The 222,813-nt window shown below is 65.3% G+C and carries 206 protein-coding genes, 3 tRNA genes, 5 pseudogenes and 1 riboswitch; of the genes and pseudogenes, 101 read left to right on the top strand and 113 right to left on the bottom strand.

What is annotated here, in order from left to right:
- Positions 1-228 precede the first annotated feature (228 nt).
- On the top strand, positions 229-957 hold the full coding sequence (locus FHS31_RS11635) for a GNAT family N-acetyltransferase (RefSeq protein WP_167073653.1): 729 nt from the start codon (positions 229-231) through the stop codon (positions 955-957).
- Here the strand turns inward: FHS31_RS11635 and FHS31_RS11630 are convergent.
- A complete protein-coding gene (locus FHS31_RS11630) occupies positions 954-2,207 on the bottom strand; it encodes a NupC/NupG family nucleoside CNT transporter (RefSeq protein WP_167073651.1) in 1,254 nt (417 codons plus the stop codon). The two genes, FHS31_RS11635 and FHS31_RS11630, sit on opposite strands and share 4 nt — an antisense overlap.
- Positions 2,208-2,381: 174 nt before the next feature.
- The gene (locus FHS31_RS11625; RefSeq protein WP_167073649.1) at positions 2,382-3,419 is read right to left on the bottom strand and encodes a methyl-accepting chemotaxis protein; all 1,038 of its coding nucleotides are present in this window, start codon (positions 3,417-3,419) and stop codon (positions 2,382-2,384) included.
- A gap of 109 nt (positions 3,420-3,528) precedes the next feature.
- Here FHS31_RS11625 and guaA point away from each other — a divergent pair, with 109 nt between their 5' ends.
- Both guaA and FHS31_RS11615 read left to right on the top strand, forming a co-directional pair.
- On the top strand, positions 3,529-5,088 hold the full coding sequence (guaA, locus tag FHS31_RS11620) for a glutamine-hydrolyzing GMP synthase (protein ID WP_167073647.1): 1,560 nt from the start codon (positions 3,529-3,531) through the stop codon (positions 5,086-5,088).
- A gap of 293 nt (positions 5,089-5,381) precedes the next feature.
- Positions 5,382-6,638: a tyrosine-type recombinase/integrase gene (locus FHS31_RS11615; protein WP_167073645.1), complete on the top strand. Its 1,257-nt coding sequence runs from the start codon at positions 5,382-5,384 to the stop codon at positions 6,636-6,638.
- On the opposite strand, the gene FHS31_RS16800 is transcribed toward FHS31_RS11615, so the two are convergent.
- The 6 genes and pseudogenes from FHS31_RS16800 to FHS31_RS11585 all read right to left on the bottom strand — a co-directional run bounded on the left by FHS31_RS16800 (position 6,604) and on the right by FHS31_RS11585 (position 9,050).
- The gene (locus FHS31_RS16800; RefSeq protein ID WP_425057233.1) at positions 6,604-6,771 is read right to left on the bottom strand and encodes a hypothetical protein; all 168 of its coding nucleotides are present in this window, start codon (positions 6,769-6,771) and stop codon (positions 6,604-6,606) included. The genes FHS31_RS11615 and FHS31_RS16800 overlap by 35 nt on opposite strands.
- Positions 6,772-7,033: 262 nt before the next feature.
- Positions 7,034-7,381 (bottom strand): annotated as a pseudogene (locus FHS31_RS11605) (integrase core domain-containing protein); the annotation flags it as partial.
- Between the two features lie 143 nt (positions 7,382-7,524).
- A complete protein-coding gene (locus FHS31_RS11600; RefSeq protein ID WP_167073641.1) occupies positions 7,525-7,713 on the bottom strand; it encodes a hypothetical protein in 189 nt (62 codons plus the stop codon).
- Positions 7,714-7,819: 106 nt separating this feature from the next.
- A pseudogene (locus FHS31_RS11595) lies at positions 7,820-8,185 on the bottom strand (ATP-binding protein); the annotation flags it as partial.
- A pseudogene (locus FHS31_RS11590) lies at positions 8,179-8,577 on the bottom strand (IS21 family transposase); the annotation flags it as partial. The pseudogenes FHS31_RS11590 and FHS31_RS11595, both read right to left, overlap by 7 nt.
- A gap of 86 nt (positions 8,578-8,663) precedes the next feature.
- Positions 8,664-9,050, bottom strand: a complete 387-nt coding sequence (locus FHS31_RS11585; protein WP_167073639.1) for a hypothetical protein — start codon at positions 9,048-9,050, stop codon at positions 8,664-8,666.
- A gap of 162 nt (positions 9,051-9,212) precedes the next feature.
- Between FHS31_RS11585 and FHS31_RS11580 the strand changes: the two genes are divergently transcribed.
- From FHS31_RS11580 to FHS31_RS11570, 3 genes are all read left to right on the top strand, one after another.
- The gene (locus FHS31_RS11580; protein WP_167073637.1) at positions 9,213-10,112 is read left to right on the top strand and encodes a LysR family transcriptional regulator; all 900 of its coding nucleotides are present in this window, start codon (positions 9,213-9,215) and stop codon (positions 10,110-10,112) included.
- A 159-nt stretch (positions 10,113-10,271) separates the two neighbouring features.
- Positions 10,272-10,778, top strand: a complete 507-nt coding sequence (locus FHS31_RS11575) for a MarR family winged helix-turn-helix transcriptional regulator (protein ID WP_167073635.1) — start codon at positions 10,272-10,274, stop codon at positions 10,776-10,778.
- 300 nt (positions 10,779-11,078) lie between these two features.
- Complete coding sequence (locus FHS31_RS11570) at positions 11,079-11,570, top strand: LysR substrate-binding domain-containing protein (RefSeq protein ID WP_167073633.1); 492 nt, start codon at positions 11,079-11,081, stop codon at positions 11,568-11,570.
- Here FHS31_RS11570 and FHS31_RS11565 read toward each other — a convergent pair.
- Positions 11,552-11,791 (bottom strand): DUF2274 domain-containing protein, encoded by a 240-nt coding sequence (locus FHS31_RS11565; RefSeq protein WP_167073631.1) that lies wholly within the window; start codon positions 11,789-11,791, stop codon positions 11,552-11,554. The genes FHS31_RS11570 and FHS31_RS11565 overlap by 19 nt on opposite strands.
- Before the next feature lie 4 nt (positions 11,792-11,795).
- Positions 11,796-12,029 (bottom strand): TrbI/VirB10 family protein, encoded by a 234-nt coding sequence (locus FHS31_RS11560; RefSeq protein WP_243843423.1) that lies wholly within the window; start codon positions 12,027-12,029, stop codon positions 11,796-11,798.
- A 145-nt stretch (positions 12,030-12,174) separates the two neighbouring features.
- On the opposite strand from FHS31_RS11560, the pseudogene FHS31_RS11555 reads away from it, so the two are divergent.
- Positions 12,175-13,881, top strand: a pseudogene (locus FHS31_RS11555) (TrlF family AAA-like ATPase); the annotation flags it as partial.
- Positions 13,882-13,895: 14 nt separating this feature from the next.
- Here the strand turns inward: FHS31_RS11555 and FHS31_RS11550 are convergent.
- The 9 genes from FHS31_RS11550 to FHS31_RS11510 all read right to left on the bottom strand — a co-directional run bounded on the left by FHS31_RS11550 (position 13,896) and on the right by FHS31_RS11510 (position 22,096).
- Positions 13,896-14,144 carry a DUF3489 domain-containing protein gene (locus FHS31_RS11550; protein ID WP_167073629.1) on the bottom strand — a complete coding sequence of 83 codons (249 nt, stop codon included), beginning with the start codon at positions 14,142-14,144 and terminating at the stop codon, positions 13,896-13,898.
- Between the two features lie 3 nt (positions 14,145-14,147).
- Complete coding sequence (locus FHS31_RS11545) at positions 14,148-15,212, bottom strand: BsuBI/PstI family type II restriction endonuclease (RefSeq protein WP_167073627.1); 1,065 nt, start codon at positions 15,210-15,212, stop codon at positions 14,148-14,150.
- Entirely contained in the window at positions 15,209-16,999 is a 1,791-nt protein-coding gene (locus FHS31_RS11540) for an HsdM family class I SAM-dependent methyltransferase (protein ID WP_167073625.1), read from the bottom strand. The genes FHS31_RS11545 and FHS31_RS11540 overlap by 4 nt, the downstream gene beginning before the upstream one ends.
- Entirely contained in the window at positions 16,996-17,568 is a 573-nt protein-coding gene (locus FHS31_RS11535; RefSeq protein WP_167073690.1) for a recombinase family protein, read from the bottom strand. Before FHS31_RS11535 ends, FHS31_RS11540 begins: the two co-directional genes overlap by 4 nt.
- Positions 17,569-17,861: 293 nt before the next feature.
- The gene (locus FHS31_RS11530; protein ID WP_167073623.1) at positions 17,862-18,848 is read right to left on the bottom strand and encodes a hypothetical protein; all 987 of its coding nucleotides are present in this window, start codon (positions 18,846-18,848) and stop codon (positions 17,862-17,864) included.
- A gap of 8 nt (positions 18,849-18,856) precedes the next feature.
- The gene (locus FHS31_RS11525; RefSeq protein ID WP_167073621.1) at positions 18,857-19,141 is read right to left on the bottom strand and encodes a hypothetical protein; all 285 of its coding nucleotides are present in this window, start codon (positions 19,139-19,141) and stop codon (positions 18,857-18,859) included.
- Position 19,142: 1 nt separating this feature from the next.
- Positions 19,143-20,216: a topoisomerase gene (locus tag FHS31_RS11520; protein WP_167073620.1), complete on the bottom strand. Its 1,074-nt coding sequence runs from the start codon at positions 20,214-20,216 to the stop codon at positions 19,143-19,145.
- 60 nt (positions 20,217-20,276) lie between these two features.
- The gene (locus FHS31_RS11515) at positions 20,277-21,428 is read right to left on the bottom strand and encodes an ImmA/IrrE family metallo-endopeptidase (protein ID WP_167073688.1); all 1,152 of its coding nucleotides are present in this window, start codon (positions 21,426-21,428) and stop codon (positions 20,277-20,279) included.
- Positions 21,429-21,436: 8 nt separating this feature from the next.
- Positions 21,437-22,096: a hypothetical protein gene (locus tag FHS31_RS11510; protein WP_167073618.1), complete on the bottom strand. Its 660-nt coding sequence runs from the start codon at positions 22,094-22,096 to the stop codon at positions 21,437-21,439.
- A gap of 460 nt (positions 22,097-22,556) precedes the next feature.
- Here FHS31_RS11510 and FHS31_RS11505 point away from each other — a divergent pair, with 460 nt between their 5' ends.
- Entirely contained in the window at positions 22,557-23,408 is an 852-nt protein-coding gene (locus FHS31_RS11505; RefSeq protein ID WP_167073616.1) for a hypothetical protein, read from the top strand.
- Between the two features lie 168 nt (positions 23,409-23,576).
- Here the strand turns inward: FHS31_RS11505 and FHS31_RS11500 are convergent, their stop codons facing one another.
- The 13 genes from FHS31_RS11500 to rbfA all read right to left on the bottom strand — a co-directional run bounded on the left by FHS31_RS11500 (position 23,577) and on the right by rbfA (position 35,456).
- Positions 23,577-24,791, bottom strand: a complete 1,215-nt coding sequence (locus FHS31_RS11500; protein ID WP_167073614.1) for a chymotrypsin family serine protease — start codon at positions 24,789-24,791, stop codon at positions 23,577-23,579.
- 151 nt (positions 24,792-24,942) lie between these two features.
- Positions 24,943-25,018 (bottom strand) — tRNA-Phe (locus tag FHS31_RS11495).
- 30 nt (positions 25,019-25,048) lie between these two features.
- Complete coding sequence (locus FHS31_RS11490; protein ID WP_167073613.1) at positions 25,049-25,246, bottom strand: DNA gyrase inhibitor YacG; 198 nt, start codon at positions 25,244-25,246, stop codon at positions 25,049-25,051.
- Positions 25,224-26,213, bottom strand: a complete 990-nt coding sequence (locus FHS31_RS11485) for a ribonuclease (protein ID WP_167073611.1) — start codon at positions 26,211-26,213, stop codon at positions 25,224-25,226. The genes FHS31_RS11490 and FHS31_RS11485 overlap by 23 nt, the downstream gene beginning before the upstream one ends.
- Positions 26,214-26,319: 106 nt before the next feature.
- Entirely contained in the window at positions 26,320-26,904 is a 585-nt protein-coding gene (locus FHS31_RS11480; protein ID WP_167073609.1) for a Maf family protein, read from the bottom strand.
- Complete coding sequence (gene infA / locus FHS31_RS11475; protein WP_026325702.1) at positions 26,904-27,149, bottom strand: translation initiation factor IF-1; 246 nt, start codon at positions 27,147-27,149, stop codon at positions 26,904-26,906. Before infA ends, FHS31_RS11480 begins: the two co-directional genes overlap by 1 nt.
- A gap of 571 nt (positions 27,150-27,720) precedes the next feature.
- Complete coding sequence (locus FHS31_RS11470) at positions 27,721-28,512, bottom strand: DUF1828 domain-containing protein (RefSeq protein WP_167073607.1); 792 nt, start codon at positions 28,510-28,512, stop codon at positions 27,721-27,723.
- A gap of 663 nt (positions 28,513-29,175) precedes the next feature.
- Entirely contained in the window at positions 29,176-31,518 is a 2,343-nt protein-coding gene (gene pnp, locus FHS31_RS11465; RefSeq protein ID WP_167073605.1) for a polyribonucleotide nucleotidyltransferase, read from the bottom strand.
- Between the two features lie 257 nt (positions 31,519-31,775).
- Positions 31,776-32,045, bottom strand: a complete 270-nt coding sequence (gene rpsO, locus FHS31_RS11460) for a 30S ribosomal protein S15 (RefSeq protein ID WP_167073603.1) — start codon at positions 32,043-32,045, stop codon at positions 31,776-31,778.
- A gap of 7 nt (positions 32,046-32,052) precedes the next feature.
- A complete protein-coding gene (gene truB, locus FHS31_RS11455; RefSeq protein ID WP_167073601.1) occupies positions 32,053-33,030 on the bottom strand; it encodes a tRNA pseudouridine(55) synthase TruB in 978 nt (325 codons plus the stop codon).
- 25 nt (positions 33,031-33,055) lie between these two features.
- Positions 33,056-34,399 carry an alpha/beta fold hydrolase gene (locus FHS31_RS11450; protein ID WP_167073599.1) on the bottom strand — a complete coding sequence of 448 codons (1,344 nt, stop codon included), beginning with the start codon at positions 34,397-34,399 and terminating at the stop codon, positions 33,056-33,058.
- A 24-nt stretch (positions 34,400-34,423) separates the two neighbouring features.
- On the bottom strand, positions 34,424-35,074 hold the full coding sequence (locus FHS31_RS11445; protein ID WP_167073597.1) for a hypothetical protein: 651 nt from the start codon (positions 35,072-35,074) through the stop codon (positions 34,424-34,426).
- Positions 35,067-35,456 carry a 30S ribosome-binding factor RbfA gene (gene rbfA / locus FHS31_RS11440; RefSeq protein ID WP_167073595.1) on the bottom strand — a complete coding sequence of 130 codons (390 nt, stop codon included), beginning with the start codon at positions 35,454-35,456 and terminating at the stop codon, positions 35,067-35,069. The genes FHS31_RS11445 and rbfA overlap by 8 nt, the downstream gene beginning before the upstream one ends.
- 187 nt (positions 35,457-35,643) lie before the next feature.
- Between rbfA and FHS31_RS11435 the strand changes: the two genes are divergently transcribed.
- On the top strand, positions 35,644-36,477 hold the full coding sequence (locus FHS31_RS11435; RefSeq protein WP_208408680.1) for a DUF2171 domain-containing protein: 834 nt from the start codon (positions 35,644-35,646) through the stop codon (positions 36,475-36,477).
- 58 nt (positions 36,478-36,535) lie between these two features.
- Here the strand turns inward: FHS31_RS11435 and FHS31_RS11430 are convergent, their stop codons facing one another.
- From FHS31_RS11430 to ypfJ, 3 genes are read right to left on the bottom strand one after another with little or no spacing between them, the layout of a single operon-like run.
- Positions 36,536-36,940, bottom strand: a complete 405-nt coding sequence (locus tag FHS31_RS11430) for a type II toxin-antitoxin system VapC family toxin (RefSeq protein ID WP_167073593.1) — start codon at positions 36,938-36,940, stop codon at positions 36,536-36,538.
- Entirely contained in the window at positions 36,941-37,174 is a 234-nt protein-coding gene (locus FHS31_RS11425) for an antitoxin (RefSeq protein ID WP_167073591.1), read from the bottom strand.
- A gap of 46 nt (positions 37,175-37,220) precedes the next feature.
- Complete coding sequence (ypfJ, locus tag FHS31_RS11420; protein ID WP_167073589.1) at positions 37,221-38,108, bottom strand: KPN_02809 family neutral zinc metallopeptidase; 888 nt, start codon at positions 38,106-38,108, stop codon at positions 37,221-37,223.
- A gap of 80 nt (positions 38,109-38,188) precedes the next feature.
- Between ypfJ and FHS31_RS11415 the strand changes: the two genes are divergently transcribed.
- The 4 genes from FHS31_RS11415 to FHS31_RS11400 all read left to right on the top strand — a co-directional run bounded on the left by FHS31_RS11415 (position 38,189) and on the right by FHS31_RS11400 (position 42,041).
- The gene (locus tag FHS31_RS11415) at positions 38,189-39,895 is read left to right on the top strand and encodes an N-acyl-D-amino-acid deacylase family protein (protein ID WP_167073587.1); all 1,707 of its coding nucleotides are present in this window, start codon (positions 38,189-38,191) and stop codon (positions 39,893-39,895) included.
- A 144-nt stretch (positions 39,896-40,039) separates the two neighbouring features.
- Positions 40,040-40,825, top strand: coding sequence for a 3-hydroxybutyrate dehydrogenase (locus FHS31_RS11410; RefSeq protein ID WP_167073585.1), 786 nt, complete (start codon positions 40,040-40,042; stop codon positions 40,823-40,825).
- Positions 40,822-41,448: a methyltransferase family protein gene (locus FHS31_RS11405; protein WP_167073583.1), complete on the top strand. Its 627-nt coding sequence runs from the start codon at positions 40,822-40,824 to the stop codon at positions 41,446-41,448. Before FHS31_RS11410 ends, FHS31_RS11405 begins: the two co-directional genes overlap by 4 nt.
- Positions 41,445-42,041 (top strand): DUF4893 domain-containing protein, encoded by a 597-nt coding sequence (locus tag FHS31_RS11400; RefSeq protein WP_167073581.1) that lies wholly within the window; start codon positions 41,445-41,447, stop codon positions 42,039-42,041. Before FHS31_RS11405 ends, FHS31_RS11400 begins: the two co-directional genes overlap by 4 nt.
- Here the strand turns inward: FHS31_RS11400 and FHS31_RS11395 are convergent, their stop codons facing one another.
- Positions 42,042-42,287 (bottom strand): hypothetical protein, encoded by a 246-nt coding sequence (locus FHS31_RS11395; protein ID WP_167073579.1) that lies wholly within the window; start codon positions 42,285-42,287, stop codon positions 42,042-42,044. It lies immediately after the preceding gene.
- Positions 42,288-42,369: 82 nt separating this feature from the next.
- Positions 42,370-45,756, bottom strand: a complete 3,387-nt coding sequence (locus tag FHS31_RS11390; RefSeq protein ID WP_167073577.1) for a trifunctional glycoside hydrolase family 18/polysaccharide deacetylase/glycosyltransferase family 2 protein — start codon at positions 45,754-45,756, stop codon at positions 42,370-42,372.
- 98 nt (positions 45,757-45,854) lie between these two features.
- On the opposite strand from FHS31_RS11390, the gene FHS31_RS11385 reads away from it, so the two are divergent.
- The gene (locus tag FHS31_RS11385; protein WP_167073575.1) at positions 45,855-46,328 is read left to right on the top strand and encodes a PilZ domain-containing protein; all 474 of its coding nucleotides are present in this window, start codon (positions 45,855-45,857) and stop codon (positions 46,326-46,328) included.
- Positions 46,329-46,382: 54 nt separating this feature from the next.
- Positions 46,383-47,084, top strand: coding sequence for a M24 family metallopeptidase (locus tag FHS31_RS11380; protein ID WP_167073573.1), 702 nt, complete (start codon positions 46,383-46,385; stop codon positions 47,082-47,084).
- Here FHS31_RS11380 and FHS31_RS11375 read toward each other — a convergent pair.
- A complete protein-coding gene (locus tag FHS31_RS11375) occupies positions 47,081-48,130 on the bottom strand; it encodes a glycosyltransferase family 4 protein (protein ID WP_167073571.1) in 1,050 nt (349 codons plus the stop codon). The genes FHS31_RS11380 and FHS31_RS11375 overlap by 4 nt on opposite strands.
- Positions 48,127-49,062, bottom strand: coding sequence for a UDP-2,3-diacylglucosamine diphosphatase (locus tag FHS31_RS11370; protein ID WP_425057228.1), 936 nt, complete (start codon positions 49,060-49,062; stop codon positions 48,127-48,129). The genes FHS31_RS11375 and FHS31_RS11370 overlap by 4 nt, the downstream gene beginning before the upstream one ends.
- 169 nt (positions 49,063-49,231) lie before the next feature.
- Here FHS31_RS11370 and FHS31_RS11365 point away from each other — a divergent pair, with 169 nt between their 5' ends.
- Positions 49,232-49,864 carry a class I SAM-dependent methyltransferase gene (locus tag FHS31_RS11365; protein ID WP_167073569.1) on the top strand — a complete coding sequence of 211 codons (633 nt, stop codon included), beginning with the start codon at positions 49,232-49,234 and terminating at the stop codon, positions 49,862-49,864.
- Positions 49,865-49,869: 5 nt separating this feature from the next.
- Entirely contained in the window at positions 49,870-50,520 is a 651-nt protein-coding gene (locus tag FHS31_RS11360) for a hypothetical protein (RefSeq protein ID WP_243843422.1), read from the top strand.
- Positions 50,521-50,642: 122 nt separating this feature from the next.
- Here the strand turns inward: FHS31_RS11360 and FHS31_RS11355 are convergent, their stop codons facing one another.
- On the bottom strand, positions 50,643-52,298 hold the full coding sequence (locus FHS31_RS11355; RefSeq protein ID WP_167073567.1) for an aminotransferase class III-fold pyridoxal phosphate-dependent enzyme: 1,656 nt from the start codon (positions 52,296-52,298) through the stop codon (positions 50,643-50,645).
- Positions 52,299-52,331: 33 nt separating this feature from the next.
- Here FHS31_RS11355 and asd point away from each other — a divergent pair, with 33 nt between their 5' ends.
- On the top strand, positions 52,332-53,183 hold the full coding sequence (gene asd / locus FHS31_RS11350; RefSeq protein ID WP_167073565.1) for an archaetidylserine decarboxylase: 852 nt from the start codon (positions 52,332-52,334) through the stop codon (positions 53,181-53,183).
- 103 nt (positions 53,184-53,286) lie between these two features.
- Here asd and FHS31_RS11345 read toward each other — a convergent pair whose 3' ends face one another.
- From FHS31_RS11345 to FHS31_RS16445, 5 genes are all read right to left on the bottom strand, one after another.
- Positions 53,287-54,015 (bottom strand): ParA family protein, encoded by a 729-nt coding sequence (locus FHS31_RS11345; RefSeq protein ID WP_167073563.1) that lies wholly within the window; start codon positions 54,013-54,015, stop codon positions 53,287-53,289.
- A 32-nt stretch (positions 54,016-54,047) separates the two neighbouring features.
- Positions 54,048-54,124: transfer RNA gene (locus FHS31_RS11340), tRNA-Pro, on the bottom strand.
- Positions 54,125-54,171: 47 nt separating this feature from the next.
- Positions 54,172-57,774 carry an error-prone DNA polymerase gene (locus FHS31_RS11335; RefSeq protein WP_243843421.1) on the bottom strand — a complete coding sequence of 1,201 codons (3,603 nt, stop codon included), beginning with the start codon at positions 57,772-57,774 and terminating at the stop codon, positions 54,172-54,174.
- Complete coding sequence (locus FHS31_RS11330) at positions 57,771-59,297, bottom strand: Y-family DNA polymerase (protein WP_341786347.1); 1,527 nt, start codon at positions 59,295-59,297, stop codon at positions 57,771-57,773. The genes FHS31_RS11335 and FHS31_RS11330 overlap by 4 nt, the downstream gene beginning before the upstream one ends.
- Positions 59,298-59,373: 76 nt before the next feature.
- On the bottom strand, positions 59,374-60,036 hold the full coding sequence (locus FHS31_RS16445; RefSeq protein ID WP_243843420.1) for an ImuA family protein: 663 nt from the start codon (positions 60,034-60,036) through the stop codon (positions 59,374-59,376).
- Between the two features lie 173 nt (positions 60,037-60,209).
- On the opposite strand from FHS31_RS16445, the gene FHS31_RS11325 reads away from it, so the two are divergent.
- Complete coding sequence (locus tag FHS31_RS11325) at positions 60,210-60,524, top strand: hypothetical protein (protein ID WP_167073559.1); 315 nt, start codon at positions 60,210-60,212, stop codon at positions 60,522-60,524.
- Here FHS31_RS11325 and miaB read toward each other — a convergent pair.
- Positions 60,521-61,843, bottom strand: a complete 1,323-nt coding sequence (miaB, locus tag FHS31_RS11320) for a tRNA (N6-isopentenyl adenosine(37)-C2)-methylthiotransferase MiaB (protein ID WP_167073557.1) — start codon at positions 61,841-61,843, stop codon at positions 60,521-60,523. The genes FHS31_RS11325 and miaB overlap by 4 nt on opposite strands.
- A 312-nt stretch (positions 61,844-62,155) precedes the next feature.
- On the opposite strand from miaB, the gene FHS31_RS11315 reads away from it, so the two are divergent.
- Positions 62,156-63,796, top strand: a complete 1,641-nt coding sequence (locus FHS31_RS11315) for a ribonuclease J (protein WP_167073555.1) — start codon at positions 62,156-62,158, stop codon at positions 63,794-63,796.
- Between the two features lie 130 nt (positions 63,797-63,926).
- On the opposite strand, the gene FHS31_RS11310 is transcribed toward FHS31_RS11315, so the two are convergent.
- Entirely contained in the window at positions 63,927-65,102 is a 1,176-nt protein-coding gene (locus FHS31_RS11310) for a hypothetical protein (protein ID WP_167073553.1), read from the bottom strand.
- A gap of 112 nt (positions 65,103-65,214) precedes the next feature.
- On the opposite strand from FHS31_RS11310, the gene FHS31_RS11305 reads away from it, so the two are divergent.
- Positions 65,215-67,425, top strand: a complete 2,211-nt coding sequence (locus FHS31_RS11305) for a coiled-coil domain-containing protein (protein WP_167073551.1) — start codon at positions 65,215-65,217, stop codon at positions 67,423-67,425.
- Positions 67,426-67,465: 40 nt separating this feature from the next.
- Here FHS31_RS11305 and FHS31_RS11300 read toward each other — a convergent pair whose 3' ends face one another.
- The 3 genes from FHS31_RS11300 to gltX form a co-directional block, all read right to left on the bottom strand.
- Positions 67,466-67,750, bottom strand: coding sequence for a DUF1467 family protein (locus FHS31_RS11300; protein WP_167073549.1), 285 nt, complete (start codon positions 67,748-67,750; stop codon positions 67,466-67,468).
- A 123-nt stretch (positions 67,751-67,873) separates the two neighbouring features.
- Complete coding sequence (locus FHS31_RS11295) at positions 67,874-69,157, bottom strand: citrate synthase (protein WP_208408679.1); 1,284 nt, start codon at positions 69,155-69,157, stop codon at positions 67,874-67,876.
- 11 nt (positions 69,158-69,168) lie between these two features.
- Complete coding sequence (gene gltX / locus FHS31_RS11290) at positions 69,169-70,593, bottom strand: glutamate--tRNA ligase (protein ID WP_341786346.1); 1,425 nt, start codon at positions 70,591-70,593, stop codon at positions 69,169-69,171.
- 44 nt (positions 70,594-70,637) lie between these two features.
- On the opposite strand from gltX, the gene FHS31_RS11285 reads away from it, so the two are divergent.
- Genes FHS31_RS11285 through FHS31_RS11275 form a run of 3 tightly spaced genes read left to right on the top strand, consistent with a single transcriptional unit; the run spans position 70,638 to position 74,747 of the window.
- Positions 70,638-72,803 carry a ComEC/Rec2 family competence protein gene (locus FHS31_RS11285; protein ID WP_341786345.1) on the top strand — a complete coding sequence of 722 codons (2,166 nt, stop codon included), beginning with the start codon at positions 70,638-70,640 and terminating at the stop codon, positions 72,801-72,803.
- Positions 72,804-72,834: 31 nt separating this feature from the next.
- Complete coding sequence (locus FHS31_RS11280; RefSeq protein WP_167073547.1) at positions 72,835-73,830, top strand: threonine aldolase family protein; 996 nt, start codon at positions 72,835-72,837, stop codon at positions 73,828-73,830.
- A complete protein-coding gene (locus tag FHS31_RS11275; RefSeq protein ID WP_167073545.1) occupies positions 73,827-74,747 on the top strand; it encodes an EamA family transporter in 921 nt (306 codons plus the stop codon). Before FHS31_RS11280 ends, FHS31_RS11275 begins: the two co-directional genes overlap by 4 nt.
- Here FHS31_RS11275 and FHS31_RS11270 read toward each other — a convergent pair.
- Positions 74,657-75,466 (bottom strand): Rossmann-fold NAD(P)-binding domain-containing protein, encoded by an 810-nt coding sequence (locus FHS31_RS11270; protein WP_341786344.1) that lies wholly within the window; start codon positions 75,464-75,466, stop codon positions 74,657-74,659. The genes FHS31_RS11275 and FHS31_RS11270 overlap by 91 nt on opposite strands.
- Before the next feature lie 11 nt (positions 75,467-75,477).
- Positions 75,478-75,672: a hypothetical protein gene (locus FHS31_RS11265; protein ID WP_167073543.1), complete on the bottom strand. Its 195-nt coding sequence runs from the start codon at positions 75,670-75,672 to the stop codon at positions 75,478-75,480.
- Positions 75,673-75,822: 150 nt separating this feature from the next.
- Between FHS31_RS11265 and hemB the strand changes: the two genes are divergently transcribed.
- Positions 75,823-76,818 (top strand): porphobilinogen synthase, encoded by a 996-nt coding sequence (gene hemB / locus FHS31_RS11260; protein WP_167073541.1) that lies wholly within the window; start codon positions 75,823-75,825, stop codon positions 76,816-76,818.
- Positions 76,819-76,923: 105 nt separating this feature from the next.
- On the opposite strand, the gene FHS31_RS11255 is transcribed toward hemB, so the two are convergent.
- The gene (locus FHS31_RS11255) at positions 76,924-77,400 is read right to left on the bottom strand and encodes a hypothetical protein (RefSeq protein ID WP_167073539.1); all 477 of its coding nucleotides are present in this window, start codon (positions 77,398-77,400) and stop codon (positions 76,924-76,926) included.
- Positions 77,401-77,531: 131 nt separating this feature from the next.
- Between FHS31_RS11255 and FHS31_RS11250 the strand changes: the two genes are divergently transcribed.
- Positions 77,532-78,206, top strand: coding sequence for a hypothetical protein (locus FHS31_RS11250; protein WP_167073537.1), 675 nt, complete (start codon positions 77,532-77,534; stop codon positions 78,204-78,206).
- A 128-nt stretch (positions 78,207-78,334) separates the two neighbouring features.
- On the opposite strand, the gene FHS31_RS11245 is transcribed toward FHS31_RS11250, so the two are convergent.
- Both FHS31_RS11245 and FHS31_RS11240 read right to left on the bottom strand, forming a co-directional pair.
- A complete protein-coding gene (locus tag FHS31_RS11245; protein WP_208408678.1) occupies positions 78,335-79,168 on the bottom strand; it encodes an RcnB family protein in 834 nt (277 codons plus the stop codon).
- A gap of 105 nt (positions 79,169-79,273) precedes the next feature.
- The gene (locus FHS31_RS11240; protein WP_167073535.1) at positions 79,274-79,822 is read right to left on the bottom strand and encodes a 2Fe-2S iron-sulfur cluster-binding protein; all 549 of its coding nucleotides are present in this window, start codon (positions 79,820-79,822) and stop codon (positions 79,274-79,276) included.
- Between the two features lie 179 nt (positions 79,823-80,001).
- Here FHS31_RS11240 and rpsU point away from each other — a divergent pair, with 179 nt between their 5' ends.
- Together rpsU and FHS31_RS11230 are read left to right on the top strand one after the other, a co-directional pair.
- Positions 80,002-80,208, top strand: coding sequence for a 30S ribosomal protein S21 (rpsU, locus tag FHS31_RS11235; protein WP_167073533.1), 207 nt, complete (start codon positions 80,002-80,004; stop codon positions 80,206-80,208).
- A gap of 12 nt (positions 80,209-80,220) precedes the next feature.
- The gene (locus FHS31_RS11230) at positions 80,221-80,766 is read left to right on the top strand and encodes an FKBP-type peptidyl-prolyl cis-trans isomerase (RefSeq protein ID WP_167073531.1); all 546 of its coding nucleotides are present in this window, start codon (positions 80,221-80,223) and stop codon (positions 80,764-80,766) included.
- Between the two features lie 162 nt (positions 80,767-80,928).
- Here the strand turns inward: FHS31_RS11230 and FHS31_RS11225 are convergent, their stop codons facing one another.
- The 6 genes from FHS31_RS11225 to pyrE form a co-directional block, all read right to left on the bottom strand.
- Positions 80,929-82,005 carry an AI-2E family transporter gene (locus tag FHS31_RS11225; RefSeq protein WP_167073529.1) on the bottom strand — a complete coding sequence of 359 codons (1,077 nt, stop codon included), beginning with the start codon at positions 82,003-82,005 and terminating at the stop codon, positions 80,929-80,931.
- On the bottom strand, positions 82,002-82,877 hold the full coding sequence (lepB, locus tag FHS31_RS11220; RefSeq protein ID WP_167073527.1) for a signal peptidase I: 876 nt from the start codon (positions 82,875-82,877) through the stop codon (positions 82,002-82,004). The genes FHS31_RS11225 and lepB overlap by 4 nt, the downstream gene beginning before the upstream one ends.
- Before the next feature lie 4 nt (positions 82,878-82,881).
- Positions 82,882-83,295: a holo-ACP synthase gene (gene acpS, locus FHS31_RS11215; RefSeq protein WP_167073525.1), complete on the bottom strand. Its 414-nt coding sequence runs from the start codon at positions 83,293-83,295 to the stop codon at positions 82,882-82,884.
- Positions 83,296-83,416: 121 nt separating this feature from the next.
- A complete protein-coding gene (locus tag FHS31_RS11210; protein ID WP_167073523.1) occupies positions 83,417-84,145 on the bottom strand; it encodes a pyridoxine 5'-phosphate synthase in 729 nt (242 codons plus the stop codon).
- Positions 84,142-85,116 carry a serine hydrolase domain-containing protein gene (locus tag FHS31_RS11205; protein WP_167073521.1) on the bottom strand — a complete coding sequence of 325 codons (975 nt, stop codon included), beginning with the start codon at positions 85,114-85,116 and terminating at the stop codon, positions 84,142-84,144. The genes FHS31_RS11210 and FHS31_RS11205 overlap by 4 nt, the downstream gene beginning before the upstream one ends.
- Positions 85,113-85,697 (bottom strand): orotate phosphoribosyltransferase, encoded by a 585-nt coding sequence (gene pyrE / locus FHS31_RS11200; RefSeq protein ID WP_167073519.1) that lies wholly within the window; start codon positions 85,695-85,697, stop codon positions 85,113-85,115. The genes FHS31_RS11205 and pyrE overlap by 4 nt, the downstream gene beginning before the upstream one ends.
- A gap of 182 nt (positions 85,698-85,879) precedes the next feature.
- Here pyrE and coxB point away from each other — a divergent pair, with 182 nt between their 5' ends.
- The 3 genes from coxB to FHS31_RS11185 all read left to right on the top strand — a co-directional run bounded on the left by coxB (position 85,880) and on the right by FHS31_RS11185 (position 89,645).
- Complete coding sequence (gene coxB, locus FHS31_RS11195; protein ID WP_341786343.1) at positions 85,880-86,980, top strand: cytochrome c oxidase subunit II; 1,101 nt, start codon at positions 85,880-85,882, stop codon at positions 86,978-86,980.
- Between the two features lie 12 nt (positions 86,981-86,992).
- Positions 86,993-88,669, top strand: coding sequence for a cytochrome c oxidase subunit I (gene ctaD, locus FHS31_RS11190; RefSeq protein ID WP_167073517.1), 1,677 nt, complete (start codon positions 86,993-86,995; stop codon positions 88,667-88,669).
- Between the two features lie 85 nt (positions 88,670-88,754).
- Positions 88,755-89,645 carry a bestrophin family protein gene (locus FHS31_RS11185; protein WP_167073515.1) on the top strand — a complete coding sequence of 297 codons (891 nt, stop codon included), beginning with the start codon at positions 88,755-88,757 and terminating at the stop codon, positions 89,643-89,645.
- A gap of 8 nt (positions 89,646-89,653) precedes the next feature.
- On the opposite strand, the gene FHS31_RS11180 is transcribed toward FHS31_RS11185, so the two are convergent.
- On the bottom strand, positions 89,654-90,259 hold the full coding sequence (locus FHS31_RS11180; RefSeq protein ID WP_167073513.1) for a TIGR02466 family protein: 606 nt from the start codon (positions 90,257-90,259) through the stop codon (positions 89,654-89,656).
- Positions 90,260-90,320: 61 nt separating this feature from the next.
- Positions 90,321-91,307 (bottom strand): PEPxxWA-CTERM sorting domain-containing protein, encoded by a 987-nt coding sequence (locus FHS31_RS16440; RefSeq protein ID WP_243843419.1) that lies wholly within the window; start codon positions 91,305-91,307, stop codon positions 90,321-90,323.
- 150 nt (positions 91,308-91,457) lie between these two features.
- On the opposite strand from FHS31_RS16440, the gene FHS31_RS11170 reads away from it, so the two are divergent.
- The 8 genes from FHS31_RS11170 to FHS31_RS11140 all read left to right on the top strand — a co-directional run bounded on the left by FHS31_RS11170 (position 91,458) and on the right by FHS31_RS11140 (position 98,397).
- Complete coding sequence (locus FHS31_RS11170) at positions 91,458-92,363, top strand: heme o synthase (protein ID WP_243843418.1); 906 nt, start codon at positions 91,458-91,460, stop codon at positions 92,361-92,363.
- Positions 92,360-92,482 carry a hypothetical protein gene (locus FHS31_RS16615; protein ID WP_279587899.1) on the top strand — a complete coding sequence of 41 codons (123 nt, stop codon included), beginning with the start codon at positions 92,360-92,362 and terminating at the stop codon, positions 92,480-92,482. The genes FHS31_RS11170 and FHS31_RS16615 overlap by 4 nt, the downstream gene beginning before the upstream one ends.
- Positions 92,482-93,045 (top strand): cytochrome c oxidase assembly protein, encoded by a 564-nt coding sequence (locus FHS31_RS11165; RefSeq protein WP_167073509.1) that lies wholly within the window; start codon positions 92,482-92,484, stop codon positions 93,043-93,045. Before FHS31_RS16615 ends, FHS31_RS11165 begins: the two co-directional genes overlap by 1 nt.
- A 34-nt stretch (positions 93,046-93,079) precedes the next feature.
- Positions 93,080-93,898, top strand: coding sequence for a cytochrome c oxidase subunit 3 (locus FHS31_RS11160; protein WP_167073507.1), 819 nt, complete (start codon positions 93,080-93,082; stop codon positions 93,896-93,898).
- 91 nt (positions 93,899-93,989) lie between these two features.
- Positions 93,990-94,616, top strand: a complete 627-nt coding sequence (locus FHS31_RS11155) for an SURF1 family protein (protein WP_167073505.1) — start codon at positions 93,990-93,992, stop codon at positions 94,614-94,616.
- A 133-nt stretch (positions 94,617-94,749) separates the two neighbouring features.
- Positions 94,750-96,147, top strand: coding sequence for a threonine synthase (thrC, locus tag FHS31_RS11150; RefSeq protein ID WP_167073503.1), 1,398 nt, complete (start codon positions 94,750-94,752; stop codon positions 96,145-96,147).
- The gene (locus FHS31_RS11145; protein ID WP_167073501.1) at positions 96,144-97,373 is read left to right on the top strand and encodes an insulinase family protein; all 1,230 of its coding nucleotides are present in this window, start codon (positions 96,144-96,146) and stop codon (positions 97,371-97,373) included. The genes thrC and FHS31_RS11145 overlap by 4 nt, the downstream gene beginning before the upstream one ends.
- A 157-nt stretch (positions 97,374-97,530) precedes the next feature.
- Positions 97,531-98,397 carry a class I SAM-dependent methyltransferase gene (locus tag FHS31_RS11140; RefSeq protein WP_167073499.1) on the top strand — a complete coding sequence of 289 codons (867 nt, stop codon included), beginning with the start codon at positions 97,531-97,533 and terminating at the stop codon, positions 98,395-98,397.
- A gap of 90 nt (positions 98,398-98,487) precedes the next feature.
- On the opposite strand, the gene FHS31_RS11135 is transcribed toward FHS31_RS11140, so the two are convergent.
- Positions 98,488-99,129 (bottom strand): heme exporter protein CcmB, encoded by a 642-nt coding sequence (locus FHS31_RS11135; RefSeq protein ID WP_167073497.1) that lies wholly within the window; start codon positions 99,127-99,129, stop codon positions 98,488-98,490.
- Positions 99,126-99,806 (bottom strand): ABC transporter ATP-binding protein, encoded by a 681-nt coding sequence (locus FHS31_RS11130; protein WP_167073495.1) that lies wholly within the window; start codon positions 99,804-99,806, stop codon positions 99,126-99,128. The genes FHS31_RS11135 and FHS31_RS11130 overlap by 4 nt, the downstream gene beginning before the upstream one ends.
- Before the next feature lie 51 nt (positions 99,807-99,857).
- Here FHS31_RS11130 and FHS31_RS11125 point away from each other — a divergent pair, with 51 nt between their 5' ends.
- The 4 genes from FHS31_RS11125 to FHS31_RS11110 all read left to right on the top strand — a co-directional run bounded on the left by FHS31_RS11125 (position 99,858) and on the right by FHS31_RS11110 (position 102,732).
- Complete coding sequence (locus FHS31_RS11125; RefSeq protein WP_167073493.1) at positions 99,858-100,151, top strand: 4a-hydroxytetrahydrobiopterin dehydratase; 294 nt, start codon at positions 99,858-99,860, stop codon at positions 100,149-100,151.
- Positions 100,141-100,893, top strand: coding sequence for an ATP-binding cassette domain-containing protein (locus tag FHS31_RS11120; RefSeq protein ID WP_167073491.1), 753 nt, complete (start codon positions 100,141-100,143; stop codon positions 100,891-100,893). Before FHS31_RS11125 ends, FHS31_RS11120 begins: the two co-directional genes overlap by 11 nt.
- A gap of 151 nt (positions 100,894-101,044) precedes the next feature.
- Positions 101,045-102,559, top strand: coding sequence for an ABC transporter permease/substrate-binding protein (locus FHS31_RS11115; protein WP_243843417.1), 1,515 nt, complete (start codon positions 101,045-101,047; stop codon positions 102,557-102,559).
- Complete coding sequence (locus FHS31_RS11110) at positions 102,532-102,732, top strand: DUF4169 family protein (protein ID WP_425057224.1); 201 nt, start codon at positions 102,532-102,534, stop codon at positions 102,730-102,732. Before FHS31_RS11115 ends, FHS31_RS11110 begins: the two co-directional genes overlap by 28 nt.
- Before the next feature lie 134 nt (positions 102,733-102,866).
- Here FHS31_RS11110 and purF read toward each other — a convergent pair whose 3' ends face one another.
- Complete coding sequence (gene purF, locus FHS31_RS11105; RefSeq protein WP_167073489.1) at positions 102,867-104,336, bottom strand: amidophosphoribosyltransferase; 1,470 nt, start codon at positions 104,334-104,336, stop codon at positions 102,867-102,869.
- A 111-nt stretch (positions 104,337-104,447) separates the two neighbouring features.
- Here purF and hisI point away from each other — a divergent pair, with 111 nt between their 5' ends.
- Together hisI and FHS31_RS11095 are read left to right on the top strand one after the other, a co-directional pair.
- Positions 104,448-104,804: a phosphoribosyl-AMP cyclohydrolase gene (gene hisI / locus FHS31_RS11100; protein WP_167073487.1), complete on the top strand. Its 357-nt coding sequence runs from the start codon at positions 104,448-104,450 to the stop codon at positions 104,802-104,804.
- A gap of 119 nt (positions 104,805-104,923) precedes the next feature.
- A complete protein-coding gene (locus FHS31_RS11095; protein WP_167073485.1) occupies positions 104,924-105,244 on the top strand; it encodes a hypothetical protein in 321 nt (106 codons plus the stop codon).
- Between the two features lie 61 nt (positions 105,245-105,305).
- Here FHS31_RS11095 and gshB read toward each other — a convergent pair whose 3' ends face one another.
- From gshB to rsmI, 3 genes and pseudogenes are all read right to left on the bottom strand, one after another.
- Positions 105,306-106,262 carry a glutathione synthase gene (gene gshB, locus FHS31_RS11090; protein WP_167073484.1) on the bottom strand — a complete coding sequence of 319 codons (957 nt, stop codon included), beginning with the start codon at positions 106,260-106,262 and terminating at the stop codon, positions 105,306-105,308.
- A gap of 105 nt (positions 106,263-106,367) precedes the next feature.
- Entirely contained in the window at positions 106,368-106,721 is a 354-nt protein-coding gene (locus FHS31_RS11085; RefSeq protein WP_167073482.1) for a YraN family protein, read from the bottom strand.
- Between the two features lie 179 nt (positions 106,722-106,900).
- A pseudogene (gene rsmI, locus FHS31_RS11080) lies at positions 106,901-107,731 on the bottom strand (16S rRNA (cytidine(1402)-2'-O)-methyltransferase); the annotation flags it as partial.
- On the opposite strand from rsmI, the gene FHS31_RS11075 reads away from it, so the two are divergent.
- The gene (locus FHS31_RS11075; protein ID WP_341786342.1) at positions 107,732-108,913 is read left to right on the top strand and encodes a penicillin-binding protein activator; all 1,182 of its coding nucleotides are present in this window, start codon (positions 107,732-107,734) and stop codon (positions 108,911-108,913) included.
- Between the two features lie 108 nt (positions 108,914-109,021).
- On the opposite strand, the gene hemW is transcribed toward FHS31_RS11075, so the two are convergent.
- The 4 genes from hemW to FHS31_RS11055 form a co-directional block, all read right to left on the bottom strand.
- Positions 109,022-110,131, bottom strand: a complete 1,110-nt coding sequence (hemW, locus tag FHS31_RS11070) for a radical SAM family heme chaperone HemW (RefSeq protein WP_243843416.1) — start codon at positions 110,129-110,131, stop codon at positions 109,022-109,024.
- A gap of 155 nt (positions 110,132-110,286) precedes the next feature.
- Positions 110,287-110,937, bottom strand: coding sequence for an RdgB/HAM1 family non-canonical purine NTP pyrophosphatase (gene rdgB, locus FHS31_RS11065; protein ID WP_167073476.1), 651 nt, complete (start codon positions 110,935-110,937; stop codon positions 110,287-110,289).
- Positions 110,934-111,650, bottom strand: a complete 717-nt coding sequence (rph, locus tag FHS31_RS11060) for a ribonuclease PH (RefSeq protein ID WP_167073474.1) — start codon at positions 111,648-111,650, stop codon at positions 110,934-110,936. Before rph ends, rdgB begins: the two co-directional genes overlap by 4 nt.
- A 60-nt stretch (positions 111,651-111,710) precedes the next feature.
- A complete protein-coding gene (locus tag FHS31_RS11055) occupies positions 111,711-112,835 on the bottom strand; it encodes an acyltransferase family protein (RefSeq protein WP_167073471.1) in 1,125 nt (374 codons plus the stop codon).
- A 70-nt stretch (positions 112,836-112,905) separates the two neighbouring features.
- Between FHS31_RS11055 and hrcA the strand changes: the two genes are divergently transcribed.
- The gene (hrcA, locus tag FHS31_RS11050) at positions 112,906-113,943 is read left to right on the top strand and encodes a heat-inducible transcriptional repressor HrcA (protein ID WP_167073469.1); all 1,038 of its coding nucleotides are present in this window, start codon (positions 112,906-112,908) and stop codon (positions 113,941-113,943) included.
- Positions 113,940-114,461 carry a nucleotide exchange factor GrpE gene (gene grpE / locus FHS31_RS11045; protein WP_167073467.1) on the top strand — a complete coding sequence of 174 codons (522 nt, stop codon included), beginning with the start codon at positions 113,940-113,942 and terminating at the stop codon, positions 114,459-114,461. Before hrcA ends, grpE begins: the two co-directional genes overlap by 4 nt.
- A 24-nt stretch (positions 114,462-114,485) precedes the next feature.
- On the opposite strand, the gene FHS31_RS11040 is transcribed toward grpE, so the two are convergent.
- Both FHS31_RS11040 and FHS31_RS11035 read right to left on the bottom strand, forming a co-directional pair.
- Positions 114,486-115,685, bottom strand: a complete 1,200-nt coding sequence (locus tag FHS31_RS11040) for a glycosyltransferase (RefSeq protein WP_167073465.1) — start codon at positions 115,683-115,685, stop codon at positions 114,486-114,488.
- Complete coding sequence (locus FHS31_RS11035) at positions 115,669-116,109, bottom strand: copper chaperone PCu(A)C (RefSeq protein WP_167073462.1); 441 nt, start codon at positions 116,107-116,109, stop codon at positions 115,669-115,671. The genes FHS31_RS11040 and FHS31_RS11035 overlap by 17 nt, the downstream gene beginning before the upstream one ends.
- A 168-nt stretch (positions 116,110-116,277) precedes the next feature.
- Between FHS31_RS11035 and dnaK the strand changes: the two genes are divergently transcribed.
- Both dnaK and dnaJ read left to right on the top strand, forming a co-directional pair.
- Positions 116,278-118,188, top strand: coding sequence for a molecular chaperone DnaK (gene dnaK / locus FHS31_RS11030; protein WP_167073459.1), 1,911 nt, complete (start codon positions 116,278-116,280; stop codon positions 118,186-118,188).
- A gap of 86 nt (positions 118,189-118,274) precedes the next feature.
- Positions 118,275-119,393, top strand: coding sequence for a molecular chaperone DnaJ (gene dnaJ, locus FHS31_RS11025; protein ID WP_167073456.1), 1,119 nt, complete (start codon positions 118,275-118,277; stop codon positions 119,391-119,393).
- Positions 119,394-119,767: 374 nt separating this feature from the next.
- Here dnaJ and FHS31_RS11020 read toward each other — a convergent pair whose 3' ends face one another.
- The 3 genes from FHS31_RS11020 to glpX form a co-directional block, all read right to left on the bottom strand.
- Positions 119,768-120,883 carry a UDP-N-acetyl glucosamine 2-epimerase gene (locus tag FHS31_RS11020; protein WP_167073455.1) on the bottom strand — a complete coding sequence of 372 codons (1,116 nt, stop codon included), beginning with the start codon at positions 120,881-120,883 and terminating at the stop codon, positions 119,768-119,770.
- Complete coding sequence (locus tag FHS31_RS11015) at positions 120,880-121,590, bottom strand: phosphocholine cytidylyltransferase family protein (protein WP_167073454.1); 711 nt, start codon at positions 121,588-121,590, stop codon at positions 120,880-120,882. Before FHS31_RS11015 ends, FHS31_RS11020 begins: the two co-directional genes overlap by 4 nt.
- Positions 121,591-121,659: 69 nt before the next feature.
- Positions 121,660-122,673, bottom strand: a complete 1,014-nt coding sequence (gene glpX, locus FHS31_RS11010) for a class II fructose-bisphosphatase (RefSeq protein ID WP_167073453.1) — start codon at positions 122,671-122,673, stop codon at positions 121,660-121,662.
- A 77-nt stretch (positions 122,674-122,750) separates the two neighbouring features.
- On the opposite strand from glpX, the gene FHS31_RS11005 reads away from it, so the two are divergent.
- The gene (locus FHS31_RS11005; protein WP_167073452.1) at positions 122,751-123,167 is read left to right on the top strand and encodes a hypothetical protein; all 417 of its coding nucleotides are present in this window, start codon (positions 122,751-122,753) and stop codon (positions 123,165-123,167) included.
- Between the two features lie 3 nt (positions 123,168-123,170).
- On the opposite strand, the gene FHS31_RS11000 is transcribed toward FHS31_RS11005, so the two are convergent.
- The 3 genes from FHS31_RS11000 to hisC form a co-directional block, all read right to left on the bottom strand.
- Positions 123,171-124,466 carry a homoserine dehydrogenase gene (locus FHS31_RS11000; protein WP_167073451.1) on the bottom strand — a complete coding sequence of 432 codons (1,296 nt, stop codon included), beginning with the start codon at positions 124,464-124,466 and terminating at the stop codon, positions 123,171-123,173.
- Positions 124,467-124,571: 105 nt separating this feature from the next.
- Positions 124,572-125,483 (bottom strand): prephenate/arogenate dehydrogenase family protein, encoded by a 912-nt coding sequence (locus FHS31_RS10995; protein ID WP_167073450.1) that lies wholly within the window; start codon positions 125,481-125,483, stop codon positions 124,572-124,574.
- Positions 125,483-126,625 (bottom strand): histidinol-phosphate transaminase, encoded by a 1,143-nt coding sequence (hisC, locus tag FHS31_RS10990; RefSeq protein ID WP_167073661.1) that lies wholly within the window; start codon positions 126,623-126,625, stop codon positions 125,483-125,485. The genes FHS31_RS10995 and hisC overlap by 1 nt, the downstream gene beginning before the upstream one ends.
- A 105-nt stretch (positions 126,626-126,730) precedes the next feature.
- Here hisC and FHS31_RS10985 point away from each other — a divergent pair, with 105 nt between their 5' ends.
- The 4 genes from FHS31_RS10985 (at position 126,731) to FHS31_RS10970 (ending at position 131,551) form a co-directional block, all read left to right on the top strand.
- On the top strand, positions 126,731-127,171 hold the full coding sequence (locus FHS31_RS10985) for a pseudoazurin (RefSeq protein WP_167073449.1): 441 nt from the start codon (positions 126,731-126,733) through the stop codon (positions 127,169-127,171).
- 103 nt (positions 127,172-127,274) lie between these two features.
- Positions 127,275-128,567: a glycoside hydrolase family 130 protein gene (locus tag FHS31_RS10980; protein ID WP_167073448.1), complete on the top strand. Its 1,293-nt coding sequence runs from the start codon at positions 127,275-127,277 to the stop codon at positions 128,565-128,567.
- Between the two features lie 202 nt (positions 128,568-128,769).
- Complete coding sequence (locus FHS31_RS10975) at positions 128,770-130,197, top strand: O-antigen ligase family protein (protein WP_167073447.1); 1,428 nt, start codon at positions 128,770-128,772, stop codon at positions 130,195-130,197.
- 220 nt (positions 130,198-130,417) lie between these two features.
- Positions 130,418-131,551: an acyltransferase family protein gene (locus FHS31_RS10970; RefSeq protein ID WP_167073446.1), complete on the top strand. Its 1,134-nt coding sequence runs from the start codon at positions 130,418-130,420 to the stop codon at positions 131,549-131,551.
- A gap of 624 nt (positions 131,552-132,175) precedes the next feature.
- Here FHS31_RS10970 and FHS31_RS10965 read toward each other — a convergent pair.
- The 7 genes from FHS31_RS10965 to FHS31_RS10935 all read right to left on the bottom strand — a co-directional run bounded on the left by FHS31_RS10965 (position 132,176) and on the right by FHS31_RS10935 (position 139,831).
- Positions 132,176-132,252, bottom strand: a tRNA-Arg gene (locus FHS31_RS10965).
- Between the two features lie 67 nt (positions 132,253-132,319).
- The gene (locus FHS31_RS10960) at positions 132,320-134,314 is read right to left on the bottom strand and encodes an acetyl-CoA carboxylase biotin carboxylase subunit (protein WP_167073445.1); all 1,995 of its coding nucleotides are present in this window, start codon (positions 134,312-134,314) and stop codon (positions 132,320-132,322) included.
- Between the two features lie 116 nt (positions 134,315-134,430).
- Positions 134,431-136,713, bottom strand: coding sequence for a methylmalonyl-CoA mutase (gene scpA, locus FHS31_RS10955; protein ID WP_167073444.1), 2,283 nt, complete (start codon positions 136,711-136,713; stop codon positions 134,431-134,433).
- 113 nt (positions 136,714-136,826) lie between these two features.
- Positions 136,827-137,615 (bottom strand): enoyl-CoA hydratase-related protein, encoded by a 789-nt coding sequence (locus FHS31_RS10950; RefSeq protein WP_167073443.1) that lies wholly within the window; start codon positions 137,613-137,615, stop codon positions 136,827-136,829.
- Positions 137,612-138,055 (bottom strand): methylmalonyl-CoA epimerase, encoded by a 444-nt coding sequence (mce, locus tag FHS31_RS10945; RefSeq protein WP_167073442.1) that lies wholly within the window; start codon positions 138,053-138,055, stop codon positions 137,612-137,614. The genes FHS31_RS10950 and mce overlap by 4 nt, the downstream gene beginning before the upstream one ends.
- Before the next feature lie 10 nt (positions 138,056-138,065).
- Positions 138,066-138,302, bottom strand: coding sequence for a hypothetical protein (locus tag FHS31_RS10940; protein ID WP_167073441.1), 237 nt, complete (start codon positions 138,300-138,302; stop codon positions 138,066-138,068).
- On the bottom strand, positions 138,299-139,831 hold the full coding sequence (locus tag FHS31_RS10935) for an acyl-CoA carboxylase subunit beta (protein ID WP_167073440.1): 1,533 nt from the start codon (positions 139,829-139,831) through the stop codon (positions 138,299-138,301). The genes FHS31_RS10940 and FHS31_RS10935 overlap by 4 nt, the downstream gene beginning before the upstream one ends.
- A 98-nt stretch (positions 139,832-139,929) precedes the next feature.
- Between FHS31_RS10935 and FHS31_RS10930 the strand changes: the two genes are divergently transcribed.
- The gene (locus FHS31_RS10930; RefSeq protein ID WP_167073439.1) at positions 139,930-141,327 is read left to right on the top strand and encodes a helix-turn-helix domain-containing protein; all 1,398 of its coding nucleotides are present in this window, start codon (positions 139,930-139,932) and stop codon (positions 141,325-141,327) included.
- 2 nt (positions 141,328-141,329) lie between these two features.
- Here the strand turns inward: FHS31_RS10930 and FHS31_RS10925 are convergent, their stop codons facing one another.
- The 6 genes from FHS31_RS10925 to FHS31_RS10900 form a co-directional block, all read right to left on the bottom strand.
- Positions 141,330-143,759 carry a TonB-dependent receptor gene (locus FHS31_RS10925; RefSeq protein ID WP_208408677.1) on the bottom strand — a complete coding sequence of 810 codons (2,430 nt, stop codon included), beginning with the start codon at positions 143,757-143,759 and terminating at the stop codon, positions 141,330-141,332.
- Between the two features lie 203 nt (positions 143,760-143,962).
- On the bottom strand, positions 143,963-145,393 hold the full coding sequence (locus FHS31_RS10920; protein ID WP_341786340.1) for a DNA methyltransferase: 1,431 nt from the start codon (positions 145,391-145,393) through the stop codon (positions 143,963-143,965).
- Positions 145,394-145,770: 377 nt separating this feature from the next.
- Positions 145,771-146,544: an ABC transporter ATP-binding protein gene (locus tag FHS31_RS10915; RefSeq protein WP_167073438.1), complete on the bottom strand. Its 774-nt coding sequence runs from the start codon at positions 146,542-146,544 to the stop codon at positions 145,771-145,773.
- Positions 146,541-147,527, bottom strand: coding sequence for a FecCD family ABC transporter permease (locus FHS31_RS10910; protein ID WP_167073437.1), 987 nt, complete (start codon positions 147,525-147,527; stop codon positions 146,541-146,543). The genes FHS31_RS10915 and FHS31_RS10910 overlap by 4 nt, the downstream gene beginning before the upstream one ends.
- A complete protein-coding gene (locus FHS31_RS10905; protein ID WP_167073436.1) occupies positions 147,524-148,402 on the bottom strand; it encodes an ABC transporter substrate-binding protein in 879 nt (292 codons plus the stop codon). Before FHS31_RS10905 ends, FHS31_RS10910 begins: the two co-directional genes overlap by 4 nt.
- Complete coding sequence (locus tag FHS31_RS10900; RefSeq protein ID WP_167073435.1) at positions 148,402-150,393, bottom strand: TonB-dependent receptor plug domain-containing protein; 1,992 nt, start codon at positions 150,391-150,393, stop codon at positions 148,402-148,404. Before FHS31_RS10900 ends, FHS31_RS10905 begins: the two co-directional genes overlap by 1 nt.
- A 217-nt stretch (positions 150,394-150,610) precedes the next feature.
- Positions 150,611-150,843, bottom strand: a riboswitch (cobalamin riboswitch).
- A 149-nt stretch (positions 150,844-150,992) separates the two neighbouring features.
- On the opposite strand from FHS31_RS10900, the gene FHS31_RS10895 reads away from it, so the two are divergent.
- From FHS31_RS10895 to FHS31_RS10845, 11 genes are all read left to right on the top strand, one after another.
- Positions 150,993-152,735 (top strand): glycoside hydrolase family 13 protein, encoded by a 1,743-nt coding sequence (locus FHS31_RS10895; protein ID WP_167073434.1) that lies wholly within the window; start codon positions 150,993-150,995, stop codon positions 152,733-152,735.
- 106 nt (positions 152,736-152,841) lie between these two features.
- Positions 152,842-153,000 (top strand): DUF3309 family protein, encoded by a 159-nt coding sequence (locus tag FHS31_RS10890; protein ID WP_167073433.1) that lies wholly within the window; start codon positions 152,842-152,844, stop codon positions 152,998-153,000.
- A 91-nt stretch (positions 153,001-153,091) separates the two neighbouring features.
- Positions 153,092-153,574, top strand: coding sequence for a DUF4232 domain-containing protein (locus tag FHS31_RS10885; RefSeq protein ID WP_167073432.1), 483 nt, complete (start codon positions 153,092-153,094; stop codon positions 153,572-153,574).
- 97 nt (positions 153,575-153,671) lie between these two features.
- Positions 153,672-154,094 carry a cupin domain-containing protein gene (locus tag FHS31_RS10880; RefSeq protein WP_167073431.1) on the top strand — a complete coding sequence of 141 codons (423 nt, stop codon included), beginning with the start codon at positions 153,672-153,674 and terminating at the stop codon, positions 154,092-154,094.
- Positions 154,095-154,117: 23 nt separating this feature from the next.
- Complete coding sequence (locus FHS31_RS10875) at positions 154,118-154,528, top strand: hypothetical protein (protein ID WP_167073430.1); 411 nt, start codon at positions 154,118-154,120, stop codon at positions 154,526-154,528.
- 151 nt (positions 154,529-154,679) lie between these two features.
- On the top strand, positions 154,680-154,925 hold the full coding sequence (locus FHS31_RS10870; protein ID WP_167073429.1) for a hypothetical protein: 246 nt from the start codon (positions 154,680-154,682) through the stop codon (positions 154,923-154,925).
- 181 nt (positions 154,926-155,106) lie between these two features.
- Positions 155,107-155,655 carry a hypothetical protein gene (locus tag FHS31_RS10865; protein WP_167073428.1) on the top strand — a complete coding sequence of 183 codons (549 nt, stop codon included), beginning with the start codon at positions 155,107-155,109 and terminating at the stop codon, positions 155,653-155,655.
- A 119-nt stretch (positions 155,656-155,774) separates the two neighbouring features.
- The gene (locus FHS31_RS10860) at positions 155,775-156,629 is read left to right on the top strand and encodes a class I mannose-6-phosphate isomerase (protein WP_167073427.1); all 855 of its coding nucleotides are present in this window, start codon (positions 155,775-155,777) and stop codon (positions 156,627-156,629) included.
- Positions 156,630-156,790: 161 nt separating this feature from the next.
- The gene (locus tag FHS31_RS10855) at positions 156,791-158,116 is read left to right on the top strand and encodes a capsule biosynthesis protein (protein WP_167073426.1); all 1,326 of its coding nucleotides are present in this window, start codon (positions 156,791-156,793) and stop codon (positions 158,114-158,116) included.
- The gene (locus FHS31_RS10850) at positions 158,113-158,892 is read left to right on the top strand and encodes an SDR family NAD(P)-dependent oxidoreductase (protein ID WP_167073425.1); all 780 of its coding nucleotides are present in this window, start codon (positions 158,113-158,115) and stop codon (positions 158,890-158,892) included. Before FHS31_RS10855 ends, FHS31_RS10850 begins: the two co-directional genes overlap by 4 nt.
- A gap of 8 nt (positions 158,893-158,900) precedes the next feature.
- Positions 158,901-160,406, top strand: coding sequence for an LTA synthase family protein (locus FHS31_RS10845; protein ID WP_167073424.1), 1,506 nt, complete (start codon positions 158,901-158,903; stop codon positions 160,404-160,406).
- Here the strand turns inward: FHS31_RS10845 and FHS31_RS10840 are convergent.
- Positions 160,390-161,169 (bottom strand): metallophosphoesterase family protein, encoded by a 780-nt coding sequence (locus FHS31_RS10840; RefSeq protein WP_167073423.1) that lies wholly within the window; start codon positions 161,167-161,169, stop codon positions 160,390-160,392. The two genes, FHS31_RS10845 and FHS31_RS10840, sit on opposite strands and share 17 nt — an antisense overlap.
- Positions 161,170-161,636: 467 nt before the next feature.
- Here FHS31_RS10840 and FHS31_RS10835 point away from each other — a divergent pair, with 467 nt between their 5' ends.
- Genes FHS31_RS10835 through FHS31_RS10815 form a run of 5 tightly spaced genes read left to right on the top strand, consistent with a single transcriptional unit; the run spans position 161,637 to position 167,173 of the window.
- Positions 161,637-162,836, top strand: coding sequence for an FAD-dependent oxidoreductase (locus FHS31_RS10835; protein WP_167073422.1), 1,200 nt, complete (start codon positions 161,637-161,639; stop codon positions 162,834-162,836).
- A 10-nt stretch (positions 162,837-162,846) separates the two neighbouring features.
- Positions 162,847-163,605 (top strand): maleate cis-trans isomerase family protein, encoded by a 759-nt coding sequence (locus FHS31_RS10830; protein ID WP_167073421.1) that lies wholly within the window; start codon positions 162,847-162,849, stop codon positions 163,603-163,605.
- Positions 163,606-163,614: 9 nt separating this feature from the next.
- A complete protein-coding gene (locus FHS31_RS10825) occupies positions 163,615-164,529 on the top strand; it encodes a polysaccharide deacetylase family protein (protein WP_167073420.1) in 915 nt (304 codons plus the stop codon).
- Positions 164,526-165,677: an FAD-dependent monooxygenase gene (locus tag FHS31_RS10820; RefSeq protein WP_167073419.1), complete on the top strand. Its 1,152-nt coding sequence runs from the start codon at positions 164,526-164,528 to the stop codon at positions 165,675-165,677. Before FHS31_RS10825 ends, FHS31_RS10820 begins: the two co-directional genes overlap by 4 nt.
- Positions 165,674-167,173, top strand: a complete 1,500-nt coding sequence (locus FHS31_RS10815) for an aldehyde dehydrogenase family protein (protein WP_167073418.1) — start codon at positions 165,674-165,676, stop codon at positions 167,171-167,173. The genes FHS31_RS10820 and FHS31_RS10815 overlap by 4 nt, the downstream gene beginning before the upstream one ends.
- Here the strand turns inward: FHS31_RS10815 and FHS31_RS10810 are convergent.
- The 7 genes from FHS31_RS10810 to FHS31_RS10780 form a co-directional block, all read right to left on the bottom strand.
- A complete protein-coding gene (locus FHS31_RS10810; RefSeq protein ID WP_243843415.1) occupies positions 167,168-167,878 on the bottom strand; it encodes an IclR family transcriptional regulator domain-containing protein in 711 nt (236 codons plus the stop codon). The genes FHS31_RS10815 and FHS31_RS10810 overlap by 6 nt on opposite strands.
- Before the next feature lie 172 nt (positions 167,879-168,050).
- A complete protein-coding gene (locus tag FHS31_RS10805) occupies positions 168,051-169,160 on the bottom strand; it encodes a zinc-binding dehydrogenase (protein ID WP_167073416.1) in 1,110 nt (369 codons plus the stop codon).
- Positions 169,157-170,023, bottom strand: a complete 867-nt coding sequence (locus FHS31_RS10800; protein ID WP_167073415.1) for an isocitrate lyase/PEP mutase family protein — start codon at positions 170,021-170,023, stop codon at positions 169,157-169,159. Before FHS31_RS10800 ends, FHS31_RS10805 begins: the two co-directional genes overlap by 4 nt.
- Before the next feature lie 25 nt (positions 170,024-170,048).
- A complete protein-coding gene (locus tag FHS31_RS10795; RefSeq protein WP_167073414.1) occupies positions 170,049-171,242 on the bottom strand; it encodes a CaiB/BaiF CoA transferase family protein in 1,194 nt (397 codons plus the stop codon).
- Positions 171,239-172,135 (bottom strand): hydroxymethylglutaryl-CoA lyase, encoded by an 897-nt coding sequence (locus FHS31_RS10790; protein ID WP_167073413.1) that lies wholly within the window; start codon positions 172,133-172,135, stop codon positions 171,239-171,241. Before FHS31_RS10790 ends, FHS31_RS10795 begins: the two co-directional genes overlap by 4 nt.
- A 24-nt stretch (positions 172,136-172,159) precedes the next feature.
- Positions 172,160-174,037, bottom strand: coding sequence for a hydantoinase B/oxoprolinase family protein (locus tag FHS31_RS10785; protein ID WP_167073412.1), 1,878 nt, complete (start codon positions 174,035-174,037; stop codon positions 172,160-172,162).
- A gap of 12 nt (positions 174,038-174,049) precedes the next feature.
- Positions 174,050-176,098 carry a hydantoinase/oxoprolinase family protein gene (locus FHS31_RS10780; protein WP_167073411.1) on the bottom strand — a complete coding sequence of 683 codons (2,049 nt, stop codon included), beginning with the start codon at positions 176,096-176,098 and terminating at the stop codon, positions 174,050-174,052.
- A 155-nt stretch (positions 176,099-176,253) separates the two neighbouring features.
- On the opposite strand from FHS31_RS10780, the gene FHS31_RS10775 reads away from it, so the two are divergent.
- Genes FHS31_RS10775 through FHS31_RS10760 form a run of 4 tightly spaced genes read left to right on the top strand, consistent with a single transcriptional unit; the run spans position 176,254 to position 181,727 of the window.
- Complete coding sequence (locus FHS31_RS10775; RefSeq protein ID WP_243843414.1) at positions 176,254-177,759, top strand: aldehyde dehydrogenase family protein; 1,506 nt, start codon at positions 176,254-176,256, stop codon at positions 177,757-177,759.
- 14 nt (positions 177,760-177,773) lie between these two features.
- The gene (locus FHS31_RS10770; RefSeq protein ID WP_167073410.1) at positions 177,774-179,333 is read left to right on the top strand and encodes an FAD-binding oxidoreductase; all 1,560 of its coding nucleotides are present in this window, start codon (positions 177,774-177,776) and stop codon (positions 179,331-179,333) included.
- A gap of 8 nt (positions 179,334-179,341) precedes the next feature.
- Positions 179,342-180,292, top strand: a complete 951-nt coding sequence (locus FHS31_RS16730) for a VOC family protein (protein WP_167073409.1) — start codon at positions 179,342-179,344, stop codon at positions 180,290-180,292.
- On the top strand, positions 180,258-181,727 hold the full coding sequence (locus FHS31_RS10760; protein WP_167073408.1) for an NAD-dependent succinate-semialdehyde dehydrogenase: 1,470 nt from the start codon (positions 180,258-180,260) through the stop codon (positions 181,725-181,727). Before FHS31_RS16730 ends, FHS31_RS10760 begins: the two co-directional genes overlap by 35 nt.
- Before the next feature lie 130 nt (positions 181,728-181,857).
- On the opposite strand, the gene FHS31_RS10755 is transcribed toward FHS31_RS10760, so the two are convergent.
- From FHS31_RS10755 to FHS31_RS10745, 3 genes are read right to left on the bottom strand one after another with little or no spacing between them, the layout of a single operon-like run.
- A complete protein-coding gene (locus FHS31_RS10755; protein WP_167073407.1) occupies positions 181,858-182,739 on the bottom strand; it encodes a DUF1838 family protein in 882 nt (293 codons plus the stop codon).
- Entirely contained in the window at positions 182,736-184,520 is a 1,785-nt protein-coding gene (locus tag FHS31_RS10750; protein WP_167073406.1) for an alpha/beta hydrolase, read from the bottom strand. Before FHS31_RS10750 ends, FHS31_RS10755 begins: the two co-directional genes overlap by 4 nt.
- Complete coding sequence (locus tag FHS31_RS10745) at positions 184,520-185,278, bottom strand: DUF1838 family protein (RefSeq protein ID WP_167073405.1); 759 nt, start codon at positions 185,276-185,278, stop codon at positions 184,520-184,522. Before FHS31_RS10745 ends, FHS31_RS10750 begins: the two co-directional genes overlap by 1 nt.
- A gap of 157 nt (positions 185,279-185,435) precedes the next feature.
- On the opposite strand from FHS31_RS10745, the gene FHS31_RS10740 reads away from it, so the two are divergent.
- Both FHS31_RS10740 and FHS31_RS10735 read left to right on the top strand, forming a co-directional pair.
- The gene (locus FHS31_RS10740) at positions 185,436-186,905 is read left to right on the top strand and encodes an AMP-binding protein (protein WP_167073404.1); all 1,470 of its coding nucleotides are present in this window, start codon (positions 185,436-185,438) and stop codon (positions 186,903-186,905) included.
- A complete protein-coding gene (locus FHS31_RS10735) occupies positions 186,895-188,070 on the top strand; it encodes a thiolase family protein (protein WP_167073403.1) in 1,176 nt (391 codons plus the stop codon). Before FHS31_RS10740 ends, FHS31_RS10735 begins: the two co-directional genes overlap by 11 nt.
- 137 nt (positions 188,071-188,207) lie before the next feature.
- Here the strand turns inward: FHS31_RS10735 and FHS31_RS10730 are convergent, their stop codons facing one another.
- Positions 188,208-190,712, bottom strand: a complete 2,505-nt coding sequence (locus tag FHS31_RS10730; protein ID WP_167073402.1) for a TonB-dependent receptor — start codon at positions 190,710-190,712, stop codon at positions 188,208-188,210.
- Positions 190,713-191,121: 409 nt separating this feature from the next.
- On the opposite strand from FHS31_RS10730, the gene FHS31_RS10725 reads away from it, so the two are divergent.
- From FHS31_RS10725 to FHS31_RS10715, 3 genes are read left to right on the top strand one after another with little or no spacing between them, the layout of a single operon-like run.
- On the top strand, positions 191,122-191,433 hold the full coding sequence (locus FHS31_RS10725) for a hypothetical protein (protein WP_167073401.1): 312 nt from the start codon (positions 191,122-191,124) through the stop codon (positions 191,431-191,433).
- 48 nt (positions 191,434-191,481) lie between these two features.
- Positions 191,482-192,531 (top strand): class I SAM-dependent methyltransferase, encoded by a 1,050-nt coding sequence (locus FHS31_RS10720; protein ID WP_167073400.1) that lies wholly within the window; start codon positions 191,482-191,484, stop codon positions 192,529-192,531.
- Complete coding sequence (locus FHS31_RS10715) at positions 192,528-192,791, top strand: hypothetical protein (RefSeq protein ID WP_167073399.1); 264 nt, start codon at positions 192,528-192,530, stop codon at positions 192,789-192,791. The genes FHS31_RS10720 and FHS31_RS10715 overlap by 4 nt, the downstream gene beginning before the upstream one ends.
- Positions 192,792-192,808: 17 nt before the next feature.
- On the opposite strand, the gene FHS31_RS10710 is transcribed toward FHS31_RS10715, so the two are convergent.
- Positions 192,809-193,597: an enoyl-CoA hydratase/isomerase family protein gene (locus FHS31_RS10710; RefSeq protein WP_167073398.1), complete on the bottom strand. Its 789-nt coding sequence runs from the start codon at positions 193,595-193,597 to the stop codon at positions 192,809-192,811.
- Positions 193,598-193,757: 160 nt separating this feature from the next.
- On the opposite strand from FHS31_RS10710, the gene FHS31_RS10705 reads away from it, so the two are divergent.
- The 4 genes from FHS31_RS10705 to FHS31_RS10690 are packed head-to-tail and all read left to right on the top strand — an operon-like array spanning position 193,758 to position 198,290.
- The gene (locus FHS31_RS10705) at positions 193,758-194,621 is read left to right on the top strand and encodes an amidohydrolase family protein (protein ID WP_167073397.1); all 864 of its coding nucleotides are present in this window, start codon (positions 193,758-193,760) and stop codon (positions 194,619-194,621) included.
- Positions 194,618-196,144 carry a class I adenylate-forming enzyme family protein gene (locus FHS31_RS10700; protein ID WP_167073396.1) on the top strand — a complete coding sequence of 509 codons (1,527 nt, stop codon included), beginning with the start codon at positions 194,618-194,620 and terminating at the stop codon, positions 196,142-196,144. Before FHS31_RS10705 ends, FHS31_RS10700 begins: the two co-directional genes overlap by 4 nt.
- An 11-nt stretch (positions 196,145-196,155) precedes the next feature.
- Positions 196,156-197,445, top strand: coding sequence for an MFS transporter (locus FHS31_RS10695; RefSeq protein WP_167073395.1), 1,290 nt, complete (start codon positions 196,156-196,158; stop codon positions 197,443-197,445).
- 2 nt (positions 197,446-197,447) lie between these two features.
- Positions 197,448-198,290 (top strand): alpha/beta fold hydrolase, encoded by an 843-nt coding sequence (locus tag FHS31_RS10690; protein ID WP_167073394.1) that lies wholly within the window; start codon positions 197,448-197,450, stop codon positions 198,288-198,290.
- Here FHS31_RS10690 and FHS31_RS10685 read toward each other — a convergent pair.
- Both FHS31_RS10685 and FHS31_RS10680 read right to left on the bottom strand, forming a co-directional pair.
- Positions 198,287-199,474: an acyl-CoA dehydrogenase gene (locus FHS31_RS10685; RefSeq protein WP_167073393.1), complete on the bottom strand. Its 1,188-nt coding sequence runs from the start codon at positions 199,472-199,474 to the stop codon at positions 198,287-198,289. The two genes, FHS31_RS10690 and FHS31_RS10685, sit on opposite strands and share 4 nt — an antisense overlap.
- 103 nt (positions 199,475-199,577) lie before the next feature.
- Positions 199,578-200,453 carry an SDR family NAD(P)-dependent oxidoreductase gene (locus FHS31_RS10680; RefSeq protein ID WP_167073392.1) on the bottom strand — a complete coding sequence of 292 codons (876 nt, stop codon included), beginning with the start codon at positions 200,451-200,453 and terminating at the stop codon, positions 199,578-199,580.
- Positions 200,454-200,586: 133 nt separating this feature from the next.
- Here FHS31_RS10680 and FHS31_RS10675 point away from each other — a divergent pair, with 133 nt between their 5' ends.
- From FHS31_RS10675 to FHS31_RS10660, 4 genes are read left to right on the top strand one after another with little or no spacing between them, the layout of a single operon-like run.
- Positions 200,587-201,747 carry a class I SAM-dependent methyltransferase gene (locus tag FHS31_RS10675; protein WP_167073391.1) on the top strand — a complete coding sequence of 387 codons (1,161 nt, stop codon included), beginning with the start codon at positions 200,587-200,589 and terminating at the stop codon, positions 201,745-201,747.
- Complete coding sequence (locus FHS31_RS10670; RefSeq protein WP_167073390.1) at positions 201,744-202,121, top strand: hypothetical protein; 378 nt, start codon at positions 201,744-201,746, stop codon at positions 202,119-202,121. The genes FHS31_RS10675 and FHS31_RS10670 overlap by 4 nt, the downstream gene beginning before the upstream one ends.
- 14 nt (positions 202,122-202,135) lie before the next feature.
- Positions 202,136-202,954, top strand: coding sequence for a hypothetical protein (locus FHS31_RS10665; RefSeq protein WP_167073389.1), 819 nt, complete (start codon positions 202,136-202,138; stop codon positions 202,952-202,954).
- Between the two features lie 14 nt (positions 202,955-202,968).
- The gene (locus tag FHS31_RS10660) at positions 202,969-204,588 is read left to right on the top strand and encodes a tannase/feruloyl esterase family alpha/beta hydrolase (protein WP_167073388.1); all 1,620 of its coding nucleotides are present in this window, start codon (positions 202,969-202,971) and stop codon (positions 204,586-204,588) included.
- Between the two features lie 171 nt (positions 204,589-204,759).
- Here the strand turns inward: FHS31_RS10660 and FHS31_RS10655 are convergent, their stop codons facing one another.
- Positions 204,760-206,433, bottom strand: a complete 1,674-nt coding sequence (locus FHS31_RS10655; RefSeq protein ID WP_167073387.1) for a tannase/feruloyl esterase family alpha/beta hydrolase — start codon at positions 206,431-206,433, stop codon at positions 204,760-204,762.
- Between the two features lie 241 nt (positions 206,434-206,674).
- Here FHS31_RS10655 and FHS31_RS10650 point away from each other — a divergent pair, with 241 nt between their 5' ends.
- The 11 genes from FHS31_RS10650 to FHS31_RS10600 all read left to right on the top strand — a co-directional run bounded on the left by FHS31_RS10650 (position 206,675) and on the right by FHS31_RS10600 (position 219,097).
- On the top strand, positions 206,675-208,009 hold the full coding sequence (locus FHS31_RS10650) for an MFS transporter (RefSeq protein WP_167073386.1): 1,335 nt from the start codon (positions 206,675-206,677) through the stop codon (positions 208,007-208,009).
- Complete coding sequence (locus tag FHS31_RS10645; protein WP_167073385.1) at positions 208,006-209,244, top strand: amidase; 1,239 nt, start codon at positions 208,006-208,008, stop codon at positions 209,242-209,244. The genes FHS31_RS10650 and FHS31_RS10645 overlap by 4 nt, the downstream gene beginning before the upstream one ends.
- A gap of 184 nt (positions 209,245-209,428) precedes the next feature.
- The gene (locus FHS31_RS10640; protein ID WP_341786339.1) at positions 209,429-210,244 is read left to right on the top strand and encodes a TorF family putative porin; all 816 of its coding nucleotides are present in this window, start codon (positions 209,429-209,431) and stop codon (positions 210,242-210,244) included.
- A 111-nt stretch (positions 210,245-210,355) separates the two neighbouring features.
- On the top strand, positions 210,356-210,445 hold the full coding sequence (gene kdpF, locus FHS31_RS10635) for a K(+)-transporting ATPase subunit F (protein ID WP_167073383.1): 90 nt from the start codon (positions 210,356-210,358) through the stop codon (positions 210,443-210,445).
- 13 nt (positions 210,446-210,458) lie between these two features.
- Complete coding sequence (gene kdpA / locus FHS31_RS10630) at positions 210,459-212,162, top strand: potassium-transporting ATPase subunit KdpA (RefSeq protein ID WP_167073382.1); 1,704 nt, start codon at positions 210,459-210,461, stop codon at positions 212,160-212,162.
- A 13-nt stretch (positions 212,163-212,175) separates the two neighbouring features.
- Positions 212,176-214,206: a potassium-transporting ATPase subunit KdpB gene (kdpB, locus tag FHS31_RS10625; RefSeq protein ID WP_167073381.1), complete on the top strand. Its 2,031-nt coding sequence runs from the start codon at positions 212,176-212,178 to the stop codon at positions 214,204-214,206.
- Positions 214,207-214,216: 10 nt separating this feature from the next.
- Positions 214,217-214,813, top strand: a complete 597-nt coding sequence (gene kdpC / locus FHS31_RS10620; protein WP_167073380.1) for a potassium-transporting ATPase subunit KdpC — start codon at positions 214,217-214,219, stop codon at positions 214,811-214,813.
- Positions 214,810-217,476 carry a sensor histidine kinase gene (locus FHS31_RS10615; RefSeq protein ID WP_167073379.1) on the top strand — a complete coding sequence of 889 codons (2,667 nt, stop codon included), beginning with the start codon at positions 214,810-214,812 and terminating at the stop codon, positions 217,474-217,476. The genes kdpC and FHS31_RS10615 overlap by 4 nt, the downstream gene beginning before the upstream one ends.
- Positions 217,473-218,162 (top strand): response regulator, encoded by a 690-nt coding sequence (locus FHS31_RS10610; protein WP_167073378.1) that lies wholly within the window; start codon positions 217,473-217,475, stop codon positions 218,160-218,162. Before FHS31_RS10615 ends, FHS31_RS10610 begins: the two co-directional genes overlap by 4 nt.
- Before the next feature lie 138 nt (positions 218,163-218,300).
- A complete protein-coding gene (locus tag FHS31_RS10605; protein ID WP_167073377.1) occupies positions 218,301-218,675 on the top strand; it encodes a hypothetical protein in 375 nt (124 codons plus the stop codon).
- Positions 218,672-219,097, top strand: a complete 426-nt coding sequence (locus FHS31_RS10600) for a hypothetical protein (protein ID WP_167073376.1) — start codon at positions 218,672-218,674, stop codon at positions 219,095-219,097. Before FHS31_RS10605 ends, FHS31_RS10600 begins: the two co-directional genes overlap by 4 nt.
- 338 nt (positions 219,098-219,435) lie before the next feature.
- Here the strand turns inward: FHS31_RS10600 and maiA are convergent, their stop codons facing one another.
- The 3 genes from maiA to FHS31_RS10585 are packed head-to-tail and all read right to left on the bottom strand — an operon-like array spanning position 219,436 to position 221,557.
- Positions 219,436-220,047 (bottom strand): maleylacetoacetate isomerase, encoded by a 612-nt coding sequence (maiA, locus tag FHS31_RS10595; RefSeq protein ID WP_167073375.1) that lies wholly within the window; start codon positions 220,045-220,047, stop codon positions 219,436-219,438.
- Positions 220,044-220,751: a fumarylacetoacetate hydrolase family protein gene (locus tag FHS31_RS10590; protein ID WP_167073374.1), complete on the bottom strand. Its 708-nt coding sequence runs from the start codon at positions 220,749-220,751 to the stop codon at positions 220,044-220,046. Before FHS31_RS10590 ends, maiA begins: the two co-directional genes overlap by 4 nt.
- Before the next feature lie 35 nt (positions 220,752-220,786).
- Positions 220,787-221,557, bottom strand: coding sequence for an IclR family transcriptional regulator domain-containing protein (locus FHS31_RS10585; RefSeq protein ID WP_167073373.1), 771 nt, complete (start codon positions 221,555-221,557; stop codon positions 220,787-220,789).
- Positions 221,558-221,648: 91 nt separating this feature from the next.
- Here FHS31_RS10585 and gtdA point away from each other — a divergent pair, with 91 nt between their 5' ends.
- Positions 221,649-222,701, top strand: coding sequence for a gentisate 1,2-dioxygenase (gene gtdA, locus FHS31_RS10580; protein ID WP_341786338.1), 1,053 nt, complete (start codon positions 221,649-221,651; stop codon positions 222,699-222,701).
- The last annotated feature ends 112 nt before the right edge of the window (positions 222,702-222,813 follow it).

Below are 222,813 nucleotides of genomic sequence, written 5' to 3'. Positions count from 1 at the left end.
CGGACCGCTTACCCGGCAGCAATGGCTCGATCCGAACCCACTGCACGTCACTCAACTCGTAGCGCTTGATACCCATGATGCCCCCGCAAATCGCGGTACCTCATGAATCAGACATCACGCCAAATGGAAATCCTGAATGTCGATACAGCCTAGTGCCACTCCATGTCGCCTTCGAGCATGATGGGGCTGAGAGAGGCTTTGGGCTCCCGCTCTGACGAGGAGTCCGCCATGCCTTTTGCCGCCGAGAAAGTCTATTTCATGCGCCGCGCGCGGGAATCGCACGCCGCGATGATCGCTTCAAAGGATAGCGGCGCACGCCTCGCGCATGCCCAGCTCGAAACTGCCTATGATGGCTTGGCCGAAGTCGCCGATCGCAACCTGCGGGAGCGCGCCTCGGCATCGGAGAGCGTCAGGGCGATGGCGATGCTGCCATCGGGCCTGGTGCAAGACATGCTGGTGGGCGATCCGGTTACGCGGGGCGGCGTTGCGCTGCACATTCGGCCAGCGACGCCCGAAGACGCCGCACTGCTCGCCGGGCTCTTTGAGCATGTGACGCCCGAGGATCTCCGATCCCGCTTCGTCGGCACCCTGCACCCCATCGGCGCGGCCGAGCTTGCGCCGCTGATGGATTATGATCCGGATACCAGCATCACCTTTCTGGCCTTCGAGCCGACCGGCATCGCCGTGGCCGCGAGCACGCTGGCCGATGCTTCGGATGCATCCAGCGCTGAGGTCGCCCTGTCCGTCCACGCCGAGTGGAAAAACCTGGGCATCGCCTGGACGTTGATGGAACATACGCTCGCCTACGCCACGGCACATGGCCTGCGTGAGGTTACCTCAATCGAAAGCGGTGACGAGCAGGCCGCGGTCAACCTCGAACGTGAAATGGGATTCGTCGCGCGGTTGACCTCGGCGAGCCCGATCGAATTCTCGTTGAGCAAGCTCGTTTCGGGCTAAACGACGAGCATCCCCGCCAGCGCCGCGGACATCAGATTGGCAAGGCTGCCCGCCACCAGCGCGCGCAGGCCGAGTTTGGCGATCATCGGGCGCTGGTTGGGAGCGAGGTTGCCCGTCACCGCCATCTGGATCGCGATCGAGGAGAAATTGGCGAAGCCGCACAGCGCGAAGGTGACCACCGCCTGTGTATGGGGGCTGAGCGCGGGGCCGAGCTTACCGAGGTGGATGTAGGCGACGAATTCGTTGAGCACGATCTTCTCGCCGAACAGCCCGCCTGCGGCACCCGCCTCGCTCCACGGCACGTTGAGCAGATACATCAGCGGCGCGAAGATATAGCCCAGCAGCTGCTGGAAGCTGAGATCCGCAATCCCGAACCAATGGCCGACGCCCGCGAGCAGGCCGTTGGCCAGCGCGACCAGCGCCACGAACGCCAGCACCATCGCTCCCACTGCCACCGCCAGCCGCACGCCGAGCTGCGCGCCCTGCGCCGCGGCCATGATGATGTTGGCGGGCTTCTCCTCATCGCCCTGCTGCTCGGCGACGGCGATGCCCTCATCCTCGCTGGCGGGATGGTCCGAAGGCACTTCGCCCGGAGGATCGGGCATCATCAGCTTGGCCATGAGCAAGCCGGCGGGCGCGGACATGAAGCTTGCCGCAAGCAGATAATCGATGCGTATGCCCATCGCCGCATAAGCCGCGAGGATCGTGCCCGCGACGCCGGCCATGCCGCTCGTCATCACCGCGAACAATTGGCTGGGGGCGAGTGCCGCCAGATAGGGCCGGATCACCAGCGGCGATTCGGATTGGCCGACGAAGATGTTCGCCGCCGCGCACAGGCTCTCGACCTTCGAGACGCCGATCACGCTCTCGATCGCGCCGCCCACCCAGCGCACCACGGCCTGCATGATGTTGAGATAATAGAGGATCGACACCAACGCCGCGAAGAAGATGATCACCGGCAAGGCGGCGAGCGCGAAGGCATGGCCGCCGATTTCGGGTGCGGCCAGCGGGCCGAAGATGAAATTGGTCCCAGCCTGCGCATAGCCGAGCAGATCGGCAACGCCGCCCGCCAGCCAGCCGATCGCGGCCCGGCCCCACGGCACGTACAGCACCATCACCGCGATAAAGACCTGCAGCGCGAACGCCGCCCCGACGACGCGCAGCCGGATCGCGCGTCGGTTGTTGGAGAGCGCCACCGCGATGGCGAGGATAAGCAGCACGCCGATCGGGCCGAGAATGAAACGGTTCATGTAGGTAAGCGCGGCCCCCGAAGATTTGCGGGCAGCTTAGCCGGAACGGCGCAACGTTAAAGCCCCTCCCCTTTAGGGGAGGGGTTGGGGTGGGGCAGTTCGGCAACAATCGGAACTCGCACCTTGGGGATGACCCCCACCCCCAACCCCTCCCCTGAAGGGGAGGGGCTTGACTTACGCCGCCTTTGCCATCGGCGCGATCGAGGCGGCGATTTCGGCGTCGGTCGCCATCGGCAGCTCGATCAGGCAGCGGAAACCAAGCCCGGAAAAGCCGCGGAATGGTGTTGCCGCTGCAAAAGCCGCAACCGAATCGGCGCGGCGCTCGATGCCGCTCGTCGTGCCCGCCGGCATCGCCATGTGCGATCCGAACGGGCCGCCCCATGAGGATCCGACCAATCGATCGTCGCTATCGACGATCGTGATCTTGAGCGCGCTGCCGTTGCTTTCCGGGACGGTCAGCACTTCGTCCATCAACCGTTCCCAATCAAACTCCAGATAGAGCACGCCGATCGGCTTGCGGCTGCCGGGCGCGCGGATCGCCTGGACGAAGACGAGTACGCCCCGGTTATTGGAGAAGGGGTTCTGCCACACCGCATCGGTGAACCATTCGTCGCCGCTGCTCGAGAGCGCCTTGTTGAACTGCGGCGCACCGCTGAAATCATGCGCGCGCAAACTATCGACGGGCTTGTCCGAGATGATGAGCCGTCCGTTGGCGCCGACGACGAAGGCATTCACATAATCCTGGCTGATATGCGTAAGATAGCGCAGTCGATCGGCGGCGCTTTCGAGTACCTCCGGATCATCGCTGATGCAGGCGGCGATGATCGCCGGGCCGGTCGCCATCAACCCCAGGTGCGGCGATCGCGCGGCGAGCGAGCGGGTGATCTGCTGCATCTTGCCGCGCGCGACATCGATCAGCCGCGCGCCCTCGATCTCCTCCAGCATCTCGTCGGCGATGCGCGCGCCGAACGCGAGCCGATCGAGCACCTCGGCGCGGAAGCCGGCTGCCGCAATCTTGCTTTGATTGGCGAGCGCCTTCACCTCCTGCGCGACGATCGAGAAACCGCGCCCCGCCTCGCCCGATCGTGCCGCCTCGATCGTGGCGTTGAGGGCGAGCAGATTGGTGTGGCTGGCGATGCGTTCCGAATGATCGGCGTAGCGCTGCACTTCCTCCCGCAACATCGACAGCAATGTTCGGATTCGGCGCGGCATAGGCAACTCTTGGTTACAAAAACTTGGCCTTCAGCCCTAAGTTATAATGGTAAATGAAGCGTATAGAGCGGCGCTGGACAGGGCGGGAAAGCGCCATTATCCGCTCGTCATGAGCGTTGCGCCTTCCGATTGTATCCTAATCGTCGATTTCGGCAGCCAGGTGACGCAGCTCATCGCCCGGCGCGTGCGCGAGGCGGGCGTTTATAGCGAAATTGCGCCGTATAGCGCCGCCGATGCCGCCTTCGATCGGCTCAATCCCAAGGGGATCATCTTCTCGGGCGGCCCCTCTTCGGTGATGTGGGAGGATAGCCCGCGCGCGCCGCAGCGGTTCTTCGAGGCGGGGCTGCCGATCCTCGCGATCTGTTATGGCCAGCAGACGATGCACCAGCAGCTCGGCGGCCACGTCGCCGGATCGGACGAGCGGGAGTTCGGGCGGGCCTTCATCGAAGTCGTGGCCGAATCCGCGCTGTTCGATGGGCTCTGGGCGGTCGGCGAGACGCATCAGGTGTGGATGAGCCATGGCGATCGGGTCGAGGCGCTGGCGCCCGGCTTTTCGGTCGTCGCGCGTTCCCCGGGCGCGCCCTTCGCGATCGCTACGGACGAAGCCCGCCGCTTCTATTCGATGATGTTCCACCCCGAAGTGGTCCACACCCCCGATGGCGGCAAGCTGATCGCCAATTTCGCGCGCCACGTCTGCGGCCTCACCGGCGACTGGACGATGGCCGAGTTCCGCTCCGCCAAGATCGCCGAAATCCGCGCACAGGTCGGCACGGGCAAGGTGATCTGCGGGCTTTCGGGCGGGGTCGATAGTGCGGTGGCGGCGGTGCTGATCCACGAAGCGATCGGCGATCAATTGACCTGCGTGTTCGTCGATGGCGGCATCCTGCGCGCCGGTGAGGCGGAGCAGGTCGTGGCGCTGTTCCGCAACCATTACAACATTCCGCTGGTCCACGTGCAGGCGCAGGATCTGTTCATGGACGGCCTCGCCGGGCTGACCGATCCCGAGGCCAAGCGCAAATTCATCGGCAAGACCTTCATCGATGTGTTCGATGCCGAGGCGAAAAAGATCGGCGGCGCCGATTTCCTGGCGCAGGGCACGCTCTATCCCGATGTGATCGAGAGCGTCAGCTTCACCGGCGGGCCTTCGGTGACGATCAAGAGCCACCACAATGTCGGCGGGCTGCCCGAGCGGATGAACATGAAGCTCGTCGAGCCGCTGCGCGAATTGTTCAAGGATGAAGTGCGCGTGCTGGGCCGCGAGCTTGGCCTGACCGAAGCCTTTGTCGGCCGCCACCCTTTCCCCGGCCCCGGCCTTGCGATCCGCATTCCGGGCGAAGTGACGCGCGAACGCTGCGACATCTTGCGCAAGGCCGATGCCATCTATCTCGAGGAGATCCGCAACGCGGGCCTTTACGATGCGATCTGGCAGGCGTTCGCGGTGCTGCTCCCCGTCCGCAGCGTCGGCGTGATGGGCGATCACCGCACTTATGACAGCGTCTGTGCGCTCCGGGCGGTCACCTCGACCGATGGTATGACCGCCGACGTCTACCCCTTCGATCCCGCCTTCCTCTCCCGCGTGGCGACGCGCATCGTCAACGAAGTCGCGGGCATCAATCGCGTCGTCTACGATTTTACGAGCAAACCCCCGGGCACGATCGAGTGGGAATGATTTTTGCCTATCCGGGGCTATCCGAAACTACGCCACGGCACTATCTAACACGCTGAAATAAAATAGTATTGCTGTCAGCAGCTATCGGTAGCTATCGGTGGGCATGGATCGCGTCTGGCGGCCCCGCTGACGGACCTCGCCCCCATTGATCAACCGGAAAATCGAAAGTACCGTCACGGGCGTTGAGGCTCGTGACGGTACTTTTCCAGAACTAAGGCACTGGAAAGAAAGCGAGTTTTACGCCGCTAGCCTCCGAAAAACGCGTGACGGTACTTTTCGCGAGGTGGCTTAGTATGTTGACGGACGCAGCACTTAAGGCTCTCAAACCTAGAGACAAAATGTACAAGGTCACCGATCGGGATGGCATGTACGTGCGTGTCGCGCCGTCGGGCGCCATCTCTTTCAGGCTCGATTATCGGCTGAATGGAAGGCGGGAGACCGTCTATCTAGGCAAGTACGCGCGAGACGGGATCTCGCTCGCCCGGGCCCGCGAACTATGCCTGGACGCACGCCGGGCGATAACCGAGGGGCGGTCCCCCGCTATCGAGAAGCAGCGGGACAAGCGTCGGATCAAGGAGGCTAAGAGCTTCGGCGAGTTCGGCGAAAAGTGGTTGATGAACGCGCCGATGGCTGACAGCACCCGCGCAATGCGCCGCTCGATTTTCGAGCGGGAGCTACTGCCGCTTTGGCGGAACCGTTTGCTGACGGAGATCGTGCCGGATGACCTGCGCGCTCACTGTGCCAAAATCGTGGAACGGGGCGCGCCGGCGACGGCGATCCATGTGCGCGATATCCTGAAGCAGATCTACGGCTTTGCCATTCTTCACGGCGAGAAGGTCGCGAACCCCGCCGATGATGTCGGGCCGGCCTCTATCGCCACCTTCACGCCCAAGGACCGCTCGCTCTCACCGACCGAAATCCGCATCATGCTCAAGCAACTGGAGCATGTGGCGACGCTGCCGACGATCCGCCTTGGCATGAAGCTCTACCTCCTCACCATGGTCCGGAAGAGCGAGTTGCAGGACGCTGTTTGGGACGAGGTCGATTTCGACAATGCGGTCTGGACGATCCCGAAGGAGCGCATGAAGCGGTCGAGGCCACACAATGTCTACCTGTGCCGACAGACTCTCGACATCATGATCGCGCTCAAGACATGCGCAGGCAACTCTCGGTATCTGCTGCCTTCTCGGTATGATGCTGATGCCCCTATGTCGCGCGCGACCTTCAATCGGGTTACCTATTCTGTGGTCGAACGGGCGAAGACGGAAGGGCTGCCGTTGGAGGCGTTCACCGTCCACGATCTGCGGCGCACGGGATCGACGCTGCTCAATGAACTCGGCTTCAACCGCGACTGGATAGAAAAGTGCCTGGCGCACGAGGACGGGCGCTCGTCGCGCGGTGTCTACAACAAAGCGGAGTACGAAGTTCAACGTCGACACATGATGCAGGAATGGGCTGACATCGTGGATGCCTGGGTCGAGGGTCGGAAGCATGTGCCGACGCTGCTGCCCCCCGCTATGCCGCTGGTTGCTCTCGATCCTGCCCTTTGACGGGGCGAGACTTGCGCTTGGTGACGTCGGGATGTTGTGCGCGATGGATAGGTTTCGCGCGCCGCGCCAGCAGCCAAGCCTGAACCTCCGCGAGGTCCCAAACGATGCAGCGCGGCGATAGTGCGAAGCGCAGCGGAAATTCACCCGCGCTGCTCCATCTCGTAAATCGTGCTGTCGGCCAGCGGCACCATCTCTCGAAGCTGGTGGCGCCGAATTGTTTTCCTGATCTTCAAATCCTCGCTCTGACCCATGCTCAATCTCCTTCGCAGCTGTCACTGGCGATTGAGAACGATAGATGCTGTAGCTGAAAGTCCTCTAAGAATGGCGTGCGGCGATAGCGTGCTCTGGCGTAGAAATCGGAGGGTTCGCTGCCCTTCCGACGTGGCCCCCAAGTTTTATCCAGTTGTGAGTTCGCTCCAGCGTTGGGGTTGAGGTTTTTCGGTGAGCTGGGCGGCGGGATCTGGCGCGGAGCCGTCGGCGTAGCGCAGCGCTAGATCACGGCGCGGGCGGAAGTTGGCAGCGTAATCACGCGGCGTCTGCCAACCGAGTTTTGAGCGAGGTCGCCTCTCGTTATAATCGCGTCGCCAGCTCGCGAGCACAACCCTGGCATGGTGAAGGGTGCGGAACAGCGTCGCGTTCAACAGCTCGTCGCGAAGGCGGCCATTGAAGCTCTCGTTGATGCCGTTCTGCTGGGGCTTTCCCGGCGCGATGTAGTGCCAGCCGACGCCGGCGTCGTCCGCCCACTCGCCGGGGCCGGGATCGGCCAGGGGATAGTCGATGAGCGCCAGCGTCTCGATCGACCCATAGCCGGTGATGCCCCACGCCTGGGTCGTACCTGCCATCTTGCTCTCCCGTTGATCGTCGTCGTCCTCGATCCGCGCGCGCTTCAGTCGCGCGGTTTCGCCAGCAGTGCCGTGAAGATGCCGATGTGACTGACGAGCCAGGCCGGCAAGAACACGGTGATGACGATCCAGCCGAACGGCCCGAGGATGTTGGCGTCGTGAATGCTCGGCGTGACCCTCACCGCGGCATTCAGATTGTAAAGTTGCAGCGAAGCGGGACCCCCTTTTTTCATCCAAGAAGGCCCCCCCCAGCGCATCGGTGTCCGTCGAGCGGCGGCGTAGCGCGGAGCTTTCATTCCGCGCAGCGCGTAGCCGCCGCTCGCACCACACGGGTTGTTTTTAGGACCGGTTCTTGAGCCGCCAGCTTTCGTTGCCGGTCTCGACGATGTCGCAGTGGTGGGTCAGTCGGTCGAGGAGCGCCGTGGTCATCTTCGGATCGCCGAAGACGGTGGGCCATTCGCCGAACGCCAGGTTGGTGGTGATGATCACCGAGGTGCGTTCGTAGAGCTTGCTGACGAGGTGGAAGAGGAGCTGACCGCCGGAGCGAGCGAACGGCAGATAGCCGAGCTCGTCGAGCACCACGAGGTCGAGTCGCGCGAGCTGGTCGGCCAGGTGGCCCGCCTTGCCCTGACGGGTCTCCTCCTCGAGCCGGTTCACCAGGTCGACGGTGTTGTAGTAGCGGCCGCGCGCACCGGCGCGGATTCCCCCGGCCTGAACGTCAGCGGTACGAACGCCAGAGCCGGATCGGCCACGCCCGCCCGCCGCTCGCTCGTCCAGCGGATCGCATATCGCCGAACCGCAGCGTACGACCCGTCGTAGCCCTCCCTCGCCAGCAGGTCCCAGAGGCGCGTCACCCGCAGCCGCTCCCGTCGCGGTCGCGCCTCGTTCTCCGTCAGCAGGGCCTCCAACCGATCCTTGAAGGGGCCGATCTTGGGAAGCGGCTGAACGTCCCGCTTGTAGGTGAACGCCCCCTCCGGCGCCCGGATCGCCTTGCGGACCACCTTGCGCGACAGGTTCAAATCCCGCGCGATCGCCTTGATCGGCTTCCCAGCGGCGTGCTCGCGCCGAATCCGGACGACAGTCTCCACCACCAACATCCCGATCTCGACCGCCGCTGAGAAAGCTGAGCAGTCAGGCTTAAACCAACGGAATGAGGGGTCCCTCTTCGACGCACATCACCCCGCTACAGGGGTCCCGATTGCATGAAACTCCACACATTCAGATAGTCGAGCGTGCCGACGATGTTGAAAATCCACGCGAACACGATGCGTACCGGGCTGCGCATCAGCAGCAGCGCAAAGGAGATCAGCGCCAGCACCGCGACGAGGACGTCGCCTGCCATGATCTGGAACAGGTAATCCTGCGAGAAGCCGGCCGGCGCGAGATCGAAGATGCCCGGCAGCAGCGCCGTCAGCCCGAAATAGCGGAAGAAATGGACGGGAATGAGCGCCTTCAGATGCCCGTCGCGACCCGAGTCCACCAGCCGCGGTCGCACCGACAAATAGATCATCGCGAACCCTGCCAGCGCGATGGTGTAGCCGACCAGGTGAAAATAGCTCTTTGGTTCCACTAGACTTCTCCTAACTCGCCAAGCGGAGAAGCAGCCACGGTTCTTACCCGCGATGATCCTTGAGCTCAGGCGGCGGCGACACTTGCCGGCGAAAGGGTATGGGTTTACCGGTTCCGGTTCAACCGAGCATATTCGTGCATCTTTGACCCGGAATTGCGAACGATGATCCAGCTCGGCGACCTCCGTGTCTTTCTCGAAATCAACGCGACCGGCAGCTTCAGTGAGGCCGCGCGGCGGCTGCGGATGCCGAAATCGTCGGTCGCCCGGCAGATCGACCGGCTGGAGAGAACGCTCGGCGGCGCACTGTTCGCGCGGACGTCGCGCACGGTCGCGCTGACCGATGCAGGACGCGCGTTCCTGCCGCACGCCCGCCGCCTGTATGACGACGGCGTCGAGACAGAGAATGTCCTCAAGAACGGCAATCGCGGCGCAAGCGGCAAGCTGACAGTGTCGGCCACCGCCCCTTTCGCCCGCCATTTCCTGGTGCCGCACCTGCCGGCGTTTCTTGATCGCCATCCCGATGTGCAGGTCGCGCTGTGGCTGACGCCCGCGCGGGTCGAGGTCGGGTCCGGCGAGGGTCAGGTCGATATCGCGATCCGCCTGCGCTTCTCCGCTGGGCCGGATCTGGCCAATCGCAAGCTCGGCGAGATCGATTTCGTGGTTGTCGCCTCGCCCGCCTATCTCGCGGCATACGGTGCGCCCGAGCGGCCCGACGACTTGAAGCACCACCAACTGATCGAGCTTGGGCCGCCCAACAAGGCGCACCAGGTCGAGCTGCGCCGCGGCAAGGAGATCGCCACGATCCGCTATAACCCGCGCCTGCAGATCGACGATCCCGACGCGGTCTGCCTTGCCGCGGAGAATGGGGCCGGCATCGCCGTGGTCCCCCGCTTTGTGGCGGCGCCGGCGGTGGCCGCCGGCAGGTTGGCGAACATATTGCCGGATTGGGGAGCCGCGCCCATCCCTGTAAGTCTGCTTTATCGCACCAACATCGCCCCACCTGGCCGGATCCGCGCCTATGCAGAATTCCTGCTAGAAACGGTGGGCCGTGCTCTGGGTTGACCGCAGCAATGGCAATCCAGGCCCTCGCGTTGCACCGATGATGTCGGCGTGGGAGCGGAAATCCTGGAAGCGGGGATCAGAGGCTGCGACATGCTTGTCAGCGATCCACGTCTCCACCATTTATATGTATATGCAGTGAGCCGACTTGGAGTTTTGATTATGATTCCGCCTGAAATCACCGACCAAACGCCGCGTCTTCGAGATCCGGTGGTCGGCGGCGTAGACATCCGGGAGATCGCCGGGTGCACCTGCCTGAGACTTCGCCGATCAACCCGGATTGCGACACAGCTCTTCGACGCGCACATCGCGGCCTCAGGCGTAACGATCGGCCAGTTTGGGGTCCTCGCCCAGCTCCATGGCGTGAGTGTATGGCGAGACGCTATCTCAATCAAAGGCTTGGCGGACTTGATTGGTATGGACCCGACGACGCTGTTGCGGACGCTCAAACCTCTTGAGCAAAAGGGTTGGGTCGCCAGCGCCCAGGACCAGACCGACCGCCGATCCAGGCTCGTGCACCTTACAGATCTCGGGCGCGATCAACTGGCGAGCGCCGCGCCTTATTGGGAGGCGGCGCAGCGGGAACTTCGCCAAAAGGTCGGGGAGGAAACCGCGCTGGCCCTGAACGGCCTCTTGGACCTCGCCGGCAGAAAGCTGCAATTGGATTAATTCCGCTGGACAGCTACGCCATTCGGTAATATCACTGCATATGCAGCCATATCGCTGACCTTGCAGTGAGACCCTTGATGTTGCGCCCACCCCTTGCCGTCCTCGCCATCAGCGTCATCCTCGGGCTCGCTTGCACCGGGGCAGCCCAGGCTCAAGCGCCGGCTGCCCTGCCGCCGGGCATGCAGACGCCGACCACCAAGATCCTCGCCGTCGGCCATGTGACCCCAAAATGGTCCCCAGCAGCTGGCGCCACGGTGATGCCGCAGGAAGTGCGCGCGACGGTGGCGCTCTACCTCGAGGGTGAACGCGCGCACGATCGACGTGACGGTGTTGATCGGTGCACCGGATCCCGTTCTCGGTGAGGCGCTCGCGCTTTGGCGCGAGCAGGCCTTTGCGATCGTGCCGGCGACGCATTCATTCGCGAGCGAGGGTGAAATCGGGTGGGAGCGACTGGCTGATGAGACGTTACTGTTTTCCACGCGGGATGCTGGACCGGAAGCCGAAAACGCACTGATCGCGCGGCTAGGCGGTCCTGGCCGATGGCCCGACCGGCGACTTCACACCGTGAACCGCGACACGCTTCTGACATTAGTCGCCATGGGCCGCGGCGTTGCGATGATGATCGAATCTGATCTTGGCCATCTGCCCGACGGCGCAGTGGCGGTGCCGCTCGTCGGCGCGACTGGTCGGACAAGAGAGATGCTCACAGCCTACCGACACCCAGGCAACGACAACCCGCCCTTGCGCCGTTTCTGGTCGATGCTGAAGAGCCGCTATTCGGAAGGCGGCTGACCGGCGGCCATCGCCCGCCGGGCTTTGGCTAACGCGCGGTCGGATGCGATGAAGCGGGCCAGCATCGGCGCAATCAGCTTGGTGGGCTCGATCCGCGTGCCGGTCTCGGTGGCGAGCACGTCGGCATAGGCCACCAGATCGCGTTGAGCGGCCGCGGGGAGTTCGATGGTCATGCGGACCGGACGCTCGTCGGCGAGCACGCCCAGTTTCAGCTTCGTCATGATGTCACCCCCGGTAGGGTTCGAGGATCAGGTCACGGGTGACGATCACGCGCACCGGGAAGCCCGGCCGCACGGTGATCGTCGGCTGGATGTCGAGCGATCGGCCGACCACCTGGCGGCCGGTTTGGCTGATGCTGTCGGAAGCACCGCGGCGAAGCGCCTGCGTCAGATCATTCTGGTCGGAGGACGTGCCCGCTTCGGACCCTAGGCCCGGCCAGGTCTGGCTCGGGAACCCCATGACGGTGAGCATGCGCAGAGGCGCGCGGTCGTCGCGACCAGTTCGGCGGGCGTCGCGGAGTCGAGATCGGGCCCCCGAAACCGCGCGGTGCGCTGGAAGCTGCCGTCCTTGTTGAGGACGACGCCCGACGCGACGAGCGCGGCCCAACGGCGTGCCGCACCTGGTCCGGCGCGCCAGTGTCGACGGCAGCGTGCAGATGAAAATCGGCGCCGGGGTCCTGCAGCCCTGCACCGAGGAAGAAGTGAGGGCACTTCTCCCCATTCAGGCCTACAGCCAAAAGCAACTCAGCGACGTCAGCGTGCGGATTGAGGAGCTGACGCGTTTCATCACGGCGCCGATCAGAGGCGACCTTGACCGGCTGCAGCGTCAAACCCTCGACCGCGCGAACCGTATCCGGGAGGCCTATGCCACCCGCCAGCGGTTCCGTGATCTTACGCGGACGCTGCACAAGCGCCAGCTCGAAGAGCGCTCGATCACCCAACAGGCGAACACGATACGCGCGTCGCTGACGGGGCTGTCTGACGTCTATCGCGCACTGCTCGAGCAGGGGCAGCACTATACGTCAGCAGGTTCTCTCATCGCCTCTTGGAAAGTCGGGGCGGGCACGATCAGCGAGAAGGCGCGCGAGCTGCGCCAGCTTGTCCAGGCGCAGCTAGCGTCGCTGCAGCCAGTTCCGGCCGAGCCGTCCGCCATGAAGGAAACGCTAGAGGCTGCCCGCACCCAATACGACGGGCTGCTGGAATCAGCCTTGGCGGCGCTCTCCGAAATCACGGTCGCCGCGGGAGTGATCGAAGGCGGGGACGTGGCCGCAGGCCCCTGGGAGGCTTGGGATGCCGGCCATGCAGCGTTTCAGACCGAATATGCTGCGGCTATGGAGCGCTCGTCGTCCCATACCGAAAAGCTGCAACAGCTTCGCGCGATGGAAGCCCGCGTAGCGGAGCTGGCCGCCGAGACGACGCGGACCCGCGAGACGCTGGCGACCCTGGCGACAGCAGACGAGAATTATTCGACGGCACGCGACCAATGGCTGGGTGCGCAAGCCGAGCATGACGATCTGGTCGATCGCGAGTGTGCGGCACTGACCGCCCGTTCTGGCGGCCTGATCCGCGTCGGCGTTAAGCGTTATGCCGACCCCGCGGCTTTCGTCGCAAGCCTACGCTCGGCGCTGCAGGGCTCGAGGGTGCAATCGGCGCGGCTTGATGCGCTGGGTGAGGCGATCATCGCCGCGGCCGACCCCAAGGCCGCATGGCTGGCCGCCCTCACGGAACTGGAAGGCCTAGCAGACTATGATGCCGAGCGCGGACCGCCTGGCACGCGCCCGGGCGCCGTCGCGCTTCTCGGCATGGGGCTGAACGCCGGCGACATCGACCGGATCGCGCAGCACTTCACCCCGGAAAACTGGCTCGTGCTTTCACTGACGCCGATCGAATCCGTGCCGATCTACGAATTCCGAGCCCGGGAAGGGGAGTATATCCCCTTCAAGAATGCCTCGGCCGGCCAACAAGCGACGGCCCTGCTGAAGACGTTGCTGAACCAGCCCGGACCGCCGCTGCTGATCGACCAGCCGGAAGAGGACCTGGACAACCCGGTCATGCTCGAGATTGTCGAGCAGCTCTGGGCTGCGAAAAAGCTGCGCCAGATCGTGTTCGCCAGCCACAACGCCAACCTCGTCGTCAATGGCGACGCCGAACTCGTGGCCTGGTTCGGCTACCGCACGACGGGCGATCAATCCCGGGGCACGATCAAGGGCGTGGGGGCGATCGACGTTGAGGATGCGCGCGACGCAATCAAGCAAATCATGGAGGGCGGCGAGGCCGCCTTCCGGCTGCGCCGCGAGAAATACGGCTTCTGATTTTTTCGGCGGTGCTATGCGCCGGGGCGCGGCTGCTCTGAGGCGGCGGCCTTGGTCTCCGGCCCCGCGGTGATCTGGTATCGCTTTTCCGCCGCGATCTGCTCCACGGAAATCTGCCATCCCCGCTTTCGCAGCGTGGCAAGCGCGGAATGAACGGTGTTTGCGCGCCATCCGGTCACATCGGTCATTTCACGAATCGTCGTGCCGCGCGCGCAGCTGAGGAGGCTCAAAAGCGCCGACTGCTTGGTGTCTCCACGCGCCATATATTACCCGCCCTCGATCTGCAGCGGCTTGCCGCTGAAGGCTATCAGGCTGTCCGGCTCGGACGCGAACCAAGCATAACTTCCCCAAGCGAGGCCGCTGACGGTCCTCCGGAACGGCTGCCCGGCACGGTCAAGATAGGCGGTGACGAAAGCCACGTGCTGCGGGGGAAAGCCCGCGCCCTCCGCGATCTGGAGGAGAGCTGCCTTGCGGGCATCGTTCACCGGCCCGTCGCTATGCACCACCTCGATGAAGACGAGCAGGGGGTGCGCGGGACCAAGATCCACGAGAACGATGTCGGGCAGGCTCTTGTCGGCCGGGATTGTCAGCCCGATGGCTTTTGCCAGTTCGTCGTCGCGGGCCACCACCTTGTTGCCGCTCTCACTCAAGGCAATGACGCCCGGCTTCTGCAGGAACTTCGGCGCGAAAACCTCGATTACCGCCTTCGAGATGTCGGCGCTCGGGCCGGTCGTCATGCGGCGCGTCTCGCCGTTGGGGAAGGTCACAAGTTCATATTCGCCGCCGCCGGCCGCGCCTTTGCGGACGATGGCAATGCGGGCGAGCGCGCCGGCGTTGAGGTGCTTGGCGCGCCAGGCGGCTGCCTTGGCGATGAACGTCGCCTCGTCCAGGTCCGGCGCCAACAGCTCGGCGAATTCAGCCTGCAGCGCATAGCGCCCGGCGGGCGATGTCGTGGAGAGGCCGGGCCGCTCGATGACGGCGCCATTCTGGATCAGCGCATAGCGAATCGTGTCGTCGCGGATCGATTCCCGCGTGTTTACGGCATACCAGCGGCCCGGCACGTCGGCTTTGCTCGGCCGAATCGAGGCCTTCGCCCATTCCAGCCGTGCATCGTCACTCGTCTGCTCGGCCTGCTCGGTCGTCATGCGCGTCACCTGGTCGGGTCTGATCCAGATCTCGGCACCCTCAACGGCACCGGCATAGAGCATGACGAAGATGGTCCGTGCCGATATCTCCCAAATGGAGTGATCGCGGTTCGCCGAGCCTTCGGGAAAGATGATAGGGAGGCGGGAGTGGATGTCCTGCCAGGTAGGAAGCAGCGGCAGGCTCATGCCTTGTCGATCCCGAAGAGGCGGCGCAGCGTCTTCTCGATGGCAGCGCGGCTTGCGCCGCTACTGACTTGGCGCTCGATCGCCGACATCGCGGACGCCGGGGGCAGGGGGATCGCCTCCAGCTCGAAAGCAGAAACCGCAACGCTGCCGCTGATGCAGCGAAACACCTGGTCGATGATGTCGCTATTAAGCACGGCCGCGACCGCTGCCGGCGAAACTTTCGGCGCGCCGTTCGCGCGCACCATGTTGAGGTGGTTTTCGACGATGACGCCGCCATGCGCCTCGATGAAATCCTGCGACAGCTCGGCCGCGATCAGACGGCGCAGCTGTTCCTTCGCCGTCGTGCGCTGCACGAGCACGCAGCTGCGATTGACGATGAGCCAGGCGTCGCCCTTTTCGGGCTTGAAGAAAGGGGCATGGTTCTTCTTGTCGGCCCGGAACACGAAGCGGCCGTCGGCCGTCACTGCCTCCGCCCATATCAGTGGGTGCAGGCCGCGGCCCGCTCTGGCACGCATCTGAGGCTTGAAGCGGTTCCACACGAGCGGCCCGGTCGAGACCTCATAACCCCAATCGGCCAGGCGATCAGATAGACCTTCGGCCGCAGCGATCAGCTTGACGTGGGCCGGCTCTCGCGGCGCAAGCCAGGGCGCGGTCGCGTCGGCGGGCAGACCCACCTTGCCGTTTTTGGTGAGCCGGGCCTGCTGCTCGTTGTCGACGTTGAGATAGTGAACCTGGAAGCGCGTGCGCTCGCCGCCCTTCTGGTAGAGGGCCAGGAGCGTTTCCTGCAGCACGTCCTCGAAGACACCCTTTCGGGCATGGACGAAGTCGATGGCGACGGGCGGGGCTTCCTCGGCCAGAAGCTTCCGGAGCGCCGAGTAATACTGGCCGCCGAGTACACTGGTCGGCGTGAGGTAGGCGATGACGCCGCCGGGGCGTGTCCACCGCAGCGCGATATCCGTGAAGACACCATAGAGATTGGCATGGCCGTAGAGGCTGCGCGCATAGCGGCTGCGCTGCGCTGCCGTCAGCTGTACCCGGCCATAGGGCGGATTGCCGACAACGAGGTCATAGACCGGATCGGGCGTTTCCTCGAGCGTGTCACACACCTTGACGAAGGTCGGCACGTCTCTGCCGCTGGCCAGGGCGAGGTCCGAAAGCATGATCTCAAGCGCCGCCTGCGAGAGGCCTGCAGCGTGGGGGTCCAGCTCCATGCCGGACAACCGGGTGCCGAGCTGGGCGAGAACGAAAGCCGGCTCGCTCCCGGCGAGGCCCGAGCGCATCCGCGCGGCGGCCTCGAGGAGGAAGGCGCCGCCGCCGCTCGCCGGATCGAGAATGCGCGCTGTCTTCCAGTCGACGCCGCCCTCGGCCGCGAGGTCGAGCAAGCGCTGGGTCAGCGCGGCCGGCGTATAGAAGGCGCCAAGAGAGCTGCGCTCCTTGCCGGGCAGCAGCGTCGTGTAGAGGCTCGTGAGGGCGTTGCAGCCCTCCATGATCGGGAGCGTGGCCGCGAGACGTCCCATGCTCTTCGCGAGCTGCTGCGCCGTATTGTCAAGCCTGCCCTTCACGGTCACGAAGGGCGGGCTCAACGTGAAGCCCGGAGCGGTTTCAGCGGCGAAAGTCTCGAGGGCTGCGCGCGCAAAGAGCGCGGCCTGGCCGGTGCGGCGGGTTTCCGGGATGGTCTCTGACCAGGCGCGCGCGACGAAACGGCCCCTGGATAATTCAATGCGGTTTGGCTCCAGATCCGGAGCCGGCATATGGCGCGTCTTTGTTTTCGATAGCGCCATATTCATGCGGCTTGCCCCTTCCCGGTGTGTTGTACGTCAAGCGCGCGGTAGAGCGTCGATCGGCCCACCTGCAGCGTGCGTGCGATATCGGCCGGCCGCTCCCCCGCCTCCAGTAGTGCGCGGGCGTGGCGCACCTGCTCGGCGTTCATCGCCTTCCTGCGGCCGATCCGGACGCCGCGCATCCGCGCAGCGGCGAGTCCGGCCTTGGTGCGCTCCGCGATCAGCGCACGCTCGAATTCGGCGAGGGAGCCCATGAGGTGAAACACGAGTCGGCCGCCGGCGGTCGTCGTGTCTATGTTTTCGGAAAGCGACTGGAAGCCGCAGCCCTTGTCGCCTAGCTCCTGGACGACGGCGATGAGGTGCGAGAGCGATCGGCCGAGTCGGTCGAGCTTCCACACTACAAGCACGTCGTCAGCGCCACATTGCGCTAGCGCCTCGTCGAGGCCGGGCCGCTTCGTCGACGCGCCGGAAATCTGGTCCTCGAATATTTTCCCGCAGCCGGCGAGCCGAAGGGCGCGCCGCTGCAGATCCAGGTTTTGATCGTCGGTCGAGACGCGCGCGTAGCCCATTTTCATGGTGAGATTCTGGGACAGAGTTTCGGGACTCGCAAGCATTTGATTTCGTTTAGCCTCGAAATTGTCCCGCAAACGGTCCTTTTCGGGAATCGTGTGCAAACCCAGCCAATCAGACCAGCAGGACATAACAGGAACATCCGATGTTACCAGAAGCTTTTGAGCGACGGTCCAGATTGACAGGGGTCCATCAAAAACCCCCGCTTTCGCTCGCTCCGGTAGCGATGGCATTGAATGCGAATGACGGTGCCGACAGCACAGCAGGATGTGCGAGCCTCTACGAGCCCTAGAGGCGTTCAGCTCCATTCCGTCTTAGGAGAGAGGGATAGCGAGCGCTTCGCTTCAAGATCGTCGAGAAAATCCGTCCAGAGGTCTCGACCCATGCGCCGCGAGGCGTACGCAGCTGCCATCGCGCCGAATCCGCTGAGTACCGACGCGAGATCGTCGACAAACGTGATGAGCAGACTGGGCACCGAGCGACCGTAAGCGAGATAAATCGCATCGCGGTAGTTGGCCTTACCGCGATAGCGCGACGCCTCATGCAAAAAGGCGATCCCGCGACGAGCGAAGGCGGCGTCTCGAAAGCCGCGCGCGGCTGCGGTGCGGAAGCTCTCCGTTCCGAGCGCTTTGAAATCCTTGGTCTCGCGTACCCGCTCTTGAATGTTCCACTGCTCCCACTTCGCGGTGCCGGCGAGATATTCCGCGTGGCAGCCCCAAGCCTGTTCGGCGCTGGTGGGCACGATGGTAAGTGAGTGCTTGCCGCGGGCGCGGACGGGTGCGAGCTCCTGCTCCACGACCGCCGTCGTCAAGGCCGACAGTCGGTCCCCGAACGGCGCAAGCGCCAATCCCGTCGCTGCGAACTGCCGGTCCCACTGCTGTGCGGTCGCGGCATGTGTGTCGGGGAAAGCGCCGTCACCGGCTGCAATCATCGCCGAGGCGGCACCATACACGCCGTAATACCAGGCCATGATGGCGATGCGGGCGACGTCGGCTTTGTTCTCGACGACCGCCAGCGCGCGCAGGCTGGCAAGCTGGTGGAGCGCGAAAAGCAGCTGCTCGCACACGCTGTTGAGTTCTCGGTCAGTCAAGTTTCGGCGTTGGACATTAGCGTAAGCTGTATGCGCCTGGCGGAAGTTGAGACCGAGATCATCGACCAGCAAAGCGAGCGCCCGCATCCAGTTGATCGTGGACGGAAGCGCAAAGCGCGCATCCGGCACGTCTTGCGGCGTTTCGGCAAGCGTGCCCTGTTCGCGCATGCGGGTGTAGAGCGAGAAGTCAGGCACGGCGCTGCTTAGCCTATCGGCCAGGACGCGAGGAGATTGCCGAGCGCGCCAAGCCCGACTGCGGCGGCGGTGGAGAGAGCCGCCTTGCGGTTCAATGCGCTGGAAGCCTGGCTTGCTTCCAGAAAGCCGGCGATCCAGCCGAGCGTCCCAATCTCGGGGATGACGGGTTCGGTCCCGCAGTCCTTTGCCCAGCTTGGCACCGGGTCGATGCGGCTGGTGCGGTACCAGTACCATGCGCTCAGCAAGCCCAGTGCGCTTGACGCCAGTGCGAGGATCAGAGCGGCGATCTTCATGTCAAGGGCCGAAGAAGCTGGAGAGGAGATGGAAATTAAGCTGGGTGTTTACCTCCTTGGGACTGAGGCATTCCTCTACGTCGGCGAACACCCCGCCCATGTCCGCCAGGTCGGCGTCGGTGTAGATCAGCGCGAAGATGCCATGCTTCTTGTAGTATTGCTTGTGCTTCTTCATCTCTTTGTCGAAGTTGGCGCTCGCTTCGGCGTTGATCTCCTTCTGCGTCTTTCCTTTGGTGCCGGTCAGCTCCCCATGGCTTGACCAGGGTGACAGCTCGAAGCCCGTCTTCTGCATCGTGACAGGGTCGATAACGGTGAAGTCGAGTCGGTACTTGTGCTTGGTTTCGCGGCCCTCGTAGCGAAGTTCAGGGATCAGCAGCGGCACGGCGAGAGGGTTAGGCGCCGCGCGAACATAGGCGCTGTATTGTTCCGCCAGCTCGATCTGGTACTTAGACTTGCTGTGCCGGACGAGCACGTTCTCGAAAAAGTCGAGATAGGCGTCGACATCCGCGAACGGCATCCGCTTGTTCTTGCCGGGGATCACGAATCCCGTTTCGAGCACGTGGCCGATCGTCCAGTAGCCTGGCTTAAAGTGCCTGATCTCGCTTCTGTCGTTCTGCCAGTCGCCTTTGGCGAAGCGCGGCGTCACCAGCAGCCCATAGTCAGCGCTGTTCTGTCCAATCCAAATCGCTGCCTCTTCCTCACTCGGCCGGCGCTTAGAATATTCGTCATAGTGCTTGAGGTAAGATCGTTCTAGAAAGAGCATCATATACTGCTGCGCGGCTTTCGAGCCGGCGAACAGATCGTACATATCATCGAAGCTGGTGCGCCAGCCGGTTGTGCTCAGCGACCCCTTAAACCCGTCGAGATAGAGGCTGGCGTAATGTTCCGCCGAGGTGATCACCTCGTTCTTGAGGTCGATGAACTCGTCCGCCTTGCCGCCGATCTTCGCATTGAGCGACGCCTCGCTATCGAGGCCCGTCTCCTTGAGTACGGTCGGCAGCAGGGCGCGCAACTGCACCTTCATTGTCTCGATCCGCTTGTTGCGCGCGGTTTTGTTAGGATCCCGCTTAGCCATGTTGGACCCTTGCGGCGCGGCTGATCTGGGGCGTCGCCTTAGAGGAAATGAAACCGGTGGTCATGATTGAGGTCTCATGGTGCCGGTCGTAGGGAATGACACGACATTTTCGGGGAGGTGCGGTATTCGCTGGCCGGTTAGACGGGTGAAAAGCTCAGGTGCCATGCCGAGATCAGACAGTAGGCGATGGAGACCGATCCCTTCTCGCTTCATAAGCCACGCGATGGCTGAATTCAGCAGTTCTGGCTCTTCAATGGCAATGTGATCATCATACCGTTCCGTCTTCGCCTGCCCGGTCTTCACCAGCTGGATATTGGCCGTTCGGTATTGTGCAGCATCGATCAGTCCCAAATCGAACGCACGTCGGGCGATCGCGCGAACTGAAACTTTCCAGCGCAGCTTCATCGCGAACAAAGCATTCCAGTCGAGCATTCGCCGTGTCCGCGGGAACTCCCGGGCGAAGGCGATGCGCGGGATCAGAAATGCCCCAGCGAAGCGGTGGGCTTCTCCTTCAGTGACGCTGTCGCCCGTGATCACCCCCTGATGCATAACTAGATGTGCAGCCTCATGGGCAAGATCAAAGCGTAGTCGGGCACCTGCGGCCTTCGCAGTCGATCGAACCACGATCGGCCGGCGCCGGGCCATCGACAACGCGTCAATGCGGTCTGTGAGATCGTCGAACTGAACGACGACTGCGCCTGCATTCTCCAAGACGCGCGTCATGTTAGTGATCGGGCCGTCCAGACCGAGTCCCCAATGCAGTCGGGCGTCTTCGGCAACACGCTCGATCGCATCCGATCCTTCCGGGCGCGCAAACTCCGGAAAATTCACATCCGGCAACCGCACAAGCGCTTCAAGCCCGTTCACCAACGCTTCTACCGCTGTCCCCCGCGCCACAGCCTGCGCGACCAACCCCCGTGGGGCGCTCGCCAACCGACGAAAATGGCAGTCTTCTTCACGCACGGGATTGACGGCCGGCGTCGAAAAGAATGCAGGAGTGACTGTCAGTGCCGCGGCTAACGCGTCCCGCATCTCGTCAGTCGGGTCTTTTGCACCGGTTTCAAGCTGATGAACGAACTGCCGGCTTGTTGCCACCGACCCGCCCAACTCGTCGAGCGAAAGGCCAGCGAGCAGACGAGCGAGTCGCAGCTTGTCGCCATGAAACGCCCGTGCACCATCGACCGGATCGCCCCCCGGTATGTTGCCCTTCATTGCCACGGTTAAGCTCCGTCGGGGCCGGACCCAGTTCCAGTGTCGCGATCGATCTCGTCGTCCCCGATATCGCCAACGGGCGGCGGCGGCAGATCCCGTCCTTCAGGCCGCTCTTCACCCAGGGATACGATCAGCGGCTCAGCTTCGGCAAGCGGCAGCGGCCACACAGTTTCCGGCTGATCGTTGCGGAGGGCGACGAAGCTCGCACCCAAGAGAGCACCGTCGATGTCGGTGGTGACGCCAATGCGGAATAGTACGCCGGCCGTCGGCACGCCAGGCTCAAGATCAAGCAGCAGCTGTTCGCGGGGGGTGGCAATGACGATCTTCGCAGTAGGCTCAGCCGGATCGCCCCGCCAGAATCGCATGGGAACCCCACCAACGCTGAACTGAAAATGCTTGCCGGGATCGATTACCCCTAGCCACTCGAACCCCGGTGTCCCCGCCGCTTGGCTGATCTGGAAGCAACCATAATTGTAAGCGCAGACACCCAGGGTCCAGTTATCGTCCCCAATCGTCGGATCAAACCGGTCGACCGCGCTACCGCGCCCCAACGCGAGCAGCTGACCGACTTTAACAAGCCGCTCTCCAGTGAGTTCTTGATGGTAATCCCAAGGTCGCATCGCACTGTCCTCCACCCGCCGGATCAGGCGAATAGCGTCTTTTGTCAACTGTGGCCGAAATTGTCAACCGTTGGCGCTGACGGTACTTTGTGCCATAATTTCGCTGCGGATTTCTGGGCTGGAATGGGTGGCAAGGAGCCGATAGCAGTCAATAGATGGTTTGTGGAAGCCGCGCCGAATTGCCCATTAATATCAACAGGGTAGCTTTATGACGGCCCCCGGGGCGGTAATCGCTAGACAGAAAAATATTTTCTCGTGTTAATTCAATTGATTAGCACTGGCGCGAACAATCGAGTGGGAGTGAGGGGTATGAAAGGCCGCATGACATAGTTTCGGCGGTGATTTCCGCTATCGCTTAGTTGCCGCCCGCGTCCGTCTTTCATCCCCATCATTCTGATTTCCACGATCCTGTCTCGCAGGGCCGATCTGCGCGCATTCTCGGGCTGATGTGCGCCCATGGATCAGTCAGCTATTGCAAGCGTCGTTTGGCTGTGTAGCCAACGTCAGCATGGGGGAATTGCTTGAAATCGTGTCTGGTCCCGTTGCCGCGGCTGATCCCAGTCATGAGCCCGAGCGCGAGGATCAAAGCGTGGAAATCCACAAGCCGAAAGCAGCGCACACCTTGCGCGAGTTCCTGATCGAGATCGGAACGATCATCTGCGGCATCCTGATTGCGCTGGCGCTCGAGCAGGCGGTGGAATGGACACACGGGCAGGAGCGGCTGCATCAGGTCCAAGAGCAATTACACGCCGAAATCTCTGCCAATGTGCAAAGTGCTTCGCTTTGGCTGGCGTTGGCACCGTGCCTTGACCAACAGCTTTTCGATATCGAGACGGGGCTGTTGGCCGCGCGGGAAAGCGGCCGTTACGCCGGTGCCAACCGCTTCTCGCCGAAGCTGATTAGGTTCCAGTCGGAAGCCTGGCTGAACGCGCGCGCGATGCAGATTTTCGATCGGCTTCCCGCGGCGGACGCTAAGGCTCTGGGGAGCTTTTATTTCTTCCCCATCGAAATGCAGAGCAGTATGGTCACGCTCCATTCCCAGGCCGGCGAGCTGGAACTGCTTTCGCGACCGCTTGAACATCTGACCCCGGCAGAAACGGACGACCTTCTGGCTAAGCTTGGACGCGCAAAAGAGCTTTACGCTCGAATGAACTACGCCAGCTTATTGCTCATCGGGAGCGGGCGTGAACTAAACGCACGACCGCCCAACGAGTACAGCCGAACCCAGCTTCTGTCGGGCTTAAAACCGAGCGATAGACGCTGCGTTCTCGAGCCCATGCGGGTCTGGGGGATCGTCAACGCCGCGCGCGACGAGGCCGAAGTTTGGTCCGCCCTCCGCCTTCACTACAACACGCAGTGAGTGACTTATCGGGTCAGACACGCTGATTTGCACTGGCTTGCTGCCAATTCGGTGGCGAGCGAAAGCCGATAATTGCCTGTGGACGCCTGCGGAAGGCGCAGAGTTGTTCAACGACACGGCACGTAGTTTGCTGACAGATCCTGATCCGGTAGCATCTGAGCGGGGTTATTAGCGGTGTGCCACCGTCCATCCCGGCGGCAGATAGTCGGTCGACATATAATAATAGAGTTTGCAGACGCCGTCAGTCACGCTGTCGGCCTTAACGAGGCCGAAGGCGACCGTGCCCAGGAACACCGGGCCGCCGCTGTCGCCATTTTTGCAGCTCGGCCCCTTCACCGCGACCCAGGTGGCCATGCACGGCCCGGCGCAGAGATCGCCCGGCGGCGCATAATCGACATAGGCGATCTCGGCGCAGCTGTAGCCGGTTTTCTCGCCGCGATGGCAGACGATATCGCCCGCGCGCGTACTCTCGCGGTTGCGCCAGCCCGTCACGAGGCGGGCGCTGTCCTTGCTGTCCGCGTGGAACAAAGGTTCGAGCGCGGCGGGCGCGCTATGGATCTGGACATCCTGATAGCGTTCGCCCCACGCACCGATCAGCGTCAGCGGCACCTCGCTCTTGTCAGCTTCGATGTACGCGAGGGTATCGGGGCAGTGGGCGGCAGTGGTGATCGCGGTCTGGGTGCCGTTGGTGACGACGAATCCCGAGGTGCAGAGGAAATGCTTGCCCTCGCGGTTGCGCGCAATGATCCGGCCGCCGCCCTCCGCCGCCGTGTTGCGGTCGGCGGCGCTCCAATAATGCAGCTCCAGCGGCACGCCCGCGATCGCCTGCAGCCGCTGCGCGGTCGCGGCCTCACCCTCCTTGTCGAGATCGGACTTGCGCAGCATCACCAGCAGCCGCCCGGTGCGCGGATTGAAGGCGAGGCCCATCGGCCGGGGCAGGGCCGCGCGAATCTCGGCCTGGTGCGCCGCGATTACGGTGAGAATCTGGTCGCGCGTCGCGGGCGCGCCGGTGCGGAAGACGATGGGGATGGTCAGGCCGCCGGCGGTTATCACCGTATCGGGAACGGGTTCGTCGCCGGTCAGCAGCATGACGAAGCGGAAGACGGGGACATGCTCCAGCACCAGCCCCGCGAAGCGCGGCTGATAGCGGCGGATCAGCGCGTCGGTCTGCGGCACGCTCGCCTCCTGCGCGACGAGCCGGCGCACGGCCTCGATCAGCGGGATGGGGTAGAGGCGCGCATATTGGATGCCGTCCTGCACCAGCGCCTCAAGCGGTGTTTCGATCAACGGCTGTTGGCGGGCGATGACGATGGTGGGGTCTTGCGCAGCCGTCGCAGCCTGCGCGGCGGCAAGCTGAGCGGCGAGAAGCGCGATGCCTAACACGGGCTCGCCGACGCCGAGAGCGAGACGGTAAAACGGCGAACAGGCGCATCATCGAACCCCTCAGGGTTCGCAAGCGCGAACGCGCGCCCGAGCCTATGCGAGGAAAGACAAGCGAGCGAATGCTTGCGCCGGCGCTTGAGGCAAACAAAGATGGTGCCCGGGGACGGGATCGAACCGCCGACACCGTGATTTTCAGTCACGTGCTCTACCAACTGAGCTACCCGGGCATAAGCTCGGCCACGGGCCGAGAGCGGGGCCTATAGGGAGGGATCGTCCGACCTGTCCAGCCCTTGCAGCGATTCGGGATCGACCGGCGGGCCGGGGAGGCGGTGTCCGTCAGAAAGCCACTGCAGCAGATCGCGATCCTTGCAGCCCTGGCTGCAGAATGGCGCGTGCGGGGCGGCGGCGGGCTTGCCGCAGGTGGGGCAGGCGTTAGCTTTGGAGGCGCTGGGCATGTCCGGCCGATATGGGGCGACCGGCCTCGGCTCGCAACCGGGCGATGGTGCCGGTGCGGCGGGCGAGTTCGTCCAGCCAGGTGGGCTGCGCGGCCAGGCGATCGATCACTGCCGGCGCGGCGATCAGCTCCAGCGCGCCATGCCCCTGCGCGCGTCCGGCGCGGCGGAGCAAGGCGCGGGCGGCGAAGCCGATGCGATCGGCGGCGATCAGTTCCATCAGCGAAGGCCGCTGGCGGCGCCGGATGATCTGCAGGAAGCCGAAGCCGTTGACTGCGGTCCGCTCGAACGGCTGCGGCAGGAGCGCATCGATCGCTTCGGCGGCGGCGAGGCGATCGGCGCGGTTCGGCGTGGTCGGCAGATCCACGCCGATCGATCCGGTGAGGCCGAAGCGGCGGATCGTCTCGCCCGCCAGTTTGGCCCCGGCGATGGCGAGCGCGGCGGGTGCGCCGCCGCCGTCGACGTCGATCAGGGTCATGGCGGGGGTGAGGCTGATGTGGAGCATTGCATCCGGTCGCGCGATGAGGCCGCTCTCCGCCTCTTCCAACGCCTCGGACCAGCCATGCTGTTCGAGGAGATCAGGCCCATTGCCCAGGCGATCAACGGGCAGGCCGGAAGCCGTGATGCGCTCCAGCAGGTTTGGCCCGGCGCGCACCGCCGCCTCGGTCGGCCGCACCCGCAGCGGCTTGGCACGGTGCGCCTCGCCCAGCGCCTCGCGGATCACCTCGACGCGGAGCTTGGCGCCCTCGGTGAGGCCGGGCAGCAGATCCACAATCTCCACCTCGCCCTCGGCCAACCGTACTCGTCCGCGCTTGCTAGCATCGGCCTTGGCGATCAGCCGCGCTTCCAGCACCGCGCCGATGCGCGGGGAGGGGCTTTCGGGCTCGATATGAATTTCGAGGATGCGCCCCTGCTCGACCAGAGCCGCGCGCACCTCGCCGATGCCGGCCTCGAACAGCCAGCGCGCCATTAGCTTTTTTCGTCATGCCGGACGTGTTCCGGCATCCACTCCACCGCTCGCTCCGGAGCCTGCGGTTGGGTGGACCCCGGAACAAGTCCGGGGTGACGGACGGGAATCATAGCGCTACCCCCGCGGCGATCAGCAGTCCGCGCGTCTCATACAGCGGTAAACCAATCACGCCCGAGTGGCTGCCCGCCAGATAGCGTACGAAGCCCTCCGCCCGACCCTGGATCGCATAGCCGCCAGCCTTGCCCAGCCCCTCGCCGCACGCGACATAGGCGTCGATCTCGGCGGCGGAGAGTGGTTTGAAGGTGACGATCGTGTCGGCGATCCGCGTCCGCGCCTTGCCCGCTGCATCGATCACGCAGACCGCGGACAGGCAATGGTGGCGGCGCCCCGAAAGCAGGCCGAGCAATTTGCGCTGGATGGCCTCGTCGTCGGCGGGCGGCAGAATGCGGCGGCCGAGCGCCACCGTCGTATCGCCGGCCAGCACGATCTCGCCCTCGCGGCGCTTCACCGCCTTAGCCTTCTCTACCGCCAGCCGCAGCGCATAGACACGCGGCAGCTCGCCGGCCTTGGGGCTTTCGTCGATCGCGGGCGCCTCGATCCGATCGGGCACGACACCCAGCCGCCCGAGCAGATCGCGGCGGCGTGGGGAGGAGGAGGCGAGGACGAGCGTCGGCCCGTCCGGGCGCGTCATTATTGCGGGCCGGGTCCGCCGCGGCCCGGCATGAAGCGATAGGTGATCCGGCCTTTGGTCAGATCATAAGGCGTCAGTTCGACCAGCACCTCATCGCCGACGAGCACGCGGATGCGATTCTTGCGCATCTTGCCCGCGGTGTGGCCGAGGATTTCGTGATCATTTTCCAGCCGGACGCGAAACATCGCGTTGGGCAAAAGCTCGACCACCTGGCCGCGCATTTCGAGCAGTTCTTCTTTGGCCAAACGGCGCCTCAGTTCTTTTGAGTGTCAGGAAAGTGGCGCCGCCCTTAGCCCTTGAAGGGCGAAAAGGGAAGCGGAGCCCCTGTGGAGGAGATGGGGAGCCGGGCGGCATTGCGCAACGCGGCCCCACAAGATGGGCTGCGGGCGTGCGCATTCGTGGCTTCACGCGAAAAGCTTTCCGACCGGCGCGTTCCGCCGCCTGCCCGGCGGGGATGGACCTTGCGATTTCGCTGCCTGATCCCGGAGATCGGGGGATGCCGCCCGCATGGATCGTAGGCGCGGCATCCAGCATGTTTGCACCGCAGCGCGAAGCCTGCGGCAACGGCGAAAGTTCTTGGCGGAGCGCTCGCTTTTCACCCGCATAGGGCAGGCTCCGCGCCGGTCGTTCTCCGACGCTTGCGCGCCGGAGTGGGCTTCGCTCGCAACTCGGCCGATGTCATTGAGCGACGGGTGACTTACCAAATAGGATTGTAAATGTCATGTGTTTTTGCGCTAGGCGCTTGCTGGAGGCTCAGCGGCATACGCGGCTTAGATCGAACTTGTCCCAGCTTAGGCTCGTGCGGATATACGATGCTCAGTGGACTGTCCCAAGCATCGAGCCAAGTGCTTCACGCTCGATGCGATTGATCGCAGTGATTTCATCGCCCCGATAGATGGGTAGTGCGGCAAGTCGGTTTGCTGCCCGGCGTCGGAGATCGTGGTTGATTACGTTCTCACGCTCTAAGAGAGAGATCACCTGCAAGGGCTCGCGAACCTCGTAGAGTGCCTGCATCTGCAGGAATATCGCGTCGTTAACGCGCTGTGCCGAGGATCCAAAAAAGACGGCAACCGGCACCCTTCCGGTAGCGCGAATGACCATGTCAGGAACCGTGTCTGACAAGTGATCGCTCACGGGCTTATCCTGCTCAACGAGAGCCTTTCCGTTCATTCGCTCAAGGATTCGCTGAGCCGCATCTTCTTTGAAAGTTGAGGCTACCTTGTCTTTGGTTAGAAGTAGGAAGTCGTTGATACGAAGCATAAAAGAAAGGAAGCGCATTGCTGCCCGAGGAAGGTCTGCCTCTGTCATCCAATCTGTATGAAGAAGCATCTCGTCTTCATCGAATTCGACTTGGTGTCCTGTGAGCAAGGCCTCAAAAGCTTCGGAGCGGGTTTCCGTGGCGAACTCTACGCCAGACGCTTCTAAGAATGAAATAGTGGCACCGTCGTCTTCAATACGAAATTGGTTTGGAGCGGATAGGTGTCGAACGATGTAGAATGCGACAGCATCGCCATCGTCGCGACGGAACGTAGTCGTGACAGCGTAGCCGACCGGAACATCCGTCAGCTTGAGATCACCACAGAATGCCGCGCAAAGCGCTTCTTTCACACCAACGTACCTTTTTCATCGATTCCGAAGAATCGCATGGCTTCGCGCCAAAGCCAAGTCGCTAGTCCTCCATCCATGTCTTTATAAAACTCGGCCCGGCGATGTCGCTCACGGGCCTTGGGTATACGCTTCACCCAAGGCCCGTGAACTAGCGACCCGGCCGGTGCGGTGTCGACGTCATTACGTTCGCCGCAGAGCGTGTGAGCGTGCCATCCGGTTTGATGGTCAGCATGAAACTCGTAACAGCACAAAACTATTAGGTCGCCGCCGGAACGCATTGCGAGATGTGCGCTGGCCTTCGTTTTGTCTTCGTTGAAGATAAGCCGGAGGACAAATTGCCTTCCCTCACAGCTAAATTCGGCGAACCTCCAACGCCATGCAGAACCAAGAGCATAGGCTCGCCGCCCCGCCTTAGAGAGCGGAAACTTTTTCTTTTGGAATTTGCCTGAGCCCCATTCTCCAATTGAGACGTCAGACTTTTCCCCCCGGATTACATCTTGCACCCGCATCGGCTTGTTTGTGCGTGAGTGTCTATTGACCGTCAATGGCGCATTGCCATCAACTTCATCACTCAGAATAAATTCGGGAAAATAATATAGGTGATTGGGGTAAGAAAAAGGGGGCCTCCGGGGCCCCCTTTTCCGTTCGCCTTGGAGTTACGAATTAATCGTCGCTACCCTTCAGGAAGGCTGGCGCGAATGCCGGCGCGGGGCCGTCGTCGTTGCCGCCTTGGCTGCGCTCGCGGCGCGGGCCGCGATCGCCGCCTTCACGGCGCGGGCCACGGTCGCCGCCGCCGCCTTCGCGACGGCGATCGCCGTCACGGCGGGGACCGCGATCGCCACGGTCGCCGCCATCGCGGCGCGGGCCGCGCTCGCTGCGCTCACCGCCTTCGCGGGGCGGGCGGGTGTCTTCCAGCTCGGCGCCGGTTTCCTGATCGACGACGCGCATCGACAGGCGGACCTTGCCGCGCGGATCGACCTCGAGCACCTTGACCTTGACTTCCTGGCCTTCGGTGACGACGTCGGTCGGCTTGTTGACGCGCTCGTTCTTCATTTCGGAGACGTGGACGAGGCCGTCCTTGCCGCCCATGAAGTTCACGAAGGCGCCGAAATCGACGATGTTGACGACCTTGCCGTCATAGATCTTGCCGACCTCGGGCTCCATCGTGATGCCTTCGATCCACTTGCGCGCCGCCGCGATCTTCTCGGGATCGCTCGACGAGATCTTGACGGTGCCGTCATCCTCGATGTCGACCTTGGCGCCGGTAGTGGCGACGATCTCGCGGATCACCTTGCCGCCGGTGCCGATCACTTCGCGGATCTTGTCCTTGGGCACCTGCATCGTCTCGATGCGCGGCGCGTGGGCGGAAAGCTCACCGACGCCGGTCAGCGCCTTGGCCATCTCGCCCAGGATGTGCGCGCGGCCTTCCTTGGCCTGCGCCAGCGCGACGCGCATGATCTCATCGGTGATGCCGGCGACCTTGATGTCCATCTGCATCGTGGTGATGCCTTCGGACGTGCCCGCCACCTTGAAATCCATGTCGCCGAGGTGATCCTCGTCGCCGAGGATGTCGGAGAGGATGGCGAACTCCTTGCCTTCCAGGATCAGGCCCATCGCGATGCCCGAGACCGGACGCTTCAAGGGCACGCCGGCGTCCATCATCGACAGCGAACCGCCGCACACCGTCGCCATCGACGAGGAGCCGTTGCTCTCGGTGATGTCGGAGAGGACGCGGATCGTGTAGGGGAATTCTTCCTTGCTCGGCAGCACCGGGTGCAGCGCGCGCCAGGCGAGCTTGCCGTGGCCCACTTCGCGGCGGCCCGGCGCGCCGAAGCGGCCGACCTCGCCCACCGAATAGGGCGGGAAGTTATAGTGGAGCATGAACCGCTCGTAGGAGAGGCCGGTCAGGCCATCGATCATCTGCTCCGCATCGGCGGTGCCGAGCGTGGTCGAGCAGATCGACTGGGTCTCGCCGCGCGTGAACAGGGCCGAGCCGTGCGCACGCGGCAGGAAATGCACCATCGCCTCGATCGGGCGGATCTGCGTGGTGGTGCGGCCGTCGATGCGCTGGCCGTCCTTGAGGATGGCGCCGCGGACGATCTCGGCCTCCAGCTTCTTCATCAGCTTGCCGGCGGCCATCTGATCCTGCGGCGCGGCATCGGCGAACGCCGCCTTGCCCTTGGCGCGGGCCTCGTTGAGCAGGTTGGAACGCTTGGACTTGTCGGTCACCTTGTAGGCGGCGGCGATGTCCTTGCCGATCAGCTTCTTGAGCTTGTCCTTGGCGGCGGTGAGATCGGCCTGCGCGGCCATTTCCCACGGATCCTTGGCGGCCTTTTCGGCCAGATCGATGATCGCGTTGACCGCCTCGCGGCAGGCCTTGTGCGCGAACTGGACGGCGCCGAGCATCACCTCTTCCGAAAGCTCCTTGGCTTCGGATTCGACCATCATCACGGCGTTGCCGGTGGCGGCGACGACCAGATCGAGATCGCTGGTCTTGATGACCTCGGCGCTGGGGTTGAGCACATATTCGCCATCGACATAGCCGACGCGCGCCGCACCGATCGGGCCCATGAAGGGCACGCCCGAGATGGTGAGCGCCGCCGAGGCGGCGACCATCGCGAGCATATCGGGCTCATTCTCGCCGTCATAGCTCAGCACCTGGGCGATGACGTTGATCTCGTTGTAGAAACCTTCGGGGAACAGCGGGCGGATCGGGCGATCGATGAGGCGGGAAACCAAGGTCTCCTTCTCGGTGGCGCCGCGCTCGCGCTTGAAGAAGCCTCCGGGAATGCGGCCGGCTGCCGAATATTTTTCCTGATAGTGGACGGTGAGGGGGAAGAAATCCTGGCCCTCCTTGACCGACCGCGCGGCGGTGACCGCGCAGAGCACGACCGTCTCGCCGAGGGTCGCCATCACGGCGCCGTCGGCCTGGCGGGCAACGCGGCCCGTTTCCAGCGTGAGGGTCTGGCCGCCCCACTGGATTTCCGTCTTCTTGATATCGAACATAGTATTTCCTTCACTCCCCGGGCCGGATGCCGCGGGGGGCCTATCTGCTGGCTAAGCCGGCCAGCGTCGGTGCGGGACTTTTCGCGTCCCTATGGACCTCGGCCGTATTGCCGGTGGTCCCTTACAAATCAGCGTCATGGCTGGACTTGTTTCAGCATCCACCCATCAGCCTGCACGGACACGGCCTGTTGTACGGTGGATCCTGAAACGAGTTCAGGATGACGAAAGGGCGCCGCCTTTCGGCGACGCCCCTTTCGTCACTTGCGGAGGCCGAGCTTACCGATCAGCGCGGTATAGCGGGCGGCATCCTTCTTCTTGAGATAATCGAGCAGGCTGCGGCGGTTGTTGACCATCATCAGCAGGCCGCGGCGCGAGTGATTGTCCTTCGCGTGGGTCTTGAAATGCTCGGTGAGGTTGACGATCCGCTCGGTGAGGATCGCGATCTGCACCTCGGGGGAGCCGGTATCGCCCTCACCCTGGGCATTGTCCTTGATGACTTCGGCTTTGCGCTCGGCGGTAATGGTCATATGGTCTTCACTCCGACACCAGGTTGAAGCCGCGCACCACTGTTGTTTCGTCCGCCACATCGATCAGCGCCACGGGGATTTCCCCAAGAACGCCAAGTGTGAGACCAGGTGGTGCTGCGATCCCGAAAAGCTTCTTGCCCTGACGGAGCGCCAAAGCTTGTTCGGGGGTCAGGCAGAGGACCGGGGTGTCGACCAGTCCAGCCGTCAACGGCAGGAGCAGCGCCTGCAGTCGCGCGTCCTTAGCGGCTTCGTCCAATTTGTCGAGCGAAATCGCCTGATCGAGGGTGAACGGCCCCGCCTTGGTGCGGCGGAGCATGGTGACATGGCCGACGGTGCCGAGGGCGTAAGCGATGTCGCGCGCGAGGGAGCGGATATAGGTGCCTTTGGAGACGAGCGCGGAGAGGGTGACGTCCTCGAGCTCCCTCTCCCCGGCGGGGAGAGGGTTGGGGTGAGGGGGGCGAGGGCGGAGCCCGAGCACTGCCCTATCGATGTCGGACACCCTCACCCAACCCTCTCCCTCAAGGGAGAGGGCTTTGATCACCACATCGCGGCTGGCGAGAGTCACCTCTTCCCCCGCCCGCGCCAGATCATAGGCCCGCTTCCCCTCAATCTTCAGCGCCGAATAGGCGGGCGGCACCTGCGCGATCGGTCCGGTGAAGCGCGGCAACACCGCCTCCACCTCCGCCAAGGTCGGCCGCACCGCGCTCTCCGCGATCACCGGCCCCTCGGCATCCAGCGTATCGGTCTCGCTTCCGAAGCGGATCGTGAAATCATAGGCCTTGTCGGCATCCAGCATCCGCCCTGAAAGCTTGGTCGCCTCGCCGATCGCGATCGGCAGCACGCCGCTCGCCAGCGGATCGAGCGTGCCGCCATGGCCGACCTTGGCCTTGCCATAGCCCCCAACCCGCAACGCGCGCTTCACCGCCGAGACGGCCTGCGTCGAGCCGAGGCCATAGGGTTTGTCGAGGATCAGCCAGCCGTGCATCGGCGGCCCGTACCTCCGCCCGATCTCATTTGGGAGGCAATTTCGCCCGTATCTCCGCCGCCACCTTCTCCAGCTCTGCCACCGGCACCTCCTTCGCGGTGGTCGAGAGCGAAGGGACGTCGCCGTAGGCCGGGTAGACGTGGATGTGCAGGTGCGGCACGCTCTGGGCATTGCCGTTGTTCTGCTGGATCACGACGCCGGTGGGATGAAACGCCGCGCGTTCGGCGATGGCGATGCGGCGGGCGACCGTCATCAGTCGGACGAGGGTCGCGGGGTCCATCTCCATCACGTTGCGCGCATGCGCGAGCTTGGAAATGACGAGGACATGGCCCCGGCTCTCGGGATGGTTGTCCATGAAGGCGAGGACATCTTTGTCTTCGTAGACCTTGGCGATCGTCAGTTGCCCGCGGATGATCCGCTCGAAGACGTTCTGATCGCTCCAGCCGGGGCCGGTGAAGCTGGTGGCGCGGGGCGGCACCGTCCATAGCCAATCGACCAGTCTGGCGGCGAGCGCGATGCGCATGTCCGAAAAGCTGTGGTCGGTCGCCCAGGTCTCGTTCTGCACCCAATGGCCGCCCGCCGCGACGGCGGCGTCGGCGGCGCGCTTGCCGTCGCCGCCGATGCCGCGTTCGGCGCCTATGATCACCAGCGGGCGATCGGAGAGCGTCTTCGCCGCGGCTGCCAGATCGAGATTTTCTCCGGCGTGGACGGTCTCGTCGGTCAGTGCATCGATGCTGGTGCCGGCGAGCGGCGGCATATCGCCTTTCAATTCGCCCTCGATGAACTCCTTCCGCACCTTGGGATCGGCCATCGCCCGGCCGGTAGCCGCGGTATCCCACGGATCGATCAGGAAGGTGCCCGCCACCGCATCGTCATCCGCCGCCACCCGCGCCGCGACGATACCGCCCAGGCTGTGCCCCGCGATGACGATACGGTCGGTGTTGACATGATAGGCCTTCACCGCCTCGGGCGTGCGCAGGAACGCGAGCGCGGCTTTCCCGTCCTCCACGCAATGCGCGAAGCTGTAGGTGCCGGGGCTGCCCCAGCTGCCGCGATAGTGGAGGGTCAGCACATTCCATCCCGCGCGCCGCGCCGCCTGCGCCAGATCGAGATTCTGTTCATTGCCGGGCAGGCCGTGGAACAGCAGCAACGTCGGGTGCGATCCCGATCCTGCCGCCACATACAGCACGCCGTTGATCAGGACGCCGGAGGTCGGGATCTGCACGACCGCCATCCGCGCCGGATTGGCGGCGTCCGGCGCGGGATCGCTGATCACGCTGAGCGGGGGATAGGGATATTGCGGCGGCCCGGCCGCTTCGGCCATGCTTGCCAGCAGAACCAGCCCGATCATCGCACCAAGCAGCTTCATCACCGTCCCCTCAAAGCAGATCGATCAGTAGAGCCATGGCCCCCACTGGCCGACGACGCGCCAGTCATCGCCATGCGTCACCAGCCCGTAGAGCGTGCCCCAATGGTGGACGCGCACCGCGACGAAGGCGGCGTGGTCGGTGCGCTTGACGCCCGACAACACATAGTTCGCATCGCAGCCGAGCTTGGCGTCGCCCCGCCCCGGCCACCAGCGCGGGATCACGCCCTTGGGCATCCAGCTTTCGCGCAGGCGGACACTGTGTAGCTCGGTCGCGGGCGGCGAGATCGCGAAGGCGAGGCCGCTGAGGATCGATCTCTTCTCGCGTGGCAAGGGATCGGTGCGCGCGGGGGGCTCCGGAATGTTGGCGTCGCGGCCGGCGGCGACGGCATCGCGCAATTGCTTCTGCGTCGGCATTGCCGGCGGCCGCCACGGCAGCGGCGGAAACCAGTCGAGATCATAATAGCGCGGCAGCTGGCCGCGCGTCGCCACGCGGAATTGGGAGAGGGGGCTGCCGAAGGTGAGCCGCGAGACGCAGACCGGCTTGCCGTCCGACGCCAGCACCTGCAGCACGCTGCGCACGATCTTCTCGTCGGTGTCCAGCGCGTCGGGCGCCGGTCCCTTGCCGCAACCGGCCAGCGGCAGCAGCGCGGCAAGGGCGAGGAGGAGCCTACGCATCAAGATCACGGGCCACGGTCGGAGTCTTGAGCAAAGTGTCGATCTTGGCCCCCTGATCGAAGCTTTCATCGCTCAGGAACTTGAGCCTGGCGGCATATTTGAGGTTCACTGCGCGGGCGACCTCCTTTTGCAAATAAGCCGTGTTGGTGCGCAGCGCCTTCAGCACCACCTCCTCGTCCCGGCCCAGCAACGGCTTCACGAACACGATCGCCTGACGCAGATCGGGGGACATCCGCACCTCGGTTACCGAGATGCTGTGTTTGGCCAGCACATCGTCATGCACATCGCCGCGGGCGAGAATATCCGACAGGACGTGGCGCACCTGCTCGCCGACGCGAAGCAGGCGTACCGATTTGCCTTCCGAGGTCTCGTTGCGGCGCATGGACCGCCTTCTAGGCACCAAAGCCAAACTTAGCGAGCGCCCTTGGAGCGGGCGTTACAATTGGCAAAGATACGCGGTCTGTCGCCTGCGCCGCCCGTCGAACCGAGGAACTGCGCCGAAGCGCCGTCGGTTTTGAACCCAGCGTGCCGGACCCCTTTTCTCTCCCGGCACGGACAAGGAGACTATCATGGGTTACGAGCGTAACGATCGCCGCTTTGGTGGTTCGTATGGCAATGACCGCACCTATGGCGGCTATGATCAGGATCGCAATCGCAGCACCGGCGGCTATGGCCGCGATGCCTATAATCAGGGCGGCTCGCGCGATTATCGCGGTGACCGTTTCGATGATCGCCCCGACGATAACCGCTATGGCCGCGATTACGGCCAGGATCCGCGCGGCTATGAGTATCAGGACCGCGGCTTCTTCGATCGCGCGGGCGATGAGGTCCGCAGCTGGTTCGGCGACGAGGATGCCGAGCGCCGCCGCCGCGCCGACGAGCGCAACGCGCCGCGCGACACGGGCGGCTACGGCTATGACGAGGCCGGTTCGGGATATCGCAACCGCGGCAACAGCGGGCAGCATTTCGATCCCAGCTATCGTTCGTGGCGGGATCGCCAGATCGAGGCGCTCGACCGCGATTACCATGACTATCGCCGCGAGAATCAGTCGAAGTTCGACAACGAGTTTCACGGCTGGCGCCAGAACCGCCAAGGCCAGCGCGATCTGCTCCAGAAGGTCCAGGAGCATCAGGAGGTCGTGGGGTCCGACGGCCAGCATGTCGGCACCGTCGATCATGTCCGCGGCGATCGCATCCGCCTGGCCAAGAACGATCAGGCCGCTGGTGGCCATCATCACTCGATCCCGTCATCGTGGATCCAGTCGGTCGATGACAAGGTGACGATCAGCAAGACCGCGGATCAGGCCAAGGCGCACTGGCGTGAGGAAGCCGATCGGGAAGAGCAGAGCGCCTTCTTCGGTAGCGACCGCAACCTCAACCGAAGCTTCTCGGGCACCTATTGAGGCCTGCAAACACCGCATGAGATGGAAGGGCCCGGCAGCGATGCCGGGCCCTTTTGCCTTATCGGGCGGGGCGCAGCCAATTCTCTATCGTCAGGCCGGACACACGCGCGAATTCGCGCAGATTGTCGGTGACGAGCGTTGCGCCCAGCGCGAGGGCATGGGCAGCGATCAGCATGTCGTTCCCACCGATCGGTTGGCCGCGCCCTTCGAGGTCGGTGCGCAGGCGTGCGTACTGCACGTCGGCGTCGCCGCCCAAAGGCAGAACCGGAAGCAGCGACAGGATAGCTTCGAGCTGGCCGGTCAGCCGTACCGAACCGCGGCGCGCGGCCCCGTAACGCAGCTCGGCGGCGACGATGATGCTCGTCGCAATCATGGTTTCACCGACTTCGGCAATTTTGGCGGAAATCACACCTTGGGGATGGCGGACCAGATCCCACAGGATGTTGGTGTCGAGCAGATACATTCAAAGATCGAGCGGGAGGGGCACCGGATCGTCGATAGCGCCGAAATCATCGTCGATCGGCGGTAAGGCAGCCAGCAGAGCCAGCAATGATGGCGCCGGGGCGGGCTCGATAATGATCCGGTCGCCCTCCTTGCGCATCACCGCATCGTCTCCCGCCAGCTCGAATTCGCGGGGGATGCGGACGGCCTGGCTGCGACCATTCTTGAACAGTTTGACGTGACGTTCGTGGTGCATCATTGCCTCCGGCCTATGCCATAGCATAGGCCGGAGGTCCGCGCTATTAGATCGCGCCCGAAAACGTATCGCAGACCGCCGGATCACCGCTGTCGAGGCCCTTTTTGAGCCAGCCGACGCGCTCGGCAGAGGTGCCGTGGGTGAAGCTGTCGGGCATCGGCGTGCGGCCTGCCGATCTCTGCAGCGTATCGTCGCCGATCGCGGCGGCAGCGCGCAGGCCTTCCTCAATGTCGCCGGGCTGGAGCCGATCGCGGTTGTTCGCGGCCCACACGCCCGCATAGCAATCGGCCTGCAGCTCCATCTTCACCTGCAGCGCGTTGGACTGCGCTTCGCTGCCCTGCTGCTGCGCCTGCCGCACCTTGTCCGCGGTGCCGGTGAGATATTGGACGTTGTGGCCCACCTCGTGCGCGATGACATAAGCCTGCGCGAAATCGCCGGCGGCATGGAAGCGGTTGGTCAACTCGTTGAAGAATTCGGTATCAAGATAAACGCCCTGATCGTTGGGACAATAAAACGGACCCATCGCGGATTGCGCGGCGCCGCAGCCCGAACTGTCATTCTCGCGGTAAAAATGCAGCTTCGTCGGACGATACTGCGCGCCGCGCTGTTGAAACAGTTTCGCCCACGTATCTTCGGTGCTCGCCAAGACCTTACAGGAGAATTGGTGGGTCGGATCCTGATCGCAGGCCTGTTGTGCGGTCATACCGCTGTTTTGCGCCTGCTGTGTGCCGCCCCCGCCACCGAGCAGCGAAAGCGGGTTCATTCCAAACAGGAACATCCCCAGCCCCAGCACGATGATGCCGCCGATGCCGAAGCGGCTGCCGACCAGCGCGAACAGCAGGCCGATCCCGCCCCCGCCGCCCCCCAAGCCGCCACCGCCACCGCCGCGATCCTGCTCGACATTGCCGCTTTCCCGATAATCGTCGAGCTTCATCGCTGATCTCCCTCTCCGGCCACAATGCGCACGGTGCGCGCGCGGTTGCGTAGGCCGTCGACTTTGTTACGCCTGTCGATATGAATCGAGTCCGATCCCTCGCCCCCGTCCTCGGCTTGCTGCTGGCGGGCGCGGCGCAGGCCGAGCCTTACGATCTGATCGTGCGCGGCGGCACGGTGTATGACGGATCGGGTTCGACGGGGGTGGTCGCGGATATCGGCGTACGGGGCGATCATGTCGTGGCGATCGGCCGGCTGGGGACCGATGCCGCCAGGATCATCGATGCGCGCGGCCTCGCGGTGGCGCACGGCTTCACCAATATGCTCAGCCAATCGGCCCAGTCGCTGATCGTCGACGGACGCGGACAGAGCGAAATCCTGCAGGGCGTGACGCTGGAGGTGATCAGCGAGGGCCAGAGCCCCGGCCCGCTCAATCCCGAGATGAAGGCCTATGCGGAGGCGCATCAGGGCGACGTCAAATATCCGATCACCTGGACGACGCTGGGCGGCTATCTCGATCAGCTCGCGGCCAAGGGCATATCGCCCAACATCGCCAGCTTCGTCGGCGCGGCGACGGTGCGCACCTATGTGCTGGGGCGCGGCGACACCCAGCCGACGCCGGAGCAACTGACGCAAATGCGCGGCCTCGTCGCGCAGGCGATGCGCGAGGGCGCGATGGGCGTCTCGACCGGGCTGATCTACGTCCCCGGCACCTTCGCCAGGACGCCCGAGATCATCGCGCTCGCCAAGGAATCTGCGGCCTGCCAAGGCATCTACATCAGCCATATGCGCTCCGAGGGCGATCGGCTGATCGAGAGTATCGACGAGCTGATCGACATCAGCCGCAAATCGGGCGCGCCCGCCTACATCTATCACTTCAAGGCCTCGGGCGCGGACAATTGGCCCAAGGAAGGCGAAGCGATCGCGCATGTCGAGGCAGCGCGAAAGGCGGGCCTGACGATCGGCGCGAACATGTATCCCTATATCTGGGCCGCAACGGGGCTCGATGCATCGATGCCGAGCGGGGTGCAGGCTGGAGGTTATGAGGCCTGGGCGGCACGGCTGCGCGATCCGGCGATCCGCGCCAAGGTGAAGGCCGAGATGGCAAAGCCCGGCGTGGGCTGGGAGAATCTGTTCTATGGCGCGCATGGGCCGGAGAACATCATTCTCTCCGCTTTCAAGAATCCGGCGCTCAAACCCTATACCGGCAAGACGCTGGCCGAGGTGGCCGCGCTGCGCGGCAGCGATCCCGCCGATACCGTGATGGATCTGGTCGCCGAGGACGGCAGCCGCGTCGGCACCTTCTATCGGCTGATGTCCGAGGAGAATGTGCGCCGGATCGCGGCTTTGCCCTGGGTGAGCTTCGGATCGGATAGCGAGGCGCAGGCGCCCGAAGGAGTCTTCCTGCAATCGAAGCCCCACCCCCGCGCTTACGGCACTTTTGCGAAGGTGCTCGGCCCTTATGTGCGGGACGGCGTGCTGACGCTGCCGCAGGCGGTGCGCAAGCTGGCGGCGCTCCCCGCCGAGCAGCTCGGCCTCAAGGATCGGGGAATGCTCAGGCCCGGCTATTACGCCGATATCGTCCTGTTCGATCCTGCCACCGTCGCCGATCGATCAACGCTGGATAATCCCCAGCAATTCGCGGTCGGCGTCAGGACGGTGCTGGTCAACGGCATCGAAGTTGTCCGCGACGGCCGGCCGACCGGCGCAAATGCGGGCCGCGTCTTGCGGGGCGCGGGCTGGACAGGATGGCCCGGCGGCGGCGCGTGCGGGCCGGCCAAGCCATAATCCCGTTCACCCTGAGCGTGTCGAAGGGCTGCTCTTCTTTTTAGCGCCAGATAGAAGAACGGTGCTTCGACAAGCTCAGCACGAACGGTGATTTTATCGTGCGCCACTTCGTCCTAGAGCAACGCCAAATATCGGGAGTCGCATGTGTTCCTAAAGGGCAAGACCGCGCTGGTGAGCGGATCGACATCGGGGATAGGGCTCGGCTGCGCGAAGGCGCTCGCTGCCGAGGGGGCCGCGATCATGATCAACGGCTTCGGCGAGGCCGACGCGATCGAGGCCGAACGCCGGGAGCTTGAGGCGCTGAGCGGGGCCGGGGCGGTCTACGACGCGGCCGACATGTCCAAACCCGAAGAGATCGCCGCCGCCGTGGCGCGCTGCACGGCGGAACTGGGCGGGCCGGACATCGTCATCGCCAATGCCGGCATCCAGCACGTTTCGCCGATCGAGGATTTCCCGATCGAGAAATGGGATCAGATCATCGCGATCAATCTCTCCTCGGCCTTCCATCTCACCCGCGCCGCGATCCCCGGGATGAAGGGCAAAGGCTGGGGGCGCTTGATCTACATCGCCTCGGCGCATTCGCTCACCGCATCGCCCTTCAAATCGGCCTATGTCGCGGCCAAGCATGGCGTGGCGGGCCTCGCCAAGACCGCCGCGCTGGAGCTGGCGACGCATGGCGTCACCGCCAATTGCGTTTCGCCCGGCTATGTCTGGACGCCGCTGGTCGAAAAGCAGATCCCCGATACGATGAAGGCGCGCGGCCTGACGCGCGAGCAGGTGATGAACGATGTCCTCCTTGCCGGACAGCCCACCAAACAGTTCGTGACGATCGATCAGGTTGCGAGCCTCGCGCTCTATCTCTGCCGCGATGAAGCCGCCGCGATCACCGGCGCCAACCATGCGATCGACGGCGGCTGGACAGCGCAATGACGCCCGCCGGGCCGATGCCGGACTGGCTGTTCGCCATCCTCATGATCTGGCTGGCGTGGGGCGCGGTGTGGCTTGCCGCGTGGTTTTGGACCAACCGCACCACCGGGTCGGCAGGCGACAGCAAGCAGGCGCCCTATCGTATCGTCAACCTGATCGGCTGGATCGCGCTGTTCGGTGACGGCGTCTTCCAGCGGCAAGGCGGCGTGTTCGTCTGGCATTTCATCCTGCCCCCGCTGTGGCAGCTGCCGAACGCGATCGGCTGGGCAATGGCGGTGTTGGCGGCGCTGGGGATAGCGCTCGCCTTCTGGGCGCGGGCGACGCTCGGCAGGCTGTGGTCGGCGGCGGTGACCCGCAAGGAGGGTCACCGCATCGTCGATAGCGGCCCCTACGCACTGACCCGCCACCCGATCTACACCGCCATCCTCACCGGCGCCTTCGCGCTGGCGGTGGCGAAGGGTACGCCGATCAGCCTGGCGGGCTTCGTGGTGATGGTGACCGGCTACACGCTGAAGGCGCGCGTCGAGGAGGGGTTCCTGGCGCGGGAACTGGGCGCGGCGGCTTATTCGGATTATCGTCGCCGCGTGCCGATGCTTGTACCCTTCGCCCCGGCGGCGCGGTCGTGAAGCGCGCGCTGCTTTTAGCGGTGGCGCTGGTGACGCCGATCGCGGCCATGGCGCGCGACACTGCGGCCGATCGCGACAAGCCTTATGCCTGGCGCGGCGCGGTGCTGCCGCGCGATCACAGCCGTCTCCACAATTGGCGGCAAGCCTGGCTGGAAGCCCTCGATGCCGCGCGGGCCGGTGGTGCTGGGGACAAGGTGGCGGCGGAAGGCGCACTGCTCGATCCCGACGCCGCGCAGAACGATCCGGCGGTTCCCGATGGCGCCTATCGGTGCCGCACGATCAAGCTCGGCGGCGGCAGGCCCTATCTCGAAGAGCCGCCCGTGCCCTGCCGGATCGCAGACGGCCATTTCGCCGAGCTCGAAGGACAGCAGCGGATCGCCGGCAATTTCTGGCGTTTCGATGGCGTGCGCCTGCTGCTGCTCGGCGCGCTGGCGCTGGGGGAGGAGCGCGGCGCCTGGCCTTATGGCCGCGATGAGCAGCGCGATGTGCTGGCGTTCTTCGAGCGCCTCGGTCCGCACCGCTGGCGGCTGACGATCCCGCACCCCGCCTGGGAAGCGAAGCTCACCGTGATCGAACTGACGCCCGCCGCCTGATCAGGCGATCGCGACCACCAAGGTATGCGCGGTGATGATCAGCGCCGCCCAGAGCGCGGTGGCGCTCGAAACGATGAAGGTCAGCTGACGGCGGCGCGACCAGCGATCGACATGCGGCTCGGCGAACAGGCCACTTTGTTCGCTCAGCATCCGCTGCAGCGTGCGCGCGGACATCTGACCGGCCACGACCGGCGCGCGGGGCGCCTCGTCGCTCTGCCAGTCCAGCTTATGCTTCGGTACGGCCATGTGGCATTCCCTTCTATCCCGCCAGCTCGGGTGATGGGCCAAAGCCTTTATTTTTCCGTTAAATCGGATGGTTTCTGGCCTGTTAAGCGGCCGGCTTCCCCACGCTGCCCGATCGTTCCAATTTACCCCAGCCGACCCAGGGCCCGCGGATCGCGGCGTTCACCGCGCGCAGCACCACCGAATACATGATCTGGCGGTAGATGAACCGCTGCGCGAGCAGCAGGAACAGCGGATAATGCTTTTCGCGCGGTTCCAATTTGTAGGCCACCCAGCCGCAGATCGCATCGATCGCGGTGAAGCCGATCCAATAGATGGCCATGCGGATCACGTCGGTATGCGTCTGCGCCCAGCCGTGCTGATCGACGCGGATGATTGTCGCGACGATCGACACCGCCAGCGCGAGATCGATCAGCGGCGAGATCAAGGCAAAGCCGATCTGGAACAGCCATGCCTGCGGGATGCCGACCAGCGCGAGGCCGGTCGGGTGGCGTGTGCGCAGGATGCTACGATGCTTCCACAGGCATTGCAGCGTGCCGAACGCCCAGCGGAAGCGCTGCTTGGCGAGCGCGCCGAAACTCTCCGGCGATTCGGTCCAGGCGACGGCATCGACATCATATTCCACCAGCCAGCCGGCGCGCTGGATGGCGATGGTAAGATCCTGATCCTCGGCCAAAGTATCGTGCGGATAGCCGCCGACCGCATCCAGCGCCGCGCGCCGCCATGCGCCGACCGCGCCGGGCACGACGGTGATCGCATCGAAGCGGCTGAGCGCGCGTCGCTCCAGATTCTGCGCGGTGACATATTCCACCGCCTGCCAGCGCGTGACGAGATTGACGCGGTTGCCGACCTTGGCGTTGCCCGCCACCGCGCCGACCTCGGGATCGGCGAACCAGCGTGACAGGCGCGCGATCGTCTCGGGCTCGAACTGGGTGTCGGCATCCAGCGCGACGATGACTTCGCCCTTGGCAAGCTCCAGCCCGCGGTTGAGCGCGCGCGCCTTGCCGCCATTCTCCAGCGTCAGCAGGCGGACGCGGGGATCGCCGTCGAACGCCAGAGCGACGATCGCGCTGGTCTCGTCTTTCGATCCATCGTCGATGACGATCACTTCCAGCCCGATCTCGGTGCTGGCGAGTACGCGCTTCACCGATTCCTCGATCACCCGCGCCTCGTTGAAGGCCGGGATCAGCACCGAGACGAAGCGGGTAGGGTCGATCGCCGGCGGCACGGGGCGGTTGCGTTTGAGGTTCGATCGCACCGCCAGCACCGCAAGCAGCACCGCGCGCGCCATGCCGAGGAAGATGGCGATGAAGAACAGGAATTTGAGCAGCGCGTTGAGCCCCGCCAGCACCAGGAAGATGCCGATATCGAAGCGCACCGCGATCAGATCATGGCCGCTGATCGGGCGGTTGACCTCCTGCGGCGTTAGCCCCGCCAGCGCCGATACCGGCACCAGCTCGAAGCCGCGCGCGCGCAGGCCATCGATGATCGCGGGCAGCGCCGCGACGGTCTGCGCGCGATCGCCGCCCGAATCGTGGAGCAGAACGATGTTGGCGCTGTGCTGATAATCCTCGTCCTCGATCGCCTGATGGCCGTTCACCACGGCGTTGATCACATTGTCGACGATCGCCTGGACGCCGGGCCGGGTCCAATCCTCGCTATCAGCATGGAGGCCGACCGATACATAGCCGGCGCGCTGGGCGAGCAGGATCGGGCCGAGCTCGTCCTCGGTGGTCGGTTCGGCGTCGCCAAAATAGGGTGCGCGGAACAGCCGCATCGATCGGCCGGTATAGGCCTGCACCAGCCGCTGCGTGGTGTTGAGCTCGATATGCTGGCCGCGATCCGAGACCAGGGCCATGTTCGGGTGCGTGTAGCTGTGATTGCCGATCTCGCTGCCGTCATCGAGGATGCGCTTGAGCAGCAGCGGGTGCGCCAGCGCATTCTCGCCGATCACGAAGAAAGTGGCGGGCGCGTGCTTGGCCTCCAATATGTCGAGGATCTTGGGCGTCCAGGTGCCGTCCGGCCCATCGTCGAAGGTCAGCGCGACCTTGGTCTTGGACATGCCGGTGCGGTTGACGACATAGGGCGTCGGGTAGCTTTGATATTGTTCGTCGCGGATCAGGCCGCGCTCGTCCCGGGTGGCGGTGCGGAAACCCTCGGTCGGCGTCGTATCGATACGTATGATCTCGCCGAAGCCCTCGACGTTGGTGTTGCTGAGCGACGAAATCTTGCCGAAGGCGGGCGGCGTATTGCCGGTCCGCAGCGCGGAGAGCGCCTGCCATGTCCCAGGATCGTCGCCGCCCATCCGCCACAGCGCGACGCCGAACACGCCCATCGCCTTGGCGGCGCGCAGCTGGTTCCAGCTGCTCGCGGCATCCAGCATCCAGACGTGGTGGACGTCGCCGTCATCGTCCTTGTAATCATAGGTGGCGTTGCCGCTGGCCGGATCGAACCGTGTCTTGGCGCCACTGTCATGCGCGGTCAGCCAGGCATCTTCCACCGTGATCGATTCGGCCGGGCCGCCGCCCTCCATCCAGTCATAGGCATAATTGCCGAAGGCGACGATCGCCTTGTCCGCGCCGACGTCCGCGACGGTCGCGCGCAGCCGCTGAACGAACCAGGGCTGCGAGGCGATCGGGCCGGGATCGCTCTCATTCGAATGCTCGTCATAGATCATCAGAAAGATGCGATCGGCGAGCTTGGCGTAGGCCTTGAGGTTCCAGTCATCGTCGTCCGCCGGCACGGCCAGCGTCACCAGCCAGTTCTTGGGCGCGAAACGGGCATGGGCTTCCGCGATGAAGCGGCGGTAATATGGCTGGGCCTTGGCGGGTAGCTCCTCGAAATCGAAGGTAACGCCGCGCGCGCCTTCCTTGCCCAGGATCTGCGCGACCTGATCCAGCAAATGCCCCCGCGCCTTGGGATCGCGCAGCAGCGCGGTGAGGCCCGCGCTATCCCACTGGCCGCCCTTGGCGTTCTGGATCATCACCATCAGGCGCGGTTTGCGCTGCGCGATCGCCAGTTCGGCGCGCAGATTGCGGTTGGCGAGCGCGTTGGGCTCATAGTTCAGATCATGGTTGGGGCCGGTGACGAAGCCCATCGCCGCCACCACCCAATCGATCTCATCGGCATGGGCGTGCAGGGTGGCGCGGCTGGCGTCATCCCACGGCACATAAAAAGCGGCGACCAATTGCCGCCCTTGGGGGCGCGCCGCAACCTTGCCGCCGGGCATCCAGGCGGTCAGCTTGCGGACGTTGCGGCCCACCGTGCGGCGGATATGGGCGATCTGGCCGCCCAGCGCGCGCGGCTGTTCGCGTTCGAAACCGATCTTCAGCGGATCGGGGGCGGGCACGTTGACGATTGTCGCGCCGAACGCCAGCGCCGCACCGGTCAAAACCAGGATCAGCGCCCAGAGCACACGCTTCGACCATCGGCGGCGTTTGCCGCTGGGATCGTAAAAAACCGGTCTTTCCATGCGATCCTTTCGGCGGCGCTCCTATGGTGATCCCCCGCCCCGCGCAAGGCGATGCGCTTTAACTCTCCTGCAACCGCTGTGGCCTATATCGCGGTGCCATGACCTCCCCCAGCCGATCGACCGAAGCGCGCCGTGCCACCCGCCGCAAGACCGCCGCGCCCAGCACCGTGCGCGCCGATTCGGGCGGGCCGGTGGACGCCGTCGTCAGCGATGTCTCGATCACCGGCGCGCGCATCTCCTGCAGCGCCGAACTGCGCGTGGGTCAGGAGGTGACGATTGGGCTGGCCAGCGTCGGTACGGTGCGCGGCATCATCATGTGGCGGCGCGACGACAGCTACGGTCTCGCTTTCGCGCAGCCGCTGGCCGAGGATGCCGCCGCGCGCGCTTTCACCGCGCCCACGGTGGTCGAACTCGTCCGCCGCCGTCCCGAAGCTGAAGCCGATACGGAGACAGCGACCGACGACCGCGAGCTTTACGCCGAGGGGACTGGCTGGCTCAGCGCGCTGCTGTTTACGGTCGTTTTGGGCGCCTTGGCGGCGGCGCTGGTGCTGCGCGGGCTGGGCTGGTCCTGATCCTTTCGCCGCAACGGCTTTGATCGCGGGCCGACGACGTGAAATAAGCGCGTCATGGCGACGGACCTGACCCATGACGCCGATCGATTGCAGGGCCTGAAAGCAGCCGAGGCGCGCGCCTTTGCTCTGCTCGATGCGATCGAGGAGGCGGGGATCATCGCTGTCGGGCGAACCGAGCTGGCGATCGAGCGCGACATTTTCGCGATCGCCGCGCGCGATTTCGGCGTTACCGATCATTGGCACGATCGCGTGGTGCGCGCCGGGGTCAACGCGCTCTGCATCGCGGGCGAGGCGGCGCCTGATCGCGTCGTGGCCGAAGACGATATCCTGTTTCTCGATCTCGGCCCGGTGTTCGGCGATTGGGAGGCCGACGTCGGGCGCAGCTATGTGGTGGGTGACGATCCCGAGAAGCACCGGCTGGTCGCCGATCTGGAAGTGGTTTTTGAAGGGCTGCGGCAGATGTATGCGTGCAGCCCCGATATGACGGGTGCGGATCTGTTTGCCGCGGCGGAACGCGAGGCGGCGGCGCGGGGCTGGCGCTTCGGCGGCCAGATTGCGGGGCATGTCGTCGGCGAATTTCCCTATGCGCGCAGCCCAGCCGGGCGTGACGGCGGCAGGGTAAGCCCGGCGAACACGGGCCGGATGCGCGATCCCGATAGCCTGGGCCAGGCGCGGCACTGGATCCTGGAGGTGCATCTCGTCTCGCCGGATGGCCGATTCGGCGGCTTCTACGAGCGGCTGCTGCTGCCGGATTAAGCGGCGAGACGGGTGAGGGCGGGGCGGCGCTCAAGTCCCGCGAGAAACTGGTCGGTCGAGGCATCCCAGCTATAGCGGCGCCCCTCGGCGATGCAGTCGCGGCGCTGCGCGGCCAGCGCGCGGTCGATCGCCACGCCGAGGTCTTGATCGAGCGCGCCGATCGGGGCCGATCCTTGCCCGCATCCGTCGCGGCCGATCACGTCGAGCGGGCCGGGAACCGGATAGGCCGCGACCGGCACGCCCGAGGCCAGCGCCTCGATCATCACCATGCCGAACGTATCGGTCTTGCTCGGGAAAACGAACAGATCGGCCGCCGCATAGGCCTGCGCCAGCGCGGGGCCGTGCAGCGCGCCGAGGAAGCGGGCACTCTGATAAACCTGTTCCAGTTGCGCGCGCGCAGGGCCGTCGCCGACGATCACCTTGGTGCCGGGCGTCGGGCAATCGAGGAAGGCGGCGATATTCTTCTCGACCGCGACGCGACCGACATAGAGCTGGATGGGGCGGGGCAGGCCGACGAGGTCGGGCAGGCGCGCGACCCGCCCCGTGAACAGCGACAGATCGACGCCCCGCGACCAGAGATGGCTGTGCGGCAGGCCGTTCGCCGCAAGCTCGGCGGCAAGCGTGCCGGTCGAAACCATGATCTGCGCAGCGGGCACATGAAAGTGGCGGACGATCGGCCAGAACAATTTCGGCGGAAGCCCAGTACGCAGCGCAACATAATCGGGAAAGCGGGTGTGGAAGCTGGTCGTGAACGGCCTGTTCTCCGCCAGGCACCAGCGCCGCGCCGCCCAGCCGAGCGGGCCTTCGGTAGCGATATGGACGGCGTCGGCATCGAGTCCGTTCAGCCGCCGCGCTACCTCCCGCCCGCAACCCAGCGCCAGCCGTATCTCGGGGTAGGAAGGGCAGGGGATGGTGCGGAAGGCGTCCGGCGTAATCGTTTCGATGTCGTAACCACGTCTGCGGAGACGGTCGACCGTCGTCGCCAGCGTCCGGACGACGCCGTTGACCTGCGGCGCCCAGGCATCGCTGACCAGTGCAATCTTCATGTCGTCACTAGGGCGATGTTGCTGAAGTTATGAACCTCGCCCTGCTTCCCGGCCATCGCCTCGATGCGGTTTTTCTCGGCCCAGTCCAGGATCTCCATCGCGCCGTCGAAATGCTCGACCAGCGCGGTGCAGCTCTCCACCCAATCGCCGTCGTTGTAATAGGTGACATCGCCGAACTGGCGGATCTCGGCTGAATGGATGTGGCCGCAGACCACGCCATCGACATGCGCCTCCGCCGCCGCGCGCGCGACGGCTTCCTCAAAGCTGCAGATGAAGGCGACGGCGTTCTTGACCCGCTTCTTCATATAAGCGGAGAGCGACCAATAGGGCAGGCCCCACTTCCGCCGCACCCAATTGAGCCCGATGTTCGCCTTCAGCAGCAATTCGTAGGCAGAGTCGCCGAGGAAGGCCAACCACTTGTGGTATAGCACCACGCCATCGAACTGATCGCCATGCAGCACCAGCAGGCGGCGCCCGTCGGCAGTTTCGTGGATGACCTGATTGACGATCGTCACGTCCCCGAACGCGAGGCCGGTATAATCGCGCAGCAATTCGTCATGATTGCCGGGGACGTAAATGACGTGCGTGCCATGCTTGGCCATCTTGAGCACGCGGCGGACGACATCGTTATGCTTGGGCGGCCAGTACCAGCCCTTGCGCAGCCGCCAGGCATCGATGATGTCGCCGACCAGATACAGCGTCTCGCACTCGATCGATTTGAGGAAATCGATCAGCAGATCGGCGTTGCAGCCCGACGTGCCGAGATGCACGTCGGAAATCCACACGGTGCGGTAGCGGGTGCGCTGGCGCTTCTCGGGCTTGGGCTCGGGTTCGTTGAGCCAGGCGGGCAGATCGACGCCGGCAAAGGGATTTGAACGGGAGGAAAGGGCATCGCGCCGGGCGACGGTCGGAAATTGCGGCAAGGAAGCCAAGCTCTCGATCCTCGCGTCGTTGTCGTCGATGCTTCAATACAGCGGCGACATGAAAGCTTCGGGACAGACAGGTTTCAGTTCCGCGACGCTTCGTCACAAAAATATCCACCAATTGTAGTCATAATGTCTCCGAAATAGCCGATGCTCTTGTGGTCATCGGAGTATGTTCATGGCTGTTGTAATGGAAACCCGGAACGTCGCAGCGGCTTACGACCGTTGGGCGCCGATCTACGACCTTGTCTTCGGTGCGGTGTTCCGGCGCGGGCGCAGCGCGGCGATCGCCGCCGCCGATCGCCTCGGCGGGCGCGTGCTGGAGGTCGGCGTCGGCACCGGCCTGTCGCTGCCGCAATATGGCCGCCAGTGCCGCCTGTTCGGCATCGATATCTCGGACAAGATCCTCGACAAGGCCCGCGAGCGCGCCGCCAAGCTCCCCAACGTCGAGGCGATCGAGGTGATGGATGCCGAGGCGCTGCGGTTCGAGGACGGCGCGTTCGACAGTGTCGTCGCGCAATATGTCATCACCGCCGTTCCCAATCCCGAGAAGGCGCTCGACGAGTTCGCGCGGGTCGTCCGCAAGGGCGGCGAGATCATCATCACCACGCGGATCGGCGCGGGCGTCGGTCTGCGCGGGCGGATCGAAAAGCTGCTGATGCCGATCACCAGCCGCCTCGGCTTCCGCACCGAATTCCCGTTCGAACGCTACGCCGCCTGGGCGCTGCGCAACGGCAAGGTCCGCCTGGCCGAGCGCAGCGCGCTGCCGCCGCTTGGCCATTTCGAACTGCTCCGCTTCACCAAGATTTGAGGGCCATGATGGCAACGCTTCCCAAACCCGATCTCAGCAAACCGAAAGCCAAGGTCGCCGAATTCCGCGCCCAGCTCGATGAGCAGCGCTGGGACGATCACCGCTATTACCACCACTGCCTGATCAACCAGAGCCTGCATTTCCTTTCGGCAAGCACGTTCATTGGTGCCTATGTGCTGCTGTTCAAGGATCCGGCGCTGGCCGGGCTGCTCGGCTGGGGCGTGGCGATGACCAGCCGCCAGGCGGGCCACTTCTTCTTCGAGCCCAAAGGGTATGACGTCGAAAACCAGGCGACGCACCAGTATAAGGAGGAGATCAAGGTCGGCTACAATCTCGCCCGCAAGATCGTCTTCATGACGCTGTGGGCGCTGTCGCCTTTGCTGCTCGTGCTGAACCCGACCTTGTGGGGCGTGTTCGCGCCGCTGCCGGGGCCGATCGGCTTTCTCCGCCATGTCGGGCTGATGTGGGTGGTGCTGGGCGCGGGCGGGCTGCTGTTCCGAACCTTCCAGCTCTTCTTCATCCGCGATGTGCCGACCGGCATCGTCTGGGCGACCAAGATTATCACCGATCCGTTCAACGACTTCAAACAATATAAGAGCGCGCCGATGCGTCTGCTCAAGGGCGAACGCTACGACGCGGCGATCGCCATGCGGTGAAGCAGGGAAAGCCCCTCCCCTTCAGGGGAGGGGTTGGGGTGGGGGAGTCCGGCAAATCCCATGTGCGACGGTGCCAATGGAGAGGCCCCACCCCCAAACCCCTCCCCTGAAGGGGAGGGGCTTTACCGTCCCAACCGCTTCGCCAAAGCCTCCCGCATCACAGCCCGGCGCAATGTCTTGTTGGTCGCCTTGGCATCGTGCCACCACCAGCCGTCCGCCTGCATCGCCTGGCACGCGCGCACGAACCGCGCGACCACCTCGTCGAAGTCCGCATCCGTATAGTTGAGGCTGAATATGATCCGCCCCGTGCCCACCCAGCTCAGCAGCAGCCCTTCGGCGCGGAGATAATATTGCAGCATCCAGTTGAAGCGCGACGGCACATCATAGAGCACTGTCCAGATCGAGCTGAGGTGCGCGACGCGAACCGGCACGCCCGCCGCCGCCAGCGCCGCAGTCATCCGCGCGGCGCGCATGTTCCAGCAAATGTCGAGGCCGTCGTAGAGCTTGGCGCCCTCGGGACCCTCGATATGGCGAAGGAAGCCGTTCATCGCCGCCATCACATAAGGGTGCGAATTGAAGGTGCCGCGCGCGAAGCAGATATCGAGCGGGCGATCGGGATTGTAGCGGCGCATCAGCGCCGCCTTGCCGACCAGCGCGCCGATCGGCAGCCCGCCGCCCAGCGTCTTGCCATAGGTGATCATATCGGGCGCGATCCCGAAATATTCGGCCGCCCCACCCTTGGCCAGACGGAAGCCGGTGAAGACATCGTCGAGGATCAGGACGATGCCGCGCCGCCGGCACACCGCCGCGAGCTCCCGCAGCCATTCGGCATAGGCTTCCCGCTCGGTGCCGCCGGCGCGGCGACCGCCATCGACGAGCTGATTGTCCGAGGGCGCGCCGCCGTTGGGGTGGAGCGCCTGCAGCGGGTTGATCAGCACGCAGGCGATGTTGCGCTTGGTCTCCAGGATGCCGAGCGTGCGCTCGCTCATCTCGCTCAGCGTGTATGTGCCGTCGGCGGGAACGGGGTTGCCGATGCCGGGCTGCACATCGCCCCACCAGCCATGATAGGCGCCGCAGAACCGCACGAGATGGCTGCGGCCGGTATGATAGCGCGCCAGCCGCACCGCCTGCATCACCGCCTCGGTGCCCGACATGTGGAAACTGACCTCGTCCAGCCCGGTCAGCGCCTTCAATCGCGCGACATTGTCTGCAACGATCGGGTGCAATGCGCCGAGGAAGGGACCGAGATCGCCGACCTGTTCGACGGCATCGGCGATCATGCCCTTATAGGCATCGGTGCCGAGCAGGTTAACGCCGTACGAGCCGGTGAGATCGTAGAAGGCGTTGCCGTCCACATCCCAGACCTGCACGCCTTCCGATCGTTCGGCGAAGCCGCCGACGCCCAGCTTGCCGCGCACCATCTGCGCGAACGGGAAGGGCACGCGGTACGCGCCGGTGAACTGCAGGTCCGATATGCCCGGCGCGGCCTCGGCGGTCAGCGCGCGGCCCTTGGGGAAGCGTTCGGCATAGAGCGTGGCGAGGCGATCGAGCCCGGCGCGGCGGCGGGCAATCACTTCGTCCGGTGCGCCGTCGCAGCCGAAGAAGGCCTGTTCATCATAGGCGAAGCCCGGGATCTGGGCGGCGATGCGGCGCGACCAGCGCGGATGGCCGGCCATCGATGTGTGCTTGGCGCGCGAAAGCTTGAGGCGGCGGTGGCCGGCGGTGCCGGCGCCGACCGTGACGGTGCCGAGCGCGAGAAGGGAGAGGAGGGTCTGCATGATCCATCATAACCGGGGCGCGGAGAAGCAATTGTGACAGTCCGGCGAAGCATCGCGCGTATGGTGGCGAACGAGGAACTCAACTTCCTGTTGACCAACCGCATCCCGCGGCGGGCGGCGACGCGCTTTCTCGGCTGGTTCAGCAAGATCGAGCGGCCTTGGGTGGCGCGCCCGTCGATCGCGGTGTGGCGGCTGTTTTCGGACGTCGATCTCACCGACGCTGCCGAGACGACGTGGCCGAGCATGCACGCCTGCTTCACGCGCAGCCTCAAGCCCGGCGCGCGGCGCTTCGTGGAGCAGGGCGTTGCCAGCCCTTGCGATGCGATCGTCGGCGCGCATGGGCCGATCGCGGGCGACCAAGTCCACCAGATCAAGGGCGCGCCCTATGCCTTAAGCGAACTGCTCGGCAGCGCTAAGGATGCGACGGCGATGGCGGGCGGCAGCTTCGTCACGCTGCGGCTGACGGCGGGGATGTACCACCATTTCCACGCGCCCTGCGATCTGATCGTGGAGCGCGTCACCTACATTTCGGGCGATTGCTGGAACGTCAACACGCCCGCGCTCAAGCGGGTCGAGCGGCTGTTTTGCCGAAACGAACGCGCCGCGATCCACTGCCGCCTGCCCGATGGCCGGCCGCTGGTGCTGGTCGCGGTGGCGGCGGTGCTGGTGGCGAGCATAAGGCTGACCTTCCTCGATACGCGCGCGGCGATCCGGGTGGGCGGGCCGCGCACGATCGCGGTCGGTAAGGCGGTCGCGCGCGGCATGGATATGGGGTGGTTCGAGCATGGCTCGACGATTGTCGTGTTGCTGCCGGAAGGCATGGCGCTGGCGGGGGGCATCGAGACGGACCAGCATCTGCGCGCGGGCGCAACGCTGGCCTTTTGATCCTCCCCCGCCAGGGGAGGATGACATGTGCGGGCGTCTCGCTTCCGCCCCTCCGTCAGGCTGGCGCCTGCCACCTCGCCCTGGCGGGGGAGGATTATAGACGTCAGCCCTTTACCAAACGCCGCTCCACCACCCGCCACAAGTCTGCGATCGCGATCGCCGCCGGGCTCTTCGGGGCATAAGCGCCAAGCGGCGCGTGCCGGTCGGCCATTTGCTCCATCGCCGTCGCCATCGGGATCGCGGGCTGGTCCGGCGCCGCCGCGATGGCATCGCGGTGCGCGCCGCGGCGGCGGTCGACGAGGTTGAACACCGGCAACACCGGCGGCGCATTCTTGCGGGCATCGAGGTGTGCGCGCAGCTCGTCGGCCGCCCGCGTCGAAAGCGTCGACGGGATCATCGGCAGCAGGATCAGGTTGGCGCCGCGAATCACCTGCTCGGCGGTGAGGCCGAGGCCCGGCGGGCAATCGATGATGATCCGGTCATAGCTTTTGGCGAGGATATCGCCGATCTTGCGCAGTCGTTTCTTGGCGTCGATCTCGGCGAATTGCAGATCGAGCGTGCGCAGCGTCGCATCGGCGGGGAGGAGATCGAGGCCAGCGATGCGGGTCTCGACGATCGCCTTTTCGGGGGCCACATCGCGCTCGATCACCTCGCTGGCGTCGCGCGCGTTCTTGCGGTTGGGGCAGAGGATGAAGCTCGCCGCGGCTTGCGCGTCGAGATCCCAGAGCAGGGTCTTGCGGCTGGAGAGCACCGCCGCCGCCCAGGCCAGATTTACCGCCAGGCTGGTTTTGCCGACACCGCCCTTGGAACTGTAGACCGCCAGCGTCGCCATCGATGCACGTCCTTATCGGGCGGCTAAAGAGTTGGTCGGGGAGAGAGGATTCGAACCTCCGGCCCTCTGGTCCCAAACCAGATGCGCTACCAGGCTGCGCCACTCCCCGACTTGGCAGCGCCATAGAGCAGGGTTTCGCTGAGTGCCAGACTTCCCTTAGTGAAAGTCGCGACTTTTGGGCAGCACGCGCATATCACGCGGATGGCGGCGGCCGCCGGAGCCCTGCGCCGTGTAGTTCGGATGCGCGAAGACATCGGCGCGGGCGAGCGGCTGGCGGGTCTGATGCTCTTCGGAAAGGCGGGAGAGTTCGGCGGTGCGATCGTGAACCCGTGCGGTCATCAGGTGGGGGATGCGCATGGTCTCCCCGTCAGGCATCGTCTCTTCGGTGATCTGGACGATGCCCTCGGCCAGCATCAGCCGCGCCGCCATCACGGCCACACGGTTCCGCTCGAAATCGCGCGCCCAGAGCAATAGGTTGGCGACCCCGGTCTCATCCTCCAGCGTGATGAAGATGGCGTTGCCCTTGCCCGGTCGCTGGCGGACGAGCACCACCCCCGCCACCCTGGCGCGCGCGCCATCCTTGAGCCGGTTGAGATCGGCGGCGCGCGTCACGCGCTCGGCATCGAAGATCGGCCGCAGGAAGGTCATCGGATGCGCTTTCAGCGATAGCCGCACCATCTGATAATCGGCCGCCACCTCCTCGCTCAGCGGCATGGCGGGGAGGCGAGCGTCCGCCTCCTCGCGCAGTTCGCGCGCATCGGCGGCGGCAAACAACGGCAAGGTATCGCCCGGCATCCGGTGAACCTCCCACAAGGCATTGCGGCGGTTGAGATCGAGCGATCCGAACGCATCGGCATCGGCCAGCAGGCGGAGCGCGCGCGTGGGAAGTTGGTGCGAAAGCCACTCGATCTCTTCCCCGGGACGCGGCGGTGGCGCGTCCCCAAAGCCGGGCCTGTCATAAGCGATCGGCAGGATGCTTTGCATCTTGTCATAGACCCTCTGCCCCGCACGCCCGGGCCGCATGGCCGCATCGGCACAGGGACGCTCCACCCACTCCTGTTTGAACCCATCGATCTGGCGAAACCCCAGCCGGACGGCAGGCCCGTTCGTGCCAGGTTCGAGCTTATTATCCCAGCCGCTGGACATCACATCCACCGGCCGCACCTCCACCCGATGCGCCTCCGCGTCACGGACGATCTGGGCGGGTGCGTAAAACCCCATCGGCTGCGAATTGAGCAGCGCCGCGCAGAAAGCGGCGGGGTAGCGGCATTTGATATAGCTGGAGACATAGACCAGCAGCGCAAAGCTTTGCGCATGGCTTTCCGGAAAACCATAACTGCCGAAGCCCTCGATCTGTTTGTAGCAACGCTCTGCGAAATCGGCTGTATAGCCGCGCTTGGTCATGCCGCCGACCAGCTTGGCCTTGAAATCCTCCATTCCGCCGATGTTGCGGAATGTCGCCATCGCGCGGCGCAGGCGATTGGCCTCGTCGGGCGTGAAAGCGGCCGCGGTGATCGCCAACCGCATTGCCTGCTCCTGAAAGAGCGGCACGCCGAAGGTCTTGCCGAGCAACTGTTCCAGCTCATCGGGCGGGCCATAGGCGGGATCGGGCTCCGGAAATTCAGCCTTTTCCAGCCCGGCGCGGCGCCGCAGATAGGGGTGCACCATATCACCCTGGATCGGCCCCGGTCGGACGATGGCGACCTGGACGACAAGATCGTACAATTCGCGCGGCTTCAGCCGGGGCAGCATGTTCATCTGTGCCCGGCTCTCGACCTGGAACACGCCCAGACTGTCGCCGCGGCAGAGCATGTCATAAACGTCAGGCTGGCCCTGTTCGATATTCGCAAGTGTGTAAGCGGGGCCGCCGTCCTTTCGGATGAGATCGAAAGCCTTGCGGATGCAGGTCAGCATGCCGAGCGATAGAATATCGACCTTCATCAGGCCCAGCACGTCGATATCGTCCTTGTCCCATTCGATGAAGGTACGATCCTCCATCGCCGCATGGTGCAGCGGCACCGTCTCGACGAGCGCATGTTCGGTCAGCACATAGCCGCCAACATGCTGGGAGAGATGGCGGGGAAACGGCGCCTTGAGCAGCTGCGCCACGAAGTGATTGAGCCGCGCGATCTCGGCATTATCGAGGCTGAAGCCGGTTTCGGCGTATCGCTTTTCTTCCATCACGGTCGAAAAGCTCCCCCAGACGGTGGAGACGAGGCGGGAGGTGATGTCTTCCGTCAGACCGAGCGCCTTGCCGACCTCCCGCACCGCAGACCGCGAGCGATAGTGAATGACCGTCGCCACGATGCCGGCACGGTGGCGGCCATAGCGTTGGTAGATATATTGCATCACCTCCTCGCGCCGCTCATGCTCGAAATCGACGTCGATATCGGGCGGCTCTTTCCGCTCTTCGGAGAGGAAGCGGCTGAAGAGCAGGTTGTTCGCGGCCGGATCCACCGAGGTGATGCCCAGCAGGTAACAGACCATCGAATTGGCGGCGGAGCCGCGGCCCTGGCACAGGATCGGAGGCTCCTGCGATCGCGCGAACTTCACCACATCGTGCACGGTAAGAAAATAATAAGGATAGTTGCAGCGGCGGATGAGGCGGAATTCCTCCATCAGCATGCCGATCACTTTGCGGGGAACGGTCCTGCCAGGCCACTTTTCACGCGCGGCCTCGATCACCAGATGCTGTAGCCAGCGTTGCGGCTGCCAACCTTCCGGCACGGGTTCGTGCGGATATTCATATTCCAATTGGCTCAGATCGAAACTCACGCGGGCCAGCAGCTTCGTCGTTTCCTCGATCGCTTTTGGATACGCCTTGAAGAGTTCAAGCATCTCCTGTGGGGACTTGAGGTGACGATCGGCATTGGCTTCCAGCGCGCGCCCTGCATGCGGGATCGTCAGGCCCAGGCGAATGCAGGTTAGCACGTCCTGCAGCGGACGATCCTGCGCTGTGGCATAAAGCGCATCGTTGACCGCGATCAGCGGCACCCTGGCTTTGGCGGCGACTCGCGCGTGCCGCTTCAGGCGGCGGTCATCCTTGCCGTCCATTCGGGGGGCGATGCCAAGCCACACGCGATCGGGCGCCGCGCGGCGCAGGCGGGTCAGGATGGCTTCAAGCTGTAAGTCGTCATGCCGATTGGGCTTTAGCTGCGTGACCGTGGCGGAAAGCCGTGATTCCTCCAAAACATGGCCTCCGCCGGATATTTCGGAAGGGCCAGGAAACCGCAGCACATTGCCCGATCCCGGATCGCCCGGCAGCACCGTCTGATTTTCCGGCTGCCGCGCCTTCCCCTCTCCTTCCCGCCGGCTGCTCTCCGGCAGAACGATCAGCAGCAGGCCATCGATATGATCCAGCAAATCCTTGAATTTGAGGACGCAATCGCCCTTGTCGGCCTTGAGATTGCCGTTGGAAAGCATCCGGCACAGGCTTCCCCAGCCATGCCGGTTCTCGGGATAAGCAATGATGTCCGGCGTGCCGTCGGCGAAAACCAGGCGCGCGCCGGTGACGAGTTTGAGCATCGGCTGGATCGGCCCTCGCACCAGATCCTGCGCCTTCTCCCTCTTGTCCTTGAGCGCACCCCAGGCGCGCACCACCCCGGCGACGGTGTTGCGGTCGGCAATGCCCAGCCCTTTATAGTGCAACGCCATCGCGCGATGGACCATGTCGCTGCCGTGGCTGGCGCCATGGAGAAAGGAGAAATTGGTGGCTGCCGCCAGCTCGGCGTAAGCGGGCATTTCGCTGCCCTTGCTCATGCGAACAGCCCGTGCAGATACCAGCCGGGCCGCCCCTTCTCCGCCTGCAACCCGTGGCGGAACAGCCAGAAGCGGTGGCCGTCTGCATCCTCCACCCGATAATAATCGCGCGTCAGCCCGCCCGCGCCGGGAGGCAGCGGCAGATTGTGGTCCTCCGCATCGCGGCGGCGCCAGATATCCGCCGCGATGCTGCGCCGCCACCATTCGGCGGCGATGCGCTCGGGTCCTTCCCAGCGCGCCACCTCATGCGCCTGGCCCTTCCAGACGAAGCGGCGCGGCGGCCCCATCGGCAGGCCGTAAGTCACATCCACGCGCGCCGGGGGATCGAGCAGGCGCAGCGGGCGCGCGGGCGGATCGGGATCGGTGGGGCGCCGCCATGCGCCGGGCTCGCCGGGTGGCGCCAGCATCGCCGCGCATTCGGGCAGATGGCTGTTGAGCGGCACGGCGCGGCGGATACTGTGCGGCCCGAGGCGGGCGGCGAGGCGATCGATCAGCTGGGCGAGGGGCTCGGCGGGATCGCGCGTCTCCTCGAGCCCGGTCTGCGCGGGCGCGAGCGGTTCGGTGGCGGGCACGTCCAGCCGCACGCAATCGAAGCCGAAGCCGGGATCGATCGGATCCGACAAGGCCTCCAGCCGCTCGCGGAACAGCCGCATCACGATCGCAGGATCGCGCACCGGGCGCCCGGTCTCGACGCTGAGCAGCGGCACCGCGCCATCGCTGCGGAACAACCGCGCGATGAAGCGGCGGCCGCCCGCGTGGCGATCGAGCAGGCTGACGGCGGCCTGGCCGAGCAAATCCTCCAGGCAGGCGAGGGCATCCTCGACGCGCCCGATCGGCTCGGCGAAGCGGCGCAGCGCGAAGATCGGGGGCAGCGCGCGTTCGGGCGTGATCCGCCGATCCTCCTCGCCCAGCAGGCGGCCGAGCCTGAGCGCGAGATCGCCGAACCGCGCGGCGAGCATCCGGCGCGGGCGGCAGGCGAGATCGGCGATCGTCTTGAGGCCTGCGCGGCGCAGCGCGGTGGTGGTCGCCGCGTCCGCCTCCAGCGCTTCGACGGGGAGAGCGAGGATGTCGCCTTCGAGCGCCCCGAAGCGCGCGCGGGCACGGGCCATTTCGGGCGTGTCGCCGAGGCCGAGCCGCGCGGTGACGCCCCCCGCTTTCAACCGCCCTGCGAGATCGCGGGCCAGCCCGCGCTCGTCGCCGAAAGGGTGCGCGCAGCCGCTGATGTCGAGCATCGCGCCGTCGCGCGGCTGGCTGGTGGCCATCGGCGTGTAGCGCGCGAGGCCCGCGACGATGCGGGCGAGCAGATCCGCTTCGGCCGCATGGTCGCGCTCGATCGCGACGAGTTCGGGGAAGCGGGCGCGGGCGTCGGCTAGGGTGAGATTGGGGGTAAGGCCCTTAGCTACAGCTGCCGGAGAGAGTGCGGTGAGGCGGACGGCATTGGCGATGCGATCGGTGAAGACGACCAGCTCATCTCCGGTACGCGGAGGTGGCGCGCCGCAGGCGTGACGGAGGGGGCTCTTCACAAGCGATGTGCCTGGTGGAGAGCCCCCTCCACCGCCTTCGGCGGTCCCCCTCCCCGTGCCGGGGAGGATTTTTGTGTTAGCCCGCCAGCTGTCGAACGCCAGTGTCGGCAGGAACAGCGCCAGGTAGCGGCGTGAAGGCTCCGGTCTCACGATCCCACTCCAGCCGCCAGCCGGGCGAGGGCGGGCCGCCGCGGCGGCGCACCAGGTCCACCGCAAAGGCGGGGCCGCCAGGCGCTTCCATCTCGATTGGCGTCGAGGGCGCGGCGGTGACCAGCCAGCGCGTTTCGGCCGACGAAGGCACTTGCCCCCCATGCCCGCGCAGCACCAGCGCGGTCACACCCGATCGTTCGGCGAAGAGCGTCAGCCGCCGGCTTTCTGTCAGCCCGATCGCCTTGGCGGCCGCCGCGGCATCCACCACCAATGTCCCCGCCGCGGGTGATCGCACGATATCGGCGGCGGCCTTGAGCAGCGCTTTTTCGCCCGTCACGCTTACGAACAAGATATGCTCCACCGCAAAGCCGAGCTCGGCAAGCCCCGGCCCATGCGGCAGGGTCTCGCGCGGGCCCAGCCAGACGATATGGCCCTGCGCGCCGCCCGCCTTCAGCGCCAGCATCAGCGCGAAGCCCGCCGCGCTCGGCCCCTCGCCCGCCGCTCCCGCATAGACTTCGTGGACCCGGCCGCGGGCGATCCCGCCGCCCAGCGCGGCATCCAGCCCGGCCACGCCCAACGGTCGCCGCAAGGGCGACTCCGCCGGGGAGGGCAGGGAAAAGGCAGGGCTCCTCCCCGCCGTCAAGGCACGCGACTCGCTCATCCATGTTCTTTATATGTTCTAAAAGAACAGATGAAGAGTCAAGCGCCCCACAAAAGGCACAATCGGCGCTCAGCGTGGTGCCCTTCGATGTGGAGAAGGCGATGTCGATCGCGCTATTATGGCTTCAAGTCAGCGCAACACCGCCTCTGCCTTCAATCGATTTCGATCTTGCCAAAGCCAAGGCGTTTTCAGGTTCGGGTTGCACACCGGGCAAGCGCGATGAAATTACCGTTTGCGGGCGCCGCGATTCTGATCGCTATCGCACCAAATCGATACCCGGCGCTTATGGTGACCAGCATATCACTGCGCAGGCCAGCCTACCCGGCAACGTCACAGCCACCGCACATGGTCAGGCGACTCCGCTTCCAACCGGCGGGCCGCCGCGCTTCATGCTGTCGCTGACGAAGCCCTTCTAAACGAACGCGGGCGTGCGCACCTGGCCGTTCATGCTCAGCGGTCCGGCGGCCGTGATCTCCACCGTCACCAGATCGCCGATCGCGCCGCCGTCGATCAGCACCGATTGCAGCCAGGGCGACTTGCCGAGCATTTGACCCGGCCGCTTGCCCGTGCGCTCGATCAGCACCTCGCACCGTTTGCCGATCGTCGCGCGATTGAATGCCATTTGCTGTTCGGCGAGCAGGGCCTGGAGCCGCTGCAGCCGTTCATCCGCTACTTCGGGCGCCACCGGATCGCCCATTGTCGCGGCGGGCGTGCCGGGGCGGGGGCTGTATTTGAAGCTGAACGCCTGCGCGTGGCCGATGGCGCGGACCACCGCCAGCGTATCCTCGAAATCCGCGTCGCTCTCGCCGGGAAAGCCGACGATATAATCGCCCGAGACGGCGATATCGGGCCGCGCGGCGCGGACGCGATCGATAAGGCGGAGATAGCCCGCAACGTCATGACCGCGATTCATCGCCTTGAGGATGCGGTCGCTTCCCGCCTGCACGGGCAGGTGGAGGAAGGGCATCAATTTGTCGATGTCGCGGTGCGCGGCGATCAGGCCGTCGGCCATGTCGTTGGGGTGGCTGGTGGTGTAGCGGATGCGCGCGAGGCCGGGCAGCGCCGCTAGCGCCTCGATCAGATCGTGCAGGCCGCGTCCGCCATCGGCCCAAGCGTTGACGTTCTGGCCGAGCAGGCTGATCTCCACCGCGCCATTGTCGATCAGCGCCTTGGCCTCGTCGATCAGCGCGTGCCATGGCCGTGAAATCTCGGCGCCGCGGGTGTAGGGCACCACGCAATAGGTGCAGAATTTGTCGCAGCCTTCCTGCACGGTGAGAAAGGCGGTCGGCCCCTGCTTGCGCCGCCGGGGCAGGCTTTCGAACTTGGACAGCGCGGGCATATCGGTATCCAGCGCGCGGCCTCCTGCCGTCGCCGCGCGCACCAGACCCGGCAGATTGTGATAGGCCTGCGGGCCGACGACGATATCCACTGCTTTCGCGCGCTTGGAGATCTCCGCGCCCTCGGCCTGCGCGACGCATCCCGCCACCGCGATCATCGGCTTGCCGCGCCCGGCGGTATCGGCGCGTTTCACGATGCGGCCGATGTCCGAATAGATTTTCTCGGCGGCTTTCTCGCGGATGTGGCAGGTGTTGAGCACGATCAGATCGGCGCTGTCGGCATCGGCTTCGGCCATGCCCTCGCTCGCCAGCAATTCGCCCATGCGCGCGCCGTCATAGACGTTCATCTGGCAGCCGAACGACTTGACGTGAAAGCTCTTGGGCGCGGCGCGGCTCATATCGGGCGCTCTATTCGACGAGGGGCGGATAAGAAAGTGCCCCGGACGGGTGACCGCCGGGGCACATTTCCTGTGGCGGCATCCTCTCCCGAGGACGCGGGCCTCTATGGACCTTAGCGTATCCCGGGCTGCCGCGCACCGGGTTAAAAGGGACTAACCTTAGCCGGCCAGTCCCGCAACAAATATTTTGCACCTATTTTGCGCAACATGCCTAAAACTTAGGCAAATGCTGCCCTTGCCCGCCCACGCTGAGGCTCTACAGGGAGAGGAAATCCGCGCGCGCGGCGCGCATCCCTCCTAATACGGCTTTCCATGACCATTCCCGGCAAAGAACTGCTTTTCCTCGCGCTCGGTGGATCGGGCGAGATCGGCATGAACGTCAATCTCTACGGCTGTGACGGCAAATGGGTGATGGTCGATCTCGGCCTCACTTTCGCCGATCCCGGCTATCCGGGGATCGACCTCGTGCTGCCCGATCTCGATTTCATCGAACGCCATCGCGATAGCCTGATCGGCATCGTACTGACACACGGCCATGAGGATCATATCGGCGCGATCCCCTATCTCGCCGCCGATCTCGGCGTGCCGCTCTATGCGACGCCGTTCACCGCCGGGCTGATCCGCGGCAAGCTGGAGGAAGAGGGCATCACCAAGCAGGTGAAGCTCAAGGTGATCGAGCGCGATTCGAGCTTCGATCTCGGGCCGTTCGGCTTCACCTATGTGCCGCTCGCCCACTCGATTCCCGAGGGCAATGCGCTCAAGATCACCACGCCTTACGGCACCATCTTCCACACCGGCGATTGGAAGATTGATGACGAGCCCCTGCTCGGCACCCCCTCCACCGCGGCGGAGCTGAGCGCGATCGGCGATGAAGGCGTGCTGGCGCTGGTCTGCGATTCGACCAATGTGTTCAACGATCACGCCAGCGGCTCCGAAGCTGCCGTGCGCGAAGGTCTCGATGGCGTGATCAAGGCGGCGGAGGGCCGCGTGCTCGTCACCACCTTCGCCTCCAATGCGGCGCGCGTGCAGACGCTGGGGCAGGTGGCGCGCGATTGCGGGCGGCAGCTCTGTGTCGCGGGGCGCTCGCTCGATCGCATCATCAAGGTCGCCAAGCAGACCGGCTATCTCCAGGATTTCCCGCCGTTGATCGATTTCGAGACGGCGATGAAGCTGCCGAAGCGTGAGGTGATGATCGTCGCCACCGGCGGACAGGGCGAATCGCGCGCGGCGCTGGCGCGGGTGGCGTTCGACAGCCACCAGATCAAGCTGAGCGCCGGCGATACCGTGGTCTTCTCGTCCAAGCAGATCCCCGGCAACGAAATGGCGATCGGCCGCATCCAGAATGCGCTGGTCACCAAGGGGATTCTGATGGTCACCGATCGTCAGGCGCACGTTCATGTTTCGGGTCATCCGGGCCGTCCCGAATTGGCGCTGATGTACAAATGGATCCGGCCCGAGATCATCCTGCCCGTCCATGGCGAGATGCGGCACATGGCCGAACAGGAGCGATTCGCGCGGGAGCAGGGTGTGCCGAAGGGCATCGTTCAGCAGAACGGCGATCTGCTGCGTCTTGCGCCCGATGGTCCTATGAAGATCGGCAACGAACGCGCGGGCCGCCTGATCCTCGACGGCGACGTCATCCTCCCCGCCGACGGCGCGACAATGAACGAGCGGCGCAAGATTGCCGTCAACGGGGTGATCTCGGTGACGGTGGCGCTGGGCAAGGACGGCCGCATCAAGGGCGAGGCCGCAGTGCAGATCCAGGGTATCCCGGTGGAAGAGGATCGCGAGGATTTCCTCGCCGATGCGCGCGATGCCGCTGCCGAAGCGGCTGAAAAAGGCGGGCGTGACGAGACCAAATTGCGCGAATCAATCCGCCTGGCGGTCCGCCGCCGCGCGACCAACTGGACGGGCAAGAAGCCGATCGTCGATGTCGCGGTGATCCGGGTCTGATCCTCCCCGGAACGGGGAGGTGGGATCGCGCAGCGATGAGAGAGTGGGGGCTCTCCGTTAAGCGTTGCGCTTGATTGCGAGCCCGCTCCACCATCCTGCGGATGGTCCCCCTCCCCGTGCCGGGGAGGATTTACCGCATCAGCCGCCAGCCGCGCCTGAGCTGAAACGCCAATGTCGCCGCGGCGTAACCGCACAACCCCGCCAGCCCGGCTTTCCATCCACCAACCACGGCAACTGGCAGCAGTGTCCAGGGCAATTCATCCCCCCGCGCCAGCCACGCCGGCTCGCCGACACCGCCACCCCAAGCGTTGGCGCGGCGTTGAAGCGCGGTCAGCATCATCTCTAGCGGCAGCAGCGCACCGAGCAGCAGCCAGCCCCATTGTCCTGTGTCGCGCATCAGGCCGAGCCCCAGACCCAGGCTCGCCAGCACCAGCCCGGCATCGCCGGCGCGCGCGATGATCTGCGCGTGCGGCAAGGCGCGCGCCTGTACCGCCGAGAGCCGCCGTCCGATCAGCCGCAGCAGCGCGGCCGCCAGCAGCGGCACCAGCATTCCCCAGCGCAGCCCCGCCACCGCCGCCAATCCGCCCCCCAGCGCCAGCAGCGCCGCCAGTGCGCCCGGCCACAAGGGCTCGATCGATCGCGGGAACAGCAGCGGCAAGCTCCACTCGACCAGCGGCGCCTCGATCCAGCGTGCCGCCCAGCCTTCATGCGCCTCGCGCGTGCCGCGGATGATTCCCGCCTCGGCGGCTGCCGCGCTGCCCGCGTCCATGGCGAGAAGTGGCGGTGCGTCCAGCATCAGCCGGCCCGCGCCTTCTTGAACCGCGCGGCGGAGCAAGGTCGAAACCGGATCCCATTCGCCGAGCATCGATGCCGCTTCGATCACGCGCGAACCGTCGATCAGCGCGACCCCCGCCCAGCGCGCCTGCGCATCGATCCGCTCCCAATCCTGATGTTCGGGCGCATCCGGCAAGGTGGCGATGGTCGGCACGGCGGCGGCGGCCAGACGATCGAGCAGGGCGCGATCGGGCAGGCAGCCCTCGGCCACCAACAGCACGCGCGGTGAGGCTGCCAGCCGATCGGCAGCGTCGGCCAGCGTGCGGACGGCATCGATCGCGATATGATCGGCGCGCAGCCGCCCGAGCGGGGCGGCCAGCGTCACCGGCCACTCGCCGGTCAGCAGCACGAGGCGCTCGACGCCCGCCGCCACCAGCCGGCGCACCTGATGCTCCAGCAGCGTGACGCCCGCCACCGGCTGCAGCGCGGGCGTCTCCACGCCCTCGGCGGCGGCAAGCAAAGCTGTCAGCATCTCAAATCCCGCACCGCGCCACTGTAAGGCGCTCCGCGCGCGCCTGCAAAGCACTCGCTTCCGGCGATCAAGATGATACAGTCCGGCGATGGGCAGAGGGGCACGGAACACGGTGGAGCCGGAAGAACTGGAGCAGGGGACGGTACAGGACGCCGCGCCCGAGCCGATGGTCGCGCCGGAAAGCTATGCTGTAGAGGTCTATGAGGCACCGCGCCGCAACTGGACGGTGCCCATCCTGCTCGCCCTGCTCGGCCTGATCGCGCTCGGCTGGATCATCGCGTTGACGCTTTCGATCGCCGACGTTGCGCCTGCCGCCGGCCTGCCGCCGCTCAAGATCGCCGCCTGGGTCGGGCTGGGATCGGGGCCGCTGGCGCTGCTCGCGGTGTTCGCGCTGCTGCTCCGCACCGGGCGCTTCGCCACCAACGGTTATGCCCGCGCCGCCGCCGAGCTGCGCACCGAATCGCAGCGCATCGTCGCGCTGCTTGGGGCTCTCGACAGCCGTATCGGCCAGGCACGCAGCAACCTCTCCGATCATGCTTTGGCCTTGGCCGGCGTCGGCGAGGAAGCGGGCGCGCGGCTCGGCACGGCGAGCGATTTGCTCGCGTTGCGCTCCGCCGATCTGTCGCGCGTCGCCGCCAGCCTCGATGATGCCACCGCCGCCGCGCGCACCGATCTCGGCGTGCTGCTCGCCGATCTGCCGCAGGCCGAGGAGCGCGCCGATCGGCTGAGCCAATCCCTCCGTAGCGTCGGCGCCTCGACGCTGGAGTCGAGCGCGCTGCTGGAAGAACAGCTTACCCGCGCCGCGCACGCCGCGCAGGCCGCCGATCAGGGCAGCGCGATGGCCGCGCGCCGCCTCGCCGCCGAACTCGATCGGCTGGAGGTGAGCGCAGGCCTCGTCGATCGCCGCATCGCCGAGGCGACGGGGAAGCTGGAAGGCGCCAGCAACAGCGCGCTCGATGGCGCTGCCGACACGCTGGATCAGGTCCGCCGCGCGATCGAGGAGCAGCGCGAGGCCTTGTCCTCGATGGCGGCGCAGGGCCGCGCGATCGCCGATCAGGCGGGCGATTCGATCACGCGCGGTCTCGATCTCCGGCTGGGCGAACTCGGCCGCCAGCTCGCCGCGCAGGGCGAGCAGAGCCGGGCGCTCCTCCAGCAGCTCGAGGCCGCGATCGGCTCGGTCGAAGCGCGTTTCGCGGCGTTCGGCGATGCTGGCGCCGAACAGACCGCCGATCTTGCCGAGGCGCTGGCCGCGCTCTCCGATCACACCGATCGGCTGGCGCAGACGCTTGGCCAGGGCAACACCCAAGCCGAAACCCTCGTCCAGCGCGCCGGCGCCTTCCGTAGCCATATCGAGGCGAGCGCGGGCCAGCTCAATGAGGCGATCCCGCAGGCACTCGCCCGGCTTCGTCTCCATGCCGAACAGGGTCTGCGGGGGATCGCCGAGGCCGAACCGCGCGCCGAAAAGCTGGCCGCCGATATCGATCGCGCCAATGCCGGCCTCAGCGATGCCGGGGCCTCGCTCGCCCGGCACGATCAGGCGGCGCAAGCGATCGGCAACCATGTCGCGGCGCTGGAGGCGATGCTGGCGCAGATCGATGGGCATATCGCGGCGCTGGCCGGCGAGAGTTCGGGGCGGCTGGCCGATGCGCTGGGCGCGGTGCGCGCAGCGGCGGCGGAAGCGGCCGATCAGGCGCGTGCGGCGATTGGGGACGTCATTCCGCAATCGGCCGATGCCCTCGCGGTGGCTGGCGCGTCGGCAATGCGCAGCGCACTGGCGGGCGTCGGGCGTGAGGAGATCGCGCAGGTCGGCCTGGTCACCGCCAAGGCGATCGAGGCGGCGCGCGCGGGTAGCGAACAGCTCACCCGCCAATTGATGACGATCGCCGAAACGACGCAGGCGATCGAGGCGCGGCTGACCGAACAGCAAAGCGCGCTGACCGCGCAGGACGAGGGCAATTTCGCGCGCCAGATCGGCCTGCTGATCGAAGCGCTCAATTCCACCGCGATCGATGTCGCCAAGGTGCTTTCCAACGAGCCAACCGACGGCGATTGGGCGGCCTATCTCAAGGGCGATCGCGGCATCTTCACACGCCGCGCGGTCAAATTGCTCGATGCATCCGAGGCCAAGGCGGTGGCAGCGCGCTATGGCGAGGATGGCGAGTTCCGCGAGCAGGTCAACCGCTACATCCACGATTTCGAGGCGATGCTCCGCCGCGTGCTGGGCGTGCGGGAGGGCGGTGCGATGGGCGTGGCCTTGCTCTCGTCCGACGCGGGCAAGCTCTACGTGGCGCTGGCGCAGGCGATCGAGCGGCTGCGGCGGTGATCGTCATTCCCGCGCAGGCGGGGATGACGGATAACAAGCCTTAGCTGCCATTCCCCTCGATCACGTGCGCCGGCACGAAATCGAACGTTTCCACCGGCACCCATTGATAGACGTAATTGCCGTAATAGAGCCCGAACAGGATGGCCGCGACGATCGTCGTCCAGCCGCACGTCCGCCCGAAGCTGAAGCGCCCCTGTGCGCCCGGCATCTCACCGTGCACCGCCGCGTCCACGCTATCCCTGCGCTGGAGGCGGAAGGGGAGGACGAGGAAGAAGCTCAACGCCCAGAACAGGAAGAAGATGGCGATGATCGAGGTGAGGCGCATGGGCGGGCCTAAAAAAACGGAATCCGTTCGCCCTGAGCCTGTCGAAGGGCCGTCCTTCTTTCCGATGCAGGAAGAGAAAGACGGTGCTTCGACAGGCTCAGCACGAACGGGTTGTCGGTGTCGTTACCGCTGGTCCACCGTGACATAATCGCGCTGCGTCGGCCCCGTGTAGAGCTGGCGCGGGCGGCCGATCTTCTGGGCGGGATCGGTGATCATCTCGTTCCACTGCGCGATCCAGCCGACGGTACGGGCAAGCGCGAACAGCACGGTGAACATGCTGGTCGGAAAACCGATCGCCGAGAGGATCACGCCCGAATAGAAATCGACATTCGGGTAGAGCTTCTTGTCGATGAAATATTGATCGCTGAGCGCGATCCGCTCCAGCTCCCGCGCCGTATCTAGGACCGGATCGCTGATCCCGAGCTTGTCGAGCACCTCGGTCGCCGCCTTGGAGAGCACCTTCGCGCGCGGATCGAAATTCTTATAGACGCGGTGGCCGAAGCCCATCAGCCGGAACGGATCGTCCTTGTTCTTGGCGCGCGCGATATATTCCGGGATCTTGTCGGGCGTGCCGATCTCGCGGAGCATGTTGAGCGCCGCCTCGTTGGCGCCGCCGTGCGCCGGGCCCCATAGGCAGGCGATGCCCGCCGCGATGCAGGCGAAAGGATTGGCGCCCGATGATCCCGCGAGGCGGACGGTCGAGGTCGAGGCGTTCTGCTCGTGATCGGCATGGAGGATGAAGATCTTGTCCATCGCCGATTCGATGATCGGATCGACGACATAATCCTCGGCGGGCACCGAGAAGGTCATGTTGAGGAAATTGCCCGCGTAGGAGAGATCGTTCTTCGGGAAGACGAACGGCTGGCCGACCGAATATTTGTAGGCCATCGCCGCCAGCGTCGGGATCTTGGCGATCAGGCGGTGGCTGGCGATCCGACGCTGTTCGGGATCGGCGATGTCGGTCGAATCATGGTAGAAGGCCGAAAGCGCGCCGACCACGCCGCACATGATCGCCATCGGGTGCGCATCGCGGCGGAAACCGCGGAAGAAGGTCGCCAGCTGCTCATGCACCATCGTGTGGCGGCTGATGGTATAGGTGAACTTGTCGAGCTCAGCCTTGGAGGGCAGCTCACCGTTCAGCAGGAGGTAGGAAACCTCCATGAACGAGCTTTTCTCGGCGAGTTGATCGATCGGATAGCCGCGGTGAAGCAGGATGCCCGCATCGCCATCGATATAGGTGATCTTCGATTCGCAGCTCGCGGTGGAGGTGAAGCCGGGATCGTAGGTGAAGCAATCGGTATCGGCGTACAGCTTGCGGATATCGATGACTTCGGGCCCCGTGGAACCCGAAAGCACCGGATATTCGAAGCTCTTGTCGCCGACGCTGACCGTGCTCTTACCGCCCATTATTGTCTCCATCACGTATCTGAACGATCGGCCTGATCGCCCAGCCGTGCCAGGCTCTCCTCACGACCGAGGAGGGTCAGCACATCGAAAATGCCTGGTGAGGTGGTGCGTCCGGTGAGCGCGGCGCGCAGCGGCTGCGCCAGCTTGCCAAGACCCAACCCCTGTTCTTCCGCCACCTGGCGGACCGCGGCTTCGAGCGCGTCCGCGCTCCAGTCGTTGACCGCCGCGAGAGCGGCCCGGGCACGCGCCAGAATGCGGCGCGCATCGCCCTCTAGCAGCTTGCCGGCGGCTTCGTCCATGATGATAGGGCGGGTGCGGAAAAGGAAGCCCGCGCTATCCGCCAACTCGTTGATATTCTTGGCGCGAACCTTGAGGCTTGGCATGGCGCGTTGCAGCAATCCGGCCTGTTCACCCGAGTCGGCAAGGCCCAATTTTTGCGCCACCAGCAGGGCGAGCCGGGCATCGTCCGCCTCGCGCAGATAATGGCCGTTGAGATTCTCGAGCTTCTTGAGATCGAAGCGGCTGGCTGAGCGGCCGACGCCGGCGAGCGTGAACACCTCGGTCGCGCGTTCGCGGCTGATGATCTCCTCATCGCCATGCCCCCAGCCGAGGCGCAGTAGATAGTTGGAGACGGCCTCAGGCAGCAGGCCGAGCTCATCCCGATAGGCATCGACGCCGAGCGCGCCGTGGCGCTTGGAAAGCTTGGCGCCGTCCGCGCCGTGGATCAGGGGAATGTGCGCATAGACGGGTTCGGGCCAAGCCATCGCGGTGATAATGCCGAGCTGGCGGAAGGCGTTGTTGAGGTGATCGTCGCCGCGGATGACATGGGTGACGCCCATGTCATGATCGTCGACCACCACGGCCAGCATATAGGTTGGCGTGCCGTCAGACCGCAGCAGCACCATATCGTCCAGGATGGCATTCTGGACGGTTACCGTCCCCTGCACACGATCCTCGATCACGGTCTCGCCTGCCAGCGGCGCCTTGAGGCGGACGACGAAGGGCTGGTCCAGCGGGCCATCGGTGCGGTCGCGCCACGGGCTCTGCACCTTATAGGGGCGCTTGGCGGCCTGGGCGGCTTCGCGCTGCGCGCTGAGCTCCTCAGGCGTCATCCAGCAGCGGTAGGCGGCGCCTTTGTCAAGCAGAGCCTGCGCGACCTCGGCATGGCGCGCGGCGCGGGCGAATTGATAGACCTCGTCGCCATCCCAATCGAGGCCGAGCCAGCGCATCCCGTCGAGGATCGCCGCGATCGCGGCATCGGTGGAGCGCGCGCGATCGGTATCCTCGATCCGCAGCAGGAACCGGCCGCCATGGTGGCGCGCGAACAGCCAGTTGAACAGCGCGGTGCGCGCGCCGCCGATGTGCAGATAGCCCGTGGGGGAGGGCGCGAAACGGGTCACCACCGCGGGGCCGGTGGCTTCGATACTTGCGCTCACGCGAGGTCTCTCACAAGCTCGTGGCCGTGATGCCGGCACGAAGGGTGGCGCCCCCTAGCATAGCGTTTCGCTGGCCTCAAACGGCCTGGGGCCGACCGCGCCTGCCGAAGATCGGCATCGCGATCGAACGCTGGCTGGAGGCGGAGCGCGACCAGCTGCCTTTGTGGCTGCCGGTGGCACTGAGCGCGGGCATCGCGGCGTGGTTCGGATTGCCCGAGGCGGGAGCTTGGGCGCGCTTCCTGTGGGTGAGCGGCGTGATCGGCGTGCTGGCCTTCGCGCTCGGGCGGCGCGGGCGGCTGGGGCAGGCGATCGGCTGGTTCGCGCTGGCGGCGTGCGCGGGTTGCGCCTTGGCCTGGGCGCGGAGCAACCATGTTGCCGCACCGATCCTCCAGCGCGCGCAGGTCGTCCAGGTGACGGGCACGATCCTGCTGGTCGAGCGCCTGCCCGCGCGCGAATCGATCCGGCTGACGCTGGCGCCCGATCCGGCGGCGGCCCTGCCGCCCAAAGTCCGCGTCAGCCTCGATCAGGATGCCGAGCCCAAGGGATTGGCGGCGGGCGCCAAGGTCTCGCTCAAGGCGCGGCTGGTGCCGCCGCCGACCGCCGCCGTGCCCGGCGCCTATGATTATGCGCGCGTCGCCTGGTTTCAGGGCATTGGCGCCACGGGCAAGGCGCTCGGTCCGGTCGCGGTGACTGCGCCTGCCGCGCCCGGTGGCGGCTTTCAGCGCTGGCTGGATGGCAAGCGCGGCGTGCTGACGCGCCATATCGAAAGCGAAATCCCCGGCAATGCGGGCGGCGTCGCGGCGGCGTTCGTCACCGGCGATGTCGGTGGGATCGATCTGCAGGCGTCGGACGATTTCCGCCGCTCGGGCCTCGCGCACCTGCTCTCGATCAGCGGGCTGCATGTGGCGGCGGCGATCGCGGCGGCGATGCTGATCACGCAGCGGCTGCTGGCGCTAAGCCAGAGGCTCGCGCTGCACGCACCGCTCACGCTGATCTCGGCGGGGGCGGGCGCTCTGGCGGGCATCGCCTACACCTTGCTCTCGGGGGCGGAGGTGCCGACGGTGCGTTCGTGCGTCGCCTCGCTGCTGGTGCTGGGCGGCATCGCGCTCGGGCGCGAGGCGATGACACTGCGGCTGGTGGCAACCGGTGCGCTGATCGTGCTGCTGTTCCGGCCCGAGGCTTTGATCGGCCCGAGCTTCCAGCTGAGCTTCGCCGCGGTCACCGCGATCGTCGCGCTCTACGAGCATCCCGGCGTGCGTGCGTTGGTCCTCAAGCGCGACGAAGCCTGGCCGCGCAAGCTCGTCCGCGAACTGCTCTCGCTGCTCGGCACCGGCCTGCTGGTCGAGGCGGCGCTGGCACCGATCGCGCTCTACCATTTCCACCGTGAGGGCCTGTACGGCGCGTTCGCCAATATCATAGCGATCCCGCTTTCCACCTTCGTCATCATGCCCGCCGAGGCGCTAGCCTTGCTGTTCGACGTGATCGGCTTGGGCGGCCCGATCTGGTGGGCTGCGGGGCTCTCCGTCCGTTTCCTGCTGTGGATCGCGCATGTCACTGCGACTTTGCCCGGCGCGGTGCGGGCCTTGCCCTCGATGCCGCTCGGCGCTTTCCTGCTGATGACGGCGGGCGGGCTCTGGCTCGCTTTGTGGCGGACGCGCTGGCGGCGGCTGGGCTTCCTGCCGCTCGCGGTCGGCACGATCTGGGCGCTTGCGACTCCCGCGCCCGATCTGCTCGTTACAGGCGATGGCAAGCATGTCGCGGTGCGCGATGGCGGCACGCTTTATCTGCTTCGCCCGCGCGCCGGCGATTATGTCCGCGATTTCCTGGGCTGGGGCGCGGGCGTGCAGGGCACCGCGCTCGATCTCGATGCGCTGCCCACCGCGCGGTGCAGTGACGATTCCTGCGTCGCGGCGCTCGGCGACAAGCATTTGCTCGCGACGCGCAGCTCCTACCGCACCGATCGCGACGCCCTGCTCGAGGCCTGCGGCTGGGCCGATGTCGCGGTCAGCGACCGCCGCCTGCCGTGGAGCTGCAAGCCGCGCTGGCTCAAGCTCGATACCGCCTCGCTCGGGCAGACGGGCGGGATGGCGATTTGGCTGGGCCGACACCGCATCGAGACCGTCAACGGGGACGATCGGCACCCCTGGGTGCAGCGGCAGGCGCCAGCGGCGGATCGCTGGCCGCACCGATGGCGCCGCCGCTCTGGTTGACTTGGGGCATGGCGACCGACAATCGGCGGATATGCGCTTCTTTTCCGATAACGCCGCCCCCGTTCACCCCGCGGTTTTCGCCGCGATGGCCAAGGCGGATGTGGTCGATACCGCTTATGACGGCGATGCGCTGAGCAAGGGCCTCGACGCGCGATTATCCGCTCTGTTCGGGCGCGAGGTTGCGGCGTTGTGGGTGCCGACGGGCACGGCGGCAAATGCGCTGGCGCTGGCGGCGCTGTGCCCGCCCTTTGGCGGCGTGATCTGCCACCGCGACGCGCATATCCAGAACGACGAATGCGGCGCGCCCGAATTTTACACCCACGGCGCCAAGTTGATGCCTGCCGAGGGTGCGGGCGCGAAGCTGACGCCGGAGAGCGTAGCGGCGGTGGCCGATGCGATTGCCAATGATGTTCACCGCGTCCAGCCGCGCGCGCTCTCGATCACCAACGCCACCGAATATGGCTGCGTCTACACGCCCGCCGAGGTCGCGGCGCTGGGCGCGCTCGCCAAGGCGCGGGGCTGGGGCTTTCATATGGATGGCGCGCGCTTCGCTAACGCGATCGTCCACCTCGGCTGCACACCCGCCGAATTGGTGCCGCACGTCGATGTGCTCAGCTTCGGCTTCGTCAAGAATGGCGGCCTGTCGGCCGAGGCGCTGATCTTTTTCGATCTCGCGCTGGCCGAGGACACCAAACGCCGCCGCAAGCGAGCCGGGCACCTGCTCTCCAAGGGCCGCTATCTGGCCGCGCAACTCCACGCGATGCTGGACGGCGATCTCTGGCTGGACACCGCCCGCGCCGCCAATGCGCGCGCCGCGACATTGGCGGAAGCGGCGGGCGACCGGCTGCTCCACCCCGTGCAGGCCAATGAACTGTTCCTGCGCTCGACGCCCGCCGAGGCCGCCGCGCTACGCGCGCGGGGCTTCGATTTCTACGATTGGGCCGATGGCGAGATCCGCCTCGTCACGCATTGGGCGAGCCCGGAGGATGAGGTGGCGGCGCTCGCCGCCGCCATCACCGCCTTGTGAGCTTCGTCCCCCCGCTCAGCGATGCGGCGAAAGGCCGCGTCGCGCTTCCGTTCGCGATCGTCACCTTGCTGTGGGGATCGACCTGGCTGGTCATCAGGGGCCAGCTCGGTGAGGTGCCGGTCAGCTGGTCGGTGTGCTACCGCTTCCTGACCGCCGCGATCACGATGTTTATCGTCGCGCTGTTCACGCGTACCAGCCTGCGGCTCACCCTGCGCCAGCATGGGCTGCTCACGGTGATGGGCATCTGCATTTTCTGCCTCAACTTCAATTTCGTCTATCGGGCGGAGGCGCACGTTACCTCCGGGATCGTCGCGGTCGTGTTCGCGCTTCTGCTGGTCTACAATGCGCTGCTCGGCCGTCTCTTCCTCGGTCAGCCTCTGTCGCGGCCTTTCCTGGCGGGATCGGCGGTGGCGATGGCCGGGATCGGGCTGTTGTTCGAGCATGAGCTGCGCGCGTCGCCGCACTCGCCGCACGAGACCGCGCTGGGTGTCGGCTTCGTGCTGCTGGCGCTGCTGTTCGCGTCGATTTCCAACGTCATGCAATCGACCGAGCGGATGCGCGCGATTCCGATGCCGGCGATGCTGGCGTGGGGAATGACATGGGGGGCGCTGGCCAACGCCCTGGTCGCCTATGCCACCTTCGGGCCGCCGCGCATCCTGCTCACGCCGATCTACCTCGGCGGCGTCCTATATCTCGGCGTGCTGGCTTCGGCGCTAGCGTTCACGCTCTATTTCAACATGATACGGCTGATCGGCCCGGCGCGCGGCGGCTATGTCAACGTGCTGACGCCGGTGCTGGCGATGGTGCTTTCAACCATCTTTGAACATTATCGCTGGTCGGTAGAGGCCGTGTTGGGAGGGGTGCTGGTGATCGCCGGGCTGGTGGTGGCGATGAGGGCGCGCAGCCCCGCGCGATAATCGGGATAGCGCGGCCGCCAGCCGAGCAGCCGCTTGGCTTTGACGTTGGCGATGCGGCGGTTCTCGGCATAGAAAGCCCGTGCTGCGGGAGAAAGCGCGGCCTCTTGCAGGCCCTGCAGCGGCGGTAGCGGCCTGCCGAGCAGCGCGCAGCCAAGTTCCACCAGCGCATTCTGCGGCGCGGGCGCATCGTCGCCGAGGTTGAAGGTCGCATGGGATCCGGCACGCGCTGCCAGCTGCACCGCGCTGACGATATCCTCGACGTGAATACGGCTGAACACCTGGCCAGGGAGATCGATGCGGTGCGCCGCGCCTGCCGCGATCCGGTCGAGGATCGATCGGCCGGGGCCATAGATACCCGGCAGGCGGAAGACGCAGGCGCCTATCGCGTTCCACGCCGCGTCCGCCGCGTTGCGCGGGGACCGTCGGCCCTGAACAGGCGCGCTTTCGTCTACCCAGGCGCCGCCGCAATCGCCATAGACGCCGGTGGAGGAAAGATAGCCTTTCCACGCCGAAGCCTCTGCCAGTGCAGGGCCGTAAAGATTGAGAATCGGATCGCCCGCCTCGCCGGGCGGAACGGTGGAGAGGATGTGTGTCGCCGCGCCGATCAGCGCGCTGGCATCCTCATTGCGCCCGATCGTGGTGACCGCGGCGCCATCGGTCGCGAAGGCGGCGGCGATTCGCGTGCCGGTATAGCCGGGCCCGAACAGCAGCAGGCGCACCGGCAGGGGCGTCAGGCGATGCCCGCCGCTTTCATCCCGATATAACCCAGCAACAGCACCGCCGTCGCCGCCGAGAACGACAGCAGCCCCCAGGCGAAGATGGTGAGGATCGGCGGATTAGCGACCGCCTCCCTCTTGTTGCGCGTGGCGCTGGAAAGGACGAAGCTGGCCATCATACCATAGAAGAGCGCGGCGAACTGAAGCATAGGATCCCCCCGGATCGTCGGTTGCCTAGTGAACGCCCGGGTATCCCGGAACATGGCTGACGATGCGTTAATGCTGCGCCGCAATCAAGCCCTCGCCGCCTTCCTCATCGGGCGGTTCACCGCAGGCGATCGAACCGCTACAGAGCAGGGATGAGCCACGCATCCTATCCCGCGCTCCGCCTCCGCCGCACGCGCTCCGCGCCATGGAGCCGGGCGATGGTCGCCGAACATGTCATAACCCCCGCCAACCTGATCTGGCCCCTGTTCATTGCCGAAGGGAAGGGGGTCGAGGAGCCGATCGCCGCGCTGCCCGGCGTGTCGCGCTGGTCGGTTGATGGCATCGCCGCGCGGGCCAGGGAAGCGGCGGCGCTGGGCATCCCCTGCATCGCGCTCTTCCCCAATACGCCATCGCATCTGCGCTCGGAACGCGGCGAAGAGGCGCTCAATCCGGATAATCTGATGTGCCGCGCGATTGCGGCGGTCCGCGATGCGGTGCCGGAGATCGGCATCCTCACCGATGTCGCGCTCGATCCGTACACCGCGCACGGCCATGACGGCATCGTCGATGATCAAGGCCGCGTGCGCAATGACGAGACGCTGGCGGTGCTGGTCGAACAGGCGCTGGTCCAGGCGCGCGCGGGCAGCAGCATCATCGCACCCTCGGACATGATGGACGGGCGCGTCGGCGCGATTCGTGCGCGCCTGGAGGGCGAAGGGTTCCACGACGTCCAGATCATGGCTTACGCCGCCAAATATGCCTCGGCCTTCTACGGCCCGTTCCGCGATGCGGTGAGCACGCGCGGCCTGCTGAAGGGCGACAAGCGCGGCTATCAGATGGACCCCGCGAACAGCGAGGAGGCGCTGCGCGAAGTCGCGATGGACCTCGCCGAGGGCGCGGACACGGTGATGGTCAAGCCCGGCCTGCCCTATCTCGACATCATCCGCCGCGTGAAGGAGCGGTTCGAGGTGCCGGTGTTCGCTTATGCCGTGTCGGGAGAATATGCGATGATCGAGGCGGCGGTCGCGGCGGGCGCCGCCGATCGCGATGCGATGGTGCTGGAAACGCTGATGGCATTCCGCCGCGCGGGCTGTTCGGGTGTGCTGACCTACCATGCGCTGCATGCGGCGCGGCTGATGGAGGGTTAGGTCGCCCTTCTCCGTTTGCCCTGAGCCTGTCGAAGGGCTGTTCTTCTTGATCGAACGATAAATAGAACGATGCTTCGACAAGCTCAGCACGAACGGTGTTTGGGTTTATGATTTTAGCTTCGTCCCCAAAGCCGCGATCGCGGCGGTCTCCTGATCCTCCAGCGCCTGCACCTGTGCCGCCGCCGCATCGATCGCAGTGCGGTTGGCGGGAGTTGCATTGGCGGGATCGGTGCGGAGCGCATCGACGTCGGCCTCGATTCCCTGCAGCGGCCCGCGGCCGGTATCCAGCGCGCTCAAGTCCTGCTGGGCCGCGGTCCAGGTCTCGCTGACCGGCGCGGTGTTGGCGGCGCGGTCGATCGCTGCGGTCGTTTTAGCCTGCGCAGCCGTGAAAGCCGCATGCGCCGCCAGCGCCTGATCGAGCAGGGCCTTGAGCTTGGCCGCCAGCGCGGGATCGAGCGTCGATGCCGGCTCGCTCGCCGCATCGGGCAACGGCACCGGCTGCTTTTCATAATCGCGCTGGGCGAGGCTGGGCGCTTCGATCGTGCCGCCGATACAGCCGCTCAGCGCCAGGAGCGCGAGCATCGGGAGAAGGCCAAGACGGGTCATCGCCGCCGCTGATAGCCGAGTGTGGACGATCGCGCACTATCCGGGCACGCGCCGAAATGGATCGATTCCGCCGCCCGGTGCTTTGGTCTTCCGAACAAGGAGAATATATGCGTTTCGAGCCTCTGGTGTGCGTGATCGCCGCCGCTGCGATCATGTCACCCGTGCAGGCGGTAACGCCCCGCGACCTGCTGACCCAAGCCGCGTTCCAGGCCACCGATAAAAGGCAGGCATTGGCGCTGGTTACGCAGGCGGTCGATCAATCGCAGGCGATCCTCGCCACGCGGCCCAATGATCACGAGGGTCTGCTCCAGAATGCGATGAGCATCGGCTATCGCGCGACGCTCACCAAGAAGCCCGCCGATGCCAAAAGCTCGCGCAAGATGTTCGAAAGCCTGGTCGCCTCCAATCCGCGCGATCCCGAATTTCAGCTCGCGATCGGCGGCTGGCACCTCGATTGCGTCGCGGCGGGCTTCCTTGCGACGACGGTGCTCGGTTGCAACAAGGATCTCGGCCTCGATGGGATCGGCAAGGCGGTCAGCTACGGCGGCAATCGCGCTTTCTTCAAGGGCATGGCGGCGATGATGCGCATCCGTCTCGATCGCGACGCTGTGGCCGCATCGCTGGCGCTCGCGCAGGCCGCTGCCGCGGCGCCGACTCCCACCGCTCTCGATCGTATCGCCAAGCATGATGCCGAACTGATGCTGGTGCCGCTGCGCGCCGGCGATGGCAAAGCCGCGTCCGCGCTGGCAAAGAAGCTCCTGCCCTTCGGCCGTCTCGGCTAGAGTTTTCGAAGCAAAAACGACCCGGACGATTGCTCGCCCGGGCCGCCTGGTACGTTACGCTACGTACACCTCGTAAACTGCTGCGCCCGGCGGCCGGCTGGGGGGTAGGCCGCCGGGCCCCCGCCTCCTCACCAGAAGAAGTCGGGGATTTCGTCGACCACCGCGCCGCTGCGCAGATCGATCAGCAGCACGTCGTTATAGTAGCGGACCCAGCGATAGGGGCCGTCGACGGGCGGCAGGCGATAGGCCCAGGGATCGGCGATCCAATATTGCGAGCCGAACAGGAAGGGCGGCAGGCGGAAGCCGATATCGAAGCGGCGATAGCCATAGGCCCAGCCGCGCGGCGCGACATAGCGGGGCCCGCGAAACAGGCTGCGGTTCTGATCGCGGTAGCCGCGCCAGTCATACCGGCGATCCTGCCGCCAATCGGCGCCTCGCCAATTGCCCTGCGATCGCTGATAGCCACCATCGGGACGGCCATAGCCGGGCCGGCCATAATCGCCGGGGCGTCCATCACCCGGGCGGCCGTTCCAGCCGGGCGCATAGCCGTTGGGGCGGTCACCCGCGCCTGGCGGCGGGCCGCGGCGATCGTCGTTGCCACGGCGGTCGTCATAAGCGCGGCGATCACCATAAGCCTGCCCGCGAACGTCGGGGTTGGCGCCCGGCTGTTGGCCTGGGGCGTAACGGCCATAAGGGCGGCCGGCCTGAGCAGCTTGCTGCGGCGCGGGCTGGCGCTGCACCTCCTGGCTGCGCACGGTCGGGGCCGGGGGTGGGGCTTGAGGGGCCGGCGGTGCGGCGGGTGCGCCGCGGTCGGGCCGCTGGCCGCCATCGGGACGGGGGCCGCGATCGCCGCGGTCGCCGCGATGCTCGCGCTGATCCTGCGGCACGTCCTGCGCAAAAGCGAGGGCGGGAATGCCGGCCGTGAAGGCGGCGGCGAGCAGTGCGGTACGGAAACTCTTCATGGCATCCAGGCTCCACTTTGCCGGGCCCTACGCGCCGGCATTGCAGCTCATCTGCCCGAGTCGCACTGACGGATCGCTGAAGCTGTTAGTCAGCCAATCGAAAGCTTATCGCGATGGCTTTGGCGGGCTGAGCGCGGGCACCGCAGCGGCGGCATCGGCCGGTTTGATGCCGGGCGGCGGTGCGGCGGTGATCGCATCGCCGCCCGCCTGCATCTCCGCCGCGCGCTGGATGGCCCGGCGGATGCGCGGGTAGGTGCCGCAGCGGCAGAGGTTGGTGATGCCCGCGTCGATCTCGTCGTCGGTAGGGCGCGGCTTGTGCGCGAGCAGCGCGGCGGCGGCCATGATCATGCCGGACATGCAATAGCCGCATTGCGGCACCTGCTCGGCCACCCACGCCTGTTGCACGGGATGGCTGCGGTCGTCGCTCAGGCCTTCGATCGTGGTGACGAAGCTTCCCTCGATCGCGCCGATCGTGATTTGGCATGACCGATGGGCAACGCCATCGACATGCACGGTGCAGGCGCCGCACTGCCCCAGCCCGCAACCATATTTGGTGCCGGTGAGATTCGAGGCATCGCGCAGCGCCCATAGCAGGGGCGTCGCCGGGTCCATCTTATAGTGGACGGGATTGCCGTTGACGGTGAAGCGGGTCACGGCGCCGTGCCTAGCCAGCCGGCCGGCTTATGGAAAGCCGCAGCTTTTCGGGCCCCGCAGGGTTGTAGAATCGCTGCCCCGCTGGTAGGGGCGCCGCTTCCCGACACAGGTCTGCCTGTGGCGTAGCCTTTTTATTGCCGGCCGATGGACGCATCGGCCGTGCCGGAGACAAGAGTTTTATGCAGATCATCGTTCGTGATAACAATGTCGATCAGGCCCTGCGCGCGCTCAAGAAGAAGCTGCAGCGCGAGGGCGTTTATCGCGAAATGAAGCTGCGCCGCCATTACGAGAAGCCGTCGGAGAAGCGGGCGCGCGAGCGTGCCGCCGCCGTCCGCCGCGCCCGTAAGCTGGAGCGCAAGCGTGTCGAGCGCGATCAGGCCCGGTAAGACCAGCCCCGAATGTCGCAAATCACCGCCGTCCCGCTCCGCCCGGTGGGCAAGAGCGGCATCATTGCGCTGTGGGCGGGTGTCGCCCTGCTGATCGTCGCGGGGATCGGCGGGTCCTATGCCGCCTCACAAAAGGCGGTGATGACCGCGATGCCGCCCGAGCAGTTCCTGGCCGCGAACGGCAAGCATGCCGGGGTCAAGACGACCCCAACCGGCGTCGAATATGAAGTGCTCAAGAAGGGCACCGGCCCGACGCCGACGCTCTCCGATGTCGCGCAGGTCGAATATGTCGGCAAGTTGCTCAACGGTACTACGTTCGATGCCAGCAAGGCGCCGGTCGCGATGCCGATCGGCCAGGTCGTCCCCGGCTTCGCCGAGGCGCTGACGCTGATGCCGCGCGGCTCCAAGTATCGCGTCTGGATCCCGCCGCAGCTCGCTTATGGCGATCGCGAAGTCGGCCCGATCCCGGCCAATTCGGTGCTGGTGTTCGATATCACCATGCGTGATTTCATGGCGATGCCGCAGGGCGTGCCCCAGGGAATGCCGACCGGTCAGTGACCTTCTAGCCCTCTCCCGCAAGCGGGAGCGGGTTGGGTGAGGGTCTTCTTTCTTCTCTTGCATTGAGTGCTGAGCGAGGCTTCGCCTTGCCCCTCACCCTCCCACAAATCTTGCTTCGCGTGATTTGCGGGCCCCTCCCTCTCCCGCTTGCGGGAGAGGGGTTCAGCCCTCGGCCTTGGCTTCCTCGGCACTGATCTCGCTCTTCTGCTCCAGCAGCACCTTGATCATCGCCACGATCGGGTCCGCGAGCGCCAGCCCCAGAATCCCGAGCAAGGCGCCCAGCAATAGCTGGCAGCCCAGCACCAGCGCGGGCGGCAGATCGACCGAGCGGCGCGCCACGGTCGGCACGATGACGTAGCCGTCAAAGGTCTGCACCGAGACATAGACGATGATCGCGCCGATCCCGGTGTTGAACCCCGCCGAAAAGCCGACCAGCACGATCAGGCAGCCCGATACGATCGATCCGATATTGGGCAGGAAGGCGAGAATGCCGGTGAGGATGCCGAGCAGCGGCGCCATCGGCACGCCGACCAGCAACAGCGCGATCGTGACGAACACGCCCTCCACCGCCATGCCGAGCAGCCGCCCGGCCATCAGGCGGCGCAGCGTGAAGCCCATGCGTTCGCTGGTCTGGTAGAAATTGTCGCGATGCTCGATCGGCAGGATCCAGGCGAAGCCGCGCTCGTAGAGCCGGGGCTCCATCGCGATGAACAGGCCGAGCACGACGATCATCGCCAGGCTGGAGAGCGCGCCCAGCGCCGATCCCAGCACCGCCGTCACCTTGCCGAACGATCCCATCAATTGCTGGCCGATGGCGCCGACGCCGGTGCCCGCGGGCAGCAGGCCCTTGGCGTGTAGCCAGGCCATGATCCGTGTGATCTGGCCGCTGATCGTCTGCTGCAGCGCCTGCGCCTGCCCCGCGAATTGCGCGCCCGCAAGCAGGACGAAACCGACGATGAAGCAGGTCACCAGTACCGCGACGATCGCCAGCCGGAACCCGCGCCGGATCGGCAATATCTTGCCCAGCAGCCGTGTGCCGCCATCCAGCATCGCCGCGAACACCACGCCGCCGAAGATCAGCAGCAGCGGCTGCGCCAGCGCGTAGAGCAGCACCACCGCCACCGCGACACCCGCCCAGACAACTGCCTTCTTGAGCTCCCGCCCCGTCAGCGGATCGGCATTATCCGATGGTCCGGGCTGTTCCGGCCCGCTTTCGGTCGTCGGATCGCCCTGCCTCACTTTGTGGGGTGCGATGGATGGAGATCGATGCCCGCGCGGCCATGGCGCAGCGCCGTGATCCAGCTCAGCGGATTCCAGAGCTGCGTCGAGCCATCATAGGAGAAGGTGATGAAATCGGCGCGGCCGCCGATATTCTCCCAGGGGATCGGTCCGCCCAGGCCCTGCTGCCACGCCTCATACCGGCTGTCGGCGCTCTCGTCGCGATTGTCGCCCATCACGAACACCTGATTGGGGCCGACCGTGATAGGCCCGTAATCGTCGCCGGTGCCGGGCTGATAGCCGAAATCGACCGTGTCATAGCTGCGGCCGTTGGGCAAAGTTTCATGGAAGATCGGCAGCTCGCAATAGCTCTTGCCATCGGCTTCGGTCACCTTGTGCTCGCTCTCCAACGGCGAGGCGCAGGGGATATTGTCGTCGATCGGCAGCTTGAGCATGCCCTTGGCAACGCGCGGCACGATCTGGCCATTGATCGAGAGGATGCCGCGATTGACCTCGATCACATCACCGGGCAGCCCGATGACGCGCTTGATATAGTCGCTATTCTCCATCGGCGGCTTCAGGATCACGATATCGCCGCGCTCGGGCATCCGCCCGAACAGGCGCCCCTTGATGAACGGGAAGACATGGAAGCTGGGGCTGACGTAGGACCAGCCATAGGGATATTTGGTCACGATCAGCCGATCGCCCTTGATCAGCGTCGGCATCATCGATTCGGAGGGAATGTAAAAGGGCTTGGCGACGAAGCTCCACACCGCCAGCACGCCCAGCACCAGCCAGAAGATGCCCTTGAGCTCGGCCCACCAGTCGGTCTTCTTCGGCTCGGCCTTGGCCGGCGTGATCGCCGGGGCGACGAGATCGGGCGTATCGCTCAAAATTCTATTCCTGTGCTTCGAGCCTGCGGGCCTCGAGAATGACGAACGCCTGCGCCCATGGATGATCGTCCGTGAGCGTCAAGTGAATGTGGATCGCGTGGCCCGGGGGCGTCAATGCGTCAAGCTTGGCCTTCGCTCCGCCGGTGACGATCAGCGTCGGCTTGCCGGAGGGGAGATTGGCAACGCCGATGTCCTTCATGAACACGCCGCTGGAAAATCCTGTCCCCACCGCCTTGCTGAACGCCTCCTTCGCCGCGAACCGTTTCGCCAGCGTTCCGGCCTTAGTATGCGGGCGCTTTGCCGCCTTGGCCTTTTCGATCGAGGTGAAACAGCGATCGATGAACCGCTCGCCAAAACGATCGAGCGACGACTGGATCCGCTCGATGTTGCAGAGGTCCGAGCCCAGCCCGACGATCATGCCAAATCCTCCCCGGCACGGGGAGGGGGACCGCCGAAGGGGGCTCTCCACCAGCGCCGCACCCGGACGAGAGCCCCCTCCGTCAGGCCTACGGCCTGCCACCTTTTCGTGCCGGGGAGGATCATCGCGCCGCGTCCATCAGCTCGCGCATCCGCCGCACGCTCGCCTCCAGCCCAACGAAGATCGCCTCGCCGATCAGGAAATGGCCGATATTGAGTTCGGCGAGCTGCGGGATCGCCGCGATGGGCGCGACATTGTCATAGGTCAGGCCATGGCCCGCATGCGGCTCGATTCCGTTCTTGGCGGCAAGCGCAGCGGCATCGGCGATGCGGCGGAGCTGTTCGGCCTGCGCCTCCCCCTCGGCATGGGCGTAGGCCCCGGTGTGGAATTCGACTACGGGCGCGCCGAGCTGCAGCGCCGCCTCGATCTGGCGCGGATCGGGCTCGATGAACAGGCTGACGCGGATGCCTGCATCCGAAAGCCGCGCGATCAGCGGCTTGAGGCGATTGTGCTGGCCCTCGGCATCGAGCCCGCCTTCGGTGGTCACCTCTTCGCGCCGTTCGGGCACGATGCAGGCGGCGTGGGGATGATGCTGGAGCGCGATCGCCACCATCTCCTCGGTCGCCGCCATCTCCAGATTGAGGGGCAGCGCGATGCCGCCGATCAGATGCGCGATATCGGCATCCATGATGTGGCGACGATCCTCGCGCAGATGCGCGGTGATGCCGTCCGCGCCTGCGGCCTGCGCGATCTGCGCGGCGCGCAAGGGATCGGGGGTCGGCCCGCCGCGCGCGTTGCGCACGGTGGCGACATGATCGATGTTCACGCCGAGGCGAAGCTTGCCGGTCATCCGCAGGCCACCGCCGAAAGCAGATCGTAGGCGAAGCCCTTGCCCTGCCAGATCTCGCCGATCGGGAAATCGTCCGAGCTGCGGTTGGTGAACACCACCACCACCAGATCGTCATCGGGCAGGATATAATTGCGCGTCTGCACCCCGCCGATCTCGCCATCGCGCTGCACGATGCGCTTGGGCGCGGCACAGCCCTTGAGCTGGCCGGGAAACACCCACTGGCCGACCGCCTGATAGCTGCGGCCGCCTTCGGACTTCCAAAGCTCGGCCAGGCCGGCGGCATCGATCGTGCGGTGCGTCATCAGGCCGCGGTCGAAGGCGAACACGGCCTTTGCCGTGCCCATCAATCCGCCGGCCGCGCCGAAGCTCGCGAGTTCGTAATGCGGCTCGGGCTTGCCGCCGACATAGCCCGGCACCCCCATTTCGCCGGATTTCGCCATGGCCATCCCCGCCGGCCAGCGCCGTCCCTGATCCTTACTCCCGCCCAACAGTTTCGATGCGATCAGATAATCGCAATTGTTATAGCTGAAGGGAGAGCCGGGGGCCGCCGGTTTGCTGAAGCAATAAGGATAATTCGGCGTGGCCGCCTTATAGAAAGCGGGAACGCCGTCGGCGCCCGCCCGTGTCTCGTCGGGATTGGCCAGGCCGCTATGATGCTGGAGCAATTGGCGCGCCGTCAAAGCGCCGAGCGCGTCTTGATGGAGCACCGGCCCAAGCGGCGCGTCGAGCGCGATCCCGCCCGCGCGGGCCTTCCGGATCAGCATCGCCGCGGTAATCTGTTTGGTGATCGAGGCCAGCCGCCAGCGCGCGCCGGCGCGGTGGCGTGCGGGGCCGCCGGGCGCGATCGTGCCATAGCCCTTGTCGATCAGCACCGCATCGCCCTTGGCCACCAGCACTTCGCCCGCCAGGCCGGCGCGTGTCGCCACCGCGTCGATCTGCGCGGCGGTCAGGGCGAGCGCGGCGACGATCATGGCTTTGCCCTGCTGCCCGGTTTGATCGCGGGAATCGCTGCCAGCTCCGGCGGCAGCGCGTCAGCCGCATAGGTCGGCACGTCCAGCCGAATCAGCTGGAAAAAGGGGACGCCGAGATCGGCGGTGCCGTTGGAGCGATCGACCAGCGCGGCGGCGGCGATAACCTTGCCGCCCGCCTCTTCCACCGCCTTGATCGCCTCGCGCGATGAAAGCCCCGTGGTGACGACATCCTCCATCAGCAGCACCGGCGTGCCGGGCTCCAGCGCGAATCCGCGCCGCAGTTCGAAGGTGCCGGTCGGCCGCTCGACGAACATCGCGTCGATGCCCAAAGCGCGGCCCATCTCATGTCCGCAGATCACGCCGCCCATCGCCGGCGAGACCACTGCCTTGAGGCCCTGCTTCAGATCATTGGGCAGGCGCCCCGCCAGCGCCTCGGCCAGCCGCGAGGCGCGGCGCGGGTTCATCAGCACACGCGCGCATTGCAGGTAACGCGGGCTGCGCAGCCCGGATGAGAGGATGAAATGCCCCTCCAGCAGCGCGTCCGCCGCGCGGAATTCGGCCAAAACCTCGTCTTCGGTCATGGGCCCGCCCTCCGTTCGCCGCTTCGTCACCAAAAGCCGCGATAGACGGGCGGTCAGCCCCCTTCAACAGCTTGCATTTCCGGACGATCCGGTGTTGAGACGGCCCGAACCGCTGGCGGGCCGTGCCTGGACCGCCTGTGCTTGCCCAACGCCAGGGGCGCCCATTCGGGGGAAAGACGAGAGTGCTCAAGACGATCCGGGGTCTTACAATCGCCGCCGCGGCCTTGGCCGGTCTGTGCGGAGCGATCCCCGCCACCGCCCAGACTTCGGCGCCCACGGCTTCCGCCGCCGCGACGGATGCGCCGGCCACCAACGCCGCGCCCCTTGCCGCCAAGGCGCCGGACATCGTCCATGTCGCGCCCACGCCCGGCATCGGCATGCCGACCGACAAGATCTCGATTCAGCCGCAGGAAACTGCGATCGGCAAGGAGGCGGTGTGGTTTCACAACACGATCCTCGTACCGATGATGGCGATCATCTCGCTGCTCGTGCTGGTGCTGCTGATCTGGGTGATCATCCGCTATCGCGCCGCGCGCAACCCAACGCCCTCGCGCACACACCACAACACGCTGATCGAGGTGATCTGGACGCTGGCGCCGGTGCTGGTGCTGATCTGCATCGCGGTGCCCTCGATCCGGCTGATCGCGCATCAGTATGACACGCCCAAGGCGGATCTCACCGTCAAGGTGATCGGCAATCAATGGTATTGGACCTATCAGTATCCCGATAACGGCGATTTCGAGGTCGTCTCGAACATGCTGCCCGAGCAGAAGGATGCCGCCAAGGGCAAGCAGTTCCGTACCGACAAGGACGGCCCCCGCCTGCTCGCGGTCGATGAGCGGATGGTGGTGCCCGTGGGCGCGGTGGTGAAGATCATCACCACGTCGAACGACGTGATCCACTCGTTCGCACTGCCCGCCGCCTGGACCAAGATGGACGCCGTTCCCGGCCGCCTCAACGAAACCTGGTTCAAGATCGATCGCCCCGGTGTCTATTTCGGCCAATGTTCGGAACTGTGCGGCGCGCGCCACGGCTTCATGCCGATCGCGGTGGAAGTCGTCTCCAAGGCCGATTTCGTGAAATGGGTCGCGTTCAAGGGCGGCACCATGCCCGGCCCCGGCGGCGCCAAAAATCCCGACGCGACGAGCGACGCCTCGCCGGCCGTCGCCGGTTCGGGCAAGCCCGAGCCGACCAACGCGGGCGGCCTGACCGATACCGGCCCGACCGTGAACGCCACCGCCGCGCCCGCCAAAACCTCTCAGCCTGCCGTTGCGCAGAACTAAGGCTCAGACCCAATGACCGATATCGCCGCCCATCCCAGCCATTTCGAGGCGCACGGCCATGATGACCATCATCATGATGCCGATCACAAACCCGCCTTCTTCGCGCGCTGGTTCATGTCCACCAATCACAAGGACATCGGCACGCTCTATCTGATCTTCGCGATCATCGCCGGCATCATCGGCGGCACGATCTCGGGCATGATGCGGATGGAGCTTGCCGAGCCGGGCATCCAGTATCTCGGCAAATGGTATGAATTCCTACACGGGCCGGGCACCGTCGATCAGGCCTATCATCTGTGGAACGTGCTGATCACCGCGCACGGCCTGATCATGGTCTTCTTCATGGTCATGCCGGCGATGATCGGCGGCTTTGGTAACTGGTTCGTGCCGATCATGATCGGCGCGCCGGACATGGCCTTTCCGCGCATGAACAACATCAGCTTCTGGCTGCTGGTGCCGAGTTTCTCGCTGCTGCTGGGCTCCACATTCGTCTCGGGCGGCACTGCCGATGGCGCGGGCACGGGCTGGACGGTCTATGCGCCGCTCTCGACGAGCGGTTCGCCTGGGCCTGCCGTCGATATGGCGATCCTGTCGCTCCATCTGGCGGGCGCGAGCTCGATCCTCGGCGCGATCAACTTCATCACCACCATTCTCAACATGCGCGCGCCGGGTATGACGCTGCATAAGATGCCGCTGTTCGCCTGGTCGGTGCTGGTCACCGCCTTCCTGCTGCTGCTGGCGCTGCCGGTGCTCGCCGCGGCGATCACCATGCTGCTGACGGACCGCAACTTCGGCACGACCTTCTTCGATGCCAGCGGCGGCGGCGATCCGATCCTCTACCAGCATCTGTTCTGGTTCTTCGGTCACCCCGAGGTGTATATCATGATCCTGCCGGGCTTCGGCATGGTCAGCCACATCATCTCGACCTTCTCGAAGAAGCCGATCTTCGGCTATCTCGGCATGGCCTATGCGATGGTGGCGATCGGCGTGGTCGGCTTCATCGTGTGGGCGCACCACATGTTCACCACCGGCCTTTCGGTGAACACCAAGATGTATTTCACCGCCGCGACGATGGTGATCGCGGTGCCGACCGGCATCAAGATCTTCTCGTGGATCGCGACGATGTGGGAAGGCTCGCTCTCCTTCAAGACGCCGATGCTGTGGGCGATCGGCTTCATCTTCATGTTCACCGTCGGCGGCGTGACGGGCGTGCTGCTCGCCAACGGCGGCATCGATACCTATTTCCAGGACGATTATTACGTGGTGGCGCACTTCCACTATGTGCTGTCGCTGGGCGCGGTCTTCTCGCTGTTCGCGGGCTTCTATTACTGGTTCCCGAAGATGTCGGGCCGGATGTACAACGAATGGCTGGGCGTCGCGCACTTCTGGATCTTCTTCATCGGCGTGAACGTGCTGTTCTTCCCGATGCACTTCCTGGGCATGCAGGGCATGCCGCGCCGCTACCCCGATTATCCGGACGCCTTCGCGCACTGGAACCGGATCGCGACCGACGGCTATATGATCATGGCGTTCAGCATGCTGATCTTCTTCGTCAACGTGCTCTACAGCCTGTTCGCCGGCCCCAAGGCCCCCGACAATCCCTGGGGCGAAGGCGCGACGACGCTGGAATGGACGCTGTCGAGCCCGCCGCCGTACCACCAGTTCGAGCAACTGCCCCGGATCGACTGATCCGGCCAATACCGAATAGCGGCGTGGCTGCATCGGCAGCCGCGCCGTTTTCATGTGACCGAACTCTTATGCTATTCGGCTCCGCATGATCATCGAACGAAGGCCGCGCTTGCGTCAGATCGTCAGCGATGTCTGGCTGACCCTGCTCCTGCTGTTCTTCTGGGATGTTGCGGTCACCGTTTTTTATTTTGCGCTGCCGTTCAAGGCGCCGGCTCTTCCGCTCACCCTCTTCGGCACGGCGCTGGCGCTCGTTCTCGGCGTCCGGGATAATTCGGCCTATCAGCGGTGGTGGGAAGGACGCATCCTCTGGGGCGCGATGATCAACGCTTCTCGCAGCCTGGCTCGCCAGACGCTGGCGTTTCTCGATGGCGACGATTCCAACCGGATCGATCTCTCCCGTACCCTTGTGTTGCGCCAGATCGCCTATGTCCATGCATTGCGGTGCAGCCTGCGGCGGCAGCCCGCCGACGCCGAGGTGCTGCGCTTCCTTTCCGCGCACGAAGCGGATGAAGGGTTGTCGCGCACCAATATCGCCAACGGACTGCTGGATGGCAGCGCGCGCCGTATCGCCGCCGCTGAACGGGAAGGATTGATCGACAGCATTCAGCAGGTCCGGCTCGAATCGACCTTGGTCGATATCACCAATGCGCAGGGGGGCATGGAGCGGCTGAAGAACACACCGCTGCCCAACGGCTACCGCTTTTTCCCGGAGCTGTTCACGCGGCTGTTCTGTCTCCTGCTGCCGATCGGCCTCGTCGAAACGCTGGGCAGCGCGACGCCGGCGGGATCCACCATCGCCGGGCTGATGTTCCTTACCATCCTGCGCATCGCCGACGATCTGGTTGATCCCTTCGCCAACGGCCCCCACGATGTGCCGCTTTCGGCGATGTGTCGCACCATCGAGATCGATCTGCTCCAGGCGCTCGGTGATCCCGCTCCCGAGCCATTGCAGCCGGTGCGGGGCGTACTTTGGTAAGCCAATAGCTAGCGGTAATTGAAGCTGATGCTGATCCGCTCGCTTTTCGCGCGGCCTGCCGGCACCTCATGCCGCAGCCAGCTTTCCCATAGGAAGACGCTGCCCGGCTGCGGCTCGACCGTGACGAAGGTCCGCGCATCCTCGGGCGCATCGGTGCGGCGCAGCGGGGCGGCCATCATCAGGGGCAGGCGCGGGTCTTCGAGTTTCAAGCCTGCCGCGCCTTCGGGCACGCGGACATAGACCGTGCCGGAGACGATGCTGTGCGGGTGGATGTGGCCGCTGTGGTGGCCGCCCGCGCCCTTCATCACATTGACCCACAGGCTATCCAGCTTGGGCTTCCTACCGCCGAGGTCGAGGAAGGCCTCGGCGGCGAAGCAGCGGACGTGCTTGTCGAGCAGGCGGCGGAGATCGTCGAACACCGGGTTGCGGATCGGCAGATCGTTGAGCGACGCATAAGAGGTGTAGCCCGGATAGGCATGCGCCTTGCACCAGGCGCGCCCCGCCCGATCCTCCCGCGCCAGATCGAGCGCCGCCGCCTCCAGATCGGCGAGCAAAGCGGGATCGCCGAGATCGCCTTCGTAGAAGCGGGTGGCGAAGAGGCTGCGCGTGGTCATCCCCCACTCGGACCACAGCCGCCGCCCCACTTCAAGCCGGGCTCAAGCACCCAAGCGGCGCTCAAGCCGGGACGGCGATCCTCCGCCCGCGCCGCAGCATCCCGCCGAGCAGTCCGAAGCCCGCCGCCATCATCGCCCAGCTCGCCGGCTCGGGCACCTCGCCCAGCGGCGCGTCCTGACCGGCGACGCTGTAGGTGATGCTGCCGTCCGGCAGGTTGGAGATCGCCTGGTTGAACGCATCCGAGAAGGTGATCGTCGGATCGATCATCGCATAGGCCGATCCTTCATAGCCCGGCGTTAGATAGGCACCGGCGCCGATCGCGATCTGGCTGTAGAAATCGTGCGCGTCGCCGCCTTCGAACGTATCGCCCGCGACCCAGATCATCGGGATCTGATAGCTGCTGTCGCCGCAGCCGGCCTGCGCCGCATCGGGATAATTGGCGCAATAGAAGTTCAGCTGATTTCCGTTCAGCCCGAAGCCCGTGAAGACGTCAGCCTGTGCCTGGCCATAGCCGGTATAGGAAAGCGTCAGATTGCCCGATGCGGTGGTGAGGTGCGAATCCTGCGCGAGCAGCGCGTTCAGCGTCGCCATCGCGCTATCGTCGGTATGGAGCTTGAATACATAGCTGATCGCCGCGCTGAGGCCGGTGTCGCCGAAAATGGTCTTCTGCGCCGTGACCGTGACCCTGGGATCGCCCCCGCCCGGCAAGACGAATCCGAACGAGACCCCCGAATCGGCGTTGCCGAAGCTGGTCGTCCCGGTCACTGCCTGGTGCGGGGCGCTATCGTCGTTGGTGAAATCGGCCCAATAGGGCGCGCCGTTGGCCGATCCGATGACGCCATAATTGCCATATTGGCTGTCGTTGCCGGTGTCATGATAGTTGAACGCGCCGTTCACGGTCAGCGGCTCTGGCAACGCCGGCTTCTGCGACGTGCAGTTTGGATTGTTTTCGGGGCAGCCGCCCCCGATCGGTGTCGGATCGGCCTTTGCGGCCGGCGCGACGAACATAACGGCGCCGAGCAGCGCCGCCCCGAAAATCAGCTTCATGTTTGTTCCCCCAGAAACAACAGGCCGCTCTGTTAGCAAAGGCCTGATCCGAAAGCAAAATCGGGAGATTGCGGCCTGGACGCGGCGGCGATCGATCGCCGATTCCCCGGCTTCCCTCAATCGCCCTGACCGCCTATGGGCGGCGCGATCATGTCCAGCCTAACCGTCGCCCAGCCGCTCCCCGCCGAATGGCGGGATTTCCTCGCCTTGACCAAGCCGCGGGTGATGACGCTCGTCGTCTTCACCGGCCTGTGCGGAATGCTGGCGGCGCCGGTGCATATCCATCCCGTGATCGGCTTCACCGCGATCCTGTGCATCGCGCTGGGGGCGGGGGCGTGTGGTGCGCTCAACATGTGGTATGAGGCCGATCTCGATGCGCAGATGAAGCGCACCGCGCGGCGGCCGCTGCCCGCCGGGCGGATGGACCGGCAGGCCGCGCTGCACTTCGGCGTCGGGCTCGGCGTTTTTTCGGTGCTGCTGATGGGGCTGGCGGTGAATCTGCTTTCGGCGGCGATCCTTGCCGCATCGATCCTGTTCTACGTCGTGATCTACACCGTCTGGCTGAAGCGCCGGACGCCGCAGAATATCGTCATCGGCGGCGCGGCGGGCGCCTTTCCCGCACTGATCGGCTGGGCGGCGGCGTGCGGACGCCTCGATCTGCTGCCCGTGCTGATGTTCTTCATGGTCTTCCTGTGGACGCCGCCGCACTTCTGGGCGCTCGCGCTCTTTGTCGAAACCGATTACGCCGCCGCCGGGGTGCCGATGATGCCCGTGGTGGCGGGCGCCCGGACGACGCGCATCCAGGTTTTCGCCTATGCGCTGCCGATGGCGGTGGTCGCGGTGCTGCCCTGGGGGCTCAAGCTGACCGGCGCGATATATGGCCTGACCGCGCTGATCCTGTCGCTCGTTTTCGTCGGCCTCGCCGTGCAGGTCGGCCTCAGCAAGCAGGGCGATCAGGCGCTGATGAAGCCCGAGCGCAGGCTGTTCCGTTTCTCCATCCTCTATCTCTTCGTGCTGTTCGGCGCGCTGGTCGCCGATCGGATGCTGCTCGTATGACACCGGAGTTCGAGGCTGAATATCGCCGCCGCCAGAAGGCGCGCGCCAAGGTGACCGCGCTGGCGCTGGGCGCGATGGTGATCCTGTTCTTCGCGATCGCCGTCGTGCGGATGCACTGATGGCGGCGCGCGTCCTTCATCTGCGCGGCAAGCTGCGGACCGGGATCGCGGTCGCGCTGTTCGCCGCCGCGATGGTCGGTGTCGGCTTCGCCAGCGCGCCGCTCTATCGCATGTTCTGCCAGGCGACCGGCTGGAACGGCACCGTGCAGGAACGGCTCAATGCCGTCGCCCCCGGCCCGGTGGTCGGCAAGCTGGTCAACGTGCGCTTCGATGCCAATGTGAAGCCTGGCATGGGCTGGACGTTCGAGCCCGAGGATCGCGTGAAGCGCGTTGCCGTCGGCGCGCGCGAGATGGCCTTCTTCACCGCGGTCAATGATACCGATCATACCATCACCGGATCGGCGGCGTTCAACGTCAGCCCGCTCAACGTCGGCCAATATTTCGTCAAGATCCAGTGCTTCTGCTTTACCGAGCAGACGCTGCGCCCGCACGAGCGCGTGCGGATGCCGGTGATCTTCTATGTCGATCCGGGCTTCGCCAAGGATCCGGACACCAGCGACATCAGCGAAATCACGCTTTCCTACACTTTTTACCCTGTAGCTTCGCCGAAAAGTGCAAGCTAAGGGACGCTGAAACACGACCGAGACGGGGACCAACATGGCCGGTGCCAAGAGCCACGATTATCACATTCTTCCGCCGAGCCCCTGGCCGTTGCTGGGCGCCTTCGCGGGGCTGTTCTTCGCGGCGGGCGCCATCATGTACATGCACTCCGCCCCTTACGGCGGCTTCGCCTGGGCGTTCGGCGTGCTCTGCGTGCTGGCGGTGATGGCCGGCTGGTGGGGCCAGGTGATCAAGGAAGCGCATGCCGGCGATCATACGCCGGTGGTCAGCCTGCACCTGCGCTACGGCATGATCCTGTTCATCGCGTCCGAAGTGATGTTCTTCGTTGGCTGGTTCTGGGCCTTCTTCGATTTCTCGCTCTTCCCCTCCACCGTCGATGCGGTCGGCGGCGTCTGGCCGCCGAAGGGGATCGAGGTGATCAATCCCTTCGCCTTCCCGCTGCTCAACACGCTGATCCTGCTCTGCTCGGGCACCACCGTCACCTGGGCGCACCACGCGCTGCTGCACGGCGATCGCAAGGGCATGATCCAGGGCCTGTGGTGCACGATCCTGCTCGGCCTGACCTTCACCGGCATCCAGGGCTGGGAATATGCCCATGCGCCCTTCGCCTTCAAAGGCCTGAACTATGGCGCCGCCTTCTTCATGGCGACGGGCTTCCACGGCTTCCACGTGCTGGTCGGAACGATCTTCCTGATCGTCAACCTGGTCCGCGCCTATAAGGGCGAGTTCACGCCCCGCCAGCATTTCGGCTTCGAAGCGGCGGCCTGGTACTGGCACTTCGTCGATGTGGTGTGGCTGTTCCTGTTCGCCACCATCTATGTCTGGGGCGGCTGGGGCGCGCCGATCCACGGCTGATGGTACGAACCTAGATCCGTTCATGTCGAGCGAAGTCGAGACACGTCCCTCGACTTCGCTCGGGACGGGCGGTGATGGAGCGGCAAGGCGCATGAAGCTCCCCATCCTCCCTACGATCGTCGTCGCGCTCGCCGCGTTATTGATGGTGCGGCTGGGCTTCTGGCAGCTGCACCGCCTCCACGAGAAGGAGGCACTGATCGCGCTCTACGGCGCCAATCTCCACCAGCCTCCCGTGCCCTATCTGTCGCTCTGGCCGATCGGCGAGGACAAGCTCTTTCGCCGCGCCACCGCCTCCTGCCCGATCGTCAAGAGCTGGAAGGCCGAATCGGGGCGCACCGCGCGTGACGTTCCCGGATGGCGACATATTGCGCTGTGCGGGACGGGGGCGGAGGGGCCGGGGCTCGCGGTGGATGTCGGCACCTCGCAGACCGCCGCCGCGCCCGATTGGAAAGGTGGCGCGGTCTCCGGCCGGATCACATGGGCGCCCACCGGCCAGGCACTGATCGTGCGCCTGTTCGGGCAGGAGGCGGCGCCCTCGCCGATGATCGTCGCCGAAGCGCCCGCGCCGGGCCTTCAGCCCACCGCTCAGCCCGATCCTTCCGCGATCCCCAACAATCACCTCAGCTACGCGGTGCAATGGTTCTTCTTCGCCGCGACCGCGGTGGTGATCTATCTCCTCGCGCTACGGCGGCGAAGGCGCTCCGTTATCAAGCCTTGATCGTCATGCCGGACGTGTTCCGGCATCCACCCATCCGTTCAGCTCCGGAGCTTGTTGTTGGGTGGACCCCGGAACAAGTCCGGGGTGACGGGATGGGGATTGGCGAACGGGTCGTGAACCGCTAACCGGCGCCATGCTTTATCGCAGCACCAGGGGCGGGGGCGAACCGCTTGATTTCGAACGTGTCACGCTCGCGGGCCTTGCGCCCGATGGCGGTCTCTATGTGCCCGAAAGCTGGCCGAGCCTTTCGCGCGAGGCGATCGCGGCGCTGCGCGGGCTTTCCTATGTCGATACCGCCGTCGCGGTGATGGCGCCCTTCGTGGAAGGTGTGCTCTCCCGCGAAGAACTGAAAGGGCTTTGCACCGCCGCCTACGGCCGCTTCAGCCACGCCGCAGTCACGCCGCTCGCGCAGGTCGATGAACGCCATTGGCTGCTCGAACTGTTCCACGGCCCGACACTGGCCTTCAAGGATGTCGCGCTGCAGCTCGTCGGGCTGTTGTTCGAGCGGTTCCTCGCCAACCGCGACACCCACCTCACCGTGATCGGCGCCACCTCGGGCGATACCGGCTCGGCCGCGATCGATGCGCTGGCGGGGCGCGCCAAGGTCGATATCTTCATGCTGCACCCGGCCGGCCGCGTTTCGGAGGTGCAACGCCGCCAGATGACTACGGTGCTGGCGCCCAACGTCCACAATATCGCGATCGAGGGCAGCTTCGATGATGCGCAGGCGCTGGTGAAGGCGATGTTCGCAGATCAGAGCTTCGCGGGCCGGTTCAGCCTCTCGGCGGTCAATTCGATCAACTGGGCGCGGCTGATGGCGCAGGTCGTCTATTATTTCTATGCTGCCGTCCGCCTCGGAGCGCCCGAGCGCGAAGTCGCTTTCTCGGTGCCGACCGGTAATTTCGGAGACGTGTTCGCGGGCTATGTCGCGGCGAAGATGGGTCTGCCGATCGCCCGGCTGATCGTCGCCACCAACGTCAACGATATTCTCCACCGCGCGCTTTCCGCCGGCGATTATTCGGTCGGCACGGTGACGCCCACCGCCGCGCCCTCGATGGATATTCAGGTCTCTTCCAATTTCGAGCGGCTGTTGTTCGATCTCCACGGCCGCGACGGCGCGGCGCTCAAACAGACGATGACGGGATTCGAGGCGACCAAGACGATGGCGATCGGTGCCAATATGCGCGCCGGGATCGCCGATCTCTTGACCAGCGCCCGCATCGATCCCGACGGGATGGCGCTGGCGATGCGCGAGGCGTGGCAGGGTTCGGGCCAGCTGATCGATCCCCACACTGCGATCGCGCTTGCCGCCGCGAAGAGCGCTGACGTGCCCGCCGATGTGCCGATCGTCACGCTCGCCACCGCGCACCCGGCCAAATTCCCCGACGCGGTGGAACGCGCCACCGGCCAGCGTCCGCCGCTGCCCGGCCGCGTCGGCGATCTGTTCGCGCGAGCCGAGCGCTATGACACGCTGCCCGCCACGCTTGAGGTGATCGAAGCCTATATCGCCGAGCGGGCCGTACCGGCGTGACCGCCAACGTCCATCGCCTTGCTAACGGCCTGACCGTCGCGGTGGAGCCGATGGCGGGGGTCGAAACCTGCGCGGTCGGGCTTTACGCCGCCGTCGGCGCGCGATCGGAACCCGAAGGCCTCGCCGGGCTCGCCCACATGGTCGAGCATATGGTGTTCAAGGGCGCGGGCGCCCGCAACGCGCGCCAGATCGCCGAGCATATCGAGGACAAGGGCGGATCGCTCAACGCCTGGACGACGCGCGATCATACCGCCTTCCAGGCGCGTCTACTCGCCGATGATCTCGCGCTCGGGCTCGATGTGATCGCGGATCTGATCCGTGCCCCGCATTTCGACGCCGATGAGCTGGAGCGCGAGAAGAATGTCGTGCTCGCCGAACTGGGCGAGGCGCGTGATACGCCGGACGACATCATCTTCGATCATCTCCAGGCGACGGCTTACGCCGGCCAGCAGCTCGGCGAGCCGGTGCTGGGTCACGAGCCGACGATCAAGGCGATCGACGTGACCGCGCTCAAGGGTTGGATTGCGGACCAATACCGCCCGGAGGGCCTAGTGATCGCGGCGGCGGGCAAGGTCGATGCGGAGGCTTTGCTCGCGCAGGTCGAGGCGCGTTTCGGCGATATGGCGGCGGGCGCTGCGCCTGCCTATGCCTCCGCCAGCTTTGCGCCGGGCGCGCACCATGATCTGCGCCGCTTCGACCAGCTGCATCTCGCGCTGGCGTTTGAGGGGCTGGGCCACAGTGATCCGGACGTCCATGCTTTGTCGCTGTTCTCGTCGGCGGCGGGCGGGGGCATGTCCTCGCGGCTGTTCCAGGAGCTGCGCGAGGAACGCGGCCTGGCTTATTCGATCTATTCATGGGCGCAGCCCTTCGCCGAGACCGGGCTGTTCGGCGTCTATTGCGCGGCCGCGCGCACCGATGGCGGCGCCGCGCTCAAGCTGATCCGCGACGTGCTGGCGCGCACCGCCGACACGCTCGATCAGGCCGAACTCGATCGCGCCCGGGCGCAGGCCAAGGCGGGGCTGCTGATGGGCCTCGAATCGGTCGCCACCCGCGCCGATCATCTCGCGCGGATGCTGCAGGTCCATGGGCGGGTGCTGGTGTCTGCCGAGCTGGTGGCAGAGCTGGATGCGGTGACGGTGGCGCAGGCGCGTGCCGCCGGAGCGAAGGCGCTGGCATCGGGCGAGGCCCTCGCCACCGTGGGCGGCAAGATGAAGGCGGCGGCGTGAAAACCCTCTCCCCTCGGGGGAGAGGGTGGCCGTCGCGTAGCGACGGTCGGGAGAGGGTGAGTCGAGATCACCACTCGCCAGCGTTTTCTGTCTCACCCACCCTCACCCTCCCATCGCTGCGCGATGGGCCCCTCCCTCTCCCCCGGGGGGAGAGGGGATGAGCCTGCTCACCCTCGTCACCGAACCATGGGACGATTACGGCCTGATCGATTCCGGTCACGGGCGAAAGCTCGAACGCTTCGGCCGCTTCCGCTTCATTCGGCCCGAGCCACAGGCGATGTGGGCGCCCGCGTCGCTCTCCTGGGAAGCCGATGGCGATTTCATCCCGGCTTCGGACGAGGATGGCGGCGGCCGCTGGCAGCTCTCCCGCGATGTCTCGCGCGGCGGGTGGCATGTCCGCTGGGAGGAGCTGCGCTTCACCGCGCAGAACACCCCCTTCCGCCACCTCGCCTTTTTTCCCGACATGGCGCCGCAATGGGCGTGGATGCGCGATCGCACGGGGGAGGACGATGAGGTGCTCAACCTGTTCGGTTACACCGGCGTCGGCAGCCTCGCGCTGGCGGGCAAGGGGGCCAAGGTCACGCATGTCGATGCCAGCAAGAAATCGGTCGAGCAGGGCAAGAACAACGCCTTCCTCTCCGACATGTCCGATCGCCCGATCCGCTGGATGGTGGACGATGCGGTGAAGTTCGCGGCGCGCGAGGTGCGGCGCGAGCGGCGCTATGACGGCATATTGCTCGATCCGCCCAAATTCGGGCGCGGCCCCGACGGCGAGGTCTGGCGGCTGGAGGAGCATCTCGCCGGCTTGATCCAGCATTGTCGGCGGCTGCTCGACGAGCGATCCAAATATCTGGTGCTGACGGTCTATGCGGTGCGCATGTCGGCGCTGGCGATCGGGGCGCTGCTGGAACAGGCGCTGGGCGATCTCGGTGGGCGCGTCGAGGTCGGCGAGATGGCGGTACGCGAAGAGGCGCGCGGGCTGCTGCTGCCGACGGCGATCTTTGCGAGATGGGTGCGCGACTGAAGCCCGTGCTCCGGCGAAGGCCGGAGCGCTGGAGATGGATATGCGGCGCAAGCCTCCAACGCTCCGGCCTTCGCCGGAGCACGGTAGAGGTTAATCCCGAAAGCGCAGCGCCCCCCCCACGACGAACGGCGTCCCGGCCACCAGCAGCAAGGACGCCGCCGCCAGCAATTTGAGAGCTCCCGCCCCCTGCGCCAGCGCGCCTGCGCCGAAGATCAGCAACGGGATCGCCAGCGGCAGCATCATCAGCCCGGCGAGCGCGCCCGCGCCGCGCAAGCCGGCGGTCAGCGCGGCGGTCGCCAGCGCCAGCGCCGCGAGGCCGGGGGTGCCGATCAGCAGACCGAGTTCGAGCCGCGCCAATATCGCGGGCGTAATGCCGAGCAGGGCGGCGGCGGGGAGGGTGGCCAGCATCAGCGGCGGCCCGAACGCCAGCCAATGCGCAATCAGCTTGGCGGCGCCGATGCCTTCCCGCGAGATGCCGCGCACCGTCAGCTGATCGATCACCCCGCTGGAAAGGTCGGGCGCAATCAGCCGCTCGATCGGCAGCAAAGCCGCGAGCAAAGCCGCCGCCCAGGCGATCCCGCCGCCGACCCGCCCAAGCAATTGCTGGTCCGGCCCGATCGCGAACGGCATGAGGATGGCGATCAGCAGATAGAAGAGGATCGGCAGCCAGCCGCCGCCTGATCCGAACGTCAGGACCAGATCGCGGCGGATGATGGCGAGGACGGCTCTCATAGCGCGATCCGGGTGGTCGGTTCGAAGGGCAGCGGCTGATGGCTCGCCGCGACGACGATGCCGCCGTTGGTGCGGTGCGCCTCTATCGCCGCGCCCAAGGCTTCGAGGGCTACATCGTCCAGCCCGTTGCCGGGCTCGTCGAGCAGCCACACCACCGCCCCACTGGAGATCGTCCGCGCCAGCACGGCGCGCTTGCGCTGGCCGGTGGAGAGCATCCGCACGGGGATTTGGGCAAGGTGGGCGATGCCCATCGCGGTCATGGCGGAATTGAGATAGCTGGGATCACCCTCACCCTCCCGGCGCTGCGCGCCTCCCTCCCTCTCCCTCGAGGGAGAGGGAAGGGGCCCGATCGGCGAAGACGATTGGGAAGGGTGAGGGTGATCAACGCCATCAATTCCAGCCCAGAATCCCAGCGCTGCCTCCAGCGTCCGCCCTTCATCCAGCGCCGCCTGCTCCGCCGCCAACGCAACCTTGCCCTCCACTGTCACCCGGCCCGCCGCGGGCGCCAGCAACCCTGCGATCACCCGCAGCAAGCTCGATTTGCCGACGCCGTTCGGCCCCGTCACCAGCGCGGCCTCGCCTGGTCCCAGCCGCAGGCCGAGCCCTTCGAACAGCAGCCGGTCCCCGCGCAGGCAGGCGACGTCCTCCAGGATCAGCGCGGTTTGACCTTCCCCCATCTTCCCTGCGACATAGAAGGTGGCGCGATGCCGCGCCAGCGGGAGCAGCCCTTGACCATCCGACGTCTCGACGAAGCCGAACGCGCCGAAGCGCTCAGCGGCCTGCCCGAATGGCGCTATGATCCCGGCCGTGACGCGATCCACCGCCGCTTGACCTTCCTCGATTTCGCCGCCGCCTTCGCTTTCATGACGCGGATCGCAATCCTCGCCGAGAAGGCGGATCATCATCCCGAATGGTCCAATGTCTGGAACCGCGTCGATATCACGCTGACCACGCATGATGCCGACGGTCTTTCCCAGCGCGATGTGGCGCTGGCGCAGGCGATCGATTCGATTGTCGGCTGAACCCGCGCTCGCGTTCGAAGCCGTCGTCCGCCGCCATGGCACGGTGACGGCGGTGGATGGGGTTAGTGTGGCAATCGCGGCAGGCAGGTTCGTCGCCTTGGTGGGGACTTCGGGGTCGGGCAAATCGAGCCTGCTGCGGATGGCCAACCGGCTCGACGCGCCCGACGATGGCCGCGTGCTGCGCGATGGCCGGGACGTTGCGGGGCTCGATCCGATCAAGCTGCGGCGCGAGACCGGCTATGTCTTCCAGAACATCGGCCTGTTCCCGCATATGTCGGTCGCGGAGAATATCGCGATAGGGCCGCGGCTCTGTGGTGAGAGCGTCGATGTCGCGGCGCGGCTGCGGCAGGTTGGGTTGCCCGAGGATCATGCGCGCCGGATGCCCGCCGAACTCTCTGGCGGGCAGCAGCAGCGCGTCGGCATCGCCCGCGCGCTGGCCGGCGGCGGCAAGCTGCTGCTGATGGACGAGCCGTTCGGCGCGCTCGATCCGGTGACGCGCGATCAGCTCGGGCGCACGGTGCGCGCTTTGCATGCGAGCGAGGGGCTGACAACGATCCTCGTGACGCACGACATGGCCGAGGCGCTGCTGCTCGCCGATCGCGTGCTGGTGATGGCGAAGGGGCGGATCGTGGGCGATGCCACGCCTGCCGAGATGCTGGCGGGCAAGGCGGGCGCGGAAGCGGCGGCGCTGGTCGCGGTGCCGAGGGACCAGGCCGAGCGGCTCAAGGCGCTGGGGGGGTGAGGGCGCGCCGATCCTCTTTTTTAGCCCCTCCCCTTCAGGGGAGGGGTTGGGGTGGGGGAGTCCGATCGCCCCAAAAGCGCCGTCGGGGGCATCGAGCCCCCGTCGCCGCTACCCCACCCCCGTCCCCTCCCCTGAAGGGGAGGGGCTCATCTTGATAAGCGCCCTCGCCCAATTGCCGCCGCTGATCGCCAGCCACCTGCTGCTTTCCGCAGCGGCCATGGCGTTGGCGCTCATCGTCGGCCTGCCGCTGGCAATCCTCGCCGCGCGCCGCCCCCGCCTCCGCGCCGTCGCGCTGGGGCTCGCCGGGCTGATCCAGACGATTCCCGGGCTCGCCCTCCTCGCGCTTTTCTACCCGCTGCTGCTGTGGCTCTCGAAACTCGTCGGCGGCGGCATCCCGGCGCTAGGCTTCCTGCCCGCATTACTGGCTCTTTCGCTCTATGCCCTGCTGCCGATCCTGCGGAATACGATCGCGGGCCTCAACGGCATCGATGCGGGCGTGCTGCAGGCGGCGGACGGTGTCGGCATGACCGCCGGCCAACGGCTGCGGCTGGTCGAACTGCCGCTGGCCGCGCCGGTGGCGATGGCGGGGATCCGTACCGCGGCGGTGTGGACGATCGGCGCGGCGACGCTCGCCACCACGGTCGGCTATCCGTCGCTCGGCAACCCGATCTTTTCGGGGCTACAGACCGAAAGCTGGGTGCTGGTGCTCTCCGGCTGCGTCGGCGCGGCGGGGCTGGCGCTGGCGGTGGATGGGCTGCTCGCGCTGATCGAGCGCGGGATCGCGAAGCGGCGCAAAGGGCCGATCGGGGCCGGGCTGATCCCATTGGCGGTCGCGCTGGGGTTGGCGCTGATGCCTACCGGCACGGCCTCGACGCGCCCGACCATCACCGTCGGCGCCAAGAATTTCTCGGAGCAGTTCATCCTCGCCCGGCTGATCGGCACCCGGCTGGAGAAAGCGGGCTATCAGGTCCGCTATCGGGAGGGGCTGGGATCGGCGGTGGCGTTCCGCGCGCTCGCGGGCGGCGATGTCGATGTCTATGTCGATTATTCGGGAACGTTGTGGACCGGGGCGATGGGGCGCAGTGACACGCCTTCGCGGGCGGCGATGCTCGACGGGATCGCAAGATGGATGGCGGCGGGGCCGAAGACCGCGCTGCTCGGGCCGCTGGGGTTCGAGAATGCCTATGCGCTGGCGATGCGCGCGGGCAGCGGGATCGGATCGCTCGATCAGCTCGCCGCCAGGGCGCCGAGGCTGGCGCTGGGCGCGGACCTGGAATTCCTCGATCGGCCCGAATGGAAGGCGGTGCGGGATACTTATGGCCTGCGCTTCCGCGACAGCCGCGCTTATAGCCCCACCTTCATGTACCGCGCGCTGGCGAGCGGGCAGGCGGACGTGATCTCGGCTTTCTCTTCGGACGGACGGATCGCGGCGGAGCATCTCGTCGTGCTCGGCGATCCGAAAGGCGCGCTGCCGCATTATGATGCGGTGTTGTTGCTGTCGCCGGCGCATGCCGGGGACGCGAAGCTGCGCGCGGCGCTGCAGCCGCTGATCGACGCGATCCCGGTGGAGACGATGCGGCAGGCCAATTATCTGGTCGATCGCGATACGGATAAGGCAACGCCCGAGACGGCGGCGGCGTGGCTGGCCAGGACGATCGGGCGCTGATGGCGGAGATCGTCAACCTCAGGATGGCGCGCAAGGCCAGGGCGCGGGCGGCGAAGGAAGCCGAAGCGGCGGAGAAGCGCGCGCTGCATGGGCGGAGCAAGGCGGTGCGGACGCTGGCCGAGGCAGAGAAGGCGCGAGTAGCGCGGGAGTTGGATGGCAAAAAGCGGGACTAGATCCTCCCCGGCACGGGGAGGTGGCAGGCCGGGAGGCCTGACGGAGGGGGCTCCCAATTCAGCGCTACGCCTAGTGGAAAGCCCCCTCCACCACCGCTTCGCGGCGGTCCCCCTCCCCGTTCCGGGGAGGAGTTCTAGGCCATCACCCTCTCATCCAGCAGCGCGAACTGGTCGGGGACGGCGATATCGTCGTGATCGGTCAGCGGCGTCGGATAATCGCCGGTGAAGCAGGCGTCGCAATGGCTGGGCTTGAGCGCGTCACGGCCTTGCTCACCCAAAGCCCGATACAGCCCGTCGACCGAGACGAAAGCCAGGCTGTCGGCGTTGATATAGGCCGCCATCTCCTCGACCGTCATCCGCGCGGCGAGCAATTTGGCGCGCTCGGGCGTGTCGACGCCATAGAAACAGCTGTGCCGCGTCGGCGGCGAGGCGATGCGCATATGCACCTCGGTCGCGCCGGCATCGCGCATCATCTGCACGATCTTGAGGCTGGTGGTGCCGCGCACGATCGAATCGTCGATCAGCACGATGCGCTTGCCCCGGATTAGCGCGCTGTTGGCGTTGTGCTTAAGCTTGACGCCGAGATGGCGGATATTGTCGGCGGGCTGGATGAAGGTGCGGCCGACATAATGGCTGCGGATGATGCCGAGTTCGAACGGGATGCCGCTCGCCTGCGCATAGCCGATCGCCGCCGGCACGCCCGAATCGGGGACGGGGATGACCATATCGACCTCCACCGGCCGCTCACGCGCCAGCTCGGCGCCGATCGCCTTGCGGACGTCGTAGACCGAACGCCCGTCCGAAACCGAATCGGGGCGCGAGAAATAGACATGTTCGAACACGCAGGGCCGCGCGCGGACCTCGCCGAACGGGCGGACCGATCGGATGCCGCTTTCGGAGACGGTGATGAGTTCGCCGGGCTCGACCTCGCGCACGAACTCCGCGCCGCAGACGTCGAGCGCCACCGTCTCGCTGGCGAAGATCGTCGCATCGCCGAGCTTGCCCATCACCAGTGGCCGGATGCCGAGCGGATCGCGGCAGGCGATCATGCCCTCGGGCGTCATGCAGATCAGCGAATACGCACCCTCGATCTGGCGCAGCGCATCGATGAAGCGATCGATCAAAGTGCGATATTGTGAGGTGGCGACGAGGTGGATGATCGTCTCGGTGTCGCTGGTCGATTGGAAGATCGATCCGCGCCGCACCAGATCGCGGCGCAGCTTCACCGCGTTGGAAAGATTGCCATTGTGGGCGACGGCAAAACCGCCGCTCTGCAGCTCGGCGAACAGGGGCTGGACGTTGCGGAGCGCGGTCTCGCCGGTGGTCGAATAGCGGACATGGCCGCAGGCGACCCGGCCGGGCAGCGCGCGGATGATGTCGTCGCGATCGAAATTGCCCGCGACGTGACCCATCGCGCGGTGGGTATGGAAAGCAGCGCCGTCCCAGCTGGTGACGCCCGCCGCCTCCTGCCCGCGATGCTGGAGCGCGTGCAGCCCGAGCGCGACGATCGCCGCCGCCGATTCGGCGTTGAACACCCCGAACACACCGCACTCCTCGCGGAGTTTGTCGCCATATTCGTCTTCGAAGGGATTGGTGGTCAGCATTATCCGTCCCGCTGCGCCGCGCCCCGCGATATAGGGCCCCGGAGCGCTTTTGTCGCCTGCCGTGCGCCCGTAGATGACAATTGAGTTGCAAGTTAGGCCGAGGAAATACGGATGAGCATTGAAACGACCGATGCGCTGACGCCCCGCTGGGACGCCGCCGGCCTGATCACCGCGGTCGCCACCCATGCGGTGAGCGGCGAGGTGCTGATGCTCGCGCATATGAATGCAGACGCGCTGGCGCGGACGATCGAGACCGGCGAGGCGTGGTTCTGGTCGCGGTCGCGCGGGCGGCTTTGGAAGAAGGGCGAGAGCTCCGGGCATGTGCTGCGCGTGATCGAGGCCCGGATCGATTGCGATCAGGATGCGGTCTGGCTGCGGGTCGATCCGGCCGGGCCTGCCTGCCACACCGGCGAGCGCAGTTGCTTCTACCGGCGAATCGAAGGCGAGCGGCTCATCCACGGCGCCTGAGGGGCGTTTTGACGAATCAGTCCGATTCGGACCAATTCATAAATATTAAGTTCATGCAACTCCCAACTGATTGAGAGGTTAATATCCCTGTAAGTGTTTTGGTAGCGTGGGTTTTCGTGATGGGTAGCTTAGTAGCGAAGAGTTTTGTGCTAGTAGCTTTGTGTAGCCCTGCGGTTCCAGCGTTTGCAGACGCTCCGATTTCTGGGGCGATTGGTAATGGCAGCGTTTTATCTGATCTTGATGTTGGTGATCGCCACACAGAAATTAAGAATTACTGGACTGCCAGTAGTGAATATTATGTTTCTACTCCGGGCCGCGGCGCTGTCAGTGCCTCGGCGCCGCGCCGGGTGCTGATCACCGGTTACCACCCCGTCGAGGGGTTCGAGGCCGAGATCTTGGCGGAAGCCGCCAACCGCGCGGCGCACACCGCCCATCCATAAAAACCGCAACGCATAATGAGTTAGGCCGCCGTGGGTTCCCCCCTTTTCCTGCGGCGGCCTTCTATGCGTAGGCAGCTTTCTGCCGTTTTTCGATCGCATTCCAGATCAGTGCGGCGGTATCGGTGCCGTTGAAGCGATCGATTGCAACGATGCCGGTGGGCGAGGTGACGTTGATTTCGGTCAAATAGCCCGCGATCACGTCGATTCCGACGAACAGCAGCCCGCGCCGCGCCAGTTCCGGGCCGAGCTTGGCGCAAATTTCCACCTCCCTCGCCGTCAGCTCGGCCTGCGCACCCTTGCCGCCGACCGCGAGATTGGAGCGGATTTCGCCCGGCTTGGGCAGGCGGTTGACCGCGCCCGCCGGTTGGCCGTCGATCAGCACGATGCGTTTGTCGCCCTTGGACACGTCGGGCAGAAAGGCCTGCACCATGAACGGCTCGCGCCACACCTGTCCGAACAATTCGGTGAGCGCGGCGAGGTTGGCGTCGGCCTTGCCGACATGGAACACCGCCGATCCGGCATTGCCGTAAAGCGGCTTCACGACGACTTCGCCATGCGCGGCATGGAAAGCGCGGGCCCGCTCTAGGCTGCGCGTGATCATCGTCGGCGGCATGAATTCGGCATAATCGAGCACGAACAATTTCTCGGGCGCGTTGCGCACCGCGGCGGGATCGTTGACCACCAACGTCTCGTGCTGAATGCGTTCGAGCAAATGGGTCGCGGTGATATAGGCCAGATCGAACGGCGGATCCTGGCGCATCAGCACCACATCGATATCGCTGCCCAGATCGATCGTCTCGATCGGCCCGGCGGTGAAATGGCCGCCCTCGACGCGCTGGACGGTGACCGCGCGGGCGGGTGCGGTGAGGCGGCCATCGACATAGGTCAGATCGCCCGCCTGATAATGCCAGAGCTTATGCCCCCGCGCCTGGGCGGAGAGCATCACCGCGAAAGTCGAATCACCCGCGATGTTGACCGTTTCCAGCGGATCCATCTGAACCGCGACGCGAAGGCTCATCCACTCACTCCCGTTCGTCCCGAGCGCAGTCGAGACACGCCGGCTACGTCCCTCGACTTCGCTCGGGACCAACGGAGGGCTAGGTAGGCGCGCCAACCGGCGCTGTCACCCGATCCAGGCGTTCTCGATATGCCGCAACGCGCGGCCGGGCGCGATCAGGATGACGTCGATGCGGATATCGTCCTGCGGCCCGGCGTAGCGCGGCATCAATAGCTCGGCGGCGGCAGCGACGCGCGCAAGGCGGCGCTCGTCGATCGCGAAATCGAGATCGGCGGCGGTGGCGCGGCGCTTCACTTCGACGAAGGCGATGAGATTGCCACGTTTGGCGACGAGATCGACCTCGCCAACGGACGTGCGCACCCGGCGATCGAGGATGCGCCAGCCTTTGAGCCGCAGCCACCACGCCGCCGCCGTCTCGCCAAGCCGCCCCTGCGCCTCCGCCCGACGGCGATCGCGCACTACTCCCCCTCCCCTTCAGGGGAGGGGGCCGGGGGGTGGGGGAGACGTAGAGAGGCAACACCACGTCGATTATCCGCATCCCCCACCCCAACCCAGTTCGGACTGAAACTGCCCCCGGCAGTTTCAGGCGGTGCCGGGGGCACCGCCGACCCCGAACTCCTGAAGGGGAGGGGCTTATCTTTCAACGCCAACGCTCGCGCATACAGATCCCGCTTGTTGAGCCCCGTCGCCTTGGCCACCTCGCCCGCCGCCCTCGCTGCAGGCAGCCGCGCCAGCGCCTCCGCCAGCAACACATCCGCCTCAGCCTCGCTCGCAGGCTCGGCCTCGCCAGGCGGGCCGACGACGATCACGATCTCCCCCTTGGGCGGCGCATCGGCATAGCGCGCGGCCAGCGCCGAGAGCGTGCCCGTCACGCATTCCTCAAACGTCTTGCTGATCTCGCGCGCCACCGCTGCATCGCGGTCGCCCAAGCCCTCGGCCAGCGCCGCCAAAGCTGACGAAAGGCGCGGCCCGCTTTCGTAGAAGATCAGGGTCGCCCGAATACCTGCCACCTCGGCTATCGCCGTCGTCCGCGCGCCGGCCTTGCTCGGCAGAAAGCCCGCGAACAGGAAGCGGTCGCTCGGCAATCCCGACAGCGTGATCGCGGCGATGGCGGCGCACGGCCCGGGGAGGGTCGTAACGGCATGCCCCGCCGCCCGCGCATCACGGACCAGCTTGTAGCCGGGATCGGAAATCAGCGGTGTGCCCGCGTCCGAGACCAAAGCGATCGATTCGCTGCCCAGCCGCGCGATCAGGCCGGGGCGGACGCGATCGGCGTTATGATCGTGATAGGGGATCATCGGCCGCTTGATGCCGATATGGTGGAGCAGCTTGGCCGTCACCCGGCTATCCTCCACCGCGATGGCGTCGGCGCGGGCAAGAATATCGGCGGCGCGCGGAGTCAGGTCGCCGAGATTGCCGATCGGTGTCGCCACGATGTAGAGGCCGGGGCGAAGAGGATCGGGTTGCATATGGGTAGCATGGCAGAGGCAGGGCGTGTCCGGCAATCATGGCGGCGTGCCGCGGCAATGGCGTTCGCGCTGCTGCTCGCCGCATGCCAAACGGCGGGGCCGGTCCGGCGCGCGCCGATCGCGCCGCCGCCGCCGCCCAAGGCCGGCCCTGCCGCGCCCATTTCGGCGCTGCCTGAGGATCGCGAACGGCATCGCGTCGCTCTGCTGGTGCCGCTTTCCGGCCCGAACGGCAGTGTCGGCCAATCGATCGCCAATGCCGCGCAGCTGGCGCTGGCGGATACCAAGGATCGCGCGCTGCGCGTCACCACTTACGATACCGGCACGGGCGCGACGGCCGCGGCGACCAAGGCGATCGCCGACGGCAACCAGCTGATCCTCGGCCCCCTGCTGGGCGAGGATGTCCGTGCCGTTGCGCCCGTCGCCAAGGGTGCCGGGGTGCCGGTGCTCGCCTTCTCCAATGATGCGGGCGCGGTCAGTGACAATGTCTGGCTGCTCGGGTTCCAGCCCGCGCAATCGATCGATCGCGTCGTGCGCTATGCCAAGTCGCGCGGGCTGACGCGCTTCGCCGGGCTGGTGCCGCAGGGCGCCTATGGCCGCGGCGCCGCCAACACCCTGATCCGCGCGGCGGAAGCGGCAGGCGGCAATGTCGTCACCATGCAGAGCTACGAGCGCAGCCCCAAGGCGATCGGCGCGGCGGTGACTTTGCTCTCCAAGCAGAAATATGATGCCGTGCTGATCGCCGACAGCGGCCGCGTGGCGGTGATGGCCGCACCGCTGATCCGCAGCCACGGCGGCCAGGACGCGCGGCTGCTCGGCACCGAATTATGGAACGCGGAGACGGGGCTCAACGCCGCCGCGACGATGGCCGGTGCCTGGTATGCCAGCGTGGACGATGCGATGTTCCAGTCTCTCGCGGCGCGCTACAAGGCGCGCTACGGACGCACCCCGTTCCGGCTGACCAGCCTCGGCTATGATGCGGTGCTGCTCGCGGTGCGGATCGCGCGCGATTGGAAGCCCGGCGCGCCCTTCCCGCAGGATCGGCTGAGCGACGAGGACGGCTTTTCGGGCGTGGACGGCGCGTTCCGCTTCGGATCGAGCCATCTCGCCGAGCGGGCGCTGGCGGTGCACCAGCTCGGGCCGAACGGCGGCACGGTGGTTTCGCCGGCGGCGGCGCAGTTTTAGATCCACCCGTAGCTTTCATCTCCTTTCGTGCTGAGCTTGTCGAAGCACAGTCCTTCCTTTTCGCGCGGAAAGAAGTGCGGCCCTTCGACAAGCTCAGGGCGAACGGTTTTAGTGGCTTCGCGTGATCTCGCGCAGGATCGCCTCGAGCAGCAGCATCGCGTGGGGCATGACGCGCAGCCGGTCCGGATCGTTGGCCAGCAGACGCTGCGCCGTTAGGCGGGAAACGGCCTTGCGATCGATCACCCGCTCCACCTTCGCCAGCGGAATGCCCTCCTCCAGCCGCAAACCCATCAGCAGCGCCTCCGTCGCCTGCTTCTCGGCGGAGAGCGCTTCCTCCTCGACGATGCCATGGCGCTGGTCGGCGATGGCGCTGAGCCAATTCTCCGGCTTGCGATGGCGCACCGTCGCCACGCCCGCGCGCCGCCCGTGCGCGCCGGGGCCGATGCCGAGGTAATCGGCGTAGCGCCAGTAAGCGAGATTGTGGCGGCTCTCCTGGCCGGGGCGGGCGTGGTTGGAGACTTCATAGGCGGGCAGGCCCGCGGCGGCGGCTTGGGAGCGGGTGAGTTCGAAGATGTCGGCGGCGAGGTCATCGTCGAGCGGCGACAGATCTCCTCTAGCGAGGAGGGTCGCGAAGCGCGTGCCGGGCTCGATCGTCAGCTGGTAGAGCGAGAGGTGATCGGTGCCGAACGCCAGCGCGCGGGCGAGTTCGGCCTCCCACTCTGCGGGTGTCTGGTTGGGCCGGGCGTAGATCAGATCGAAGCTGACGCGATCGAAATAGCGCTGCGCGACGTCCAGTGCGGCAAGTCCTTCGACGCAATCGTGCGCGCGTCCGAGGAAACGCAAGGTCTCGTCATCGAGCGCCTGCAACCCGAGACTGACGCGGTTGACCCCCACCGCGGCGAAATCGGCGAAGCGCGCGGCCTCGACCGAGGAGGGGTTGGCCTCCAGTGTGATCTCAATCCCCGGCGCGAAGCCCCAGTGGCGTTCGGCGGCGGTGATCAGCGCGGCGGCCGTGGCGGGCGGCATCAGCGAGGGCGTACCGCCGCCGAAGAAGATCGAGGTCAGGGGGCGGCGCGGGGCAAATTCGGCCTCGTAGGCAAGATCGGCGAGGAGGGCGGTGCGCCATTGGTCCTGATCGACGCTGTCGCGGACGTGGCTGTTGAAGTCGCAATAAGGGCACTTAGAGACGCAAAACGGCCAGTGGATGTAGAGGGCCAATACACCCTCTCCCCTTGTGGGAGAGGGCAGGGAGAGGGGATCGGGCGACGGGGCTCGATGCCCCGGCGCGCGAATCACGGGATGCGGGACGCTCGCTGCGCTCGCGCCACCTCTCCCAAACCCCTCTCCCACGAGGGGAGAGGGGCTATTCGCCGTCATCCCAACACCGCCGCGACCAGCTTCCCGAACGCATCCGCACGATGGCTGATCGCATGCTTCTCCGCCGGATCGATCTCGGCGAAGGTCTGCTCCATGCCATTGGCCACGAACACTGGATCATAGCCGAAGCCCACCGCGCCGCGCGGCGGCCAGGTCAGCGTGCCGTCCACGCGGCCCTCGAAGCTTTCGACATGGCCGTCGGGCCAGCACAGCGAGAGCACGCAGACGAAATGCGCGTCGCGCCCCGCCTCCGGCCCCTTGGCGGCAAGCGCATCCTCGACCTTGCGCATGGCCAGCTGCCAATCGCGCCCGTTCGGCGTCTCCGCCCAATTGGCGGTGTAGACGCCCGGATCTCCGCCCAGCGCATCGACGCACAGGCCGCTGTCATCGGCCAGCGCGACCATGCCGGAGAGATCGGCGGAGAAGCGCGCCTTCAATTCGGCGTTGGCGACGAAGGTGGTGCCGGTCTCCTCGGGCTCGGGAATGCCGAGCGAGGCGGCCGAGACGGGCTCGATGCCATAGGGTTCGAGCAGGGCGCGAATCTCACGCACCTTGCCCTCATTATGACTGGCGATGACGAGCTTGCCCGGCTGCAGCTTGCGATGCGGCACGGGCGTGGGCTCGTCGTCGACCAGGTCAATGTTCATTTGCGTACCGCCTGCAATTGCGCCGCGAAAATATCATTGCAGCCGATCCGCGCCAGCCGCAGCAGGCGGAGCAATGCCTCCTCGTCATAGGTCGCGCCTTCGGCGGTGGCCTGCGCCTCGGCGATATTGCCGTCCGACAGAAGCACGAAATTGGCATCGGCATGCGCGTTCGAATCCTCGATATAATCGAGATCGAGCACCGGCGTGCCTTCATAGATGCCGCACGAGATCGCCGCGACCTGCGCCTTGATCGGATCGGCGGTCAGCTTGCCTTCGGCGAGCAGCCCGTCGATCGCCAGCCTGAGCGCCACCCAGGCGCCCGAGATCGAAGCGGTGCGCGTGCCGCCATCGGCCTGGATCACGTCGCAATCGAGCGTGATCTGGCGCTCGCCCAGCAAAGTCATGTCGACCACCGAGCGGAGCGAACGGCCGATCAGCCGCTGGATTTCCTGCGTGCGGCCCGATTGCTTGCCCTTGGCCGCCTCGCGCGATCCGCGGGTGTTGGTGGCGCGGGGCAGCATGCCATATTCGGCGGTCACCCAGCCCTGGCCCTTGCCGCGCAGGAAGGGCGGCACCCGCTCTTCCACGCTGGCGGTGACAAGCACCTTGGTATCGCCGAAGCCGATGAGCACGCTGCCCTCGGCATGTTTGGTGAAAGCAGGCTGGATGCTGATCGCCCGCATTTGATCGGGGGCGCGGCCGGAGGGGCGCATGGTGGGTTCCTTGTGTTGGCGAGCGCCGCCCCTAGCCCGATGCGCCGCGATCCGCCAGCCTCACGGAGCCGCCGGCGACGCTGCGATCGGCGCGGCGCGATGGCCGAGCAGGCGCCTGGAGAGCCACTGCCGCGCAGGCCGCTCGACATGGTTGAACGTCCCCCAGGAAACGAGGATCACCGCGCCGTAGACGATCGCGATCTTGGCGAGCCGGACCAGCGGATCGTCCGGATCCTCGGGCGTCACGACCCGGATCCAGACCGTATCGATCATCTCCATCATGCAGATATGGTTGAGGTAGACCGAGTAGGAAATGTCGCCGAGGAACAGCAAAGGCCTGCGATCGAGCAGCCAGGGCAACAGCCCGCGATCGCTCCATGTCGCGCCGACCAGCGCGATCACGGCGGGAATGATCAGGGGATCGCAGCCCGGCATCAGCAGCACCGCGATCACGCCCGCCGCACCCGCAATCTGGAAGGCGGAAAGCCACGCCACCGGCAGCGCGTCGATTCGATCGCGCAAATAATAGATCTGCATGCCCAGCATGAAGCCCGCGATGCAGCGCGCCGGCGCCCAGCCGCCGATGATATCGAGGCTGCCCGTGTCGCCTGCGATCCAAAGGTAGAACGCCAGCGAGACGAGGAGCATCGCCGTCCGCGTCAGCCCATCCGCCCGGATGCGCGCGTTCACCAGCAGAGGAAACAGCGCATAAGCGACAATCTCGGCGCTGATCGACCAGCTGGCGATGTTCCAGCCACCGAAATCGGGGATCCAGGCGTTGAGCATCAGCGCCTGCGAGGCGAGGATCAAAAGCGATCGCTCCGACCAATCGACTTTCACCGGATGGTGCGCGACGATGAAGGCCAGGCTGAACGCGATGCGGAACAGCAGCAGATAGGCCAGGCAGAAGATCAGCAGCGGATAGAGTCGGGCAAAGCGGGCGCGGAAGAAGCTGTTGGCCTCGGCCCATGTCACCGGCGCGCGGCGATCGGCACGATTGGCGTAGGCGATGATGAAGCCGCTCAGCACGAAGAACAAATCGACCGCGAGATAGCCGCGCGCGAAGAAATGCGTCGCCGTCTCGAACGCCAATTTGTGCGTGTCGAACTGGAAATGATAGGCGACCACGAGCAGGGCCGCGATGCCGCGGAGCGCCGCATGGGACTGAATCTGGCGCAACGGCATGGCGACGCTACAGCATTCCCGATCGCGCATTGCAATTGCGGGCGCGCCGCTGCCCCATTACCTCTTATGCATGACGCAGCCGATCACCGAGCTTTCGACCCGCGCGCGCGAGGTTTTCCGCATGGTGGTCGAGGGCTATCTGGATAGCGGCGGGCCGATCGGATCGCGGACCATTTCGCGCTTCGGCGGCCTCAATCTCTCGCCCGCATCGATCCGCAACGTCATGCAGGATCTGGAGGAGATGGGCCTGCTCGCCGCGCCGCACACGTCGGCGGGGCGGATGCCGACCGAGGGCGGCCTCAGGCTGTTCGTCGATGCGATGATGCAGGCCAACGCGCCGACCGACGAGGAGCGCGCCGCGATCGAGGCACAGGCGCGCCCCGGCCCCGTGGAAGAGGCGCTGGCCGCGACCAGTCAATTGCTCTCCGGCCTCACCGCCAGCGCCGGGCTGGTTCTGGTGCCGCGATCGGAGGCGGTGCTGCGCCAGTTCAGCTTTGTCAGCCTCGGCCATGGTCAGGCGGTAGCGGTGCTGGTCGGCGCCGATGGCTCGGTCGAGAATCGGGTCGTCGATCTGCCGCCGGGGGTTTCCGCCGGCGCGCTGACCGAGGCCGCCAATTACATCACCGAACGGCTGGGCGGGCTGACGCTGGCCGAAGCGCAGGCGCGGCTGGCGGACGAACTCGCGCAGGGGCGCTCGGCGCTCGACAAGGCCGCGCAGGGCCTCGTCGCGCGTGGGCTGGCGGTGTGGAGCGAGGATGGATCGCGCCGCCCGGTGATGATCGTGCGCGGGCAGGCCAATCTGATCGAGGGCGCCGATGCCGAGGACCTCGATCGCGTCCGCCAATTGCTGGGCGAGATCGAGGGCAAGGAGGAGATCGCCCGCCTGCTCGATAGCGCGCGCGGGGCGCGGGCCTGCAAGATTTTCATCGGATCGGAGAACAAGCTGTTCGCTTTGTCCGGCTCCTCGGTTATCGCGGCGCCATATCATGATGCGGCGGGGCGTGTGGTCGGCGTGGTCGGCGTGATCGGACCGACGCGGTTGAACTATGCGCGGGTCGTCCCAATTGTGGATTTCACCGCCCAGACACTGACGAGAATGATGGCATGAACGAAGACGATGTGCGCGAAGAGACCGCTGAAGCTGCTCCCGAAGTGGCCGAGCATGATGCTTCGGCGAAGCTGACGGCCGAGATCGAGGAGCTGCGCAAGCAATTGCTCTATACGCAGGCCGAGATGCAGAACGTCCGCCGCCGTGCCGAGAAGGAGGCGCAGGATGCCAAGGCCTATGCCGCCACCGGCTTTGCGCGCGATATCCTCTCGGTCGCCGACAATCTCTCCCGCGCCATCGCCGGGCTCCCCGCGGCGTCGCGCGAGGACGAGGCGCTCAAGCCCTTCGTCACCGGCATCGAGATGACCGCCAAGGAGCTGGAGAATGTCTTCCAGCGCAACGGCATCACCAAGATCGAGGCGATCGGCGCCAAGCTCGATCCCAACAAGCATCAGGCGATGGTCGAGGTGCCGAGCGATCAGGAACCTGGTACGATCGTCCACGAGATGCAGGCCGGCTATATGATCAAGGATCGGCTGCTGCGGCCGGCGATGGTCGGCGTGGCGAAGGCGGGTTGATCTAAATCCTCCGGGTCGGGAGGATTATTTCCGGCGATAATCGGCGATATGACCGGCGCGCGTGCGGTGCAGCTCCTCATGCGTCGCCGAACGGCCATACGCCAGCGCCGCCAAGCCTAGCGCCTTGAGCTGCTCGCGATTCTCGCGCGCCGCATCCATCGCCGCCGCCAGCGCCCGCGCGTCGTTCCGCGCCACCAATATGCCCCGCTCGCTCGCGCCCACAATCTCGGTGTTGGCGGGCGTGTCGCTGGCGATCGCCGGAACCGCGCGGGCGAAGGCATCGAACAGGATGCGCGGCTGCTCGTCCGAAAGCGTCGGCACGATTACAGCATCGTAGCCGTCGATCAGCTGGAAGAAGCCGTCGCCATAGGCGACCGGCGGCAGCAGGCGGATGCGCTCCGGATGCGCGGCGGCGGCGGCGCGGCAACGATCGATCAGGTCGCCCTCGCCGATGATGTCGATCTGGGCGGAGGTGTGCTCCAGCGCATCGAGCAGGCAGAGAACGCCCTTCTCCGGCGTCAGCCGCCCGGCGAACAGCAGCCGCCCCGGCTTGCGCGCCCAGCTTGCCGCCGCCGCGTCCGCCGTCAGCACCTGGGCGCTGTCCACCCAGCTCGCGGGCGTCAGATGCGCGCCGCCGCGGGGGTGTGTGGCGAGCGTGCGGCGATATTGATCGGTGGTGAAGAGCGCGAGATCGGCGGCGTTGACCGATGCTCGTGCCGCCCGTTCAAACAGCCGTGCCTGCCATCGCCGCAGCGGGCCCGCCCCGGCCGGTGCGCGCCAGAAGCTCGATTCGATGTTGATCAGCAGGAAGCGATGCCGCGCCCGCGCCAGCACCGCCGCGATCCAGCCCAGCGGGAACGGCCAGCCGGCGGGGCTCGCGTGAACCACGCCCACGCGGCGCACGGCGGCATCCATGCGGGCGACGATCAGCGGCAGCTTCAGCGCCATCAGCAGGGAGAGCGGCGGCGCGGCGACGATTTCCAGCGCGGGATCGTCGACCGCGATCCAATCGCCGGGTGCGGGCTTGTCCTCGATCGGGCAGAACAGCAGCAGCCGGCGGATATAGGTCAGGTGCAGCGCCAGATCCTTGGCCCATAAAGGATCGGCCCAGTGGCGGCCGCCATGGTGGTAGAGCGGGATGTTGACGACGAGCAGATAGGGCTCGGTGATCGGCGGAATATCCGTCGTCACGCCGGCTGTGCCGGCATCAGTAAGGCGCGTCATCGCCGGCGGCGACGGTCTTCGCCTCCGCTTCGGTGGTGCTGCCGTCCGAAAAGCCGAAGCGGAGCGGAACGGCGGTGCCGGGTTTTACTAGGGGATCGAGCCCGAACAGCATGACGTGGCGCCCGCCCGGCGCGAAGGCGATCTTGCCGCCCGCGGGCAGATCGACGCTCGCAAGCGGCTTCATCTCGCCCATGCCGGCCATAGTCTTCATGCTCTCGTGAAGCTCGGCACGCTGGGCGAGCGCGCTTTCCACCTTCACCAGCCGCATGTCCGTGCGCACATCCTCCATCGCGAAATAAGCCGCGCTCGGCTGCCCCGGCACCGCCGCCAGCCGTACCCAGGCGTGCGTGACGCTGACATGTTCGGGGGCGCGATGGCAGGCGGCGAGGGCAAAAGCGGCGAGCAGGGCGGAAAGGCGGCGCATACCCGCCGCTTAATCCCCTTCTCCCACATATGCGAGCATGCTTCTTGCGACCGGCGGAACCCTCCCTATATCGCTCTTGCAAACGTCGCGGGGGATGAAGCGGCGCCTGCCTTTTGAGGGGGCGCGCACTTCCTGCGGCACGAACGGACATTCGCGAAGAGGATTACAATGGCCAAGGTCATCGGCATTGATTTGGGAACCACCAACAGCTGCGTCGCCGTCATGGAAGGCGGCAAGCCCAAGGTGATCGAGAATGCGGAAGGTGCGCGCACCACGCCGTCGATCGTCGCCTTCGCCAAGGATGGCGAGCGGCTGATCGGTCAGCCGGCCAAGCGCCAGGCGGTGACCAATCCCGACAACACGATTTTCGCGGTGAAGCGCCTGATCGGCCGCCGCTTCGACGATCCGATCACCAAGAAGGATACGGAGCTCGTCCCTTATCATATCGTCAAGGGCCAGAACGGCGATGCCTGGGTGCAGGCGGGCGGCGAGGATTATTCGCCCAGCCAGATTTCGGCCTTCACGCTGCAGAAGATGAAGGAAACCGCCGAGTCCTATCTCGGCGAGACGGTCACCCAGGCGGTGATCACCGTGCCGGCTTACTTCAACGACGCGCAGCGCCAGGCGACCAAGGACGCGGGCAAGATCGCGGGCCTCGAAGTGCTGCGCATCATCAACGAGCCGACCGCGGCGGCGCTGGCCTATGGTCTCGAGAAGAACGACGGCAAGACGATCGCGGTCTATGATCTTGGCGGCGGCACGTTCGACGTTTCCGTGCTCGAAATCGGCGACGGCGTGTTCGAGGTGAAGTCGACCAACGGCGACACCTTCCTCGGCGGCGAGGATTTCGACAACAAGCTGGTCGAATATCTGGCGCAGAGCTTCAAGGCTTCCGAGGGCATCGATCTTACCAAGGATCGCCTGGCGCTCCAGCGGCTCAAGGAGGCCGCCGAGAAGGCCAAGATCGAGCTGAGCTCGACGCAGACCACCGAGGTCAACCTGCCCTTCATCACCGCCGATGCGACGGGTCCGAAGCATCTGGTGAAGTCGGTCAGCCGCGCCGATCTCGAGCGGCTGGTCGAGCCTTTGATCCAGCGGACGATCGAGCCGATGAAGAAGGCGCTCGCCGATGCCGGCCTCAAGGCCGATGCGATCGACGAGGTCGTGCTGGTCGGCGGCATGACGCGCATGCCCAAGGTGCGCGAAGCCGTGAAGGCGTTCTTCGGCAAGGAGCCGCATACCGGCGTCAACCCCGATGAGGTGGTGGCGATCGGTGCGGCGGTGCAGGCAGGTGTGCTGCAGGGCGACGTCAAGGACGTGCTGCTGCTCGACGTGACCCCGCTGAGCCTCGGCATCGAAACGCTGGGCGGCATCATGACCAAGATGATCGACCGCAACACGACGATCCCGACCAAGAAGAGCCAGACCTATTCGACGGCCGACGACAATCAGAACGCCGTCACCATCCGCGTCTTCCAGGGCGAGCGCGAGATGGCGAATGACAATAAGATGCTCGGCCAGTTCGATCTGATCGGCATCCCGCCGGCGCCGCGCGGCGTGCCGCAGATCGAGGTGACGTTCGATATCGACGCCAACGGCATCGTCAACGTCAGCGCCAAGGACAAGGGCACCGGCAAGGAGCAGCAGATCAAGATCCAGGCCTCGGGCGGCCTTTCGGACAGCGACATCGATCAGATGGTCCGGGATGCCGAAGCCTTCGCCGAGGAGGACAAGAAGCGTCGGGCTGCGGCGGAAGCCAAGAACAACGCCGAAAGCCTGATCCATTCGACCGAAGCGCAGCTCCGCGAGCATGGCGAGACAATCGATGCGGGCCTCAAGTCTGAGATCGAAAGCGCGGTCGTCGCGGCCCGTGGCGCGGTTGAGAGCAATGACGCCGATCAGATGACCGAGAAGACCAATGCGCTGATGCAGGTCTCGATGAAGATGGGCCAGGCCATCTACGAGAAGCAGCAGGCCGAAGGTGCGGCCGCCGGCGCGGGTGCCGCAACCGGCGCGGAAGCCGGCCATGGCGAGGATGTGGTCGATGCGGAATTTTCCGAGGTCGACGACAGCAAGTAAGCACATGAGGCCGATGCGCGACCCCGCAAGGGCGCGCATTGGCCTCACTTTTGCCTCACCTTCCGACTGAACGGGCCCGACCTTCGATGGCTGAGACCGACTATTACGAGCTGCTGCAGGTCGATCGGACCGCCGACGACAAGACGATCAAATCGTCCTACCGTCGCCTGGCGATGGAGTGCCATCCCGATCGCAATCCGGGCTGCGAAATATCCGAAGCCAAATTCAAATCGATCAGCGTCGCTTACGATGTCTTGAAGGATCCGCAGAAGCGCGCGGCCTATGATCGCTATGGCCATGCCGCCTTCCAGCAGGGCGGTGGCGGCGGCGGTCAGGGTTTCGAAGGCTTCTCCGATATTTTCGAAAGCGTGTTCGGCGAATTCATGGGCGGCGGCCGCGGGCGCGGTGGTGCCAATTCGGCGCTGCGCGGGGCGGACCTGCGCTATGATCTCGAGATCACGCTGGAAGACGCCTATCATGGCAAGAGCGAGCAAATCCGCATCGATGTCGCGGCCGCCTGCGATGTCTGCCACGGATCGGGCGCCAAGGAAGGCACGTCCGCCAAGGGCTGCCCGACCTGCGCCGGCCATGGCAAGGTACGCGCGCAGCAGGGCTTCTTCGTGGTCGAGCGCACCTGCCCGACCTGCCATGGCCGCGGCCAGGTGATTGCCGATCCCTGTACCGCCTGCCGCGGCGAGGGCCGCGTCGAGAAGACCAAGACGCTGGAACTCAAGATCCCCAAGGGCGTCGACGAAGGTACGCGCATCCGCATGACCGGCGAGGGCGAGGCCGGCGCGCGCGGCGGGCCGGCCGGCGATCTCTACGTTTTCATCCATGTCGCGCGGCACGATCTGTTCCAGCGCGATGGCACCACCTTGTTCGTCAGTGCGCCGATCGGCTTCTCGACCGCCGCGCTCGGCGGCACGATCGAGGTGCCGGGGCTCGATGGCGAGGTCCACGAAATCCGCATTCCGCCTGGCATCCAGTCGGGCAAGCAGCTCCGCCAGCGCGGTGTCGGCATGCCGGTGCTGAACGGGCGCGGGCAGGGCGATCTCGTCGTTCAGGTCGATGTCGAGACGCCGACGCATCTGACCGCGCGGCAACGTGAATTGCTGGAGGAGTTCCGGACGACCGAGACGGGCAGCGAGAGCCCACAGGCGGAGAGCTTCTTCTCCAAGCTCAAGGGCAAGCTGGCGGGGGAGTAGACATCTAGCCTGTGCTCCGGCGAAGGCCGGAGCGCTGGATGAGGAGCGGAGTGGCTGCCGCCAGGGCTCCGGCCTTCGCCGGAGTACGACAAGGTCTGAGGAGTTTCCTTGGGTCCCCAGATACGAAAACGGGCGACGACCGTGCAGTGGTCGCCGCCCGCTAACTTTGGGAAGGCCTTCGCTTAGGAAGCGAAGACGGTGCCGACCGCGAGAATCTCGGCGGCCACGGCAAGCAGCATCGTGGCTGCCAGCTCGAACTTCAACACGTCATTTACTCCTGCATATCGCCTCGTTGTGCGATGCAGCGTAAATAGACCCCCAACCGTTTATCGCAACTGACAAACCGTTCGACGCGGTTGCAGAAAACGCAACCGTTATTTTGGCCTGTGTCGGATGATTTCGGCGATCCTAGCCGGAGCATTTCCGGTGACGTCGCCCAGCGCTGCGGTGGCATAAGTTTGCTGCGTTGCGATATAGCCCGAGTGCTGGTCGCGGGCTTGGTCGAGAGCCTCTGAAAGTTCGCCGATCCCAGTGACGACCCTCCCGCACTTCCAGAAATCGTGCTCGTCGGTCGCCCGCCAATCCACGCCTTGGGCGTTGAGGAAGACGCACGGGCGCGGCTGCGCCAGATATTCGATGACCTGGCTCGACGTATCACCGAGATAGATGTCGGCGGCGGCCATATAGCTGCCGTCGACCATCGCAAAGCTGCGCGTATCGGCATGGACGTGCGGGAGATCGGCGACCTCCAATAACAGCTCGGCGGCACCGGCATCTTTTTCGAACAGCCGCTGATGCGGGGCGAGGATGACGTTGAAACGGTCCTGCGCCGCGAGCATCGCGACCACCTCCCGCCCCCATAGCCACCAAGAGGAGCGATGCTGCTGCCAGTGCGGTGCATAGACGATCACCGGCTTGCGATCGGCGAACAGATCGCGCGCCGGCGTGCGCTGCCGAAAGCCCGCCTTGACGTAGCCGGTGGCGATCACGCGCGCCGGATCGAAGCCGCGATCGAGATAGGTGCGCCGCTCCTGCTCGCTCGGCACGAGCAGCAGATCGGCGGCGCGGCGGCGCGGATCGTCGCGCGCGCTCATCGATCCGACACCGTGCGAGGTCTTGATCCAAAAGGTGCGCAAGAACGGCAGCAGGCGCGGAATCCACAGGCTGGTCTGCTCGGCGCACACCGCGACGCTGGCATTCATGAGATGCGGCACCAGGCGCAGCAGCATCGGCAGCTTCGCAGGGAGCGGCGGATTGTCGCCTTCGGCGGTGTCCGGCAAGGCGAGGAAGCCCGGCGCGCGGCGCAGCCGCACGTTGGGCAGGCCCTCTTTCCACCGCCCGAGCAGCTGCTCGTGAACCGATGTGGAGACCCAGCAATCGATCGCCAGCTCCGGCGCCTGCTCGGCCAGCGCTTCGACGATCGGCCAGAGGTGCGGGATCAGCAAGGTTTCGCCGAGGAAGAGGAAGGCGACGCGCTTCCTCGCGGTCATTTCGCCTGCCAGCGTTCGATATCCTCGGGTCGATCGATCTCCAGCGCGCTCGATCCGTCCCCTTCGATCGCGCGCACCGCGCTGTCCCACGCCAGCCGATCGATGATCGCATGGTGGAAGCGGCCATGCCCGCCCTCGGCGCCGATCACCTCGTCGAGCGCCTCGACATAGAGGATCGGGCCGATGCCCTTGGCAATGATGAAGCCCATCGATCGGTGCGCGGCAACGCCTTCCGCCAGCGTCTTGCCGACCGCGCGGACCCTTTCGCCCTCGACGGCGACGAGCATGTCATCGAGCATGAAATCCTCGGTCCGCTCGACGAGCAGATTGATCCCATCACCGGCATGGTCGAGCGCGGCGGCGATCAGATCGGCCGAGAATAAGGTATCGCCGTTGAGCAGGCAGAAGGGCTCATGAAGCTGGTGGCGCGCGGTCCACACGCTGCTGATGCTGTTCGCCACCGGCCAGAAGGGGTTGAGCAGCAGGCCGGGGCGCTGGTTGGCGGGCTTGTGCGAAAGATGCTGCTCCAGGCGATCGATGCGATAGCCGCCGATCACCAGCACATCGGTGATGCCATTGGCGGCGAGCGCCTCCAGCTGATGATCGAGGATCGCCTTGCCGCCGACGGGGACGAGGCATTTGGGATGCTGGCGCGTGAAGGGCAGCAGGCGTGTGCCCTGGCCCGCAGCAAGGATGATCGCCCTCATGGGGAGGGTTTAGGGGGCGGGGCGGGGTAAGGAAAGAAAAAGCCCCTCCCCTTCAGGGGAGGGGCTAGATTAAATCCGATGTTCGCCCTTGACCCAGCGCACGGTGCCCGAGCTGGCGCGCATCACCACGCTGTTGGTGGTCATATGGCCCTTGTGGCGCTTGACGCCCGAGAGCAGCGAGCCATCGGTGACACCGGTCGCTGCGAAGATCGCATCGCCCTTCACCAGATCTTCGAGCTGGTAAATTTTGTCGAGATCGGTGACGCCCCATTTGGCGGCGCGGGCGCGCTCGTCATCGTTGCGGAACAGCAGCTTGCCCTGGAACTGGCCGCCGACGCAGGCGAGCGCCGCCGCCGCCAGCACGCCCTCGGGCGCGCCGCCGGAGCCCATATAGATATCGACCGTGGTCTCGGGATTGGTCACCGCGATCACGCCCGCGACATCGCCATCGGGGATCAGCATCACCGCGCATCCGATCGCGCGCAGTTCGGCGATCATCTTTTCGTGGCGCGGGCGATCGAGGACGAGCGTGACGATCTCGTGCGGCTCGACGCCCTTGGCCTTGGCCAGCGCCTTGACGTTTTCGGTGGGGGATTTTTCGAGGCTGACGATGCCCCGTTCATAGCCCGGCCCGATCGCCAGTTTCTCCATATAGACGTCGGGCGCATTGAGCAGCCCGCCCTCCTCGGCGATCGCCAGCACGGCGAGTGCGTTGGGGCTGGCCTTGGCGGTGAGCGTCGTCCCCTCCAGCGGATCGAGCGCGATATCGATCTTGGGACTGCCGGGCGATGCCTTGCCGACCTTCTCGCCGATGAAGAGCATCGGCGCCTCGTCGCGCTCGCCCTCGCCGATCACCACCGTGCCGTCGAAATCGAGCTCGTTGAAGGCGATGCGCATAGCTTCGACGGCGGCGGCATCGGCGGCCTTTTCGTCGCCGCGGCCGACCAGCGTGGAGCAGGCGATCGCCGCCGCTTCGGTGACGCGCACCATCTCCAGAACCAACACCCGATCGAGCGCCTTCGAGGCTTTCACCGCCACTTGCTTTTCTCCGTCCCTATCTCGCGGGCGGCGATAGGCGGGCATGGTGACATTGTCGAGAATGGCGTGCTTGCTTCGCGAGGCGGCGCTGTCATGCTCGCTGCGTGCGGAGGAACCGGGCCATGAGAGCGACGCGATGGCTGGCGATGCTGCTGATTGCGGGCGCGGCGCGGGCCGAGGTGGCAGGGCCGCCCGTGCCGCCGAAAACCAAGGGCACCGCCGCCGAGCAGGCTATCGCGCTGTATCATCAAGAGCATGACCCGGCGCCTTTGCCCACGCCGTGCCGCCGGTCGACGCACGACGAGATCACCGTCTGCGGCAAGACGGATGGCCGTTCGCCGGATCGGCTACCGCTCCCCGATCAGGGCGGTCCGCGGGCGGGGCCGCGCACGGCGACGGGGGAGATGCCGTCCACCGCCGGCGGCGTCGGCGGTAGTCCGGCGTTGCAGGGCAAGGGCGCGGGGCTGACGCTGACCGTGCCGCTCGGCACGGGCACGGCGCCGGCTCATACGGCGGTGACGGGCAACGCCGACGAATAGGGCTCAGCGCTCGAGGATATGCATCAGCATCGGCGCGCCAAGCAGGCTCGGCGAGCCTTCGAGCTTCTCCAGCGCGTGATCGACCGAGCGTTCCGGACCCTCATGCGTGACCATCACGATCAGCACGCTGCCATCGGCGGCCGCGCCGCGCTGGATCAGGCTTTCGATCGAGACGCCGGCATCGCGCATCGCGGCGGTCAGCTCGGCAAGCACGCCGGGGCGATCGGCGACGAGGAAGCGGAGATAGGCGCGCCCGCGGCGCTCTCCCGCCGGGGCGGACGGCAGCGCGGCCAGATCGGCGACGGGCATCGCGAAGGTTGGGCCGGTGGCGCCGCGCGCGATATCGACGAGATCGGCGACCACCGCGCTCGCGGTCGGACCTTCGCCCGCGCCGCGTCCCTGGAACAGCAGCCGCCCGACGAAATCGCCCTCGGCAACGACGGCGTTGAGCGATCCGGTGACGTGCGCCAGCGGATGATCGATCGGCACCAGGCAGGGATGCACGCGCTGGAACATGCCGCGCGCATTGGCCTCGCCAAGGCCCACCAGCCGGATCTTGTAGCCCAGCGCCGCCGCCTCGGCGATGTCGGCGGCGATGACGTGGCGAATCCCGGTGATCGCCACCGCCTCGAAATCGACGCGCGCGCCGAAAGCGAGGCTGGCAAGGATCGAGAGCTTATGTGCGGCATCCACGCCATCGATATCGAAGCTGGGATCGGCCTCGGCATAGCCCAGCTTCTGCGCTTCGCCCAGCACCTCGGCGAAGTCGCGGCCTTCGCTCTCCATCGTCGTCAGGATGTAATTGCAGGTGCCGTTGAGCACGCCATAGACGTGGTGGAGGCGGTTGGCCGCAGCACCCTCGCGCAGCCCCTTGATCACCGGGATGCCCCCCGCGACCGCCGCTTCATATTTGAGCGCCACGCCCTTGGCCTCGGCGGCTTCGGCGAGTTCGAGGCCATGGTGGGCGATCATCGCCTTGTTCGCTGTGACGAGCGGCTTGCCCGCCGCCAATGTCTTGCGCGCCAGGGTCAGCGCGGGGCCGTCCGATCCGCCGACCAGCTCGACTACAACATCGACATCCTCGCGCTCGGCCAGCGCGGCGGCGTCATCCACCCACGCGAATTTGCCGAGGTCGACGCCGCGATCGCGCGTCCGATCCCGCGCCGAGACCGCGACCACCTCGATCGGCCGGCCGGCGCGGCGCGCGATCAGATCGGCGTTGGTCTCCAGCACCTTGACGACGCCAGCACCGACATTGCCGAGGCCTGCAAGCGCGATGCGGAGGGGGTTTGAACTCATTGCTACCAAAGCCTCCGTTCGTCCCGAGCGAAGTCGAGGGACGTGCAAATAGCGAGCGGGGAACGTGTCTCGACTTCGCTCGACACAAACGTAGAGGATGTATCCTCAGCCACCATGCGATCTTCCGAAATCCGGTTCGGCGCTGTCTTGCCCCTGCTCAATTATCGAGCGGCGGATGGCGCGGGTGCGGGTGAAGAGATCGAACAATTGATCGCCGTCGCCCCAGCGGATCGCGCGCTGGAGCATGGTGACGTCCTCGGTCAGCCGCTGGAGGATTTCCAGCACCGCCTCGCGGTTCTGAAGGAACACGTCACGCCACATCGTCGGATCGCTGGCGGCGATGCGGGTGAAATCGCGGAAGCCGCCCGCCGAGAATTTGATAACCTCGCTCTGCGTGACCTCCTCGAGATCGGACGCGGTGCCGACGATCGAATAAGCGATCAGATGCGGGACATGGCTGGTGACGGCGAGGACGAGATCATGGTGACGCGCATCCATAATCTCGGTCTGCGCGCCGAGCTTCTCCCAAAAAGTCGAGACGCGCATCACCGCGGCGGGATCGGTGTCGCCATCGGGGGTGAGGATGCACCAGCGGCCTTCGAACAGGCTGGCGAAGCCCGCGTCAGGTCCGGAATGTTCGGTGCCGGCGACGGGATGGCCGGGGACGACCGTGGCGTGCGGCAGTGCCTGCCGGATCGCGGCGGCGATCGATGCCTTGGCGCTGCCGGTATCGCTGACGATCGCCTCGGGCGGCAGATCGGCGGCGATCGATGCGGCGGCCTGGCCCATCGCACCGACCGGCACGCAGAGCAAAACCAGATCGGCATCGATCACCGCGGTGCCGGCGGCATCGGCGATATCGTCACACAGGTCGATCTCCCGCGCGCGTTCGCGGACGGCGGAATCGGCATCATAGGCCATCAGCCGCACCGTCGGCATCTTGGCGCGAACCGCGCGCGCCACGGACGAGCCGATCAGGCCCAGCCCGATGATCGTCACCCGCGCGAACGGCAGCATCAGGCCCCCTCGCCTTCGCTCGGGGCAGAACCCGCCTCGCCGGCCATCTCGCGCAGCGCCGCAGCAACGCGGCGCATCACCGCCTCCTCGCCGATCGTGATCCGCAGCGCGTGCGGCAGGCCCTGGCCGGGCAGCCAGCGCGTCGCGATGCCGCGCGCCATCAGGCCATGATACGCGGTCTCGGCACTCAATTTGCCCTCGAACAGTACAAGGATGAAGTTGGCCTTGCTCGGCACCGCGCGAATGCCCGTGTTGCCCAGCGCCGCGATCTCGCCCGCAAACCAGCCGCGCCATGTGTCGTTATGCGCCTTGCTGCGCGCGACGAACTCCTTATCGCCCAACGCGGCAATGGCGGCATCGAGGCCTGCGGTCGCCACGTTGAACGGCGCGCGGATGCGGTTCATCGCTTCGATCACCGCCGCCGGGCCGTATCCCCAGCCGATCCGCCCCGCCGCGAGCCCGAAGATCTTGGAGAAGGTTCGGGTGACGAGGACATTGGGCTGCGTGCGGGCGAGCTCCAACCCGCCGTCCTCATCTTCGGGATCGAGATATTCGGTATAGGCCTGATCGATCACCAGCAGGCAATCCTTGGGCAGCCCTGCGTGCAGCCGGGCAAGTTCGGCGCGGCTGGTGTAGGTGCCGGTCGGATTATTGGGATTGGCGACATAGACGACGCGCGTCTTCGCGGTGACCGCCGCCAGCAGCGCATCGACGTCGGTGGCGTAATCCCGGTCGTCTGCCTCGATCGGGTGCGCGCCGACGCGCCGCGCGGCGATTGGATAGACCGAGAAGCCGTAGCGAACGTACAATATTTCATCGCCGAGCCCGGCGAAGGCGCCGGCGGCCAAGTGCAGCACCTCGTCCGATCCCGTGCCGTGGACGATGCGCTCGGGCTCCAGTCCATAATGCGCTCCGATCGCCTCGCGTAGCGCGGATGCCGCGCCGTCCGGATAGATTTCCAGTGCGTTCGTTGCCGCCGCGAAGGCCGCGCGCGCCTTGGGGCTGGTGCCGAGCGGATTCTCGTTGGAGGAGAGCTTGATCAGCTTGGCGCCGGTGTCGCTGGTCGCGCGACCGCCGACATACGGCGCGATCGCGGCGATCCACGGCTTGGGGGCGGGCGCGGGCTCGGCAGGCGGAAACATGGGTGGGAAATACTCGAGAAAAAGGCCGCTGGCGGGAAGCGCGCCCATAGCCAGCGCGGTCACGAAAAGCTACCGTCGTGGCTGTCGCGTCCTCGGGAGACCTGCATGATCAAGCCTGCCGCCGTCTTCATCGCCATCGGCCTTGCCGCCGCGCCCGCGATGGCCAAGGATATCACCGTCCAGATGAAGAATTTCGGCAGCGATCATACGGTGATGGTTTTCGAGCCCGCTTATGTTGCGGCGGCGGTAGGCGACAAGGTGCATTTCGTGCCGACCGACATGGGCCATAATGCCGAGCCGATCGACGGCATGCTGCCCGCCGGCGTCGCCGCGCCCAAGGGCCAGGTGAACAAGGAATACGTCCTTACCCTTACCAAGCCCGGCCTCTACGGCATCAAATGCCTGCCCCATTTCTCGATGGGGATGATCGCGCTGGTGAAGGCGGGCAAGGGCAAGGCGCCCAATGCCGCCGCCGCCGCTGCCGCGCCGCTTCCGGCACTTGCCACCAAGCGGATGGCGCCATTGCTGGCGATGGCCGCGAAATAGGCGGTCGTCGGATCAGCGATACGCCCGCTGCCTGATCGGGCACTTGCCCGCGTTCCGTGCGTTCGCGCCCAAACCGCGCTGTGCGGCCAAGCCGGGGAACCCCATGCCTGATTCCGATTCCGTGTTGGATCATCACGATCTTATCCTGCGGCCCGATCCGTCACGCACCGTCATCCGCCCGTTCAGCCCGGAATATCCGGACAATTTCCGCACCGAGGGGCATAGCCGCGCGCAGGTCATCGTCGATCGCGTAGTAGCGTTGGGCGGCGCCGAGCTGGACGCTGAACTCAAAGCGATCACCGATTCGCTCGATGAACGGCACCGCGATGTCGACGATTTGCTCAGGCGGCGGTTCGACGAGGTTGCGAAGCTGCTCGACGGCGAAGTACCGGAGGATGATGCCTGCCGTCGCCTGATTGGCGCCTATTTCAGCGAGGAATTCTCGTTCGAGTCCGCGGCTTTGTTCAATCCCAGCGCGGTGCTCGGGATGAATCAGGAGGGTGTGCCCGAAGGCTCGCTGCGGTTCGCTTTGTCGCTCCGTGGCATCGGCGAGGGCCATGTCTCCTCGGTGACGTTCCGCACCGGAATCTGGACGCCGGGAGGCGAAATCTGCGTGGACAAGCCCAGCCGCACCGCCGTGCCACCGATCGTCGATACCGGGGACGAGGAAACAGGCTCGGTAAGGCTCCGCTGCGAGCAGAGCCGCGAACTGTCGGAAACCGTGCTCTTCCCGATCCTGCCAAGCCAGCGGCAGGGGATCGAAGACCTCCGCTTGGTCCGCTTCCAGGAGGACGACGGCAATTTCACCTATTACGGCACCTTCACCGCCTTCGATGGCCGGGACGCGCGCCCGGCGCTGCTGACCGGCTATGATTTCCAGACGTTCGAGATGCGGCGGCTGACCGGTGACGCCGCGGGCGCCAAGGGCATGGCGCTGTTCCCGCGCAAGGTGAACGGCCAATATGTGATGCTCGGGCGGCAGGACAGCGAGAACATCTGGCTGCAACGCTCGGACGATGTCACTGTCTGGAACGAGGGCGTGAAGATCGTCTCGCCCCAATTCCCCTGGGAATATGTCCAGATGGGCAATTGCGGATCGCCCATCGAGATCGACGAGGGGTGGCTGGTGTTCACGCATGGTGTCGGCACGGTGCGCAATTATTGCATGGGCGCCTGCCTGCTCGACAAGCACGATCCCGCCAAGCTGCTGGCGCGCACGCCCGAGCCGATTCTCAAACCCAGCCCGGACGAGCGGGATGGTTATGTGCCCAACGTCGTCTACAGCTGCGGCGCGATGATCCACGGCCGCGACGTCATGCTACCGTTCGGAGTGGCGGACAATTTCGCTGCTTTCGCAACCACCACCGTCGATCGGCTGCTGAAGGCGATGTCCTGAAGCGGCCCCGGGGATGATTGCGGAGTGTGGCCGCACCCCGTAGACCCTACGATGCCAGCTTAGCAGGATCGGCGCGGTAATGGTCTACTCAATCCTCTTGATCCTCAGGCTTGGCACGATTGTATGGCTGGGGACCTATGTCTTCACCAGGCTGGTCGGCCGCGCCGATGCCGAATGGATCAAGGGTCGCCCGCTTGCGATCATGATCGGCTTCTACGCCGTGGGTATGCTCTCGCCGAGTATCTGGATCGTCTACGCGATGCTGCTCGGTGCCTTGCCGTTGTTGGCGCGGACGCGGGCTGAGGCGGCGGCGCTGTTCATCGTCGCAACGGGCGCCGTGCCGGAACTTGTATACCCTTTGCAGATCGGCAGCCTCTATCTGGTTGCCGTTGATAAATGGATATTGCTGTCGATCGGGCTGATGGCTGCGGTGCTGTTTCGACGGCGCGCGGGCCCAAAGGCGGGGATGCGTTTTTCGCTTCCCTACGTGATCATGCTTGCGCTGGACCTGTACGTGAGTCGCGACGATACCGTCACCGCCACGCTGCGCAACGTGGTCGGCGTGCTGTTAGCGGGTGGCGTGGGCTATTTTGCTTTCACCAATGCGATAAGCCGTATCGAAGATCTCCGTCGTGTCTTGTTGGCCTTCGCTTATATTGGCTTCGTGCTCTCGTGCGTCGCGGTCGTCGAGGGGTTTTTACACACTCTCTTCTACGCGACGATGTCTGCGAAGCTGAATATCGGCGGTACGCCGCTCTACCGCCTGATGAAGTTTCGCGGCGGAATATTGCGGGCCACGACCGTGTATGGCGATGCGACCACCCTCGCGCAGTTCCTGGTCGTCACGCTGATGGCCACCGTTACCTTCCGTCACAATTTTCGCACGACACGCGCGCTGGGCATTGCGCTTGGCGTGATCACGGTCGGCATCTTCGTTACCAGTACGCGCAATGCCTGGATCGGCGTACTGGTCGGCGTGATGGCGTTCGATCTTTACCGCGGCCGCTTCTTGCCGCTCGTGGGTAAGGTGACGTTGCTCGGCATGATGTACGGTTCCGTACTCCTGCTCGCCGAATTCATTCCGTACTTCAACGCGATGGTTAATGGGCCGGATACGACGGGAACGGCGAATTATCGTAGCCTGCTGCTAACGCGTGGGATGGAGGAATATCACAAGCATCCCCTCTCCGGCATAGCTGTGAAGAAACTGCTGATCGATATGAAGGATCTGGTTCAGGGCGAGGGTATCGTCGACTTTGTTAACGGCTATCTCTTCTATGCGCTGGCCGATGGGCTCTTGGGGTTCATTGGCTTGTTGCTCGTGTTTCTGCTGCCATGTGTCGCCATGCTGGCGATCCGTCGTTCGATGATCGCCCGCGGCCTGCTGTTGGAACGGTCCGCCGCGCTCGTTTTCTCGGTCTGTCTAACCTATGCGGTGATGACCGCGTTTACCGGCTACGGCGGCCATTACGAGATCCCGCTCTATTGCATCATGGGATTGGGGGCAGTGCTGTTTTCTTGGCGGCGCGTGGCGCCGGCGCGCCTGAACCTTGGAGCGGCGAACGCCGCGCCGCCCCTTGCCACCTTGGGGCCGCCAGCGGTGGCGAAGCCCTTGATCGCCGTACCATGAACACGGTGCTCAAGGCGCGACGGTCACCGCTTTTTCAATGAGCGGCCGCGTATCTTTCCAATGATCTCTCCTGCGGCGGATCCTAGGAAATAACCACTTCTCGACTAGGTGAAGCGGCGGCTCTGACTGTGATGGCGGTCCGATTTGACGATGGGCCCTTACGAAGGTGCATCGAAGCGCAGGCAGTTCAACCAGTGTGAGCCCATCCGGGTGCCGAGACATGATGATCGTATTAGGGAGCAGGTCACGGGCGCTCCATGCGAATGAAAAAGGGACGATCGAAATGCAGACCGCATCACGAATGGTGCCGGCTCCGCCGGAAAACGCGAAAGAAAGTTATCGCGCGGGTTTCGATGGGCTGCGCGCCGTTGCCGTATCGCTAGTTTGGCTATCGCACCTTGATGCGATCCATTTCTACAACGGCGTGATCGGCGTCGATATTTTCTTCGTGTTGTCAGGCTATCTAATTACCGGCGTGCTCGCGCAGGAGCATGCGGTGTACGGTCGCATCAAATTGCCGAGCTTCTACGCACGCCGCTTTCTGCGATTGGCACCCGCCCTGTGGCTGCTGCTCGTCGCTAGCCTGCTATGGTATGCGCTGGAATCGCGGGTCAGACCCGGGATGCTCGGCGCAATCGTGGCCTCGGCCCTCTATTTCATGAACTACAACCGTATCTTCCATTGGACGGGCGAAGGCTTTCTCGGGCATACTTGGTCGCTTTCGATCGAGGAGCAATTTTACTTTCTATGGCCAATGGTGCTGGTGCTCACCCCGCGGCGCTGGTGGCTGCTTATCGCTGCCGTATGTGCTGCTTCCGGTACGGCTTGGCGGATCTGGCTAGCCTGGCATGACGCATCGGCCAACTGGATTTACAACAGTTTGGAATGTCGCATCGATCTGCTGCTGCTGGGCTGCGCCGTTAGCCTTGCGGGCGCAAGGCTGCATGGATCGGCAGCGACGGTAATCCGACGCGCTTGGCCGTTAGCTACTTTCGGCCTTGCCGCCATTCTCTTTGCGCCTTCGGGCGATCATGCGCGGGCGATGGCAGTGATGATCGCCGTCGTCGGCCTGCTAAGCAGTGTGCTCATCCTGGCGATCGAATCACAGCTGCTGGCCGGATGGCTGATTTCGCCGCCGATAGTGAAACTTGGGCGCATCTCTTATGGTGTCTATCTATGGCATTATCCATTGCTGGGTTTGCAGAGTTTCTATGGTTTCAGAGGCTTCTGGCTGCTGTCCAATATCCCGATCACGCTGGCGGTGGCGGCGCTCTCTTTCCGCTATGTGGAGCGTCCCCTGTTGAGCGTGAAAGAGCGGCTGGTAAAGGTCCACGGACGGCTCGGTACTGGTTGAAGCGCCGCCAGCGGGCTTACCCGATCCCGTCGCATCAATCGCGCCGTGCAGGATTTAGCTCGTAGCCTATTTGTCGACCAACTCCGCTTTCTCGCACGGCTGGCGTGCGCGTCGATCAGAAGCGTGTAACGGCGGCCGTGCACACGCTCGTTCCCGCGCAGGATCAACAGCGCGAGATCATCGAGATCGCGAGCGAAGACGGACGGACTAGTTGCGTGGGCTGTCCGTACCGCCGAGGTTGGGCGAGTTGGCACCTTAAGATCGAACAACGGCTCATCTGTGCGAAAGGCTGTCGGGCTCCGATGCGATGTGACGCATGAGCCGATATCGCTCGCGCTGCGCTTTGGCCACGAGTTGTCGAGCTATGCCTCGAAAAATCGTCGTCGATCTGAGCGTCCTGCCCAAAGTGCTGGCAAGAACCTGACCGGTCTTAATTTCAACCGAGGTACTGTAAGATGAAAACCGCAGTTGCTCGTCGAGGTCTGCGATCTCGTTATCCGCAAGCTCCGACCCTAACGGTCTTATCGGTAGGAGTACCCCGTCAAAGTAAACTGTAACAGCGTTTCGGACCCGACAAGGTCAATTTAGCTAGGTTTTTAAGATGCCCCACCAAAATGGAGAAATTGGTGCGCCCGGAACGATTCGAACGTCCGACCCTCAGATTCGTAGTCTGATGCTCTATCCAGCTGAGCTACGGGCGCTTGGGAGGTGGTCCACTAGTCGAGGGTGGCGTGAGGCGCAACCCTGAGTTTGCGGCCGCCGCCGATCTTATTCGAACTCCAGAATGACGGCATCTACGGCCAGGCTTTCGCCGGCCTTGGCTCCGATGCTCTTTACCACGCCCGCTTTCTCGGCGCGCAGGATATTCTCCATCTTCATTGCTTCGACCACGGCGAGCGGCTGCCCGGCCTCCACCTTGTCGCCGGCGGCGACATCGATGCGCGTGATCAGGCCGGGCATCGGGCAGAGCAGGAAGCGCGACATATCCGGCGGGATCTTTTCGATCATGTGGCGCTGGAGGGCGGCGACGTGCGGCGGCAGCACGCGCGCGGTGTGGCTGCGGCCGCGCGTCGTCAGCCGCCAGGAGGCGCGGTGGCGATCGACGCGGACCGAAAGCGCCTCGCCGTCCACCGTCGCCTCGATCAGGCGCTGGCCGGGCATGAACGGGGCATCGACCACCATCGCTTGACCATCGACGGTCACCGCCTCCGATTCGATCAGGACATGATGCTCGGCACAGTCATCCTCGCCGACGAAGGTGACGACCCATTCGGTGGAAGGGACGATCGTGCCGTTGAGCCGGCCGTCGATCGTCGCGGCACGCGCGGCCTCGGCGGAGGCGGCCAAAGCGGCGACGGCGGCGAGCTTGTTGGTCAGGCCCTCGGGCACGGCGGCGCCGTGGAAACCTTCGGGATATTCCTCGGCGATGAAGCCGGTGGTGAGCGCGCCCGAACGGAAGCGCGGGTGCTGCATCAGCGCGGAGAGGAAATCGACATTGTGGCCTATCCCGTCGATCTCGAAGCGATCGAGCGCGCCGATCTGCGCATCGATCGCCGCCTCGCGCGTCGGCCCCCATGTCACCAGCTTGGCGATCATCGGATCGTAGAACATCGAGATCTCGCTGCCCTCATAGACGCCGTCATCGACGCGGACGTCGGCGCTCTCGGTAGGCGGGCGATAGCGGACGAGGCGGCCGGTGGAGGGCAGGAAGCCGCGATAGGGATCCTCGGCATAGACGCGGTTCTCGATCGACCAGCCGTTGATGCCGATGTCGGTCTGGCCGAATTCCAGCTTCTCGCCATAGGCGACGCGGATCATCTGCTCCACCAGATCGAGCCCGGTGATATATTCGGTGACGGGATGCTCCACCTGCAGGCGGGTGTTCATCTCTAGGAAGTAGAAGCTCTCGCCGGTGGTGTCCGCGCCCGAGACGATCAGCTCCACCGTGCCCGCCGAATAATAGCCGACGGCGCGGGCCAGCGCGACCGCCTGCTCGCCCATTGCCTTGCGCATCGCGGGCGTGACGAAGGGTGAGGGCGCTTCCTCGACCACCTTCTGGTGGCGGCGCTGCACGGAACATTCGCGCTCATTCAGGTAGAGGATGTTGCCATGCTTGTCGCCGATCAGCTGGATCTCGATATGGCGCGGGCTCTCGATGAATTTCTCGATGAACACGCGATCGTCGCCAAACGAGGCAAGCCCCTCGCGCCTGGTCGCCTCGAAGCCTTCGCGGACGTCCTTTTCGGACCAGGCGAGGCGCATGCCCTTGCCGCCACCGCCTGCCGAGGCCTTCATCATCACCGGATAGCCGATGTCGCCAGCGATCTTCACCGCCTCGTCGGTGTCGGCGATCTCACCGAGGAAGCCGGGGACGACGTTGACGCCCGCTGCCTTGGCTAGCTTCTTGGATTCGATCTTGTCGCCCATCGCGGCGATCGCGTTGATCGGCGGGCCGATGAAGGCGATGCCGGCGTCATCCAGCGCCTGCGCGAAGCTGGTGCGTTCGGAGAGGAAGCCATAGCCGGGATGGACCGCCTCGGCGCCGGTCTGCTTGCAGGCGGCGATGATCTTGTCCGCCAGCAGATAGCTTTCGGCGGCGGGCGGCGGGCCGAGATAGACCGCTTCGTCCGCCATCTCGACATGCGGCGCACGCGCATCCGCGTCGGAGTAAACCGCGACGGTCTTGATGCCCATCTTCTTGGCGGTGCGGATGACGCGGCAAGCGATCTCGCCACGGTTGGCGATCAGGATTTTCTTGAACACTTATTGCTCCAGGTGACCGTCACCCCGGACGTGTTCCGGGGTCCACCGTGCCACAAGCACCGACGGCTCAAGTTGATGGGTGGATGCCGGAACACGTCCGGCATGACGGGAAGAGATCACTCCGCCGCCTCGCTGATATCCTCGGGCGGCATGTTGTGGCCGAGCAGCTTGAGGACTTCCTCGGCGGCGGCGACGAGATTGGTGCCGGGGCCGAAGATCGCCTGGACGCCGGCGTCGCGCAGCGCCTGATAATCCTGCGCGGGGATCACGCCGCCGGCGATGACCTTGATGTCTGAGCGCCCTGCCTCGCGGAGGTGGCCGATCAACTCGGGAATCAAAGTCTTGTGGCCCGCTGCGAGCGAGGAAGCGCCGACGACATCGACATCATTTTCGATCGCCATCCGCGCCGCTTCCGCTGGCGTCTGGAACAGCGGTCCGGCGAGAATATCGAAGCCGAGATCGCCGAACGCCGAGCTGACGAGATTGGCACCGCGATCATGGCCGTCCTGCCCCATTTTGGCGACGAACATCCTGGGCGCGCGGCCCTTGATCCGGCCGACCGAGATGACACCGTCCTTGAGGCCGATCCAGCGCGCATCGTCGCCATAGGCGCCGCCATAGATGCCCTGCACCGGCGTCGGCGTTGTGCCGTAGCGGCCGAACACATCCTCCATCGCCAGACTGATTTCGCCGAGCGTGGCGCGGGCGCGGGCGCATTCCACGGCGAGGGCGAGCAGGTTGTTCTCAAATCCTCCCCCGGCGGGGGAGGTGGCATCGCTGAGCGATGACGGAGGGGTGTCGCCACGCGAGAGGGGGGATACCCCTCCACCAGCGTGCGGCTGGTCCCCCTCCCCTTGCAGGGGAGGAACTTGTCCGCGCCTCGCACCTTCGCGCAGCGCATCGAGCGCCGCCGTGCAAGCAGCCTCGTCGCGCCCGGCCTTCACGGCCTGGATCCGCCGGATCTGCGCCTCGCGCACCGCGACGTTATCGACATCGAGGATCTCGATCGGATCCTCATTGTCCTTGCGGTATTTGTTGACGCCGACGATCACCTGCTCGGTGCGATCGATGCGCGCGGCGGTGGCGGCGGCGGCTTCCTCGATCATCGCCTTGGGCCAGCCCGCGGCGACCGCCTTGGCCATGCCGCCATCGGCCTCGACCTTCTCGATAATTGCCCAGGCCTTGTCGACCAGCTCCTTGGTCAGGCTCTCGATATAATAGCTGCCGCCCAGCGGATCGACGACATTGCACATGCCGGTCTCCTCCTGGAGCACCAGCTGCGTGTTTCGCGCGATGCGGGCGGAGAAATCGGTTGGTAGCGCGATCGCCTCGTCCAGCGCGTTGGTGTGGAGCGACTGGGTGCCGCCTAGCATCGCCGCCATCGCCTCGATCGTGGTGCGCATAACGTTGTTGTAGGGATCCTGCTCGGTCAGGCTGACCCCCGAAGTCTGGCAGTGGGTGCGGAGCATCTTGCTGCGCTCATCCTTGGCGCCGAGATCGGTCATCACCCGATGCCAGAGCACGCGCGCGGCGCGCAGTTTGGCGATCTCCATGAAGAAATTCATGCCGATCGCGAAGAAGAAGCTCAGCCGCCCGGCAAATTTGTCGATATCGAGGCCCGATGCGACGCCGTATTTCACATATTCGCGGCCGTCGGCGATGGTGAAGGCTAGCTCCTGCACCTGCGTCGCGCCGGCTTCCTGCATATGATAGCCGCTGATCGAGATGCTGTTGAACTTGGGCATCTCGCGGCTGGTGTAGGCGAAAATGTCCGAGATGATCCGCATCGAGGGTTCGGGCGGGTAGATGTATGTGTTGCGGACCATGAACTCCTTGAGGATGTCGTTCTGAATGGTTCCGTCGAGCTGCGCACGCGGCACGCCCTGCTCCTCTCCCGCGACGATGAAGAAAGCGAGGATCGGGATCACCGCGCCGTTCATCGTCATGGAGACAGACATCTGATCGAGCGGGATGCCGTCGAACAGGATCTTCATATCGTCGATCGTATCGATCGCCACGCCCGCCTTGCCGACATCGCCGGTAACGCGGGGGTGATCCGAGTCATAACCCCGGTGCGTAGCGAGATCGAAGGCGACCGACAGGCCCTTCTGCCCCGCCTTCAAATTGCGGTGGTAGAAAGCGTTGGATTCCTCGGCGGTGGAGAAGCCCGCATATTGGCGGATCGTCCACGGACGGCCCGCATACATCGAAGCGCGGACGCCGCGCGTGAACGGCGCGAAGCCGGGCAGGCCGGGATCCCAGCCTTCAGTATCTTCGGCGGTGTACAGCGGCTTGACGTTGATCCCCTCGGGCGTCGCCCAGGTGAGGTCTTTGCCCCTCACCTCCCTGGCGGCGGCGGCGGACCATTGATCCAGGTTGGGCTTATTTTCGGCCGACATAAGCAACTCCGCTCGGGCTGAGCTTGTCGAAGCCCTGCTTTGTTCTTTGCGTCGAGGAGAAGGACAGTCCTTCGACAGGCTCAGGACAGGCGAAAGAGAGCGATCCATCCATCTCAGCGGCCCTCGAACTGCGGCGCGCGTTTTTCGCCGAACGCCGTCAGCGCCTCGCGGAAATCGCGGGTGCGGCCGGCGATGTCCTGATGGTTGCGCTCGATCTTTAGCGTCTCCTCCAGCGTGGCGGTGAGCGCCGCTTGCACCTGCCGCCGAATCAGGCCGATCGCAACCGTCGGCCCCTCGGCCAGCCGGGTGGCGAGCGCCACGGCCTCTGCCGGCAGCGCCGCATCGTCAACGACCCGCGTTACCAGCCCGGTCGCCAACGCATCTTCGGCCTGCAGCTTCTCGCCGAGCAGCATCATCTCGAGCGCCTTGGCGCGGCCGGCGCCCTTGGCGATCAGCCAGCTCGCGCCGGTATCGGGCACCAGCCCGATGTTGACAAAGGCCGCCTGCAAATAGGCCGATCGCGCCATCACGACGATATCGCCAGCGAGAGCGAGCGAGCAGCCCGCGCCCGCCGCCGGTCCGTTGACCGCGGTGAGGATCGGGATCGGCAGGTTCGCCAATCGCATCGCCAGCGGATTGAAGTAATCATCGACGATCGGCCCCAGCGCATCCGGCACGCGACCGTCCGGTGTCGCGCCGATCAGATCGAGCCCCGAGCAGAAAGCGCGGCCCTCGCCGGTCAACACCAGCGCCCGCGCGCCGCCTGCGATGGCGGCATCCAGCGCACCGTCCAGATCGGCGAACATCGCAAGGTTGATCGCGTTGAGGCGATCGGCGCGCGTCAGCGTGATCGTCGCGACGGCGCCACCCTGCTCGAGCCTGAGGGTAGCGAAATCGCTCAATGCGCCGCGCCTTCTTTCGGCGTTTCCATGATCTCGGTCAGCACGCCGTTCATGTCCTTGGGGTGGACGAAGAAGATCAAAGTGCCGTGCGCGCCGATCCGTGGCTCGCCCAGAACGCGGCACCCAAGCCCCTCGAACCACGCCTTGGCCTCGTGGATATCGGCCACCTCATAGCACATATGATGCTGGCCCCCGGCCGGGTTCTTGGCGAGGAAGCCGGTGATCGTGCTGGTCTCATCATAAGGCTCGATCAGCTCGATCTGTGTTCCGGCCGAGCCGTTCTCACCCGGCGTATCCACGAAGCAGACCTTCACTCCCTGCGCGGGCAGATCGAACGGCGCATGAACCTTCGTCGCGCCCATCACCTCACGATAATAAGCGATCGACGCCTCAAGCGATGGCGTTGCAATCCCGATGTGATTGAGCCGCCCCAGCTTCAACGCATCTCTCCTATTTGCCAGATCGGATGATTGCGAACAGCATAGCGCAGGCCAACGGAGCGCTTGCGAATTTGCTGACCACAACGGACCAAAAAACGAGTGGCCAGCGATCGCGCCCGATCGTCGCCCCCCGACCGTTCCAATCCGCTTTTCCCAGCTGCAGATCTCGCAGGCCGGCGCGCACGTTGACAGCGCAGATAACCGCGACGGTGGCGGCAGCGATATAGGGGAACAGCTTTTCACTCACAGCGGAATATTGTCGTGCTTCTTCCAAGGGTTCTCGAGCTGCTTGTTCTTGAGCTTCTTGAGACCGAGGGCGATGCGGCGGCGGGTGGAGTGGGGCATGATCACTTCATCGATGAAGCCCTTGCTCGCCGCGACGAAGGGGTTGGCGAAGCGCTCCTCATATTCCCTGGTGCGTGCGGCGATCTTCTCCGGATCGCCGATGTCCTTGCGGAAGATGATCTCGACCGCGCCTTTTGCGCCCATCACCGCGATCTCGGCGGTGGGCCAGGCATAGTTGAGATCGCCGCGCAGATGCTTGGAGCTCATAACGTCATAGGCGCCGCCATAGGCCTTGCGGGTGATGACGGTGATCTTCGGCACGGTCGCCTCGGCATAAGCGAACAGCAGCTTCGCGCCGTGCTTGATGATGCCGTTATGCTCCTGCGCGACGCCGGGCAGGAAGCCGGGGACATCGACGAACGTCACGAGCGGGATGTCAAAGGCGTCGCAGAAGCGGATGAAGCGCGCCGCCTTCTTGGAGCTGTTGATATCCAGCACGCCCGCCATCACCATCGGCTGGTTGGCGACGATTCCTACCGTGCGTCCGTCGATCCGGCCGAAGCCGATCACAATATTGGCGGCGTGGGTCGGCTGCACTTCGAAGAAATCGCCCTCGTCGACGACCTTCTTGATCAGCTCCTTCATATCATAGGGCTTGTTGGCGCTGTCGGGGATCAGCGTATCTAGGCTCTCGTCGATCCTGTCCCAGGGGTCTTCCGTGGGTCGTTCGGGCACGTCGTGGCGGTTGGAAAGCGGCAGGAAATCGACGAAATCGCGCACCGCGACCAGCGCCTCGATGTCATTCTCCAGCGCCAGGTCGGCGACCGAGGATTTGGTCGAGTGGGTGACCGCGCCGCCCAATTCTTCCTGCGTCACCACCTCGTTGGTGACGGTCTTCACCACGTCCGGCCCGGTGACGAACATGAAGCTCGAATCCTTCACCATGAAGATGAAGTCGGTCATCGCCGGCGAATAGACCGCGCCGCCCGCGCACGGGCCCATGATCACGCTGATCTGCGGCACCACGCCCGAAGCGAGGACATTGCGCTGGAATACCTCGGCATAGCCGCCGAGGCTGGCGACACCCTCCTGGATGCGCGCGCCGCCGCTGTCGTTGAGCCCGATCACCGGCGCGCCGACCTTCAGCGCCATGTCCATGATCTTGCAGATCTTCTGCGCGTGCCGCTCCGAAAGCGAGCCGCCGAATACGGTGAAATCCTGGCTGAACACGAACGCCAGCCGGCCGTTGATCGTGCCCGATCCGGTGACGACGCCATCGCCCGGGATCACCTGATCCTGCATCCCGAAATCGACGCAATTATGCTCGACGTACATGTCATATTCTTCGAAACTGCCGGGATCGAGCAGCACCGCCACGCGCTCGCGTGCGGTCAGCCGGCCCTTCTTGTGCTGGGCATCGATGCGGGCCTGGCCGCCGCCCATCGCCGCCTGATGGCGCTTGTTTTCCAGCTTCTGCAGGGTCGCGAGCATTTCCGTCCTTCGGGCATTCGATTGCTGAGCCCGCCTTTCCAGCCTTGTGGCGTGCATGCAAATGTGAAATTGCGAAGTTGCGAAGCGAGAGTTTGCAAATGCTGAACGAAGGAAGGCCAAAACGACGGCGCTTTGCGGGCGCCGAATTGCGCGCGCTGCGCCATCGTCTCGCGCTCGGGCAGGCGGCGATGGCGCGGCGGCTGGGCCTTTCGGTCAGCTATCTTTCGCAGATCGAGAGCGACGATCGCCCGGTAACGGCGGCGGTGGCGGCGGCGCTGACCCGTGCCTTTCCGCTCGATTGGCAGCCGGTGGTGGAGGGCGCTTCGGCGCGCGCCGAAGCCTTCCACGCCGCGCTCGCCGATCCGCTGTTTTCGGAGCTGCCGCCGATGTCGTCGCGGCTTGCCGAGCAACAGCCGGGCCTTGCCGACCGTTTCGTCGCGCTCCATGCCGCATGGCGCGCGGCGGAGGCGCAGCGGCAGATCGCCGATGAGGCGATCGCCAGCGGCGTCGAGGGGGCAGGGCGTCTGCCGTGGGAAGAGGTGCGCGACTGGTTTCACGACGCGGGCAATTATGTCGGCCCGCTCGACGAGGCGGCGGAAGCGCTGGCCGAGGGGATCGGCGGTCCGCACGTTTCGACCGAGGCGCTGATTGGCGCGCTGGCGCAGGGCGGCGTGACGGTTGCCAACAGCGAGGACGATGGGCCGCTGCGGCACTTCGATCCCGCTACCGGGCAGCTGTTGCTGAATGCCGGCCAACCGGCGGCGACCCGCCGATTCCTGCTCGCGCACCAGCTCGTCTCGCTGCGCTTCGCCGCGATGATCGCCGATGTCACAAACGATGCGATGCTCTCCGAAGAGGCCCGCCGCCTGCTGGGCATTGGCCTGGCCAATTATGCCGCAGGCGCGCTGCTCATGCCTTACGCTGCCTATGCCACTTCGGCGCGCGAGGTACGCCATGATATCGATCGGCTCCGCCAGCGTTTCGGGGTCAGCTTCGAGCAGGCCTGTCACCGCCTCTCGACACTGCAAAAGCCCGGCGCACGAGGTTTGCCGTTCTTCTTCTGCCGCGTCGATATGGCGGGCAATATCACCAAGCGCCACTCGGCCACCCGCCTGCAGTTCGCACGGTTCGGCGGCGCCTGCCCGTTGTGGATCGTGCATGAGGCGGTGGCGATCCCCGATCGCATCCTCGTCCAGCTCGCCGAAACGCCGGACGGCGTTCGCTATCTCTCGATGGCGAAGGGGCTGGTAAAGCCCTCCGGCAGCTACGAACGTATGGCCCGCCGCTATGCGGTCGCGCTGGGATGCGAGGCGACGCATGCCAGCGCGTTCGTCTATGCCGATGGCCTCGATCTCGGCGGAGCGGCGACCCCGATCGGCATCTCCTGCCGCCTTTGCCCCCGCGAGGACTGCGATCAGCGCGCTTTCCCGCCCGCCGATCGCCCGATCGCGATCGATCCCGACGTGCGCGACGTCGTGCCCTACCGGGTGCTGTAGGCCTAGAAGGTCACCCGCACCGTGCCGCCGAAGGTCCGCGGATCGCCGGGATAGCCCTGGACGATTCCGGTCGACTTGGTTAGGCCGAGCAGGTTGATGAAATAGGCCTTGTTGGCCAGGTTCTTGACCCACAGCTGCAGATCCAGCGTGCCATGCATCAATTGCACGCCAGCGCGGGCGTTGAACAAGGCATAGGCACCCTGCTCGGCGAGCGGATCGAGCGTGATCGTGTAATTCTGTTTGGTCCGATAATTGGCGTCGATCATGCCGTAGCCGGTCACGCTTTCGGTGATTTCGTGGCTGTAATCGACGGTGAGATCGGCGGTCCACTTAGGCGCCCAGGCGACGGTGCGGCCGGTGAGATCGCAGGAGGTGGCGGTCGATTCGGCCGGGCAGGTCGAATTGCTGAACGATGAATAATAAGCATGATCGTAGCTGACGAAGCCCTTGGCGTGGAGGCCCTTGGCCAGCCACGCCTCACCCTCCAACTCGACGCCGTTCGAGGTCAGCGAACCGACATTGGCGAGGAATTTGAGCGCGGTATTGCCGACGCCCACCGCCTCGTTCGCCTGATAATTCTTCACCTTGGTGTGGAAGGCGGTGAGGTTGAGCAGCAGGTGGTGGTTGAACCACTCGCTCTTGATGCCGCCTTCGATATTGTCGGCGGTCTCGCCCTTGATCGCCTGCGTCGCGCCGAACGAAACCGCATTGGCGACGTTGGGGTCGGGGTTGGAGCTATTCTCCGGCAGCAGGTTGAAGCCCTTGGATTTATAGCCGCGCGCATATTTGAGATAGAGCATCACCGGATCGATCGGCTTGTAGCTCAGGCTCGCTTCACCCGAGAGCGAACGATCCTTGATGCTCTGATCGACATGGCCGAGCTGGGCGTTGGCGCCCGCCGCCGAAAGCACGTTGAGCTGCGCCTGATTTAAGCCCGACACGTTGGACGTGATCGCGCCATTATACAGCTCGGACTTGTCCTCCCAGGTGTAGCGCAGGCCGCCATCCACGGCGAAGCGGCGCGCGGCATCGGGATGCCAGGTGACGTTGCCGAACACTGCCTCGGTATTGGTGTGGAACACCGCCTGGCTGGCGATGCCGACGCCCGCGATCTGCGTCGCGTAAGCCCCCTGCGCCCAACTGCGACCGGCGACGTTGGGGAAGGCGGTCGCACTCGGGTTGGCCGCCCAGATATAATATTGATCGCCGAAGCGGATGCGCGAATCGACCTGCAGCCTCTGACGCGACAGGAAGCCGCCGAAGGTCGCCTCGATCGGCTGATCCTTGGGGGTCGCCCAGCGCAATTCCTGGCTGAATTGATGCTCGGCGTTGCACGAACCATAATCGGGGATCGCGTTGAGTTGGGTGTAATCATTGTCGTTGTTGGTGAAGCACTTCCACTTTTCATAGGCAGTGATCGATGTGATCGCGCCCTTCGCGCCCAGATCCCAATCGATCTGGCTGCTCACCGCGCGCGTATCGGTCTTGGCATCGAGACGGCTGTTGATGTTGACGTAGCGGTCGCTCGCGTTGCTGGTCAGCAGCGTATAGCCCGCCGCCGTCATCCGCGCCTGCAGCGCCGCCGGGTTGTAGATTGCGGTGATGACCGGCGATGTCGTCGGGAAGAACTGGTGGTTGTAGGTGCCGATCAGGCGGATCGAGAGGTTTTCGGTCGGCGTGGCGAGCAATTGCGCTCGGACGCCCTGGCCCTGGCGCGCATTCTGATAATTGCCATTGAACAGGTTCAGATAATTTCCGTCGGTCTTGCTGTAATAGCCGGAGAGGCGCGCGGCGAGCTTGCCGTCGATGATCGGGCCGGTGATGCTGCCCTTGAACTGATGGAAGCCCTGATTGCCGCCTGTCGCTTCGGCCGATCCGCCGAAGGTGAAGCTCGGTTTCAGGCTGTTGATGATGACCGCGCCGGCGGTGGTGTTCTTGCCGAACAGGGTGCCCTGCGGCCCGCGCAACAGTTCGACCTGGGCAAGATCGTTGAAATCGGTCGAGACCATGCCCGGCCGGCCCGAATAGACGCCATCGACGAAGATGCCGACCGATCCATCGATGCCGTCGGTGTTGAACCCGTTGTTGCCGATGCCGCGCACGCCGAGGTTCAGCTGCTTGGGATTGGTCAGATAGACCGAAAAGGCCGGCAGCTTCGATTGAAAATCGGTGAAGTTGACGAGGTTCTGCCGCGTCAGTTCCTGCGGGGTGATCACCGTGACCGGGATCGGCACATTCTGCACGTTCTCGGGCCGCTTGCGCGCGTAGACGGTGATGTCCTGCAATTGGCTCTGTTCCGCCTGATCGATCGCCTGCTCCTGCGTCTTGGCTTGCGTGGCGGGCGGCGCGGTCTCCTGCGCATGGGCCGTGGCGAACGAGCTTACCGAGACGAGAAGCGCGGCGACGAGCCGCGCCGTGGCAGAAGCGTGCATGTATGTCATCCCCTTGGGCGCCGCGCCCTCGCCGACCATGGCCGGCAGCTATCGTGAGCTTTCCGCGGCGGGCTTTAGGAAGGCGGCAAGGCAGTTCCACGACATATGCGTGACAGGGTTGTGACATGCGACGGACCGCGGCCGTCATCGAAAGAGGGCACCCGCACGTTCGAGGATGATCGTGGTCAGCGTGATGCGCTGACTTAAATCAGACTGCCCTGCGCGCCCTCGCGATGGCTCGCGCGGGTTTCGACGCGCGATGCGCGGCGGTTGGGGCTGGCCAAAGGCGGCAACCGCGGATGGCGATCGTTGAACAGCTCGGCCAGCGTGAAGATCTGCAGCGCGGGGTAACGTCCGAACTCCGTTTCGATCAGACCATGGCTATCCGCCTCTGCCGCCATCCCCCGCGTCGGTGCGGCGGCGCACACAAAGAGACCGAGTTTGTGGCCGTCGCGCTGCATCACCCGGCCGAGATCGCGGACCATCGCCGGATTGACGTTGGCGCCCGCCTTGACCGAGATCACCCCAGTTTCGGTGCCGCCGCCGCGACCGATGTAATAGAAATAGCCGTCGACCCCACGATCACCGCCTTTCTTGCCTCCCATCCACGGCCATCCTCCTAGCTTGAGCGTGATCCACTGCTGAAACTGGTGCGGATCATCGTGCGCGAGCCGCTGGGCGGAGGCGAGATCGGAGGGCACGCCGATCGTCCGGAAAACGGCTTTCTCCGCATAGCCGTCGCGCAGCCGTTTCTCGATCAGGCCGATCGCCAGATGCGTGATGTCGATGCCGATCCAGCGCCGATCGAGCTTCTGCGCGGCATCCACCGCAGTACCGCAGCCACAGAAAGGATCGAGCACGACGTCACCCGGGTGGGAAGATGCAGTGATGATCCGTTCGAGCAAGGCAACAGGCTTCTGCGTGGGATAGCCGAGTTTCTCGGTCGAGAAGGATTTGATGTTCGGCGAATAGAGTTCGGGATCGTCCCAGACGTCGTCGATCGCCTTGCCGTTCGGATTCTCGCCACCGCCCCGGCGGACATAGTCCTTGCCGTGCGGCACATAGATCTTGTTGAAGGTCCAATAGGCGCCACTGTCTTTCACATAATAGAAGATCGTATCGTGATTGCGCACCCAATTTTGGGCACGGGTCTTGAAGCCGCTGACCCAGCCGCTGCGCCAGACGATCTCGCGACGGAAATTCTGCGGCCCGAAAACGGCGTCCAGCACCAGCTTGAGATAGTGGCCGGCGGTGGGATCACAGTGGAGGTAGAGGCTGCCGGTGGGCTTGAGCACGCGATGCAGCTCCAGCAGCCGCACCGCCATCATCGCAAGATAGGCCATCATCGCATTCTCGCCCAACGCAACGTGCATCGCCTGCATTAGCGTGTGGAGAACGTGGTTTCCGCTTTCAGCGATATCGAGAAGTGCTGCCGAAGCGGACGGCCCCCAACTCCATGTGTCGTCGAACGCCTCGATGCTGGCGTCCGCTCCGGCTCCATCCGGCGCCTTGAAGAGAATATTGTATGTCGCGTTCGAGTTGAAGGGTGGATCGAGATAGACAAGATCAACGCTGGCATCGGCAACATGCTCACGCAGCACCATGAGATTGTCGCCATAGTACAGCTGATCCACGCATTCCTCGCCGCTCGTTCGAGAGGCGTAGACCCTGTAGCGGAACGAAGAATGACTAAACCATGGTTCCAACCAGAACGGATGGAATTGTCGTTCGCGGCGTCGGATCGGGATCTGTCGATGCATGGCGCGTCGACCTAAAGGAGCTACCGCCGAGGCAAAGCGGATAACCATCCGATCTGGCGAGCCGCCGTGGTGCAGCGCCGCTCCCTTGGAGAAACCTGGGAGTTTTAATGAGACCATTAGACGATTCAACCACGAACCAACCATGATTCTGAAGCCAGGATGGAGGCAGATCGCATTGCTGACGGATATCAGCCATTCCGGATCAAGTTTCGGGCGAGGACGGCTTCTGATCCTAAACCAAGGACGATAGCCTATAGCTTTCCGGTAAAACGGATCGAGGTGGCGCGGCCTTCCCCGACGACATGCGCGGGAATATCGTAAAGGTCGGTAAGGATCGGAGCGATGAGGATCGATTCGGCGGGACCGTGGGCCATTACCCGCCCCGCTTTTACCGCCAGCACCTCGTCTGCGATGTTGGCAGCGAGATCGAGATCGTGAAGGGCGACGATCACCGTGCATCCGGCATCGGCCAGCGCACGGAGGCGGCGACTGGCATCATAAGCGTGGCGGGGATCCAGGCCCGAAGTCGGCTCGTCGGCGATCAGCAATTCGGGATCGCCGACCGTGGCGCGCGCCAGCATCGCCCGCGCGAATTCGCCGCCAGAAAGCTGCGTAGCCGGCCGATCGCGCAGGCCAACGAGATCATGGTCGGCAAGCGCGCGATCGACCCGGGCGCGCATCGCGGCGGGGAGATCGCCGAAGGATGGCAGGCTCGGCGCCAGCCCCAGCGCGACGACGCGCTCGACGCTGATCGGCCATTCGATCCCGGCACGCTGCGGCAGATAGGCGCGCCGCCGGGCCAGCGTGCGGCGGCTCAGCGAGGCAAGGGCATCGTCGCCCAGGCGAATCGTGCCGCCATCCAAGGGCAACAGCCCCGCGCTCGCTTCCAGCAGGCTGCTTTTGCCCGCGCCATTTGGTCCGATCACTGCCGTCAGACGGCCCGCGCGGAAGCTGACGGTGGCGTCCTGCACGACGATGCGGCCGCCGCGAGCGATCGAAACGGCATCGAGATGCAGCGCGCTCATGCTGTGCGCCTGCGCACATGGACGACCAGCCACAGGAAGAAAGGCGCACCGACGATGCTGAGGAACACACCGAGGTTGATCGGCGGCCCGCCGAAGCGGATCAGGCGCGTCGCTATGTCGGCGATCACCACCATGATCGCGCCGACCAAGGTGGCGGGGACGAGGATCTTGCCGGGCCGATAGCCGACAAGCGGGCGGACAAGGTGCGGCGCGATCAGCCCGACGAAGCCGATCGCCCCGGCCACCGCCGTCGCCGCGCCGACGCCCAGCGCCGTGCCGACCAAAGCGAGCAAGCGCACCCGCCCGACCGCGATGCCGAGGCTTTCCGCCTGGGTTTCGCCCAGCGCCAGCACGTCGAGCGACCGCCCAAGGCTCAGTAAAAGCGCCCCGCCGACGAGAATGAAAGGCGCCGCCAACCGGACATGATCCCAGCTACGCTCGGCGAGCGAACCCATCAGCCAGTTCATGATCTCATAAGCCGCATACGGATTGGGGGCGAGGTTGAGCGCCAGCGTCGTACCCGCGGCGGCGATGCTGGTGATGGCCGAGCCGGCGAGAATCACCGCCAAGGTGCCGCCGTTACGCGACAGCAGCAGCGCCAGCGCGGCGGTGGCAAGACCGCCGACCAATCCGAACAAGGGCGAGGCCAGCGTGAAACTGGCGCTGAAACCGTAATAGATGGCGATCACCGCCCCCAGCGATGCGCCTGCGGAGACGCCCAGCAAGCCCGGCTCGGCAAGCGGATTGCGCAGCAGGCCCTGCAGGACGGCGCCCGAAAGCCCAAGGACCGCACCGATCAGGATCGCAAGGAGGGTGCGTGGTAACCGGATTTCAAGGACGATCAGACCTGCCAGATTAGGCGCCGGGTGACTGAACGCCGACAGCACCTCACCGGGGGTCAGCCAGACCGTACCGGCGAGCAGCGAGGCCGCCGCCGCCGCCACAAGGATGATCGCCAAAGCCGGGATCAGCCAGCGGCTCATCGCCCCGCTCCCGCCGCGAAGGGAAGCGGCGATCGCGCCGCGCCTGCCGCCGCTCCCAGCTCCCGCCGCAGCATCAGCGCGGCATCGGCGATGAAGGGTGTGCCGCAAAGATAATAAGCCTGGCGGATCACCAGCGTGCGATCCTTGCCCCAATAGTGGCGCACGAGGGGATGGTGCGCGATGTTCGCGCGCAGCCCCGCCTGATCATAGCCGCCCTGGATCAGCAGCTGCGGCGCGGTTTCCAGCAACACTTCCGTATCGGGCCGGCCATAGCCGTTCGCCGGCGGTTCGTTGGCGACATTGATCGCGCCGGCGGTGCGCAGGACGGCATCGTAGAGCGAGCCCTTCTGCGCACTGAATCCGCCGCCGTCCCACGCCGCCACCCGGATCGGCGGGGCAGGATGACGCGCGAGATCGGCGAGCTTGCGGTCCATCGCCGCGATCAAGACCTCGCCGCGCGCGCGTTCATCCACGGCGGCGGCGATTTGGCGGGTAACCGAACGGATCTGATCGAAGCTCGATGCGTCATCCACCGCGATCATCGGCCATCCCATCCGCTGCAGCAGCCCCCGCGTTGCCGGGCTGGCGAGGCTGCTGGTGACGATCAGATCGGGCCGCTGCCGAACGACCTCTTCCGCCATCCCGTGATTGACCGCCACGCGCGCCGCTACAGCCGCCATCAATGATCCCTGCGGATCGCGCGACAGCCAGGTGACCGATGCGATCCGATCGGGCGGCAGCAGCGCCAGCACGATCTGATCGGTGCACTGGTTCAGCGACATCACCCGCATCGGATGCGCGGGGATCGCCGACAGCGCCGCATCACCCAGGAGGGATAGTGCAACGCCGAGCGCGAAAGAGATCGATCGCCTCATCAGAAGCGGACGCGCGCCCCCCCATATCCCGCCCGGCCGGGCGTGGCGTAGCTGTAGACCTCGAAATAATTGCGATCGAGCAGGTTCTCGACGCGGGCGAACAGCTCGATGCTCTTGGTCAGCTTGTAGCTGGCGTTGAGGTTGACGAGGGTGAAGCTCCGCTCGTTGATGAGCAGCGGCGGGAAATAGCCGTAGAACACGTCATTCTGCCGGCCGTTGTAGCGCACCGTCAGCGTGCCGCTGAACCGCTGCCCCTCGGGCGCCCAGGTGAGATTGGCGCTGGCGATAGTCTTGGCGCGGCGCACCGCCTGACCATCGAACGTGCCGGTGGCGAAGGTCGCGGGATTGGTCGTGACAGCCACCTTCTGCGGCGCATGCAGATAGGTGTAGCTCGCATCAAGCCGCCAACCCGCCCCGATCTTCGCCGCTGCCGAAAGCTCGATGCCCTGCTGCTTGGTCCTGTCCGTCCGATTGTAAGGATGCGCAACGAAGAAGGCGTCATAGGCGGTGGCGATCTCATCGGTCAGGCGATTATCGAACCACGTCGCGTCGAGGACGATGCGACGGTCGAGGAAGCTCTGCTCGACCCCCGCTTCATACCCCTTCGATTTTTCCGGCTTGAGGCTGGCATTGCCGATGTAGCGGCCGACATAATAATCGAAGAGTTCGCTGAAGCTCGGCGCCTTGATGCCCGTGCCGTAAGCAGCGTGCAGTCGCGTGCCTGCGCTCAGCTTGGCGCTCCCCTGCACACGAAAGGTCGTGTCGTCGGCAAAGCGGCTGTTGCCGTCATGGCGAACCGAGGCGCCCAAGGCATAACGATCGTCGACGGTGAGATCATATTCGCCAACCGCACCGATATTGGTGGTGTGCCGCCAGCCGAGGAATGCGCCATATTGGCTGACCGTGGTGCGCTCGCTCTCGCGCTCGGCATCCAGCGCGAAAGTGACGCGCTGTTGCACGGCGTCGCTGCCGAAACGGAAGGCGCTTTCGAATGAGCCCTTCACGCGCCGGCCATGATCGCCGGACGCGGCGACAACGGGCGCACCGATGCTGGTAGAATCATAGCCTGTCCGCTTGGTGTCGGCGATCTGACCGGAGAGCGCGTTGGTCCAGCGGCCTTCCAGCAGATCGAGCTGGCCTCTCAACAGGCCATAGAGGCCCTTGTTGACGAAATGAACGCCGGGCGAATCGACGATCAGGCCGTAACCGGGCGTGCCGTAGGCGTTATTGGTGTCGTCTGTGTCAGCATTCGTATAGCTGTAGCGGCCGACAGCCGTCACGTGGAAGTTTGGAGCCGCCGTCCAGATCAGTTTACCCGAAGCGCCGAGATTGTCCGATCCGACATCGCGCGTACCGCCTACCGCCACCGGATAGCCGTCAGTGTGGATGTAGCTGCTCGAAAGCGCATAATCGAGATTGCCCGAGACACCCGCCGCCCGCGCACCGCCGCTGAACGTGTTCATCGATCCGCCCTCGGCGCGCAATTTGAAGCCCGGCGCTTCCGCCCCGGTCAGCGTGATGTAATTGATCACGCCACCGATCGCGTCAGACCCGTAAAGCGCGGATTGCTGGCCGCGCAGCACTTCGATCTTGGCATTCTCGTCGGCGACCAAAGTGCCAAAATCATATTCGCCGGCATAGGGATCGGAAGCCTTGATACCGTCGATCAGCACCAGGGTATGATTGCCCTCGGCACCCCGGATGCGCACCTGCGTCTGCGAACCGACCGCGCCCAAACGGCTGACCGCGAGACCCGGGACATCGCGCAGCACGTCAGACACGACGCGGACCTGGCGATCCTGCATCGTCTGATCGTTAACCACCGTCACCGAAGAACCGATCAGATCGATCGGCGTGGCATCCCCCGAACGCGATGCGGTGACGACGATGGTGTCGCCCTTGGCATCGGTGGTCGGCTGGCCCGGATTGCTCTGAGAAAAGGCAGGCGTCGTCACAGCGATCGCCAGAAAAGAAACGAAAGTCTTGGTCATCGATAATCCCCCGGCGTCGCGACGGGACGGGAGGGCCTGCCGTTCATCCAAGCGAACGACCGGCGCGACGCCACGGGCGGACGCCATCGCGCCCAAGGCAACGCAACCGTGCGGCCCTCGCCGCATGGTCGGGCCTCCCGGCAAAGTATCACTTTGCCGGGCACCCGTTCGTCGCTCAGACGGAGTACCGTGCTCTGGTCTCACCTGGACCACAGCAAGAGCGACCGTTGCGTCGGCAGGTCTCCTGGCTCACGGGTCATCGAGACGATGCACAACCTTCCCAGGCGTGGGTTTCCCCATGGTGCCCAGTGGCCGGCCGCCGGAAACCCGGTGGCCCATTGCATCGCTCTCGCCGCTCACAGTTGCAGGGACAGCTACGGATTTGGGAGAAGCCTCCCGCACCGCATTCCCTTATTAAGCCTCTAGGGCACCGACGCGATCTTTGGACGCGGCGCGAACGCCGCTTCCGTGGGCGCCTCTAGCCACAATAAGCGGTTTCGCCAATCCCCCGCTCGGTTGCCATTGCAGAAGCGCGCACTTGCCGCCAATCGGCGCGCAGCATGCAACCTTCGCGACGATCCATCCTTATCGGTCTTACGATGACGACCGCCGCAGGCCTCTCCACGCGGGCTGGCGCCGCTCCAGCCGTTGAACCGTGGTGGCAGAGCGCGACGGGCTATCAAATCTATCCGGCAAGTTTTGCGGACAGCAACGGCGATGGGGTCGGCGATATTGCCGGCATCATCGGCAAGCTCGATTATCTGCAGGACCTCGGCATCGGCTTCATCTGGCTGTCGCCCGTCTATGCTTCGCCGATGGTCGATAACGGCTACGACATTTCCGATTATCAGGCGATCAATCCGCGCTTCGGCGCGCTCAAGGAGATGGACAGGCTGATCGCCGAGGCACGCGCGCGCGGGATCGGCATCGTCATGGATCTGGTGGTCAATCATACCTCGGATCAGCATGCCTGGTTCCAGCAGGCGCGCCGCTCCAAGACGTCGCCCTATCGCAACTATTATCTGTGGCGCGACAATCCGCCCGCCAAAGGCGCGCCCGATGATATGACCGCCAGCTTCGGCGGATCGACCTGGAGCTACGATGCCCAGGCCGGCGCCTATTATTTCCACATGTTCGCCGCCCAGCAACCCGATCTCAACTGGGCCAATCCCGCGATGCGCGCCGACATCTACAAGATGATGAACTGGTGGCTCGATCGCGGTATCGCGGGCTTCCGCATGGATGTGATCGATCTGATCGGGAAGGATATCGCGCACGGCATCACCGCCAACGGGCCCAACGAGCATCCCTATCTGCAGGAGATGACCGCCGCAACGCAGGCCGGCCGCGATTGCCTAACTGTGGGCGAAGTGTGGAGCGCGACGCCAGACAACGCGCCGCTCTATAGCGATCCCGCGCGCCACGAATTGTCGATGATCTTCCAGTTCGAGGCGGTCACACGCTTCTGGGACGACCAACAGGGCAAGTGGAAGCCGAAGCCGATCGATCTGCCCGTGCTGAAAAGCATCTTCGGCAAATGGCAGGCGGCGCTGGCGACCCGGGGCTGGAGCGCATTGTTCTGGGGCAACCATGATCTGCCGCGCGCGGTCTCGCGGTATGGCGATGACGGCGCGGGGCGTGTGGCCTCGGCCAAGATGCTGGCGACCGTGCTGCACCTGATGAAGGGTACGCCCTACATCTATCAGGGCGAAGAGATCGGCATGACCAATGCGGGTTTCACCTCGATCGATCAGTACCGCGACGTCGAGACGATCAACCTGCATGCGATCGCGCTGCAAGCGGGGATCAAGGACGCCGATTTCATGGCCGGTGCGCGCGCCAACAGCCGCGACAATGCGCGCACCCCGATGCAATGGACCGATGGCCCGAACGCGGGCTTCAGCCGCGGGCGGCCGTGGATCGCGGTCAATCCGAACAAGGCGACGATCAACGCCGCCGCCGATAGCGCCGACCCGAACGGCGTTTATCAGCGCTATCGCCTGCTGATCGCGCTCCGCAAGGCGCTACCCATCATTCGCCAGGGCAGCTTCCGGCTGATCCAGCCGAACCATAAGCAGATCTTCGCCTACGAGCGGCGCTTGGGCGAAGATCGTCTGCTGGTGATCGCTAACTTTACCGGCACCCCCGCTACGCTGCCGCTGACCCCGAACGAAATCATGGTGGGCCGGGACTTGCTGTCAGGAGCCGACCGCACGCTAAGCGGCACTACGCTTTTGCTGCAGCCGTATGAGACGATGGCGCTGCTGCGCGCCTCTCCGCCCGGCAACGCGATCCTGACGGCGACCAACGTCCTGCATCAGGACGACCGTTCGGCGCGATAGGCGATCGATACGTACACGGAACCTTTGCCGGCTCGAAGGCGTCTTCGCTGCAGCAGATCTTCCAGACGGAATGGAACGTCCGCTGAGAAAAAGGGATAAACAACCGATGCTTACGATCATCCTCGTCATCCTGATCATTCTCTGGCTGGGCGGCTCGTTTCCGCGCGCGGGCGCCTATAATGCCAATTGGGGTTTCGCGCCTGTCGGGCTCGGCACCATCCTGCTGATCGTGCTCCTCGTGCTGGTTCTAGACGGCAGGGTTTGACGCCGGCGGTGAGGCGAAAGGCCTATTCCCTCATCTCGCCTGTCAGCGCGGGTTCAGCGGTCCTCGGTAGGAGGAGGTCTGGAGGAAGATCATGTTCGCATGGGTCGCGGCGGCGGCATTCGCCGGCAGCCCGCAGGACGCTGTATGCCGCGCCAGTCAAATCATGCTGCGTCGCGATGGGAAGGACCGCGATTTCAATGGTATGTCGCATTCAGGGACTTTGATTGTCCTGCGCAATCGTGGGCGCGCTTGCCAAATCGAGGCATTGCCGCACGTTGGTTTTACAGATGCACGCGGGCGCGCCTTACCGATCATGCCGAACGCCAAGCGCGGGAGGCGTCCGGGCCGGGCCATGCTGCCGGTTACAATTCCCGCCGGCGGCACAGTTGCGACGCCGCTGCGTTGGGTATCGGGAAACGTGTTCGATCGTAGCCGCTGTTTTTCGCCGACGCGGCTCCGACTAACGATTGGTCGGAAGACGATCTCGGTGCGATTTTCCGGGCGCATCTGTGGTCCGGCGGATCGTTCAACAGGGTTCGATCAGCCGCCTTTGAGCGCAGAGGCTGTCGATTAGCTATTGCGGCTACCGCTTGTCGTGACTGCCGAACGGCCCAGGAACTTCGCGCTCGTGCCGAAGGTTCTGCGCAAGCACGCTCGGCGGAGAAAACAACATGGCAGTCTTCAATAAGGATCTGATCGAGCTCGCGACCAAGAACACCTTTTTCCAACGCGAGGTCTATCGCGACAAGAATGTTCAGATCGTGCTGATGAGTATCGAGCCCGGCGACGACATCGGCGAGGAAACGCATCGCGCTGACCAAACCACTTTCTTTGTTTCTGGCACCGGACAGGCGGTTGTCGACGGCAGCCGGACCGCAGTGAAGGCCAATCGGCTGATCGTCATTCCGCAGGGCGCCAAGCACAATATCATCAACAAGGGTTCGGAGCCGCTCAAGCTGTACAGCGTCTATGCCCCTCCGGCCGAGCCGGCGGGCGTTGCGCACCGTACCAAGGCGGCCGCGGAAGAAGCCGAGAAGGGCATCGCCACCAAAGCGATCGAGCGCGTCAAGAACCTCGTCACGGCGCGAAGCTAGGCAGCGGTTGCATCTCCTTTGGCGTGTATTATGTTGATGATACACGAAGGGATGGCGCGATGAGCAAAAACAAGGTCAAGAAGGGCAAGCTACCCAAGCGGATCGCGGGCATTAAGGTGCCGAAGGAAGCCCGCAAGCGCGCCGAGAGAGCGATTGAGGAGCTCAAGCAACCGGTCATGCGCGAGATGATCGCAGGCGCGATGGGCATGGCAGCCACGGCTATGGCCAAGGCGGCGACTCCAGCCAACTCGACGCATTGCACTCCCGATTCCAAACCGGAAGCCAAGACCGATCCTGCGAAGCCCGCGACTGGCAAGTCGAGTGGAGAGCAACTGGTCGAGATTGCGACGGGCCTCGCGGTGGTGGGGTTCGGCAAGCTGTTCGAGAAAATGCAGGCCGCGAGTGATGCCAAGAAGGCCGAATCTAAGACCTGACCCGCTCTATCCCGATAGAGGCCTCCCACCTCAGACTGCACATTCCGCACCAGATAATCAGATTAGGGACGCTGTTTCGGGCGAGACGGTTAGCCAACGGAACGGCCAGCCCGAGCGGCGCGTTCTAAGGCCATACGAGTGGAGACGGACAATGAGCGACGATAAGGTCGAAACGCCGGCGGCGCCCGATGTGCGCGATGCCCATGATGCCGACAACAACAAGGCGCTCCAGCGCAATCCGAGCGATGAGGACGCGAAGCTGGACGTCGCTCTGGATGAGAGCTTTCCGACGTCCGATGCGCCATCCAATACGCAACCTGGCAAAGGTAAGGATCCGGCGCCGTCATCAGGTTATGATCCCGAGGCCGAAGCTGAAATCGCAGCGGATTCGCACTGAGTTTGCAACGAGGGGCCGACTCATTTCTGCAACACTCCGCAGCACGATCGTTCCGGCTTTTCACTTATGTTGCATTGCAACGTCAAACATGATTCATTCTGCCCCCTAAGCGGTTAGGGTTAAGTGCCCGGCAACCTTCGTCGTGCATGATCCCCTCGACTTGCGAAGCGGGAGGGCAGCAATGGGTGAGCGTTTACGGCCGGCCGATGGCGCGATGTCGCTGGCGGAAATGAAGGAATTTGCCGGCTTTCCGGCCGCCACGCAGCGTTATATCCGCCGCTCGCTCGATATCGGGCTTTCGCGCAGCGATGCGATGGCGCGTTGGAGCCGTGACGTAGTCGAGGCGGCGAGCATCAAGGCGCAGGCGCGGATCTATTGCCGGCTCGATCATATCCGCGACGCCATCCCGGATGACAGCGGCCTCGATCAGATGGAGCCTTTCTTCACGCCATTGGTGACTATCACCGCTTTCGATCTGGGTCAGGGACGGCTCACCAGCTTTGCATCCTATCGCTTCCTTTATGAGCGGTTGATCGGGGGATCGGTGCGGCCGTGGTTGCCGGGCGCGTTCTGCGCTGCTGCAGCGTTGCCGCATCTACACCCCGAAAAGCGCCGGAGCCTGCTGCAATCGATCAGCGAAGCGGCTGCGACCGCGCCCGGCTGGTCAAATCGCGCGCCGAGTTTTTTCCCGGAATGGGTCGACAAGATCGAGGTTGCGCTGCCTAACTGATGGGGCTTCGTCATCCGGGAACACGTTCCGTGTGATCGGCGTGAGGCGGGAACGGGCGAGTACGGCGCAGCGTTCGGCCCGCAAGCGTTTCAGCACTGCATCGATCCGGAGCATCCAGCATGACTGCCATCCGTCTCACCACCAAGCGCGTCGAAAAACCGTGGGGACGGCGGGATCTCTGGCCGGCGTTTGAAAGCGTCGCCGAAGACGGCAATCCGGTTGGTGAAATCTGGTTCGAAGTGCCGGGCGAGCAGGACGGGACCACTGACGGCCCCGAACTGCTGATCAAATATCTTTTCACGAGCGATCGTCTCTCGGTGCAGGTGCACCCCACCGACGGGGAGGCGCAGAAGAAGGGTTATCCGCGCGGCAAGAGCGAGGCCTGGGTGATCTTGGATGCCGAGCCGCATGCCTCGATCGCGCTCGGCACGCTCGAGGTGATCAGCAAAGGACGGCTGCGCGAATCGGCAGAGGACGGCTCCATCGAGAAATTGCTCGATTGGAAGGCGGTGAAGACCGACGACAGTTTCTACACACCTGCCGGTACAATCCACGCGATCGGGCCGGGGCTGACGCTGATCGAGGCGCAGCAGAATGTGGACCTTACCTATCGCCTCTACGATTATGGCAGCGACCGCGAGTTGCATCTCGACGATGGCGTCGCAGTCAGTAATCCCGTGCCCTATGTCGCGCCTTACAAAGCGCACGATATCGCGCCCGGTCGCACAGTGCTGGCCGATGGCCCCGCCTTCGTGCTGGAGCGGTGGAAGGGCGCCGCCAGCACCGGTCTCAAAGGCGATGGCCGCAAGATCTGGCTCGTCCCCGTCGCAGGCAAAGGCACGATCGATGGCCAGAGCCTCGACGCTGGCAGCGCCTGGCTGGTCGATGGCGGTGCAGCACTCAGTCTGGAGGCGGATAGCGACATGGTCGTCGTCTATCCCAACAGCGGTGTTATCGAAGCCCTGCGCGGATGAGATTCGCGGATGCCGCTGATGGCTTTCGTATCGCCTCGGCGCGGAACTGAGAAAAAAGCGCCTTCCTGTCAGCAACTTGCCGCACTTGCGAAAGGCGGGCATAATTAGCAACTGGGTTGTAGCTTGTCGCCGTGCTGCGTCGCGTGCCAAAGGACCGAATAATGGGTGGGCAAGATACCAGGCCGGGAAGCGCAGGTGACGGCGAACAGCGCCGATTCCTGTTTTTGCAAGGTCTGGCGGGTCCATTTTTCTCGCTTCTGGGTCGCCGCCTGGCGGAGCATGGCCATGCCGTTCACCGTATCAATTTCAACGGCGGAGACCGCGTTTATTGGCGGCAGGGCCACGCCACCGATTATCGCGGCAATCTCGATCGCTGGCCGTCCTTCTTTTCGCGCTTCATTCAGGCGCGCGGCATCACCGATCTCGTGCTGTTCGGCGATTGCCGGCCGCTGCATAAGGTAGCGATCGGCATTGCCAAAAATGCCGGGCTGCAAATTCACGTCTTCGAGGAAGGCTATATCAGGCCGGATTTCGTAACGGTGGAGCGCGGTGGCGTGAACGGCCACAGCAGCCTGTGGCGCGATCCGGACGCCTATCTGCAGGCGGCGAGGAGCCTACCACCTCTCCCCGAATTTCCCGGCGTGCCCTCCTCCTTCGGTCGCCGCGCGCGCGAAGACGTCATCTACAATCTGTCGGCGATAGCGCTGCGGCCTTTGTTTCCCGGCTATAAGACGCATCGGCCGTGGAGTATCGTCACCGAATATGCCGGCTGGATACGACGGCTGATTGGCGCGAAGGGCGCGGCGTTACGGTCGCGGGCTGTGCTCGATCGGGTCCAGGCGAGCGGCAAGCGCTACTTCATTTTTCCGCTGCAGCTCGACGATGATTCGCAGATCCGCGTCCACTCCCACTATGGGGGCATCCAGCCTGCGATCGACGAAGTGCTCGACAGTTTTGCAGCACATGCGCCCGAAGACGTGCTGTTGCTGGTCAAGGGACATCCGCTGGACAATGGGCTGATCGATTGGGGCGATCGCATCCGCGACGGCGCGGCGCGGCGCGGCATCGCCGATCGCGTGCCCTACGTCGAAGAGGGCGATATCGATCAAATCGTGCGGGGGGCGGCCGGTCTGGTCACCGTCAATAGCACCACCGGAACGCTATCGCTGCGGCACGGCGTGCCGACGATCGTCTTGGGCCACGCCGTTTATGACGTGCCGCGGATTACGCACAGCGGCCCGCTGAGCCGTTTCTGGGCTTCACCCCAGCCGCCCGAAACCGAAGTGTTCGATGCGTTTCGCCGCGTGCTGATCGACCGCTGCCTTGTTCACGGTGGCTATTTCAGCGACGAAGGTCTGGAAATGCTTGTCTCGGGATCCGCAGCAAGGATCGAGGCGGCTGCGCCGGGCGCGGTGCAAGTGCGCGCCACCGCCGCCAAGCCCGAGATCCGCACCGCCATCGGCCGGGCCGCGCCCGCCAGGGGATGACCTACACCGCCAGTATCCTTGTGACCGGCGCATCGAGCGGGCTCGGCGCCGGGTTGGCGAAAAGCTATGCCGCGCCCGGCGTGCGGCTGGCGCTGACGGCCCGCGATGCGCAGCGGCTGGAGGCAACGGCGGCGGCCTGTCGTACGCAAGGTGCCGAGGTCGTTACTGGTCTGTTCGATGTCGCCGAAGCCGCGCCGTTAGGTGCCTGGCTGCTGGAGCAGGATGCCATCGCGCCCTTCGATATCCTATTGCCCTGCGCAGGTGTTTCGGCGGGCACCACGGTGGAGGGTGAGCCCGAGGGGCTCGAACTCGCGACGATGCAGGTTCGCGCCAATCTGCTCGGCACCATCAACACGATCGAACCGCTGCTTCCGCGGCTGATCGCGCGGAAGGCGGGCCGGATCGCGACGATCGCGTCTTCGGCGGCGCTGCGCGGGCTGGCCTACAGCCCGGCCTATAGCGCGAGCAAGGCGGGCGTTCGCGCCTACGGCGAGGGGCTCCGCGCGCTGCTCACGCCCAAGGGCATTTCGGTGACGGTGGTGGTTCCCGGCTTCTTCGATACGCCGATGACCGATCGCTGGAAGGGGCCGACCCCGTTCATTGTCAGCCTCGACAAGATGGTCAGCGTGATCCGCGCCGGCGTCGATCGCAAGGCGAAGCGTATCACCTATCCGCGTCTGCTCGCGCTTGGCCAGCAGGCGGCCGATCTGATGCCCGCCGCATGGGGCGACAAGATCATGCGCAATTTCCACTTCCACATCGAGCCCGGGCGCTGAGCGGGGCTTTGCTCCGTCTCGGCCTCGGCCTCTTTCTTGCCATCGCGACCTGGATCGGGCTGCGTCGGATGGTAAGCGCGGGCCGTGCGCCGTCGATCGGCGTGCTGCTGCTCGACATTTGTCCGATAGCAACGGGGTTCGGCCTGTTCCTGTTCGGCACAGGGCGGCCGATTCTCGCCGGGATCGGGATCGCCGCGCTCGGCTTCGGGCTGGGACTGGCGGATACGATGAAGCGGCTGATCCTGAGAGAACCCGTGGTGTTTGCCGATCGCTCCGAACTGTTCGAGGTGATCCGCCATCCGCGCTTCTATCTGGCTTTTATCGGCACCGGTTTCATGGTGGTGGGCGCAGGGCTGATCGTGGCGCTGGTGCTAGCGCTGGCATGGGCGGAGCCACCGCTATGGGCTGTCACGACTTGGGGCACGCTCATTCGGATCATACTGGCTGCGATTCTTGGCCGCCTCGCATTCGTGCTGCCGTCACGGCCACCGCTGTTGCAGCCGCTCCGGCGCCGCTACGAAAGCTGGGCGCCGAGTCGCGATCCGGAAGTTGATATCGGTCGCTTTGGCCTGCTCGCCACGGTCATCATGCACGCAACCATCGCGCGGGCCGAGCGCCCCGCGCGCCGGGCGGCAGTGATTGCGCGGGGGTTACCTTCGCTGCGTGCCGGCCAGGGGCCGATCATCCTCTGGCAGGCCGAAAGCTTCGTCGATGTGCGGCGGCTTTCGCCCGATCTCTCCGATCGTCTGCCGAACATTGCGCGGCTGAGCGCGGAGGCGCGGCAACGCGGCTTGCTGGAGGTGCCCGCCTACGGCGCCAACACGATCCGCACCGAACTCGCCGCACTGGCGGGAATTGGGCCTGAGGATCTGGGGCTCGACCGCTTCAATCCTTATGACGCCTTTGCGCGGGCGCCGCTGCCGTCGATTGCCGCACAGGCGCGCGCAGCGGGCTATCACACCGTTTGCGTCCATCCCTACGACCTCAATTTCTACGCGCGTGACAAGGTGATGCCGGGCCTCGGTTTCGATCGTTTCATCGGGCTGGAGGCGTTTCGCGATGCCGAAACAGACGGCGGCTATGTCACCGATATGACGCTGGCGCGCTTCGTCGCTGATCTGGTTGCGAAGGATGGACCGGACCTTTTCGTCTTCGTCATCTCGATTGAGAATCACGGGCCTTGGGATGCGATGCACGACGGCCGGCCGCCGGCGTTGCTGCCTGCTGCCTGGGGCGATCTGCCCGATGCGGTCCAGATTGGGCGCTGGCTTCGTCACGTCGAGGCGGCGGACGGGGCGATGGCAGTGCTCCGCGCGGGCTTGGAGCAAGCCGGGCAGGGCTGGCTCGGCTTTTATGGCGATCACCATCCCAGCCTTTCCGGGCCGTTCCTGGCGCCGGGCGCTGCTGATGGCCGTACCGATTACTGGCTATGGCAATTGGCTGGCGCGCCCGGCGAGTCGATCGACATCGCCGCGGACGAACTGCCGGAGCGGTGGCTCAGCCTGATGCGCTGACGTCGGTGTGGAGCAGCCAGTGCTCAGTGCCCTCCAGCCCCAGCGCGGTCAGCCGATTGGTCTGATAGGCGCCGGTATCGATGCCGAGCCGATTGGCGCGCAATTCCGGCTCGTAGCTGATGCTGTGGCCGTGGACGATCATCAGGCCATGATAGCCGACATGTTCGAGGAATGGCTTGCGGATCCAGCGCAGTTCGGTGGGATCCTGCTCATCGATCGGCACACCGGGGCGGATGCCGGCATGGACGAAGAGATAATCGCCGATCTGAACGCGATCTTCCATCCGCGCGAGGAATTCGAGGTGCGCGGGCGGTACAGCTTGGTTGAGGCGCGCGACCAAACGCTCTCCGACCAGCGTTTCGAACACTTCGCGCTCCAGCCCATAGCTGCGCATCGTCTGGACGCCGCCGATCCGCTCGAACAGGGATAGAGCGGCTTCATCGCCGGCGAGAGCTGCCAAAAAGACTTCCTCGTGATTGCCCATAATCACATGGAAGCGGGTTCCCTCGGCTGATAGCGCGATCGCGCGCTGGACGACGCCTGCCGAATCCGGTCCGCGATCGATGAGATCGCCGAGCAGAATCAAGGTGGTGGGCATGGTCCCGCGTGTTTCGGCATCGGCGGCGATCCGCGCGAGCAGATCATCGAAAAGATCGGCGCGGCCGTGAATATCCCCAACGGCATAAACCCGCTCCCCCGGCGGGATCGCCGGTGGCGCCTCGGGCTCGGCCTGGGCAGCTTTGCGGAAGAGCGAGGAAAACATCTGGTACATCTAGGAACGACACGTACGCTGCGCCAACACTTTAGCCTTGAAGACGTTTCGCTAGTGTTGTGGATGTGCTGTTGGGCATGAGGGCCTAATGCGGCGCAGCGCGGACCGCGTTGTAGCCGCCAGCGCATTGAGCATGATCGGCAATCTTAGGATTGAGTTTGGGGATGCCGCGCCTGCTGCGCGGCCGACCCGCAATCCGTTCTGCAGTCACGGCGCGCCCTTGCCCCTGAACGACCGCGCGGATCGGCGCCTTTCTCCGCACGGTGAAAGCGCATCGCGTTCGCGCGCTTTTCCTGTGGGCACCGAACCGGGCGCGATGCGCAATTTGCCCGTCTGACGAACAGATTCTTCGCTCATCCGGCGGCGCCGCCCCTGGCTGATAACTTTCGTCCAAGGGTCGGTCAGGCCTGTAAACCCGGCGGGAATTTCCCCCGCCGGCCGGGGAAAGACGCATTGTAATGATTAAAACACGCGTCCTAGTCGCGGGCGGCGGACCGGCGGGAGCCGTGGCGGCGTATCGACTGGCGCTGGCGGGGATCGACACGGTGCTCGTCGAAGCGCTTGCCTACCCGCCCGAGGATATGCGCGCATCGACGCTGCATCCGCCCACGCTCGACATGCTCGAGGAAATCGGCGTGCTCGATGAACTGGAATCGGTGGGCTTGCGCGCGCCTGCCTATCACTATCGCAACCGCCAGACCGACGACGTCATTGCCTTCGACATGGGCGAGTTGAGCGACATCTCCGCGCATCCCTATCGGCTCCAGTGCGAGCAGTTCAAGATTACCCGGCTCCTCACCGCCAAGCTCGATGCGCTCCCGGCCGGGCGCGTGCTGTTCCAGCATCGGGTGGTTGGTTATGATCAGGACGCCGACGGCGTGACCGCGCATGTCGAGACGCCGACCGCGATCGAGCACATCCGCGCCGACTATTTGATTGCCGCCGATGGCGCCGGATCCATCATCCGCAAGTGGACGGGAGCGAAATTCGAAGGCTTCACGTATCCAGAGCGCTTCCTGACTCTCTCAACCCGCTACCCGGTCGAGCAGCATTTCAGCGGGTTGGCGAGCGTCAACTATGTGTCCGATGCCGATGAGTGGTGTGTTTTGCTCCGCGTACCGGAATTCTGGCGCGTGCTCGTGCCGACCGAAAATGAGGTCTCCGACGCGACTTTGCTTTCCGACGCCAACAAGGACGCGGTTTTCGATCGGCTGACCGGCAACGGCGCCGCGGTGGAGACCAATCATCGCACGCTATACCGGGTGCATCAGCGCGTCGTGGACCGCTTCCGGCATGGGCGCGTGCTGCTGGCGGGCGATGCCGCGCACCTCAACAATCCACTCGGCGGGTTCGGGATGAACTCCGGTATCCACGACGTCTGGAACCTGACGACCAAGTTGCGGTCTATCCTGCAGGAGGGTGCCCCGGCGGATACGTTGCTGGATCAATATGATCGCCAACGGCGAACGATCGCCAAAAGCTTCGTCCAGACGCAGACCATCGAAAACAAGAAGGCGATGGAAGCCCGCGATGCCGACGGCGCCAGCGATGCCGAGCGGCGCATGGCCGAAATCGCCAACGATCCCGAGCGCCGCCGCGGATACCTGCTGCGGCAATCCATGTACGAGAGCATGGCCCAGGAAGCCGAAATCGCTTGAGGAGCAGCACATGGTAGATTCGCTTGGGCCTCGCATGAAGTTCGCCGTGGTCGCGCCTTCGACCAACACCAGCGTTGAGCCCGAATATGCAGCGATGCAGCCGCGTGGCGTGACCAATCATTTCTCGCGCATCGCCATTCCAGATACGAAGGTGACGGACGACGACAGCTTCATGGTGATGCTGCAATCGATCCGCGACGCGACTTTTGACGCGGTTGACGTCTCCATGTCGATGGAGCCCGGCTGCGTGATCATGGGCATGTCGGCGGAAACGTTTTGGGACGGGGCCGAAGGCGCCGAACGCCTGCACAAGAAGATGGTGGAGCGCACCGGCGGCGTTCCCGTCATCATGGGATCGACCGCGGTCGATGCCGCGATCAAAGCCTATGAGCAGCACGGCAAACCGATCCGCAAAATCGGCATCATCACGCCCTATATGCCGGTCGGCGACCGCAACGTGCAGAAGTTCTTCGAGGACCAGGGGTATGAGGTGGTCAACCTGGTCGGCCTCAAATCACCATCGCCGATGCTGATCGCGCATGAATCCAAGAAAGTGCTCAAGGATGCCGCGATCGCGGTGAGCGAAGGTGTCGACGCGATCATTCAGGCGGGCACCAACCTCGCCTTTGCCGAGGTCGCGGCGATCGCCGAATTCTGGCTCGAGAAGCCGGTGATCGCGATCAACACCGCGACCTACTGGCATGCCCTCCGGACAATGGGCATCACGGATCAAATGGATGGCTTCGGCACGCTGCTGAGCAAATATTGAGAGCATCTGATGGATTACGATTACATTCCGCTTCCTGCCCGTCAGCCGCTCAAGTGGCCGAACGGCGCGCGCGTCGCGCTGATCCTGACATTCAACCTGGAAACCTGGGATCTGACCAAGGACACGACCAAGCCTTATTATGCCGGCGGCCCGGCCATCCTTCCCGATATCCTGCCTGGCAACGTGCCGGATTTCCCCAATTATAGCTGGCGCGAATATGGCCAGCGGGTCGGTATCTGGCGGCTGATCGAGCTGTTCGACAGCCTTGGCGCAAAGGCGAGCTGCACCACCAACGCCGTCACCTTCGAGCGCCGGAAGGCGATGACCGATGTGGTGCTGGAGCGCGGCTGGGAGTTGCTGACCCACAATTGGGAGCAGGGCGAGCTGCTCACCGATTTCGCCGGCGATCCGGCGAAAGAGCGCGAGATCGTGCTACGCACGTTCGACCAGTTCGAGAAATATACCGGGCGCAAGTCGAAGGGCTGGCTGTCATCCTCGCTGCGGAGCACGCTGCAAACCGCGGACATCCTCGCCGAATATGGCTGCACCTTTTACTGCGACATCATGAACGACGATCAGCCCTATCTGCTGCGCACGCCGCACGGGCCGATCGTATCGGTGCCATATTCCAACGAGATCAACGACTTCACCTTCATTACCCGTAAGAACTTCACCACCGATCAGTTCGCGCAGGCGCTGATCGAAGAACTGGACGTGCTGTACGAGGAAGGCGCGACCACCGGGCGGATCATGAATGTCGGTATGCACCCGCACGTCTCGGGCCGCGCGCACCGTATCCGCGCGATCCGCGAGTTCATTCAGCATGCGCAATCGCTGCCGGGTGTGTGGTGGGCGACGCGCGAAGAGATTGCCGACTGGTATCTTGCCAACCACGAAAGCCACATCCCCAACCAACTGGGATGAGCCGCACCGAGCGAGTCACCGTTGTCGGCGGCGGCATCGGCGGGATGACCGCCGCCGTCGCGCTGGCGCAGGCAGGCTTCGCGACCACGTTGCTGGAGGCGGCTCCGGCCTTCGGCGATATCGGGGCGGGGGTCACTTTGTCTCCCAATGCGATGAAGGGCCTGGACCATATCGGCGTGTGCGAGGCCGTCGCGCGCGCCGGGGTCGAGCCGACGCGCCAGCGCGTCCAGCATTGGCAGGACGGGCGCACGTTGGTGCCGATCGAGCGCAAGAGCGCGCGGGAGAAATATGGCGCGCCTTATGTGACGATCCACCGCGCCGACCTTCATGCGATCCTCGTTGATGCGGCGGAGCGCGCCGGCGTCCGGTTGATGACCGACGCCGCCGTCGTCGCCACGGAGGGAACGGCAGCGATTCTGCATGACGGACACCGGATCGAGGGTGACGCGATCATCGGCGCCGATGGGCTGAAATCGGTCGTCCGCCGCCGCTTCGAAGCGGTAGCGGCGCAGTTTACCGGCCATGTCGCATGGCGGGGGCTGGCGCCGGTCGATGCAGCGCTCGCCGACCTGATCGATCCGCCGGGCATCCATATCGGTCCCGGGCGGATGGTAACGCGCTATCCGGTGCGGGGCGGCACTTTGCTCAACATGGTGTTCTTCGCGCGACAGGATGGCTGGACCGAGGACGGTTGGCAGATCCCGGCGACGGTGCAGGACTTGCGCGAGACCTTCGCCGGCTGGTGCGACGAGGTGCAGCGGATGATCGAGGCCGCAGGGCAGGGCCCGCTGTTCAAATGGGCGATCAACGCCCGCCAGGCGCTGCCCGATTGGACGATTGACGGCAATGTCGCCTTGCTGGGCGATGCGGCGCACGCGATGACGCCGTTCCTCGGGCAAGGCGCGGCGTGCGCGATCGAGGATGCGGTGGTGCTCGCGCGGGCGCTCGAGGCATCGCCTTCGGTAGCGGAAGGCTTCTCGCGCTATGTCGGCGCGCGCAAGGAGCGGGCGAGCTTCATCCAGGCCGAATCCAACGCCAACGCCGATCGGATGCAGCGTGCGGAGACCGCCTTGTTCGGGCTGGGCGAGATGCGCGACGAGGAATCGCTCGGCCTGTTCGACTATGATGGCAGGACCGTGCCGGTATGATCCCGGCGTTCGATGGCCACGACATCCTGCCCGAGACGCGGGCGTTTCTGGCCCAGTCCCACCGCCTGTTGATCGACGGCGCCTGGGTCGATGGATCGGATGTGCTCACGACGCGCGACCCCGCGACCGGACTGCCGCTTTGCGAGGTCGCGATCGGCGGCGCGGATGAGATCGATCGCGCGGTCGCTGCCGCGCGCCGCGCGTTCGATGGGCCATGGTCCCGGCTGACCGCCGCGGAACGCACCGCGCTGCTGCACCGCTTTGCCCGCGCGATCGAAGCCAATGGCGGTCTGCTCGCCGAGTTGGACATTCTCGACAACGGCATGCCGCGCTTCATCGCCGAATTGACCGTCGCCAACGCTGTCGAGATGGTCGATTATTATGCGGGCGCGATCCTCCGCATCGAGGGTACGACCACCGCTCCGCCGCGCCATGTTTCAGCGGAGGGCGAGGCGCTAACCTATACGCTGCGCGAGCCGGTCGGTGTCGCCGGGCTTATCGTGCCGTGGAACGTTCCCTTCTCGACCTTCCTCCTCAAGGCCGCGCCGGCACTGGCGGCAGGCTGCACGATCGTGGTCAAACCCTCGGAAGAGACGCCGCTGTCCGCGCTGCTGATGGGGCAATTGCTGCTCGACAGCGGTTTTCCGCCCGGGGTCGTCAACATCGTCAACGGCTATGGTGCCGCCGCCGGCGCCCGGCTGGCCGAGCATCCGGACGTGGACAAGATCAGCTTCACCGGATCGACCGCGACAGGCCGGCGCATCGTCCAGGCGGCGACGGGCAACCTCAAGAAGGTCAGCCTCGAGCTCGGCGGCAAGTCGGCGGTGGTCGTGCTGGCTGATGCCGATCTCGATCGCGCCATCCCGGGTGTCGCGATGGCGACCTTCTTCCTGCAGGGCCAGAATTGCATGGCCGGCACGCGGATCTTCGCCGCCGACGCGATCCATGACAGGCTGGTCGAAGGACTGGCGGCATTCGCGCGAGGGCTGACGCTCGGGCATGGGCTGGATCCGGCGACAACACAGGGCCCGATCATTTCCGACGCGCAGGCCGCCAAGGTGATGGGCTATATCGATGCCGGCCGCGCTGCCGGCGCGTCGCTCGTAACCGGCGGCGTGCGGCTCGATCGACCGGGCAACTTCATTCCGCCGACGATCTTCACCGATGCGACGCCCGATATGAGCATCGTTCGTGAAGAGATTTTCGGCCCGGTGATGACCGTCCAGCGGCTGACGACCGACGATCTCGATGCCATTGCCCGGCTTGCCAACGATTCGCCGTTCGGTCTGTCGGGCAGCGTCTGGACGACCAGCCTGTCGGCCGCGCACAAACTCGCTACGCGCATTCGTTCGGGCCATGTCTCGATCAACACGCACGGCGCGGTCGGCACCAACATTCCATTCGGCGGCTATGGCCAATCGGGCTGGGGCCGCGAATTCGGCCGCGAAGGAATCGACGCCTATCTCGAGACCAAGGCGGTGACCGCGCGGCTATGATGCGTTGATGGCGGTCCCGCTCAATCCATCCGAAATGCGCGCTGCGGTGTCTTTCAGGTCGCCGAGATAATTCTCCAGCGCGGCTTCCAGCTTCATGGCGCTGACGAAGAAGACCATCGTCATGGCCGCTTCGAACAGGCCGTTGAGGAAGATCGGCACGGCGATCGAGGACGTCTTGCCCGGCGTGAGATTGAAGTGATTGCGCCCCTGTACCGCATAGCCCTGCTGCCGGATCTTATCGACATCGAGACTGGCCTCGGCCGTGGCAAGATAGTCGAGATCGATTTCCTGGCTGACGCGCATCCAGCGCAGGATCATCAGACGATCCTCGTCCGGCGCGAACGCCATCGAGAGCTTGCCCGATGCGCTGTCGAGGATCGGCAGCGTGAAGCCCGGATAATATTGTTCGAATGTCAGCGAGGTGTTGGCGTGCGTGCTGTCGCGAAGCATCATGTTGCGCCCCACGCGGATCGCGATCGACACCGGCCAGCCGACCCGCGTGGTCAGCGCCAGAATGTGGGGCCTGGCGACGCTGACCAGCCGATCGTCATGCTGGAAACCGTGGCTGAGCGTCTGGACCATGGCCGTCGGCCGGTAGCGCTTGCGCGACGGCTCCTGCTCGATCAGGCCCTCATACAGCAGCGTCTGGACGATCCGACAGGCCGTGGGATAAGGGACCTCGGCCGCCTTCGAGATTTCCATCATCGAGAGTGATCCGCTTCGGTTGATCGCCTTCAATGCCGCGATCGAGCGGGTGATGGAGCGGATCGGTACGCCTTTTTCCAACCTTGCAACCTCCGGTTCCCCGGACGGTAAGCAATTTGTCCAAAAACGGCAATAATTATCCGACAGTCAGATAAACGAGCGTCAGTCGTCTTTATGGCACCACGACTTGCCGAATTGCCGCGCCAGTCGCCAGACGATCCATCAGCCCGTTGATCTCGCTGAGCGGGCTGATTGATGTGAGCAGCCGCTCGACAGGAAGCCGCCCCGCACGCCACAGGGCGACATAGCGCGGAATATCCCGCGAGGGGATCGACGAGCCCATATAGCTGCCCGCCAGCGTCTTGCCTTCCGCGACGAGCGACAGTGCCGGGATGCTCAGCATCTCGCCGGGGTTGGGCAGGCCGACGGTTATGATGCGGCCGCCTCGCGCCGCTGCGGCGTAGGCTTGTGCCAGCACCGCGGCTTTGCCGACCGTTTCGATCACCACTTCGGCCTTGGACAGGTCACTCGCCTCTTCGGGCGCGACCGCGCGCGCGGCACCCAATTCGAGCGCCAGCGCCCGCTTTTCGGGCGACGGATCAACTGCCGTCACCGGCTGAGCGCCCGCCGCCAGCGCGCCGAGCAACGCCGCCAACCCGACACCGCCGAGGCCATAGATCAATACGCTCTCGCCGGGCCGAACCGCCGCGGTGTTCATCACCGCTCCGACCCCGGTCAGCACCGCGCAGCCGAACAAAGCCGCCGTCTCCGCCGGAATATCGCGATCGATCTTCACCGCCGATCGCCGGTCCACCACTGCATGGTTGGCAAATGCCGAAACACCGAGGTGGTGGTGGACGTCGCACGATCCGTCATGCAGGCGCCGTCCGCCGCGCATCAACCGGCCTTCGCCGTTGGCAGCGGCGGCGTTGGGGCACAGATAGCCCCGCCCGCTCGCACAGGCGACACATTCACCGCACGCCGGCAGGAAGACCAGCACCACCTGATCGCCGACCCCGAACTGCGCGTCATCGGCATCGCCGGTTGCGAGCACGGTCGCCGCGGCCTCGTGCCCCAGCGCCATCGGCATCGGGCGGGGCCGATCGCCGTTGATCACCGAAAGATCGGAATGGCAGATGCCAGCGGCATCGATCCGCACGAGCAATTCGCCCGGGCGGGGCGGATCGAGCGTCAGCGTCTTGAGCGCCAGTGGCGCCGAGTCCGCATAGGGCACGCTGGCCTCGCCCGAGGCGGACAGGACAGCGGCGGTGATCTCGGTCATCGCGCCCCGTCCTGGCCCCACTTCTTCTCGAAGTCCCACACTTCCTGGAACCCGATCAGCCCACAGAATTCCTTGAAGTCGAACACATCTCCCGGGTTGCCGTCGCCGGTTTCTTTGAGCGTGCGCAGCGCGCCCTCCATCGCTTTTGCCGCGATCAGACTGGTCAGCGCGGGGAAGATCGCGACGGAGAAGCCAAGCTCAGCGAGCCTGGCGGTGCTGAGGATCGGCGTCAGACCGCCGGTCGCCATATTCGCCATCGTCGGCAGGGTGAGCGCGTCATTGGCGCGGCGCATCTCCTCTTCGCTCTCCAGCGCTTCGACAAACAGGATATCCGCGCCGGCCTCGCCATAGGCTTTGGCGCGCGCCAGCGATCTCTCGAACCCCTCGCCCTGCCGGGCGTCGGTGCGGGCGATGATCAGGAAATTATCGTCACGCCGCGCATCCACCGCAACCTTGATCTTATCGACCATATCCTCAAGCGGAATGACGCGGCGGTACGGCGTGTGCCCGCACTTCTTGGGAAATTCCTGATCCTCGAGCTGGATGGCGGTGACGCCCGCTTCCTCATAGCCGCGCACGGTATGATGGACATTGAGCAGGCCGCCATAACCGGTATCGCCATCGGCGATCACCGCGGCGTTGGAGGTCTTGACCAGCGTCGCCATGCGGTCGAGCATCTGCGTGAAGGTCGCAATGCCGGCATCGGGCAATCCGCTGGCTGAAGCGGTGAGCCAATAGCCCGAGCCATAGACGATATCGAAGCCGACCTTGTTGGCGACAACCGCGGTGATCATGTCTTGAATGCCGGGTGCGGCAATGAATTCGCCGCGGGCGAGCTTCTCGCGAAGGATCGGATTGGCCATCAATAATTATTCCTCAAATCTGGCGTCAGATTGCGCCGGACGCACGCAGCCGGTCGAGCTCAGCCGCATCCATTCCCAGCAGGCTGCCATAAACGGCGGCATTGTCCTGGCCGACGCTCGCCGGGGCGAGTGAACGGATCGCGCTGGGGGTTTCGGACAGCTTGGGCACGGCATTCTGCATCTTGAACTTGCCCCAGCGCGGGCTGTCGACCTCGACCAGCGCCTCCCGGGCGGCAAATTGGGGATCGGCGAGCATGTCGGCGGCGCCATAGATACGGCCCGCGGGCACGCTGTGCTCGATCATCAATGCCTCGAGCGCTTCAACCGTCAGCGTCTGCGTCCAGTCGCCGATCAGGGCGTCGAGCTCAGCCTGATGGCGTCCGCGCGCCAGATGGGTGGCATATCGTTCGTCGGTCGCGAGCTCGGGCCGGCCCATCGCCTGCGCGAGCCGGGCGAACACCGCATCCTGATTGGCGCCGATCAGATATTCGCCGTCACTGCACGGATAGACATTCGATGGGGCGACACCTTCGAGCACCGATCCGGTGCGCTTGCGCACATGCCCACCGATCATGAACTCGGGCACCAGGCTTTCCATGACCTGCAACACGGCTTCATACAGCGCCGAGTCGACGACCTGGCCCTTGCCGGTGCGTTCTCGCGCGTGAAGCGCCGCAAGCGCGCCAAGGCAGCCATAGGTGGCGGCAAGCGAGTCTCCGATCGAGACTCCCATGCGCGACGGCGCCCGATCCGGATCGCCGACGATCGCGCGCCACCCGCCCATCGCTTCTCCGATGCCGCCAAATCCGGCGCGCGAAGCATAGGGGCCTGTCTGGCCATAGCCGGACACCCGGACGATGATGAGGCGCGGGTTGATGGCGTGAAGCGCGTCGGGGCCCAAGCCCCATTTCTCCATCGTGCCGGGCTTGAAATTCTCGATCAGGATGTCGGCGTGCGTGATAAGCTTGCGGACGATCTCCTGCCCCTCCGCTACCCGCAAATTGGCCGAAACCGAACGCTTGTTGCGCGCCACCACTTCCCACCAGAGCTTCGCGTCGCCATGGCCCCAGTCGCGCATCGGATCGCCCTTGCCGGGCGGCTCCACCTTGATGACGTCGGCGCCCATGTCGCCGAGCAACTGTCCGCAAAAAGGCCCGGCGATGAGCTGGCCCAGCTCGATCACGCGAATGTCGGATAAGGCGCCTGGATTTTCGTTCATGCTGCTGTGCCTGTTGGGAAACCACCGGCGCGGCTGACCGCGCCGGGTAGGGGGCGCCCCATCTCATGTGTCAGCCAGCGTGCCGCATCGATGGTTTTGCCCAGGTCATAGCCATGCTCGATCCCCGAGCGGTCGAGCAGATAGATAAGATCCTCGGTCGCGATATTGCCCGTCGCGGCCGGGGCGAACGGACATCCGCCGATGCCGCCGAGCGAGGCATCGATCGTAGAGACTCCCGCCTGTACAGCCGCCCACGCATTTGCGATGCCCGTCCCGCGCGTATTGTGCAGGTGGATACGCACCGGCAACCCGGTCGCTGCGCGAACGCGCTCGATCAAGGTGCCGACGTCTTCGGGCACGGCGACGCCGATGGTATCGGCAAGAGCGATTTCGGTTGGCCCGGCGGCGGCGATCCGTTCGGCGAGCGCGACAACCCGATCGTGCGGGACCGCGCCTTCGAACGGGCAGCCGAAAGCCGCGCCAATCGTCGCCTGCGCGCGCCGTCCCTCGCTGCGGACGAACTGGATGACCTCGGCCGCCATGTCGGCCGATTCCTGCGATGTTTGCCCTTGGTTACGCTGGGCGAACGTGTCCGATGCCACCGCCACCGTGCCGACTTCCTGGACCGTCGTCGCCAAGGCCCGAAACGCGCCCTTCTTGTTCAGCACCAGCCCGATCGTGACGACGTTGGCCGGCAAATCGAGCACCGCGATCACTGCTTCCGTGTCGGCCATCTGCGGCACCCGGTCGGCGCGGACGAAGCTGGCCACTTCGATCCGCCGCGCGCCCGCCGCCACTGCATGATCGATCAGCGCCGCCTTCTGGGCGACCGAGAACAAGACGCTCTCATTCTGCAGCCCGTCGCGTGGCGCGACCTCTACGATCTCAACCATGATGCTGCATCCGCTTCGCCGCCGTCATTCCGCCGTGATCAGGGTCGGCTCCCATTGCGGTTGGCGGGGTGCGGGCAGGCCGGTTTCCGCCATGCAATTTGCGCGGAGCGTCGCGATATCCGGGCCATAATTGAAGGTCGGGATGTCATTGCCGCGCTTCGCGCGCAGTTCGCCGCGCAGCGCCTCGGTCGCCGCTTCGTCGACTGCGCCATCGACCAGTACCACGCCGTAGCGGCGCGCGCCGGCGACCGTGACCAGGCCTTGCTTCAGCTCCTTGGCCAAAAGCGCGGGATCGCGCGTTAGGGGATCGCCCCAGCCGCCGCCGCCCCAGGTGATAAAGTGCAGCCGATCGCCGGCTTCCACCGGGAAATCTTCAAGCTTGTTACCGACCACCTTCTCGGTGCCGTCGGCCTTGACGAGCACCTTGCGTGCCCGCGCGCCCGGCTCACCCCCGTTGACACCCCAGGGCGGCACGAACCAGCGGTCGTCATGGATCGCGATCATGCCCGGCCGTTCGAAGCGGTAGACCATATCGATGCCGTTACCGCCGCGGAAGAAACCCGCGCCGCCCGAATCCGCCACGGTCTCGTAGCGTTCGATCACCAACGGGAAATAGCGTTCGAGGAACTCGTTGGGGACGTTGGTGAAGTTGGGCCACAGCGAATGCCCGTCGGGGCCGTCGCCGAACGGGCGACCCGGAATGCCGCCGAAGCCGATCTGGAACAGCTGGAACCACTCGCCCCGTTCGTCGGTGCCTGAATAGAACAGGTGCGGCGACGACGAGAAGCCAGCAGCGCACAGGAATTCCGGCGTCTTCTGGCCGAGCAGGCCGCCGAGCACATCGAACAGCCGCCCGAGCGCATGGGTGCGACCCGATAGGGCCGCCGGGAAGCGCGGCTTGAGCAGCGAGCCTTCGGGGATGCGAACGTCGACCAGCGGATAATAACCGTCGTTGAACAGGATCTGCGGATCGAACACCATGATCATGTAGATGCCGAAGAACATCTTCATCATGTTTTCGTTGAGCAGGAAGTTGATCGATGCCTGGCTCTGCGGATCGGTGCCGTCAAAATCGAGGACGACGCGGCCGTTTTCGCGCCACATCGTGCATTTGATCTTATAGGGGCCGTAGCCCATGCCGTCGTCGCAGATATAATCCTCGAAGCTGACCTTCTCCTCGCTGACGGCGGTCTCGATCAGCTGCTTCATCGCGCGATAGTTGCGTTCGAGCAGCAGATCGGTGGCCGATGCGTAGACGTCGTCTCCGAAACGCTCGCACATTTCGATCACGCGCCGCGCGGCGACACGGCACGAGGCGATCAGCGCGTTGAGATCGGCCTTGCACCACGCCGGTGTGCGCGTCTGGTGCATCACCAGCTTGATCAGATCCTCGTTATATTCGCCTTTCTTCCAGATCTTGACGGGGGGAATGCGCACGCCTTCCTGGAAGATGTTGGTGGCATCGATCGGCATCGATCCGGGCACCTTGCCGCCAATGTCGCTCTGGTGGCCGAACATCGACGTGTAGGCGACCAACCGGCCGTCCTTATACACTGGCAGCAGCACCAGCCAGTCATTGCAGTGCGAGATGGCGCCGCCGACCGAATAGGGATCGGACAGGAAGATCATGTCGCCGTCCTCGACCGTACCGTCGAACCCTTCGAGGAACGGGCCGATATAGCTGCCGAACTGGCCGACGATCATCCGGCCCTGGGCATCGGCGATCAGCGGAAATGCGTCGCCCTGTTCGCGGATGCCAGGGGACATGGCGGTGCGGACCAGCGTCGCGTCCATCTCGATCCGCGCATTGCGCAGCGCATTCTCGATGACTTCAAGCGTGACGGGATCGATCGGCACCGTCTTGAACGGCGTGTCGTTGGCCTGGATGATCGTAGCGGGCATGGGTCGTGGTCCTCAGGCCGGATTGATGAGAATGTTGCCGACCGCATCGACGGTGCCGGTGCAGCCGGCTTCGATCAACGTCGTCGAATCCATTTCGATGACGATCGCCGGCCCCGCGAGCACGTCCTTGGCACGCAGCTTGGAGCGATCATAGATAACCGCGGGGCGCATCGCGCCATCGGCCCAGAGCTCATGATCGCGCAGCTTCGCGGCCTTGGGATCGCCGTCGCCTTCGGGTAGCGCCGGCGCGGGCAGATCGAGCGTTGGGCCCAGCGCGACCGCGCGCAGGTTCACCAACTCGTGTGGCGAATCCATGTTGAAGGTGAAAAGCCGCAGATGCTCCTCGTCGAAGCGCGCGGTAATCCCGGCGAGCCCATCCTTGGCCAGCGTTTCGGCATCGATCGCCAGCGGCACTTCGAACGCCTGACCTTCATACCGCACGTCGACCTCGAACAGCGATGTGATGTCGGCGTCGGCAATGCCTTCGGCGGCGAGTTCGGCGCGGGTCTGCGCGGCCATCTCTTCAAGGATCGTGCGGACCTCCGCCTCGTCGGTATCGCGGAAGCGGGTGGAGAAGCTGCGCGCGGTTTCGGTCCGCATCCGCGTCGTCGCGTCGCCGAGCGCGCACAGCACGCCGGGCGAAACCGGAGAAACGGCCGGCCAGCTTCCCATCAGCCGCGCGACCGCATTGACGTGGAGCGGGCCAGCGCCGCCAAACCCCATCAGCGCGAAGTGGCGCGGGTCATAACCCTGCTGCACCGAGATCATGCGCAGCGCGCCGAACATATTCTCGTTGACGATATCGATGATGCCGCGCGCCGCTTCCATAAGGCCGATGCCGAGCTTGTCGGCGATCGTCTGGACGGCGGCCTTGGCGCCTTCGCGGTCGAGCTTGAACGTGCCACCGAGCAGGGATTCAGGGAGATATCCGAGCACGACATTGGCGTCGGTCACGGTCGGCTCCTTGCCGCCCTTGCCATAGGCGACCGGACCCGGCACCGCGCCCGCGCTTTGCGGGCCGACGCGCAGCGCGCCGGTCAGCTCGGGAACATAAGCGATCGACCCGCCGCCCGCGCCCACAGTTTTCACGTCGAGCGAGGAGGCGCGCACCGCGAGATGCCCGACCTCGGTGGTGCGCACGCGGCGCGGATCGAGATTTTCGATCAGGGCGACGTCGGTCGAGGTGCCGCCGACGTCGAGCGTCAGGATATTGCGGATGCCCGCATTCTTGCCGACCCACAAAGCGCCGGTGACACCGCCCGCCGGGCCCGACATCAGCAGCGACACCGGATGCTCCTCGGATTTCTCCGACGACATCAGCCCGCCGTCCGAACGCAGCAGCGATAGCGATCCCGCCATGCCGGACTCGCGCAGCTTGCCGCGCAGAGCGCGCACATATTTGCCGACGATCGGCCGCACCGCCGCATTGGCGACGGTGGTCAACGTGCGCTCATATTCCTGCATCTCGGGCAGCACGATGTGGCTGAGCGACACCGGCACGCCGGGCAGGATCTCGGCGGCCAGCTCAGCGACGCGCGCCTCATGGGCGCCGTTGAGATAGGCGTTGATCAGGCTGACGGTCAGCGCCTCGATGCCCTGTGCCTTCAGCACTTCGAGCTGCGCGCGGATGTCGGCATCGTCGATCGGGCGGAGTTCGTTGCCCCGCGCGTCGATCCGGCCCTTGATCTCGACCGTGTCTTCCAGCTTCGCCAGCGGCTCGGGCTTGGGCCAGACGATCCAGCCGGCCAGGCCGCCGGGCACGAAACTGCGCGCGATCTGGAGGATCTGGCGATAGCCCTCAGTCGTCACCAGGCCGACCCGCGCGCCCTTGCCCTCCAGCACCGCATTGGTCGCGACGGTGGTGCCGTGGAGGAAAAACTCCACCTCGCTGGGGGTGATCCCGGCATCGGCGCAGATCGCCTCGACCCCGGTCAGGATGCCGACCGAGCTGTCGTGCGGAGTCGATGGCGTCTTGTGCCGCCAGAACGAGCCGTTGTCCTTGTCGAACAACAGCAAATCGGTGAACGTTCCACCGACATCCACACCAAGCCGATACGCCATGCCGTCCCCATGCTTGCCTGGGGCGCGCAGCCCCGGTCGCGGCGTCCATAAGCCAGCCCGGCCGCTGCCGCTTCGCCATGGCGGTCTCTATCCGCTGTGCGAATGTTGCCCTGTGGCGGATGGCCGCGCGGCCCGCGGAAGGCCAGACACGCGCCATGAAGGAGCCGCTTATGCCGATCGCCCGCCCCGCTCTATCCGCCGCCGCAGAGGCGTTTCTCGATCGTCGGGCGCGGGGTGAAGGCCTGCTGATCCATGGCACCTGGTCGGCCGCTGCGGCGACACTGGCGACGCTCGATCCCGCGACCGGCCATGAGAATGGCGTCGTGCCGCGCGCCGCTGCCAGCGACGTCGATGCCGCCGTCGCCGCCGCGCGCGCCGCCTTTCCGGCCTGGCGCGCGACGACGCCCGCCAAACGCGCGCGTATCCTCTGGGCGATCGCCGACCTGATCGAAGCCCATATCGACGAGCTCGCTGAGCTTGAGACGCTCGACCAAGGCAAGCCGCTGTTCGTTGGGCGCTGGGCGGAAATTCCGGGCGCGGCCGGCCAATTCCGCTTCTTCGCGGGTCAGGCGCAGGCGATCACCGGCGATACGATCCAGAGTTCGATCGATTATCAGCCGGCGGGCAAGCAGATGGCGACCTGGACCCTGCGCGAGCCCGTCGGCGTCGTCGCCGCGATCGTACCGTGGAACTCGCCATTGGTGCTGACCGCGATGAAGCTGGCTCCGGCGCTCGCGGCGGGCTGCACGATCGTGCTCAAGCCCGCCGAGGACACCTCGCTGTCGGCCCTCAGGCTCGGCGAGCTGATGATCGAGGCCGGGGTGCCGGCGGGTGTGCTCAACATCGTCACCGGCTATGGTCATGAGACCGGCGCCGCGCTCGCCGCGCACCGCCATGTCGACAAGGTCGCCTTCACCGGATCGACCGCCACCGGCCGCGCGATCCTCGACGCGGCCAAGGGCAATCTCAAGCGCGTCAGTCTCGAGCTGGGCGGCAAATCGCCCGCGATCGTGCTGCCCGACGCCGATCTTAGCCTCGCCATCCCCGGCGTCGCCAACGCGATCTTCTTCAACGCCGGGCAGGTGTGCATCGCCGGATCGCGGCTCTACGTGCATCGCTCGATCCACGATCAGGTGATCGAAGGCGTCGCGGCTTATGCCAAGGGTCTGATTTCCGGTCACGGCCTCGACCAGGCGACGCAGATGGGGCCGCTCGTCTCGGCCAAGCAGGCCGAGCGCGTCGCGGGCTTCGTCGCCGATGCCAAGGCGGCGGGCGCGACGGTGATCGGCGGCGAGCGCAGTGGCCATGCCTTTGTATCTCCCGCCATCGTTACCGACGTGAAGCCCGAGATGCCGATCGTTCGCGAGGAGGTTTTCGGCCCGGTACTGGTCGCGCAGCCCTATGACGATCTCGAGGAAGTGACCGCCGCCGCCAACGACAGCGATTACGGCCTCGCCGCGAGCATCTGGACCGAATCGCTATCCAGCGCCCACCGCCTCAGCGGCGCACTCCAGGCCGGCACCGTGTGGATCAATTGTCATGCGATGTATGATGCTTCGCTGCCGATTGGCGGGCTCAAGCAATCGGGTTGGGGCCGCGATTCAGGGCAGCAGGCGCTTGACTCGTATCTCGAATGGAAGACCGTTTGCGCGGTGATATGACCAAGGATGCCACCATGCTGACCCGTACCACGACGACTAGCCTGATCGACCGATTGCGCGATGCGGTCGGCGGTGCCGGCGTCAGCGATGCGATCGAGCATCGCGCTTTGATGGGCACTGACGTCTATCGCGGCGGCGGCTCGCCCGCGATCGTCGTACGGCCGGCGGATGTCGCGGCTCTGCAAGCGGCGGTGCGCATCTGCGCCGAAGCGGGCGTGGCGATGGTGCCGCGCGGCGGCGGCGCTTCCTATACCGACGGCTATCTGCTGGCGGGCGGCGGCCATGTGCTGATCGATACCGGCGCGCTGGACAGCATCCACATCGACAAGACCAACGCCACCGTCACCGTCGGCGCGGGCGTCACTTGGGCGGCGATGCGCGAGGCCCTCACGCCCCACGGCCTGCGGACGCCGTTCTGGGGCCCATTCTCCGGCCTGGTCGCCACCGTCGGCGGCAGCGTCAGCCAGAATGCGCTGAGCCATGGCAGCGGTGCGCACGGCATCTCTGCCCAGTCGGTGCTGTCGATCGATGTGGTGCTGGCATCGGGCGACCTGATGCGCACCGGCGCATCGGAGGTCATCCGCAACTACGGCCCCGATTTGACCGGGCTCTTTTGCGGCGATTGCGGTGCGCTCGGTATCAAGGCGGCGGTCACGCTGCCCCTGATCGCGGTGCAGTCCGCATCGGCCGATATCTCCTTCGCCTTCGCCGATTTCGCTGCCTTCGCCGAGGCCGGCCGGCTGGTGCAGCTCGAGGGGCTCGATGACGAGCATTTCGGGCTCGATATCGCGCTGTCGCAAGGTCAGATCGCGCGACAGGAGGGGGCGGGCGCCAAGTTGCGCGCCGCCGGCCAGATTTTGCGCGCCGCGCCCAATAAGCTTGCGGGCCTCGTGCAGCTCGCGCGGATGGGGATCGCGGGCGCGAACGTCGCGGCATCCGATGCCTATATGTGGCATTTCATGATCGATGGGGTCGATGCCACCGAAGCCGGGGCCAAAGCGAAGCGGCTGCGAGCGATCCTTAGCCGTTTTGGGCGCGAGATCACGAACAGCGTGCCGAGCTACGTGCGCGCCGTGCCCTTCGCGGCGCTGTTCAACATCCTCGGCCCCAAGGGCGAGCGTTGGGTGCCGATCCACGGCGTCTTGCCGCAGACCCAGGTGCTGCCCTTCCATGCCGCACTGACCAAGCTGTTCGCTGAACGCAAGGCCGAGATGAACCGGCTCGGGGTGTGGGTCGGCACGATGTTCTCGCCCGTAGGCTCGACCGGCTTCCTCTACGAGCTCGCCTTCTACTGGCCCGACGCGCGCACCACCTTTCACGATACGATCCTCGATCCCGCGCATCTCGCGAAGATTCCCGCCTATCCCGCCGCGCCGGAGGCCGCCGCCTTCACCGATCAGCTGAAGCGTGACGCCATCGCGCTCTATGCGGCGCACGATGCCGCGCATTTCCAGATCGGCCGCGCCTATCCCTATCGCGATCGGCTCAATCCCGCTGCGCTGGCGCTGCTGCGCGCGGTCAAGGCGCAGCTCGATCCGCAAGGGCTGATGAATCCGGGCGTGCTGGGCCTGTGACCTTGTTGGTGAGGCCGGGCTTCCAGGAGGTCGTCCACAGCGCCTTCGATATTGAGCGCCTTGCCGGGCCGCTGTGCGCGGTCGGCGGCTGGACCCGCACCGAACTGCCGGATGCGCCGCCCAAGCAATTCACCGCGTGGCATGTGCCGGAGGGCTGTACCCGGATCGAGCAATGCCTGCTCCATGCTCCGAACGATGAACGCGGCCCGTTGCGCATCGTCGTCTTCCACGGCGCCGAGCAGCGCGTGATGCGCTCAAGCCAGCATCTGTGGGACAGCGGCGGCCATTTCGATGTCGATATTTACAGCGACGATGCCGACGCGACCTACGCCAAGCTCCAGCGTCACGGCTGGACCGCCTTCCACGACAGCGCCGATTATGGCTTCGGCGAGCTGCAGGTCCGCGAAGTCATCATCATCGGGCCGGACGGCTTCGTCATCGGCCTGATCGAACGTCGCGCGCCGCCGCTCGACTGGCCCGAGGGGCTGGGCGCGATGACCCGCCAGTTCAATTCCTCGCAAGTGGTGCGCGACTATGACGCCTCCGCGGCTTTCTACCGCGACATCCTCGGCTGGAGCCCATTGTTCGAAGTCGTCGCGGACGGCGAAGGTGAACCCAGCCAGATCCTCGGCCTGCCGCTGCCGCACGCCGCCCCGGTCGAGCGCCGTGTCGGCATCTGGCATCCCGAGGGGAGCAATGACGGGTCCGTCGAACTAATCCAGTGCGCCGGCATCCGTGCGCGCGATTTCTCGGAGCTGGCCGTGGCGCCGAACATCGGCCTGCTGGCGCTGCGCTTTCCCGTTGAGGACGCAGCCGCATTGGCCGCCCAGATCGTAGAGCGCGGCTGGCCGCTCTACACGCCGCCGATGCGGCTCGATATCGCGCCTTATGGCCCGGCCACCCTGTTTTCGGTGCGGACGCCCGATGGCGCGATCCTCGAATTCTTCCAATTGGGATGATGCCTTGACCGATCTGTTGCGTGAAGCCTGTTTGATCGACGGCGCCTGGGTGACCGGCGACGCCTGGATCACTGTCGATAATCCCGCGACCGGCGAAACGATCGGCCGTGTTCCCAAGCTCGGCGCCGCCGAGACCGAGCGCGCGATCGCGGCGGCGGAAGCGGCGATGCCGGCGTGGGCTGCGGCTACCGCCAAGGAGCGCGCGACCGTGCTCCGCCGCTTCTTCGATCTGATGATGCAGCATCAGGACGCGCTCGCCGAGCTGCTGACCCGTGAGCAGGGCAAGCCGCTGGCCGAGGCGAAGGGCGAGATCGCTTATGCCGCCGGTTTCCTCGAATGGTTCGGCGAAGAGGCCAAGCGCGTCTATGGCGAGACCATCCCGGGGCACGCCGCGGACAAGCGCATCGTCGTGCTGAAGCAGCCGATCGGCGTCGTCGCCGCGATTACGCCGTGGAATTTTCCGGCGGCGATGATCACGCGCAAGATCGGCCCGGCGCTCGCCGCCGGCTGCGCTGTGGTCTTGAAGCCCGCCAGCCAGACGCCTTTCTCGGCACTGGCATTGGGCGTGCTGGCCGAAGAGGCCGGGTTGCCCAAGGGCCTGCTCAACATCATCACGGGCAGCGCGGCCGCGATCGGCGGGGTGCTTACGGCCAGCCCCGTTGTCCGCAAGCTGAGCTTCACCGGCTCGACCGAGGTCGGCGCGATGCTCTACGAGCAATCGGCGGCGACGATCAAGAAACTCAGTCTCGAACTCGGCGGCAACGCGCCGTTCATCGTGTTCGACGATGCCGATCTCGATGCCGCCGTGACCGGCGCGATCGCCTCCAAATATCGCAATGCTGGCCAGACCTGCGTCTGCGCCAACCGGCTATACGTCCAGGCCGGGGTGTATGACGCTTTCGCCGCCAAGCTGGTGAAGGCGGTCGAGGCGCTCAAGGTCGGCGACGGCATGGCCGAGGGTACCACCATCGGCCCGCTGATCGATGCGGCTGCGGTCGCCAAGGCCGAAGAACATGTCGCCGACGCCACCGCGCATGGCGCGACGGTTCTGACCGGCGGCAAGCGCAGCGACATTGGCGACCGCTTTTTCGCGCCGACCGTGCTCGCCGGGGTGACGCAGGAAATGCTCATCACCCGCGAGGAAACCTTCGGCCCGGTTGCGCCGCTGATCCGCTTCGAGACTGATGACGACGCGATCGCCCAGGCCAATGCCACGCCGTTCGGGCTAGCCGCCTATTTCTATGCGCGCGACCTATCGCGGGTGTGGCGGGTGGCCGAGGCGATCGAGGCGGGGATCGTCGGAGTCAATACCGGGCTGATCTCTACCGAGGTCGCGCCGTTCGGCGGGGTCAAGATGTCCGGCCTCGGCCGCGAGGGTTCGCGGCATGGCATCGAGGATTATCTCGAGATCAAGTACGTCTGCCTCGGGGTGTAAATCCTCGTCTGCGCGTCACCCTGCGGATGCTGCGCTGACGATAACGACCCCCCCCCCCCGAAGCTCATAAACGCTTCGACCGATGAAGCAGGTTCGCGTCGAACGCGAAGTCGCGATTGCCCGCATCAAGCTACCAGGCCAGCGCCTTTTCCAGCTGGCCGGGAAATTTGCTGGCCAGCGCCGCGCGATAGTCTGCGGGCGTATCGGCGATCGAAGCGATGTCGCCGCCTTCGCCTTTGAACAGGATATGGCCCGGCGCGCCGTGCATGTTCATCCAGGTCTGCCATTCGGCGACGAGGTTCATCGTCGCGGTCGAAGGGACGTGGGTCAGTCGCGGGTTGGCCAGATCGGCGGTGCGGCAGACATAGCCGATCAGCGTCGCTTCCAGCTTGAACCAGTCGATATTGCCCGGCTTGAAGCGGATGAATTGCGCCGTGTCGACGAAGCTATGCGCGCCGATCGTCTTCACGCGCATGTCGAAGGGGTTGGCGAAGGTAGCCGATTCGCCGTTGCCGAGCGGGTTCACGCCCTCCTTGCCGGGGAGATAAATGCTGCCGTCGGGCCGATAGGCCATCTCGGCCGGCGCTGAGGGCGGCGAATAGGGCTTTACGTCAAGGCCGGTATAGGGATTGCGCAGCGTATCGGTGATGACGTCCGTTTCGGGGTCTGCGTAGAAGGTCCAGCCCTGCTGCTTGATCGCAAAGTCGCCGTTGGCGAGGCGACGGACCTTGCGCGCGACCAGGCTCTTATAGCCATAGATGCGGCGCGCGAAGTCGGCGAGTTTCAGGTCGTCGGCCTGCGGGCGGAAGCCCCAGACGGTGCCGGCCATATAGCTGAGCGTGACCTTGCCCGAGAGATCGCCGACCAGCCGCGCGAACAACTCGACCGCCTGGGCCGTCGGCTTGACCGGTACGCCTCGGGGCGATGCGGCGGCCGATACGGCGAGCGAACCGGCGCTCATGACGCCCAGCGCCAACAGATCGCGGCGCGCGACATCGATGTCCCGCATCATTTGAACTCGGGCTGCTTCGGCAAGGCGTCGAGCCATTTCGCGAGATCGGCGGCGAGCCGGTCGGGATCGTCGAACGGGCTGGCGACCTTATCGTACCAAAGCGACGAGACGCCGCCCTTCGCAAGCGATGTCTGCGCATCACGACTGAGGAACCGCCCCTTGTCCGCATCGATCAACAGCACCGGCTCGCCCGCTGCCGTTAGCGCAGGGACGGGGGCGACGGGCGCCGAGGGCCCCCAATAGGACAGGAAGCTCGACGCCATATAATTGAGCCATTTGTGCGTCGCGGGATCACGGCCGTTGCTCCGATAGGGGACGATGATCATCGTCGTGCCCCCCGCGCCGCGCTTGACCGCCGCGTCGGCATCGGCAAGCGCCTTGGCATAGGGCTGCGCGCCAAGCACGTCCTGAGCGAACGCAGCCGGGGCGCCAGGCGGCTGGATCAGCGCGACGCCCGCGATCGACGGCCCTTGAGCGATCGGCGGCAGCAGCGCGGGGACCATCACCCCTTCCTGCCCGTGCGCGACGATCGCCACCTGGGCATGGCCCTGGTCGGCGAGATATTTGAGCCACGCGCGCTGGTTGGTGGAGACGGTCCCAGCCACCGAGCGATAGAGCGGCCAGCCGCTGCCGCTGTCCTGCGGGATCAGCACGGTATAGCCTGCCTTCGCCAGCCGTGGCCCGATCTCGTCGAACGGGGTCAGCATCACGTCGTCGGCGAAATCGGGCATCAGCATCACCGCCAGCGGCTTGCGGAAGCCCGCGTCGGCCGGCTCGTAGATCACGCCGGGGCGGATATCGTAGGCGCTCAGCTTCATGTCGACGACATGCGTCGCGATGCGCGGCGACGGGCGGATGCCGACCTCAGCGAGCCAATCATAGGCCAGCGCCGGCGCCTTCACCTCGGCACCGACGAATTCGTGCGGGATGCCGCCATCGAGGATGATCGCGTCGACGCGCGGGCTGTTGACGGCGGCCTTCTTCAATTCCTCCTGGTAGGCGCGGCTCGCGAAGATATCTTTATCGCCCGAGATCATCAGCATCGGGACGCGGATGTTGGGGAAGAGCGCGAGATTGTTCTGCTTCGAGTCAGGCCCCCACCAGCTCAACCACACTTTCGCGCTCATGAGATAGCCGTAGGTGATGTCTTGCGGCGCCGGCGGGGCGAGGTGATGGTCCTCGTAGATCGGCTGGTCGCCCTTGCCGTCAGCAACGAGCTTCTTCAGCCGCGCGACGACCGCATCGTAGCGCGGCCTGCCCATGCTGGTCGGCATCCACAGGCTGCCCGGAAAGGTCGGCGCGAAGTGGACGATCGCCTTGACGCGCGGATCCTGCGTGGTCGCTTCATAATAGGTTACCGACACCGAACCGGAGCTGTGGCCGACCAGCACGATCGGGCCGTGCGACAATTGGCTTGCCCAATCGACCGCGCCCTTGATGTCGGCGGCCTGCGCGCCGAACGGCTGGTCTATCACGTCGCGTCCGATGCGGGACATGATGCTGATGGTGATATAACCGCGTCCGGCAAAATAGTCCGCCGCCCAGCGCGCCGCGCTAAGCGAGCGTAGCGGATGGCCGCCCGGGCCACCGTGGTGGATGATCGCAACCGGCGCCTGCGTATCTGGCCCGCCCTCCGGATAGGTAACCAGCGCAGGAACCGCGCGCCCGTCAGCTGCTTTCAACTGGATGATCTGCTGCGTGGGGGCGGCAAGGGCGCCGGGAGCGAAGCAGACCAGCGCTGCGATCGACAGGATCACGCTCAGCCAAGAATTGCCCCGCATTATAATCCCTTCCAATTGCCCTCGCCGGGCGTCAGCAACGCCTGCGGGTGATGTTTTTCGAGCTGATCGAGCAGCCGTTGCGGCAGCCGGTCGAGCGAGCGCACCTTGTCGCCGTTGGCATGCCACAAGGTCCAGCCCGGTACGTCGTCCATCTCCAGCCATTTGAACCAGGGCAGGATGGTCGTCGAGCAAAAGGCCGCCTCGACGCCGCCGACATCCGTCCGGAGAACTGCTTCCGCCGGCCCCTCGAAGGTGACGAGCTCTGCGGAAGGCGTGAACCACTGATCGGGATAGGTGCGATCATATTGCACCCAGACGCGGTCCGCCGAGCGGAACCAGCGCAACCCCATGCCGGTGCCGGGATCGGTGTATGGGCCGAACAGGGGCGTGATCGCGGTGGCGCTGAAATTATAGGATTCACCGGCAGCGTAATTGGAGACCGGCCGGTTGGTCTTGCCGGTAATCGGGTTGTCGAAGGAGGAGAGATATTCGCCGCTGTCGATATCGGTGAAATAGGTCACCATCGACTCGATCATGTTGAACGATCCGTCCGCCTGCGGAACGAAGCGGGTGTGTTCGAGGCCTTCGAAGCCGATGAACGGGCGCACCGTGCCGTCCGGAAACTGGGCCTGAATGACGCCGAAATAGCGCAGCGGCCATGCCTCGTTGCGGATCGATCCCTTGAGCCGCATGAAAGCGTGCAGCTCTTCGGTGGGCGAGGCGAACCCCATCTCTTCCGCCGAGGATTGCCCTGTCATTGCGTTTTCCCGAACCGGATTTGATGCCGTGATGCGGGGATTTGCTAACGGGAAACCGGGGCAGCATGCAATTACCCGGCTGGCGGATAACCGGCGGGCGCCGCTGTTTCCGTCGTCCTGCGCGGCGGCACGGAAAACCGGCTGAAAGGAGTGTTGGGTGCTGGGACGGATCATCGCGCAGGCGCTGCGCCGGCATGGCGAGCGGATTGTGCTGACCGACGCGGGCGGTTCGTACAGCGCCGCCGAGCTCGACGCCCAGGCCGATCGCCTCGCGCGCGCGCTGGCCGCCAGCTATCCGCCGGGGGAGCGCATCCTGTTCTTCATGCGCAATTGCACCCAGTTCGTCGTGCTGCAGCTCGCCTGCGAGCGCGCGGGGCTGGTGCGGGTGCCGGTCAACCGGCTCTACACCGGCGGCGAGGTGGCGCGGATCGTCGCCGCGGCGCGCCCCGCCGCGCTCTTCTACGACAGCGAGACGGCGGCGCGGGTGTCCGAGCTGCACGGCCCGTGGCTCTGCGCGGTCGATGGCGAAGACTGGCCGGCGCTGCTTGCTGCAGCCCCCGATATCGATCTGCCCGAGGTTGCGCCCGAAGCTTTGTGCTCGCTCAACTTCACCTCGGGCACCACCGGCGCGCCCAAGGGCGTGATGATGAGTCACGCCAATTGGGCGGCGGTCACCACCAACATGCTGGTCGACCGCGACATGCGCGGCGACGACAAGTTCATCCATATCGGCCCGCTGACCCACGCCAGCGGGGCCTATATCACGCCCAATCTGATCCGGGGGGCGGAGAACATCCTGGTCGATATGCGCACCCCCGCCGACCTGTTCGACGCGATCGAGCGCACCCGCGCAACGGTGTTTTCCTGCGTGCCGACCGTGCTGACCCGCATCGTCGCGGACGAGGGCCGCCACGGCCGCGATCTCTCCAGCCTGCGCCGCGTGATCTACGGCGCGGAGGCGATCCCGCCCAACACGCTCGGCGCCGCGCTCGAGTATTTCGGCCCGATCCTGGTGCAGAATTACGGGCTGACCGAGGCGATGATGACGGTCTGCTTCCAGTCCGAGGCCGACCACACCAACGCCGGCGCGAACACGATCGGCCGGCCGTACAGCTTTGTCGAGGTGGTGATGCGCGACGAGGCCGGGCGGCCGGTGCCGGATGGCGAAACCGGCGAGCTGACCATCCGCGCGGGGCAGGTGATGCTCGGCTATTGGGAGATGCCGGAGGCGACGGCAGCGGTGCTGCGCGAAGGCTGGCTCTATTCGGGCGATCTCGCCGTGCGCGATCCGGACGGGCGGATCCGGCTGGTCGGTCGTGCCAAAGATCTGGTGATCAGCGGCGGCTTCAACATCTACCCGGCCGAGGTCGAGGCTTGGTTCTGCTCGGTGCCGGGCGTCAGCGAGGCGGCGGTGTTCGGACTGCCCGACGCCGATTGGGGGGAGAAATTGATCGCGGTGGTGGCGGGCGACGGCGTCACGGTCGAGGCATTACGCGCGCGCGCCAAGGCCGAGCTGGGCTACAAGACCCCAAAGACGATCGAACTGCGGCCCGCCCTGCCGCGCACCGCCAACGGCAAGGTCGACAAAAACGCCCTCAAGCACGATATGCTCGCCGATGCCCGCTGACCGCTCCTGCCATATCGTCGCCTTCGCGCGGACCCCGTTCGGCAAGTACCAGGGCGCGCTCGCCGCGATCGAGCCGCGCGACCTCGGCACTTTGGTCGTGGATGAGGTTGTGCGCCGCGTCGGGCGGCCCGAGGCGACGGTCGATGCGCTCTACGCCGGCATCGGCATGATGGGCGGCGCGGCGCTGACCTATACGCGGCAGATGCTGATGACGACGGTGCTACCGGTGACGACACCATCGCTTGCGGTCGATCGCGCCTGCTGCTCCGGGATGACCGCGCTCGGCCTCGCCTTCAAGGATATCCGGCTGGGCGAGGCGGAGCTGATCATCGCCGGGGGGTTCGAGGGGCTGAGCAACACCCCCTATCTGATGCCCCGCCGCGCCGGCACCCGGCCGGGCAACCGCCAGCTCGACGATCCGCTCTTGCTGCGGACACCGCTGCTCGACCGCAGCATCTCGCAATATACCAGCGACGAGGCGATCGAGCACGGCGTGACCCGCGCGGCGCAGGACGCCTGGGCGCTGCGCAGCCACCAGCTCTATTTCGCGGAAGCGGATCGCGGCGGCTTCGACGAGGAGCGCATCGCCGTCGCCGGCCTGGAGGCCGACGAGGCGCCGCGCCGCGACGCCAGCCTCGCCGCGCTCGAACGGCTCAAGACGGTGTACGGCACGCCGACGATCACCGCCGGCAACGCGCCCGGCCTCAGCGACGGCGCGGCGTTCCTGGCGCTCGCCTCGGGCGCGGCGTGCGCGGCGCTGGGGCTGACGCCGCTCGCCGAGATCGTCGATTACGTCCAGGTCGCCTCGGGGCCGACATCGGGCAGCTACACCCCGGCGATCGGGCTGGCGAAGCTGCTCGGCCGCAACGCGCTGGCGCCCGAAGACCTCGACGCGATCGAAATCAACGAGGCGTTCGCGGCGACGCCGCTGGTCAGCCTCTACCGCCTGACCGGCAAGGACCGCGCCCGCGCGCAGGCGCTGGAGGCGCGCACCAACCAGCGCGGCGGCGCGGTCGCGATCGGCCACCCGCTCGGCGCCAGCGGCGGCCGCGTCACGATGAGCCTCGTCCAGAGCCTGCGGCGGCGCGGTGGCGGGGAGGGCGCGGCGGCGATCTGCGGCGGCTTCGGCCAAGGCGACGCACTGCTGCTGCGGGTGACGGGATAACGCCTGGCGCCGTTGCTCTTCACCCATGACCAACGGTCGTCACGGATTGTACAACAAAAAAGGGCCGGTCACCGCTGACCGGCCCTTTTCTTTCTGTTATCGGCTCCAAGCCCTCGCGGGACGGTGCCGCGATCGGCCTAGAAGGCAGCCGACACGCGAACTCCGATGCGCCGCAAATCCGGCAACGCAACTACCAGATAGTTGCCCGACGCAAGGCTCGGTCCCGAGCTGCTATAAGTGATGTTCGGCGATTGATTGTTGAACAAGTTTCTCGCGAACAGTTCCAGACTGTAATCCCCCTTGCGGATACCAAGCCGCGCGTTGAAAATCTTGGAGGCGCCAGAGCTGGCAACATTGGCTGCATCGGCGAAATAGTTACCGCGATAGATGTAATCGCCGCCGATGTAGCCAGTCACACCGCTATTAATTCTATGTTCATAGTTCGCTGACAACGTGTAGGTAAACTTCGGAGCGCCCGGCAGCCGCTTGCCGATAGGCACCGTATAATTGACGCTGCCCGGCAAAATCGAAGCCCCCTGCGGAATGGGAGCCGGCTGAGCATAGATGTTGGAGCATTCGGCACAGGCATATTGTGTGATCTTGGTATCTGTGTAGGCGAACGTGCCGCCGAGCCGGAGCCCCGGCAGTACGATCGCTTCCGCTTCGAATTCCACGCCCTTCAGATCGACATTGCCGATATTGATGACGGGAGAGAGTGTAAGCGGGGTCAGATCGGGGGACGGATTCTTCTGGATCGTTACGGTTACAGGCACCTGAGCGCCCTTATACCGTCCGATATAGCCGTCGAGCGCAAGGCGGAGGCGACCGTTCAGGAAGCTGCCCTTGATCCCCGCCTCGTAGTTGTCGATCGTTTCCTGCGCGATCGAGCCGCTTGCCGTGGGCACGGCCGCAATCAACTGCGCAAGCTGGAACGCGCTTGCAGTGAGGATGCTGGTCCCGTTGAACCCACCAGGCTTAGTCCCGCGAGAATAGAGCGCATAGATCGTCGATGTCGGAGTCAGCTTGTAGTCCAATGAGACGCGTGGCGAGAAACTCTTGAACGTCTTGGAGGGATCGACATATGCGGTGCCGCCGGTCGGGAAATAATGACCGCTGACCTTATCCCACTGATAGCGCCCTTCCACCGAAAGTGTCAGCCGCTTCGGGATGATATCGAAATACAGGCCGCCGAATGCCGACGGCGTTTTGGCCTTGTCATATCCAACCTGCGCGTTTCCGAAATTGATAGCGCCGCCGAACAGGGGGCTATATCCAATCAGGTAGCTAGAGGGCTGGAACATGCTGAGATAATTGCCGCCGACGACCCAGCGGAACCGGCTGCTCTGGCTCGACACCAGCCGAAGTTCTTGGCTGAAGTCGTGATCCGTATAGCCGAAGACAGTGGCGACCGTGCTGATCGTCGCCCCGGTGACCGGATCGACGCCGCCCCGATTGTTGAAGTCGGTCAGCGTGACGATGGTTTCTTTGTGATAGGCGGTCACCGCCGTCAAAGTCATGCCGGCATCAAATGTGTAATCGATGCGATTGCTCAGCTGGAGCGCATGGCGCTTCAGGCCATAGTCGCTGATATAGTTTGCGGCGTTCAAAGGCTCAGGAATGTTGGAGGCGTTGGCAATCGCGCCATTGTAAAGTGCCGGTGGCACGGTCAGGTTCGCAGAAATCAGCCGGGGATCCGGTTTCTGCGGAACGACACCGCAGTAATACGCACCGAGAGATCCGCCGAAGTTGCAATTCGATCCTCCGAGCACGGGCGTCGGATTTGGGTTGGCAGCCGTCGGGTTATAGTTCCTGCCCCCGATGATGTACTGCGCCGGCGGCTGGTCCGCATCGACGAAGTAGGTGGCGGCCGTCCGTATCTTGAGGTTGTCGGTAGGCTTCATCAGCAGCGTGCCGCTGATGGACTTGGTCGATTGACCGCCTACCTGGCGCTGTTCGTTGGCGGTCCGATATTGGCCATCCTTCGAATAATAGCGTCCGCTGACGCGGAACGACGCCCAATCGGTCAGCGGTCCGGAAACCGCACCCGAAGTATCGACCAGATTGCCCTCGCCATATTCGGCCGATGCACGCCCGGTCCAATGATCGGTGGGATCCTTGGTGATGTAGTTGACTGCGCCGATGAATGTCGAGCGGCCGAAATAGGCAGCCTGCGGCCCCTTCAGGACCTCGACACGGTCGAGATCCTGCAAGTTGGCGAGAGAGGAATTTAGCACCGGCGCGCCGTCGACGAATGCAACACCGCCGGCGCGTATGCCGATGTTGGTGCTGATCGCGCCCACGCCGCGGAACGTCAGTTGGCGGAACGAGCGATCATTGCGTCCGAAGCCCGATCCGGTCGATTGCTGCGTAAAGAAGCCGGGGCTGAACGACGCGACATCCTCGATCGACTTGAGGTTGCGCTCTTCGATCTTCGCCGAGGTCATCGCGGTGATCGCCAGCGGGACGGTATCGATCGACTCCGTCCGCTTGCGCGCCGTGACTACGATCTCGTCGAGCTTCGTGCCATCGCTGGAGTTGGCGGCTTGCGCATGGGCGGGCGCCGCTATGGCGCCAAGAGCCGAAGCAAGCACGATCGCCGTGAGCGCGCTCGACGACAAGGAAGCTGCTATCATTTGTCTCATTTTAGATACCCCTTTAATAATCAAGATGCATGATTGCAGATTATTTATCTAAAACATGCGCCAATATTACTGTGACGCATCCCTGAACTTATCATTATATTCGTCATTTTCTGACGCTTGTTTTTAATAGGTCACCAATTCGCCGTGTTGTAATTTCATACCACCCGGTTGGGAGAAAGCCTGCTTATTAGTATTAGAAGGTATTCTTGTAGGGCCGCGGCACCTCAATGCGAATCGATCGGTGTATCCGACACGCGGACAGGGCCGGTCGCAAAACCGTATTCGATAGCGGCTTTCGGGTGACACCTGTGATCGGCAGTCGGATAAGACGCGGCGGGGGATGACGCTTCGCCCTAGCCAATGAAGTATCGCTCTAGACCATGACATAACGGCGGCAGCGGAGACGAAGATGATGCACGTCATTCGATGCACAACATTGGCGGCGCTCGTTCTGGCCGGTGCGGCCGTGCCCGGGAACGCGCAAACCAGCGCAGGCGCCTGGACGGATTGGGGCGGTGGTTATGTCCGCGGCCCTGACTCCGCCTCAACCACCGTTGCGACGAGTGGCGCCGGATCGGCCAAGCCCGCCCCGACCATTGTGCCGCAGGCGCCGGCAAATGTGCCGATGACCGACTGGGGCGGCGGCTATCTTCGCGGGCCTGACTCCGCATCGACCACCGTGGCCACCAGCGGCGCGGGCACTCCCAAACCCAACAACTGATCCCATATTAGATCGTCTGGCGCCCATGCCATCGCAAGGAACCATCGCATGAACGAAGCACCCCTTCTTCAGTCCGGCCGATCGCGGCTCGATTTCATGGTCTCGGCATCGCGCGGGCTTGGGCGACTGCATGGCGCCGTCCGCCAACAGGTCGATGCGCTGGGCATTGCCCCGGACGATCTGCCCGACGATCTCGACGCGCGGGACGCCTTTCTCTGTGACCAGCTCGCAGGCTCCGATGCCTTCCATGCCGCCGATGCGTTGCAGGGATATCTCGGCAAAGAGCATGGCCGTGTCGCCCGCGACGCCTTTAACGAGATTGCACCCGCCGTGCTGCCCGAACTGGAGGCGCTGGAGGCGAAGGGGCCCGCGACGCTGACCGTCGATCCCGATCTCGTCATGCCCGATTATTTCGACGGCGTGGATTTCCATTCGACGCTCGGCGGCTGGGACAGGCACGAGCAGCAGGGCTATATCCATGGCGAGATCGTCCACCGGCTGATGGTCGCAAAGGTCTTCCCGCTCGGCGACATGTTTGCGCAGCGCCGCGCGGTGCTCAAGGAGCTGCCCCGCCAGGATTATCGCGATATCCTGGAGCTCGGCACCAGCTCGGGCCATTTCACTGTCGCGCTCCAGCAGACCTTCCCCGACGCGCATATCACCGGCATCGATCTCGCCGCGCCGATGCTGCGTCAGGCTCTGCGCGTCGCGAACGAGGCTGGCTGGGCATGGACCCTCAAGCAGATGGCGGCCGAGAAGCTAGCCTTCGCCGACGACAGCTTCGACCTCGTCACGGCGTACAGCTTTTTGCACGAAATGCCCGAGAGTGCGATCCGCGCCATCTATCGCGAGGCGCTCCGCGTGCTGCGGCCGGGTGGATCGCTGCTGATCGCCGACATCACCCCCTATGCGGTGCAGGACAAGATGACGATGTGGCGCGCCGATCGCTCGGCAACGCATGGTGGCGAGCCATGGTGGCGGGAGTCGGCGATGCTCGATTGGGCCGCGATCGCGCGTGAGGAAGGCTTTGCCGACGCCACCGGACGCGGCATCGCGCCGAAGAATTTCCCGTGGCTGGTCGAGGCGAGCAAGGCATGACGGTCGACGCCTCCGACCGTGAACGCCTGCTCGACGCGCGGATCGACAAGCTGACCCAGGCGCTGATGTACGTCGCGGGCGAATTATGGACGGCGCGGGATCGTCAGGCCGTGCTGGAGCGGATCCTGATAGAAGGCCAGACGATCGCGCCCGGATCGGTCGATAGCCATCGCCCCGACGCGGCGCTGGCCGAGGCATTGACAGCGGAGCGCGAGACGTTTGTCGCCCGCATTCTGGACTATCTCGCCCCCGATAACTGAGGGGGAGTGCGGCGTCCTCAGCCCGCCTGCTTCCAACTCGGCGCGCGCTTCTCGCGGAACGCCCGATAGCCCTCGCGGCCGTAGGGCTCCGTGCTCATGTAGCGGACGAAGGATTTGAGCTCGAGTTCGGTGCCTTCCTTCACGCCCAGATCGGCGCCGTCGATGAAGACTTTCTTGACCGCCGCGATCGTCGCGCGGGGCTTGTCTGCAATGCTGGCCGCAAAGGCACGCGCCTCGTCGAGCAGATTGGCCAGCGGCACCGATTTCAGCGCGAGGCCGATCGCCACCGCTTCGGCGCCGGAATACCAGCGCGCGGTCAGCATCAGTTCCTTGGCGCGCTGATCGCCGACGCGCCGCTTGAGACGGAGCGTGACGCAGGCGGGGAGCACGCCGGCATCGGTATGTGCGTCACCGATCTTCGCTTCATTGGCGATGATCAGGAAGTCGCAGCCCAAGGTGATTTCGAACCCGCCCGCGCGGGCATAGCCGTTGACGGCCGTGATGGTGGGGATTTCCAGCGCCTCGATGCGCTCGATAATGATCGACAGACGGCGCACGGTCGCTTCGAAATAGGTGATATCGCCGAAGGCGCGTTCGAGCAGATCGAGATCGAGCCCGACGCAGAACGCCTTGCCGGTGCCGGTCAGGATGAGCGCGCCGATGTCCTCGTCCGCCTCGACGCGATCGAGCACCGCTTCCAATTCGGCCAACCGCGCTTCGCTGATCGCGTTGAGCCGTTCCGGCTGCGTGAAGGTTATCACGCCGATCCGGTCGGAAACCTCATAGGTCAGGGTCGAATAGCTCATCATGTGCTCCGCTCGTCATTCGTGACCGCCCTCATGCCGCTGCCGGCGCAGCCAGAGCCATCTTGCCGTGCCTTTGTCCGTTGTGCGAGCAGGCGCGCCGATGCGCGTTCGGATAAGAAGAATTTTCTTATTCTGCAGCATACCGAAAACAGGACGCACAATGACCGCCGGCTTTATCGACATCGTTTGCAACATTTATACGCCCGAGGCGGTGCAGAATGGCTGGACGGGCCTCGACGATGACTTCAAGCGCCAGGTGCGGATGCCCGCCGACATGTTCGACGGTGTCTCGATCGACGAGTATCTCAAGAAGATGGACCGCGCCGGGATCGAGCGTTCGCTGCTGATCGCGGTGCGCGCGGGCGATCTGCGTGTGCGCGGATCATGGGAAATACCGTATCAGGTCATCGCCGATATCGTAGCGCAGCATCCCGATCGTTTTTCGGCGCTCGCGGGTGTCGATCAGACGCGCGGGATGCAGGGGCTGCGCGATCTGGAATTCGCCGTGAACGAACTCGGCTTCGTCGGCGCGCACTGGTATCCGCACTGGTTCGGCACCGCGCCCGACGCCGCGCAGATCTATCCTTATTATGCGAAGTGCTGCGAGCTCGACATTCCGATCATGATGCAGGTCGGGCACAATCTCGTTTATTCCAAGGAGCGTCGCCTGCCGTCGGTCGCGCGGCCGATCCTGCTCGATCAGGTCGCGATCGATTTTCCCGAGCTGACGATCATCGGCATTCATATCGGGGTGCCGTGGACCGACGAGATGATCTCGATGTGCTGGAAGCACGACAATATCTACACCGCGGGGGACGCTTACGCCCCCAAGCACTGGCCGCCGCAATATATCCGCTATGCCGACAGCTATGGCAGCCACAAGGTGCTGTTCGGCACCGACTGGCCGGTGATCGATCCCGAACGCGCGGTGAAGGAAGTCGCGGCCTTCGGGATGAAGCCCGAAAACCACGCGAAGCTGATGCGCGACAATGCGCTGAAGATCTTCAAGAAGATCCCGCGATGAGCCATGCGGTGACCGCGCCGACGACCTTTCATTCGATGACCTTCGGCGGTGCGATCCGCGCGGCGGCGGGGCGGAATCCGAGCAAGGCGGCGGTCGTCATGGACGGTCGCGAGACCAGCTTCGGCGTGCTGGCCGAGCGGGCCGGGCGGCTGCGCGACGCGGCGATTGCGCTGGGCGTGACGAAGGGCGACGTCGTCGCGATCGTGGCGCGCAATCGGCCCGAGTTCATCGAAGTGGTCGCGGGCGTGCCCGATGCCGGCGCGGCGGTAGCGACGATCAACCCGCGGCTGGCGCCGGTCGAGGCCCGGCAGGTGCTGGAGGATTGCGGGGCGCGGCTGGTGTTAGTCGATCCGCCTTCGCGCGAATTGGTGGAGAAGACCGGCATCGAGGGATTGACGATCATATCCTTCGGCGACGCTTATGAACGGCTCCTCGCCGAAGCCCCAGCTCCCGCCGTTGTCCCCGTCATCGACGAGTGCGACGCCTGGACGATCCCCTACACCTCGGGCACGACCGGCAAGCCCAAGGGCGTCGTGCTATCGCACCGCTCGCGGATGCTGGTCGGGCTGATCTGCGGCGCCGAGTTCGGCTGCTTCGGCCCCGACGATCGCTTCCTGGCGATGACGCCGCTCAATCATGGCGGCGGGCTCGGCTTTCCGGTCGGCGTACTGGCGGCGGGCGGATCGATCGAGATCCTCGACAAGTTCGATGCCGAGACCGTGCTCGAACGCCTCAAGTTCGGCGGCATCACCGGGCTGTTCATGGTGCCGACGCATTTCCAGATGATCTTCGCGCTGCCGCCGGAGACGCTGGCGAAATACGAACGGCCACCGCTGCGCAGCATCCTCGCCAATGCCGCACCGCTGCCGCAGGCGCTTAAGCCCCGGATCATGGAATATTTCGGCGAGACGGTGCTCAACGAACTCTATGGCGCGACCGAGACGGGCCTCGTCTGCAATCTCCGCCCCCAGGATCAGCTGCGCAAGCAGCAGTGCGTCGGCACCACCTTCCCGCATTGCGAGGCCGAAGTGCGACGCGACGACGGCAGTCTCTGCGATCCGGACGAGGTAGGCGAATTGTGGACGCGCGGCCCGGTGCTGTTCAACGGCTACTGGAACCGGCCCGAGGAGACGGCGAAGGCGGTCAAGGACGGCTGGGTCTCGGTCGGCGACATGGCGCGGCGCGACGCGGAGGGGTTTCTCTATATCGTCGACCGCAAGAAGGACATGGTCATCTCGGGCGGGGTCAACATCTACCCGCGCGAGATCGAGGAGGTGCTATTCGCGCATCCCGGCATCGCTGATGTCGCGGTGATCGGCGTGCCCGACGAGACCTGGGGCGAGCGGCTGCGAACCGTCGCGGTCGCGCGGGCGGGCGCGGTTCTGACGCAGGCCGATATCGCCGATTTCTGCCGCGACAAGATCGCGGCGTACAAGATACCGAAGGAATTGACGCTGGTTGACGCGCTGCCGCGCAACGCCAACGGCAAGGTGCTCAAGACCGAATTGCGCGCGCTCGAATGAAGGAACAACGGATGGGCGAAACCGAGAGCCGGCGTTACGCGATCTGGTTCGTGGCGATCCTCATCCTCGCCTATACCTTTTCGTACATCGATCGCACCATCCTGACGCTGATGGTCAAGCCGATCCGCGACAGCCTCCAGATCAGCGATGTCCAGCTCAGCCTGCTCCACGGCCTGGCTTTTGCGATCTTCTATACCTTCATGGGCATTCCGATCGGTCGGCTGGTCGATCGCTACCGCCGCACCGTCATCGTCGCGATCGGCATCGCGATCTGGAGCCTGGCGACGGCCTTGTGCGGCTTTGCGGCGACGTTTGTGGCGATGTTCGCGGCGCGGATCGCGGTCGGCGTCGGCGAATCGACGCTGTCGCCTGCCGCTTATTCGATGCTGGCCGACAAGTTCAGCGGGAAGAAGCTGGTCCGCGCGCTCGCCGTCTATCAGAGCGCGATCTATCTCGGTCCGGCGATCGCCACATTGTTCGGCGGCGTGCTGCTCGGCAAACTGGCGCCGGTGGACGGCGCGTTCGGGCATTTCGAGCCGTGGCAACAGGTGTTCGTCGCCGTCGGTCTGCCCGGCCTGCTGATCGCGCTGGTCGTTCTAACGCTGCGCGAGCCCGCGCGGCGGGGCGCGGGTGCGACGGTCGGCATCCCCTCGTTCGGCGCGGTGCTGGCGCACATGCGCGGGCAGTTCAGCGCCTATGGCCTGCTGATCCTTGGCCTATGTCTCCAAAGCGTCATGTGGAACGGCACCACCTTCTGGATCCCCGAGCATCTGAAGCGCGCCTATGGCTGGTCGTCGAGCGATGTCGCGTGGGGCTACGGCCCGGTGATCGCGATCTGCGGCACGCTCGGCGGGCTGACCGGTGGCTGGATCGCGGGCTGGCTGCGCGACAAAGGGCGGTCCGATTCGAATGTGGTGATCGGGGTGATCGCGGCGGCGACGGCTTGCCCGTTCGCGATCGCGGCGCCGTTGATGCTGAGTGGCCAGGCATCGCTGGCGCTGTACGGCATGTTCCTGTTCCTGGGCGCGATGCCCTATGGCGGTGCGGCGGCGGCGTTTCAGGAGATCACTCCCAACCGGATGCGCGGCCAGGTCTCGGCGGTGTATCTGTTCTGGCTCAACCTCGCCGGCATCGGCGTCGGCGCGACGCTGGTCGCGTTGGTAACCCAGCATGTCTATGGCGGCGATCACGGGCTCAGCGCGGCGCTCGCGACCGTTGGCGGCAGCGCGGCAATCGCCTCGGTGCTGGTGCTTACCCTCTGCCTCGCGCCGTATCGCCGGGCGCAGGCAGCAATCGCGTAACGATGACGATCCGCCGCGGCTTCGCCGACATCGCCCCCGGCGTTCAGGTTCATTACCGCACCGCCGGGTCGGGTGGGGCGCGGCCGCTCGTCATCCTCCACCCGTCGCCCGGTTCATCGAAGATGATGGAGCCGCTGATCGCCGCGTTCGGCGGAACCCGAGCGGTCTTCGCGCTCGATACGCTGGGCAACGGTGACTCATCGCCGCCGCTGGAGGCGCACCCCGACATCGCGCATTTCGCCGGCGCGCACATGGCGGCGATCGACGCGCTCGGCCTTGAGAAGTTCGATCTCTACGGAACCCACACCGGCGCGACGATCGCCGCCGAGGTTGCGCTGGCCTGGCCCGAGCGAGTGCGCCATCTGATCCTCGACGGCGTCTCCAATTTCACGCCCGAACAGCGCGCCGAGATGCTTGCGCATCACGCGCCGCCGCTGACGATCGCGCCCGATGCGAGCCATCTGCTCTGGGCGTGGAATTTCGTGCGCGACGCTTACCTGTTCTGGCCATGGTACAAGCGCGATGCCGAGCATCTGCGTGGATCAGACGTGCCGACCACCGACGCGCTGCACGACAAGTTCGTCGAGGTGATCAAGGCGGCGCGCACCTTCCACCTCAGCTACAACGCCGCCATCGCCTATGACATGCCGGAACGGTTCGGCGCGATCACCGTCCCGACGCTGTTTACCTGCGCGCGCCAGGACATGCTGCTGGCCTATTTCGACGAACTGGCCGCGCTGATGCCGCATGCCGAACGCTATATCTCGCCCGGCCTGAGCGGCCCGGGCCGCGACGAGACCTTGGCGCGGTTCGTGGCCTTCCTCGATGATCGGCCGGCGCTTTAAAAGGCTGGAATACCCGTGATCGCGCGGCCCAGGATCAGGCCGTGGATGTCGTGCGTGCCCTCGTAAGTGTTGACCGTTTCCAGATTGGCGGCGTGGCGGATGACGTGGAATTCCGCCGAGATGCCGTTGCCGCCGTGCATGTCGCGCGCGACGCGGGCGATCGCCAGCGCCTTGCCGCAATTGTTGCGCTTGATGAGCGAGATCAGATCCGGCTGGATCACGCCCTCGTCCATCTGCCGGCCGACGCGGAGCGCCGCCTGCAGGCCGAGGCCGATCTCGGTCATCATGTCGGCAAGCTTCAATTGCACGATTTGCTTCGAGGCGAGCGGCTGGCCGAATTGCTTGCGGTCCAGCGTATAGCTGCGCGCCGCCGCGTAACAGGCTTCCGCCGCGCCGATCGATCCCCAGCCGATGCCGTAGCGCGCGCGGTTGAGACAGCCGAACGGACCCTTCAACCCTTCGACGTTGGGCAGCAGCGCGTCCTCGCCGATTTCAACGCCGTCGAGCACGATCTCGCCGGTGACCGAGGCGCGCAGGGACAGCTTACCCTCGATCTTGGGGGTCGAGAAACCCTTCGCGCCGCGCTCGACGATGAAGCCGCGGATCGCGCCACCATGGGCTTCCGATTTCGCCCAGACCACCGCCAGATCGGCGATCGGGGAATTGGTGATCCACATCTTGGCACCGTCGAGCAGATAGCCGCCGTCGATCTTGCGGGCGCGGGTGATCATCCCGCCGGGATCGGACCCGGCGCCGGGCTCGGTCAGGCCGAAACAGCCGATCAGCTCGCCGCGCGCCAGGCCGGGCAGATATTTCTTGCGCTGCTCCTCCGATCCATAAGCGTGGATCGGATACATCACGAGGCTGGACTGCACCGACATTGCCGAGCGGTAGCCGGAATCGACCCGCTCGACCTCGCGGGCGATCAGGCCGTAGGCGACATAGCCGAGCCCCGCCCCGCCATATTCCTCAGGCACGGTCGCGCCGAGCATGCCCAGCTCGCCGAGCTCGCTCATGATCTCGCGGTCGAACCGTTCTTCCAGATAGGCCGAGGTCACGCGCGGCAGGAGCTGCTCCTGCGCATAAGCATAGGCCGTCTCCCGGACCAGGGTCTCCTCCTGGGTGAGTTGGTCGGACAGGGCGAACGGATCCGCCCAATCGATCGGGCTGGTGTGCTGGCTCATCTATACCTCGCTTGATGATGCGGCCTATCGGCAGTCGACGGTGTCCGGGCGAGCATCGCGGCCTGCATTATCCGCATGACGGTCAAATGCGCACGCGGACTGACTACATGATGACTGGCATGTCCGAAGGCGGCTGCATCGCGCGCCGGGCCGCGTCACTCGGAGCAAGATCGGCGTCCCAGTCGCGTGCGACGAAACGACGGCCTGTCACGCCGTTCGATTGGTCGCTCGCCAGCCAGAGGATCGGCGGCGCCATGATCGATGCGGGCAGCAGATCAATATTGGTGCCTTCCTGACCGACCGGCTCTTTGCCCGCGACGAACGGCTTGGCCCGCGCACCGACATTGCCGCCGGGTACGAACGCGGTATCGGTCGGGCCACCGGGAAGCAGGATGTTGGCGGTGACGCCGGTGCCTTGCAGCTCCTGCGCCCAGATCGCCGTGCTGGCCTCCAGCGCCGCCTTGATCGGGCCATAGGCGCCCGCGTTGGGGCGGCGCATCGTCGGCCGCGATGTCGAGATGCCGATCACCCGGCCAAACCCCGCCGCGATCATTCTGGGCGCGACGGCATGGAACATCGCGAACGGGCCGAGCAGGTTCACCCCAACCATCGCTGTGATGTCTTCGGGCTGGTAGGTCCAGAAAGGGAAGGGCGTCCCTAGCGGCAGGCTCGCCTGCTTGGCCGGGAAGCCGAGCGCCGCATTGTTGATCAGCACCTGCACCGGGCCGAACAGCCCTTCGGTATGATCGACCGCCGCGGCGCAATCCTCCCAGCGCGACACGTCGCCGACATAACCCTCGCACGCGCCGGTCCCGAGCGCCTTGGCCTCGGCGACGGTTGCGGCAATCTCGTCGGCGGAGCGGGCGACGATCAGCACGCGCCCGCCCGCCTGCACCAGCGCCATGGCCATCACCTTGCCGAGCCCGCGGCTGCCGCCGGTGACGATCGTGACGCGGTTTTCGAGTGAGCGGTCGGTCAAAGTCGTCTCCATCGGCTTGTATGTTGATGCAACTCTGGCGTCCGCCAATCTATCCGCTTATCGACCAAATAGGGCGAAGATGCCGATCGGTATCGGCGCGGCGTTAGCATCGGTGCAGCGAAGGAGACAGCGATTGTCCGCAAAGCCGCACGCCATGCTCGCCGATCTCTCGCACGACGAGGCCTCACGCCAGGCTTATGCCGCGACGCTGCGCGGCTACACGATGGGCTTTCTGTCCGACGCCAACCGGGTGATCTGCGATCAGGTCGTCGCGCCCGCGGTCGCGGCGAAAGGGCTGACCGGGCGCGAGGCCGATCGCGCGGTGGTGAAGGGCATGGAGGCGCGCGACGAGCATCGGCTGTGGCAGGTCTTCAGCCAGACCTGGCAGGATCTGATCTGGCATTATTGCATGGACAGCGTCGATCGCCAGCTGCCCGAACTGGTCGATCGCTTCCGCGACATTTCGGCGAGCGCGCAGGGCAGCCTGACCCTCGATCCCGATCTGCCGCTGCCGCGTTATCAGAGCGCGGCCGACAACCACCGCTTTCCCGGCAGCTATCATACCGAGACGCGCGACGACGATGTGCGGCAGGGCGCGGTGCTGGATCGCGCCGCGCATACCTACATGGGCAATGCGCTGGGCGGCGAGATCCACGACCGGCGCGGCCATACACTGATCGCGCATATCCGCGAGCGCTTCCCGGACCTGAAGCTGGAGCGCATCCTCGACATCGGCTGCCAGAACGGCGCGTCGACGGTGCCGTGGGCGCGGACCTATCCGCAAGCCGAGGTCCACGCGATCGACACCGCCGCCCCCTGCCTCCGCTACGCCCATGCGCGCACCGAGTCTCTCGGCGCGCGGGTGCATTATGGCCAGCAGAACGCCGAGCACACCGATTTCCCCGATGGCCATTTCGATCTCATCGTCTCTCACGTCATGCTGCACGAGACGACGCACAGCGCGTTGCGCGCGATCTTCCGTGAATGCCATCGGCTGCTGCGGCCGGGCGGGGTGATGGCGCATCTCGAAGTGCCGTTCCGGCAGGAGCTGATGTCGCCGTGGATGAAGGTGCTGAGCGCGCGCGAGGGACGCTATAATCAGGAACCGTTCTGGATCGGCCTGACCGGCGCCGATCTCGCCGGGATCGCCGCCGACGCGGGGTTCGTCGATGCGCGGATGGGGTTCCAGACGACGGTCGGCAACGGCGTCGATGCCGCACCGGGCTTCGTGCCGCTAGAGAAGGGCAAGTCCGATCTTTCCAACTGGTTCGTCCTCTCCGCCGTGAAGCCGTGAGCGACCCCAAGACCTATGACCCGATGCGCGCGCGGGTGCCCAAGGGCGAGCGGCCGACCTTTTTCGACGATCCCTCGATCGATCGGCTGTGGTGGGTGACGCTGGCGCTGCTCGGCGAGGTGACCACGCTGCGCGACCGGCTCGACGCGCACGAGCGGCTGGCGGCGCGGCACGGCCTTTTCACCGCCGCCGATGTCGATACGTTCGAGGCCACCGAAGACGAGGCGGCGGCGCGCGCGGCCGAACGACAGGCGCTGGTCGAGCGAACGCTACGCGCGATCACGATCGAGGTCGAGGCGGCACGCCGCGCCGGGGCCGAGGGACAACGACGGGTGCAGGAGGACGAGGATGCATCGCCCTCCGGCGCGGGATGATTGGGGAGAGACTGATGGAGATGACGCTGGACCGCCGGCGGTTGCTTGTCGGCGCTTCCGGAGCGGCGGCATCGCTGCTGCTGCCCGCCTGGAGTTCCGCCGAAGCGGCGCCGCTTACGCCGGAACGCGGCCTGGATTCCTATCGTCGGATGCTATGCGGTGCCGAGGGCGAAGAGGTGCTGTGGTGGTTCATCGGCGATATCTACCTTCAGACGCCGGGTGCATCGGTCGTGCCGGTAGCACGGTCGCTGACCATCGGCGGCTATACCGCCGAGACCTCCGGCCCGCGCACCTTCCGCTACCGCTTCCGCGAGGCGGGGGTGATCGTCGATCTTGCCACCGGCGAGCCGCTGCGCCGCAATCCCATCACTCAAGCGCCCGTTGCGCAGCCGCCGCTGGTCGATGAGAAGCCCGAGGAGATCGACTGGACGGTCCAGGACGACGGCAACATCGTCAAGACCCAGCACGGCCGCACCTCGACGCTCAACCTGCGCTGGACCGAAACCTCGGCGAACCTTTTGCTGATAGAGACCGAACCCGGCCCCAACGCCTTTGCGCTGGCGCCGGGCGATGCCGGCAATGCGTGGAAGGGGCTCGAATCGACGCGCACCGTCTATGCCAAGCGCGCCGATCTCGCGCGGCCCGGCTTCGTGCCCGCCGATATGATCTACAGCGTCGCGATCAAGGCGACGCCGCCCTGGCTGGCGACCCAACCTCCGGCAGACCATTGGCTGATCGTGCGCGGCATCGGCCGGAAGAGCCGTAAGAATGAGGTCGTCAATCAGGATGCGCTCGATCTGGTGCGGCGCTTCTTCCCGACTTACCTGCCATGACAAGGGTGCTACCGATGCTGTCTGCGGTCTCTCTGAGCGCCCTGACGCTTGCCGCCACCTCCGTCCTGACCGCGCCCGCCACCGCAGCGCCGCTCACCGCGGTGCCGATCGAGCCCGGCGAATGCGCCGCGCTGGTCAAGACGGACTTCACCCATGTCCAGGAGGCGCCGACCCGGCTCTATACGGCGAAGGTGGTGCCCGCGAACGGCAAGACCGAGGCCTATTGCCACGTCACCGGCTATGTCGCGCCGCAGGTCGGGTTCGATCTCAAGCTGCCGATGACCGGCTGGAACGAGCGCATCCTCGGCATCGGCTGCGGCGGTCTTTGCGGCAATACCGAGCTTTTCTACGACGTGCTGCCGCGTTGGAAAGCACCGCTCGAGCGCGGCTACGTCACGTTCGGCACCGACCTGGGGCATCGCGGCGCCGACTCCCAGGATGGGCTGTGGGCGGCGAACAACCTTTCGGCACAGGTCGATTTCTTCTTCCGCGCGACCCACGTCACCACCATCGCGGCGCGGGCGATCACCGAGCATTTTTACAAGAAGCCGATCCGCTACGCTTACTTCTGGGGCGATTCCACCGGCGGCCGTCAGGCGATGATGGAGGTCCAGAAATATCCGACCGATTATGATGGCGTCGTCGCGCTCTGCCCCGCCAGCAATCCGATCGATTCGGTTCAGCTGACCTTTTATTCGGTGACGCTGTCCAAGGCGTTCACAGACTATGCCAACAATGCGAGCAAGATTAAGTTGCTCGCGGGCGCGGTAATGAAGCAGTGCGACGGCCTTGATGGACTGAAGGATGGCGTCATCCAGAATCCGCTGGCCTGCCATGTCGATCTCGCGCCGCTGCAATGCGCCGCCGGACAATCGGGCGGGAACTGCCTCACCCCCGGCGAAGTGACGGCAGTGCAAGCGGTCTATCGCGGGCCACAGAATGGCAAGGGTCAGATCATTGCCGGCGGCTTGCAGCCGGGATCGGAGGCGGACTGGATCGGCCGCTATCTGACCGTCGACGGCAGCGAGAGCTTCTATTACGCCTTCATGCGCGATTTCTGGCGCTACACCGCCTTCCACGATCCCGAGCCGGATTTCGAGCCTTCGCAGCTCGATTACGACCGCGACGTTGCGCGGCTCGACTGGCAGCAGGCGATGCACAGCGCGACCAATCCCGATCTGCGCCGCTTCCGCGATCATGGCGGCAAGATCCTGATGCTGCAGGGCTGGGGCGATACGTCGGTGATCCCGGACGGCACGGTCGATTATTACACCATGGCGACGCGCACCATGGGCGGCCCCAAGCCGACGCAGGACTTCTTCCGGTTGTTCATGCTGCCCGGCGTCGGGCATTGCGATCATGGCGGTCTGACCGGCGCCGACGTACTCGACGGGGTGGACGATCTCCAAGTGATGGAGGCGTGGCGCGAACAGGGCAAGGCGCCGGCCAGCCTGACCGCCTACCGCCTCAAGAAATATGAGGGCGTCAGCTCATTCTGGCCGCAGACCGCGCCGCCGGATCCCGCCAATGTCGCGTTCAGCCGGCCCCTCTACCCCTATCCGCAGGTGGCTCGCTACAAAGGCGGGGATGTTAATGCCGCGTCCAGTTTCCGCGCGACCGAACCGGCGAAATAGGATTTAGAACGATCCTCCCCCGCCAGGGGAGGTGGCAGCGTCGGCAAGGCCGTGGCTGACGGAGGCGAGGTCGGCGGCCACCTCCGAAATCCCGTGAACGCCCGCCGTCCTCCCCTCCACCGCCTGCGGCGGTCCCCCTCCCCCTGGTGGGGGAGGATTATTGATCGCCTGTTATTCCGTCATGCTGCCTGGCCGCCAGTTGGCCGCGTCGTTGGCATCGCCCGTGCCCTTGTAGCGGGCGATTAGCGGATAAGGATAAACCGGTCGCGTCCGATCATAGCTGCCCGCGGGGAGCGGATAGCGCGGCCGCGGCAGGCCGAGATAATTCTGTTCCTTGACGAGATGGTGGGCGATCACCTGATCGGGCGCCTTGCCCTGCTCCACCCAGGCCTCGATCGCACTGATCCAATCGACGGAGTCGCCGCCGGGGCCGCGCCGACAGTGTGCGACGCCCGGCAGCATGAACAGCCGGGAGAATTTCTGCGCCTCGGCCTCGCCGCCCATGGTGCGCGCCATCGTCTCGTGATAGTCGGTCGACACGCCGGGCGCGGCCTCGCTGTCGTCCCAGCCGTGCCAGGTGATGATCTTGCCACCGGCATCACGGAAACGGCGCAGATCGGGATCGCCCGCCCAGCGCAGCCAGTTGAGCGTGCCGCCGGGATAGATGCCCATCGTGCCGCGCGCCGCCGTATAATCGTCGTCATGACCATAGGGCGTGGCGAGCGTCGCCGCGGTCAGCGGATAGATCCCGCTGCCATAATCATAGGCGGCGCCCATCGCGCGCGGGTGCGGCTTGCCCTTGTCGCCGATGAAAGAGGGATACCATTCATATTCGGACCCCGGCAGCATCCCGCCCCAGCCATAGAAGACCGGCTTGCCGTCCGCCGTCACCGGGCCCGCATACATCTTGCGCACCACCGCAACCTCGGCGGAGGTGAGGCAGGTCTTGGCCTCGCGGCCCTTGCACAGCAGCGTCGCGGGATCGAAGCCGCATTTACGCGGATCCTGGAGGACGCCGTCCTTCAACCCGTCCTTGGCGTCGCATTCGGCGAGCACCGCCTTGCGCAGCATCGGCAACTTGTCAGGATCGAAGATGCCGTTGCCGTTGGCGTCGAGGTTCGCGCGGACCAGATATTCGCTGTAGTTAGGCCCCGTTAGATAGACCGGCGACCCCGAAACGATGCCGTCGAAATCGTGCGGATAACGCTGCGCCTCGATCTGACCCTGCAGTCCGCCGGTCGAGCAGCCATACATGTAGGAGAATTTGGCGGGGAGGCCGTAGGCGGCCTTTACCACCTCCTTTGCGGCCAGGGTCACGACATGCGTCGCGCGGTAGCTGAAGTCGATCAGCGCCTGGACATTGCCGTAATCGAAGGTCCAGTTATTGGGCGCGCCGGTATGGCCCATGTCGCTGGCGACGACCGCATAGCCGCGCGCCAGCGGCTCTTCGAGCTGCGGGCGATAGATGATCCCGCAGGCGCCGCCGCAGCCATAATGCATGAAGCGGCCGTTCCACTTCGTGGTCGGCATCCGCAGCTCGAAATTGATGGAGGGCGCGACGATGCCGTTGACCTGGCAGACCTCGGGCACGTCGTCATGCGCGGCGACGATCTGCGCCTGCATGATCGAGGTCGGCGCCTCGGGCAGCTGGGCGAGCGCCTTTTTGAGCGCGTTCTCGGTGCCTCGGCTGGTGGCGTAAGCGGCTAGCGCGCTGCACTGGCCGGCGCTAATGGTCGGCGGCGTGGTGAGCGGGGCGGGTGTGGGCTGCGCGGCGACAGGTGCGGCGAGCGCGCCGCTGCCCAGCAGGACCGACGCCGCTATTCCCAGCAGCTGCTTAGCGACCATGATGCCTCCCAGATCGAAATATCTGGCGGCAGCGTAAACCGGCGACGGCGGGCGATAGCGGCGTGTTGCCGACTATCCGAACAGCAATCAGTTCGATCGCCCTGCGGCAAGAATGGCCAATCGCGGCGGATTGTTCGCCTATCGGGCAATCCGTGCCGCGGGCACAGCGATGATCCGCCACGCTATAGTCATCACTCTGCGCGGATGGCATGTCCGTAAGACCATTCAGGGGGCACAGCCGATGGCGACCGTCGAATCCATGAGCCCGATCCCAACCGACCGGCTGCCGACGCCGCTCAAGATCGGCTGGGGGTTCGGCTCGGTCGGCACCCAGATTGTGCTCAACGGTCAATCGCTGCTGCTGCTGTTTTTCTTCGTCACTGTGCTCAAGATGGAGCCGGCGCTGGCCGGGACGATTCTGTTCGGCGCGAAATTGTTCGATGCGGTGCTCGCGCCGATCGTCGGCACCTGGTCGGATCGGACCAACAGTCGCTGGGGGCGGCGGCGTCCTTTTCTGCTCGCCGGCGGCATCCTGTGCGCGGCGGGTCTGTTCTGTGTCTTCAATACCCCCACCGCCAATCCGCTGGTGCTGCTGGCATCGCTGATGCTGATCTCGCTCGGCTATTCCTTCTTCAACATCCCCTACATGGCGATGCCGGCGGAAATGACCGATTCCCCAATCGAGCGCACCTCGATCATGTCATGGCGGATCGCATTCGTCGGCGTCGGCACGGCGCTCGCCACCACGCTGCTGCCCTTGGTGGCCAAGGCGGGCGGCGGCGGCAAGGCCGCTTATGGCACGGTCGGCGTAGTGGCCGCGGTTCTGACTCTGATCGCCATGCTGATAACCTTCGCGGTGACCGGCCGGGCACGGGCGACGTCGTCCTCGGGCGAGCGCTTCTCGTTCACGGCGATGATCGGCGCGATCACCTCCAACGGCCCGTTCGCTTTCCTGCTCGCTGCCAAGCTGTGCCAGCTCATCGGGCTCGCGGCGATGTCCGCCTCGATATTGTTCTTCTTCAAGCAGGTGATCGGCGGCGGTGAATCGATGCTGGCGCTGTGGAGCCTGTTTGGCAATGCCGCATCGATCGCATCGATGCTCGTCTGGCCCTATTTCAGCAAGCGCTACGGCAAGGTCGCGGTCTATGCCGCCGCCGTCCTGCTCTATTCGGTGTTCGGTTTCAGCTGGCTGCTCGCCGGGCCGGGCGAAAGCACGTTGGGCGTGCTGATCCGCGCGGTCGGCGGCGGCGTGTTCGCGGGCGGGCTGTCGCTGATGGGCCAGTCGCTGCTGCCGGATACGATGGCGGTCGATTTTGTCCGCAGCGGTATGCGCCGCGAGGGCGTGTTCGCGGGCGCTTACAGCTTCGTCGAGAAGGCCTCCTTCGCGCTGGGCCCGATGGCCGTGGGCTTCATTTTTCAGATCATGGGCTTTGCCACGCATGGCGTCGCGGGGGGTGATCCGCGCGCGGTCTATGCGGCGGTGGGGTTGCTCTCGCCGGGCCTGTATCTGCTCAGCATATTGCCGCTCCTGGGGATGCGCCGCTCGCTGGCGGCTTATTACCGATCCCCGGAATGACCGACCGCGCCGCACTGGCGGAGGCGCTGCATTTCGCGGTCGGCCCGATCCATGAGCGGCCCGGTGCGGGGAAAGGCCCACTCGCCGGGCAGAGGCTGATCGTCAAAGATCTGTTCCATGTCGCCGGTGAGCCGACCTTCGGGGGTGGCGACAGTCCGATCGAACCGCTCGCCATCGGCACCGCGCCGGCGGTGCAGCGGCTGATCGATGCCGGCGCCGTCTATATCGGCAAGGCGCAGATGGTGCAGCTGGCGTTCGGCGGCTGGGGAACCAACGCCTGCGTGGGCGCGCCGCGCAATCCCTGGGATGCCGACGTGTTTCGGGTTGCCGGCGGCTCCAGCTCGGGATCGGCGGTGGCGGTTGCGGCGGGTTTCGCGGATCTCGCGCTCGGCAGCGATACCGGCGGATCGATCCGCATTCCCGCCTCGCTGTGCGGCATCGTCGGCCTTCGGCCTTCGCAGGGACGGATCAGCCTCGATGGCGTGATGCCGCTGGCGCCGTCGCTCGATTCCGCCGGGCCGATGGCGCGCACGGTCGCGGACGTAGCGGCGGCCTTTGCGGTTCTCGCGGGCGAGCCGATGGTCGAGGGACCGGCGCCCGTCGCCTCGCTGTCGCTGCGCATCCTGAGCGACGACGCGCTGGTGGCCGATGAGGAGGTTGCTCACGCCTATCGCGCCGTCGCCTCGCGCCTCGGCCACAACGGCGCGACGCTGCGCTCGCCGCCGCTGCCGGCGGCGCCGCGCGACTATGTGGCGCCGACCGGCCAGGTGATGGGCTATGAGGCGTGGGCAGAGCATGGCGCGCGCATCACCGCAGGCGCCGCAACCGCCGATCCGGGCGTGCTGCGCCGTTTCCAGGCGGTGTCAGGGATCGACGAAGCCAGCTATCGCGCGGCCCAAGCCACCCGTGACGCCGATCGCCGGCAATTCGCTGATTGGTTCGAGGGTGCCGACTTTTTGCTGACCCCGGCCACTGCGTGGACCGCGCCGCCGATCGCGGACGTCGACGAGGGCGACTTCACGCTCGCATATTACACGCGGATGGCGAACTACCTGGACCTTTGCGCGATAGCCTTGCCCTGCGGGTTCGACCGTTTGGGCTTGCCGATCGGGATCCAGCTGATCGGCCGCGCGGGCGACGAGGGCAAGCTGATCGCTGCCGCCTGGTCGATCGAGCGCCTGCTCGCGCTGCCGCCGCGCCTGCCCCCGCTTCACGCCTCGCGCTGCGCAAATTGATCGCCGCGTTGAGACGCGGGCGCCCGCAAATCCGGTAAATACTATGCCAAACATATGGAGAAAGGCGTTTCCCGGTCTCGCTACTTAACGCGGCATCGCCCTAATGACCCGTCCTCCTCCGCTCACATTTCCCGAGCGGAGCACGATGGGGACAATGATGAAGCGGATTTTGGCCACCTCTTTGGTGGCAATTCTTATTGGTGGCGGAACGGCGCAGGCGCAGACGGTGCCCGCCGAAGCGCAAAGCGACAAGGGCGCGCCTGCGGCGGCGCCCGCTGCGCCGGCGGCGACGCCGACCTGGACCATCACCGACAGCGGCGCGATCGTATCCCAATATCGCTTCCGCGGAATTTCGCAGTCGGACAACAAGCCCGCCGTCCAAGGCGCCTTCACGATCGCCCATGCGTCCGGCTTCTATCTTTCGGCCTGGGGATCGAGCGCGTCCGGCGACAATGCGGTGAACATCGGCAGCACCGAGATCGACGTCTATGGCGGCTATACCCACGCGCTCGGCAAGAGCGGGCTGACCATCGATGCCGGACTTTACGGCTACATCTATCCGGGCAGCGCGAAGGCCGTCGGGATCAACGAGGATTATTACGAGGTTTACGGATCGCTGGCCAAGGCGTTTGGCCCGGTTACGCTCAAGGTCGGTGCGAACTGGGCACCCGATCAGAGGTACTTCAAGGCGTTCGCAACCCCGACACGCTACAACGTCTATGAATATGGCGAGCTGAGCTACGCTTTCGCGCAGCTGCCGATCACGCTGCACAGCCATATCGGCCATACCGGCGGCGGGCTGGATTATGCCGCCCACGACTATATCGATTACACGGTTGGCGCCGGATACAAATGGAAGGCGCTGACCTTCGACGTCTCGCTGGTCGGGACCAATCTCTCGCGCGCCGATACCCGCGCCGCCGATCTGGCCTTCGGCACCAACGATTTCCACCGCGCCGCCAAGCGCGTGGCCGTCGGCTCCGTCACCGCAAGCTTCTGACAGAAGGAATAGCGCCATGCAGGATCTATTGTGGATCGCGATCACGATCGGGCTTCTGGCTCTGACGCTCGCTTACTTCCGCCTCTGCGAAAAAGCCTGAGGAGCAACGCCATGACGATCGACCTTTGGCTCGGCGGCATCACCGCCATCGCCCTGCTTGGCTACCTCGTGGCCGTGCTCATCCACCCCGAGCGGTATTGAGCGGAGAAAACACATGACCATTCAAGGTTGGCTGCTGATAGCGGTTTTCACGGGCTTGGTGATTGCGATCACCAAGCCGTTCGGGCTCGGTCTCTACGCGGTCATGGAGGGACGCCGGACATGGCTTCACCCCGTATTGGGGCCAGTCGAGCGCGCCTTCTATGCGCTCTCGGGCATCGATCCCGATAAGGAGCAGAGCTGGATCCGGTTCGGCATCCATATGCTGCTGTTCAACGTCGCCGGGTTGTTCCTGACCTACGCGATCCTGCGGCTGCAATATTATCTGCCGCTCAATCCGCTGGGTTTCGCGGGGCTGGCGCCGCATCTCGCCTGGAACACGGCGGTCAGCTTCACCACCAACACCAACTGGCAGAGCTACAGTGGTGAATCGACGATGTCGCAGTTCAGCCAGATGGTGGGCCTGACGATCCACAATTTCATCTCGGCGGCGACCGGCATCGCGCTCGCTTTCGCGTTCATTCGCGGCTTTGCGCGCCGGGAGACCGCGGTCCTCGGCAACTTCTGGGCCGATGTGACGCGCGTGACGCTCTATCTGCTGCTTCCGGTCTGCCTGGTCTATGCCGTCATCCTGTTGGCGGCCGGCGTTCCGCAGACCTTCAACGGCTCGGTCGTCGCCACCACATTAGAGGGTGCAAAACAGACGCTCGTCCTCGGGCCAGTCGCCAGCCAGGAAGCCATCAAGATGGTCGGCACCAATGGCGGCGGCATTTACAACGGCAACTCCGCGCACCCGTATGAGAACCCCAGCGCGCTCATCAACCTGCTGCAGATGGTTTCGATCTTCTCGTTCGGCGCCGGGCTGACCTGGGCGTTCGGCAAGGCGGTGGGCAACACCAAGCAGGGCTGGGCGATCTTCAGCGCGATGCTGGCGCTGTTCCTGGTCGGCACGGCGGTAGCCTATTCCGCGGAAAGCGCGGGCAACCCCATCCATCACGCTCTGGGTGTTCCTGGCGGCAATATGGAGGGCAAGGAGGTCCGCTTCGGCATCGCCGCGTCCAGCCTGTTCGCCGTCGTCACCACGGATGCGTCCTGCGGCGCGGTCAACGCGATGCACGATAGTTTCACCGCGATCGGCGGCATGATCCCGCTGTTCAACATCCAGCTCGGTGAGATCATCTTCGGCGGCGTCGGCTCCGGCCTTTACGGCATGCTGCTGTTCGTCATACTCGGCGTGTTCGTGGCGGGCCTGATGGTCGGACGGACGCCGGAATATGTCGGCAAGAAGATCGATGGCCGTGAGGTCAAGCTCGCCGTTCTCGCCATCGCGGTGCTGCCGCTCATCATCCTGGGCTTCACCGGATTGGCGGCGATTTCGAAGGACGGCCTGGCGGGTCTCGCCAATCAGGGCCCGCACGGCTTTAGCGAGATGCTCTACGCCTTCACCTCGGCGGTCGGTAACAATGGCTCGGCCTTCGCCGGCCTGACCGCGAGCACGCCGTTCTATGACGGCCTGCTCGGTGTCGCGATGTGGCTCGGTCGCTTCTTCGTCATCGTGCCGATGCTGGCGATTGCCGGGAGCCTCGGGGCGAAACGGATCGTGCCGGAATCCGCGGGCTCATTCCCGACCACCGGGCCGCTCTGGGTCGCGCTGCTGATCGGCGTCATCCTCATCCTGGGCGGGCTCACCTTCCTGCCATCGCTCGCGCTTGGACCCATCGCCGAACATATCGCGATGATCCACGGCCAGCAGTTCTAAGGGGCGATTTTTCATGGCTCATGTAGCTTCACGCTCGGTGTTCACGGCCGATCTCGTCGGTCCGGCGATCGCGGATTCCTTCCGCAAACTGGATCCGCGGACGCTCATCCGTAACCCCGTCATGTTCGTCACCGCCGTGGTGGCGACGCTTGTCACCATCATGCTCGTCGGCGGGATCGGTGGCGGCACCGTCGCCTTCAAGGGCCAGCTGGTGTTCTGGTTGTGGCTTACCGTGCTGTTCGGCAATTTCGCCGAGGCGCTCGCCGAGGGGCGGGGCAAGGCGCAGGCCGCATCGCTCCGCGCGACCAAAGGCGAGCTGACCGGCAAGCGCATCGTCGGATCGGGCACAGAAACCGTCCCCGCGGCGGCCCTCAAAGTCGGTGACATCGTCCTCGTCGAAAACGGCGATCTGATCCCCGCCGATGGCGAAGTCGTCGAAGGCGTCGCATCGGTAAACGAAGCCGCGATCACCGGCGAGAGCGCGCCCGTGATCCGCGAGGCGGGCGGCGATCGTTCGGCGGTCACCGCCGGCACGCGCGTCGTCTCGGACTCGCTCAAGGTCCGCGTCACCGCCGGACCCGGCCAGGGCTTCCTCGATCGCATGATCGCCCTCGTCGAAGGCGCCGAGCGGCAGAAGACGCCGAACGAGATCGCGCTGACGATCCTGCTCGTCGGCCTGACGATCATCTTCCTGATCGCAGTCGGCACGATCCCGATGTTCGCCAAATATGCGGGCGGGCTGGTGCCGGTGGTGATCCTCTCGGCATTGCTGATCACCCTCATCCCGACGACGATCGCGGCGCTGCTGTCCGCGATTGGCATCGCGGGTATGGACCGGCTCGTGCGCTTCAACGTGCTGGCCAAATCGGGGCGCGCGGTCGAAGCGGCGGGCGATATCGACGTGCTGCTGCTCGACAAGACGGGCACGATCACGGTCGGCGATCGCCAGGCAAGCGAGTTCCGTCCCGTGGGCGGTGTCGCGGTGGGCGAGATGGCGGAAGCCGCGCTGCTGGCGAGCCTGGCCGACGAGACCCCCGAGGGCCGCTCGATCGTAGTGCTGGCGCGCGAACGCTTCCACGTCACGACGACGGCGCTCCCCGGCGATGCGGAGGTGATCCCCTTCACCGCGCAGACCCGCATCTCGGGCGTCAAGACCGGAACCTCGCTAATCCAGAAGGGCGCGGTGGATTCGATCCTCAAGGCCAACCCCGGCGTCGGCGAGACCGCTGCCGCGACCGAACTGCGCCGGGTGACCGACGAAATCGCGCGCGCCGGCATGACGCCGCTCGCGGTGGCCAAGGACGGCCGTCTGCTCGGCGCCATCGCGCTCAAGGATATCGTCAAGGCGGGCATCCGCGAGCGGTTCGGCGAATTGCGCCAGATGGGCATCCGCACGGTGATGATCACCGGCGACAATCCGCTGACCGCCGCCGCGATCGCCGCCGAAGCGGGAGTCGACGATTTCCTCGCGCAGGCAACGCCCGAGGACAAGCTCGCCTACATCCGCAAGGAGCAGGTCGGCGGGCGGCTGGTGGCGATGTGCGGCGACGGCACCAACGACGCTCCGGCGCTGGCGCAGGCCGATGTCGGCGTCGCGATGAACACCGGCACGCAGGCCGCGCGGGAAGCGGGCAACATGGTCGATCTCGACAGCGATCCGACCAAGCTCATCGAGATCGTGGGTTTGGGCAAGCAATTGCTGATGACCCGCGGCGCGCTTACCACTTTCTCGATCGCGAACGACGTCGCCAAATATTTCGCGATCCTGCCGGCGATGTTCGTCGTGCTGTATCCGGGGCTGGCGATCCTCAACGTCATGCATCTGGCGACGCCGACCAGCGCGATTCTCTCGGCGATCATCTTCAATGCCGTCATCATCCCGCTGCTGGTGCCGCTGGCGCTCAGGGGCGTGAAATATCGGCCGGTCGGCGCCGGGCCTTTGCTGGCCAGGAACCTCGGCATCTACGGCCTCGGCGGCCTCGTCGCGCCGTTCGTCGGCATCAAGTTAATCGATATCGCAGTGTCCGGCATCGGACTGGCGTAAGGAGCGGATCATGGGTTCGAATTTTATCTCAGGCCTACGGCCCGCCTTGGTGATGACCCTGCTGTTCGGGATTCTCACCTGCGGCGCCTATCCCCTCGCGGTGATGGGCATCGGCAAGCTGGCCTTCGCACGGCAAGCCGAAGGCAGCCTGATCACCGATACCAAGGGTGTCGTGATCGGATCGTCGCTGATCGGCCAATCCTTCACCAGCGATGGCTATTTCAACTCGCGTCCGTCGGCAGCCGGCAAGGGTTATGATGGCACCGCGTCCAGCGGATCGAACCTCGGGCCGACCTCCAAGGCGCTCGCCGACCGTATCGCCGGGGATATCAAGACGCGCCGCGCCCAGGGCGTCACCGGGCCGATCCCGGCCGATCTGGTCACCGCATCGGGATCGGGCCTCGATCCGGATCTGTCGCCGGCCGCAGCGCTGGTCCAGGTTCCGCGGATCGCGCGGGCGCGCCATGTGCCGGAAGATTCGCTGAGGACTCTGGTTGAACAACATTCCCAGCATCCCCTATTGGGATTCATCGGCGAGGATCGCGTCAACGTGCTTGAACTGAATCGGCAGCTCGACATTTTGGCCGGAACCCTGAACGGGCATTGAGCGCCCCGCCCGATCGCCCAAGCCCCGAAGACTTCCTGCGCCAGGCGGCGCAGGAAGGCCGCGGAAAACTGAAGATTTTCCTCGGGGCGGCGCCGGGCGTCGGCAAGACCTTCGAGATGCTTTCGGAGGGCGCGGCCCGCAAGGCGGCAGGCATCGACGTCGTCGTCGGCGTCGTCGAAACGCATGGGCGACGGGAGACCGAAGCCCTGACGCGCGGCCAGGAGATCGTCCCGCGTCGGGATATGCCGTACGAAGGCCGCACGCTTCAGGAAATGGATCTCGACGCGCTGCTGGAACGGCACCCGCAGCTCGCGCTCGTCGATGAGCTTGCGCACACCAACGTGCCGGGCAGCCGCCACCCGAAGCGGTGGCAGGATGTCGAGGAATTGCTCGACGCCGGCATCGATGTCTTCTCGACCGTCAACATCCAGCACATCGAAAGCCTGAACGACGTCGTCGCATCGTTCACGCGGGTTCGTGTCCGCGAAACCGTCCCCGACAGCGTGCTGGAGATGGCCGAACTCGAAGTCGTCGACATTCCTCCCGACGAGCTCATCGAGCGGCTGAAGGAGGGCAAGGTCTATATGCCCGCCGAGGCGAGCCGGGCGCTGAACCATTTCTTCTCGAAATCGAATCTGTCGGCGCTGCGCGAGCTGGCGCTGCGCCGCGCGGCACAGGCCGTCGATGCGCAGATGCTGGACCATGTTCGGGCCAATGCGCTCGGCGGAACGTGGGCGGGCACCGATCGGATCGTGGTGGCGGTCAACGAGCTGCCGGGGGCGGAGGGATTGGTCCGCGCCGCCAAGCGCATCGCCGATGCCTTGCACGCGCCGTGGACCGCGGTGCACGTCGAAACCCCGCGCACCCGCCAACTCGGGCCGGAGGAGCATCGCCGTATTGCGACGGTCCTGAATCTGGCCACCCAGCTCGGCGCGGCGGTGATCAGCGTGCCGGCCGCGACCGTGGTCGAAGGTCTGAAGACCTACGTCACGGAGGCGCGGGCGACGCAGCTCGTGGTCGGCAAATCGCCACGTTCCCGCTTGTTCGAATTGCGTCACGGCTCGGTGGTCGATCGGCTGGTCCGCGACACGCCGGGTGTCGCGGTTCACGTCATGCCGCTGGAAGGCGCAACAGCCCCGCGACCCCGGCGCAATCGCGCGCGCGGGGCGTGGGGCACGCGATCGGGGTATCTCTGGACGACGGCGATGGTCGCCGGGGTGACGAGCGCGGGCACGGGCCTGTCCCATATCCTCACGCTCGGAAACGTCGCGCTGCTCTACCTGCTTCCGGTGATGGCGGCGGCCAGTCTGTTCGGCTTGCGCACCGGCCTCTACGCCGGGCTCGCGTCCTCGCTGGCCTATAATTTCTTCTTCCTGCCGCCCGTGCATACGCTCACGGTCAACAATCCCGAGAACATCGTTTCGATCGTCGTGCTGCTCGGCGTCGCGATCGTCACAAGCCAGCTCACCTCGCGCGTTCGTGCACAAGCGGACCTTGCGGCGACGAGCGCGCGATCGAACGCCGCGCTGGCCGGCTTCCTCCGCCAGCTGACGTCGCTGGGCGATCGGACAGAGGTATGCCGCGCGATCTGCACCGAAATAAGCCTTCTGTTCGGGCTTCGCGCCGTCATCCTCGAGAGCGAAGAGACCGGGTTGGTGGTGCAGGCGGCCAGCGCCGCCGATACGCGCATGGAAACGATGGAACTGGCAGCCGCGCAATGGGTGCAGGATACTGGCCAGGCGGCGGGGCGCGGCTCCGGCACGTTGACGGCGTCGGACTGGCTTTTCCAGCCGCTCAAGGCGGGCGGGCGCGTTCTGGCGGTGCTCGGGATCGCCCAGGACGATGGCAGCGATCCGATCCGTTCCGATCAGCTGCCGCTCCTGTCGGGCCTGCTCGATCAGGCGGCGCTGGCGCTGGAGCGGCTGCGGCTCGAAGCAGAGATGCGCGATGTCGATTCGGTGCGGGAGCGCGATCGGCTACGGGCGGCGCTGCTCTCGTCGGTCGGCCATGATCTGCGCACCCCGCTGACATCGATCCTGGCCGGCGCCGCGGAGCTGCACCGCGAAATCGATCACCCGCTGCTGACGATGATCGAAGGCGAGGCGCTCCGGCTCAACCGGTTCGTTTCCAATCTGCTCGACATGACGCGGGTGGAAGCCGGCGCGCTAAAGCTGAAGGTCGAGCCGACCGATCTTACCGATGCCGTCGCCGCCGCGGTCGCCGATACGCGCCGCTCGCTGGAGGGCCATTCCATCAACCTCGAAGTGCCCCCAGATTTGCCGCTGGTCCGCGTCGACCCGCAGCTGTTCCACCATTGCCTGTTGAACCTGCTCGACAATGCCGGCCGTTACGCGGATGCAGGCACGCCGATCTCGATCCGTGCCGAACGTCGCTATGGCGAGCTGATCCTGTCCGTCATCGATCAGGGGCCGGGCTTGCCGCCGGGCCGCGAGAAAGAGGTTTTCGAGACCTTCCGCCGGCTGGAAGGATCGGATCGCGCGGTCGGCGGCACGGGGCTCGGCCTCGCCATCGTCAAGGGTTTCGCGGAAGCGATGGGGATGTCCGTATCGGCGTCTGCCAGAAGCGACCGGAAAGGGGCCACGTTTGCGTTGCGGTTCCCGGAGCAATTGCTGGTGAAGGAATCGGGAGAGGTGGGCGAGTGACCGGCCAGCGCATCTTGGTCGTCGATGACGAATTGCATATCCGCCGGCTTCTGCACGGCACGCTCACCCGCGCGGCCTATGAGGTGATCGAGGCGAAGACCGGCCGCGAGGCGCTGGCGCTGGCCGCGAGCGCGCATCCCGATGCCATATTGCTCGATCTCGGGCTGCCCGATCGGGACGGGCTTGAGCTGGTGCCGATCCTGCTCCGTCAGGCGAAGGTGCCACTGCTGGTCATCTCTGCACGCGAAGCCACCGACGACAAGGTGGCGGCGCTGGATCTGGGCGCGGACGATTATGTCACCAAGCCTTTCGACGGGGAGGAGCTGCTCGCGCGGCTGAGGGCGGCGCTGCGCAGTAAGGTCAGCGCCCATGGCAGCGAGCCCATCGTCAGCGCGGGAGACCTGCGCATCGATCTAACCAACCGCATCGTGACCAAGGGAGGCACGGAGCTTCACCTGACGCGCAAGGAATTCGACGTGCTCGGACAATTGGCGATGGCGCCCGGGCGGGTGGTGACGCACACCCGCATCCTCGCGCAAGCCTGGCCGCTGGAGACCGATCGCCGCATCGAATATCTTCGCATCGTGGTGCGCAATCTGCGGCAGAAGCTCGAATCCGATCCGGCGTCTCCCAAGCTGATCGTGAACGAACTGGGGATCGGCTATCGCCTGATGGCGGACGCCTGAGCCTTACAGGCTCGCCGAGCCTTCAGGGCAAAGCAAAAGTCCGCAACCCTACGCTTTCTATACGGGAATGGTCCGTCCTCGATCTCGAAGACATACGGGAACGGCGATAGATGGGATGCCGCATGATGGGAGTGCGGCATGTCTCGCCCGACGAAGACACGGACATATGATCTCGCGCTACGGACCTCCGGGGCCGCCGGCGTGCTTGCGGGCGCTTCGGCGAGTGCGCGCCTTTACCACCTCGTCAATGCCGCGCCCAAACATGACGCGGCCGTGGGGGAACTGCTGCTTGCGGCCTTGGCCTATCTGGGGATCTGCCTCGGTTCCGCGCTCGTGGTCCTTGGCAGGCGCATTAACGAACAGGTGACGATCTCGCCCAGATGGGCGGAACGAGACCCTCTTTCCGCAATCGGGATAGCCGAAACAGAATCATCCGCCGTCGAAATGCGGGAGGAGTCCCCCATTCGGGCGGCGCAGACCGCGTTTGTCGCTTCCTTCGGCCATATGTCATGAGCGTGATGAGCGGACATCGGCGGCAATCGGCATGGCGCGCCTTCGGAATCCTCCTGCTGGCGTCAGGCGCGGGGGCTTTGTCCCAAGCGCACCGCATCGGCGGTTCCGTGGCGTGGTTGTACAGCCCGATCCTCGCGTGGGCTGTCGGCCTGACAGGATTCGCGTTGGCCATGACAGGCGTGCTGCTGGCCGTGCACGGCGCAGAGCTTCGTCAGCGCTGGCGCGCTCGCCAATTGGCGGAGACGGCGACAAGGCATCCACCCCGCAGACGGCCACCCTCGGACGCGATCGACCCCTGGTTGGTCCTCAACGGATTTGCGGGCGGCCGGCTCGCCCTGACGAGTTTCCTGATCGTCCGCGCCCAGGAGCGCGGGGCCGCCCGTCGGCCATCGCCGATGCAGGACAAAGGCGGTTCCGCATGAGTGGCGCGTGGATCGTGATGCTCTTCGTCGCCACCTTGGTGTTGGCCGCAAGCCTGTGCTTGCCGAAGGACCGCCGCCCTCCGGTGCCACCTGACGACGACCGTCGGCGGGACCGAGACGGCATCGATCGCGCCAATGGTAGAGCGCCCGCATCCCTCAAGCCGCACATCGATGAAGGGTGAGCTGTCACACGCGATTGCCGTCTTCAATTTGATCTTGCTGACGTGGTGCGCATTCAAACTGAGCAAACGACGCGATCCCTGATTCGCAGCCGAACATGAGACGGCCGGCACGAACGGGTCCGCTCGGCGTAATCGTCTGATCGTTCGGCCGCGAGTTTAGACTTTTGGAGAGGCCTCCTGAAAGGCCGGCAGCTCTGCGGCCCGATCGGCGATCGCGGTCAGGCGCGGAAACGGAGTCAGATCCGCGCTGAACCGTCTGGCGTTGTACATCTGCGGCACGAGGCAGGCATCAACGATATTCGGTTGATCCCCGCCCGCGAACGGCGCGTCGGGCAGCAATCGCTCCAGCGTGGCGAAGCCCTGCTCTACCCAGTGGCGATACCAGGCGTCGACCGCCGCCTTGTCCTGGCCCATCTCCTGTTCGAGATATTTGAGCACGCGCAGATTGTTGATCGGGTGGATGTCGCACGCGATGGTCAGCGCCATTTCCATGGCGCGCGCGCGCGCGACCGGGTCGAGCGGGATCATCCGCGGCGCGGGGTGGACCGCATCGAGATATTCGATGATCGCGATGCTCTGTCCGATGTGCAGCCCGTCTACCTCCAAGGTCGGGACCAGCCCGGCGGGATTGATCGCAAGATAATCGGGCGCGCGCTGCTCGCCCGCCCGCAGGACGTAATTGCGCTTTTCGTAGGCCAAGCCCTTGAGATTGAGGACGATCCTGACGCGGTAGCTGGCCGAAGACAGCGCGAAATCGTGGAGGATCATGCGAAATCCGCTTCCTTTTCGCTGATCGTGACCTGGAGCGGCTCCAGTCCCTCGATCGTGACGTCGATCACATCGCCGGGCACCACCGGGCCAACACCTGCGGGCGTGCCGGTGTAGATCAGATCGCCGGGCAGCAGCCGCTCGAACCGGCTGAGATAGGCGATGGTTTCGGCGCAATCCCAGATCAGATCGGCGACGTCGGCATCCTGCTTGATATCGCCGTTGACGGTCAGGCGGATCGGCGCGTTCGGGATATGGCCGCCGTCCGCCACCGGGCGGATCGCTGCCAACGGAGCGGAGAAAGCGAAATTCTTGCCGACCTCCCAGGGGCGCCCCTTGTCGCGCGCTTCGAGCTGGATGTCGCGCCGCGTCATGTCGAGCCCGACCGCATAACCGTAGACGAGATCGAGCGCGTCCGCCTCGCTGACCTTCGCGCCTGCCTTGCCGATCGCGATCACCAGTTCGGCTTCGAAATGGTAGTTGGCGGTCTCCGGGGGATAGGGAATGGTCGCGCCGTTGGCGACCAATGTATCGGCCCATTTGGCGAAGAAGAACGGCTTCTCGCGGTTGGGATCCTTGCCCATCTCGCGCGCGTGCGCCTCATAATTGCGACCGATGCAGAAGATGCGGCCGACCGGGAACCTGTCCTCGGTGCCGACGATGGCGGCTGAAGGGCGATCGGGAAGCGCAAAAATATGAGCCATGGAAAATCCTTTCGATTGGAAGGGGACGTGAAAAGTTAGGAGGCGATCGCTTCGGGAGGCTGCCAGCCGAGCCGGGCGGAAGCCGTGGCCGCCGCCACGCGCAGGCGTTCCACGGCGTGCTGTGCGATGCCTTCGCGCGCCCCGACCAAGGTGACCACGGCGGCCGCCTCGCCGAAAGCATCGAGGATCGGCGCCGCGACCGCGCTCAGGCCCGGGATATGATCGTTGGAGACATGCCCCGTGCCCAGCGCCGAGACCTGCGCGGCCAGCGCATCGGGGTCGCCGCCACCGGCCATCGCCTCGTGCGCAGCCAGCGCCGCCGTCTGTCGGCGGGGCAGGAAGCCCAGGAAGACGCGGCCGGTCGCCGAGGTCAGCAGTGGCAGCACCGCGCCGACCGTGATCGAGGCGCGCACCGCCGCGCGACCGGCGATCCAGCGGATGACGGTGGGCCCGCGATCGCCCCAAACGGCGAGCTGGCCAGTGCTGCCGGTTTCGTCGACCAGCGCCTCCAGCGCCTCCGTCGCGATCGCCACCGCATCGATCCGGGCCAGTGCCGCCAGCCCGGCCTGGAGCAACCGCGGACCGAGGTCATAGCGGCCCGATGGGGTATGCTGCTGCATATAGCCCGATCGCACGAAGCTGACGCAGTAGCGATGGCAGTTACTGATGGGCAGATCGGCGGCCGCAGCCAGCGCCTTGAGGGACAGCGGCCCCGGGCTCGTGCGCAACGCATCGATCACGCGCAGCCCGATCTCGATCGACTGAATGCCGCGGCGGTCGCTTCCCTGGCCGTCACACTCCGACACTGACACTCCCGTTTGCCGATGGATGATGCGTTGGCTATTGCGGTAACTAGGGCAAAGGCGCAGGATGGCAACCGAAAACAGGAGTCCTGCCGTGGCCACGCTCGTCCGCCCCTCGAACCTCGAAACCGCCCGCGACGATTTCTATGATCGGCTGACGCCGGAGCGGCTGACACCGCTGTGGAAAGTATTGTCGGCGCTGGTGACCCCCACCCCGCGCACCCCCGCCGCAGCCGCCGCCTGGTCGTTCGAGCGCATCCAGCCGCTGCTGATGGAGGCCGGCGAGCTGATCACCGCCGCCGAGGCCGAACGGCGCGTGCTGATCCTCGAAAATCCCGCGCTGCCGGGTCAGTCGCGGATCACCAACACGCTGTATGCCGGGTTGCAATTGATTCTGCCGGGCGAGGTCGCGCCCGCGCACCGTCATGCGCAGAATGCATTGCGGTTCATCATGCAGGGTGAGGGCGCCTTCACCGCGCTCGATGGGGAGCGCGCCTATATGCACAAGCATGATCTGATCCTGACCCCCGCCTGGCTATGGCACGATCATGGCAACGAGACCGATCAGCCGATGATCTGGCTCGACGGCCTCGACATCCCATTGGTCCAGATGCTCGACGCGAGCTTCGCCGAGCACCGCGAGGATCGCGGCGCGTGGCCGACGACGCGCCCGGCGGGCGATGCCGGGATGCGCTGGGGCCGCAACATGCGCCCGGTCCATGCCGATCGGGTGGCAGGGCAGGGCAACCCGCTCTTCATCTATCCCTTCGTGGAATGGCGCGAGACGCTGGAGGTGCTCCGCCGCAGCGAGGCGCCGCATGTCCACGATGCTTATCTCATGGAGTTCACCAATCCGGTCGATGGCGGCCCGGTGATGGCGACCATGTCCGCCTTCGCGCGGCTGGTCCCGGCGGGGTTCGAGACCCGCGCGGCGCGATCGAGCGACGGCATGATCCATGTCGTGGTCGAGGGCACCGGGACGCTGCTGATCGACGATAAGGCCTTTGCCCTCGCTCCGGGCGAGATCGTGGTGGTGCCGTCCTGGGCCGAACGCCGCTTCTCTGCCGACAGCGACCTCGTCCTGTTCAGCTACTCCGACCGCGCGACCCAGCAGAAACTGTCGCTCTGGCGCGAGCAGGTGAATTAGCAGCGGAGCAATCTAGGCGGATCGACATTCAGCGTAGCCAGATCATGGCGGCGGCGAGGTGAACGAATCCGGTGAAGTGGATTGTTCGGCGCTCGTAGCGGGTGGCAAAGCG

This window comes from Sphingomonas vulcanisoli (genome assembly GCF_011761305.1).
Taxonomy (GTDB): domain Bacteria; phylum Pseudomonadota; class Alphaproteobacteria; order Sphingomonadales; family Sphingomonadaceae; genus Sphingomonas_I; species Sphingomonas_I vulcanisoli.
Note: the sequence above shows the minus strand (reverse complement) of the source record. Positions and strands in the feature narration are given on the sequence as shown.

Coding starts and splice junctions, on each gene's coding strand:
- FHS31_RS10900 (WP_167073435.1), bottom strand. CDS start 150,393: ATGACCAAGACTTTCGTTTCTTTTCTGGCGATCGCTGTGACGACGCCT.
- FHS31_RS11295 (WP_208408679.1), bottom strand. CDS start 69,157: ATGGGCGGTAAGAGCACGGTCAGCGTCGGCGACAAGAGCTTCGAATAT.
- FHS31_RS11015 (WP_167073454.1), bottom strand. CDS start 121,590: ATGAGGGCGATCATCCTTGCTGCGGGCCAGGGCACACGCCTGCTGCCC.
- FHS31_RS11075 (WP_341786342.1), top strand. CDS start 107,732: ATGGGTAGCATGGCAGAGGCAGGGCGTGTCCGGCAATCATGGCGGCGT.
- FHS31_RS10700 (WP_167073396.1), top strand. CDS start 194,618: ATGAGCCATGCGGTGACCGCGCCGACGACCTTTCATTCGATGACCTTC.
- FHS31_RS11505 (WP_167073616.1), top strand. CDS start 22,557: ATGGGGGAATTGCTTGAAATCGTGTCTGGTCCCGTTGCCGCGGCTGAT.
- FHS31_RS11625 (WP_167073649.1), bottom strand. CDS start 3,419: ATGCCGCGCCGAATCCGAACATTGCTGTCGATGTTGCGGGAGGAAGTG.
- FHS31_RS11155 (WP_167073505.1), top strand. CDS start 93,990: ATGAAGCTCCCCATCCTCCCTACGATCGTCGTCGCGCTCGCCGCGTTA.
- dnaK (WP_167073459.1), top strand. CDS start 116,278: ATGGCCAAGGTCATCGGCATTGATTTGGGAACCACCAACAGCTGCGTC.
- kdpB (WP_167073381.1), top strand. CDS start 212,176: ATGGCTCATGTAGCTTCACGCTCGGTGTTCACGGCCGATCTCGTCGGT.
- FHS31_RS10865 (WP_167073428.1), top strand. CDS start 155,107: ATGGGTGAGCGTTTACGGCCGGCCGATGGCGCGATGTCGCTGGCGGAA.
- glpX (WP_167073453.1), bottom strand. CDS start 122,673: ATGCCCGCCTATCGCCGCCCGCGAGATAGGGACGGAGAAAAGCAAGTG.
- kdpA (WP_167073382.1), top strand. CDS start 210,459: ATGACCATTCAAGGTTGGCTGCTGATAGCGGTTTTCACGGGCTTGGTG.
- rbfA (WP_167073595.1), bottom strand. CDS start 35,456: ATGCGCCGCAACGAGACCTCGGAAGGCAAATCGGTACGCCTGCTTCGC.
- FHS31_RS10995 (WP_167073450.1), bottom strand. CDS start 125,483: ATGCTGCCGTTCGCGCGGGTGACGATCATCGGGCTGGGCCTGATCGGC.
- FHS31_RS10725 (WP_167073401.1), top strand. CDS start 191,122: ATGATGCACGTCATTCGATGCACAACATTGGCGGCGCTCGTTCTGGCC.
- FHS31_RS11450 (WP_167073599.1), bottom strand. CDS start 34,399: ATGAAGCTGCTTGGTGCGATGATCGGGCTGGTTCTGCTGGCAAGCATG.
- kdpC (WP_167073380.1), top strand. CDS start 214,217: ATGGGTTCGAATTTTATCTCAGGCCTACGGCCCGCCTTGGTGATGACC.
- FHS31_RS11185 (WP_167073515.1), top strand. CDS start 88,755: ATGATCATCGAACGAAGGCCGCGCTTGCGTCAGATCGTCAGCGATGTC.
- FHS31_RS10810 (WP_243843415.1), bottom strand. CDS start 167,878: ATGATGGAAATCTCGAAGGCGGCCGAGGTCCCTTATCCCACGGCCTGT.
- FHS31_RS11385 (WP_167073575.1), top strand. CDS start 45,855: ATGACCTCCCCCAGCCGATCGACCGAAGCGCGCCGTGCCACCCGCCGC.
- FHS31_RS11300 (WP_167073549.1), bottom strand. CDS start 67,750: ATGCGCCTCACCTCGATCATCGCCATCTTCTTCCTGTTCTGGGCGTTG.
- FHS31_RS11600 (WP_167073641.1), bottom strand. CDS start 7,713: ATGAAAAAAGGGGGTCCCGCTTCGCTGCAACTTTACAATCTGAATGCC.
- kdpF (WP_167073383.1), top strand. CDS start 210,356: ATGACGATCGACCTTTGGCTCGGCGGCATCACCGCCATCGCCCTGCTT.
- FHS31_RS10780 (WP_167073411.1), bottom strand. CDS start 176,098: ATGGCGTATCGGCTTGGTGTGGATGTCGGTGGAACGTTCACCGATTTG.
- FHS31_RS10820 (WP_167073419.1), top strand. CDS start 164,526: ATGAGCCGCACCGAGCGAGTCACCGTTGTCGGCGGCGGCATCGGCGGG.
- FHS31_RS11345 (WP_167073563.1), bottom strand. CDS start 54,015: ATGGCGACGCTGGCGGTCTACAGTTCCAAGGGCGGTGTCGGCAAAACC.
- guaA (WP_167073647.1), top strand. CDS start 3,529: ATGAGCGTTGCGCCTTCCGATTGTATCCTAATCGTCGATTTCGGCAGC.
- FHS31_RS10660 (WP_167073388.1), top strand. CDS start 202,969: ATGCTGTCTGCGGTCTCTCTGAGCGCCCTGACGCTTGCCGCCACCTCC.
- FHS31_RS11005 (WP_167073452.1), top strand. CDS start 122,751: ATGAGAGCGACGCGATGGCTGGCGATGCTGCTGATTGCGGGCGCGGCG.
- FHS31_RS10855 (WP_167073426.1), top strand. CDS start 156,791: ATGGGTGGGCAAGATACCAGGCCGGGAAGCGCAGGTGACGGCGAACAG.
- FHS31_RS11280 (WP_167073547.1), top strand. CDS start 72,835: ATGCGCTTCTTTTCCGATAACGCCGCCCCCGTTCACCCCGCGGTTTTC.
- rpsU (WP_167073533.1), top strand. CDS start 80,002: ATGCAGATCATCGTTCGTGATAACAATGTCGATCAGGCCCTGCGCGCG.
- FHS31_RS10970 (WP_167073446.1), top strand. CDS start 130,418: ATGATGATCGTATTAGGGAGCAGGTCACGGGCGCTCCATGCGAATGAA.
- FHS31_RS11170 (WP_243843418.1), top strand. CDS start 91,458: ATGTCCAGCCTAACCGTCGCCCAGCCGCTCCCCGCCGAATGGCGGGAT.
- FHS31_RS11130 (WP_167073495.1), bottom strand. CDS start 99,806: ATGGGGGAAGGTCAAACCGCGCTGATCCTGGAGGACGTCGCCTGCCTG.
- hisI (WP_167073487.1), top strand. CDS start 104,448: ATGAGCATTGAAACGACCGATGCGCTGACGCCCCGCTGGGACGCCGCC.
- FHS31_RS11315 (WP_167073555.1), top strand. CDS start 62,156: ATGACCATTCCCGGCAAAGAACTGCTTTTCCTCGCGCTCGGTGGATCG.
- FHS31_RS10605 (WP_167073377.1), top strand. CDS start 218,301: ATGTCTCGCCCGACGAAGACACGGACATATGATCTCGCGCTACGGACC.
- FHS31_RS10925 (WP_208408677.1), bottom strand. CDS start 143,759: ATGCACGCTTCTGCCACGGCGCGGCTCGTCGCCGCGCTTCTCGTCTCG.
- FHS31_RS10975 (WP_167073447.1), top strand. CDS start 128,770: ATGATCGGCTTCTACGCCGTGGGTATGCTCTCGCCGAGTATCTGGATC.
- FHS31_RS10715 (WP_167073399.1), top strand. CDS start 192,528: ATGACGGTCGACGCCTCCGACCGTGAACGCCTGCTCGACGCGCGGATC.
- FHS31_RS11575 (WP_167073635.1), top strand. CDS start 10,272: ATGATTCCGCCTGAAATCACCGACCAAACGCCGCGTCTTCGAGATCCG.
- FHS31_RS11265 (WP_167073543.1), bottom strand. CDS start 75,672: ATGCTTCAGTTCGCCGCGCTCTTCTATGGTATGATGGCCAGCTTCGTC.
- FHS31_RS10850 (WP_167073425.1), top strand. CDS start 158,113: ATGACCTACACCGCCAGTATCCTTGTGACCGGCGCATCGAGCGGGCTC.
- FHS31_RS11000 (WP_167073451.1), bottom strand. CDS start 124,466: ATGAGTTCAAACCCCCTCCGCATCGCGCTTGCAGGCCTCGGCAATGTC.
- FHS31_RS11165 (WP_167073509.1), top strand. CDS start 92,482: ATGGCGGCGCGCGTCCTTCATCTGCGCGGCAAGCTGCGGACCGGGATC.
- FHS31_RS10910 (WP_167073437.1), bottom strand. CDS start 147,527: ATGAGCCGCTGGCTGATCCCGGCTTTGGCGATCATCCTTGTGGCGGCG.
- FHS31_RS10935 (WP_167073440.1), bottom strand. CDS start 139,831: ATGCTCGCGACCCTGCAGAAGCTGGAAAACAAGCGCCATCAGGCGGCG.
- FHS31_RS10985 (WP_167073449.1), top strand. CDS start 126,731: ATGATCAAGCCTGCCGCCGTCTTCATCGCCATCGGCCTTGCCGCCGCG.
- FHS31_RS10705 (WP_167073397.1), top strand. CDS start 193,758: ATGACCGCCGGCTTTATCGACATCGTTTGCAACATTTATACGCCCGAG.
- FHS31_RS10690 (WP_167073394.1), top strand. CDS start 197,448: ATGACGATCCGCCGCGGCTTCGCCGACATCGCCCCCGGCGTTCAGGTT.
- FHS31_RS10685 (WP_167073393.1), bottom strand. CDS start 199,474: ATGAGCCAGCACACCAGCCCGATCGATTGGGCGGATCCGTTCGCCCTG.
- acpS (WP_167073525.1), bottom strand. CDS start 83,295: ATGATCGTCGGGCTGGGCTCGGACCTCTGCAACATCGAGCGGATCCAG.
- FHS31_RS11135 (WP_167073497.1), bottom strand. CDS start 99,129: ATGAGAGCCGTCCTCGCCATCATCCGCCGCGATCTGGTCCTGACGTTC.
- purF (WP_167073489.1), bottom strand. CDS start 104,336: ATGCTGACCACCAATCCCTTCGAAGACGAATATGGCGACAAACTCCGC.
- FHS31_RS11390 (WP_167073577.1), bottom strand. CDS start 45,756: ATGGAAAGACCGGTTTTTTACGATCCCAGCGGCAAACGCCGCCGATGG.
- FHS31_RS11525 (WP_167073621.1), bottom strand. CDS start 19,141: ATGAAGATCGCCGCTCTGATCCTCGCACTGGCGTCAAGCGCACTGGGC.
- FHS31_RS11425 (WP_167073591.1), bottom strand. CDS start 37,174: ATGCACCACGAACGTCACGTCAAACTGTTCAAGAATGGTCGCAGCCAG.
- FHS31_RS10720 (WP_167073400.1), top strand. CDS start 191,482: ATGAACGAAGCACCCCTTCTTCAGTCCGGCCGATCGCGGCTCGATTTC.
- ypfJ (WP_167073589.1), bottom strand. CDS start 38,108: ATGAAGCTCGACGATTATCGGGAAAGCGGCAATGTCGAGCAGGATCGC.
- FHS31_RS16440 (WP_243843419.1), bottom strand. CDS start 91,307: ATGAAGCTGATTTTCGGGGCGGCGCTGCTCGGCGCCGTTATGTTCGTC.
- FHS31_RS11375 (WP_167073571.1), bottom strand. CDS start 48,130: ATGAAGATTGCACTGGTCAGCGATGCCTGGGCGCCGCAGGTCAACGGC.
- truB (WP_167073601.1), bottom strand. CDS start 33,030: ATGCACGGCTGGCTGATCCTCGACAAACCCTATGGCCTCGGCTCGACG.
- hisC (WP_167073661.1), bottom strand. CDS start 126,625: ATGTTTCCGCCTGCCGAGCCCGCGCCCGCCCCCAAGCCGTGGATCGCC.
- FHS31_RS10805 (WP_167073416.1), bottom strand. CDS start 169,160: ATGACCGAGATCACCGCCGCTGTCCTGTCCGCCTCGGGCGAGGCCAGC.
- FHS31_RS11615 (WP_167073645.1), top strand. CDS start 5,382: ATGTTGACGGACGCAGCACTTAAGGCTCTCAAACCTAGAGACAAAATG.
- dnaJ (WP_167073456.1), top strand. CDS start 118,275: ATGGCTGAGACCGACTATTACGAGCTGCTGCAGGTCGATCGGACCGCC.
- FHS31_RS10645 (WP_167073385.1), top strand. CDS start 208,006: ATGACCGACCGCGCCGCACTGGCGGAGGCGCTGCATTTCGCGGTCGGC.
- FHS31_RS10790 (WP_167073413.1), bottom strand. CDS start 172,135: ATGGTTGAGATCGTAGAGGTCGCGCCACGCGACGGGCTGCAGAATGAG.
- FHS31_RS10775 (WP_243843414.1), top strand. CDS start 176,254: ATGAAGGAGCCGCTTATGCCGATCGCCCGCCCCGCTCTATCCGCCGCC.
- FHS31_RS11630 (WP_167073651.1), bottom strand. CDS start 2,207: ATGAACCGTTTCATTCTCGGCCCGATCGGCGTGCTGCTTATCCTCGCC.
- pnp (WP_167073605.1), bottom strand. CDS start 31,518: ATGTTCGATATCAAGAAGACGGAAATCCAGTGGGGCGGCCAGACCCTC.
- FHS31_RS11415 (WP_167073587.1), top strand. CDS start 38,189: ATGAATCGAGTCCGATCCCTCGCCCCCGTCCTCGGCTTGCTGCTGGCG.
- FHS31_RS11490 (WP_167073613.1), bottom strand. CDS start 25,246: ATGCCCAGCGCCTCCAAAGCTAACGCCTGCCCCACCTGCGGCAAGCCC.
- FHS31_RS11365 (WP_167073569.1), top strand. CDS start 49,232: ATGGCTGTTGTAATGGAAACCCGGAACGTCGCAGCGGCTTACGACCGT.
- FHS31_RS11180 (WP_167073513.1), bottom strand. CDS start 90,259: ATGACCACGCGCAGCCTCTTCGCCACCCGCTTCTACGAAGGCGATCTC.
- FHS31_RS11250 (WP_167073537.1), top strand. CDS start 77,532: ATGCGTTTCGAGCCTCTGGTGTGCGTGATCGCCGCCGCTGCGATCATG.
- FHS31_RS11540 (WP_167073625.1), bottom strand. CDS start 16,999: ATGAATATGGCGCTATCGAAAACAAAGACGCGCCATATGCCGGCTCCG.
- FHS31_RS10870 (WP_167073429.1), top strand. CDS start 154,680: ATGAGCGACGATAAGGTCGAAACGCCGGCGGCGCCCGATGTGCGCGAT.
- maiA (WP_167073375.1), bottom strand. CDS start 220,047: ATGATCCTCCACGATTTCGCGCTGTCTTCGGCCAGCTACCGCGTCAGG.
- FHS31_RS10800 (WP_167073415.1), bottom strand. CDS start 170,023: ATGGCCAATCCGATCCTTCGCGAGAAGCTCGCCCGCGGCGAATTCATT.
- FHS31_RS10590 (WP_167073374.1), bottom strand. CDS start 220,751: ATGGCTCATATTTTTGCGCTTCCCGATCGCCCTTCAGCCGCCATCGTC.
- FHS31_RS11545 (WP_167073627.1), bottom strand. CDS start 15,212: ATGAGCCTGCCGCTGCTTCCTACCTGGCAGGACATCCACTCCCGCCTC.
- rph (WP_167073474.1), bottom strand. CDS start 111,650: ATGCGCCCCTCCGGCCGCGCCCCCGATCAAATGCGGGCGATCAGCATC.
- FHS31_RS11325 (WP_167073559.1), top strand. CDS start 60,210: ATGTCGATCGCGCTATTATGGCTTCAAGTCAGCGCAACACCGCCTCTG.
- FHS31_RS11255 (WP_167073539.1), bottom strand. CDS start 77,400: ATGCTCGCGCTCCTGGCGCTGAGCGGCTGTATCGGCGGCACGATCGAA.
- FHS31_RS10880 (WP_167073431.1), top strand. CDS start 153,672: ATGGCAGTCTTCAATAAGGATCTGATCGAGCTCGCGACCAAGAACACC.
- grpE (WP_167073467.1), top strand. CDS start 113,940: ATGAACGAAGACGATGTGCGCGAAGAGACCGCTGAAGCTGCTCCCGAA.
- FHS31_RS10785 (WP_167073412.1), bottom strand. CDS start 174,037: ATGCCCGCTACGATCATCCAGGCCAACGACACGCCGTTCAAGACGGTG.
- FHS31_RS11535 (WP_167073690.1), bottom strand. CDS start 17,568: ATGAAAATGGGCTACGCGCGCGTCTCGACCGACGATCAAAACCTGGAT.
- FHS31_RS11515 (WP_167073688.1), bottom strand. CDS start 21,428: ATGAAGGGCAACATACCGGGGGGCGATCCGGTCGATGGTGCACGGGCG.
- FHS31_RS11445 (WP_167073597.1), bottom strand. CDS start 35,074: ATGCGTAGGCTCCTCCTCGCCCTTGCCGCGCTGCTGCCGCTGGCCGGT.
- FHS31_RS11020 (WP_167073455.1), bottom strand. CDS start 120,883: ATGACCGCGAGGAAGCGCGTCGCCTTCCTCTTCCTCGGCGAAACCTTG.
- FHS31_RS10815 (WP_167073418.1), top strand. CDS start 165,674: ATGATCCCGGCGTTCGATGGCCACGACATCCTGCCCGAGACGCGGGCG.
- gshB (WP_167073484.1), bottom strand. CDS start 106,262: ATGAGCCTTCGCGTCGCGGTTCAGATGGATCCGCTGGAAACGGTCAAC.
- ctaD (WP_167073517.1), top strand. CDS start 86,993: ATGACCGATATCGCCGCCCATCCCAGCCATTTCGAGGCGCACGGCCAT.
- rdgB (WP_167073476.1), bottom strand. CDS start 110,937: ATGAACATTGACCTGGTCGACGACGAGCCCACGCCCGTGCCGCATCGC.
- FHS31_RS11430 (WP_167073593.1), bottom strand. CDS start 36,940: ATGTATCTGCTCGACACCAACATCCTGTGGGATCTGGTCCGCCATCCC.
- FHS31_RS10760 (WP_167073408.1), top strand. CDS start 180,258: ATGGCGCGATCCTCGAATTCTTCCAATTGGGATGATGCCTTGACCGAT.
- FHS31_RS10695 (WP_167073395.1), top strand. CDS start 196,156: ATGGGCGAAACCGAGAGCCGGCGTTACGCGATCTGGTTCGTGGCGATC.
- pyrE (WP_167073519.1), bottom strand. CDS start 85,697: ATGACCGAAGACGAGGTTTTGGCCGAATTCCGCGCGGCGGACGCGCTG.
- FHS31_RS11095 (WP_167073485.1), top strand. CDS start 104,924: ATGGGTAGCTTAGTAGCGAAGAGTTTTGTGCTAGTAGCTTTGTGTAGC.
- FHS31_RS10860 (WP_167073427.1), top strand. CDS start 155,775: ATGACTGCCATCCGTCTCACCACCAAGCGCGTCGAAAAACCGTGGGGA.
- FHS31_RS10795 (WP_167073414.1), bottom strand. CDS start 171,242: ATGAACGAAAATCCAGGCGCCTTATCCGACATTCGCGTGATCGAGCTG.
- FHS31_RS10915 (WP_167073438.1), bottom strand. CDS start 146,544: ATGAGCGCGCTGCATCTCGATGCCGTTTCGATCGCTCGCGGCGGCCGC.
- FHS31_RS11485 (WP_167073611.1), bottom strand. CDS start 26,213: ATGGCGCGCTGGCTGTTCGAGGCCGGCATCGGCGAGGTGCGCGCGGCT.
- FHS31_RS11405 (WP_167073583.1), top strand. CDS start 40,822: ATGACGCCCGCCGGGCCGATGCCGGACTGGCTGTTCGCCATCCTCATG.
- FHS31_RS10980 (WP_167073448.1), top strand. CDS start 127,275: ATGCCTGATTCCGATTCCGTGTTGGATCATCACGATCTTATCCTGCGG.
- FHS31_RS11210 (WP_167073523.1), bottom strand. CDS start 84,145: ATGACCGGCAAGCTTCGCCTCGGCGTGAACATCGATCATGTCGCCACC.
- FHS31_RS10825 (WP_167073420.1), top strand. CDS start 163,615: ATGGATTACGATTACATTCCGCTTCCTGCCCGTCAGCCGCTCAAGTGG.
- FHS31_RS10895 (WP_167073434.1), top strand. CDS start 150,993: ATGACGACCGCCGCAGGCCTCTCCACGCGGGCTGGCGCCGCTCCAGCC.
- FHS31_RS11550 (WP_167073629.1), bottom strand. CDS start 14,144: ATGGCGCGTGGAGACACCAAGCAGTCGGCGCTTTTGAGCCTCCTCAGC.
- FHS31_RS10710 (WP_167073398.1), bottom strand. CDS start 193,597: ATGAGCTATTCGACCCTGACCTATGAGGTTTCCGACCGGATCGGCGTG.
- FHS31_RS10655 (WP_167073387.1), bottom strand. CDS start 206,433: ATGGTCGCTAAGCAGCTGCTGGGAATAGCGGCGTCGGTCCTGCTGGGC.
- FHS31_RS10890 (WP_167073433.1), top strand. CDS start 152,842: ATGCTTACGATCATCCTCGTCATCCTGATCATTCTCTGGCTGGGCGGC.
- FHS31_RS10600 (WP_167073376.1), top strand. CDS start 218,672: ATGAGCGTGATGAGCGGACATCGGCGGCAATCGGCATGGCGCGCCTTC.
- FHS31_RS11360 (WP_243843422.1), top strand. CDS start 49,870: ATGATGGCAACGCTTCCCAAACCCGATCTCAGCAAACCGAAAGCCAAG.
- hemB (WP_167073541.1), top strand. CDS start 75,823: ATGAGCCACGCATCCTATCCCGCGCTCCGCCTCCGCCGCACGCGCTCC.
- FHS31_RS10730 (WP_167073402.1), bottom strand. CDS start 190,712: ATGAGACAAATGATAGCAGCTTCCTTGTCGTCGAGCGCGCTCACGGCG.
- FHS31_RS10755 (WP_167073407.1), bottom strand. CDS start 182,739: ATGATGCGGGACATCGATGTCGCGCGCCGCGATCTGTTGGCGCTGGGC.
- FHS31_RS11040 (WP_167073465.1), bottom strand. CDS start 115,685: ATGACGCGCCTTACTGATGCCGGCACAGCCGGCGTGACGACGGATATT.
- FHS31_RS11230 (WP_167073531.1), top strand. CDS start 80,221: ATGTCGCAAATCACCGCCGTCCCGCTCCGCCCGGTGGGCAAGAGCGGC.
- FHS31_RS11055 (WP_167073471.1), bottom strand. CDS start 112,835: ATGCCGTTGCGCCAGATTCAGTCCCATGCGGCGCTCCGCGGCATCGCG.
- FHS31_RS11520 (WP_167073620.1), bottom strand. CDS start 20,216: ATGGCTAAGCGGGATCCTAACAAAACCGCGCGCAACAAGCGGATCGAG.
- FHS31_RS11635 (WP_167073653.1), top strand. CDS start 229: ATGCCTTTTGCCGCCGAGAAAGTCTATTTCATGCGCCGCGCGCGGGAA.
- FHS31_RS10905 (WP_167073436.1), bottom strand. CDS start 148,402: ATGAGGCGATCGATCTCTTTCGCGCTCGGCGTTGCACTATCCCTCCTG.
- FHS31_RS11395 (WP_167073579.1), bottom strand. CDS start 42,287: ATGGCCGTACCGAAGCATAAGCTGGACTGGCAGAGCGACGAGGCGCCC.
- miaB (WP_167073557.1), bottom strand. CDS start 61,843: ATGAGCCGCGCCGCGCCCAAGAGCTTTCACGTCAAGTCGTTCGGCTGC.
- FHS31_RS10735 (WP_167073403.1), top strand. CDS start 186,895: ATGCCCGCTGACCGCTCCTGCCATATCGTCGCCTTCGCGCGGACCCCG.
- FHS31_RS11355 (WP_167073567.1), bottom strand. CDS start 52,298: ATGCAGACCCTCCTCTCCCTTCTCGCGCTCGGCACCGTCACGGTCGGC.
- FHS31_RS11310 (WP_167073553.1), bottom strand. CDS start 65,102: ATGCTGACAGCTTTGCTTGCCGCCGCCGAGGGCGTGGAGACGCCCGCG.
- FHS31_RS11140 (WP_167073499.1), top strand. CDS start 97,531: ATGAGCCTGCTCACCCTCGTCACCGAACCATGGGACGATTACGGCCTG.
- FHS31_RS10650 (WP_167073386.1), top strand. CDS start 206,675: ATGGCGACCGTCGAATCCATGAGCCCGATCCCAACCGACCGGCTGCCG.
- scpA (WP_167073444.1), bottom strand. CDS start 136,713: ATGTCGGCCGAAAATAAGCCCAACCTGGATCAATGGTCCGCCGCCGCC.
- FHS31_RS11380 (WP_167073573.1), top strand. CDS start 46,383: ATGGCGACGGACCTGACCCATGACGCCGATCGATTGCAGGGCCTGAAA.
- FHS31_RS10750 (WP_167073406.1), bottom strand. CDS start 184,520: ATGCGGGGCAATTCTTGGCTGAGCGTGATCCTGTCGATCGCAGCGCTG.
- FHS31_RS11245 (WP_208408678.1), bottom strand. CDS start 79,168: ATGAAGAGTTTCCGTACCGCACTGCTCGCCGCCGCCTTCACGGCCGGC.
- FHS31_RS10770 (WP_167073410.1), top strand. CDS start 177,774: ATGCTGACCCGTACCACGACGACTAGCCTGATCGACCGATTGCGCGAT.
- FHS31_RS11335 (WP_243843421.1), bottom strand. CDS start 57,774: ATGAGCAAGGGCAGCGAAATGCCCGCTTACGCCGAGCTGGCGGCAGCC.
- FHS31_RS10885 (WP_167073432.1), top strand. CDS start 153,092: ATGTTCGCATGGGTCGCGGCGGCGGCATTCGCCGGCAGCCCGCAGGAC.
- thrC (WP_167073503.1), top strand. CDS start 94,750: ATGCTTTATCGCAGCACCAGGGGCGGGGGCGAACCGCTTGATTTCGAA.
- FHS31_RS10745 (WP_167073405.1), bottom strand. CDS start 185,278: ATGACAGGGCAATCCTCGGCGGAAGAGATGGGGTTCGCCTCGCCCACC.
- rpsO (WP_167073603.1), bottom strand. CDS start 32,045: ATGACCATTACCGCCGAGCGCAAAGCCGAAGTCATCAAGGACAATGCC.
- FHS31_RS11435 (WP_208408680.1), top strand. CDS start 35,644: ATGGGTTACGAGCGTAACGATCGCCGCTTTGGTGGTTCGTATGGCAAT.
- FHS31_RS11560 (WP_243843423.1), bottom strand. CDS start 12,029: ATGGGGTTCCCGAGCCAGACCTGGCCGGGCCTAGGGTCCGAAGCGGGC.
- FHS31_RS10930 (WP_167073439.1), top strand. CDS start 139,930: ATGCTGAACGAAGGAAGGCCAAAACGACGGCGCTTTGCGGGCGCCGAA.
- FHS31_RS11565 (WP_167073631.1), bottom strand. CDS start 11,791: ATGACGAAGCTGAAACTGGGCGTGCTCGCCGACGAGCGTCCGGTCCGC.
- FHS31_RS11160 (WP_167073507.1), top strand. CDS start 93,080: ATGGCCGGTGCCAAGAGCCACGATTATCACATTCTTCCGCCGAGCCCC.
- FHS31_RS10835 (WP_167073422.1), top strand. CDS start 161,637: ATGATTAAAACACGCGTCCTAGTCGCGGGCGGCGGACCGGCGGGAGCC.
- FHS31_RS11035 (WP_167073462.1), bottom strand. CDS start 116,109: ATGCGCCGCCTTTCCGCCCTGCTCGCCGCTTTTGCCCTCGCCGCCTGC.
- FHS31_RS11480 (WP_167073609.1), bottom strand. CDS start 26,904: ATGACGCGCCCGGACGGGCCGACGCTCGTCCTCGCCTCCTCCTCCCCA.
- FHS31_RS16615 (WP_279587899.1), top strand. CDS start 92,360: ATGACACCGGAGTTCGAGGCTGAATATCGCCGCCGCCAGAAGGCGCGC.
- FHS31_RS11205 (WP_167073521.1), bottom strand. CDS start 85,116: ATGATCGTCGCCGCGCTCGCCCTGACCGCCGCGCAGATCGACGCGGTG.
- hrcA (WP_167073469.1), top strand. CDS start 112,906: ATGACGCAGCCGATCACCGAGCTTTCGACCCGCGCGCGCGAGGTTTTC.
- FHS31_RS10665 (WP_167073389.1), top strand. CDS start 202,136: ATGGAGATGACGCTGGACCGCCGGCGGTTGCTTGTCGGCGCTTCCGGA.
- FHS31_RS10830 (WP_167073421.1), top strand. CDS start 162,847: ATGGTAGATTCGCTTGGGCCTCGCATGAAGTTCGCCGTGGTCGCGCCT.
- FHS31_RS10840 (WP_167073423.1), bottom strand. CDS start 161,169: ATGTTTTCCTCGCTCTTCCGCAAAGCTGCCCAGGCCGAGCCCGAGGCG.
- FHS31_RS11580 (WP_167073637.1), top strand. CDS start 9,213: ATGATCCAGCTCGGCGACCTCCGTGTCTTTCTCGAAATCAACGCGACC.